General features: G+C 65.2%; 144 protein-coding genes, 5 tRNA genes, 2 pseudogenes and 1 riboswitch (1 of these 152 only partly in view). Of the genes and pseudogenes, 76 read left to right on the top strand and 75 right to left on the bottom strand.

Features of this window, described 5'->3' with window-relative positions; translation table 11 throughout:
- The 4 genes and pseudogenes from ACFPAH_RS02715 to ACFPAH_RS02700 form a co-directional block, all read right to left on the bottom strand.
- A pseudogene (locus ACFPAH_RS02715) lies at positions 1-69 on the bottom strand (elongation factor Tu); the annotation flags it as partial.
- Between the two features lie 75 nt (positions 70-144).
- Positions 145-219, bottom strand: a tRNA-Thr gene (locus ACFPAH_RS02710).
- A 36-nt stretch (positions 220-255) separates the two neighbouring features.
- Positions 256-329, bottom strand: a tRNA-Gly gene (locus ACFPAH_RS02705).
- Between the two features lie 39 nt (positions 330-368).
- Positions 369-453 (bottom strand) — tRNA-Tyr (locus ACFPAH_RS02700).
- A gap of 211 nt (positions 454-664) precedes the next feature.
- Here ACFPAH_RS02700 and ACFPAH_RS02695 point away from each other — a divergent pair.
- Positions 665-3,916, top strand: coding sequence for an EAL domain-containing protein (locus ACFPAH_RS02695; protein ID WP_379740222.1), 3,252 nt, complete (start codon positions 665-667; stop codon positions 3,914-3,916).
- Here the strand turns inward: ACFPAH_RS02695 and ACFPAH_RS02690 are convergent.
- The 4 genes from ACFPAH_RS02690 to ACFPAH_RS02675 form a co-directional block, all read right to left on the bottom strand.
- Entirely contained in the window at positions 3,879-5,462 is a 1,584-nt protein-coding gene (locus tag ACFPAH_RS02690; protein ID WP_379740219.1) for an HDOD domain-containing protein, read from the bottom strand. The two genes, ACFPAH_RS02695 and ACFPAH_RS02690, sit on opposite strands and share 38 nt — an antisense overlap.
- 6 nt (positions 5,463-5,468) lie before the next feature.
- Positions 5,469-7,103: a response regulator gene (locus ACFPAH_RS02685; RefSeq protein ID WP_379740216.1), complete on the bottom strand. Its 1,635-nt coding sequence runs from the start codon at positions 7,101-7,103 to the stop codon at positions 5,469-5,471.
- Between the two features lie 177 nt (positions 7,104-7,280).
- The gene (locus ACFPAH_RS02680) at positions 7,281-8,234 is read right to left on the bottom strand and encodes a J domain-containing protein (RefSeq protein WP_379740212.1); all 954 of its coding nucleotides are present in this window, start codon (positions 8,232-8,234) and stop codon (positions 7,281-7,283) included.
- A gap of 117 nt (positions 8,235-8,351) precedes the next feature.
- A complete protein-coding gene (locus tag ACFPAH_RS02675; protein WP_379740209.1) occupies positions 8,352-9,500 on the bottom strand; it encodes a class I SAM-dependent methyltransferase in 1,149 nt (382 codons plus the stop codon).
- 55 nt (positions 9,501-9,555) lie between these two features.
- On the opposite strand from ACFPAH_RS02675, the gene ACFPAH_RS02670 reads away from it, so the two are divergent.
- From ACFPAH_RS02670 to ttcA, 3 genes are all read left to right on the top strand, one after another.
- Complete coding sequence (locus ACFPAH_RS02670; RefSeq protein ID WP_379740206.1) at positions 9,556-10,347, top strand: SDR family oxidoreductase; 792 nt, start codon at positions 9,556-9,558, stop codon at positions 10,345-10,347.
- A 73-nt stretch (positions 10,348-10,420) separates the two neighbouring features.
- Positions 10,421-10,819 carry a dihydroneopterin aldolase gene (locus tag ACFPAH_RS02665; RefSeq protein WP_379740203.1) on the top strand — a complete coding sequence of 133 codons (399 nt, stop codon included), beginning with the start codon at positions 10,421-10,423 and terminating at the stop codon, positions 10,817-10,819.
- The gene (gene ttcA / locus ACFPAH_RS02660; protein WP_379740201.1) at positions 10,816-11,739 is read left to right on the top strand and encodes a tRNA 2-thiocytidine(32) synthetase TtcA; all 924 of its coding nucleotides are present in this window, start codon (positions 10,816-10,818) and stop codon (positions 11,737-11,739) included. The genes ACFPAH_RS02665 and ttcA overlap by 4 nt, the downstream gene beginning before the upstream one ends.
- Before the next feature lie 609 nt (positions 11,740-12,348).
- Here the strand turns inward: ttcA and ACFPAH_RS02655 are convergent.
- Positions 12,349-12,567 carry a hypothetical protein gene (locus ACFPAH_RS02655; protein ID WP_379740198.1) on the bottom strand — a complete coding sequence of 73 codons (219 nt, stop codon included), beginning with the start codon at positions 12,565-12,567 and terminating at the stop codon, positions 12,349-12,351.
- A gap of 280 nt (positions 12,568-12,847) precedes the next feature.
- On the opposite strand from ACFPAH_RS02655, the pseudogene ACFPAH_RS02650 reads away from it, so the two are divergent.
- Positions 12,848-13,381, top strand: a pseudogene (locus ACFPAH_RS02650) (ATP-binding protein); the annotation flags it as partial.
- Positions 13,382-13,400: 19 nt separating this feature from the next.
- Here the strand turns inward: ACFPAH_RS02650 and ACFPAH_RS02645 are convergent.
- The gene (locus ACFPAH_RS02645) at positions 13,401-13,928 is read right to left on the bottom strand and encodes a GNAT family N-acetyltransferase (RefSeq protein WP_379740195.1); all 528 of its coding nucleotides are present in this window, start codon (positions 13,926-13,928) and stop codon (positions 13,401-13,403) included.
- Positions 13,929-14,033: 105 nt separating this feature from the next.
- On the opposite strand from ACFPAH_RS02645, the gene ACFPAH_RS02640 reads away from it, so the two are divergent.
- Positions 14,034-14,555: a phosphoglycerate mutase family protein gene (locus ACFPAH_RS02640; RefSeq protein WP_379740192.1), complete on the top strand. Its 522-nt coding sequence runs from the start codon at positions 14,034-14,036 to the stop codon at positions 14,553-14,555.
- Positions 14,556-14,687: 132 nt separating this feature from the next.
- Here ACFPAH_RS02640 and ACFPAH_RS02635 read toward each other — a convergent pair whose 3' ends face one another.
- The 3 genes from ACFPAH_RS02635 to ACFPAH_RS02625 all read right to left on the bottom strand — a co-directional run bounded on the left by ACFPAH_RS02635 (position 14,688) and on the right by ACFPAH_RS02625 (position 21,937).
- Positions 14,688-16,448: a M14 family metallopeptidase gene (locus ACFPAH_RS02635; RefSeq protein WP_379740189.1), complete on the bottom strand. Its 1,761-nt coding sequence runs from the start codon at positions 16,446-16,448 to the stop codon at positions 14,688-14,690.
- A gap of 160 nt (positions 16,449-16,608) precedes the next feature.
- On the bottom strand, positions 16,609-18,192 hold the full coding sequence (locus tag ACFPAH_RS02630) for a S41 family peptidase (protein WP_379740186.1): 1,584 nt from the start codon (positions 18,190-18,192) through the stop codon (positions 16,609-16,611).
- Positions 18,193-18,379: 187 nt separating this feature from the next.
- On the bottom strand, positions 18,380-21,937 hold the full coding sequence (locus ACFPAH_RS02625; RefSeq protein ID WP_379740183.1) for an indolepyruvate ferredoxin oxidoreductase family protein: 3,558 nt from the start codon (positions 21,935-21,937) through the stop codon (positions 18,380-18,382).
- Between the two features lie 257 nt (positions 21,938-22,194).
- Here ACFPAH_RS02625 and ACFPAH_RS02620 point away from each other — a divergent pair, with 257 nt between their 5' ends.
- Positions 22,195-22,710: an Lrp/AsnC family transcriptional regulator gene (locus tag ACFPAH_RS02620; RefSeq protein ID WP_379740181.1), complete on the top strand. Its 516-nt coding sequence runs from the start codon at positions 22,195-22,197 to the stop codon at positions 22,708-22,710.
- 158 nt (positions 22,711-22,868) lie between these two features.
- On the opposite strand, the gene ACFPAH_RS02615 is transcribed toward ACFPAH_RS02620, so the two are convergent.
- The 7 genes from ACFPAH_RS02615 to ACFPAH_RS02585 form a co-directional block, all read right to left on the bottom strand.
- A complete protein-coding gene (locus ACFPAH_RS02615) occupies positions 22,869-23,510 on the bottom strand; it encodes a GNAT family N-acetyltransferase (RefSeq protein WP_379740247.1) in 642 nt (213 codons plus the stop codon).
- A 137-nt stretch (positions 23,511-23,647) separates the two neighbouring features.
- Positions 23,648-25,216, bottom strand: a complete 1,569-nt coding sequence (locus tag ACFPAH_RS02610; protein ID WP_379740179.1) for a DAHL domain-containing protein — start codon at positions 25,214-25,216, stop codon at positions 23,648-23,650.
- 78 nt (positions 25,217-25,294) lie between these two features.
- On the bottom strand, positions 25,295-26,038 hold the full coding sequence (locus ACFPAH_RS02605; RefSeq protein WP_379740177.1) for a CPBP family intramembrane glutamic endopeptidase: 744 nt from the start codon (positions 26,036-26,038) through the stop codon (positions 25,295-25,297).
- Between the two features lie 294 nt (positions 26,039-26,332).
- A complete protein-coding gene (locus tag ACFPAH_RS02600; protein ID WP_379740244.1) occupies positions 26,333-27,586 on the bottom strand; it encodes a multifunctional CCA addition/repair protein in 1,254 nt (417 codons plus the stop codon).
- Positions 27,587-27,610: 24 nt separating this feature from the next.
- Positions 27,611-28,330: a glutathione S-transferase family protein gene (locus ACFPAH_RS02595; protein WP_379740175.1), complete on the bottom strand. Its 720-nt coding sequence runs from the start codon at positions 28,328-28,330 to the stop codon at positions 27,611-27,613.
- Between the two features lie 168 nt (positions 28,331-28,498).
- Positions 28,499-29,464: a complex I NDUFA9 subunit family protein gene (locus tag ACFPAH_RS02590; RefSeq protein ID WP_379740173.1), complete on the bottom strand. Its 966-nt coding sequence runs from the start codon at positions 29,462-29,464 to the stop codon at positions 28,499-28,501.
- Positions 29,465-29,543: 79 nt separating this feature from the next.
- Positions 29,544-31,541: a lytic transglycosylase domain-containing protein gene (locus ACFPAH_RS02585; RefSeq protein WP_379740170.1), complete on the bottom strand. Its 1,998-nt coding sequence runs from the start codon at positions 31,539-31,541 to the stop codon at positions 29,544-29,546.
- A gap of 142 nt (positions 31,542-31,683) precedes the next feature.
- Here ACFPAH_RS02585 and ACFPAH_RS02580 point away from each other — a divergent pair, with 142 nt between their 5' ends.
- Positions 31,684-32,361, top strand: coding sequence for a 5-formyltetrahydrofolate cyclo-ligase (locus ACFPAH_RS02580; protein WP_379740166.1), 678 nt, complete (start codon positions 31,684-31,686; stop codon positions 32,359-32,361).
- A gap of 97 nt (positions 32,362-32,458) precedes the next feature.
- Here the strand turns inward: ACFPAH_RS02580 and metF are convergent, their stop codons facing one another.
- From metF to metK, 4 genes are all read right to left on the bottom strand, one after another.
- The gene (metF, locus tag ACFPAH_RS02575) at positions 32,459-33,292 is read right to left on the bottom strand and encodes a methylenetetrahydrofolate reductase [NAD(P)H] (RefSeq protein ID WP_379740240.1); all 834 of its coding nucleotides are present in this window, start codon (positions 33,290-33,292) and stop codon (positions 32,459-32,461) included.
- On the bottom strand, positions 33,279-33,632 hold the full coding sequence (locus ACFPAH_RS02570; RefSeq protein WP_379740163.1) for a phage holin family protein: 354 nt from the start codon (positions 33,630-33,632) through the stop codon (positions 33,279-33,281). The genes metF and ACFPAH_RS02570 overlap by 14 nt, the downstream gene beginning before the upstream one ends.
- Before the next feature lie 119 nt (positions 33,633-33,751).
- Positions 33,752-35,164, bottom strand: a complete 1,413-nt coding sequence (gene ahcY, locus ACFPAH_RS02565; protein WP_379740160.1) for an adenosylhomocysteinase — start codon at positions 35,162-35,164, stop codon at positions 33,752-33,754.
- A gap of 25 nt (positions 35,165-35,189) precedes the next feature.
- A riboswitch (S-adenosyl-L-homocysteine riboswitch) is annotated at positions 35,190-35,264 on the bottom strand.
- Positions 35,265-35,634: 370 nt separating this feature from the next.
- On the bottom strand, positions 35,635-36,801 hold the full coding sequence (metK, locus tag ACFPAH_RS02560) for a methionine adenosyltransferase (RefSeq protein WP_379740157.1): 1,167 nt from the start codon (positions 36,799-36,801) through the stop codon (positions 35,635-35,637).
- Positions 36,802-36,986: 185 nt separating this feature from the next.
- On the opposite strand from metK, the gene ACFPAH_RS02555 reads away from it, so the two are divergent.
- The 3 genes from ACFPAH_RS02555 to dapF are packed head-to-tail and all read left to right on the top strand — an operon-like array spanning position 36,987 to position 39,578.
- On the top strand, positions 36,987-37,838 hold the full coding sequence (locus tag ACFPAH_RS02555; RefSeq protein WP_379740154.1) for a lysophospholipid acyltransferase family protein: 852 nt from the start codon (positions 36,987-36,989) through the stop codon (positions 37,836-37,838).
- Positions 37,835-38,698: a lipid A biosynthesis acyltransferase gene (locus ACFPAH_RS02550; RefSeq protein WP_379740151.1), complete on the top strand. Its 864-nt coding sequence runs from the start codon at positions 37,835-37,837 to the stop codon at positions 38,696-38,698. Before ACFPAH_RS02555 ends, ACFPAH_RS02550 begins: the two co-directional genes overlap by 4 nt.
- A gap of 16 nt (positions 38,699-38,714) precedes the next feature.
- Positions 38,715-39,578, top strand: coding sequence for a diaminopimelate epimerase (dapF, locus tag ACFPAH_RS02545; RefSeq protein WP_379740148.1), 864 nt, complete (start codon positions 38,715-38,717; stop codon positions 39,576-39,578).
- 213 nt (positions 39,579-39,791) lie between these two features.
- Here dapF and ACFPAH_RS02540 read toward each other — a convergent pair whose 3' ends face one another.
- Entirely contained in the window at positions 39,792-41,495 is a 1,704-nt protein-coding gene (locus ACFPAH_RS02540; protein WP_379740145.1) for a tetratricopeptide repeat protein, read from the bottom strand.
- Between the two features lie 453 nt (positions 41,496-41,948).
- On the opposite strand from ACFPAH_RS02540, the gene ACFPAH_RS02535 reads away from it, so the two are divergent.
- The 11 genes from ACFPAH_RS02535 to ACFPAH_RS02485 all read left to right on the top strand — a co-directional run bounded on the left by ACFPAH_RS02535 (position 41,949) and on the right by ACFPAH_RS02485 (position 52,786).
- Positions 41,949-42,974 carry a porin gene (locus ACFPAH_RS02535; RefSeq protein ID WP_379740142.1) on the top strand — a complete coding sequence of 342 codons (1,026 nt, stop codon included), beginning with the start codon at positions 41,949-41,951 and terminating at the stop codon, positions 42,972-42,974.
- A gap of 201 nt (positions 42,975-43,175) precedes the next feature.
- A complete protein-coding gene (locus ACFPAH_RS02530; RefSeq protein ID WP_379740139.1) occupies positions 43,176-44,456 on the top strand; it encodes a porin in 1,281 nt (426 codons plus the stop codon).
- A 116-nt stretch (positions 44,457-44,572) separates the two neighbouring features.
- A complete protein-coding gene (locus tag ACFPAH_RS02525) occupies positions 44,573-45,235 on the top strand; it encodes a DUF484 family protein (protein ID WP_379740136.1) in 663 nt (220 codons plus the stop codon).
- Between the two features lie 8 nt (positions 45,236-45,243).
- Positions 45,244-46,185, top strand: a complete 942-nt coding sequence (gene xerC, locus ACFPAH_RS02520; RefSeq protein ID WP_379740133.1) for a tyrosine recombinase XerC — start codon at positions 45,244-45,246, stop codon at positions 46,183-46,185.
- A gap of 111 nt (positions 46,186-46,296) precedes the next feature.
- The gene (locus ACFPAH_RS02515) at positions 46,297-47,400 is read left to right on the top strand and encodes a CobW family GTP-binding protein (protein ID WP_379740130.1); all 1,104 of its coding nucleotides are present in this window, start codon (positions 46,297-46,299) and stop codon (positions 47,398-47,400) included.
- Positions 47,401-47,633: 233 nt separating this feature from the next.
- Entirely contained in the window at positions 47,634-48,083 is a 450-nt protein-coding gene (gene dksA / locus ACFPAH_RS02510) for an RNA polymerase-binding protein DksA (protein WP_379740127.1), read from the top strand.
- Positions 48,084-48,324: 241 nt separating this feature from the next.
- Entirely contained in the window at positions 48,325-49,626 is a 1,302-nt protein-coding gene (locus ACFPAH_RS02505) for an STAS domain-containing protein (protein WP_379740124.1), read from the top strand.
- Positions 49,627-49,766: 140 nt separating this feature from the next.
- Positions 49,767-50,303, top strand: a complete 537-nt coding sequence (gene hslV, locus ACFPAH_RS02500; RefSeq protein ID WP_379740121.1) for an ATP-dependent protease subunit HslV — start codon at positions 49,767-49,769, stop codon at positions 50,301-50,303.
- A 14-nt stretch (positions 50,304-50,317) separates the two neighbouring features.
- On the top strand, positions 50,318-51,655 hold the full coding sequence (hslU, locus tag ACFPAH_RS02495; protein WP_379740118.1) for an ATP-dependent protease ATPase subunit HslU: 1,338 nt from the start codon (positions 50,318-50,320) through the stop codon (positions 51,653-51,655).
- A gap of 22 nt (positions 51,656-51,677) precedes the next feature.
- Positions 51,678-51,878, top strand: coding sequence for a hypothetical protein (locus ACFPAH_RS02490; RefSeq protein WP_379740115.1), 201 nt, complete (start codon positions 51,678-51,680; stop codon positions 51,876-51,878).
- Positions 51,879-52,054: 176 nt separating this feature from the next.
- Positions 52,055-52,786: a helix-turn-helix domain-containing protein gene (locus ACFPAH_RS02485; protein ID WP_379740112.1), complete on the top strand. Its 732-nt coding sequence runs from the start codon at positions 52,055-52,057 to the stop codon at positions 52,784-52,786.
- A 146-nt stretch (positions 52,787-52,932) separates the two neighbouring features.
- Here ACFPAH_RS02485 and ACFPAH_RS02480 read toward each other — a convergent pair whose 3' ends face one another.
- From ACFPAH_RS02480 to gpmA, 16 genes are all read right to left on the bottom strand, one after another.
- Positions 52,933-53,619 (bottom strand): type II secretion system protein N, encoded by a 687-nt coding sequence (locus ACFPAH_RS02480; RefSeq protein ID WP_379740109.1) that lies wholly within the window; start codon positions 53,617-53,619, stop codon positions 52,933-52,935.
- 11 nt (positions 53,620-53,630) lie between these two features.
- Complete coding sequence (gene gspF / locus ACFPAH_RS02475) at positions 53,631-54,851, bottom strand: type II secretion system inner membrane protein GspF (protein WP_379740106.1); 1,221 nt, start codon at positions 54,849-54,851, stop codon at positions 53,631-53,633.
- A gap of 31 nt (positions 54,852-54,882) precedes the next feature.
- A complete protein-coding gene (gspE, locus tag ACFPAH_RS02470; RefSeq protein WP_379740103.1) occupies positions 54,883-56,316 on the bottom strand; it encodes a type II secretion system ATPase GspE in 1,434 nt (477 codons plus the stop codon).
- A 6-nt stretch (positions 56,317-56,322) separates the two neighbouring features.
- Positions 56,323-58,656 carry a type II secretion system secretin GspD gene (gspD, locus tag ACFPAH_RS02465; RefSeq protein WP_379740100.1) on the bottom strand — a complete coding sequence of 778 codons (2,334 nt, stop codon included), beginning with the start codon at positions 58,654-58,656 and terminating at the stop codon, positions 56,323-56,325.
- On the bottom strand, positions 58,656-59,429 hold the full coding sequence (locus tag ACFPAH_RS02460) for a type II secretion system protein N (RefSeq protein WP_379740097.1): 774 nt from the start codon (positions 59,427-59,429) through the stop codon (positions 58,656-58,658). The genes gspD and ACFPAH_RS02460 overlap by 1 nt, the downstream gene beginning before the upstream one ends.
- Positions 59,426-59,947 carry a type II secretion system protein GspM gene (gspM, locus tag ACFPAH_RS02455; protein ID WP_379740094.1) on the bottom strand — a complete coding sequence of 174 codons (522 nt, stop codon included), beginning with the start codon at positions 59,945-59,947 and terminating at the stop codon, positions 59,426-59,428. Before gspM ends, ACFPAH_RS02460 begins: the two co-directional genes overlap by 4 nt.
- Complete coding sequence (gene gspL, locus ACFPAH_RS02450) at positions 59,944-61,152, bottom strand: type II secretion system protein GspL (RefSeq protein WP_379740091.1); 1,209 nt, start codon at positions 61,150-61,152, stop codon at positions 59,944-59,946. The genes gspM and gspL overlap by 4 nt, the downstream gene beginning before the upstream one ends.
- A gap of 16 nt (positions 61,153-61,168) precedes the next feature.
- The gene (gene gspK / locus ACFPAH_RS02445) at positions 61,169-62,311 is read right to left on the bottom strand and encodes a type II secretion system minor pseudopilin GspK (protein WP_379740089.1); all 1,143 of its coding nucleotides are present in this window, start codon (positions 62,309-62,311) and stop codon (positions 61,169-61,171) included.
- Complete coding sequence (locus ACFPAH_RS02440) at positions 62,311-62,931, bottom strand: PulJ/GspJ family protein (protein WP_379740086.1); 621 nt, start codon at positions 62,929-62,931, stop codon at positions 62,311-62,313. Before ACFPAH_RS02440 ends, gspK begins: the two co-directional genes overlap by 1 nt.
- A complete protein-coding gene (gspI, locus tag ACFPAH_RS02435) occupies positions 62,928-63,305 on the bottom strand; it encodes a type II secretion system minor pseudopilin GspI (RefSeq protein ID WP_379740083.1) in 378 nt (125 codons plus the stop codon). The genes ACFPAH_RS02440 and gspI overlap by 4 nt, the downstream gene beginning before the upstream one ends.
- 2 nt (positions 63,306-63,307) lie before the next feature.
- Positions 63,308-63,802: a GspH/FimT family pseudopilin gene (locus ACFPAH_RS02430; protein ID WP_379740080.1), complete on the bottom strand. Its 495-nt coding sequence runs from the start codon at positions 63,800-63,802 to the stop codon at positions 63,308-63,310.
- A 9-nt stretch (positions 63,803-63,811) separates the two neighbouring features.
- Positions 63,812-64,264: a type II secretion system major pseudopilin GspG gene (gspG, locus tag ACFPAH_RS02425; RefSeq protein WP_379740077.1), complete on the bottom strand. Its 453-nt coding sequence runs from the start codon at positions 64,262-64,264 to the stop codon at positions 63,812-63,814.
- 133 nt (positions 64,265-64,397) lie between these two features.
- The gene (locus ACFPAH_RS02420) at positions 64,398-65,159 is read right to left on the bottom strand and encodes a HesA/MoeB/ThiF family protein (RefSeq protein WP_379740074.1); all 762 of its coding nucleotides are present in this window, start codon (positions 65,157-65,159) and stop codon (positions 64,398-64,400) included.
- An 86-nt stretch (positions 65,160-65,245) separates the two neighbouring features.
- Positions 65,246-66,709: a S41 family peptidase gene (locus tag ACFPAH_RS02415; RefSeq protein WP_379740071.1), complete on the bottom strand. Its 1,464-nt coding sequence runs from the start codon at positions 66,707-66,709 to the stop codon at positions 65,246-65,248.
- Positions 66,710-66,724: 15 nt separating this feature from the next.
- Positions 66,725-68,161: a murein hydrolase activator EnvC family protein gene (locus tag ACFPAH_RS02410; protein ID WP_379740068.1), complete on the bottom strand. Its 1,437-nt coding sequence runs from the start codon at positions 68,159-68,161 to the stop codon at positions 66,725-66,727.
- 3 nt (positions 68,162-68,164) lie between these two features.
- Positions 68,165-68,911: a 2,3-diphosphoglycerate-dependent phosphoglycerate mutase gene (gene gpmA / locus ACFPAH_RS02405; RefSeq protein WP_379740065.1), complete on the bottom strand. Its 747-nt coding sequence runs from the start codon at positions 68,909-68,911 to the stop codon at positions 68,165-68,167.
- A gap of 170 nt (positions 68,912-69,081) precedes the next feature.
- Here gpmA and ACFPAH_RS02400 point away from each other — a divergent pair, with 170 nt between their 5' ends.
- From ACFPAH_RS02400 to ACFPAH_RS02380, 5 genes are all read left to right on the top strand, one after another.
- Entirely contained in the window at positions 69,082-69,483 is a 402-nt protein-coding gene (locus tag ACFPAH_RS02400) for a rhodanese-like domain-containing protein (RefSeq protein WP_379740237.1), read from the top strand.
- Positions 69,484-69,505: 22 nt separating this feature from the next.
- A complete protein-coding gene (grxC, locus tag ACFPAH_RS02395) occupies positions 69,506-69,769 on the top strand; it encodes a glutaredoxin 3 (protein ID WP_379740062.1) in 264 nt (87 codons plus the stop codon).
- A gap of 227 nt (positions 69,770-69,996) precedes the next feature.
- Positions 69,997-70,458 (top strand): protein-export chaperone SecB, encoded by a 462-nt coding sequence (secB, locus tag ACFPAH_RS02390; RefSeq protein ID WP_136221540.1) that lies wholly within the window; start codon positions 69,997-69,999, stop codon positions 70,456-70,458.
- Between the two features lie 138 nt (positions 70,459-70,596).
- Positions 70,597-71,052, top strand: coding sequence for an SH3 domain-containing protein (locus ACFPAH_RS02385; protein WP_379740058.1), 456 nt, complete (start codon positions 70,597-70,599; stop codon positions 71,050-71,052).
- A 26-nt stretch (positions 71,053-71,078) separates the two neighbouring features.
- Positions 71,079-72,092, top strand: coding sequence for an NAD(P)H-dependent glycerol-3-phosphate dehydrogenase (locus ACFPAH_RS02380; protein WP_379740055.1), 1,014 nt, complete (start codon positions 71,079-71,081; stop codon positions 72,090-72,092).
- A gap of 74 nt (positions 72,093-72,166) precedes the next feature.
- Here ACFPAH_RS02380 and ACFPAH_RS02375 read toward each other — a convergent pair whose 3' ends face one another.
- From ACFPAH_RS02375 to mscL, 4 genes are read right to left on the bottom strand one after another with little or no spacing between them, the layout of a single operon-like run.
- Positions 72,167-72,541 carry a cupin domain-containing protein gene (locus tag ACFPAH_RS02375; RefSeq protein ID WP_379740052.1) on the bottom strand — a complete coding sequence of 125 codons (375 nt, stop codon included), beginning with the start codon at positions 72,539-72,541 and terminating at the stop codon, positions 72,167-72,169.
- A gap of 16 nt (positions 72,542-72,557) precedes the next feature.
- Entirely contained in the window at positions 72,558-73,247 is a 690-nt protein-coding gene (locus ACFPAH_RS02370) for a DUF2461 domain-containing protein (RefSeq protein WP_379740049.1), read from the bottom strand.
- A gap of 18 nt (positions 73,248-73,265) precedes the next feature.
- On the bottom strand, positions 73,266-74,450 hold the full coding sequence (locus tag ACFPAH_RS02365; protein ID WP_379740046.1) for a Do family serine endopeptidase: 1,185 nt from the start codon (positions 74,448-74,450) through the stop codon (positions 73,266-73,268).
- On the bottom strand, positions 74,447-74,875 hold the full coding sequence (gene mscL / locus ACFPAH_RS02360; protein ID WP_379740043.1) for a large conductance mechanosensitive channel protein MscL: 429 nt from the start codon (positions 74,873-74,875) through the stop codon (positions 74,447-74,449). Before mscL ends, ACFPAH_RS02365 begins: the two co-directional genes overlap by 4 nt.
- Before the next feature lie 310 nt (positions 74,876-75,185).
- On the opposite strand from mscL, the gene petA reads away from it, so the two are divergent.
- The 8 genes from petA (at position 75,186) to ACFPAH_RS02320 (ending at position 81,184) form a co-directional block, all read left to right on the top strand.
- Positions 75,186-75,800: a ubiquinol-cytochrome c reductase iron-sulfur subunit gene (petA, locus tag ACFPAH_RS02355; protein ID WP_379740040.1), complete on the top strand. Its 615-nt coding sequence runs from the start codon at positions 75,186-75,188 to the stop codon at positions 75,798-75,800.
- 1 nt (position 75,801) lies between these two features.
- The gene (locus tag ACFPAH_RS02350; protein WP_379740037.1) at positions 75,802-77,217 is read left to right on the top strand and encodes a cytochrome b; all 1,416 of its coding nucleotides are present in this window, start codon (positions 75,802-75,804) and stop codon (positions 77,215-77,217) included.
- Between the two features lie 30 nt (positions 77,218-77,247).
- On the top strand, positions 77,248-78,009 hold the full coding sequence (locus ACFPAH_RS02345; protein WP_379740034.1) for a cytochrome c1: 762 nt from the start codon (positions 77,248-77,250) through the stop codon (positions 78,007-78,009).
- A 99-nt stretch (positions 78,010-78,108) separates the two neighbouring features.
- Positions 78,109-78,720, top strand: coding sequence for a glutathione S-transferase N-terminal domain-containing protein (locus ACFPAH_RS02340; RefSeq protein ID WP_056342583.1), 612 nt, complete (start codon positions 78,109-78,111; stop codon positions 78,718-78,720).
- Between the two features lie 241 nt (positions 78,721-78,961).
- Positions 78,962-79,444, top strand: a complete 483-nt coding sequence (locus ACFPAH_RS02335; RefSeq protein ID WP_379740031.1) for a ClpXP protease specificity-enhancing factor — start codon at positions 78,962-78,964, stop codon at positions 79,442-79,444.
- Between the two features lie 27 nt (positions 79,445-79,471).
- Positions 79,472-79,547, top strand: a tRNA-Thr gene (locus tag ACFPAH_RS02330).
- 130 nt (positions 79,548-79,677) lie between these two features.
- Positions 79,678-80,268 carry a DUF2939 domain-containing protein gene (locus tag ACFPAH_RS02325; protein WP_379740028.1) on the top strand — a complete coding sequence of 197 codons (591 nt, stop codon included), beginning with the start codon at positions 79,678-79,680 and terminating at the stop codon, positions 80,266-80,268.
- Between the two features lie 145 nt (positions 80,269-80,413).
- Positions 80,414-81,184, top strand: coding sequence for a GIN domain-containing protein (locus ACFPAH_RS02320; RefSeq protein WP_379740025.1), 771 nt, complete (start codon positions 80,414-80,416; stop codon positions 81,182-81,184).
- A gap of 7 nt (positions 81,185-81,191) precedes the next feature.
- On the opposite strand, the gene ACFPAH_RS02315 is transcribed toward ACFPAH_RS02320, so the two are convergent.
- The 12 genes from ACFPAH_RS02315 to ACFPAH_RS02260 all read right to left on the bottom strand — a co-directional run bounded on the left by ACFPAH_RS02315 (position 81,192) and on the right by ACFPAH_RS02260 (position 92,291).
- Complete coding sequence (locus tag ACFPAH_RS02315) at positions 81,192-81,503, bottom strand: BON domain-containing protein (protein WP_379740022.1); 312 nt, start codon at positions 81,501-81,503, stop codon at positions 81,192-81,194.
- A gap of 95 nt (positions 81,504-81,598) precedes the next feature.
- Positions 81,599-82,705, bottom strand: coding sequence for a tetratricopeptide repeat protein (locus ACFPAH_RS02310; protein WP_379740019.1), 1,107 nt, complete (start codon positions 82,703-82,705; stop codon positions 81,599-81,601).
- Between the two features lie 18 nt (positions 82,706-82,723).
- Positions 82,724-83,662 (bottom strand): type II secretion system F family protein, encoded by a 939-nt coding sequence (locus tag ACFPAH_RS02305; RefSeq protein WP_379740016.1) that lies wholly within the window; start codon positions 83,660-83,662, stop codon positions 82,724-82,726.
- A 9-nt stretch (positions 83,663-83,671) separates the two neighbouring features.
- Positions 83,672-84,649 carry a type II secretion system F family protein gene (locus ACFPAH_RS02300; protein ID WP_379740013.1) on the bottom strand — a complete coding sequence of 326 codons (978 nt, stop codon included), beginning with the start codon at positions 84,647-84,649 and terminating at the stop codon, positions 83,672-83,674.
- Between the two features lie 33 nt (positions 84,650-84,682).
- Positions 84,683-86,029 carry a CpaF family protein gene (locus ACFPAH_RS02295; RefSeq protein WP_379740010.1) on the bottom strand — a complete coding sequence of 449 codons (1,347 nt, stop codon included), beginning with the start codon at positions 86,027-86,029 and terminating at the stop codon, positions 84,683-84,685.
- A 16-nt stretch (positions 86,030-86,045) separates the two neighbouring features.
- Entirely contained in the window at positions 86,046-87,221 is a 1,176-nt protein-coding gene (locus tag ACFPAH_RS02290; RefSeq protein WP_379740007.1) for an AAA family ATPase, read from the bottom strand.
- 55 nt (positions 87,222-87,276) lie between these two features.
- Positions 87,277-87,549 (bottom strand): hypothetical protein, encoded by a 273-nt coding sequence (locus ACFPAH_RS02285; RefSeq protein ID WP_379740004.1) that lies wholly within the window; start codon positions 87,547-87,549, stop codon positions 87,277-87,279.
- A gap of 9 nt (positions 87,550-87,558) precedes the next feature.
- A complete protein-coding gene (locus tag ACFPAH_RS02280; RefSeq protein WP_379740001.1) occupies positions 87,559-89,103 on the bottom strand; it encodes a type II and III secretion system protein family protein in 1,545 nt (514 codons plus the stop codon).
- Between the two features lie 25 nt (positions 89,104-89,128).
- Positions 89,129-89,989 (bottom strand): Flp pilus assembly protein CpaB, encoded by an 861-nt coding sequence (gene cpaB / locus ACFPAH_RS02275; protein ID WP_379739998.1) that lies wholly within the window; start codon positions 89,987-89,989, stop codon positions 89,129-89,131.
- Positions 89,986-91,407 carry an ATP-binding protein gene (locus ACFPAH_RS02270; RefSeq protein ID WP_379739995.1) on the bottom strand — a complete coding sequence of 474 codons (1,422 nt, stop codon included), beginning with the start codon at positions 91,405-91,407 and terminating at the stop codon, positions 89,986-89,988. Before ACFPAH_RS02270 ends, cpaB begins: the two co-directional genes overlap by 4 nt.
- A gap of 101 nt (positions 91,408-91,508) precedes the next feature.
- The gene (locus ACFPAH_RS02265) at positions 91,509-92,042 is read right to left on the bottom strand and encodes an A24 family peptidase (RefSeq protein WP_379739992.1); all 534 of its coding nucleotides are present in this window, start codon (positions 92,040-92,042) and stop codon (positions 91,509-91,511) included.
- Positions 92,043-92,105: 63 nt separating this feature from the next.
- Entirely contained in the window at positions 92,106-92,291 is a 186-nt protein-coding gene (locus tag ACFPAH_RS02260) for a Flp family type IVb pilin (protein WP_379739989.1), read from the bottom strand.
- Between the two features lie 352 nt (positions 92,292-92,643).
- On the opposite strand from ACFPAH_RS02260, the gene ACFPAH_RS02255 reads away from it, so the two are divergent.
- Positions 92,644-93,684 (top strand): GGDEF domain-containing protein, encoded by a 1,041-nt coding sequence (locus ACFPAH_RS02255; RefSeq protein ID WP_379739986.1) that lies wholly within the window; start codon positions 92,644-92,646, stop codon positions 93,682-93,684.
- 9 nt (positions 93,685-93,693) lie between these two features.
- Here the strand turns inward: ACFPAH_RS02255 and ACFPAH_RS02250 are convergent, their stop codons facing one another.
- Entirely contained in the window at positions 93,694-94,911 is a 1,218-nt protein-coding gene (locus tag ACFPAH_RS02250) for an HD-GYP domain-containing protein (protein ID WP_379739984.1), read from the bottom strand.
- A 123-nt stretch (positions 94,912-95,034) separates the two neighbouring features.
- Between ACFPAH_RS02250 and ACFPAH_RS02245 the strand changes: the two genes are divergently transcribed.
- The 8 genes from ACFPAH_RS02245 to ACFPAH_RS02210 all read left to right on the top strand — a co-directional run bounded on the left by ACFPAH_RS02245 (position 95,035) and on the right by ACFPAH_RS02210 (position 109,735).
- Complete coding sequence (locus tag ACFPAH_RS02245; RefSeq protein WP_379739981.1) at positions 95,035-95,967, top strand: LysR substrate-binding domain-containing protein; 933 nt, start codon at positions 95,035-95,037, stop codon at positions 95,965-95,967.
- 197 nt (positions 95,968-96,164) lie between these two features.
- Positions 96,165-99,722, top strand: coding sequence for an indolepyruvate ferredoxin oxidoreductase family protein (locus ACFPAH_RS02240; protein WP_379739978.1), 3,558 nt, complete (start codon positions 96,165-96,167; stop codon positions 99,720-99,722).
- Between the two features lie 217 nt (positions 99,723-99,939).
- On the top strand, positions 99,940-103,227 hold the full coding sequence (gene icmF, locus ACFPAH_RS02235) for a fused isobutyryl-CoA mutase/GTPase IcmF (protein ID WP_379739975.1): 3,288 nt from the start codon (positions 99,940-99,942) through the stop codon (positions 103,225-103,227).
- 140 nt (positions 103,228-103,367) lie between these two features.
- A complete protein-coding gene (locus tag ACFPAH_RS02230; RefSeq protein ID WP_379739973.1) occupies positions 103,368-103,679 on the top strand; it encodes a hypothetical protein in 312 nt (103 codons plus the stop codon).
- Positions 103,680-103,946: 267 nt separating this feature from the next.
- The gene (prsT, locus tag ACFPAH_RS02225) at positions 103,947-106,721 is read left to right on the top strand and encodes an XrtA/PEP-CTERM system TPR-repeat protein PrsT (RefSeq protein WP_379739971.1); all 2,775 of its coding nucleotides are present in this window, start codon (positions 103,947-103,949) and stop codon (positions 106,719-106,721) included.
- 128 nt (positions 106,722-106,849) lie between these two features.
- On the top strand, positions 106,850-107,623 hold the full coding sequence (locus ACFPAH_RS02220; protein WP_379739969.1) for an N-acyl amino acid synthase FeeM domain-containing protein: 774 nt from the start codon (positions 106,850-106,852) through the stop codon (positions 107,621-107,623).
- Between the two features lie 142 nt (positions 107,624-107,765).
- Positions 107,766-108,665, top strand: coding sequence for a ThiF family adenylyltransferase (locus tag ACFPAH_RS02215; protein WP_379739966.1), 900 nt, complete (start codon positions 107,766-107,768; stop codon positions 108,663-108,665).
- On the top strand, positions 108,662-109,735 hold the full coding sequence (locus tag ACFPAH_RS02210) for a molybdopterin biosynthesis protein MoeY (protein ID WP_379739963.1): 1,074 nt from the start codon (positions 108,662-108,664) through the stop codon (positions 109,733-109,735). Before ACFPAH_RS02215 ends, ACFPAH_RS02210 begins: the two co-directional genes overlap by 4 nt.
- Positions 109,736-109,892: 157 nt before the next feature.
- Here the strand turns inward: ACFPAH_RS02210 and pepA are convergent, their stop codons facing one another.
- The 3 genes from pepA to ACFPAH_RS02195 all read right to left on the bottom strand — a co-directional run bounded on the left by pepA (position 109,893) and on the right by ACFPAH_RS02195 (position 112,888).
- Positions 109,893-110,777 (bottom strand): flocculation-associated PEP-CTERM protein PepA, encoded by an 885-nt coding sequence (gene pepA, locus ACFPAH_RS02205; protein WP_379739960.1) that lies wholly within the window; start codon positions 110,775-110,777, stop codon positions 109,893-109,895.
- A 539-nt stretch (positions 110,778-111,316) separates the two neighbouring features.
- A complete protein-coding gene (locus ACFPAH_RS02200; RefSeq protein ID WP_379740234.1) occupies positions 111,317-111,943 on the bottom strand; it encodes an XrtA/PEP-CTERM system exopolysaccharide export protein in 627 nt (208 codons plus the stop codon).
- Between the two features lie 159 nt (positions 111,944-112,102).
- Positions 112,103-112,888, bottom strand: a complete 786-nt coding sequence (locus ACFPAH_RS02195; RefSeq protein WP_379739957.1) for a S1 family peptidase — start codon at positions 112,886-112,888, stop codon at positions 112,103-112,105.
- A 388-nt stretch (positions 112,889-113,276) separates the two neighbouring features.
- Between ACFPAH_RS02195 and ACFPAH_RS02190 the strand changes: the two genes are divergently transcribed.
- The 18 genes from ACFPAH_RS02190 (at position 113,277) to ACFPAH_RS02105 (ending at position 136,088) form a co-directional block, all read left to right on the top strand.
- On the top strand, positions 113,277-114,794 hold the full coding sequence (locus ACFPAH_RS02190; RefSeq protein WP_379739954.1) for an XrtA system polysaccharide chain length determinant: 1,518 nt from the start codon (positions 113,277-113,279) through the stop codon (positions 114,792-114,794).
- 42 nt (positions 114,795-114,836) lie between these two features.
- Complete coding sequence (locus tag ACFPAH_RS02185; protein WP_379739951.1) at positions 114,837-115,823, top strand: XrtA-associated tyrosine autokinase; 987 nt, start codon at positions 114,837-114,839, stop codon at positions 115,821-115,823.
- Positions 115,804-117,354, top strand: coding sequence for a TIGR03016 family PEP-CTERM system-associated outer membrane protein (locus ACFPAH_RS02180; RefSeq protein ID WP_379739948.1), 1,551 nt, complete (start codon positions 115,804-115,806; stop codon positions 117,352-117,354). Before ACFPAH_RS02185 ends, ACFPAH_RS02180 begins: the two co-directional genes overlap by 20 nt.
- 13 nt (positions 117,355-117,367) lie before the next feature.
- Positions 117,368-118,399, top strand: coding sequence for an XrtA/PEP-CTERM system-associated ATPase (locus ACFPAH_RS02175; protein WP_379739945.1), 1,032 nt, complete (start codon positions 117,368-117,370; stop codon positions 118,397-118,399).
- The gene (locus tag ACFPAH_RS02170; RefSeq protein ID WP_379739942.1) at positions 118,396-119,280 is read left to right on the top strand and encodes an XrtA system polysaccharide deacetylase; all 885 of its coding nucleotides are present in this window, start codon (positions 118,396-118,398) and stop codon (positions 119,278-119,280) included. The genes ACFPAH_RS02175 and ACFPAH_RS02170 overlap by 4 nt, the downstream gene beginning before the upstream one ends.
- Complete coding sequence (locus ACFPAH_RS02165) at positions 119,277-120,524, top strand: TIGR03087 family PEP-CTERM/XrtA system glycosyltransferase (protein ID WP_379739939.1); 1,248 nt, start codon at positions 119,277-119,279, stop codon at positions 120,522-120,524. Before ACFPAH_RS02170 ends, ACFPAH_RS02165 begins: the two co-directional genes overlap by 4 nt.
- On the top strand, positions 120,524-122,065 hold the full coding sequence (xrtA, locus tag ACFPAH_RS02160; RefSeq protein WP_379739936.1) for an exosortase A: 1,542 nt from the start codon (positions 120,524-120,526) through the stop codon (positions 122,063-122,065). The genes ACFPAH_RS02165 and xrtA overlap by 1 nt, the downstream gene beginning before the upstream one ends.
- A gap of 2 nt (positions 122,066-122,067) precedes the next feature.
- Positions 122,068-123,255, top strand: coding sequence for a TIGR03088 family PEP-CTERM/XrtA system glycosyltransferase (locus ACFPAH_RS02155; RefSeq protein ID WP_379739933.1), 1,188 nt, complete (start codon positions 122,068-122,070; stop codon positions 123,253-123,255).
- Positions 123,243-125,186 carry an XrtA/PEP-CTERM system amidotransferase gene (locus tag ACFPAH_RS02150; protein WP_379739930.1) on the top strand — a complete coding sequence of 648 codons (1,944 nt, stop codon included), beginning with the start codon at positions 123,243-123,245 and terminating at the stop codon, positions 125,184-125,186. Before ACFPAH_RS02155 ends, ACFPAH_RS02150 begins: the two co-directional genes overlap by 13 nt.
- A gap of 26 nt (positions 125,187-125,212) precedes the next feature.
- Positions 125,213-126,430: a TIGR04063 family PEP-CTERM/XrtA system glycosyltransferase gene (locus ACFPAH_RS02145; protein ID WP_379739927.1), complete on the top strand. Its 1,218-nt coding sequence runs from the start codon at positions 125,213-125,215 to the stop codon at positions 126,428-126,430.
- Positions 126,427-127,623 (top strand): glycosyltransferase family 4 protein, encoded by a 1,197-nt coding sequence (locus ACFPAH_RS02140; protein WP_379739924.1) that lies wholly within the window; start codon positions 126,427-126,429, stop codon positions 127,621-127,623. The genes ACFPAH_RS02145 and ACFPAH_RS02140 overlap by 4 nt, the downstream gene beginning before the upstream one ends.
- 16 nt (positions 127,624-127,639) lie before the next feature.
- A complete protein-coding gene (locus tag ACFPAH_RS02135) occupies positions 127,640-127,762 on the top strand; it encodes a hypothetical protein (protein ID WP_379739921.1) in 123 nt (40 codons plus the stop codon).
- A gap of 3 nt (positions 127,763-127,765) precedes the next feature.
- Entirely contained in the window at positions 127,766-129,160 is a 1,395-nt protein-coding gene (locus ACFPAH_RS02130) for a putative O-glycosylation ligase, exosortase A system-associated (protein WP_379739918.1), read from the top strand.
- Positions 129,161-129,167: 7 nt separating this feature from the next.
- Positions 129,168-130,145, top strand: a complete 978-nt coding sequence (locus ACFPAH_RS02125; RefSeq protein ID WP_379739916.1) for a polysaccharide deacetylase family protein — start codon at positions 129,168-129,170, stop codon at positions 130,143-130,145.
- Between the two features lie 45 nt (positions 130,146-130,190).
- Positions 130,191-131,429 carry a glycosyltransferase gene (locus ACFPAH_RS02120; RefSeq protein ID WP_379739913.1) on the top strand — a complete coding sequence of 413 codons (1,239 nt, stop codon included), beginning with the start codon at positions 130,191-130,193 and terminating at the stop codon, positions 131,427-131,429.
- Positions 131,426-132,931: a lipopolysaccharide biosynthesis protein gene (locus ACFPAH_RS02115; RefSeq protein WP_379739910.1), complete on the top strand. Its 1,506-nt coding sequence runs from the start codon at positions 131,426-131,428 to the stop codon at positions 132,929-132,931. The genes ACFPAH_RS02120 and ACFPAH_RS02115 overlap by 4 nt, the downstream gene beginning before the upstream one ends.
- Before the next feature lie 270 nt (positions 132,932-133,201).
- A complete protein-coding gene (locus tag ACFPAH_RS02110; protein WP_379739907.1) occupies positions 133,202-134,251 on the top strand; it encodes a sugar-transfer associated ATP-grasp domain-containing protein in 1,050 nt (349 codons plus the stop codon).
- A gap of 931 nt (positions 134,252-135,182) precedes the next feature.
- Positions 135,183-136,088, top strand: a complete 906-nt coding sequence (locus ACFPAH_RS02105; RefSeq protein ID WP_379739904.1) for a hypothetical protein — start codon at positions 135,183-135,185, stop codon at positions 136,086-136,088.
- A gap of 7 nt (positions 136,089-136,095) precedes the next feature.
- Here the strand turns inward: ACFPAH_RS02105 and ACFPAH_RS02100 are convergent, their stop codons facing one another.
- From ACFPAH_RS02100 to ACFPAH_RS02085, 4 genes are all read right to left on the bottom strand, one after another.
- Entirely contained in the window at positions 136,096-137,154 is a 1,059-nt protein-coding gene (locus tag ACFPAH_RS02100) for a polysaccharide deacetylase family protein (RefSeq protein WP_379739901.1), read from the bottom strand.
- Between the two features lie 24 nt (positions 137,155-137,178).
- Positions 137,179-138,018 carry a hypothetical protein gene (locus ACFPAH_RS02095; protein ID WP_379739898.1) on the bottom strand — a complete coding sequence of 280 codons (840 nt, stop codon included), beginning with the start codon at positions 138,016-138,018 and terminating at the stop codon, positions 137,179-137,181.
- 218 nt (positions 138,019-138,236) lie between these two features.
- Positions 138,237-139,472, bottom strand: coding sequence for a pyridoxal-dependent decarboxylase, exosortase A system-associated (locus tag ACFPAH_RS02090; RefSeq protein ID WP_379739895.1), 1,236 nt, complete (start codon positions 139,470-139,472; stop codon positions 138,237-138,239).
- The gene (locus ACFPAH_RS02085; RefSeq protein WP_379739892.1) at positions 139,469-141,067 is read right to left on the bottom strand and encodes an acyl-CoA ligase (AMP-forming), exosortase A system-associated; all 1,599 of its coding nucleotides are present in this window, start codon (positions 141,065-141,067) and stop codon (positions 139,469-139,471) included. Before ACFPAH_RS02085 ends, ACFPAH_RS02090 begins: the two co-directional genes overlap by 4 nt.
- A 151-nt stretch (positions 141,068-141,218) precedes the next feature.
- On the opposite strand from ACFPAH_RS02085, the gene ACFPAH_RS02080 reads away from it, so the two are divergent.
- The 8 genes from ACFPAH_RS02080 to ACFPAH_RS02045 all read left to right on the top strand — a co-directional run bounded on the left by ACFPAH_RS02080 (position 141,219) and on the right by ACFPAH_RS02045 (position 148,594).
- Positions 141,219-142,412: an aminotransferase class I/II-fold pyridoxal phosphate-dependent enzyme gene (locus ACFPAH_RS02080; RefSeq protein WP_379739889.1), complete on the top strand. Its 1,194-nt coding sequence runs from the start codon at positions 141,219-141,221 to the stop codon at positions 142,410-142,412.
- Entirely contained in the window at positions 142,409-143,500 is a 1,092-nt protein-coding gene (locus ACFPAH_RS02075; RefSeq protein WP_379739886.1) for a GNAT family N-acetyltransferase, read from the top strand. Before ACFPAH_RS02080 ends, ACFPAH_RS02075 begins: the two co-directional genes overlap by 4 nt.
- Complete coding sequence (locus ACFPAH_RS02070; RefSeq protein WP_379739883.1) at positions 143,497-143,745, top strand: acyl carrier protein; 249 nt, start codon at positions 143,497-143,499, stop codon at positions 143,743-143,745. The genes ACFPAH_RS02075 and ACFPAH_RS02070 overlap by 4 nt, the downstream gene beginning before the upstream one ends.
- A gap of 7 nt (positions 143,746-143,752) precedes the next feature.
- Positions 143,753-144,589, top strand: a complete 837-nt coding sequence (locus ACFPAH_RS02065; RefSeq protein ID WP_379739880.1) for a hydrolase 2, exosortase A system-associated — start codon at positions 143,753-143,755, stop codon at positions 144,587-144,589.
- The gene (locus tag ACFPAH_RS02060) at positions 144,582-145,451 is read left to right on the top strand and encodes a hydrolase 1, exosortase A system-associated (RefSeq protein ID WP_379739877.1); all 870 of its coding nucleotides are present in this window, start codon (positions 144,582-144,584) and stop codon (positions 145,449-145,451) included. The genes ACFPAH_RS02065 and ACFPAH_RS02060 overlap by 8 nt, the downstream gene beginning before the upstream one ends.
- Before the next feature lie 227 nt (positions 145,452-145,678).
- The gene (locus ACFPAH_RS02055; protein ID WP_379739874.1) at positions 145,679-146,221 is read left to right on the top strand and encodes a PEP-CTERM sorting domain-containing protein; all 543 of its coding nucleotides are present in this window, start codon (positions 145,679-145,681) and stop codon (positions 146,219-146,221) included.
- Positions 146,222-146,454: 233 nt separating this feature from the next.
- Positions 146,455-147,678 carry a hypothetical protein gene (locus ACFPAH_RS02050; RefSeq protein WP_379739871.1) on the top strand — a complete coding sequence of 408 codons (1,224 nt, stop codon included), beginning with the start codon at positions 146,455-146,457 and terminating at the stop codon, positions 147,676-147,678.
- Positions 147,671-148,594, top strand: coding sequence for an AAC(3) family N-acetyltransferase (locus ACFPAH_RS02045; protein ID WP_379739868.1), 924 nt, complete (start codon positions 147,671-147,673; stop codon positions 148,592-148,594). Before ACFPAH_RS02050 ends, ACFPAH_RS02045 begins: the two co-directional genes overlap by 8 nt.
- Positions 148,595-148,597: 3 nt before the next feature.
- Here ACFPAH_RS02045 and ACFPAH_RS02040 read toward each other — a convergent pair whose 3' ends face one another.
- The 6 genes from ACFPAH_RS02040 to ACFPAH_RS02015 all read right to left on the bottom strand — a co-directional run bounded on the left by ACFPAH_RS02040 (position 148,598) and on the right by ACFPAH_RS02015 (position 157,532).
- The gene (locus ACFPAH_RS02040) at positions 148,598-150,019 is read right to left on the bottom strand and encodes a right-handed parallel beta-helix repeat-containing protein (RefSeq protein WP_379739865.1); all 1,422 of its coding nucleotides are present in this window, start codon (positions 150,017-150,019) and stop codon (positions 148,598-148,600) included.
- Positions 150,016-151,377: a PEP-CTERM-box response regulator transcription factor gene (gene prsR / locus ACFPAH_RS02035; RefSeq protein ID WP_379739862.1), complete on the bottom strand. Its 1,362-nt coding sequence runs from the start codon at positions 151,375-151,377 to the stop codon at positions 150,016-150,018. Before prsR ends, ACFPAH_RS02040 begins: the two co-directional genes overlap by 4 nt.
- 13 nt (positions 151,378-151,390) lie before the next feature.
- The gene (prsK, locus tag ACFPAH_RS02030; protein WP_379739859.1) at positions 151,391-153,472 is read right to left on the bottom strand and encodes an XrtA/PEP-CTERM system histidine kinase PrsK; all 2,082 of its coding nucleotides are present in this window, start codon (positions 153,470-153,472) and stop codon (positions 151,391-151,393) included.
- A 73-nt stretch (positions 153,473-153,545) separates the two neighbouring features.
- Positions 153,546-154,949: a TIGR03013 family XrtA/PEP-CTERM system glycosyltransferase gene (locus tag ACFPAH_RS02025; RefSeq protein ID WP_379739856.1), complete on the bottom strand. Its 1,404-nt coding sequence runs from the start codon at positions 154,947-154,949 to the stop codon at positions 153,546-153,548.
- Positions 154,950-154,972: 23 nt separating this feature from the next.
- Positions 154,973-156,055, bottom strand: coding sequence for an SDR family oxidoreductase (locus ACFPAH_RS02020; protein WP_379739853.1), 1,083 nt, complete (start codon positions 156,053-156,055; stop codon positions 154,973-154,975).
- Positions 156,056-156,239: 184 nt separating this feature from the next.
- The gene (locus ACFPAH_RS02015) at positions 156,240-157,532 is read right to left on the bottom strand and encodes a nucleotide sugar dehydrogenase (protein ID WP_379739850.1); all 1,293 of its coding nucleotides are present in this window, start codon (positions 157,530-157,532) and stop codon (positions 156,240-156,242) included.
- An 867-nt stretch (positions 157,533-158,399) separates the two neighbouring features.
- Here ACFPAH_RS02015 and ACFPAH_RS02010 point away from each other — a divergent pair.
- Positions 158,400-159,470, top strand: coding sequence for a FemAB family XrtA/PEP-CTERM system-associated protein (locus ACFPAH_RS02010; protein ID WP_379739847.1), 1,071 nt, complete (start codon positions 158,400-158,402; stop codon positions 159,468-159,470).
- Positions 159,471-159,577: 107 nt separating this feature from the next.
- Here ACFPAH_RS02010 and ACFPAH_RS02005 read toward each other — a convergent pair.
- Positions 159,578-159,653 (bottom strand) — tRNA-Arg (locus ACFPAH_RS02005).
- A gap of 217 nt (positions 159,654-159,870) precedes the next feature.
- Here ACFPAH_RS02005 and ACFPAH_RS02000 point away from each other — a divergent pair.
- Positions 159,871-160,818: a c-type cytochrome gene (locus tag ACFPAH_RS02000; protein ID WP_379739844.1), complete on the top strand. Its 948-nt coding sequence runs from the start codon at positions 159,871-159,873 to the stop codon at positions 160,816-160,818.
- Positions 160,819-160,830: 12 nt separating this feature from the next.
- Here the strand turns inward: ACFPAH_RS02000 and ACFPAH_RS01995 are convergent, their stop codons facing one another.
- Entirely contained in the window at positions 160,831-161,085 is a 255-nt protein-coding gene (locus tag ACFPAH_RS01995) for a hypothetical protein (RefSeq protein ID WP_379739841.1), read from the bottom strand.
- 25 nt (positions 161,086-161,110) lie between these two features.
- On the opposite strand from ACFPAH_RS01995, the gene ACFPAH_RS01990 reads away from it, so the two are divergent.
- Positions 161,111-163,399 (top strand): hypothetical protein, encoded by a 2,289-nt coding sequence (locus tag ACFPAH_RS01990; protein WP_379739838.1) that lies wholly within the window; start codon positions 161,111-161,113, stop codon positions 163,397-163,399.
- A 139-nt stretch (positions 163,400-163,538) separates the two neighbouring features.
- Here the strand turns inward: ACFPAH_RS01990 and ACFPAH_RS01985 are convergent, their stop codons facing one another.
- Together ACFPAH_RS01985 and ACFPAH_RS01980 are read right to left on the bottom strand one after the other, a co-directional pair.
- Positions 163,539-165,614, bottom strand: a complete 2,076-nt coding sequence (locus tag ACFPAH_RS01985) for a M13 family metallopeptidase (RefSeq protein ID WP_379739835.1) — start codon at positions 165,612-165,614, stop codon at positions 163,539-163,541.
- A gap of 151 nt (positions 165,615-165,765) precedes the next feature.
- Positions 165,766-167,820, bottom strand: coding sequence for a M13 family metallopeptidase (locus ACFPAH_RS01980; protein WP_379739832.1), 2,055 nt, complete (start codon positions 167,818-167,820; stop codon positions 165,766-165,768).
- A 510-nt stretch (positions 167,821-168,330) separates the two neighbouring features.
- On the opposite strand from ACFPAH_RS01980, the gene ACFPAH_RS01975 reads away from it, so the two are divergent.
- The 3 genes from ACFPAH_RS01975 to ACFPAH_RS01965 form a co-directional block, all read left to right on the top strand.
- Positions 168,331-169,749, top strand: coding sequence for a S41 family peptidase (locus ACFPAH_RS01975; protein WP_379739829.1), 1,419 nt, complete (start codon positions 168,331-168,333; stop codon positions 169,747-169,749).
- 123 nt (positions 169,750-169,872) lie between these two features.
- Positions 169,873-170,994: a beta-ketoacyl-ACP synthase III gene (locus ACFPAH_RS01970; protein ID WP_379739826.1), complete on the top strand. Its 1,122-nt coding sequence runs from the start codon at positions 169,873-169,875 to the stop codon at positions 170,992-170,994.
- Positions 170,995-171,214: 220 nt separating this feature from the next.
- Positions 171,215-171,221 carry the 5' portion of a hypothetical protein gene (locus ACFPAH_RS01965; RefSeq protein ID WP_379739824.1) on the top strand. Its footprint extends 752 nt past the window's final position, so 7 of the gene's 759 nt are visible here — the first part of the coding sequence; it begins with the start codon at positions 171,215-171,217; its stop codon lies off the right edge, out of view.

Genomic DNA, 171,221 nt, shown 5'->3' with positions numbered 1-171,221 from the left:
GTGGTCAACGTGACCGATGGTGCCGACGTTGACGTGCGGCTTGGTCCGTTCGAATTTACCTTTTGCCATTTGAGACTCCTAACGATTTTTTGAGAATTACAGGCACACCTGACGGGCGAGTGCTACGACTGCCGCTCTAAATTCTGGTGCCCTTGACGTGGATTGAACACGTGGCCTCTCCCTTACCAAGGGAGTGCTCTACCACTGAGCTACAAGGGCTGATGTTTGCGCCGCACAGCTTGCGGCACACTTTACTGGAGCGGGTGAAGGGAATCGAACCCTCGTCGTAAGCTTGGAAGGCTTCTGCTCTACCATTGAGCTACACCCGCGAGGCACAACTTCAATTCGACTTCACGACTTCTTCAATTTGGTGGTGGGGGCTGGATTCGAACCAGCGTACTCAGAGAGGGCAGATTTACAGTCTGCTGCCTTTAACCACTCGGCCACCCCACCGCGAAGAACCGCAGAGTATGAAGCAAGCTCAACATGCTGTCAACTATTTTTGCCATCACGACTGGCTTGGCTCAAATAGCAGCGTTGCTTCGGGGCGTGATTGTAACCGTACGCAGGACGAATCTGCAAGGGTTCTTTTTTGCGCCAGAAGTGTGCTCGGCAGGTGGTGTGTGCTGTACTGTATGCACCAGGCATGTCAATACACTTACCTATGGACAGCAAGGCGTCCCGTTATCCCCGCTGGAGCTGGCCCCAGATCGTGGTGGCCAGTGTCTCCGTCATCGTCGTCTACCTCAGCATGCGCCTGCTCAACAACGTGCTGGCGCTGCCGGCCGGGTATGCGCTGCCCCTGTTCCCGCCGGCCGGGGTCGGCCTGGCCCTGGCCACGGCCGGCGGCATGCGGGTGCTGCCGGCGATCGCCATCGGCGCCGCCCTGGCCGTCATCCCGCTGCACCTGAACAACCCGGCGCTGTCGACCTCGGGCGCGGCGATCGCCTCGCTGGCGGGCGCCACCGGCGCCGTGCTCCAGGCCTGGCTCGGGGCGCGCCAGTTCCGCCGCCAGTTGCACCCGGCGATCAACTCGGGGCGCGACGTGCTGGCTTTCCTGATCCTGTCGCCGCTCATCTGCCTGATCAGCGCCAGCGTCTCGGTGCCGGTGCTGTACGGGCTGGGCGCGTTCGAGGAGGTCGCGCAGGGGCGCTTCTGGTTCGCCTGGTGGGCCGGCGACACGCTCGGCGTGCTGCTGGCCGCGCCGCTGACCTGGATCGTGTGCGGCTCGCCGCGCCGGCTCTGGCGCCGGCGCGCCTGGCTGGTCGCGCTGCCGCTGCTGATCACGAGCGCCGCGGTGGTCGCCATCTACCGCCTGACGCTCGGCTGGGAGCACGAGCAGCACCTGCAGCCGTATCGCCTCGAGGCGCAGCAGACGGCCGACCTGCTGCAGGCCGAATTCAACGAACACACGCGTTTCGTCGGCACGTTTGCCGGCACCCTCGCCGACACCGAGCACATCCTGGCACGCGACAAGTTCACCCGCATCGCCAGCGACTACGCCGGTGGCCGCCCGGAGATCCAGGGAGTGAACTGGGCGGTGCCGGTCAGCGGCCTGGAACGGGCCGGTTTCGAGGACTGGGTGCGCCGCACCGTGGCCTCCGACTTCCAGGGCATCGTCGACATGGACGGGATGCAGCTGGTCAGGAGCGGGGAGCGCGAACGCTACCTGCCGATCCTGTACGCATGGCCCCCTGACACCCACATCGTGCGCGGACTCGACTTGCTGGTGGCGCCCGGCCGCGCGGCCGTCGCGGCGCAGGCGCTGCGCACGCGCCTGCCGACCGCGTCCGAGCCGTTCACGCTGCTGATGAATGGCGACCCCGGCATCGGCCTGTTCCGCGCGGTGGGCGATCCGGCCGCGCCGCCGGCGGGCGTGATCGTGTTCGTGCTGAATGCGCGCGTGCTGCTCGAGCGGGCGATCGCCCATTCCGGCTTCAATGGTTTCAGCGCCGCCCTGGTCGACGTCACCGACGGCGCCGCGCTGCCGGTGGTCGGCGCGCTCGGCCCGGCGCAGCCCGACGATTACCGCCGGCCGCTGTCGTTCGCGGGACGCAATTACCTGGTCCGCTTCCGCCCCAGCGCGGCCTATATGGAAGGCGAAACCGGCGCGGCCAGCTGGACCGTGCTGTCGGCCGGCCTGCTGCTCACCGGCCTGTTGGGCGCCCTGATGCTGCTCATCAGCGGCGAGCGCGACGTGATCGAAAAACTGGTTGCCGACCGCACCACCCGCCTGCGCGACCGCGAAGCGCGGCTCGAGGCCATCCTCGACAATGCGGCCGACGCCATCGTCACGCTCGACACCCGCGGCGTCGTGGTGTCAGCGAATGCCGCCACCGCGCGCCTGTTCGGCTATCCGGCCGATCACCTGATCGGGCTGTCGTTCGGGGCGCTGGTGCCGGCCGGGTTCGACGGCGACGCCCATGCGGAGCTGGAGCGCCTGTCGAACGCGAAGCCGGAGGAATCCGTGCTCGAAGGGCGCAATGCGCGCGGCCATGCCTTCCCGCTGTCGATCTCGGTGGCGCCGGTGCACCTGCAGCGCGAGGGGATTTTCGTGTGCATCCTGCGCGACCTGACCGAGCAGCAGCGCTCGCAGGAACGGATCCACCGGCTGGCTCACCACGACGCCCTCACCGGCCTGGAAAACCGCTTCGCCCTGAATGTGCGCCTCGAGCGCCAGCTGGCCTCGGCGCGCCGCCATAACGAGCCGGTAGCGGTGCTGTTCATCGACCTCGACCACTTTAAAAAGATCAACGATTCGCTCGGCCACGCGGCCGGCGACAAGCTGCTCGTCGGCGCGGCCGAACGCATGAAGGATTTATTGCGCGAGGTCGACACCCTGGCGCGCCTGGGCGGCGACGAATTCATCATCGTGCTGGCCGGCCCGCTCACGCCCGACAGCGTCACCGGGGTCGCCGTGCGCGTGGTCGAGTCGCTATCGCAGCCCTACCAGCTGGGCGGCGCGACCGCCCACAGCGGCTGCAGCGTCGGCGTGGCGCTGTTCCCGGACGACGGCGAGGATGCCGCGACCCTGATCCGCCATGCCGACATGGCGATGTATGCGGCCAAGCGCGAGGGGCGCGGCAATTTCCAGTTCTTCTCGCCCGAAATGAACGCCGCCACCCACGAACACCTGCTGCTCGAAAACCGCATGTGGGGCGCCCTGCAGGCCGAGGATTTCCAGCTCTACCTGCAAGCCCAGGTCTCGCTCGACACCGGGCGCGTGATCGGCGCCGAGGTGCTGCTGCGCTGGCACGACACCGAACTGGGCAACGTCGAGCCGAGCCGCTTCATTCCGGTGGCCGAGGAGAGCGGGATGATCGTGCCGCTCGGCGACTGGGTGCTGGGCCAGACCATGGCCTTGCTCGCCCAATGGCGGCGCGAGGGCCTGGAGGAGCTGCGCCTGGCGGTGAACCTGTCGGCGCGCCAGTTCTCGGGCGGCACCCTGCTGGCCCGGCTCGACGAGCTGGTGGCGCAGTACGGGATCGACCCCTCGCTGCTGGAACTGGAGATCACCGAGACGGCCGCCATGCGCGACCCGGAAAACACGAGGATGCTGCTGCGCCAGCTGCGCACGCGCGGCTTCAAGCTGGCCATCGACGACTTCGGCACCGGCTATTCGTCGCTGGCCTACCTGAAACTATTCGCGATCGACCGCATCAAGATCGACCGCGGCTTCGTCCAGGACATCGAGCACAACCCGAACGACGCGGTGATCGTCGCGGCCACCATCGGCATGGCCCATTCACTCGGCCTGACGGTGGTGGCCGAAGGGGTCGAAACGCAAGCCCAGTGGGGCTTCCTGCGCGACAAGCAGGGCGACGAGGCGCAGGGCTACCTGTTCTCGAAGCCGATGCCGGCCAGCGAATTTCGCGAGTTCATCCGGCAGCAAGTGCAGCCAGTACCTGACGCTTGAGGGCGCGGATCATCGCCGTCTCGTCGGGCGGCACGCCTTCCGGCGCCGTCACGGCGCGGTCGGCATAGAAAAACCCCAGCTGGGCCTGGCCGACCACGAGCGGCAGCACGATAAAACTCTTCGCATCCGGCAGCAGGGCGCGGTGCCAGGACGGCAGCAGTTCGCGGATCTTGGCGCTGGACGCGTCCGAGATCACCAGGTCGGCGTCGTTATCGAGCGCGAGCAGGAACAGGTCGCGCCGGGCCGCCTCCGGCCCGGCGCCGGCCGCCGCGGCCGGGAACACGAAGCCGGCCTGGATCTGGGCGCCGTCGGCGCCGAAGGACACCCGGGCGCGGTACTGGTTCTGGCGCGCATCCTTCAGGCAGACGGTGGCGAAGCGGAAGCCGAGCGCCCGGTACAGCGTTTCGAGCACCGCCAGGATCACGTCGTTGACGCGCGCGCGGCCGCCCGCGCGCAGCTGGGTCACGTCCTGGACGCCGGCCAGCAGCAGGTCGCGCGCGTTCTTCGGCTTGCCGCTCGGGTAGGCGCCCTCCTCGTCCTCTCCGGCGCCGAGCGTGGCCAGCAGCAGCACGTCCGGCATCCCCCCGCCCGCATCCGGCTCCGGCTTGGGCGCCGGCTTCAAGTTCATGCTTTCCATCAGGGCGGCCATGCCGTCGGCAACGCCGGCAAACATGCGTTCCAGCCCGGCCGCGTCGAGTTCGAATGCGGCGCCGTAGCGGACCAGCAGCGCGCGCGCATCGGCCGTATCGGCCGCGCTGGCCGGATCGCCCACGCGGCCCAGCAGGCGCGCCACCTCCAGGCTGAACGAAGCGACCTGGCGCATCCATTCGGCGCGGCTGCCGGCCACCTTCAGCGTCCCCGGCGGCAGGGCGGCCTGGGCGCGCACGATCACGTCCGGGATCTTCCATTCGGCCAGCACGGCCGCGGCCAGGGTGTCGTAGCTGCAGCCGAGGATCATCTGCGAGGCCTGGGCCACCGTTTGCCCGTTGTGCGTGACGAGCTGGTTGATTTCGCGGTAGCGCCCATGCTCGTGCGAGGCCACCAGGACCGCGCCCAGGTTCTTGAACAGGGCGCCGATGGCCGCTTCCTCGGCGCCCTGGTAGAACGACAGGCGCGCCATCTCGCGGCCGACCAGGCTGGCGCACAGCGCCGCTTCGAGTTCGACCCGCACGCTGCCGGCATGGGCCCCGTTGTCGAGCGTATCGACCAGCAGCATCGCCAGCGCCGTGGTCTTGACGTTGTCGAAGCCGAGCAGGGCGATCGCACGCGACACGGTTGTCACCGCGGTGCCGGACACGGTGCGGTAGCGGATCGTGTTCGACAGGCGCAGGATGCGCTGGGTCAGCGCGGCATCGGACAGCACGAAATAGGCCAGGTCGTGCGGGCCGGGCTCGTCCGAATCGGCCAGTTCGATCACGCGCGCAATCGCGCCGCCGAGGGCGAACATCTCGGCGTCGCCGTTTACTTTTTGCATCAATGCGGCGCGCACGCGGCGGATGGCGGCCTCGTCGGGCGCGCTGGAGGCGCCAGGTCCTGCTTGTGACATCGTTGGTTACCCGGCTTTCCTGGCGCGCGCGCCCTTGTTGTATTTTTTTAGAACGGCCTGGTGCAGCGCCGTCAGCGCCGCCAGTTTCGGGTTGCGCGGATCGAGCCGGCGCACCGCACCCAGCTGGTTCATCGCCTGCTGGCCGAGCCGCTCGTCCCACCCGGTGTGCTCCAGGCAGCGCAGCAGCGCCAGCGCGGCATTGAAGGCCACCTGCGGATTGCCCGGCATGGCCAGCGCCGCTTCTCCCATCAGGGTGACCGCGCCCTGGTAGTCGCCGCCCTGCGCGCGCGCGGCGCCGGCCGCCACCAGGTCGACCACGTGCTGGCGGGTTTCCTCGGCCAGCCGGGTGCCCAGTTCGGCATGGCCGGCCTGGGCCATGATGCTCATGGCGCGGTCCATCACGCCGGCGTCGGCGGCATTGCGCATCACGTCGCGCACCAGGCCGGCCGCGCCCTCTTCCAGGTCGTGCTCGAGGCAGCTGCGCGCCAGTTCCAGCTTCAGGCCGGCCGACATGCCTGGCAGGTCGCGGCTGGCGGCGACCGCCGCGTCCAGCGACGCCATCAGCCGTTCCTGGTTGCCGGTGTATTCGTGCAGCAGGACCGAGGACATGGCGCTGCAGGCGTCGGCGTGGCCGCGCCCGCCCATCGAGCGTTCCAGGTCGCGGATGACCCCGGCGGCGGCCACCGGATCGCCCTTGCGCACCAGCGTGCGCACCAGTTTGACGTGGTCCTCCGGGTCGCGGAATTCCGAGTATTTCGCTTTCGCCACGACCTGCTTCATGACTTTTTCGGCGGTGTCGTCGTCGCCCGCCTCGAACGCGATTTCGCCCAGCGTGCGCAGGCGCCGCACCGCATGCGGCGACACCGCCACCGCGCGCGCCAGCACCGCCTGCGCCTGGTCGAGTTCGCCCAGCGCGTTATGGGTGCGCGCCAGCCAGTCGTAGGCATCGACGAAATGATCGTTGGTGGCGACCAGTTCGGTCAGCAGCGTGCCGGCGTCCTCGTATTGCTCGCGCAGGTACAGGGTCTTGGCCAGGCCCAGGCGCGCCCAGGCGATCGCCTGGCTGTCCGCCAGCTGCCGGTAGATCGGTTCCGCAAGCTGCGCTTCGCCGAGGAACAGGTGCAGCTCGGCGCGCAGGCGCAGGAAGTCGATCGCATGGCGCGGGTGCGCCGCTTCCGCCTCGATGCAGGCCTCGATTGCCTCGTGCTGGGCGCCCGCTTCCATCAGGCGGTACACCGGCAGGAACAGCCTGCGCTTGTCGAGGGCGCGCGCGATGCGCTCGAGCAGCCGGTCGGCCGTAAACGGTTTCAGGATGTAGTCGGTCGGCGCCAGCTCGGCGGCGCTGACCACCTTGCCGTAGTCGCCCTCGGCGGTGACCATGAAGAACATGGTCGAGAGCGAGATCAGCTTGTGGTGGCGCAGGTCCTCGAGCAGTTGCTGGCCGTCCTGGCCGCCTTCCAGATCGTATTCGCACAGCACCAGGTCGAAGGGCTTGACCCCGAGCTGCTTGATCGCCTGGTTGGCGGTGCTGGCGTGGTCGATGCGGGTCAGGCCGCACATCGTCAACATGGCGTGGATGTTCGCGCGCATGCCCGCATGGGGCTCGATGAGCAGGGCACTGAGGCCGTCCAGTTCATTCATGGCGAGAAGGTTTTCCGATGGGGCCTGCGTTGGGCGTACCGGCATGCGTGTGCCGACGCGGCGACATTGGCCGCCCGCAAAGTATATTACGACAGAGGAATATATTTCGTGAGAATCAAGCAAGCGGCGCGTAAAAGCCGGCGCGATTGATGGAAGAAAGCGACAACGATCGTTCGCTCAGCCGCCGAAACCCGACCGCGCCTCGGCCTGCCGCAAATTGTCGCTGCCGGCACATTCCGAGCGCGGCGCGCCGGTGACGATGTTCTGGTAGCGCACCTCGTACTTGCCGGCGGCGAGCTCGTCGATCGTCAGCGAGCCGTTCGCCATCACATAGGCGTGGCGCACGTTCGCGCGCCGGTCGAGGTCATAGATCTTGACGAACACGGGACTGGTGTTGGCGCTGTTGTCGACCACGACCGTCATCTCGCGGCCGCCGTTGCCGAACGGGTAGCCCGGGATATAGCCCGACTCGGCCGGCCAGGGTTCGCCGTTGGGTGCGGCGCGCGTGGCCAGGTCCGTGTCGCAGCCGGGCTGGCGGCGCGGCACCACCAGCTGGGTCACGGCCAGGGTCTTGACCGGAGAAGGCGGGTTTTTTTCGGCACCGGCGCTGGCCCAGATGTCGGGCTCGAGGCTGGCCGCCGGAGCCGGCGCAGCGGTGGCGGCGATCTCGACGGCGCCCGGCTTGCCGTTGAAGGCGAGCGCCGTCGGCAGCAGGCGCGGTTTCTGGATCAGCAGGACGCTGGCGGCGACGCCCAGGCCGACGCCGCCGGCAATGCCGAGCCACCAGCGCGCGTCGCGCCACAGGCGCCGGCGTGGGCTGGGCGCTTGCGCCGGCGTTTCCCAGCCGGCCTCGCCGCGCGCGCGGCCGCCCTCTTCTCCCGTGCTTTCCAGCCACTCGACTTCCCACTCCTCGGCCGCGATCCACTCGTCGTGCTCCTTGCGGCGCAGCGGATCGGACAAGGTGTTATATGCCGTGTTGACGATAGCCATGATGCGGGCGGCCTTTTCGTCGCCCGGATTCTTGTCCGGATGGTATTTCTGGCTGAGCGCCTTGTAGGCCGCGCGAATGACTTCCTGCGGCGCCCCGCGCGCCACTTTCAGGTTGTCATAATGGGTGTGGATCTTGGCCATGGTTTGATCGGCGCGCGTGTGCTGCTCGGGATGATAGACGATCGCGGTGGCCGCACGGATGGGCCAACCGGTACAGCATAGCCGGGTTTGTGTCCCTGGCGCAAGATATCACAAAGTCTACAGGCGCCCGCTGCGGTCGGCCCGCTCGATGGCCTCAGGCAGTTCGACCTCCTTGCCGACGATCAGTACCTTGAACAATTCGCCCATTTCGGCCGGCGACACGAGTTTTTGCACGGCCTTCGACTGTGGCAAATAACGCACGGCGTCGCTTGGATCCGTACGTAGCAGCAGGTCACCGATGCCGCAGGCGAGCAGGAAGCCGGCCTGGCTCATGTAGCCCAGCACGTCCAGCCCGGCATCCTGGGCGGCCAGGGCCATCGCGGTGAAATCGACGTGGGCCGTGATGTCCTGCAGGCCGGGCAGGAAGAAGGGGTCCGGATGCGCGTGGTGGCGGTAATGGCACATCACGGTGCCGCCGACGCGCGCGTCGACATAGTATTCGTGGGCCGGGAAGCCGTAGTCGAACAGGATGGCCGCGCCTTTTCCGCCGGCGAACATGTTCGCCAGCGAGCCCATGAAGCCGCAGGCGACCGGATGCAATTCCGTCAGGTAGCCCTCGGCCAGGCTGTCGGGATCAAGCACCTGGCGCGCCAGCTGGGCCGCCAGGGCGGCATCGAGTTCCTGCTGCACATAGGCGAAGCGGCCGTCCTCGACCGTCACCATCTGGCGGCGCCAGCCGGCATGGGTCTTGACCACCAGCTCGACCGGCATGGCGTCGAGCACTTCGTTGGCCAGCACCACGCCGCTGAAGCGCTCCGGGAAGCCGTCGATCCAGCGCACCATCGGAAAGTCGCGCAGGGCTTCCTGCTGGCGCGCCCGCAATTCGCCGGACAATTCGATGATGGTGTAGCTCTCGACCGCGACCCCGTCGCCAGCCAGGGCGGTGAGCAGGTCGCGCGCCAGCTTGCCGGTGCCGGCGCCGAATTCGATGATGTTGGGCGCGCTTTGGGCGATAATAGCGGCTGCCGCGCGCGCCAGCGCCGCCCCGAACAGGGGCGTGATCTCGGGTGCGGTGGTGAAGTCGCCGCTGGCCCCCAGTTTCGCCGCGCCGCCGCTGTAGTAGCCGAGCCGGGGCGCGTACAAGGCCAGTTCCATGAAGCGCGAGAAGGCAATGGCACCGCCGGCCTCCTCGATCGCGGTGGCAATGTGCTGTTGCAGGGCTTGGGACGCCTCCAGGGCGTCGCGGTCGGGAAGGGGCAGGGACATCCCGGCATTGTAGCCAGATCGGCCTCGAACAACAATTTCAGCCAATACACCAGATATGACGCAGATCACGTCGCAATTCACCCCGGAAGCCGGGCCACGGGTCGCACTCGTGACCGGCGCGGGCCGCCGCATCGGCCGCGCCATCGCGCTCGGCCTGGCCGCGGCCGGCTGGGACGTGGCCGTGCACTACCGCCAGTCCGAACGCGAGGCGCTGGAGACGGTGGAGGCGATTCGCGCGCTCGGCCGGCGCGCGGTGGCGCTCGATTGCGACCTGGGCGACGAAGCGGCGGTGCGCCTGCTGCCCGGCCGCGCGGCGGCCAGCCTGGGACGGGTCACCTGCATCGTCAACAACGCTTCGTTGTTCGAATACGACAGCGCGAGCACTTTTTCGCCGGCCCTGCTCGCCGCCCACATGAGCGCCAACGTGGCCGCGCCCCTGCTGCTGGCCCAGGCTTTGCATGCGGCGACCCCGGCCGGCAGCCAGGCCGTGGTCATCAACCTGCTCGACCAGAAACTGTACAATCTGAACCCGGATTTTTTGTCGTACACGCTGTCGAAAGCGGCGCTCGACACGGCCACCAAGATGCTGGCCCAGGCGCTGGCGCCGCAGTTGCGCATCGTCGGCATTGCGCCCGGCATCACGCTGGTGTCGGGCGACCAGAGCGAGGAAGGTTTCAACAAGGCGCACCAGGTGACGCCACTGAAACGTTCCTCGACCCCGCAGGATATTGCCGACGCGGTCGTGTATGCGGCGTCGGCGCGCGCGCTCACCGGCACCACGCTGGTGGTCGACGGCGGCCAGCACCTGGTGCCGCTGGCGCGCGACGTGATGTTCCTTGCCGAATAAGGCGGCTAGGCGCACGAATCAAGAACTTGCGAATCAAGAACTTACGAATTAAGAACTTAACCTAAGGCTTCCTATGCTGTCCGCCCTGATCTACCCGAGCTTGCGCAATTGCCGCCGGCTGTTCCTGCGCAACTACGAAGTGATGATCAACATCGGCGTGCACGACTTCGAAAAGAAGGGCGAGCAGCGCGTCCTGATCAACGTCGACCTGTACATCCCGTTGGCCGAATCGACCCCCAGGGCCGACCAGCTCGACGAAGTCGTCGACTACGACTTCATGCGCGAGACCATCGCCCAGCGCATGGCGCAGGGCCACGTGCACCTGCAGGAAACCCTGTGCGACGACGTCGTGCGCGCCATGCTGGCCCACCCGCGCGTGCGCGCCGCGCGCGTGTCGACGATGAAGCCGGACGTGTATCCCGACTGCGAAGGCGTCGGCGTGGAAGTGTTCCAGATGAAGGATGAAGCATGAGTGCAGTACTGAACGAGGCGAGCACGCCCGAACTCGACGCCAAGAAGGCGGAAAAAATCGCGTACGAGAACAACAAGCTGCATAAACGCCTGTGCCGCCAGGTCGGCCAGGCCATCGGCGATTTCAACATGATCGAGGACGGCGACAAGGTGATGGTCTGCCTGTCCGGCGGCAAGGACAGCTACGCCCTGCTCGACATCCTGATGACGCTGCGCGAGCGGGCGCCGATCCACTTCGATATCGTCGCCGTCAACCTCGACCAGAAGCAGCCGAATTTTCCGGCCGAGGTGCTGCCGGCTTACCTGGACAAGCTGGGCGTGCCCTACCACATCGAGAACCAGGACACGTATTCCATCGTCAAGCGCCTGGTCCCGGAGGGTAAAACCACCTGTTCCCTGTGCTCGCGCCTGCGCCGCGGCATCCTGTACCGCGTCGCCGACGAACTCGGCTGCAACAAGATCGCCCTCGGCCACCACCGCGACGACATCCTCGAGACCTTCTTCCTGAACATGTTCTTCGGAGGCAAACTGAAAGGCATGCCGGCGAAACTGGTGTCGGACGACGGCAAGCACATGGTGATCCGCCCGCTGGCCTATGTGAAGGAAGCAGACACGGAGCGCTACGCCGAGGTCAAGGGCTTCCCGATCATCCCGTGCGACCTGTGCGGCTCGCAGGAAAACCTGCAGAGGAAGCAGATCAAGGCGATGCTGCGCGGCTGGGAAAAGACGCACCCGGGGCGCGTGGACAATATTTATTCGTCGCTGTCGACCGTCGTGCCCTCGCACCTGCAGGACCGCAACCTGTTCGGGTTTGTCGAGTTGAAGACCGATGGTGTCGCAAATCCGAACGGCGATATCGCCTTCGACGAGGAGCCGTGCTCTACGCCGACAAGCAAGTCGATTTCGCTGACGCAGCTGTAGCGCGGAAACTAAGCCTAGTTCTCTTTATAACGGCTCAGCCTTTTCAAGTGTTGAAACAGTAAGTAGGGAGCGCCGAATTTTCCAGACGATTATAAATGCACCATTAAAAATTACGTTAGTGCCTGATTGTTTTATTAAAAAATTTCCTTCTTCCCAACGCAGGAGCCTGGGTAGGTTCTGTTGGTATATTACGCAATCAGATTTGCCGTCTCGTTGAACGTATCCCAGGGCCTGTAGCTCGCTTTTCACTAATTCGAATAAATGAATTGAGCAATTACCCAACTCGAATTCTGCTGGCAGGACCATGAAAAGCGAGCATAGCGAGCCAAGCACCGCTCCAATTACAATGCCCTCAAGAGGCAGTAACTGCGATCCGCTCAGCATTATTAAAATATTAATCCCCAGCACCATCGCAAGAATTAATACTGCCCAGGCCTGGAATTGGGACCATGATTGAAACAGCAATAAGTAACGCCATAACGGTCGCGGAAATCTAAGGAATGAAATGACTAGACGAGCGCTTGACGACATACGAATTCCTCTTCCTAGAAATTGTTGAAGAGAGCTGGCGATGCCGCCAACTCTCCGCTTTGATCGTGAAGCTAAGGATTAAACATACTTGTGGTAAACGATAGCAATACTGACCCCGATCAACGCACCGCCAAGAGCCCCGACAGGCCCCGCTGCTGCACCCAGAGCTCCACCCAACCTTGCTGCAGCAAAGTAGCTGCCTAATGCAGCGCCACCGGAAGTAAGGCCAACCGTCACTACCTGTTTGGCGCTTGCGCCAGATACCTCACGAATCTCATCTATAGAAAGCTCTCTCATAATTTTCTCCGTTTGTTAGTCGAGGAACCGTGTTACCGCCACTGTCGTCAGTACCTGTCCGCAAATTAATGTGAAGTCGTGGCAAACAAAACGGCTGCGGTGCAAGGCGGACGTTGCGCGGCCGTGTATGCACTGCAAGGAGGGGCCAACGCAGCTACCGGCGGCTTATAGCAGCCAAAAATCGCATTTATTGAGGGACGAGTACTTAATTTTGTAATGTCGGTGCATCGAATAGTAAGCCCTGTATATACTTTATATTGCCACCGGACAATATTGCTTAACAAAATCCACGTGCTCGCGCCTGCGCCGCGGCATCCTGTACCGCGTCGCCGACGAACTCGGCTGCAACAAGATCGCCCTCGGCCACCACCGCGACGACATCCTCGAGACCTTCTTCCTGAACATGTTCTTCGGAGGCAAACTGAAAGGCATGCCGGCGAAACTGGTGTCGGACGACGGCAAGCACATGGTGATCCGCCCGCTGGCCTATGTGAAGGAAGCGGACACGGAGCGCTACGCCGAGGTCAAGGGCTTCCCGATCATCCCGTGCGACCTGTGCGGCTCGCAGGAAAACCTGCAGAGGAAGCAGATCAAGGCGATGCTGCGCGGCTGGGAAAAGACGCACCCGGGGCGCGTGGACAACATTTATTCGTCGCTGTCGACCGTCGTGCCCTCGCACCTGCAGGACCGCAACCTGTTCGGGTTTGTCGACCTCAAAACGGATGGCGTGGCCAATCCGGACGGCGACATCGCCTTCGACGAGGAGCCGTGCTCTACGCCCGCAAGCAATACCATTTCGCTGACGCAGCTGTAAGCCACGTCGTGCAGGGGGTTCAGGCGATCTCCATGCCGTACAGGTGGAGCGCGCCGCCCTCGGGGCGATCGAGCGCACGCTCGAAGCGCAGCCCCAGCTTTTCCAGGAGCGCGATCGAGGCCGCATTGCCCGGCCGCACGGTCGCGACGATGCGCCGCAAGCCGATATCGTTTTTCGCATGCGCCAGCACCCCGCCGGCGGCCTCGAAGGCATAGCCCTGGCCCCGGTACTGCGGCAGGAAGGCATAGCCGATGTCGACGTCCTCCAGGAAATCGCGCTTGGCCAGGCCGCAGACCCCGAGCGGGCAGCCGCTCGCTTCCAGTTCGACCACGTAAAAGCCGAAGCCGAGGCGGCGCACCATGTCGGCCGGCCCCTTGAGGATGTAGTCGCGGGCCTGGTCCAGGGTGCGCACGCCGCGGTCGCCGATAAAGCGGATCCAGGCTTCGTCGTTCAGCAAGTCGAGCATGAAGGCGGCGTCGCTTGCCGCCATGTGGCGCAGACGCAGACGCTCGGTACGCAAAACCACGGTGGGCGAATTGTTGTGCATGTCTGGTCGTTGGTGAAGTGCCGACAGCTGAGCTTATACCTTACTCCTGTCGCGTGTGATACCTTGTCGTCGATTAAAAGCCACCCGAACGACGAGAGGAATACCATGTCTTTGCTTGCCCGCCTGTCCGCCATCACCGCCCTCGCCTTCACCATGCTCACGCCCCTTGCCGCACTTGCCGAGCCATCGATGATCTACCTGGTCCGCCATGGCGAAAAGGCAGCCGAGGGCAAGGATCCCGACCTGACGCCGCAGGGACAGCAGCGCGCGCGCAACATCGCGACGATGCTGGCCAAAACGAATATCGCGCACATCTTCAGCACGCCGACCAAGCGCACGCAACAGACCGCGCAGCCGCTGGCGCAGCAGAACGGGGTGCAGGTGCAGCTGTACGATCCGCGCGCGCCGCAGGCGCTGGTGGCGAAGGTCAAGGCGCTCAGCGGAGCGGTGCTGGTGGTGGGGCACTCGAATACGCTGTCGGAGCTGGTACGCCTGTTCGGCGGGCAGCCGGGTGTCGAGATTGCCGATAACGAGTATGACCGGGTGTACCAGCTCATTCCCGGGGCGAACGGTAGCGTGACGACGGTGCTGTTTACTTCGGTGCCGGCGACGGGCGCGGCGCCGTAAGCTCGTAGGGTGGGCACTTGTGCCCAACGCGGTATGGCGCAGATGAGCAATCGAAAAGCGCGATCGGGCATGAAAGAAGGTGCAGCGTGCAAAACAAAGGCCGGGAAATCCCGGCCTTTGTTATTCGGTCGCTTAGAGCGCGACGTCGGTGCGCAGCACCGGGTACAGGTTCAGGCGCTCGTCCCAGGAGGCATGGCGGCGCGCGAAGAATTCCAGGCGCGCGTGTGGGTTTTTCGCGAACACGGGGTCGCTTTTGAGGCGGCGCTGGAACTCGGCGGCCACCGCGGGATCGGCCGCCATCTGCTCGCGCGCGACTTCCTCGGCCACATACTCTTCCATGTATTCCTTGGCTTCGAAGGCGTTGTTGAACATGCCCCAGGCCAGCAGCGAGTCCGGCGCCTGTGGCTCGAACATCGCCATCACGAGTCTCGCCTTCGGCTGGGCGATCGGCACGAACAGCGCGCCGCGCCCGATGCTGCGCGGTTCGGGCTTCCAGCTGCCCTCGACCGTCAGGCGCTGGTGCGATTCGAAGGACTTGGCGCCAAAGCTGGCCTTGTCGGCGCGGAAGGTCTCGACATTGGCACGCTCCAGGCCCTTGCCGAGCTTGCGGAAGGCGATGCCGTGCTGGTTCAGTTTCGCCGCCACCATCGCCGCATGCGCGGCAGGGACGATATAACCCGCGCGCGGCGCCGCCACCTGCAGGTCGGCCACCACCTCTTCGCGCAGTGGCACGCGCCAGACCTGCGGCCTGGTTTCGTCGTAGCGCGTCATCAGGATGCCCGACACCTCGGACGGGGTACGCGTGTACTCGTAGCCGTTGAAGTCGACCATCTGGGTCTTGTCGGTAGTTTTGTAGGTCAGGGCCACGGGAGTGCCGGCCAGCTGCCGGGCGCGGGCGTCGGCGGCACGCGTCGCTGCCTGCCACTCTTTGCCGTGCTTCGCCACCTGTTCCAGCATCGAGATCACGGTGTTGTGGGTGATGCGCACGCGGGTCGGGTAATCCTTCCACGAGTGGGTCTCGACCAGCACGGCGAGGCGGTTACGCAGCGGGAAGTAACCGGTCGAGAAGCGCGGATCGGACACGCCGTCGACGAAGCCCGACTGCGGATCGTCGGTCTTGGCGAACGACATGTAGTAGGACTGCGGCGTCGAGCCCTGTTTGGCGATGTCGGCGATGACGTTGGCGCGCAGCGCCAGGCCGGCCTTGCGCAGTTCCGGATCGGCCGAATACACCGGCTCGACCTGGATCGAGACGTCGTGCTGGAACTTGGCGCCGTTCGTCACGTGCAGGTCGACATAGGCCAGCGGGTCCCACTGGTTCACCAGCGCCAGCATCGCCTGCATTTCCGGCGAGTCGGCCTTCACGTAGTCGCGGTTCAGGTTGAAGTTCTGGGCCGTGGTGCGCCAGCCCATCTCGACCGGACCGCGCTGGTTCGGGCGGTTCCATTTCTGGAAGCGCTCGTGGCCGTCGACGTTGAAGACCGGGACGAAGACCAGCACCTGCTTGTCGAGCGCGCCCTTGGCCAGGCGGCCATCGAGCACCTCGCGCAGCGCCAGGAAGCCGGCATCCTTGCCGTCGATCTCGCCGGCGTGGATGCCGCCCTGGATCAGCGTCACCGGCAGGCCGGCCTTGGCGGCCGCCTGCGGCGTAAAGGCCTTCGTGTGGGTGACGACCAGCGCCAGCATCGGGCGGTCTTCCGGGGTGCGGCCGAACTCGATGCATTTGACCGCTTTCGGATACGCCTTCTCGAACGCTGCGCACAGCTTGACGACTTCGTCGTAACGGCCGGTGGCCTGGAAGCCGGAACGCTCGGAGACGGTGCTCAGGTCGGGCGCGGCGTGGATAAGAGGCGAGGCGGCGAGCAGCGCAAGCAGTAACGCAGAACGAATCATCGATGAGGCTCCGGCAGTGAAATGACAGTGAATGGGCAAAGCGGAAAATTATAGTCGGGTTTGCCCCTGCGCAGACGAGCATCTGGACACGGCTGTCCCCTGACCCTGCCGGCGAAAAAAAACGCCACCCGAAGGTGGCGTCGCCGATGCAGGTGCAGCCTTACCTGGCCCGGGTGTGGATCGCGATCTGCGAGACTTCCGGGCGCACCACGCTGCGCGGCGCCGACACCGACATCGCGGCGACGGACGAGCGGCCCAGGGCCGGGCAGACGCCGGTCTGGCGGTAGGCCAGCGCCGTCGCCAGCAGGGCTTCGTTCGGGTCGCCCAGTTCGCGCGCCAGGTCGTCGGCGACCGGGCAGGTGGGCGCGAAGCCGTCCGCGAAGTCGCCGATGCCCTTGGCGTTGACGCCGCCGAACTCGATCGAAAAATAAGTCGTGCCGCAGTTCGGCACCGGCGTGAAGCCGTAGGGCTTGCCGCAGGTCTGGGCGCCGATCACGTCGACCTGGATGTCGATGCCGCGCAGCGCGTTAATCACCGACTCGCTCGCCGAGCAGGTGCCCGAGGTAGTCAGCAGCGTGACGCGCTTGAGGCCCAGGGTAGGCAGGACCGTGCCCTTCGGTACGGTGGTGGCGCCGGCATCGAAGCCATACGCCCTGTCCGTGAACCGGATGATCTGGGGCTGCTGGCGCGCTTCGATCTTGTCGTTGTACTTCAGGCGCTCGAACACCTGGCCGTTCGAAGCCGGACCGGCGATCATGTAGCCCAGCTGGGCGGCGATGTTGAGCAGGCCGCCGCCGTTGTAGCGCATGTCGAGCACGAGGTCGTTCACGCCCTGGTTGCGCAGCGTGGTGAAGGCGTCGATCAGCTGGCGTTCGGACACCGCGTTGTGGCTCTCGAAGGACAGGTAACCGGTCTTGCCGCTCGCGGTGTCGATGGTCTTGACGTTCTTCACCGAGGTGCCTTGCACGTCCTGGGCTGTCATCGTCACGGCGGCCTGGTCGATGCCGCCGCGGCGCACCACGAAGCTGTGCGTCTCGCCCGCATTGTCCGGGAACAGGGCGGCATTGATGCGGTCGACCAGATCCTTGCCGCTGGCATTGACGAAGTCGATGTCATCGATGCGCAGCAGCTGGTCGCCGCGGCGCAGGCCGGCGGCGGCAGCCGGCGAACCCGGCTCGACGATCGCGACCTGCCAGTTGCGCGGCGCGGTCGGACCGGCGCTCGACCAGGTGATGCCGTAGCCGCGCTCGATGCCGACCTGCATGGCATTCCATTCGGCCGTCGGGTAGGTGAAGTGATACTTGTCTTTCGGCGCGCCGGACGGGGTCAGCGCCGGGGTTTTCAGCTTGTTGAAGTAGGCGATCGGGTCCGTGAAATCGGCCATTTTGATATCGCCCGGGATTTCGTTGTACCAGAGGTAGTACTGGTGCGACCAGGCGCGCAGGAAGGTCAGCTCGTCGCGCAGGCTACCCTGCTTGTCCGGGTAGGCCTTGCCGGTGTACGGATCGATGCCGCTACGCGGCTTGGCGCACAGGTTCCAGTAGGTCGAAAACGCATCGCCCAAGGTCGCCACGTCCGGCTCGCCGGTCGAGCTCGACGGCGGCGGTGTCGTCGAGGACGGCGGCGGCGTGACCGTGGTGCCGCTGCTGCCGCCGCCACCGCCGCAGGCAGCAAGCGCAAAGGCGGTGGCGAGGCCTGCGCAAATCAGGCGGAGCGAAGGAGTCGTGCGGCCGAAAGTGATCATGTGCGATTTCATAAAGAAATGTACTCAGACAAATTGTCAGGAAAAGAGTAAGGCAGGCTCGCCCGTTTGAGAAGGCTGCACGATTCTAACCTTGAAATTTTTGATAAAGTTTAATTTCCGCAAAACAATAAGCGCCAGGACCGGCTGGGAACCGGGCCTGGCGCTTGGTTTTATGCACCGTGAATAATCAGGCGGCGTGCGTCATGCCTTGCGGGTTGTGGAAGGCCGCCAGGAGCTGGGCTTCCTTGGCTTTCGCTGCCTTCAGGTGGCGCTCCTTCACGTGGCCGTAGCCGCGGATGTCTTCCGGAATGCTGGCAATCGCCACCACCTGCGCCAGGTTCTCGCTGCTGAGCTTGGGCAGCAGCGCGGCCACCGTGGCCCGGTACTCGCCAATCAGGGCGCGCTCGGTCTTGCGCTCGGCCGAGTAACCGAACACATCGAACGGGGTGCCGCGCAGGCCCTTCAGCTTCGCCAGCACGCCGAAGGCTTTCAGCATCCACGCACCGTATTCCTGCTTGATCGCGCGCCCTTCCTTGTCGTGCTTGGCCAGCAGCGGCGGCGCCAGGTGGTACTTGATGGTGATGTCGCCTTCGAACATGTTCGCGATCTTTTCCTTGAAGGCCGGATCGGTATGCAGGCGCGCCACTTCGTACTCGTCCTTGTAGGCCATCAGCTTGTAGAAGTAACGGGCCACCGCCTCGCTCAGGCGGGTTCCCTTGCCGAGCTTGGCTTCTTCGGCGCGCACCTGGTCGACGAAGGCCTTGTACTGCGCGGCGTAGGCGGCGTTCTGGTAAGCGGTCAAGAGTTCGATGCGGCGGTTCACGACTTCGTCGAGCGTTTGCGTGCGCTTGAACTCGACCACCTTGGCCGGGGTCGTGACTTTTTTCACCGATGCCAGGTCGTGCGCGGCGCTGCGGCCCCAATTGAAGGCGGCCTTGTTGAAGGGCACCGACACGCCATTGAGTTCGATCGCGCGCATCAGCGAGCTTTCCTGCAGCGGCACGTGGCCCTTCTGGAAGGCGTAGCCGAGCATGAACATGTTGGTCGCGATCGCGTCGCCCATCAGGGCGGTGGCCATCTGGCCGGCGTCGACGAAATCGACATTGCCGGCGCCGCAGGCCAGTTCGATCGCGCCCTTCGAGCCTTCGGCCGGGAACTGCCAGTCCGGGTTCTTCACAAAAGCCGCCGTGGTGGAGCCGCTCGAATTGACGGCGGCCCAGGTACGGCCTTCTCCCATGCGGCTCAAGGCGTCGCGGCTGGCGGTGACGATCTGGTCGCAGCCGATGACCAGGTCGGCGCTGCCGGTGCCGACGCGGGTCGAGTGCAGGTCGGACTGGTGCTGCGCCAGGCGCACGTGCGACATCACCGGCCCCCCCTTCTGGGCCAGGCCGCTCTGGTCGAGCACGATCGCGCCTTTGCCCTCGACGTGGGCCGCCATCGCCAGGATCTGGCCGACGGTCACGACGCCGGTGCCGCCGACGCCGGCCACCAGGATGCCGAACGGTGCATCGACCTGCGGGATGCGCGGGGCCGGCAGCACGGGCGGTGCGTTGTCGGTGGCGGCCGCCTTCTTCGGCTTTTTGAGCCCGCCGCCTTCGACGGTGACGAAACTCGGGCAGAAGCCGGAGACGCAACTGAAATCCTTGTTGCAGGACGACTGGTTGATCTGGCGCTTGCGGCCCAGTTCCGTTTCCAGCGGCTCGACCGACAGGCAGTTCGACTGCACCGAGCAGTCGCCGCAGCCTTCGCAGACGGCTTCGTTGATGACGGCGCGCTTGGCCGGGTCGGGGAATTCGCCCTTCTTGCGGCGACGGCGCTTTTCCGAGGCACAGGTCTGGTCGTAGATGACGGCGGAGACGCCCGGCATCTCGCGCAGTTCCTTTTGCACGTCCATCAGTTCGGAACGGTGGCGTACCGTGACGCCTTCGGCCCAGGCGTAGTCGCTCGGGTATTTTTCCGGCTCGTCGGTGACGACGATGATCGGTTTTACTCCCTCGGCGGCGATCTGGCGCGTGATCATGCCCGGGTCGAGCGGACCGTCGACGTTCTGGCCGCCGGTCATCGCGACTGCGTCGTTGTACAGGATTTTATAGGTGATGTTCACCTTGGCGGCCACGGCGGCGCGGATCGCCAGGATGCCCGAGTGGAAATAGGTGCCGTCGCCCAGGTTCACGAACACGTGCTTTTCGCTGGTGAACGGCGACTGGCCGATCCAGGTCGTGCCCTCGGCGCCCATGTGCGTAAAGGTCGAGGTTTCGCGGTCCATCCACAGCACCATGTAGTGGCAGCCGATGCCGGCCATGGCGCGCGAGCCTTCCGGCACCTTGGTCGAGCTGTTGTGCGGGCAGCCCGAGCAGAAATACGGGATGCGGTCGGTGTCCGGGTTCGGCTTGGCCGGGATGTTTTTCAGGACCAGCTCTTTCGCCTCGAGGAAGGCAATGCGTTCCTTCACGCGCTGCTCGACCGGGTGGCCGGCGCAGTAGTGCGAAATACGGCTGGCGATGGCGCGCGCGATCTGCGCGGGGTTCAGCTCGTAGGTCGCCGGCAGCAGCCAGTCGCCGTGGCCGGTGCGGTTCTTGTTGTGCCATTCGCCGGTGTCGTCGAATTTACCGACCACGCGCGGACGCTCGCCGTCGGGCAGGTTATACAGCTCTTCCTTCAGCGCGTATTCCATCACCTGGCGCTTTTCTTCGACGACCAGGATTTCGTCCAGGCCGCGCGCGAACTCGTGCACGCCTTCGGACTCGAGCGGCCAGGTCATGCCGACCTTGTACAGGCGCAGGCCGATGTCGCGCGCCGCCTGCTCGTCGATGCCGAGGTCGGCCAGCGCCTGGCGCGTGTCGACATAGCTTTTGCCGGCCGTGATGATGCCGATTTTCGGCGCCGGGCTGTCCCAGATGATTTTATTGAGCTTGTTCGCACGGGCATAAGCCAGCGCCGCGTACCACTTGTAGTTGCTCATCCGCACTTCCTGATCCAGCACGGCGTCCGGCCAGCGGATGTTCAGGCCGCCCTCGGGCAGTTCGAAGTCGGTCGGCGTGACGATCTGCACGCGGTCCGGGTCGAGGTCGACCACGGCGCCCGACTCGATGATGTCGGTCACGCATTTCATCGACACCCACAGGCCCGTGTAGCGGCTCATGGCCCAGGCGTGCAGGCCGAAATCGATGTATTCCTGCACCGACGACGGATACAGCACCGGGATGCCGCAGTGGGTCAGGATGTGGTCGGACTGGTGCGCGGTGGACGAGGATTTGGCGGCGTGATCGTCGCCGGCCAGCACCAGCACGCCGCCGTGTTGCGCGGAGCCTGCGTTATTGCCGTGTTTAAAAACGTCGCCGCAGCGGTCCACGCCCGGGCCCTTGCCGTACCACATGGCAAACACGCCGTCGTAGTTCGCGTCCTTGTACAGGTTGGTTTGCTGGGTGCCCCAGACAGCGGTCGCCGCCAGGTCCTCGTTCATGCCCGGATGGAATTTGACGTGGTGGGCCTCGAGGTGCTTCTTCGCCTTCATCGCGGTCTGGTCGACGGCGGTGACGGGCGAGCCGCGGTAGCCGGTGATGTAGCCGGCCGTGTTCAGGCCGGCCTTGACGTCGCGTTCGCGCTGCAGCATCGGCAGGCGGATCAGCGCCTGGGTGCCGGTCATGAAGGCGCGGCCGCGCTCCAGGGTCCATTTGTCGTCGAGCGTGATCTCGTGCTCTGGCTGGGATGGCTGCAGCTGGGAGCGGTCGAGGGGTGCGTTCATGGGGTGTGTCTCCGTTGTGTTTATGCCGGGCACAAGACATGATCCCCACGGTTTCGGGGACAGGCGGAATGCCGCGCATGCTTGCGTCCTTCAGGGTGCGGCGCCCTTGTTTTTATTGGTTGCGCCGCGACGGAGATGTCTCCTCCGTAATCTGCGTCAGTATAGTCGTCTGCCCCCGGCATTAAATACCAATCAATTCCCCCCTTCAGGTCAATTGCGCAATAAAATTGCGGTTCTGCTCAGCCGAAGGGAAATTTATGTCAAAGATCGAATTGGATAAAACCGACCGCAAGATCCTCGAGATCCTGCAGGCCGACGGCCGCCTGTCGAACCAGGACGTCGCCGAGCGGGTCAACCTGTCGCCCTCGCCCTGCCTGCGCCGCATCAAGCGCCTCGAGGAAGCCGGCGTGATCCGCCAGTACGTGGCGCTGGTCGACCCGGACAAGATCGGTCTCGGCTTATTGGCATATGTGAATGTGCGCCTGGAAAAACACAGCGAAGGCCCGGCCAATTCGCGCGTGCCGGCCACCTCGCCCCGTTTCGAATTCGCGCAGGCGGTGGCGGCCTGGCCGGAAGTGGTGGCCTGCTATGCGATGACGGGAGAGATGGATTTCCTGCTGCGCGTGCACGTCGAAGACATGGACCACTTCTCGCGCTTCATGATGGCGACCTTGTTGCGCCATCCGTCGGTGCTGGACGTGAAGTCGAGCTTTGCGCTGCAGAGAATTAAAGAGACGACGGCGCTGCCGATCGGGGAGGCGCAGGCGCGGTAGGGTGGGCGGCTCCACCCGGCAATTGGCATGCACGCACCGCCGGTGCCGCCCACGCGTTCAACGGCCGGATCAAACGACGCGAGCTTGCCGAAGCCGGTTGAACGCGTGGGCGGCGTACACGCCATCGAAACGCACCGTCCCGGGTGCAGCCGCCCACCCTACGTCCGTTTCTTCGGCAAGAACCATTTGACGGCGGCGCGCGCATTCGCTTTGACCGTGTAATCGATCAGGGCGAACTGCTCTTCCACCGCCTCGCGCATCACGCTGCCGGGGCTGGGCGGCGGCAGGTGCAAATAAGCGTCGGCTTCGCCATACTCGCGCTTGATCTGCATGCCCGCCTTTTTGGCGATATGCATCATGGTGCGGTTGGTCGACAGGCATTGCATGTACAGGGTGTCGATGTCGGAATTGCGGCAGTGGATGGCGGCGCGCTCGAACAGGCGCGAGCCGACGCCCTGCCCGCGCGCCGATTTCGATACCGACACGCCGAACTCGGCCACGCGCTGCTTGCCGCTCGCGGCGCGGCCCGGCTCGCTTGGCGCGAAGGCCAGGTGGCCAACGCCCACCAGCTGGAACACCCGGCTCATCACTCCGAACACGATGTCGCGCGAAAAATCGATCTTCGCCACATAGGCGTGGATCTGCTCGTCCGGCAGCACGGTGCCGAAGCGCAGCAGGCGGTCGGCATCGTCGAGCGCCAGGAAGTGGCGCAGCATGCGGCGGCGGTCGCGCTTGCCGAGGGCCTTGACCAGCACCGCCGGGCGCTCGGCCGTGCCGGCCAGGCTGGCGAACCAGTTCATGATCGCGTTGCTACGCGGCTTGTTGCGCGGCTTGTCAGGCGGGTTGTCAGCCATTCATTGCTTCCGTTTTGTGCACTGCACCATCGGACTTATTGTAGCGCAACGGGGACCAGCTTGCCGCGCGCCGCCCAAGCGGATCAGCCGGCGGCAGGCGGCGGCTCGGCCTTCCACTGCGCCTGCGGGCTGATGACGAAGGTGCCCTTGCCGGCCTGCTTGGCCGCGTACATGACCTGGTCGGCGTCGTGCAACAGGGCCGCCGCGCCGGCGTCGGCGGCGGCACGGCCGCGCCCGGCGGCAATGCCGATGCTGGCCGAAATCGCCACCGGATTGCCGTCGGCCTCGGTGATGCCTTCGATCTGGTCGAGCACCAGGCGCGCGATGCGCAGCGCGCCCTCCGGCGAGCCGACGCCCTCCAGCATGACGACGAATTCGTCGCCGCCCAGGCGCGCCAGCACGTCTTCGGCGCGCAGCACCTTCTGGACGCGCTTGGCGACCAGCTGCAGCACCAGGTCGCCGGTGGCATGGCCCCAGGTGTCGTTGACGGCCTTGAAACCGTCGAGGTCGATAAACATGGCGACCACCACGCTGTCGCGGCGCGCCGCGCGCACCAGCGCCAGCTCCAGCAGGCGCGTCAACTGGCCGTAGTTGACCAGGCCCGTCAGGCTGTCGTGCTGGGCCAGGCGCGCCAGCTTGGCCGACTGCGCCTCGAGTTCGGCGGTGCGCTCGGCCACGCGCTGTTCGAGGGTGTCGTTGGCGGCCTGCAGCCGGTGGTTGACGTCGTTGATGATGCGGTAGCTGCGGCGCAGGCGCCAGCCGGCATAGGCCAGCAGCGCCAGCAGCAGGATCGAATAGGCGAACAGGAAGCCGCGGTAGCGCTGGCGCTCGAGCACCTCGGCCTGGAACGCCCGGTCCAGTTCGCGCGAGAGGCGCGCCATCGCTTCGCCGGTCCCGAGCGCGGCGATGCGCGCCTCGACCTCGTTCTCGGGCGGACGGTTGGCCAGGATGGTGCGCGTGTCGCGCGCGATGGCGTCGATCTGTTCGCCCACAGCCAGCGAAAAACGCTCTTTCTGCCCTTCGACCTGTTTCAGGTTGCCTTCGATGCGGCTGGCCAGCGCCGGTGCTGGCATCAGGTTGTAGCGCAGGGTATCGGCCAGCAGGTCGTTGAGCAGCGCATCGAGCTGCACCACCACCTGGCCCGGCGCGAGCGCGCCTTCGATGCCGCCCAGTTCGGTCTTGAGGTCGGCCAGGGCGGGCGGCAGCGACAGCAGGGCCGAGCGCAGCGGCGGGTTGAGGGTGCGGAAGCGGGCCACCAGCGCGGCCTTGGCGCGCATCGACTCGACCAGCGCCGCGTGCTCGCCGCGGGCGCCGCGCCCATGCTGCGGCGGCAGCGCCTCGCCTATGCTGGCCAGCAATTCGTTAATCCGGGGGAGCGTCGTCGCCAGGCGGGCGTCCGCCTCGCTCCTGCCGATGTGGGCGCGCAGCAGGTCGGCGTCCCATTCGGCGTCGAGCTGGCGCAGCTCCTGCAGGTCGAACATGACGCGGTTGCGGGTATCGACGTCGACGCCGGTGGTGCGGGTGTAGAGGAAGGCCAGCAGGCCCACCAGGGCCAGTGCCGCGACGGCGGCGTAGCGCAGGCGCCGCCTCGGATGCATTGTCTCGAGGCGGCGCATCAAGGCCGCAAACAATTTATCCGTCTGTCGCATCATTCTGGTCATTCACAGAGCATAGCAAAACCGCCCCGTTGCTCGCGCACGTGCTACGTCTTGTAACAATTGAGGTAACAATCAGGTCCAGAGGCGCGTGAAGATCGCGTGATTCATCGCCGCGTTGAAGGCGGCATGGGCAAGGATGGCCGGCAGGATCGAATCGCTGCGCCGGCGCAGCCAGGCGAACAGCAGAGAGAGCAGGAACATCTGCGCCACCCACAGCGCGCCCGAGACGGGCTGCAGCGCGACGCCTGCCGCGCTGACCAGGATGCCGTGGTGGCACAGGTGCACCAGCGCGAACAGGGACGCTTCCATGAACGTGGCGCGGCTGCGGCCATGGCGGTCTTCGAGGACTTTCTGCAGGAAGCCACGGAAGAAGATCTCTTCGCCGATCGGGCTGAACAGGCAGGCGACGATGGTGAAGGCGAGGTGCAGCTGGACCAGGCTCCAGCCCGCGGTGGGCATGCCGCGGTAGTTGCGCGCGACGCTGACGAACCAGTGATCGGGACCGGCACCATACAGGGCGAGGCCGAGCCAGAAGCTGGCGCCGGCCGCCAGCGCGCCCAGTATCAGGGACCAGGGCAGCCAGGCCAGGTGGCGCGGGCGCTGCAGGCCGACCTGGCGCCGTCCCATGCGGCTCAATACCACCCAGGGCAAGGCCGCCATCGCGATGCAGGTGACCATGAACAGCGCGCGCCAGCTGGCCGGGCCGAACATGGCGGCGGCGCGCGCAATGGTCGAGGCGAGCACGAAGGCCAGCGTGAGGCCGGCGATGCCGAAGGGGACGGTGCGCCACCCCGCCTTGACGTCGATTGCGTACATCGGCTGCTCCCGCCTGTGTAAATTACTCGACTATACGAACAAGCGCGGCAGCGGTCCAGCCACCATGCATAGGCGCTTGCCGGGGCGACGCATCACCGTAGGGTGGGCGGCTATACCTTGCGGCTGGCGTACCTGCGGCGTTTGCGCCGCCCACGCGTTCAAGCAGCAGGCGATCCGTCGCGAGATTTCAAATTGCGGTTGAACGCGTGGGGTGACGCGGGCTACATGCCCGCGGAACGCGAAGCAGGCGCACAAGCCACGTTCATGCCGCGGTTCCGGGTATAGCCGGCCACCCTACGGCCCGGCCATGGCGCGGCGCGCGCCGTCGATCCAGCGCGACACGGCGCTGACGCGCTCGCGGTGCACCGCTTCGGCGATCTTGTCGCGCTGCTCGGCATGGCGGGCGGCGACCTCTCCCGCGTTGACCGCGCGCGCGGCGTCGAGCGCGCCCAGCAGGTAGGGCCCTTGCGGATAGGGACGCGTGCGCATCTCGTGGGTCTCGTGGCCGCGCCCGCCGGCGTCGCATGCGCTTGCCAGCAGCATGTCGGCGAAGCGCTCCGGCTTGCGGAAGGCGTCGCAGCGCTCGAACAGGGTGACGACGGTATTCGCGCGCAGCTCCTGGGCGCGGCTGACGTTGCCATGCTCGCGCGCCGTCATCAGGGCCAGGTCGCGGCAGTCGTTCGGCACCTTCAGGCGCTTGCAGGCAGCGGCAATGAGTTGCGTGCCCATGCCTTCGTGGCCGTGGTGGGCCGGCCATTGGCCGGGCGGCGTGCTGCCCTTGCCGAGGTCGTGCATGAGGGCGGCGAAGCGCACGGCCAGCGTGTGCTGGCGCTCGGCGGCAAGGTCGATCACCAGCATTGTGTGGACGCCGGTGTCCACTTCCGGATGGTGCAGCGGCGGTTGCGGCACGCCCCACAGCGCGTCGAGCTCGGGCAGGATGCGCGCCAGCGCGCCGCAGTCGCGCAGCACGGCCAGCATGCGCGACGGACGCTGCTCCATCAGGCCGCGCGCCAGTTCCTGCCAGACGCGCTCGGGCACCAGCGCATCGACTTCGCCGTCGGCGACCATTTTTTGCATCAGCGCGAGCGTTTCGTCGGCCACGCGGAAATCCGGGAAGCGCGCGGCGAAGCGGGCCACGCGCAGGATCCGCACCGGGTCTTCTGCAAACGCGTCGGACACATGGCGGAACAGGCGCGCCTCGAGGTCGCGCCGTCCGCCATAGGGATCGACGATGGTCCCGTCCTCGGCCTGCGCCATCGCGTTGATGGTGAGATCGCGCCTGACCAGGTCCTCCTCCAGGGTCACGTCGGGAGAGGTGTGGAACACGAAGCCGTGGTAGCCGGGCGCGGTCTTGCGCTCGGTGCGCGCCAGCGCGTATTCCTCGTGGGTGTCGGGGTGCAGGAATACCGGGAAATCCTTGCCCACCGGGCGGAAGCCGGCCGCCAGCATCGCGTCGGGGGTGGCGCCGACGACGACGTGGTCGCGGTCCTGCACCGGCAGCCCGAGCAGCGCATCGCGCACGGCGCCGCCGACGATATAGGTGTGCATCGTCATGCCAGGCTCATGTTCGGCTCATTCACGGGGCAGGTCGGCGTCGTGCAGCGGGGTGGCGTCGGTCTCCTGCATCGCCTCGGCGACCCAGCGCGCCACCGCCGGGTGCGCCAGCATGCGCTCGCAGTACGCCTGCAGCGCCGGCGCCAGCGTCACGCCATAGGTATTAAAACGCATCACCACCGGGGCGTAGAAGGCGTCGGCGATCGAAAAGTCCCCGAACAGGAAACCGCGGTGGCCGTAGCGCGACAGGCATTCTTCCCAGATCTCGCAGATGCGGCCGATGTCGGCCTGGGCGCCCGGCGTGCGGCCGCGTCCCGGCAGGCGCGCCTGGATGTTCATCGACATGTCGTTGCGCAGCGAGGCGAAACCGGAATGCATCTCGGCCACCACCGAACGCGCCAGCGCGCGCGCCGCCACGTCCTGCGGCCACATGTGCTTGTCGGGGAATTGCTCGGCCAGGTATTCGCAGATGGCGAGGCTGTCCCAGATCGTCATTTCGCCGGCCAGCAGTACCGGCACCCGGCCGGCGTGCGAATAGCGGGCGATTTTCGCCGCCGTGTCGGGCTGGTCGAGCAGCAGGCGCACTTCGGTGAAGGGGATGTTGAAGGCGACCGCCGCCACCCAGGGCCGCATCGACCAGGACGAGATGTTCTTGTTGCCGATGACGAGGGTGAGGCCGGGTTCGCGCGCCTGGTTCAGTGCGTTCGAGAGGGCCGGGTCGAGTTCCGTGGTCTGCATGTCTTTCCTGGTCAATGGTTGGGCGCGGCTTTGCTGTGCAAGAGAGCGCCTGAAATAGCCGTCAGGGGCTCTGAGTGCGGGGCACTCGGAGCGCGGCGCCTCGTCGAAGACAGTACGCCAGTACGGCGAGACGAGGCAACGCCGCCATGAGGGCTAGTTCAGGCGCTCTCAGCGGCCGGCGTGGGTGCGCCAGCGGTCGAGTGGATCGGCGTCCGGCGCCAGGTAGTGCGGCGCCACCGCTTCGAGCGCAGTGAGCTTGATTCCCAGCGCCTGCGCTGTCAAGCCCGGCGCGGCCGGATCGAGCACATTATCCACCTTCATCGAGTCGAGGTTGTCGCGCGAGAGGATGGGCTCGCCCGGCAACAGCTCGAACACGCGCGCCTGCAGCCGCGCCAGGGCGTCCGGCAGCGCCACCACGCGCCGCTCGCAGCCCGCATAGCGCCCGGCCAGGCGCACCAGCTCGGCCAGCGTGTAGACCTGCGGCCCGCCCAGCTGGACCAGCTGGCCGCCGGTATGGGGGTCGCGCAGGGCCGCTAGATAGGCGCTCGCGACATCGCCCACGTACACCGGCTGGAAGCGGGCCGAGGCGCCCGCCAGCGGCACCACCGGCAGGTGGCGCTGCAGTTTGGCGAACATGGTCAAAAAATGGTCGCCCGGCCCGAACACGACCGAGGGGCGGAAGATCGTGGCCGCCACGTCCGGCTGGCTGCGCGCGGCCAGTTCGCCGTCGCCCTTCGAACGGGCGTACATCGAGGGGCCGCGCGCATTCGCGCCGAGCGCGCTCATGTGCAGGTAGCGCGGCACGCCGACGGCGGCGCAGGCGTCGACGATGCGGCGCGGCAGGTCGACGTGGGCGCGCCGGAACTCGGCGCCGTAAGGCCGGGCGCGGCCGCCGTGCAAGATGCCGACCAGGTTGATCGCCGCCGTGCGCCCGGCCAGCAGCGCGCGCAAGGCGGTGCCGTCGTGGATGTTGGCCTCGACCACGTCCACCCCGGGCAGCGTGGTGAGATGGCGCGCGCGGTCCGCGTGGCGGGTCGGCACCAGGATCGGGATGCCTTCTTGCGACAGCAAGGCCACCAGATGGCTGCCGATGAAACCGGAACCGCCAAACACCACTACCGAAGGGTCACGCATACGTCCTCGCCAAGTTAAGGGTTGTGGTGCAGGGGCGGCTGCGCAGGCCGCCCGGCCGGGCATCGGGTCCGCACGCCTCCTACGGCAGGCCGGAGCCGGTGGTGCGCGGCGTGATGGTGCCGAGGCGCGCCTTGAGCGACTGCGGGCGCCGTTCGAACAGGGCCGCGTAGTTCGTGGCGTTGGACATCACGTTGCGCACGTAGGTTCGGGTCTCCGAAAACGGGATCGACTCGACGAACACCGCGCCTTCCATCGGGGTCTCGAGCACGCCGCGCCAGGTGCGCGAGCGCGCCGGTCCCGCATTGTAGGCTGCGGTGGCCAGTACCTGCGAGCCGCCGTTATTTTCGAGCACCATGTTCATGTAGTTGGTCCCCAGCGTGATGTTGGTGCGCAGGTCGCTCAGCATGTCGTGCACGAAATCGGTCAGGCCGATCTTGGCCGCCACCCATTTTCCGGTGGCCGGCATCACCTGCATCAGGCCGGAGGCGCCGACACCGGAGCGGGCATCGCTGATGAAGCGCGATTCCTGGCGGATCAGGCCATACACCCAGGCCGTGTCGAGCGAGAGGTTCCTGGCGGTCGGCTGCAGGATGTCGTTGTGCGGCGCCGGGAAGCGCTGGTTGTAGTCGAACTCGGTACGGGTGCGCAGCGAGGTTTCGACCATGCGGTCGAGCAGGTCGTTACGGCGCGCGTATTCGGCGGCGGCCAGCAGCTGCCGCTCCGAGAGCGAGCGCAGCGCCCAGCTCCATTCGCGGTTGCCCTCCGCGCGCAGGCCCAGGGCGTAGAATTTCATGGCCTGGCGCATCGCCGGCAGCGACGCCACCGCATCGATTTCGGCAGGCAGGGGCGGTGCCGCGCTCGGCGGGATGGTCACCAGTTCGCCCAGTTCCTCCATCGCCAGCTGCCCATAAAAATGGTTCTGGGTGGCGACGCGGCGGAACAGCGCCTCGGCCTCGGCCTGCCGGCCTTGCGCCGCGTGGGCCCGGCCCAGCCAGTAGACCCAGCCCGATTCGTCGCGCAGCGGAGACGGCATAGCCTCGATGGTGGCGGCGACCGTGCGCCAGTCGGCGCGGCGCAGCGCCATCCGGGTTTTCCATTCGCGCTGGAAGTTGGTCAGCGGCGCGCCTTCGGCGCGCTTCCAGTAATCGTGGGCTTCGGGGGCCAGCGCGATCGAGGCGGCCAGGGCCACGTTGCTCCAGCCGATCGCGCGTTCCTCGGGCGTGAGCTTGTCGCTGTTCTTGTTGAGCGCGATGGTGGCCAGTTTCAGGCTGGTGCGCGCCATGCGGCCCAGGGCCACCAGGTAGATTTCGCGGTCGGCGCGCGAGTCGCCGAGGCCGCGCGCCATCGCCACGGCCGGTGCGTCGACCGCCTGCGCCGCGCGCGTGTCGGAGGCACCCAGCAACTGGGCAATGCGGCGCGACGGTCCGGTGGCGCCCATCTCGCCGGCCAGGCGCAGTTGCACCAGCAATTCATCCTGCCCGAGCTGGTTCGACTGGGCCAGTTGTGCCATCAAGGCCGCGCAGGCTTCGCCGTAGGCCGGGGGATTGGTCAGCAAGGGCCTGGCTTCGGCCACCACGCGCTCGCCGCGCCCGGCGCGCATCAACAGCGCATAGCAGCGCAACTGGAGGTCGTCGCTGCGGCTTGCCGCCGCCAGCTCGCGCTCGAAATTGACCCAGTCGCGCTGGCGGCCCAGTTCGAGCAGCCATTCGGTGCGCAGGCGTTCGGTGACGGCACTGCCCTCGTGGCGCCGCAGCACGCCGCGGATTTCGTCGTACGGTGTCTCGCGCAGGCGCGGTTTGAGACGATAATAGTCGACGTAGGCAGGCAGGACGTAGTTGGGCAGGCGCGATGCGAGCGCATTGGCGCGCGCGGCGTCGTTCTGGCGAGCCGCTTCGCGCAGCAGCAGGAAGGTTTCGTCCTGGGCCCGCGCAGCGTCGTTCGACGGCGCCGCGCCCGGCGCGGCGGGGACCGTCGCAGCACCCGGCACCGGCGCCACGGTTGGCGGTGCCTGGGCCAGGACGGCGCTGCCGGCAAGGGCGAGGACCGCGCCGGCTATCAATTTCCATGAATGCAACAACACAGCTATTCAACCCTTCACTCGAACCATGACCGGCAAATCAAGAATACCATGCGCATCAGTTGTGCCGCCACAAGAGGACTCCGGCTTGGCGGCGCAGCAGGCCGCGCACGCAGGCGCGGCACCGGCTGGCGATGCAGCGATGTCCAGCATCGCACAGGGGAGCGCGGCATGCGGCAAGGACGCGCAGGGACCAGCGACGGGCGATGTGGAAACGCAACAGAGTAGTTCGGGCACGCTGCCGCCAGCGGCTCCCCAGCCGCAGCCCGGCGCGTCGCCCAAGGCCGCGTTGCGCAAGCGCCTGAAGGCGCAACGCGCCAGCCTCGACGACGCCGCCAAGCCGGAGCGCGACCGCCGCATCGGCGCCCAGGTACTGGCCTGGTGGCGCCGCACCCGCCCTCCCCTGCTGGCCGTGTATTGGCCCTTGAGCGGCGAGCCCGACCTGCAGGACGCCTACCGTGCGCTGGCCCTCGAGGGCGCGGCGCTGGCGCTGCCGGTGGTGGTAGAACGGCATGCGCCACTCGCGTTTGCGGCCTGGCTGCCGGGCGAGCCGATGGCGGTCGACCCGATGGGGATCGCAGTGCCTGCGCGGCTGCGCACGGTCGCGCGTCCGCCGGCGCTGCTGGTGCCTTGCCTGGGCTTTAACGAGCACGGCTACCGGCTCGGCTATGGCGGCGGCTTTTATGACCGCACGCTGGCCGGCGGCGTCAAGCCGGCCACGCTGGGCATCGCCTACGCGTGCCAGATCGCCGAATTCGAGGCCGATCTGCACGACCTGCCGCTCGATCTCATCGTGACCGAAGAGACGGCCGTGGAGTGAGCGCGGCCGCCCCGGCGGCGCAATGAAAAAATCCCGGCACACGCTCGCGCGTTGCCGGGATGGGTCTTGATGCGGGCGTGCCTTTTAAGGCAGGTTCTTATTTGCCCGTCAGGCGCTGCCAGATCGCCGTTGTCGCGACGGCCTGGTTCATGCTGTAGAAGTGCAGGCCCGGAGCGCCGCCCGCCAGCAGGCGTTCGCACAGCGCGCTCACCACATCGAGCCCGAAGGCCTTGATCGAAGCGCTGTCGTCGCCGAAGCTGGCCAGTTTGAGGCGCACCCAGCGCGGGATCTCGGCGCCGCACATGTCGGAAAACCGCATTAGCTGGGTGTAGTTCGTGATCGGCATGATGCCGGCCACGATCGGCACCTCGATGCCCAGTTTCCGCGCGTTGTCGACGAACTGGAAATAGGCGTCGGCATTGTAGAAATACTGGGTAATCGCGGCGTTGGCGCCGGCCTTGACCTTGCGCTCGAAGTTCAGCAGGTCGTCCTGCGGCGACCTCGCCTGCGGGTGCATCTCCGGATAGGCCGCCACTTCGATATGGAACCAGTCGCCGGTCTCGGCCCGGATGAACTCGACCAGCTCATTCGCGTAACGCAGCTCGCCGGCGCCGCCGTAGCCGCTCGGCAGGTCGCCGCGCAGCGCCACCAGGCGGCGGATGCCGTGCGCCTGGAACTGCTGCAGGAGCGCGCGGATCGAGCCGCGTGTGGCGCCGATGCACGACAGGTGGGGAGCGGCCAGGTGGCCGTCGGCCATGATGTCGAGCACCGTGTCGAGCGTGCCCTGCTGGGTGGAGCCGCCTGCGCCGAAGGTCACCGAAAAATACTTCGGATTCAGTTCGGCGAGTTTCTGGCGGGTGATGCGCAGCTTGTCCGCGCCCTCGGGCGTCTTGGGCGGGAAAAACTCGATGCTGAAATTAGGAGTTTCCATCATTTTTCAGGAGCAAGGTTGAAAGCGCCCACGAAATGATGCTGTACAAAATCGCCGCCAGGAAGGCCGACCAGAATCCTGCCACCTGAAAGCCCTCGATCATGGTCGCCACCAGCCAGAACAGGAAGGCATTGATGACCAGGATAAACAGACCCATCGACAACACGGTGACGGGCAAGGTCAGCAATACCAGCAGGGGCCGGATCAGGGTATTGACCAGGCCCAGCACGAGGGCCGCGATCAGGGCGGTGCCGATACTGGTGACGGAGACGGAGTGCATCAGGTAAGGCAGGGCCATCAACGCCGCAGCGTTGATCAGCCAGGTCAGGAGCAGGCGCATGTTCAGCTTTCGGGGTGCGTTTCTTGTTGTTGGGAGCCTGTGGACGCGGGGCGTCCACAGGCAACTACATCGTTATTGCTCAGTTAAAGCTCGCCATGAAAGGTCGCAGCGAGCGCCGATCAATAACGGTAGTGGTCAGGCTTGTAAGGGCCTTCCTTCTTCACCGAAATATAGGCCGCCTGCTCGTCGGTCAGTTCGGTCAGCTGGGCGTTGAGCTTTTTCAGCTGCAGGCGCGCGACCTTCTCGTCGAGGTGCTTCGGCAGCGTGTAGACGCCGACCGGGTAGTTGGCCGTGTTGGCGAACAGTTCGATCTGGGCGATGGTCTGGTTCGCGAACGACGAGCTCATCACGTAGGACGGGTGGCCCGTGCCGCAGCCCAGGTTCACCAGGCGGCCTTCGGCCAGCAGGATGATGCGCTTGCCGTCCGGGAAGATGACGTGGTCGACCTGCGGCTTGATGTTTTCCCACTCGTATTTCTTGAGCGAGGCGACATCGATTTCGTTGTCGAAGTGGCCGATGTTGCAGACGATCGCCTGGTCCTTCATGCGCAGCATGTGCTGTTCGGTCAGGATGTGATAGTTGCCGGTGCAGGTCACGAAAATGTCGCCGTGCTCGGCCGCGTAATCCATCGTCACGACGCGATACCCCTCCATCGCCGCCTGCAGCGCGCAGATCGGATCGATTTCGGTGACCCACACTTGCGCCGACAGGGCACGCATGGCCTGGGCCGAGCCTTTACCCACGTCACCGTAACCGGCGATGACGGCGATCTTGCCGGCGATCATGACGTCGGTGGCGCGCTTGATGCCGTCGACCAGCGACTCGCGGCAGCCGTACAGGTTATCGAACTTCGATTTCGTCACCGAATCGTTGACGTTGATTGCCGGGAAGGCCAGCTTGCCTTCCTGGTGCATCTGGTACAGGCGGTGCACGCCGGTGGTCGTTTCTTCGGTCACGCCGAGGATGGCCGGCAGGCGCTTCGAGTACCACTGCGGATCGCGGGCCAGGCGGCCTTTAATGGCGTTGAACAGGCAGATTTCTTCTTCCGAACCCGGGTTCGACAGCACCGAGATGTCGGTTTCGGCGCGCTTGCCCAGGTGCAGCAGCAGCGTGGCGTCGCCGCCGTCGTCGAGGATCATATTCGCGTGGTTGTCGCCCGGCCACTCGAAGATGCGGTGGGTGTATTCCCAGTATTCGTCCAGGGTCTCGCCCTTGATGGCGAACACCGGGGTGCCGACTGCGGCAATCGCTGCGGCAGCATGGTCCTGGGTCGAATAGATGTTGCACGAGGCCCAGCGCACCTGCGCGCCGAGGGCTTCCAGCGTGCGGATCAGCACGGCGGTCTGGATGGTCATGTGCAGCGAGCCGGCAATGCGCGCGCCCTTCAGGGGCTGCGCTGCGGCGTATTCTTCGCGGATTGCCATCAGGCCCGGCATCTCGGTTTCGGCGATGCGGATTTCCTTCTCGCCCCAGGAGGCCAGGGAGATGTCGGCAACGAGGAAGTCTTGGGTGTCTTTCAGTACGGCGCTCATCACGCCCTCCTTTCAATTGAAAAAAGTAACGTGAGCGCAGTTGCATGGATATCCGAGCCTGGCGAAAAGGAATCTTTTCGTCGCAACGCTCCTCGGAACGGGATAGTTTAGCACGACTGCAAGCGGGCTGTCTCGGCCGGCTGGCGGGGTAGCAGGGAATTTGTGCGGTTGCAGCAAGGACGTAGGGTGGCACTTGTGCCCACGCGGTACGGCGCTTGCCCTGTTGCGGCGATGACATCGGCACGTAAGGTACGCGATCGGTGGACGATGTGCGGCACGCAATCGGTACGACCGCGTGGGCACAAGTGCCCACCCTACGAAAACTGTCTGTGACGCATGCCTACATCGTCCGCCGATCGCGAACGTCGCGTGCCCATTCGTCACCGACTGTTCACGCGCCGTACCGCGTGGGCGGAGCCCACCCTACGAACGGGCATCAGCCTTCCAAGCTGATGCCCGTTTCACTGCAATTACGCCAGGCCTGCTTCGGCGCGCAGCAGCGCGGCCTTGTCGGTGCGCTCCCAGGTGAACTCGGGCTCTTCGCGGCCGAAGTGGCCGTAGGCGGCGCTCTTCTGGTAGATCGGGCGCAGCAGGTCGAGCATTTGCACGATGCCCTTCGGGCGCAGATCAAAATGTTCCATCACGAGCTGGGCGATTTTCTCGTCCGGGATGACGCCGGTGCCTTCGGTGTAGACGGTGATGTTGATCGGGCGTGCGACGCCGATCGCGTAGCTCACCTGCACCTGGCACTGGCGCGCGAGGCCGGCGGCGACGACGTTTTTCGCCACATAGCGCGCGGCGTAGGCAGCCGAGCGGTCGACCTTCGACGGGTCCTTGCCCGAGAACGCGCCACCGCCGTGCGGGGCTGCGCCGCCGTAGGTGTCGACGATGATCTTGCGGCCGGTCAGGCCGCAGTCGCCCTGCGGCCCGCCGATGACGAAGCGGCCGGTCGGGTTGACCAGGTATTTGGTGCCCTGCAGCCACTCGCGCGGCAGGATCGGCTTGATGATTTCCTCGATCACCGCTTCCTCGATCTGCGAGTGCGAGACATCCGGATGGTGCTGGGTCGAGAGCACGACGGTGTCGACCGCGACCGGGCGGCCGTCGACATAGCGCAGCGTGACCTGGCTCTTCGCGTCCGGACGCAGCCATGGCAGGCGGCCGTCCTTGCGCAGTTGCGACTGGCGCTCGACCAGGCGGTGTGCGTAGTGGATGGCGGCCGGCATCAGCTCGGCAGTCTCGTCGCAGGCGTAGCCGAACATCAGGCCCTGGTCGCCCGCGCCCTGGTCGAGGTCGAGACCCGCGCCTTCGTCGACGCCCTGGGCGATGTCGGGCGACTGCTTGTCGTAGCAGACCATGACCGCGCAGCCCTTGTAGTCGATGCCGAAGTCGGTGTTGTCGTAACCGATGCGCTTGATGGTGTTGCGGGCCACGCCGATATAATCGACGTTGGCGTGGGTGGTGATTTCGCCGGCGAGGACGACCAGGCCGGTGTTGCACAGCGTTTCAGCGGCAACGCGGGCGCGCGGGTCCTGTTCGAGGATGGCGTCGAGGATCGCGTCCGAGATCTGGTCGGCGACTTTGTCGGGGTGGCCTTCCGAGACGGATTCGGAAGTAAAGAGATAATCGTTGGACATGAAGGCTCCAGTTACTGTTCAAAAACTGCCGCAGCAACCCGTGCCTGCGACGCTTTAGCGACATTTATATTCCGCTTCGCAAGTTGTCTATTAACTCGGCGGATCCTGCATAAAGTGGTATTTTACGCGTCTTTGAGAAATTTTTCGCGCAGGGGGCCGCTTCCTCCTCAACCCTGATCAATCGAATGCTAGTTATTTTATTTAGAGTCTTGTCCGTTTTTCCACTGCGCATGCTTCACGGCCTGGGCGCTGCCCTGGGCTGGCTGGTGTACCTGACCTCCCCGTCCTACCGCCGCCGCCTCGACGCCAACCTGGCGCAGGCCGGCTTCAGCAGTTACCGCCGCGCCGCCGTGGCCGAGGCCGGCAAGGCGATCGTCGAGCTCGCTTTCGTCTGGTGCGGCAAGCCCGAGCGCGTCGCGCGCCATGCCAGCGTCGAGAACTGGGAGGTGGTCCAGCGCGTGCTCGACGCCGGCCGCGGCATCGTGTTCCTGACGCCGCACCTGGGCTGTTTCGAGATGACCGCGCAGCAGATCGCGCTGCACACGGCGCTCACCGTGATGTACCGCCCGCCGCGCAAAAGCGCCCTGAAACCGCTGGTCGAAGGCGCGCGCGCGCGCCACAACCTGCACCTGGCGCCGGCCAACCTGTCCGGCGTGCGCATCCTCGCCAAGACCCTGAAAAGCGGCCAGCCGATCGGCCTGCTGCCGGACCAGGTGCCGCAGGAAGGAGAAGGCGTCTGGGCGCCCTTCTTCGGCCGCAGCGCCTACACGATGACGCTGCCGGCGAAACTGGCCCAGCTCGGGCGCGCCGACATCCTGCTGGTGTATGCCGAGCGCCTGCCGCAGGGACGCGGCTACACGGTCCGCTTCGTGCCCTTCGAGGAAGATTTGTCGGGCACGCCGGCCCAGCAGGCGGCCAGCATCAACCGCGCAATGGAAGCGCTGATTGCGCGCTGCCCTGCCCAGTATTTCTGGAGCTATAACCGCTACAAGAAACCCGATGGGGTCGCCGCGCCGGAAGCCGAGGTCGTGGCATGAGGGTCATGATCGCGTTCCTGTGGCTGCTGCATTGGCTGCCACTGCCCGTGCTCGGGCGTTTCGGCGAAGCCGTCGGCAGCCTGCTGTTCCTGGTGCTGGGCAAGCGGCGCCATATTGCGCTCACTAATTTGCGCCTGTGCATGCCGGAGCTGTCGGAGCAGGAGCGGCAGGCGATCGCGCGCCAGCACTTCCGCAACTATTCGCGCAGCATTTTCGAGCGCTCGATCCTGTGGTGGGCACCGGAAGCGCGCGTGCGCAAATTGATCCATGTGGAGCCGGCGGTGCCGCAGGCGGCGATGGAAGCCGGTCCCACGATCCTGTTGTGCCCGCACTTCGTGTGCCTCGACGTGGCCGGCGTGGCGGCCCGGGTGATCCCGGTGTGCAGCATGTACGTGCCGCAAAAGAACGCCGCGTTCGACAAGCTGCTGCGCCATGGCCGCGAACGCTATGGCCCGGTACGGCTGGTGACGCGCAAGGAAGGCATCAAGCCGATCCTGCGCGCGCTGCGCGACGGCCTGCCCTACTTCATGCTCCCGGACATGGATTTCGGTGAAAAGGATGCCGAGTTCGTGCCCTTCTTCGGCGTCCCGGCCGCGACGCTCACCGCGCTCGGCCGGATTGCCGGCACCACCGGCGCCAAGGTGATCCCGGTGGTGGCGACCTTCATGCCGAATTACCAGGGCTGGCGCGTGCGCTTCTATCCGGCCTGGGAAAACTATCCGGGCGATGACATGATCGCCGCCACGCGCCGCATGAATGCCTTCATCGAAGAGCGCGTACGCGAAGCACCGTCCGAATACTTCTGGACCCACAAGCGTTTTAAAACCCGCCCGCCGGGCGAGCCGTCGCTGTACGATTAACCAGGTCAAGTCCCCGATGAAACTCACGTTCACCAAGATGCAGGGCGCCGGCAACGACTTCGTCGTGCTCGACGCCATCAACCAGCACATCGATTTCAGCGCCGAACAATGGCGTCGCCTGGCCGACCGCCGCTTCGGTGTCGGCGCCGACCAGATCCTCGTCGTCGAGCGCCCGACCGTTCCCGGCTGCGACTTCCGCTACCGCATATTCAATAGCGACGGCGGCGAAGTCGAGCAGTGCGGCAACGGCGCCCGCGCGTTTGCCCGCTTCGTCAGCGACAAGGGTTTAAGCGGCGAGCGCAGCATCCGGGTGCAGACGATGTCGGGCATCATCGCGCCACGTCTGGAAACGGATGGCAGCGTCACCGTCGACATGGGCGCCCCCGTCCTGGCGCCGGCCGCGGTGCCCTTCGACGCGGACGGGCTGGAAGGCCTGGCCGAAGGGCGCGATACCCTGTGGCCGCTGGCGCTGCACCAGGGTGTGCTGGAAGTGAACGTTTATGTATCCGTGGTATCGATGGGCAATCCGCACGCCGTGCAGGTCGTCGACGATGCCGACAACGCGCCGGTCGCCGACATGGGGCCGCAGATCGAGCAGCACCCGCGCTTCCCGAACCGCGTCAACGCCGGTTTCATGCAGGTGCTGGGGCGCGATCACGTGAAGCTGCGGGTCTACGAACGCGGGGCCGGAGAAACCCTCGCTTGCGGCACCGGTGCCTGCGCGGCCGTCGTCGCCGGCATCCGCCGGGGCCTGCTCGATTCGCCGGTCCGGGTATCGGCGCGCGGCGGAGAATTGTCGATCGCCTGGGCCGGCGAGGGAGAGCCGGTCTACCTGAGCGGCCCGGCCGTGACCGTGTTCGAGGGCGAGATCGAACTGTAATAGGCAAGCGCCTGCCTGGCGCCTGCGCGCATCCCCGCGCGGCGCCCTGGGGGCGTAGTACGGAATACCGTTATACGGATTGTCGTTATCCGGCCTGTCGTTATCCGGACTGTCGTGCGGACGGTCTTGTCATGCACGCGGTGGCCGGCGCGTTGGGCCCGCCCCTGTCCGCCCTGCCCGCCCCTGCTTCCAGTCGCTTGCGGCCCTCTACCTTCAGGCCGCAATCCCATACGCCGTGCCCGCGCGCTGCGGACCGGGCGGCACCTGCAGCGTGTCGTCCGCTCCGTCGGCGCCGGCGTGCACGGCGGCCATCAGCGTGCGCAAGCGGTACAGGCGCTGGCGATAATTGCCTTCCGGCCCGCCTGGACCGCAATCGATCCCGTCGAACAAGCGCACGATACGGTCGAGCGCCTGGCGCTCCTGCGCCGTATCGACCATGACCAGGCGGCGCTTGCTGCGTCCGTAGCTGGCGCGGATATCGATCACCAGGCAATGGCCCTGGTCGGCGGCCGGCACATCGAGCAGCAGGGTTTCGGCACGCGTCAGGCCGAACAGTGCGGCCAGCTCGAGGCGCGCCGCCAGCAACGGATACGGGGACAGGTCGCCCATGCAGGCCAGCAGCGCGCCGGTTTCGAGGTGGGCGTCGTCCGCCGGACGCGGGGCGATCTTGTGGAGGGCCGCCAGCGCCTCGGCATTGCCCTGGGCAGCGGCCTGCTGCAGCCAGAACACGGCCCGCACATCGTTGCTTTCGTTTTCGCGGCGGGCACGCCAGGCGTTGTTGCCGCACTCGAGCTGGGCCGCCTCATAGCCCATCTCCGCCGCACGCTCGAGGTAGCGCTGTGCATCGGCGACGTTGCGTTGCGAGAACTCGGGTTTCAGGTAGATGCGCGACAGCGCATACCAGGCCGCCGCCAGCCCCTGCTCGCCGGCCATCAGCAGCCAGCGGATCGCCTTCTTGAAATTGGCGGCGCCGTTGCCGCCGGTAACGCGGGTGCCGTCGACCTGCATGCGCGCATACCACAGCCCCATGGCCAGTTGCGCGTGCCGGTCGTGCTCGCTCCCGGCCAGTTCCCAGAAGGTGAGCAGTTCCTCGCCGCTGACGCCGTATGCCGCTCCTTCTCCCCTGGCAAGCAGGCGCGCGGTGCGCGACAACAAGTTGACCTCGCCCGGCGCCAGGCGTTGCCCGCGCTTGCCGCCCGCGCCCTGCGCCAGGGTGCGCGCCAGCGGCAGCGCGCGCTCGAGGTAATCGCGCCACGCGCCGGCCGCCCAGCTCTGTTCGAGCAGGGCGAACTGCGCCTCGGCCAGGCCATTGTCGGCGGCGCGGCGCAGCCAGGGCTGGCCACCCGCGGCCGGCGCCGCCGCGGCGGAACCGGCGACACGGCGTTCGATCGGCTGGCCTGCCGTACTGCCGGTGCCGGCGGGCGCGCTTGCGGCCCCCCTGGCGCCGGCCGCGGCCCGTGCCGGCGCCGCGGCGCCGGCGGCCTGCCGGGCGGCCGCGATCTCGGGCCGGCTTGCCAGCAGCCACTGCGCCTCGGTGAATCCGGCCCTTGCCGCCTCCTGCAGGGCGTGCATGGCCTTGGCCTGCGCGGCAGCCGGGTCGGCGCCGCCGTCCTCGAACAGCAACTGGGCCAGTACCAGGCCGGCGCGCAGGTTGCCGTTGTCGTAGGCGCGCTCGTACCACGGCGCCAGCGGCGTCGCATGGGTGCGGGCCAGGTCGAACGGGATATGACTGCCGATCAATTCGCACGATTCGGCACAGCCCTGGCGCGCGGCGCGGTCGAGCCAATGCAGCGCGGTGGGCAGGCTGCGCGGCAGTCCGGCGCTGCCGAACAGGTAGCGCTTGCCGAGCTCGACTTGCGCCTCGGCACGGCCATTGCGGGCGCCGCGAATGATCGCCAATTCTTCACGATTTGCCATCGGTGGGTCTTTTGTTAATTGGTGGGAGGCGTAGCGTGGGCGGATCGGCGGTTTGCCACGACAGGACAGCCGCCGTGGAAGGGTTGCCAATATACAAGAAGTTCTCGTGTCGCGCCCACACCCATCGGTTCAGGAAAAGTCTAAGCCAGCCCTTGCCCCCTCATGTCCCGAACAGCCCGATGATTGATATCGAACAAGCGCACCCGATTAGTGGGGAACCCATCAGAGCGCTGTCCGTCGGCGTCCTCCCATGGTGCGACAGAGCGAACTCTGCGTTTCAAAAATACAACAGCACGATTGGTTAAATTGGCTTTCGACCAACTCACGCCATCATAATTAACCAATCCGGCAATCTTGACGCATTAAGCAATTAAGGTTCACTCATCCGAGTGTTCAGCAAATAAAGTCTCAATGCTCTTTGGATTCCGATTCATCTTCTAAGGATACAAATAAATGAAAAAATCTTTGATGGCAGTCGCTCTTTTCGGCGCATTCGCCGGCGCCGCCCATGCACAGACCGCCGTTCAGATCTACGGCACCGTGGATGCAGGCATTCAGAAGCAAAGCGGCCAGACCCTGAGCATTGGCAAGCGTGCTGCCAATACCCTGGGCTTCAAAGGTACCGAAGACCTGGGCAATGGCCTGAAAGCTCTGTTCCACCTGGAAATCCGCTACGAGCCGGACACCGGCACCCTCGAGCGCACCAACCGTCCGCTGTTCCAGGGCCAGAGCCGCGTCGGCCTGCAGGGTGATTTCGGTATGGTCCGCATCGGCCGCGGCCTGACCCCGTACTGGGAAACCATCGGCGCCTTCGATCCATGGCACGCCGTGCCGAACCAGGGCGGCTTCTACACCGACCTGACCGTCGCCGGCTACAACGCGCAGCCGCTCGATCCTGCCGGCACCGGCAACAACCGCTGGGCCAATGCCTTCTGGTACAACAGCCCGGTCGTCAGCGGCTTCCAGCTGAACGCGGCAATCGCCACCAAAGAAGGCAATGGCGGCTCGGTCCAGGGTCGCAACCCGGTCGGCACGCCTGCCCAGTACCCGATCGGCGCCGAGGCAACGGCCAACCCGTTCTCGGTCTCGGCAACCTACAACAACGGTCCGGCTGCCCTGATGCTCGGCTACGAGCGCAACGCGGTCGAAACCAAGGTCATGTCGGTCGGCGCCTCGTTCATGGTCACCCCTGACCTGAAGCTGATGGGTACCGCCACCCGCCAGGACCAGGAAAACACCGTCCTCGTGAACCCGAAGACCAAGGCATGGGTGCTGGGCGCAAACTATGCCCTGGGCCCTGGCAAGGTGCTCGCCGGCTACGGTCAGAAAGACCCGGACGGCCAGGTCAAGACCAAGCAAATGTCGCTGGGCTATGAGTACAGCCTGTCGAAACGTACCTACCTGTACATCGACGCCTCGCGCCGCAAAGCGCAAAACAGCGTCAACTACTACGACCTCGGCGTGAACCACTCGTTCTAAGCCGTTGCGGGCAGACGCCCGCAGTACAACAAGAAGGGGCAGGCACCGTTCGCGGCGCCTGCCCCTTTTGAACGCCATGGCGTTGTTTTTATGCAACGCGGGCCTAGCAGTACGTCTTGCCGTGTATACAGTGCTTTGCGTCAATGGCATATTGGCAAAACGGAACTACCCATCCGAAAGATTAACAATAGTGGAGATGCAATGAACAAATGTTTGATCGCCGGCCTGGTCGGCGCGTGCTTCGCAATCCCGGCTGCGGCCGAGACCAGTGTCCAGATCTACGGCATCGCCGACGCCGGCGTCCTGTGGCAAAAGGGCGGCCCGACCAAGATCGTCAGCGGCGGCGCCGACGGTTCGCGTATCGGCTTCAAGGGCACCGAAGACATCGGCAACGGTTTCAAGGCGATCTTCAATCTGGAAGCACGTGTCGAACTCGACACCGGCACCCAGCAGCCAACCCTGATCAACGACAACCGCGGCCTCTACCTCGAGCGCGGCCTGAATGCATTGGATCGCTTCAGCCCGGCGATTGCCCCGGGTCTGCGCGCGGCGCTGTACCAGCCGGGCGCGCCAGCCGTCAACCAGGAACGCGCACTGTTCGACCGCACCGCGATGGTCGGCCTGATCACCCCGGTCGGCGCCGTGCTGCTGGGCCGCATGTACACCCCTGGCTACGAAGTGTTCGCCGCTGCCGATGCGTTCGAATCGGGCATGGTCGGCACCTGGGGCCACGTGACCGGCGGCACCGCCGGCTTCACGGCACTGGGCGCGGACATCCGTTCGCAGGAAGCCGTCCAGTACCGCATCACCACCCCGTCCGGTATCGGCGGCTCGCTGATGTACGGCGCACGCGGTTCGGGCTACCTCGGCCGTTACAACAAGTTCCGCGCAGGCGCGATCACCTATAAAGCCAACGGCTTCGACATCGGCGTCGGCTATAACCACGGTTACGACCAGCAGGATCGTCCAAGCCTGCGCACCACCACCGTCGGCGGTTCGTACACCTGGAACCAGTTCAAGTTCTTCGCCGGCTTCCACAGCCAGCGCAACGAGAACTCGGCCCTGATCGCCGATTACCTGGCTGCATGGGATGCGCGCATCGCGCCGGCACTGGCTGCCGCACCGGCACCGGTCCGTACCGCCGCCCGCGGTACCTTCGAAGGCATCATGCGCAACAACACGCTGCAGGATGCGAACAGCTACCAGGTCGGCCTGCACTACAAGCTGGGCAGCGGCCGCATCATGACCTCGTACGCGCACCAGAACGACCGGACGGTTTCGAACAGCGATGCCGACATGATCGCCGTGGCCTACGACCACTTCCTGTCGAAGCGTACCGACGTCTATATTGCCGCTTCCAAGATCAAGAACGACAACCTGGCCCAGTACTCTCCAGGCATCTCGGGCTCGCCGGGCGGCTTCACCCGCGCCCCAGGCGAAGACGGCCGCGCATTCCAGATCGGCGTGCGTCACCGCTTCTAAGCCGGGTTCGGCAAGGCAGCAACACGAAAGGGCGCCCGCGGGCGCCCTTTTACTATCCGCTCGCGCTCCCCTCTCGGGTAGAATTGCGCTCACTCCATTCCTTGCAAGCTAAGCCAATGACCGTCCCCCTCGACTCCGCCGCCGTTGCTCAATTCCTGGCGGACAATCCGCAATTTTTCGAAGAACATGCCGGCCTGCTGGGCGAGGTCAAGCTGTCGAGCCCGTTGACGGGGAGAGCGGTGTCGCTGCAGGAGCGGCAAATGGAAGTCATGCGCGCCAAGTACAACGCGCTCGAGCTGCGCATGGCCGACCTGATGCGGGTGGCTGCGGAAAATACCGCCCTCCTGCAGCGCTTCCACGCCTGGCACCTCACCCTGCTCAAGTCGAGCGGCGGAGCCGCCATGGCCGACGACGTGGTCAAGGGCCTGCTCGAGCATTTCGGCGTGCCCCAGGCCGCGCTGCGCCTGTGGCAGGCCGCCCCGGAACATGCGGACGCGCCGTTCGCCGCCGGCGTGACCGACGATGCGCGCCTGTTTGCCTCGAGCCTGCGCGCGCCCTACTGCGGCCCGAACAAGGATTTCGAGCCCGTGCGCTGGCTGGAAGACGCGGACAGCGTGCGCTCGACCGTGCTGCTGCCCCTGATCAGCAACGGCCAGACCTTCGGCCTGCTCGTGCTCGGTTCGCCCGACGCCGAGCGCTTCAGCCCGGCAATGGCCACCGACTTCCTGGTCCAGCTCGGCCAGAGCGCCAGCGCCGCGCTCGCCAAGCTGCGCGCCTAGTTCATCACATGGAGACGGCGCGCGAGGACTGGGCCGGGCGTTACCTGCGCGAGCTGGCCACGCAGCGCCAGTTGTCGCAGCACACGGTCGCCGCCTACCGGCGCGACCTGCTCGAGCTGGCCGAGCTGGCCGGCCACGACGACTGGCCGGCACTGAGCCACGCCGACATGCGCCGTTTCGCCGCGCGCCTGCACGCCGGCGGCCAGGAGCCGCGCACGATTGCGCGCAAACTCTCCGGCTGGCGCGGCTTCTATGCCTGGCTGTCGCGCCAGGTCAGCCTGCCGGCCAATCCGGTCGAAGGCGTGCGCGCCCCGCGCCGCCCGAAAACCCTGCCCAAGGCCCTGGCCGTCGATGCCGCCGTCCAGTTGCTGGAGGCGAACCGCCACGGCCACCCCGAACCTGCCGAACTGTGCAACCGCGCGATGTTCGAACTGCTGTATTCGAGCGGGCTGCGGGTGTCCGAACTGGCCGGACTCGACCTGGCCTATCGCAGCGAGAAGGACAGCGTCAACGGCGCCGCCTCGCTCGGCTGGCTGGACCTGGCCGCCGGTGAAGTGGTCGTGACCGGCAAGGGCGGCAAAATGCGCCGCGTGCCGGTCGGCGGCCCCGCACGCGAGGCGCTCGCGGCCTGGCTGGCGGTGCGCCCGCCGGCGGCCGACGGCAGTGCCGCCCTGTTCCTGTCGAGCCGCGGCGCGCGCATCACGCCGCGCGTGGTCCAGCAGCGCCTCAAGCAGCATGCGCTGCGCGCCGGTTCGCCCACCCACGTGCATCCGCACGTGCTGCGCCACTCGTTCGCCTCGCACCTGCTGCAGTCCTCGGGCGACTTGCGCGCCGTGCAGGAACTGCTGGGCCACGCCAGCATCACCTCGACCCAGGTCTACACGGCGCTCGACTTCCAGCACCTGGCCGCCGTGTATGACCGAGCTCATCCGCGAGCGAAAGCAAAGTAGGCAAACACTCGCCTGAGCTAGCGCAAAGGCCGGCACGGTTGATGGTGGCAGATTGCAAATTACGGCATAATCTTCCGCTTCTCCTTGCCCTACCAGGCCGAACGCCAATCCATGTCCATCTCAACGCCTACCCCACCGCAGCCGATCCCGGCCACGATCCTGACCGGCTTCCTCGGCGCCGGCAAGACCACCCTCCTCAACCGCATCCTGCGCGAGGACCACGGCCTGCGCATCGCCGTCATCGAAAACGAATTTGGCCAGGAAAACATCGACAACGAAATCCTGGTCCAGGACAGCGGCGAGCAGATCGTCGAGATGAACAATGGCTGCATTTGCTGCACCGTGCGCGGCGACCTGATCGTGGCGCTAACTAACCTGGCGCAAAAGCGCGAGGCCGGCGAGATCGCCTTCGACCGCGTCGTCATCGAAACGACCGGCCTCGCCAATCCGGGCCCGGTGGCCCAGACCTTCTTCGTCGACGAAGAAGTAGGCGCTCACTACATGCTCGACGCCGTGGTCACGGTGGTCGACGCGCGCCACGCGATGGACCAGCTCGACCGCCACGAGGAAGCCCAGCGCCAGGTCGGCTTTGCCGACAAGATCCTGCTCTCAAAACTGGACCTGGTCGACGCCGCCGCCGTCGACGCCTTGAAAACGCGCCTCACCCGCATCAACCCGCGCGCCCCGATCTCGACCTCCGACTTCGGCCGCGCGCCGCTGGCCGACGTACTCGACCTGCGCGGCTTCAACCTCAACGACAAGCTCGAACTCGACCCCGATTTCCTGCGCGCCGACGATCACGATCACGATCACGATCACGAGCACGACCACGAGCACGACCACGCTGCCTGCGCCCACGATCACGTCCACAGCGACGCCTGCGGCCACGGGGTCGACCACCACCACGCGCACCATAGCGACGACATCGCGGCCTTCGTGTTCAAGAGCGAGCGGCCGTTCGATCCTGAACGCCTCGACCAGTTCCTCGGCAGCATGGTGCAAGTCTTCGGCCCGAGCATGCTGCGCTACAAAGGCGTGCTGTCGATGCAGGGCGCCGACCGCAAGGTCGTCTTCCAGGGCGTGCATCAAATCATGGGCAGCGACCTGGGCGCAAAGTGGGACGCCGGCGAGCCCCGTGGTAGCAAAATGGTCTTTATTGGTAAAAATTTACCAAAAGACGTATTTATCAGCGGACTGGAACAATGTTTGGTATAAACTATCCCGGTTTAACGGTACCCGCCGCCTCTTGAGAGAGATGCGACAGGTAGTGACGATGGACCGCTGCCGAAAGGCGCCTGACAACCCTCGGGGCAAGGCTGGCAGCGAAGACGGCAGGAACGCATGGGCCGTCATGGCAGCAGCAAGGACGCGCACCCTGGAGCCAGGGTGTTACGGATGAGCTAGCTGATAAAATGAAAACCTCTGTCGTATCGAAGGTAAGTGAAGTCATGACTAAAACAACGAAACCGAATGCCGCCGCGGCCGAAGCCCGACTTTTGACGGAAGAAGAAATTCGGGCGATGGGCGAAGAGGACTACATGAACCCGGCCCAGCTCGCGTTCTTCAAGGATCGCCTGCAGCAGCTCGAAAAAGAACTGCTGAAAAACGCCGGCGAGACCACGGAACACCTGCGCGAGACCGTCCTCGTCCCGGACCCGGCCGACCGCGCCACCATCGAGGAAGAGCACGCCCTCGAACTGCGCACCCGCGACCGCGAGCGCAAGCTGCTGAAAAAAGTGCAGCAATCGCTTGCTTCCATCGAAGCCGGCGACTACGGCTGGTGCGAAGAAACGGGCGAGCCGATCGGCATTCCACGCCTGATCGCGCGCCCGACCGCCACGCTGTCGCTCGAAGCCCAGCAGCGCCGCGAACTGAAGCAGAAGCTGTACGGCGACTGATCATTTCCTACCGCTCGGCCCTCGAAAAGCATGCGCCTGGCGCATGCTTTTCGCATTTTTAGGCCGCAGCGCGCCACACGGCATGTGCGCGTGCCCTCGAAAACTTTCTCATCGGATACACTAACGTTCGTCCGCACCGCCTTTGCGCAGGCGCAGGTGTGCGCGGGACGCCCCGGGCGCGCCCATGCTAAGGTCGTGGATGAGCGCCCTGCACTGGCGCGATCAAACAGATAAGAACAACGTGGGCTTCTTCTCCTTTCTAAAGAAAAAGAACGAAGAGCCGGCCAGCAGGCCGGCGGCGCCCCCGCGCCTTGAAGAAAACCTGCCCCTCTCGAACGACGCCGAGCGCGCACGCCAGCGCGAGATTGCCCGCGCGACCGCCGCCAAGATCGACGCCATCGAACTCGAGATGACGACCGACATGTTCGCCGACACCGAGGCCGCCTGGGGCAGCGCCCGGCGTCCCCCGGCGGCAGCCGCGACCGTCGTCGAGCCTCCGCTCGAGGCCGAGCTCGTCACCCTGGCCGACCTGCCCGACGCCGCTGCCGCGCCGGCCAGCGCGCCGGTGGTCGAGGAAAGTGCCATCCTCTACGCGAATGGCCAGGCCGAGCTGGCCGAACAGATGCTGCTCGGCAGCCTGGCTGAACTCGGCCGTACCGAGCGCCAGCCCTGGTGGATGTTGTTCGACCTGTACCAGGCACAAGGGCGGGAAGCCGATTTCGAGAACATCGCGATCGACTACGCCAGCCATTTCGAAACCTCGCCGCCGGCTTATACGAGCCGGCTGCCGCAAGACGCGCCGACCGCGGCCTGGGCCGGTGCGGCGCCCGGCCTGCGCTTGACGGGCACGCTCGACGCCGCCACGGCGCCGCGCCTGCAGGCGCTGGCGGGCAGCGGCGGCGCCCCGGTACGGATCGATTTCAACGGCGTCAGCGGTGCCACCGGCGAAGGCTGCGCCGCCTTGCTGGCGGCCTTGCAGGGCTTGCGCGCCGCCGGACGCGAGCTGGCCCTGGCCGGGACCGAGACCCTGATCGCCGTGCTGCGCCCGATGCTGGCGATCGGCGAACGCGACGCCGGCGAAGCGCCCTGGCTGCTGCTGCTCGAACTGCTGCAAGGCCTCGGGCGCGAAAAAGACTTCGAAGAAACGGCGATGGATTATTGCGTCACCTTCGAGGTGTCGCCGCCGTCTTTCGAGGCAAGCGCGGCGTCACGGGCAAGCGCGGCCGTTCCGAGCCCCGCCCCGCGGGCTGCCGGGGCCGAGCAGCGTTTCCTGTTACCGCCGGTGGTCGATGGCGACATCCAGCCGCTGCTGGCCGCGCTCGAGGCCTATGCCGACGCCGATCCCCTCCAGCCGATCGTGCTCGACTGCGGGCGGCTGGCGCGGATCGGCTTCGGCGCGGCGGGCGCCCTGCACGCCAGCCTGTCCCGGCTGGGCGCCAGCGGGCGCGAGGTCGAACTGCGTGAACTGAACCACCTGGTGGCGGCCCTGCTGCGCCTGTTGAACTACAGCGGCTGCGCGCGCCTGTATGCCCATAACTATTGAACAAATAATGGAATAATGGGCATCGCCTTGGCGCGTCGCCAAGGCGGTGTGCCAAGGCGATTCACCCGGCCCGCTCATCCTGTCTTGCAATTTTGTGCAACACCCCCACTTGCGGAGGGCTAGTTAATCATGAGGCAGATATGGAACAATTTCACGGCACCACCATTGTGAGTGTGCGTCGCGGCGCACAGGTCGCGTTGGGCGGCGATGGCCAGGTCACGCTGGGCAACGTCGTCATGAAGGGCTCGGCGCGCAAGGTGCGCACGCTCTACCAGGGCAAGGTCCTGTGCGGCTTCGCCGGCGCCACCGCCGACGCCTTTACCCTGCTCGACCGTTTCGAAGCAAAACTGGAAAAACACCAGGGCAACCTGCTGCGCTCCTCGGTCGAACTGGCCAAGGACTGGCGCACCGACCGCATGCTGCGCAAGCTCGAGGCGATGCTGCTGGTGGCGGACCGCGAAACCACCCTGATCATCACCGGCAACGGCGACGTGCTCGAACCCGAGGACGGCATCGGCGCCATCGGCTCGGGCGGCATCTACGCCCAGTCGGCCGCCAAGGCGCTGCAGGAAAACACCGACCTGCCGCCGGGAGAAGTGGTCAAGAAGGCCCTGACCATCGCCGGCGAGCTGTGCATCTACACGAACCTGTCCCACATCATCGAAACGCTGGACTGACCGGCGCGCACATTATGAACATGACCCCACTGGAAATCGTCTCGGAACTGGACAAGCACGTCGTCGGCCAGGGCAAGGCCAAGCGCGCCGTCGCCATCGCCCTGCGCAACCGCTGGCGCCGCCAGCAAGTCGACGAGCCGCTGCGCCACGAGATCACCCCGAAAAACATCCTGATGATCGGCCCGACCGGCGTCGGCAAGACCGAGATCGCGCGCCGCCTGGCGCGCCTGGCGGACGCGCCCTTCATCAAGATCGAAGCGACCAAATTTACCGAAGTCGGCTATGTCGGGCGCGACGTCGACACCATCATCCGCGACCTGATCGATATCGGCATCAAGCAGACCCGCGCCAGCGAAATGAAAAAGGTGCGCCAGCGCGCCGAAGACGCCGCCGAAGACCGCATCATCGACATCCTGGTGCCGCCGGCACGCGATTTCGGCTTCAACGTCAGCGCCACCGCCGAGGCCAAGGAAGGCGACAGCACGCGCCAGACCTTCCGCAAGCGCCTGCGCGAGGGCTCGCTCGACGACCGCGAAGTCGAAATCGAAGTGGCCGACAGCGCGCCGCAGATGGAAATCATGGCGCCGCCGGGCATGGAAGAAATGACGGAACAGATCAAGTCGATGTTCGCCGGCGTCGGCGCGGCGCGCAAGAAGCCGCGCAAGATGAAGATCAAGGACGCCATGAAGGTGCTGGTCGACGAGGAAGCCGCGCGCCTCATCAACGAAGACGAGATGAAGCAGAAGGCGATCCACAACGTCGAGAACAACGGCATCGTGTTTTTGGATGAGATCGACAAGATCGCCACCCGCTCCGAGCATGGCGGCGCCGACGTCTCACGCGCCGGCGTGCAGCGCGACCTGCTGCCGCTGGTCGAGGGCACTACGGTGAACACCAAGTACGGCATGATCAAGACCGACCACATCCTGTTCATCGCCTCGGGTGCGTTTCACCTGGCGAAGCCGTCGGACCTGATTCCCGAACTGCAGGGCCGCTTCCCGATCCGGGTCGAACTCGAATCGCTGTCGATCGACGATTTCAAACGCATTTTGACCAGCACCGATGCCTGCCTGACGGCGCAGTACGAGGCGCTGCTGGGCACCGAAGGGGTGCAGTTGCGCTTCTCCGAAGACGGCATCCATCGTTTGGCCGAGATCGCCTTCTCCGTCAACGAGCGCACCGAGAACATCGGCGCGCGCCGCCTGTACACGGTGATGGAAAAGCTGCTCGAGGAAATTTCGTTCCACGCCAGCGACAGCCAGGTCAAGGAGGTCACGATCGACGCGGCCTACGTCAACGAACGGCTCGACGTCCTGTCGGCCAACGAAGACCTGTCGCGCTACGTGCTGTAAAGGAAACAGTCAGGAGAGCAAGATGGCCAACAAGGCACTCGCGACGCGGCAAAAAATGATGCTGCGTGTCCAACCGGTCCAGCAATTGAGCAAGCCGCGCAACCCGGTCGCGGCCCTGGCCAAGGCCCGCGCGGCCGGACCGCACGCGAAACCCCTGTCGAGCGAGCGCCAGGCCGCCAAGCGTTTGCTCAAGAAGGCGCCGCTGGTGCCCGAGGACGAGTGAGCGCTGGCTCACTTCCCGGCGCCCGGGTGCGCCTCGACACGCAAGACCGCGTGGGCTCTTGAGCCCACGCGGTTTCATCGCCTGGTCATCGGCACGCTCGCATTCCCCACCTTGCCCACCCTGTATTTCGCCTGTACATTAAGCGACGCACCGTTGCTAAAACGTACAGGATTCCCATGAGCTCACCCGAGCTGATCGTCGACGTGCTGCGCGCCGAGTTGCGCGCGGCCAATCTGACCTATAAAACGCTGGCCGAACGCATCGACATGAGCGAGTCGAGCGTCAAGCGCCTGTTCGGCCAGAAGGACATGCCGCTATCGCGGCTGGCGCAGATTTGCCAGGCGGCCGGCATCGCCTTCGAGGACGTGCTGCGTCGCGCGGCCGATGCCCGGCCCCAGACCGACGCCCTCACCCTGCCCCAGGAAACCTCGCTCGTCGCCAAGCCGCGCCTGCTGCTGGTGGCGATCTGCTGCCTCGGCTACTGGAGCATGGAGCAGATCGTCGAGACGTACCGGCTCACCGAAGCCGAATGCATCGGCTGCCTGGTCGAGCTGGACCGGCTCGGCCTGATCGAACTGCGTCCGCTGAACCGCTATACGCTGCGCGTCTCGAATGCCTTCCACTGGCTGCCGGACGGCCCGGTGCAGCATTACTTCCGCGAGCAGATCGTGCCGGATTATTTTGCCGGGCGTTTCGACGGCGCCGGCGAAACCTTGCTGTGCCTGCCGGCGCGGCTGTCGCAGGCCAGTGCGGCCGAGCTGGCGCAAAAGATCCACCAGCTGGCGGCCGAGCTGACGCGCCTGCACCGGCATGACCGGCGCCTGCCGGCCGGCGAGCGCGAAGGGATGACCTTGTTGGTCGGATTCAGGTCGTGGGAGTTTGCGGCGTTTACGGCGCTGCGGCGGTGAAGGTCGGTGAAGGGTTTACCGGGCGACATGAGCCCCGCGCATCACGACCGCTATCGCAGCCGCGTGTTTGCGAGCGGTGACCGCGTGGGCGGAGCCCACCCTACGGAGCGGCACGCACACGATTGCAGGGTCAGGCAGGCGGCCCTTTACTGCGACACCGGCGGGGCGCCGCTCACGGGGCTGCCGATCGCACGGGTCGGCGGCGGCATTTGCGGGGTTTGCGGCGGTGGAACGGTCGGGGCGACGTCCGGCGGCGGACCTTCCGGAGGCGGCTCCTGGCCCTGCGGGACCACGGGGTTGACCTCGCCCGGCGGCGGCGGGGCCTGCACGGCGCCAGGCGCGGTTTGCGGTTCCATGGCCGGCATCGCGCCCGGTGCGACGCCGGGTTGTCCGGCCGGCGGCGGGGCCATCGACGGCCCGCCGGACAGCGGGATCGCCGGGCGGGTGTCGGCCGCCAGGTCGATCCGCTTCATGACGCCGCCTTCGGACAGCATGATGTATTTCGGATGGACTTCGCTGATGCTCACGCCCGGCGCCAGTTCGCGCCCGACCTTCAGCGCCTTCGGCGGCTGGCCTTCGGCCACCAGGATGGCCACGCTGTCGCGGCCGGCCGAGACGATCCCGGTCAACTGGTAATTGCTGACGACGTTGGCGACGGCCTGGCCGCCGAACAGGGTCGCGGCGGCGTCCGGCGACGGCTCGGGCAGCGCGGCCGTCTGCACGGCGGCGATCGGCCGCTGCTGCGGCTTGTACAGCTGCATGCCCCAGTAGGTGGCCGAGACCGCCACGAAGACCAGGCCCAGCAGGGTGAAGAGGAGAGGCAGACGCTTCATCGGTTTCCTTGTTAGCGCACCAGCTGGTTGATTTCAATGATCGGCATCAGGACCGCCAGCACGATCAGGAGCACCACCAGGCCCATCGCCAGGATCAGCACCGGCTCGAGCAGGCCGGCAATGGTCAGCGTGCGCCGTTCGAGGTCGGCCTGTTGCGAGTTCGCCGCGCGCTCGAGCATGGCAGGCAGTTCGCCGGTGATTTCGCCGGCGCGGATCATGTGCACCAGCATCGGCGGGAAATGCTTTTGCACGGACAGGGCGCGCGCCAGGCTGACGCCCTCGCGCACGCTGCCGGTGGCCTGCTCGACCAGTTCGCGCATGGCGACGTTCGACAGGGTGTCGCGGCTGGTGTCGAGCGCGCGCAGGATCGGCACGCCCGAGCCCGTGGTAATCGCCAGCGTGGAGGCGAAACGCGCCGTGTTCAGGCTGCGCTCGAACTTGCCGTAGATGGGCGCCGTCAGCAGCCAGGTATGCCAGCGCCGCTTCAAAGCCGGGTTTTGCAGGGCGCGGCGCCAGGCGAACCAGGCGCCGACCAGCGCAATCCCGAGGATGATGCCGTAGGCGCGCATGAAATCGGACACGGCCAGCATCACGACGGTGAGCACGGGCAGCTTTTGCTTGGTGTTGGCAAACACGGAAACGATCTGCGGCACCACATAGGTGAGCAGGAAAATCACGATCGCGAACGCGACCACGGTGACGATCGCCGGATAGGTAAACGCCAGGCGCACCTTTTGTACCAGGGCATTGCGGCGCTCGATATAGTCCGCCAGGCGCGACAGCACGCGCGCAATCTGGCCGATCTGCTCGCCCGACGAGACCAGGCCGCGGTAGATCTGGTCGAAGTCGCGCGGGTGGTGCGAGAGCGCATCGGAAAAGGCGATGCCGCCCATGACTTCGGCGCGAATCGAGGCGATCAGGTCGCGCACATAGGGCCGCTCGGCCTGCTCCAGCAAGGCGGTAAAAGCTTGCTCGAGCGGCAGGCCTGCTTCCAGCAGGCTAGCCAGCTGGCGCGTAAACAGCGCCAGCTCGACCGTCGAGAGGCGCTCGCCGAAACCGCGCGCGCGGGTGACCCCGCTGGCGTCGACCTGGGCCGCGATGGCCTCGACGTTCAGCGGCGTCAGCCCCTGCACGCGCAGGTCGGCGCGCGCCGCGCGCGGGCTGTCAGCGTTGACCACGCCCTTGCGCGTGGCGCCGCCGGTATCGACGGCTTCGTAACGGAAGGCCGGCACTTAGTAGGTCCTCGCTGGGGTGATCATGCGTTCAGTCTTTCGTGACGCGCAGCAACTCGGCCTGCGTGGTGGTGCCGTCGCGCAGCCAGCGTTCGCCGTCCTCGCGCATGGTGCGCATGCCGCTTTGCTGGGCCGCGAGACGGATTTCCGCTTCCGACGCCTGATTGTGGATCTGGGCGCGAATGCCCTCGTTCGTTTCGAGCAGCTCGTAGACGCCGACCCGGCCGTGGTAGCCGGTATGGCCGCAGCGCTCGCAGCCGACCGCATGCCAGGTTGTGCCGTCGCTCTTCTTGCAGTGCACGCAGAGCTTGCGCACGAGTCGCTGCGCCATCACCCCCAGCAGGGAAGACGATAACAGGAAGGGTTCGATCCCCATGTCCAGCAGACGGGTAACGGCCGCGGCCGCATCGTTGGTGTGCAGGGTCGCCAGCACCAGGTGGCCGGTGAGCGAGGCCTGGACCGCGATCTGCGCCGTTTCCAGATCGCGGATCTCGCCGATCATGATCACGTCGGGGTCCTGGCGCAGGATCGCGCGCAAGGCCTTGGCGAAGGTCATGTCGATGCGGGCATTGACCTGGGTCTGGCCGACGCCGTTCAGGTCGTACTCGATCGGGTCTTCCACCGTCATGATGTTGGTGGTCGAGGCGTTCAGGCGCGACAGGGCGGCGTACAGCGTCGTGGTTTTACCGGAACCGGTCGGGCCGGTCACCAGCACGATGCCGTGCGGCTGGTTGATCAGTTTGTCGAACTGGGGCAGCAGGTCCGGGCTCATGCCGAGGTGGCTCAAGTCGAGCCGTCCGGCTTCCTTGTCGAGCAGACGCAGCACGGCGCGCTCGCCGTGGCCGGTCGGCAAGGTCGAGACGCGCACGTCGACCGGCTTGCCGCCCACGCGCAGCGTGATGCGGCCGTCCTGCGGCAGGCGTTTTTCGGCGATGTCGAGCTGCGACATGATCTTGATCCGCGAGATCAGCGAGGCGTGGATACCCTTGCGTGGACGCACGATGTCGCGCAAGGCGCCGTCGATGCGAAAACGTACGACCGAGGTTTGCTCGAAAGGTTCGATGTGGATGTCGGACGCCCCTTCGCGCAACGACTGCGTGAGCAAGGCGTTGATCATGCGGATCACCGGCGCGTCGTCCGAGGATTCGAGCAGGTCTTCGATGGCCGGCACATCCTGCAGCAGGCGCGTCAGGTCGAGGTCGGCGTCGAATTCGTCGGCAACCTGGTTGGCGTCGCCGCCGGCCGAGGCATAGGCGGCGGCGATCGCGTCGTCGAGCTCGCCGCGGTCGAGGCGGCGCAAGGCGATCCGGCCGAAGCGGCGCGACACCTCGGCAATGGCGGCCGGCGGCGTGCTGCTGGAAATCAGCACTTCGACGCTTTGGCCGGCGCCTGGTCCAGCATCATCGCCGCTGCGCGCCAGCACCCCGTGGTCGCGGGCAAAAGCGTAAGGCAACAAATTAGTCATGGTTCATCACTTCTGGTTCGGTGGCGTCACCGGACGGTATTCCGGCACCGGCGCCGCCTGGGCTGGGCTCGGCGCGACCTGGGCCGGGCTGCGGCCGGTATCGGCTCCGGTGGCCGCGCCCGGGCGCCTGGTCAGCGGCGCCGGCGGCGGCATCGTGGCCAGGGTGCCGCCGGGCGGCGGCTGGCCGTTGGTCAGCGGCGGCAGCTCCGGTGCGCCGATATTGCGCATCAGGATGGTGTCGTCGGCCGGCCGTGTGGTGGCGCCGAGGGCGCGCATGTATTCGTAGCGGTCGAGCGAAATGCTGTTGTTCTGCTCCTTGCTGCGCACCACCACCGGACGCAGGAAGACCATCAGATTGGTTTTATTCCGGGTACGGCTGCGGTACTTGAACAGGTTGCCGAGCACCGGGATGTCGCCCAGGCCACGCACTTTTTCCTCGCCGTGGTCTTCGTTGTCCTGGATCAGGCCGCCGAGCACGATGATCTGGCCATCGTCGGCCAAAATATTGCTTTCGAAGGCGCGCACGGTGGTGACGATGCCCTCGGCGCGGATCACCGAATTATCGATCCCCGAATTCTCGTGGTAGATCGACAGCTTGATCACGCCTCCCTCGGAAATTTGCGGACGCACCTTCATCAGCAGGCCGATGTCGCGGCGGTCCACGGTCTGGAACGGGTTGTTGGCGCCACTGGTGCCAGTCGTGAACGAACCCGTGATGATCGGGATGTTCTGGCCGACCTTGATGGTCGCCAGTTCGTTGTCGAGGGTGATCAGGTTCGGTGTCGACAAGATGTTGGCGGCGCCCTCGTTTTCAAGGGCGCTGGCCACCGCGCCCAGGCCCAGCTCGCCGTTGATCTGCTTGAAGATGCCGAGCGTAAAGCCCGGCAGCGAAGGCACCGAGGTCGCATTGTCGAGACCGGCGCGCGCGGCCGCGGCCAGGTTGATCAGGTTGTTGCTGTTACCGGAATTAAACGACTGCAGGCCGCCGACGCGGTATTTGCTGGTGTCGGTTCCCGACAAACCCAGCCACTGCACGCCGAATTCGGCGGCTTTCTGGGAATTCATCTCGACCACCAGCGCCTCGATATAGACCTGGGCGCGGCGCACGTCGAGCTGGTCGATGACGCCGCGCAGGTTGCGGTAGACCGCATCCGGCGCCGTGATGATCAGGCTGTTGGTGGAGGCGTCGGCCTGGATGAAGCCGGAACCCTGCCCGCCGCCACCGCCGGCACTGGTCGCCTGGCCCTGCTGGGCGAAGGTGTTACCCGTACCGCCCATGCCGACGCTGCTTTGCTGGCCCTGCTGGCCGCCGAGGCCGCCACCGCTGCCGCCGGTGCCGCCCTGGGCGCCGGCCTGGATCGAGCCGCCCGAGGTGCCCTGCTGCTGCGTCGGCACCGCCGAGGCGTCCTGCGACACCACCGCGCGCAGGGTCTGGGCGACGCGGGTGGCGTCGGCATTCTTCAGGTAGACGACGTGGATGTTGCCGCGTTCGGTCGTCGGCTGGTCGAGCTTGGCGATGAGCGATTTGGCCAGGTTGGCGCGCGCCTGCGACGGCGCGCGCACGACCACGGAATTGGTGCGCGGATCGGCCAGCACCGAGACGCGGCCCGAATCGCCGCCGGCGGCCGGCTCCATCAGGCGCGAGACCAGGGTCGCGATGTCGCTGGCGATGCCGTTGCGGATCGGGACGACGTCGAGGTCGGCCCCGACCGGCGCGTCGAGCGCGGCGATGATGCGCGACAGGCGGCGCAGGTTGTCGGCGTAGTCGGTGATCACCAGGCTGTTGTTGCCCGGGTTGGCCATGATCGAATTGTTCGGCGAAATCAGCGGGCGCAGCACGGCGGTCAGGTTCGGCGCCGACTCGTATTGCAGGTGAAACACCTGGGTCGCGATCTGGTCGCCCTGGATGCGCGAGCCGCGTTTCCCGACCTGGGTCGGCGAGGCTTGCAGCTTCGCCTCCGCTTCCGGCACCACTTTCGCATACCCTTCGCCGGTGGTGACCACGGCAAAGCCCTGCAGGCGCAACGCCGAGGTCAAGAGGCCAAAGGCCTGGCTCTTGGTCAAGGGTTTTTCCGATTGCAGGGTCAGCGTGCCTTTTACGCGCGGGTCGACGATGAAGGTCATGCCGGTGTAGTGGCCGACCGCCTTGATCACGGACTCGATGTCGGCATTCACGAAGCTGAGGGCGGCGGCATTTTCCTGGTTCTGGGCCTGGGCCGGCGGCAACGCCGTGGCGACCGCGCAGCACAGCAGGACACCGGCAGCGATACGGTGCAGTGCCGGAAAGCGTTCCGGGAAGCGGGCCGGGAAATCAGGGGTGCTACGGAAGGATGTTTTCATTATCTGAACTCTAATGCGATTATGTTTTTACCGTTCACCATGCGGCGCTGTCCCAGCAGGTTCAGCATATTGCCCAGGGTCTCTTCATATCCTTCGGCAGCCGACGCTTGCCCCGAAAAACGCAAGCGTCCGTTCTGCAAGCTTCCATTTCCCGACAACAGCAAGGCGCCGCGCACCGTGCGCAATACCAGATCGGCCTGAACACCACGCCAGTCTATCGCCATCTCGTAACTGCCCAGCGGCCGGATCGGCGCCATGCGCGAACCCATGTCGGTCATCGACAACACCGTGCGCCCGGTCACCGCGACGCTGGCCGGCTGGCGCTCGAGGTCGAGCCGGTTCCACGACAGGCGAATGATTCCCGAAGGCATCAGCGTATTCAGCGGCGCGCCGAGCCCGGCCAGGCCGTCGGCCGGCAACAGCAACTGTCCTTCGCTCACCTGCCAGCGCGACCAGCTGCCGGCGATGCGCACCGGGCCCGACAGTGCCGCAGGATTCTCGAGGCGCATGTCGACCCGTCCGAACAGCACCAGCGGCGACAACTGCCAGCTGAAGCGCCCCGGCAACAGCGGCGTCACCGAACCACCCTCGCCCGGCGCCCCGCCCACGAAGGCTGAGCCGTTCCAGAGCGTACCCTGCGCATCCCCGAGAGTCAAACGGCCTCCGGTCTGGCGTTCCACCATCGTGCCGAGCCAGCTGGCAGGCAGGAAAACGCACACCGTCAGCGCCATCGCCAGCACGAGTACGAGCAGCCACCCGAGCGTGCGCTTCATCGGGCGCCGCTGCCCATGTCCTGGCGCAGGGTCAGGCTGGCGTCGACCTGGCCAAGCGGGTCTTGCGCGGTAAACGTGCCTTCCTGGACGGCGATGCGATTCTCGCGGCGCTGGGCATCGAGCCAGGCGACCAGGTTGGCGAACGACACGTTGGACACCTGCAGGCGCGCGAACTCGCCGGTGAGCGTGAGCGAACCGGGCGTGATGCCGCGCGCCGTCAGGCTGGCCTGCAGGGTTTCGCGCGTCATGGGCGTGACCGGCACCGCCGGCTGGCCGACGAGCGCACGCGCCTCGTTCGCCATGCTGGCGACCTCGGCCGCCTGGAGGCGCAAGGCCGGCAAGGAGCGTTGCAGCAGGGCACGGCCCTCGACCGCCGGTTCGACCAGGCCGAGGTAGCCGAGCGCCAGGGCGACAACGACGAAACCGGCCGTCAGGTAGCGGCGTTCCTGTTCGGTGCGCGCGATCCAGTATCCCGCGGCGCGCTCGCGCGCCCGGCCGACAGTGTTACCCAGGCTCATGGCTTGGCTCCCGTACTACGCACCACCCAGCTGGCAGGTGCGGATGCTTCCAAAACGAGGCCGCGTGCGGACAGGGCCGCCTGCAGCTGGCGCAGCGCGTTCGGGTCGACCGTTTCCGGTTTGACCGCTACCCGCAGAGCACGTTCCTTGTATTCGATTGATGTAATCCCGGGTGGGCTCATCAGTTCACGTGTGGCCTCGCCCAGGGCGCCGGCCAGATAAATGAATTCGTCGGGACTGACCTGGCCGGTGCCGGCCTTGGCGCGGGCGATGTTCTGGCGCATCTGCGCGACCGGATCGGCGACCGGCTGGTTCGGGTAGACCGATTTAAACGTGTCGCTGATCTGCTGGCGCACGAGGTTGGCTTCGCCGCGCAGGCGCAGCCATTCGATATTGATCCCGGCCAGGTTGACCACCACACCCAGGAAGGCCAGCGCGATCGGCACGCGCCAGCGGCGCCAGTCGCGCTGGCGCGCACCGGCCGCGCCCAGGCCCGGCACCAGGTCGAAGCCGACGGCGCGCGCGCCGGCGATCCAGTGCGCCCAGTCGTCGGCTTCGAGCGCGATCCCGGGACCGGCTTCGGCCAGCAGCGCGCCGTATTCGCCGAGCTGTTCGCGCAGCACGTAGAGCGTCAGGGGCGCGTCGCCAGCCAGCGCGCGCGCGGTCTGCAGCGCGACGGCCGGGTTGGCTTCGAGCGCGAGGCCGAGCCCGCTGTACTGGCCTTGGCGCAACAGCAACTCGGCGCCGCCGATGGCGGCGCTCACGCCGCCCGGCTGTAGTGGCAGGCACAGCTGCGCCGGCAGCGCCTGCACCGCCCGCGCGCCTTGCGCCAGCAAGGTGCGCACCAGCGGCTCGAACCAGTCGCGCGCCACCACTGCCACCGGGCGGGTGCCCTCTGGGCCGGCGGGACCTGCCACCAGCACGCAGTCGAGCGGGTCGCCCAAAATATGTTCTTCGACCAGGCCGGGCAGTGCCGCGCGCAGGCGCGGGCCGGACAGCGGCGGCACCTGCAGGGAGAGCAGGTTGACGTCGGTGCCGGCCAGCAGCAGCACCACGCGGCGGCTGGCGGCGACGATGTCGGTCAGGCTGCGCAGCGGGCCTTCGCCTTGTTGTTCGATGTTGCCGCCGTCGCCGACGACGGCGTAACGGCAGGACGCGTCTTCGCCTTCTGCGCGTGCCGGATGCCGGATATAAAGTGTAGCCAAACCGTCTCGCTTTCTTTTAGTTTTGACGAACCCAGACAACTTTGATGCCGCCGCTGCCGATGTTGATCCGGTTGGCGCCGCGCTGGATCAGCGCTTGCGAGTTCAGTGCCGCGCGCTCCAGCCGGATCCGGCTATTGACGAGGAACCAGTCGCTTTTCACACCCACCGTCCCCTCCCCCACCGGGTGGCCGGCGCCGATCTCGCGCTTGAACATTTCGATATCGCGCCAGGGCACATTACGCCGCCGCGCCAACAGCGCATTGGCTTCGGACAGCGAATAATTCGGGATCACCGCTGCCAGCACTTCGGCCGAGGCCGTGTTCACGTTCACCGTCGTGCGATCGGGCAGCACGGTGACGAACGGGCGCAAGCGCTCCACCATTTCCGGCGTAAATCCTTTTACGGCCAATAAATCGTCGACTTCCATGAACTTGATCGGCGTGCCGATGCCTTCGCGCGACACCGGTAGCGTGTTGGCCGGGTCGACAGCGGCGTGTTCGCCCTCGCGCACGGCACCGCCGAAGCCGCCGCCGCCCGCGCCGCCGGCCGACTCCCCTTCCGGATTGCCGCCCGCGGCCGGATCGCGTTCCTGGCCGCCGACCTCTTCTCCCGTTTTCGGATCGACCGCACCGTCCGGATAGAACACCGGCTGGCTGGCCGCAACCAGGTTCGCCGCGCTGCGCGCCAGTGACGGGTTGATGCGCAGGTTGGTCAGCAGGCGCTCGAAGATGGCCAGGTGCGTCTTGTCGATCCTGTTTCCGATTTCCAGGTTGCGCAGATTGTAGCGCGAGGTGGCGTCCTCGATGTCGCCCGACAGGCTGGCGTCGAAGGTTTCGCCCTCCACGCGCTCGCGTTCGATGTACTGGTCGAGCCGGGTTTCCGCCAGGGGCGTGGCCCAGACGTGGGTCGAGGCCGTGTAGGTGCTGTTGTCGTAGCCGTCCTGGCGCAGCACCAGCGTGGCCCAGTCGAGCGCGCCGCGCAGGATCCAGCGCGTTTGCAGGTTCAGGCGCTGGTTTTCCATCGAGCGCACCTCGACCTGCTGCTGCCAGAACAGGCTGGCGACAATCGAGATCGCGAGCGTGGTCAACAGCAGCGCGGTGATCACGGCGACGCCGCGCTGGCGCCGCGGCGGGCGATACAGGTGGCGCGGCGGGCGCATCAGATATTCCCCAACAGGAAGGACTTGGTGAGCGGCTGCGGATAGCCGCGCGTGGCCAGCACGACCTGCACCCCGGTGATGCCGGTGGTGCCGACGATGCCCTGCGATGTCGGCTCGGGCTGCTTGCGCCAGGCATTGTTCTGCCACACCAGCACGCCCATCGAGTCGACGCCGCCGTGCAGGCGCACCGGCGGCGTGGGGTCGGTGTCGCTGATCGCGGCCTGCCACAGGGCGTCGAGCTCGAGCAGGTCGCGGGTGGCTATCGATTCGCGCCGCAGCAGCTCGCCGTTGACCAGGCGGTAGGCAACCACCTGCAGCCGCGCCGGCTGGTTTTCGTTGAACACGGTGCGCACCAGGGTCAGGCGGTCGTCGTCCTGGGCCAGGTAGGGACGGCGGCCCATCAGCGTGGCGTCGGCCGCGTGTTCGCAATCGCTCTGCATCTGGGCAAAGGTCAGCTGCAGGCCGCGCGTCATCTCCATCTGCTCGGTCAGGGCGACCCGGGCGCGCACGATGCCGTCCAGGCCGCGCCAGCCGAGCACGGCAACCATGGCCAGGATGCCGATGGCCACCAGCAACTCGACCAGCGTAAACCCTGCGTTCGCTCCGCGTCGCGCGTTCATCGCGGCCTCAGCACGAGTTGGACCAGTTTCAGGATGCGGCGGTTCGGGTTGTCCATGTCGAACACGGAGACCTCGACCCGGCGCAGCTGCGGGTTCGGGCTGACCAGGACTTCTTCCTGGCACATCAGGCGCAAATCGCCCTGGCCGCAGGCATAGCTGCGCTTGCCTACTTCCGGGAATTCCTTACCGAGGCGAATCTGCACCAGGCGGTTCTCGGCCGACCAGGTGGCCATCATCGAGGCGCGCAGGCCGGCGCTGTTCGAGGCCAGGCTGCCGACCGCGCGCAGGCCGGCGGCCAGCGCGGTGCCGACGATGACCAGGGCGACGAGCACCTCGAGCAGGGTGAAGCCGCGTGAATGATGTGTGCGCAGCATGCTTATAGTTCGCCTGGTTCGACCACCGTGAAATGGCCGATGCCGTCGGCGCGCACCGCCACGCTGTGGTTGCCGCTGGCGAGGGTCAGGATGAACGGCTTGTCGACCGGCTCGCGTCCGAAGGTGATGCGCAGCGTGTCGCCCGAGTTGGACTGGGGCGGGTCGAGCAGCAGGCGGATCGGCGCGTTGCGGAAGGGCCGCTCGCGCAATAAATCGTCCTGGGTCACCGGCACCCAGCCGGTATCGTTGCGTACCAGGAAACGGTAGCGTTCGGGAGTGGCTTCGAAGCTCACTTGCCGGTTGCGCACGATGGCTTCGTCGCGCGCCAGCTGCAGCAGCAGCGTTAGGCGCTTGGCTTCGTTTTCGAGGTCCTGGCGCGGGCTCGGAATGGCATTGAGCGAGGCCATGCCGAGCGTGATGCCGATGATGACCATCACGACCAGGATCTCAACCAGCGTAAAGCCGGCAGCCCTGCGTGGCGGCGCGACGCCAGCCATGATGTGCTGTTATCCCTGCCAGGAGCCGACGTCGGCGTCTTCGCCCTCGCCGCCGGCCTGGCCATCGGCGCCGTAGGAGAAGACATCGATCTCGCCGTGCAGGCCGGGCGACAGGTACTGATACGAATTACCCCATGGATCTTTCGGCAGCTTTTCGACGTAGCCGCCTTCTTTCCAGCCGTTCGCGGCAGGGCCAGAGGTCGGCTTGGCGGTCAGCGCCTGCAGGCCCTGCTCGGTGGTCGGGTAGCGCTGGTTGTCGAGTTTATACAGTTTCAGGGCCTGCATCAGGGTGGCGATGTCGGTCTTGGCGGCGACGACGCGCGACTCGCCGGTACGGCCGAGCAATTTCGGGACCACCAGGGCGCCCAGGATGCCGATGATGACCACGACAACCATGATTTCAACGAGGGTAAAGCCGCGCGCGAAACGCCGGCCAACTGCACGGTGCGAAACGATCTGCATAGTCAATCTTGGATAGGTGGGTGGAACAAGGTACTCGGAAGCCTGTGTCAGGCGCTCTTAGTATAAGGCCGAACGGTGGCAGCAACCACCGCCGGGTGCAACATTGTAAGGCAGAGAGAAAAGGTGCCGCAGTTCAACCGTGCGCGGGTCGCTCGGCGCAGACCGGGCAAGCCGGATTGCGTCCGATTTTGACGGCGGTCCACTCCATGGCGCGGCCGTCGAGCAGCAGCAGGCGCCCGGCCAGCGGCTCGCCGATGCCGAGCAACAGCTTGAGCGCCTCGGCCGCCTGCGCCGCGCCGATCATCCCGACCAGGGGCGCGAACACACCCATCGTGCTGCAGGCGACGTCTTCGAAACCGCTGTCCTCGGGGAACAGGCAGGCGTAACACGGACAGTCGGGACGGCGCATGTCGAACACCGACAACTGGCCGTCGAAGCGGATCGCCGCCCCCGCCACCAGCGGCACCCCGGCGGCGACGCAGGCGCGGTTCAGGGCATGGCGGGTGGCGAAATTGTCGCTGCAGTCGAGCACGACCGAGGCACCGCGCACCAGTTCCGCCAGGCGTGCCGGGCCGGCCCGTTCGCGCAGGCAGCTCACCGTCACCTCCGGATTGATGGCCCGCAAGGCAGTACGGCCGGACTCGACCTTCGCCATGCCGACGCGCTCGGTCGTGTGCATCACCTGGCGCTGCAGGTTCGTCAGGTCGACCTCGTCGTCGTCGACCAGGGAAATATGGCCGACGCCGCTGGCCGCCAGGTAGAGAGCCGCCGGCGACCCGAGGCCGCCCGCGCCGATGATGAGCGCGTGCGCGTCCAGCAGGCGTGCCTGGCCTTCGATGCCGATCTCGTCGAGCAGGATGTGGCGCGAGTAGCGCAGGAGCTGGTTGTCGTTCATGAACAATGCGTGCGGCGGGACGCAGGGTGAGCGGCGCTACCCGGGTGTGACATCACCCGCGGCGGTGACGCCGCCCGCCCCGACGTTTACTTTTTGAGTTCCGGCGGCTTCGTCTCGGTGCCGGGCAATTGCTTCGGCGTGGTTTCGGCCTCGACCGCTGCAGGTTTCGCCAGTTGAACCGGCAAGCCCTTGAAATGGTTCAGCGCCTGGGCCAGCTGGAAATCGTCCTTGCCCCCCAGTTCGAGCGGTTGGCGGTTCTTCAGCACGGCCACTGCGCGCTGGCGCTGCTCGGCGCTGTCGCGTGCCTCTTTCGCCGCGTCGCCCGCTTTTTCGTTTTCGCCGGACAGGTGGCGCTGCAGGTCGACTTCGCGCATCCGCAGCGCATTCAGGCCGTCGCCCTCGCGCGTTTCGTCGACCAGCAGGTCGGGCACGATGCCGCTGGCCTGGATCGGCCGGCCCTTCGGCGTGTAGTAGCGCGCCGTGGTCAGCTTGATGGCGGTGTCGGCGGACAAGGGGCGCAGCGTCTGCACCGAGCCCTTGCCGAAGGTCTGGCTGCCCATCACGATCGCGCGCTTGTAGTCCTGCAGGGCGCCGGCGACGATTTCCGAGGCCGAGGCCGAGCCGCCGTTAACCAGCACCACCATCGGCACGGTTTTCAGGGCCGCCGGCAGGGTCGCCAGCGGGTCGGCGCCGCGCGGCGCATAGAATTCGCGGCGGCCGTAATAATTCTGGTTCGAGCCGGGCAACTGGCCCTTGGTCGAGACGATCAGCTCTTCCTTCGGCAGGAAGGCGGTCGAGACGCCGATGGCACCCGGCAGCAGGCCGCCCGGGTCGTTGCGCAGGTCGAGCACGAGGCCCTTGATGTTCGGGTTACCCGCGTACAGGGCCGCGGTCTTGCTGGCCAGTTCGTCGAGCGTGGCTTCCTGGAACTGGCTGATGCGCACCCAGGCGTAACCGGGCTCGACCATCTTGGCCTTGACGCTCAGCACGCGGATTTCTTCGCGCGTCACCGGCACCACCCAGGGGCGGTCGTCGCCGCGGCGGGCAATGGTCAGCGTGACCTTGCTGCCCGGTTTGCCGCGCATTTTCTTGACCGCTTCGTCCAGCGACAGGCCCTTGACCGGGACGTTGTCGATACGGGTGATCAGGTCGCCGGCCTTGATGCCGGCGCGGTAGGCCGGGGATTCCTCGATGGGCGAGACGATTTTCACGTAGCCGTCTTCCGCGGCGACCTCGATGCCGATCCCGACGAACTTGCCGGCCACGTTTTCGCGCATCTCGCGATAGGCCTTCTGGTCGAGGTAGACCGAGTGCGGGTCGAGCGAGGCGACCATGCCGCTGATGGCTTCGGACAAGAGTTTCTTGTCCTCGACCGGCACCACGTAGTCGCTTTTGATGAGGCCATAGACATCGGCCAACTGGCGCAGCTCGTCGAGCGGCAGCGGACTGCCCCCTCCCTTCTGCGCCCAGGCCGAGACCTGCGCCGTCAGCGCCACGCCGGCGACCACGCCGAGGCCGACCAGGCCCATGCTTTTCAGTTTCTTGCCCATCCTTGCCCCTCAATCCTAGAATTTCACCCAGCTCGCCGGGTCGAAGGCTTTGCCCAGATGCCTGAGTTCAAAGTATAGACCCGATTCTTCGTTACCGCCGGTGTTGCCCGCACTGGCGATCGGCTCGCCGGCCCGTACCGCATCGCCCAGCCGTTTCAGCAGGGTCTGGTTATTGGCGTAGATCGACAGGTAATCGCCGCCATGGTCGATGATGATCAGGTTGCCGAAACCGCGCATCCAGCCCGAGTGCACCACCCGGCCCAGCGCCACGGCGCGCACTTCGGTGCCTTCCGGCGCCTTGATGAACATGCCTTTCCAGCTCGGGCCGTCGCCGCCGCGCTTGGCGCCGAAGCGCGCCGCGATGGTGCCGCTGACCGGGGAGCTCAGGCGTCCGCGCATGGCGGCAAAGGCGCCCTTGGGCGCGGCCGGGGCCAGCGAAATGTCCGGCGTCTCGTCTTCTTCGACGGGCTTGGGCGCCTCGGCCACGCGCGGCTCTTCCGGCAGCGGCTTCGGTGGCGGCTTGCCCGCTTTCGCCGCTTCCCGCGCCAGGCGGTCGCGCTCGGCTTTCGCGGCGGCGCGGGCCAGGGCGCGCTCCTTCTCCCTGGCGGCGGCCTCGGCCGCTGCCTTGGCACGTGCCGCCGCCAGCGCTTCACGGCGCTTGCGTTCGGCTTCGGCCTGTTCGCGGATCAGGCGCGTCAACTGGTCGACCAGGCCGGTCATGCGCTGCTCGTCGCGCTGCAGGCTGTCGGCCTGCTTGCGCTGGGCGACCAGCTTGCTCGACAGCTCGCCGAGCAGGGCTGCGCGCCGCAGTTTTTCCTTTTCCAGCACGGCTTTCTGGTCGCGCTGCTCCTCGGCGATTTCCTCGAGCTCGACCTTGGCGTTCTCGACCTTCGCGCGGTTTTCCTCGACCTGCGCCAGGTTCGCGTTCAGCGAGGCGAGCAATTTCGCCTGGGCCTGCGACACGTAGGCCATCATTTGCAGGTCGCGGTTGATGCGGTTCGGGTTGTCGCCCGAGAGCAGCAGTTTGATCCGGTCTTCGTTGCCGGCCACATAGTGCTCACGCAATAGGGCCGACAATTGTTTCTTCTGACCAACAATTGTCAGTGCCAGCCGTTCTTGTTCGGTGGCGAGGTCGCGCAGGCGCAGATTGGTGTTCTCTTGCTCTTGCGCGAGGTCGCGCAGCGAGCGGTTGGCGTTCGAGATCGCCTCTTCCGACTCGGCCAGCGTGTCGGCGACGTCCTCCTTTTCGCTTTCGGTGCGGCTGATCTCTTTTTTGAGGGCCGTCAGCTTTTGCTGGATGCCGGCACGCTTGGCCTCGGCAGCCGCCTTCTGGCGGCTGCGCTCGGTCGGCTTGGAAGGCGCGCCGACCGCGGCAGCGTTCGGCGCAGCCAAGCTGATCGCCAGCGCGCACAGCAGTGCGGCGCTGGCCAACTTCTTCTTTGGAAAACGCAAGGCTTACTTCGCCTTCCCTTGGTTCGCGACGGCGGCCACGGCGGCAGCGATCGCATCCTGGTCGCCCAGGTAGTAGTGGCGGATCGGCTTCAGGTTCTCGTCCAGTTCGTAGACGAGCGGCTGGCCGTTCGGGATGTTCAGGCTGACGATGTCTTCGTCGCTGATGTTGTCGAGCATCTTGATCAGGGCGCGCAGGCTGTTGCCGTGGGCCGAGATCAGGATCTGCTTGCCGGCGCGGATGGCCGGGGCGATTTCTTGTTCCCAGGCCGGCATCACGCGCGCCACCGTATCTTTCAGGCACTCGGTCAATGGAATGCTTTCTTTCGGCAGGCCGGCGTAGCGCGGGTCCTTGAACGAGGCGCGCTCGTCGGACGCATCCAGGGCCGGCGGCGGCGTGTCGTAGCTGCGGCGCCAGACCAGCACCTGCTCGTCGCCGTATTTCGCGGCCGTCTCGGCCTTGTCCAGTCCCTGCAGGGCGCCGTAGTGGCGCTCGTTCAGGCGCCAGTCGTTCTTGATCGGCAGGTACATCTGGTCCATTTCGTCGAGCGCCAGCCACAGCGTGCGGATCGCGCGCTTCAGGACCGAGGTATACGCCAGGTCGAAGGCGAAGCCGGCTTCGCGCAGGACGCGGCCCGCGCTGCGCGCTTCGTTGATGCCTTTTTCGGTGAGGTCGACGTCGACCCAGCCGGTGAAGCGGTTGGCCAGGTTCCAGGTGGATTCGCCGTGGCGCATGAATACGATTTTGTACATAAGCTCTTCTTCAAATTAAAAAAAACCTGCCGGGAAGCGTGGTCGGCATGGCGCGGCGCCCGGGGCTGCCTGCGCCGAACGCCTGCGGCCGCCTCTCGCTATCCCAAAAAATATTCCTGTCCGGCTTCTATTTTATAATGGGCGGATTGAGTTCAACCATTGGAAGCCTTGTGAAATTCATCCTCGATAATATCCTCTTCGTCGCACTTGCCGCTGTTTCCGGTGGTGCACTGCTGTGGCCAGCCCTGGCGCCGCGCGGCCGGCGCGCGACGCCGCTGCAAGTTACCCAGCTCATCAACCGCGGCAAGACCACGCTGATCGACGTGCGCAGCGCCGACGAATTTGCCGCTGGTCATGTGCGCGACGCAAAAAACATTCCGCTGGCAGACTTGGGCAATCGGATCGGCGAACTGGAGAAGTCGAAAACCCGCACCATCGTCGTCGTTTGCCAGGCTGGCACCCGTTCGGACAAGGCCGTGCGCCAGCTCAAGGCTGCCGGCTTCGAAGACGCGCTCGGCCTGGAAGGCGGCATGACGGCCTGGACCGCTGCCGGTTTGCCGGTGACCAAGTAAATCAAGACAGGAAGGAAAAACGATGACCGCTCATGTTGTGCTCTACCATACCGCCAGCTGCCCTTATTGCGTGCGCGCCGAGCGCCTGCTCGAAGCGAAGGGCGTGACCGACATCGAACGCATCCGCGTCGACCTCGACCCGGAACAGCGCCAGATCATGATGCAAAAGACGGGCCGCCGTACCGTGCCGCAAATCTATGTGGGCGAGACCCACGTCGGCGGCTTCGACGATTTATATGCGCTCGACCAGGCCGGCCGCCTCGACCCGATGCTCAAGGGCGAATAAAAAAACCGCGGCCGCACGGGCGCGCTGCGCGCCGCTGCCCGGTTTCGCCTCGTATTCCATGGGTGGGCCAGGCGGCCTGCCCGACCCCGCCGAACTGCCTTCAGGGGACCGTGGTCAAACCGCTATTGCATCCAAATTGATTTTGATACAATTGCCGTTGCGTTTGACGCCAAGCCCATCGGGGGCGGCGCTTTGCCATCCCCTCTACTTCACAACGAAAGCGTTCCATGTCTGACGAAAACCTGCAACCAGTATTCCAAATCCAACGCGTCTACCTGAAAGACATGTCGCTGGAACAGCCGAATTCCCCGGCCATCTTCCTCGAGCAAGAAGCTCCGACGATCGAAGTCTCGCTCGACGTCGGCGCCGAAGCGATCGCCGATGGCATCTACGAGTCGACCGTGACGATCACTGTGACCGCCAAGGTCAAGGACAAGGTCGCTTTCCTGGTCGAAGGCAAGCAAGGCGGCATCTTCGAAGCACGCAACATCCCTGCCGACCAGATGGACCCGCTGCTCGGCATCGGCTGCCCGAACATCGTTTATCCTTACCTGCGTAGCAACATTGCCGACGTGATCACCCGTGCCGGCTTCCCGCCAGTGCACCTGGCCGAGATCAACTTCGAAGTGTTCTACCAGCAGCGCCGCCAGGCAATGGCTGAAGCCGCCGCCGCAGCGCCGGCAAACTAAGCATCACCTAGCAACCATGTTGCCCATCACCAGCGCCGCGCCTCCGTGGCGGGCGCTGGTGCTCTGTTTTCCTCCCCTAGACCTTCGCTGTTGCGCCCCATCCCGGCGTCCGGCCTTGCCGCATCCGGACAGCGCGCCATGACCGCCTCCCGCGTGTTTGCCAAGGTACTCGCCAGCCTGCTGCTGGCACTGGCAGGCAGCCCTGCCGGCGCTTTCGATTTCCGCTCGGTCGGCCAGAGCGCCGTCGTGCTCTACGATGCGCCGTCGAGCAGGAGCACCCGGCGCTACGTCGCCCCGCCCGGCATGCCGGTCGAGATCCTTTCCCGCTACGGTATCTGGGTCAAGGTGCGCGACATCGACGGCGACACGGCCTGGACCGAAGCCAAAGGCTTGTCCGCGCGGCGCCATGTCGTGGTCAAGGCGCCACAGGCGCGGGTCCGCGCCGCCGCCGACGACAATGCGGCTCTCTTGATGACCGCCGACAAGGGCGTGCTGCTGGAACTGGTGGATCCGCAGGCGGGCGAATGGGTCCGGGTCCGGCACCAGGACGGCATCGGCGGCTTTGTCCGCGCCTTTGAAGTGTGGGGCATTTGAATCAAACCATGTAGGAACTGATAACCATGAACAAGATTACCGTCCTGGGCGCGGGTGCCTGGGGCACCGCCGTCGCCATCGCCCTGGCCGCGCGCAACGACGTACTGCTGTGGGGCCGCAATCCGGCCCAAATGGCCGCTACCGACGCGGCGCGCGAAAACACGACTTACCTGCCGGGGCAAGCCCTGCCCGACTCCTTGCGCGTCACGGCCGACTTCGAGGCGGCGCTGGCGCATGTCGAAGCCGCGCGTGAAGACGAACAAGCTCTGCTGATTGCGGCTTGCCCGGTGGCCGGGCTGCGTCCCCTGCTCGAGCAATTAAAGGGCCGCGCCATTCCGAACGTGGTCTGGCTCTGTAAAGGTTTCGAATACGGCACCGGCCTGCTGCCGCACCAGGTGGTGCGCGACATCCTGGGAGAGAAGGTGCCCGGCGCTGCGCTGTCGGGCCCGTCCTTCGCCCAGGAAGTGGCGCGCGGCCTGCCATGCGCGCTGACGGTCGCATCCGACTCCGCCGAGCTGCGCGACCGCGTGGTCGCCGCGATACACGGCGGCAACCTGCGCGTCTACGCCTGCGACGACCTGATCGGCGTGGAAGTGGGCGGCGCGGTGAAAAACGTGCTGGCGATCGCCACCGGCACTGCCGACGGCCTCGGGCTCGGACTGAATGCGCGCGCGGCCCTGATCACGCGCGGACTGGCCGAAATCACCCGTCTCGGCACGGCGCTCGGCGGGCGTGCCGGCACCTTCATGGGATTGACGGGGATGGGCGACCTGATCCTGACCTGCACTGGCGACCTGTCGCGCAACCGCCGCGTAGGCCTGGCGCTGGCCCAGGGCAAGCCGCTCGCCACCATCGTGGCCGAACTGGGCCATGTGGCCGAGGGCGTGCCGTGCTCGAAGGCAGTGCGCGAGCTGGCCGCGAAGCTGGGTGTGGAGATGCCGATTACCGATGCGGTGGCGGCGGTGCTGTTTGACGGCTACGATGCCGCCGAGATGGCGAAACAGTTGCTGGCGCGCGATCCGCGCGATGAGTTAGCGTAGGGTGGCGCATTCGTTTTAGTTTTAATATAAGAGCGGGCGCGCCGGCGCCCGCTCTTGGCCGGCGCAGCCTTGAATCAGTTCCCCTGCCCGCGCGGATCCCGGGTCGGCCCGCCGGTCCGCACCGGACCCAACAAGATCGTCATGAGGGCCACCGCATCCTGGTTGGCGCGGATCGCATGCGGTTCGCCGCCGGCCAGGTAGACCATCTCGTTCGGGCGCAGCACGATTGTGCGGCCGTGGGCGTCGAAGGCGATTTCGCCTTCCAGGCACAGGAGCGTCATTTCGCCCTCGACCCGGTGCTCGGGCATCGGCTTGTCGGTCGTGACGACCAGCCGGATCAGTTCCATGTGCTCGGTCTTCGCCAGGGCAATCGACGTGAAATTCGCGATATCGTCTTCGCCCCGGTGCAAGGCGATCCGTTCACCCGATGCTGCGTGTTGCAAGGCCATGTCGCCTCCTTTGACTTTACTCTTCGTCGTTAGTGTGGGGCACTCCGCGCAGCCAGGTCACGAGCGCGAAGGCGTCCTGAAATCCGCGCGCCAGCCGCGGCACCAGCTCGTCCGGATCGTTTACCTTCAGCGGCAATTCGGTCCACACGAAAAAGCTTTTGAGCTTGATGTGTTCGATGTGCGGGTGCGCAGGATCGAAACCTTTTGGCGGACGCTGCAGTTTGTCTTCGTCCAGCAGGTCGCCGTAGGTCGCGCGCAGGTGTTTATTCTTTAACATTTTTGCGAAACCTGTCGCATCGTTGACCACGTGTTCGCGGATCGCTTTCAGGCGCGCGGGTGGCGGCAGGTATTCGCCGGCACCGATACCCAACGTACCATTGCCGTCGATCTGGAAGTAATAGGTCGATCCGCCGCCTTCGCTCGGACGGCGCCGGTTGTTCGGCGTGATCCCGGCCGAAAAGCGCGTTTTATAAGGGGTCTTGTCGTTCGAGAAGCGGATGTCGCGGTTGATGCGGAACATTGCCTTTTTCGGATCGACGGCGGCGATTTGCCGGTCGAAACAGGACAATTCGCGGATCAATTCGGTAACGACCTCGAGGAACTCTTCGCGCAGGATGTCGTAGCGCGGTTTGTTCATGATGAACCAGGGACGGGTATTGTTTTCGCTCAGTTCGGCAAGGAATTGCGTCAGGTCACGCAGATGCATGGAAAGTCCAAAAAATAATCAGGGTTTGGGGCGCGGACGCTTGCCGACGGTCACATCGACCGTCGATTCGCGATTCTGGCGCATCAGTTTCAATTTGGCCTTGGCGCCGGGCGCCAGCTGGGCGATGAGGTTGAGCATTTCGCCGGTATTGGCCACGGCCTTGCCCTCGACCGCCAGCAGGATGTCGCCGGGGCGCACGCCGGCACGGTCGGCCGGGCCGTTGCGTACGACGCCGGCGATGATGGCGCCGCTCTTGCGTCCCAGCCCGAAACTGTCGGCCAGCTCGGGCGTGATGTCCTGCGACTCGATGCCGATCCAGCCGCGCACCACTTGCCCGTGCTTGATGATCGATTCGAGCACGGTGCGTGCGGTCGAGACGGGAATGGCGAAGCCGATGCCGATCGAGCCGCCGGTCTGGGAATAAATCGCCGAATTGATGCCGAGCAGGTTGCCGTGGATGTCGACCAGCGCGCCACCCGAATTGCCGAAGTTGATGGCAGCATCGGTCTGGATAAAATTTTCGAAGTGGTTGATGTGCAGGTTGTTGCGGCCCAGGGCCGAGATGATGCCCATCGTCACGGTCTGGCCGACGCCGAAGGGGTTGCCGATCGCCAGCACGACGTCGCCGACGCGCGCCTGGTCGGGCTCGCCGAGCACCATCACCGGCAGGTTGCGTTCGCCGATGCGGATCACGGCCAGGTCGGTTTCCGGATCGGTGCCGACGATGCGGGCCGAGGCCTTGCGGCCGTCGGCCAGGCCGACCTCGATCTGGTCGGCCCCTTCGACCACGTGGAAGTTGGTGATGATGTACCCCTCGCTGCTGACGATGACGCCGGAACCGAGGCTCGAGAGCTGCTCTTCGGGCGGCAGGCGGTCGCCGAAGAAACGTCGGAAAAAGGGATCTTTCAGGATCGGATGGGCTTCACGCGAGGCCTTGCTGGTGAGGATATTGACCACCGCCGGCATCGCGCGGCCGGCGGCGTCGCGGTAGCTGGCCGCCGGCGGGCCCGCCTGCCCCTGCAGCACGGGCACCGTACGCGCGCCGGGGCCCACCGGCACCTGGACCGGCGAGCGCCCCAGCCAGTCGGGCTGGAGCGCCGCCACCACGAAATACAGGGCGAGCGCGACAGTCACCACTTGGGCGAACAGCAGCCAGAGGCGGCGCGCCGCGCTCGGGCGGGTAACGATCAGGTCATCTTTCACTTTTTATGTGTCAAGGCATCGCGGATTTCACGCAGCAGGACCACGTCTTCCGGGGTGGCAGGCGCTTTCGCCTCATCCGCAGGCAGGACGCGCTGGCGCAGCCGGTTCATCAGGCGCACCATCTGGAAAATGATGAAAGCGAGGATGATGAAATTCAGCAAAATCGTCAGGAAGTTACCGTACGCAATAACGGCGCCGGCTTTTTTGGCTTCCGCCAGCGCCATGCCGGTAGCCTGTCCATTCAGGGGAATATAATAATTGGCAAAATCGAGTCCGCCGAACAGCCGGCCGATCGGCGGCATGATGACATCTTGCACCAGCGAATCGACGATGCGCCCGAAGGCCCCGCCAATGATCACGCCAACCGCAAGGTCGACCACATTGCCACGCATGGCAAACTGCCTGAATTCATTCATCATCGACATGGCGACCCCTGAGTTAGCAAAATAGCTAATGTGATGATACCGCAACCCTCAACGCATGTTCGCACAAGCGCTCCTTGCGTTGTATTGCTGCCCGGTTCGCGCGCGCGACAAGCACCGGTGCGCGCTGATCCGGCCCGCGGCGGCAGCGCTTTTGCAGGTTTTAAATGGTCCGGGAGGCAGGTCCATGCCACAGTTAATGCACACTCAAACATTTTTCTCCAATAAAGATTGCCATTCACATATAATTTTGTGTTGCTGCAAGCTCTTGATTGATTCTCTAGATTCGTAATTTCACGGAGTGGGGTTGGGTATGAGTAATGAAAAGCAGGTCGATTCAGGCCGACGCGGCTTGCTCGTCGCGACATGCGCGGCGGGTGGGGTAGTCGGTGTGGCCACGGCAGGTGCATTGGTCAGTACGTTCCAACCGTCCGAGCGGGCCAAGGCTGCCGGCGCTCCGGTGGAAGTGGATATCTCCGACGTCAAGCCGGGCGAGATGAAGGTGGTGGAATGGCGCGGCAAGCCGGTGTGGATTTTGCGCCGCACCCCGGAAATGCTGGCCAGCCTGCCGAAGAATGACAGCCTGGTGGCCGATCCCAACTCCGAAAAAGTCTTCCAGCTCGACATGCCGGAGTACGCGAAGAACGAATTCCGCGCCCGGCCCGAGCACAAGGAAGTGCTCGTCACCGTGGGCATCTGCTCGCACCTGGGCTGCTCGCCCTCTTCGCGCCTGAGCGAAGGCCCGCAGCCGAACCTGCCGGATAACTGGCATGGCGGCTTCCTGTGCCCTTGCCACGGGTCGACCTTCGACCTGGCCGGCCGTGTGTTCAAGAACAAGCCGGCGCCGACGAACATGGACATCCCGCCGTACATGTACCTGTCCGACAACAAGATCGTGATCGGCAAAGACGAGAAAGGCGAGGCATAACATGGGCGCCGCATTCAAGGAAACGAAACTGCCGGACAACGCACCGGCGGGCCACAAGGCGCTGGCCTGGGTCGACGACCGCTTCCCGCTGTCGAAACTCTGGAACGACCAGTGGGGCAAGTACTACGCCCCGAAAAACTTCAATATCTGGTACCTGTTCGGCTCGCTTGCGATGCTGATCCTGGTGCTGCAGATCGTGACCGGCATCTTTTTGACGATGCACTACAAACCGGACGCCAACCTGGCCTTCGGCAGCGTCGAATACATCATGCGTGAAGTACCCTGGGGCTGGCTGGTGCGCTACATGCACTCGACCGGCGCTTCGGCGTTCTTCATCGTGGTCTACCTGCATATGACCCGCGCCCTGCTCTACGGTTCCTACCGCAAGCCGCGCGAATTGATCTGGCTCTTCGGTTTCGCGATCTTCCTGTGCCTGATGGCGGAAGCCTTCTTCGGCTACCTGCTGCCATGGGGCCAGATGTCGTACTGGGGCGCCCAGGTGATCGTCAACCTGTTCGGCGCCATCCCCGTGATCGGACCGGACCTGTCGCTGTGGATCCGCGGCGATTACGTCGTGTCGGACGCGACCCTGAACCGCTTCTTCGCCTTCCACGTCATCGCCCTGCCGCTGGTGCTGCTGGGCCTGGTCGCGGCGCACCTGATCGCACTGCACGAAGTCGGCTCGAACAATCCGGATGGCATCGAAGTCAAAAACACGATCGGCGCCGATGGCCACCCGGTCGATGCGATTCCGTCGCATCCGTACTACACGACCAAGGACTTGTTCGGCGTCTCGATGTTCCTGCTGATCTTCTCGGCGGTCGTGTTCTTCGCGCCGGAAATGGGCGGCTACTTCCTGGAGTACAACAACTTCATCCCGGCCGATTCGATGAAGACGCCGAACCACATCGCGCCGACCTGGTATTTCACGCCGTTCTACTCGGTGCTGCGCGCCACCACGGCCGACTTCATGTATGTGCTGATGGCGGCGATCGCGCTGTACGTCGTGTTCATCTGGATGAAATCGCGCCTGTCGTTCAAGGCCAAGGTCACGATCGCCGTCATCGCGCTGGTCCTGATCATCGGCATGCTGCCGCAGGTGCTGGAAGCGAAATTCTGGGGCGTGGTGCTGTTCGGCGCGTCGGTGGTGATCATCGGCTTCCTGCCGTGGCTCGACCACTCGCCGGCGCGCTCGATCCGCTACCGTCCGAACTGGCACAAGTGGGTCCTGGCCCTGTTCGGCCTGACCTTCCTGGCCCTGGGCTACCTCGGTACCCAGCTGCCGACGCCGGCGTACACCATCATTTCCCAGGTGTGCACGCTGTTGTACTTCAGCTTCTTCCTCCTCATGCCATGGTGGAGCACGGCCGGCCGCTTCAAGCCGGTACCGACGCGCGTGACCTTCACCCCGCATTGATCGCCACCGGAACCGAGCTTAAGGACAACCATGAACTTCACGAAGAAACTGATCGCGGTCCTGGCGCTGGTGCCGGGGCTGGCATTTGCGGCCGAAGGCACTTTCCCGCTCGACCGCGCACCGGAGCGCAGCGACATGGTGTCGCTGCAAAACGGCGCCAAGCTGTTCGTCAACTACTGCCTGAACTGCCATTCGGCATCGTCGATGCGCTACAATCGCCTGCGCGATCTCGGCCTCACGGATGAGCAGATCAAGAACAACCTGTTGTTCTCGGCAGACAAGGTCGGCGAGATGATGACGACGGCGCTGCGCCCGGCCGACGCCAAGGCCTGGTTCGGGGCGGTGCCGCCGGACCTGTCGGTGATTGCACGGGCCAAGTCGTCGCCGGCAGGCTCGGGCGCCGATTACCTGTACACCTACCTGCGCACCTTCTACAAGGACGACGAGCGCCCGACCGGCTGGAACAACCTGGTGGTGCCGAACGTGGCGATGCCGCACGCAATGTGGCAACTGCAGGGCGTGCGCACGGTCAAGATGGTCGACACCCCGGATCCGCACGACGCCAGCAAGACGATCCACAAGTTCGCCGGCTTCGAGCAGGTGGCGCCGGGCACCATGACGGCAACCGAGTTCGACACGGCGACGGCCGACCTGGTTGCCTACCTGAGTTGGATGGCTGAGCCAGCGCAAGGGACGCGCAAGAAGCTCGGTGCTATCGTGTTGATTTTCCTGTCGATCTTTGCCTTCCTGGCCTGGCGCTTGAACGCCTCTTACTGGAAAGATCTGAAGTAATTCGTTTTCATTGCCCGCTTGGCTATAATATGGGCAATTATTTTTTCGGGGTGAGTCGCTCGGCGCTTCACCCCTTTGTTTCTTAAGGAACGACCCACCATGATGGTTCTCTACTCCGGCACCACGTGCCCGTTCTCCCAACGCTGCCGCCTGGTCCTGTTCGAAAAAGGCATGGATTTCGAGGTGCGTGACGTCGACCTGTTCAACAAGCCGGAAGACATCTCGACGATGAACCCCTACGGCCAAGTCCCGATCCTGGTCGAGCGTGAACTGATCCTGTACGAGTCGAACATCATCAACGAGTACATCGACGAGCGCTTCCCGCACCCGCAGCTGATGCCGGCCGACCCGCTGATGCGTGCCCGCGCGCGCCTGATGCTGTTCAACTTCGAGAAGGAACTGTTCGTCCACGTGCACGTCCTCGAAAGCGACCGCAACAAGACGAACGAAAAGGCCCACGACAAGGCGCGCGCCGAAATCCGCGACCGCCTGACGACGCTGGCCCCGCTGTTCCTGAAGAACAAGTACATGCTGGGCGACGAGTTCTCGATGCTGGACGTGGCGATTGCGCCGCTGCTGTGGCGCCTGGACCACTACGGTATCGAACTGTCGAAGACGGCCGCGCCACTGATGAAGTACGCCGAGCGCATCTTCTCGCGCCCTGCCTACATCGAAGCGCTGACCCCGTCGGAAAAGGTCATGCGCCGTTAACGGCGGCGACCGGAAGCGAATGCGCTGGGGCCCGGCCTCGCCCGGCTCCGCGCACTCGCCCTGGTCTCTCTTCCTTGCGCCGGTATTGCGACGTCGTTTGACAATTCGCAGTAAACTGGCGCCTCGCGTAGCTGGCCGCTGCACCCAGGCTACGCGCGGCAGCTCCACCCGCGCCGCGCCGAATGCGGCGGCGCATCCGTTTGCCGGCCCATCAACGGATTATTGTTACTCTCATTTGCACATGCCTGACATCTCCACCAAGCCCTACCTGCTGCGCGCCATCTACGAATGGTGCACCGACAGCGGTTTCACGCCGTACCTCGCCGTGAAGGTCGACGCGGCCACGACGGTTCCGATGGAATACGTCAGGAAGGGCGAGATCATCCTCAACATCAGCTACGGCGCCACCTCGGGGCTGAAAATGGACAACGAGGCGATCCAGTTCCGTGCCCGCTTCGCCGGCGTGTCGCGCGAGATCTATGTGCCGGTGCATAACGTACTGGCGATCTACGCCAACGAAAACGGCCAGGGCATGGCCTTCGAGGTCAGCACCACGGCAGCCGAGATGCCGGCGCCAGAGGCAGAACCGGCGAGCGCGCCAGGCTTGTCGGCCGTGCCCGGCGGGACCAACGACGCCGCCACGGCAACGCTGTCGCATTCGCCCGACGACGACACGGACCCGCCTAAAAAAGGCGGCCGCCCGACACTGACCCGGATTAAATAGCGTTATAATTCCTGCCGTACAGATTACGCCGGCTTAGCTCATTTGGTAGAGCAGTTGATTTGTAATCATCAGGTGGCCAGTTCGAAACCGGCAGCCGGCACCAACAGCAGCAAGCAGCATGCGCTAAAAGCCCAGCCTACCCGGCTGGGCTTTTTTGCTTTAACCGCGAGGAAACAGCGGGCACCCGCCGTCAAACCGGAACAGATGCTTGGCCGGCTACACTGGTCAAACCGATGCGATCAACATTCTGGGGTGAATACACGATGAAACGACGTCATGCCCTCGGTGCGGCAGGCACGCTCGCTGCGGTCCTTGCCCTGACCAGCTATGCGAGTCCGTATTGGACCTTGCACCGCATGAACACGGCCATTGCCGAAAAGGACGCCGAGCGTTTTTCCAGCTACGTCGACTTCCCGGCTTTGCGCGCGAGTGTCAAAGGACAGGTGCTGGCCGCGATGAACCAGCGGTTGTCGAGCCGCGGCCTGGAGGACAGCCCGTTTGCCGGCATTGGCAAGATGATGGGTGCGGCCCTGATCAACCCGATCATCGATGCTGCGGTTTCTCCGGCGGGCGTGATGGCGATGTTTGAATCGGGCAGGCTCCGGCCCTTGCCGGGCCCGCCCGCAGAGAATCCGCCCCAGGAGCAGGCAAGGACGCAATCGGAAAGCGCCGATTATGCAGTCGCCTACCAGACCTGGAGCAGGGTCGCGATCTACCAGCCGGGCAGCGATACGGGCCGCTTCATCCTGAACCGTACCGGCCTGTGGAGCTGGCAACTGGCGGCACTCGAGTTTCCCACGTCCGCTATCGACTCGGCCAGGTAAATCGGCACTATTGACGCCGAGCCTGGCGGCGTTCCATCGCCGTTTCCACGTTTTATGCCGCCTATTGTGCAGCCCGTCGCAGAGCCCGCGCCTGGCGCCGGTCACGGATCTATAGTGCCAGCACACCACGATCACGGAGACGACCATGAACAATCTGTTCCGCACCACCCTGCTGGCCACGGCCTTGACCCTCACCGCGGGCGCTGCCCTGGCGGCCGATATCGTGCGCGAAACGCGTACGGTCGATGCGCGCGTGACCCGGGTCAAGCTGGACGGTGTGGTCGACCTCGTTGTGCGCCAGGGTGGCAGCCCATCGCTCGTGCTCGCAGGCGAACGGGACGACATTGCACGCGTCACAACGCGCCAGCGCGGCGAAACGCTGGAGATCGACACCGAACGCCGCAACAACTGGAACGCCGGCAAGCGCAACCCGCGCTTGCGCGCCGAGCTCACCGTGCCGAACCTGACCGAGTTCGTGTCGGAGGGTGTCGGGGCCAGCACGGTCAGCGGTTTTGGCGGAGACAAGATCGTGCTTGCCCTCGACGGCGCGGGGAGCGTGACGCTGGCCGGCAATTACCGCCACATCGATGCCCGTCTCGGCGGCGCCGGCAGCCTCACGATCGACGCGGCAAAAGCGGAACGGATGGACCTGGCGCTGCGCGGTGCAGGCCAAATGGCCGTGACGGGCCAGACGCGCACCTTGCATGCGACGCTCGCTGGCGTCGGCAACCTGGACGCCGAGAAGCTGCGCGCCGAAATCGTCGACCTCGACATGAGCGGCCTTGGCGGCGCCACCGTGCATGCCAGCGCAGCGGTTGACGTCAACCTGAGCGGCATGGGATCGGCGACCGTATATGGCAAGCCCGCGCGGCGTAACGCCACCACTGGTGGCCTGGGCCGGGTGAACTGGCGCTAGGCCCGCGCTACCTCAGGAGCGTGTTGTTGCGTACTTCCTTGACCCCTTTGACCTCGCGCGCGATCTGGGCCGCCTTCTGGGCGCTCTCGCGCGAGTCGACGAAGCCGCTCAGTTGCACCGTGCCCCGGAAGGTCTCCACCTGAACCTCGGTGGCCTTGACGACGGGATCGGCGGCCAGGGCTGCCTTGACCTTGCTGGTGATGACGGCGTCGTCGACGTACTCGCCCGTGCCCCGGCTCGTGCCGGTTGCCGCGCAACCGGCCAGCATGAAAACCATGCAGGCGGCGAGGATGGCAGTGAAACGCTGTGCAATGCTCATGGCAACACTCCCGTGAAATGAGGTGATAAGGCCTCATTTTCGGGTTCCTTTGTCGCCAGGGTTTGATACGGAACAAACGTGCCTATGGGGCTGTGTCAGGGCGCTGACGGCGCCGATTGTGCAGCCGCATAGCTTTGCCCCTGTTCGGATGCCGGCCGCAGCGTGAGCGTTCCCTTGCCGAGATCGCGGCCGAGGATCAGGCGCATGTCGGTCGGCTTGCATGTGTCGACTTGCACTACCTGGACTTTGTCGAAGCTTCCGGCAAGACGTTCGGCCAGCCGTTCGGCGGCCTCGCGGAAATCGGCGCCGTGCTCGATGCGCGTGCGGCGCACATTAAATCCCTTTGCGTTGCTCAGGCGCGTGACCTGTAGCTGGTCGTCCTTGAACTGGCGCGAGAGTGCACGCGCCATCCCGACCACGCCATTTCCATTACGAATTTCGAGCAAGACCAGGGCGGGCCGCCTTTCAGCTGGCGCCAGCGGAACCGGTTCGCGCGGCGGCAAGGCGGCAACGGCCTGCTGCGACGGCACGCGCAGCAGTTCGAGCGTACCGTCGGCGGCGGTGCGCACTTCGGTCACGGCCCAGCCAGGGTCGGGACGCGCCGGCATGGCGACGGCCGCTTCGATCGCCGCCACGGCTGTGCCGCCGACGGCAGCATGGTCGCTTTGGAAGTTGTGCTCGCGCAGGGTCTTGGCCTGGCGCAGCATCGCATCGGCACGCTCGAACTGGCCGAGGTGGCGCAGCGATTCGCCCAGGTTGTGCCAGGCGCGGTGATCGAGCGGATCGAGCACACAGGCCCGCTCCAGCGTGGCAACGGCCTGCTGGTAGTCTCCGCCCAGCAGGTAGGCATAGCCGAGGTTGGTAAACAGGTAGGCGGCCTCCGGTCCGGCACCTGCGGCGAGTTCGTCGGTCAGGGCGCGCCAGATCGGGATGGCCTGGGCGAAGTCACCCTGCCGCGCGTAGGCCGCAGCCAGCGCGTTGCGCGCACGCACGTGGTGCGGCGCCGTTGCCAGCACCGTGCGGTAGGCGGCGATGGCCTCCTCGTAGCGGCCGGCGAGGTGATGCTGGCGGGCGCCGTCGTAGGCGAGGTCGACGTCGATCTGCCGCGCCCGCTCGGGATGGCGCCCGACATCGGCGCAGGCAATCAGCAGCGTGCCGGCGCACAGGATCGACATTTTCTTGAGCATCATGCAGGTAGACATCGTCATACTCCTATCGAATCATTCTGTGCCGCTGAGTGCACCCAATGTGCGGGTCAGCTGCATGACCGCCGGTCCTAACAGCACCATCAGCAGCGTTGGAAAAATGCAGAAAATAAGGGGAAACAGCAGTTTCAGTCCGATCTTGGCCGCGCATTCCTCGGCCAGCATGCGGCGTTTGGTACGCAGGTTTTCGGAATAGACGCGCAGCGAATCGCCGACACTGGTGCCGAAGCGTTCGGACTGGATCAGCATGGCCACCAGCGTATCGATATCGTCCACGCCACTGCGCAGGGCGAAGTTACGCAGGGCCTTTTCCTTGCTAAAGCCTGCGCGCATTTCCATCAGCACGAGCTGCAATTCCTGCGCCAGCGTCACGCTTTTAATATGAATCTCGCCGGCGACCTTGACGAAGGCGCGTTCCAGGCTCAAACCGGCCTCGACGCAGACGGTCAGCAAATCGAGTGCATCAGGGAGCGTTTCGAAGATTTCGCGCTTGCGGCGACGCACGATGCGGTTCAAAGCGACGTTCGGCAGGTAGTAACCGACCGTGGCCGTCAGCAGCAACAGCAACAGCAGCTTGCTCCCCGCGAGCATGATGACCGAGGCTGCGACGAGCACGCCGACGGTCGCCGGCCCGGCCAGCGCCAGCGCGGTTTTCGACGCGAAGAACAGGGTCGGTGCGACTGGGGTACGCCAGCCGGCATTCATGAAGCGGGTACGCAGCGCCGAGTTTTCCCAGCCCTCTTCCGGCACCGACAGTTTCATCAGCGGCTGGGTGGCCTTGGCGACGCGCTCGACCCATCCATCCGATTCGAGCGCGGTGGCCTCGGATTTGCCGCTGAAGCGGCGCAGGCGGGTACGCAGTGCGACCGGCGCGAACAGCATCATCGCCAGCCAGGCCAACGCGCAAACAATGGCGAAGACGATCAACAGGAAGACTAATTGTGCAGAATTCATTGCAGCTCCTCAGACGCGAATCCGGATGACCCTGCGCAGCCACACCACCCCGAACAAGATCATGCCGGCGGCGTACCAGAGCAAGCGCACCCCGCTCGGGTCGGTCCACAGCACGCTGACGTAGCCCGGGTTGACCAGCGTCAGCATCAATGCGACGGCAAACGGCAGCAGGCCGAGAATCCAGGCCGACATGCGGCCTTCGGCCGACAGCACGCGCACCTGGGCCACCAGCTTCAGGCGGCTGCGGATGATGGTGCTGATATTGCCGAGGATCTCGGCCAGGTTGCCGCCCGACTCGCGCTGGATCAGCACCGCGATGATCAGGTAGCGCAGGTCGGTCAGGGGAATGCGGCGGGCCATGTTGTGCAGGGCTTCGTCCATCGGCACGCCGTAATTGATTTCCTCGCGTGCGACGCGAAACTCGCTGCTTAGCGGCTCGGGCAGTTCGTTGCCGACGATTTGCAGCACGTTGGTGAAGGAATGCCCGGCGCGCAGGGCGCGCGCGATGAAGTCGGCGGCGTCCGGCAGCTGGTATTCGATGCGGCGCAAGCGCTGCGTGCGGGCGCGCCGCAGCAGGCAGTACGGCACCGCGAACGCCAACAGCGCCAGCAGGATGCGTCCTCCCGGCGGCAACGGCCAGCGCGCGCTGGCCACGAAGACCACGAGAAAGGATGCCAGGGAGCAGCCGAGGAAGCGCTCGACCGTCAGCTTGCTGCCGGCCTGCACCAGCAGGCCATCGAGCCGCTGGAGTGGCGCAATCTGCTGCAGCAGGCGATCGAATCCGTCATGGACGCTGAACCGGCGCTGCTTGAGGATCGAGATGCGTTCTCCGGCTCGCCCGGCGCCGCCCGACATGACCTGCAAGCGGCGTGCGATGCGTTGCGCGGCCCTGCCGTAGGTGCTCGACCACCATAGATAGACGCCCTCGATCAGGAGGATAACGGCGGCAAACAGGAAGACGGTGAAGCTGTAGAAAAGCAGGTCCATGGAGCGGCTCCACTGCAGGCTAGGCCTGCCGGTTCATTGGTAGATGCGGTCAGGATTGAAGGTGTCGTCGGGGATGTCGACGCCGTACATCTTGAGGCGGTCGGCAAAGCGCGGCCGCACCCCCGTGGCAGAGAAATGGCCCAGCACCTTGCCGTCGCGGTCGACGCCGGTCTGCTCGAAACGGAAGATTTCCTGCATCGAGATGATGTCGCCTTCCATGCCCGTGATCTCCTGGACGCTGATCAGCTTGCGGCCGCCGTCGATCAGGCGCGAAGCCTGGACCACCACCGTTACCGCCGAGCAGATCTGCTGGCGGATCGCGCGTGGGGTCAGGTTGGCCCCGGCCATGCCGACCATGTTCTCAAGGCGTGCCAGGGCGTCGCGCGGGGTGTTCGAGTGGATCGTCGCGAGCGAGCCTTCGTGGCCGGTATTCATCGCCTGCAGCATGTCGAGCGCCTCGGCACCGCGCACTTCGCCGAGGATGATGCGGTCCGGGCGCATGCGTAACGCGTTCTTGACCAGCGCGCGCTGGGTGACTTCGCCCTTGCCCTCGATGTTCGACGGGCGCGTTTCGAGGCGGACCACGTGCGGCTGGCGCAACTGCAGTTCCGCCGCGTCTTCGATCGTGACGAGGCGCTCGTTGGCCGGGATGAAGCCCGACAGCAGATTGAGCAGCGTCGTCTTGCCGCTGCCGGTACCGCCCGAGATCAGGATGTTGATCTTGGCCATGCCCAAGCCCTGCAACACCTTGACCATCGGCGGCGTCAGGCTCTTGTACTCGAGCAGGTTCTGCACCGTCAGCGGCGTCGCGCTGAAACGCCGGATCGACAGGATCGGTCCATCGACCGCCAACGGCGGAATGATGGCGTTCACGCGCGAGCCGTCCGGCAGGCGGGCGTCGACCATCGGGCTCGACTCGTCGACGCGGCGCCCCACGCGCGAGACGATCTTCTCGATGATCTTCATCAGGTGCGCGTTGTCGTGGAAAGTGATGTCGGTCAGCTCCAGCTTGCCGCGCCGCTCGACGTAGACGCGGCTGGCGGTGTTGACCAGGATGTCGGACACGGTCGGGTCGGTCAGCAGTGGCTCGAGCGGTCCGAAGCCCAGCATTTCGTGCTGGATGTCGAGCACGAGGTTGTGGCGTTCGTGCTGGTTGAGGACGATGCGTTCTTCTTCGATGATGCGCTGGATCAGCAGCGCCAGTTCGTGCTTGAATTGCTCGGCAGTCAGGCGCTTCAGGCGCTCCAGGTCGATCCGGTCGAGGATCATCTGGTGCATCGTTCTTTTCAGCTCCTGGTAGGCCCCGTTGCTGGCCTCGGCCGGCAATACGCTGGCCTTGCGGTCGTCGTCCGTGACGGAAAGGCGTTCGCGCAGCGACATGGTTCCTCCTTGCAGATTAGTAGTCGGCCTCGCCTCGGCCGAACAGGCGGTCGAGCAAGCCACGGGTTTCGGGAGCGCGCCGCGCGGTGACCAGCTCGACCAGGTCGGCCAGGCTGCGTGCCGCTGCGCTCGCGCGCGACAGTTCGAGTACCGGCACACCCTGGTTGACGGAATCGGTGACGGCCACGTAATCGTTCGGCACGGTGTGCACGACCTCGCAGCCGAGCGCCGCGTGCAGGTCGGGCAGGCGCAGGCGGCCGCCTTTTTCGTAGCGGTTGACGATCAACCGGATCGTCTCGAGCGGGTAGCCGAGCGAACGGAAGATATCGAGCAGGCGGCGGGCGTCGCGGATGTCGGGCAGCGCCAGTTGCAGCACCGGGTAGATGGTGTCGGTGCTGTCGAGCGCGCGCAGCGACACGGCGTCGATCTGGCGCCCGACGTCGAGCACGATGTAATCGTAGTGCTGGCGCGCGACGCGCAGGATGGCGTCGATATGCTCGGGTTTGGCTTCCTTGGTCTGCGACGGATCGTCGGCCGCGGCCAGCACCCCGAAACCCCGCGTGACGTGCACCAGGCAAGAGTCGAGAAAAGGACCGTCGATGCGCGCGATCTGCTCGCATACGTCGGACAGGGTCATGGCCGGCTTCTGGTCCGATACGTACAAGGCAGCGTCGCCGAACTGGCCGTGGAGGTCGATCAGCAGCACCTTCTTCTCGGCCAGTGTGGCCAGTGCATAGCCGAAGTTGGTCGAGATGAAGGTCGCGCCGCTGCCGCCCTTGCAGGCGATGAAGGCCAGCACCTTGCCCTCGCGCAGCTGGGAGACGCCGGCGGCCGTGGCAATGCGGTCCATCGCCTCGTGGAAGGCGCGGTGCACCAGCGGCAATTGCAGTACCTCGCGCACGCCCGCGCGCATCGCGCGGATCAGGAATTCTGGCTGGTGCTGGCTGGTCAGCAGCATGAATTGCGCGTCCGGATACTGGCGCGCCAGGCGTTCGAGCAGGTCGGCGTCGTCAAGCGCGCCTTCGCTGGCGTCGACCAGGACCAGTCCTGGCGCCTCCCCCAGTGGCCGCTCGAGCGCCTCGCGCATCGACACCCGGCTGTTGGCCACGTTCAGCGGCGGCACGCGAGCCGCTCCCTGGGACGCAAGCTCGGCAAACAGCAGGCTGTCGCGACTGATCAAAAGGGCTTTCATGACGGTCCTTGTCGAAGCACTGGAAAAGAAAGCAGAACAGGTCAGCCGCGAAGCCTCATTGCCCGCTGCCTAGCGTGTTGAGTAACGGTGCTTGCGCGCCGCTTTCGGGTTGGACAAAGGAGCGCTGGTAGCGCTCATGCGCAGCGCGCGCGGCCGGTCCGTCGATGCCGCTGGCCGCGTTGGCGTTGCCCGCCCCGCGCGGGTCGACCGTTTGCGCGGCCATGTTGGCCCGTACGGCGGAACCGAAATTCTTCTCGAAGCGCGGCGCAGTCGAACAGCCCTGCAGCAGCGCGAACACTGCGATCCATGCGATTGTCTTGGTTACCATTGCCGCCTCCTATTTGAGTTCGAAACCGTCGACGCTCTGGCTTATACGCGCGGCCGGCGGCTTCGCCGTGGGGGCGCCCTCAAGGCGCCCACCGAGCATCAGGGCAGCGCGCGAGGGGGCATCGACGCCATCGGTCGGCAGCGCGTAGCCGGTGGCCGTGAGCGGCTTGACCAGGCGCGCGGTGATCACGAAGACCAGCTCGGTGCGGTCCTGCTGGAAGTCGGTGCTGCGAAACAGCGCCCCCAGTACCGGCACTTCGCCCAGCCCCGGCAAGCCCTTCAGGTTGGTGATGAGGTTGTTCTTGATCAGCCCGCCGATGGCAAAGCTTTGGCCGTCATACAGTTGCACCGTCGTGCTGGCCCGGCGTGTCGTCACAACCGGCATGATCGCCGTGGCGGAAATGCCGGCGGCGTTGATGCCGATGCCTTCGCGCGACAATTCCGATACCTCAGGCGCCACGCGCAGGTTGATCCGCCCACCGCTGAGCACGGTTGGGGTAAAGCGCAGGCCCACGCCGAACTCCTTTTCTTCCAGCGTGACCTTGTTGTTGTCCTGCGCCACGGGAATATAAAACTTGCCGCCGGCGAGGAAGCTGCCTTCCTGGCCGCTGATCGCCATCACGTTCGGCTCGGCCAGCACACGGATCAGGCCGTCTTGCGTCTGGGCATCCAAGACGACGCCCTTGCCGGTGTCGCGGCCTGCGCCCAGTCTTGCGCCAAGCGTGCCGCTCAAAAAATTCGATGTCAGGGCAGCGGCCCAGCTGCCTGGCGAGAAGCGCCAGGTGGCGCCGGCCTCAAGCCGTTCCAGCAGGGTTTTGGAGACCTCGGCAATCTTGACCTCGAGCTGCACTTGCTGCGGTGCGCTCACGCTCAGCATGTTTACTACGCGTACTTCCGCACTGGCGACGGTGGCGCCTGCGCCGCCGGATTTCGGCTCCAGCTCCTTCGGCACCGCGCTCAGCGCGCGCAACGGGCGGCGCACGTAGGCGGTCGCCAGCTCGACGGCGCGTGCCGCCGCCGAGGCATCGCTGACGGTCCCGGTCAGCACCAGCGAATCGGCTGCAGCCAGGACCCGGATCTCTTTTTCTTCCGGCATGACGGCGGCGAGCGTGGCCTGCAGTGCGGTCGGGTCCATGGCGACCGTGATGTCGAGCACGCTGCACAGGCCGCTGCGTCCCTGCACGATCATGTTGGTCGTGCCGACGTCGACCCCGGCGATGTACATCGTATCCGGTGCAACCAGCATCGCCTGCACGACGCCCGGGTTGCCGACGCTGCGGTTCTGGACCGGCTCCGGCAGCCGCATCAGCGTCGACTTGCCCATTTGAAGCGCGACCTGGGCCGGACGCGCGGCTTCGCCTTTGCAGCGCGGGCCTATTTCGGTGCGCTCCCCGGCAGCGGCGACGAGGTCGGATTGCGCGGCCGGGCGCGCGCCTTGTGCGCCACTTGCCAGCACCAGCGCCATGCAGCCGAGGACGACGTGACGCAGCAAGGGACGTCGCACCGCATGCGATTCCGCGTTCGGTTGGCGTGACTTGTTTGGGCATGTGTTCATGGTTTCACCTGACACGGTAAAGGGATCAGAAGCACTCTTGCGAGGAATGCAGGCCGTTGATGACGGTGACGCAGTTGCGCCGCACGGGTGGCGTCGCAACCCGGTGCACGGCAGGCTTCTCGGGGCGGCGCGGCGCAGCGGCCGGTTTTGCCGGGATGACCGGCTTGACGATGGGCGCGTTCGGCAACAGGGTCAGTTTGGTCGCGCCCTCGGTCTGGGCCGATTGCGGATCGACCTGGTTACGCAGCGCCAGCGACAAGGTGCCGACACTGCGCGCCAGGTCGAGTTTTTCGGCCTGTTCCGGCGTCACTTCCAGCGTGACGGCGTTGACGACACGCGGCTTGGTCTCGTCGCGGTTGACCTCCTGCGCCACCGCCAGCACCAGGATGCGCTCGAGCACGATCTTGGAGATGCTCTGCTCGCGCCCACCCGCTTCCGGGTTCGCATCCTTTTCGGTGCTGACGATGATGTCGACGTAGTTGCCCGGCAGCGTAAAGCCGGCCACGCCGATGACGTCGTTGACGCGTACCGTGATAGCGCGCTTGCCTTCGGTGATCAGGGCCGACAGGCCGCCCAGCGTACCGACCGGCGCCAGTTTCACTTCGCTGAGCGGTTCGCCGGCGAGCACGCTGCTTTTCAGGACGCGTCCGGCAAGTTTCTGCGGGTCCGCAAAGGCGCCCTTCGGCACGCTGTCGGCGGGCCACTCGGCCAGCTTGACCATCTCCGGAGCGAGGCGCTGGCCAAGGCTGATATCGGTGGCCGCCACCACGATGTGTCCGCTACTTGTGCTGGGCTGCATCAACAGCCAGCGCGAAGCGAGGACCACGGCCGTCAGGCCGAACAGGATGGCAACCGCCATCACGACGAGAGCGCGCTTGTTTTTCATTGGTCGATTCCTGCGACGTGGCACGAGGCCGGGACGCTGCCGTTGGTCATGCTGTTCCACGCCTGCTCCAGGGCAGCGATCGTCAAGCGTGGTTCGGTGCCGGCAAAACCGGCGAAATCAAGTACCCGGTCGAGCAGGTCGTGCGGATAACAGGCCAGCAGCGGCACGCCGCCGGCATGGTGCAGCCGCGTGACCAGGTGATCGATCACGGTTTCCTCGCAATCGACGCCGTGCAGCCGGCAGGCGCGGCGCAACATCGCCCGATAGGCCGGCTCAGCCAACGGCCCGAGGCCGACGCGGTAGCCGATGCGGCGCAGGAAGGCCGGTTCGAAGACGCTCGCCGGCGCCGCATTGGTGATGAAGACAAGCATCGCGTCGAATGGCACGGTCTCGCCGTGTCCGCCCGCCACCGCGCGCGCCGGACCGCCGTCGAGCGCGCCGAGCCAGCCGGCGAGCAGTTCGGCCACCGGCAGGCGGCCGCGGCCGAGATCATCGATGATGAAGATGCCGTTATTGGCCTGCAGTTGCAGCGGCGCGTGATGGATGCCGCTGTCGGGGTCGGGACGCAGGGTGAGCATGGACGCGTCGAGTTCCGCGCCAACGTGCACCAGCGGACGCTGGCAGATCGCCCAGCGCGCGTCGCAGCTGCGCCGCTCTTCCTGCTGGCGTCCCTGCGGCAGTGGCGCCGGATGGCGCAGCGGATCGTGAAACGGGACGATATGGCCCTCGATCAGGAGCGCGTACGGTACCGCGACCGCGCCTGGCAGCAGGCGCGCCAGCTTGCGTGCCAGGGTCGTCTTGCCGGACCCGGTCGGGCCGTGCAAGAGCAGCGGACGCTGCGCATGGAGGGCGGCGCCGAGCACTTCACGCACGACGGGATCGAGCCCATCGTCAGCCAGCACGTCGGCCAGTTCGCCGGGCGTCGGGCCGCGCCCGGGCGACGCCGTTCCCTGGCGGCCCGGCAGCGCCTGGCGCAAGGACTGGCGCTCGACCATCGCCCGATACGAAGCCAGTGTCACCGGCGCCGGGCCGACGTAGCGGCACTCTTCCAGGCAGGCCAGTGCAGCGCGCTGGCCGATCGGGGTCAACTGGTATTGCACGTCGATGTCGGAGTCGCGCGACCAGGCGACCTCGGTCTGCTGATCGGCCGTCAGGACGTTCAACACCTCGCGCAGCACACTGACGGACAGGCGCAGTTTCCCGGCCAGCAGCGGCAGCGGCGCGCGTCCGGTGGCGTGCAAGGTCTTGAGCACGAGGGCAGAAATCAGGCGCAGTTCAAGTCCGGTATCGCTGACCGTCCTGGGCTGGCGCGGCAGCGTTGCCGCAACCTCCAGCTCGCCCGGCGCAGCGGACGCCGCGGTGCGGGAAGCCGTCCCGGACGCGCTACCAGACGCTGCGAACGACAACGCTTCGCTCATGCTATTTCCCCTCGTATTCAGCAGAGTAATTCTTCGAAACCATTGAATTCATTCTAGCTACCAGACCTTTGTCGCCATTGAGCGGCAGCAAGCTGTTACCTTTACGGATGATGACTTTGTGCTAACAACCAAAGTGTGCTCAGGGCGATCGCCAGGCCGTATGGCATCGAGCCGACACTTTTGCGGGCCGGCGTACTTCCTGGCTCCGGCGGCCCCAGCCTTAGCAACAAGGGCAACAACATGTCGCGCAGGTTGGCGTAGGCAGCTGACCAGCGACGCGTAAACAGGATGATGACCAGCGCCATCGCACCGCCGATGCACCAAGTCAGGATGCAGGCGTACAAGGTCTGGGAGGGTCCGAGGAACAGGCCGACAGTGGCCATCAGCTTCACGTCCCCGGCAGCCATGCCGCGGACTGCATACAGGGGAAGGAACAAGGCAAAGCCAATCGCGGCCCCGCCCAATGCCTGGCCGATGGCGGTGGCCGGTGCAGGCGAATAAAAATGGATGACCAACGCAGCGCACCAGCCTCCCAACAGCAGAAGATTCGGAATCTTTCGTATCGCCAGGTCGATGATCGCGGCGGAAACGACCAGGACCAGCAGCGACAGGTCCAGCCAGGTAGCGATGGGCATGATCGCACTCTCCATAAAAAAAAAAGCCCTCCGGACCGGGGTCCGGAGGGCGAACTCAAGCGATTACTTCAACGCATTTTCCAGCGCGACTTTCACCTTGTCGAAGGTCGCCTCGATCTGATCGCCCAAGAGCCCGGCCGTGGTAGCCATCGCGACGCCGATGAGGGCAGCGATCAGGCCGTATTCGATGGCCGTCACACCGTCTTCGTCAGCAACGAAAGCTTGCACAGCAGTAAAGATCGTTTTCATGACAAACTCCATATGGTGGTTTATAAGAACAACCCTGAAGCGGCAGGAAACTTCCCTTGACTCGGCTGACTGCGCCTTGTCGTTTCCGTTTCAGTGAGTTCACTATAAAAGATGATGCCGCACGGCAAGTTGACTGTAAGCAAGCTTTCCTGTGTGAATTGTTTGCCAAGGGAAACTATTGATCCAGATCGTGTGTTGGCTCGCCAGTCGCGTCCAATGCCAGAAAAAGAGGCGGAATTATTGCCGCGATAACAAAAAAGGATTATCCTGTTTCTCTTGCCCTTCGGAAATTGCAGTGTTGCAAGAGAGGCAAACTTGGGTGGCAGGCGGCTGATTACCTACTGAGAACGACATGGATTCGCTTCTGAAACACATGGTGGACATGACCGGTCACCGCGATCACGCGATGCTCGACATCTCGGTGGTGTCGGCGGTGCAGGAATTGGCTGCCGCTGCGCAGACACGGGTCTGGTCCATCTCGACGGTCGGCGATCGGACCTGGGTCCGGGTGCGGGCCAGTATCGGTGCCGGCAAGCGTGCCCGCATCGAAGACGCACACGACAGCGCCACGTCCGGCCAGCCGCTGGAAGCCTTTCCCGAGCTCGCTGCCTGCCTGGCGCGCCGCGAGACGAGCGCCCGGGCCTGCGGTCCGGGGACCACGCGTACCCTGTGGCTGCCGATCTGGCTCGGCGACAAGGCTGACACCTGCCTCGAGATCGTGCGCCATGCACCTTTCCGTTCCGCCACCATCCACACCATCGCCGGCATCGTCGGTGTCTACCGCAACTTCCAGAACCTGCTCGACTATAGCGAGCGCGACTCCCTCACCGGCCTGCTCAACCGCAAGACCTTCGAAGACCAGCTCGCGCGCATGCTGCACTGCCCGCCGGAGCAGGAACCGCCGCTGCCGGGCCAGCCGGAACGGCGCTGCAGCCAGGGCGAAGAAAAGGGATGGCTGGCGGTCGTCGACGTCGACCATTTCAAGATGGTGAACGACACGTTCGGCCACCTGTACGGCGACGAGGTGCTGATCCTGATCGCCAACCAGCTGCAGGCCTCGTTCCGCTCACGGGACCGGGTATTTCGTTTCGGCGGCGAGGAATTCGTCATCCTGCTGCGTTCGACCACGCTGGAGCACGCGCGTCGCATCATCGACCGCTTCCGCACGAACATCGAGTCCTACGTCTTCCCGCAGGTCGGCAAGGTGACGGTGAGCATCGGGTTCGTCAGCATCAGTCCCCACGACTCGCCGGTCGTCACGCTCGGCCATGCCGACCAGGCCCTGTACTACGCCAAGACCAATGGCCGCAACCAGGCCTGCCACTACGACGAGCTGGTCGAGCGCGGCCTGCTCAAGACGGTCGCATCGAACGATACCGCCGAGTTTTTCTGAGGACGTCGGTCAGGGCAGGACCAGGAACTTGTCGGGGTCGACACGCCACTTGGCAGGCGACTCGTGGCGCACGATCTTGTCGCCGCCGCCGAAGCCGAAGCCGCGCGACAGGTCGAGCAGCTCCGGGCGGATATACGTCTCGCTCTTCGTATTGAAGAACACATTCACCTTCGGCGTGAGCAGGTTCGTCTCGTGCGGCTCGACCACGACACCGAGACGCCCCGACTCCAGCATCACCATCGTGCCGACCGGATAAATGCCGACGCAACGCATGAATTCCTGGGCCAGACTTGGGTTGAAGTGGAATTTGCTCCACTCGTAGATCTTGCGCAGCGCATCGGCCGCCGCCATGCCCTTGTGGTAGCAGCGATCGGACGTAATCGCGTCGTACACGTCAACGATCGCCGCCATCTGCGCCAGTTCCGAAATCTCGGTCTCGTTCTGCATTTCCGGATAACCACTGCCGTCGCGCCGCTCGTGGTGGTGCAGCGTGATGTCGAGCGGGATCGGGCCGATGCCGGGCGTGCGGCGCAAAATGTCGTAGCCGTCGCGCGGATGGCGCTTGATGATCGCGAATTCCTCGTCGGTGAGACGGCCGGGCTTGTTCAAGATCGCGTCCGGCACCAGCGCCTTGCCGGTATCGTGCACCAGGCCGCCGATACCGGCCTGGTAGATCGTTTCCTCGTCCATCCCGCGCGAGCGGCAGAAGGCGACCAGCAAGGTGCAGACACTGACCGAGTGGAGGAAGGTGTAATCGTCCTTGGTCTTGATGCGAAGCAGGCTGAGCAAGGCGCCTGAATTGCGCAGGATCGACTCGGTGATGTTCTCGACGACGGGCGACACCTTGTCCATCTCGACCGCCTTGCCCAGGCGCGCGTCCTGCATCACGGTGCGCACCAGGTTGACCGCCTGGCGCCGGATGCCGACGGCGCGCTGCATTTCGTCGCCCAGCGTGGCGCGCACCGGCTTGACCGGCTTGGCGGCAATCGCCGTCACCTCCGCTTCCGTGCTCGCCTGGGCTTCGGCCAGTGTCGGCGCCTCGACATCGACGCCCTTCGTGCAATCGATGACGAGGCTGCGGATGCCGGCACGGGTAATCTTGCGGATCTCCTCCTCGCTGCTCAGGACGAACCTGGCGCGCATGAACGGGTGCTCCATCCAGCCGCAATCGAGGTCGTGGATGGCCATGCCTACGCGCAGCTGGGAGGAATCGATTTTCTTGAGCATTGCTAGCATCCGACGATATGTTAATCTGCGCCAACACCACGGCGGCCATGCAGTATAGCAATTAAGTTTCCCCACATAAACTTCTTGTCATCCGATTGTTGCAACCAGCCACAAATATCTCCCATGGAATTACGCCAGCTCCGCTATTTCGTTGCCATCGTCGACCACGGCTCACTGTCGCGCGCCGCCCAGGTGCTGCACGTGGCGCAGCCTGCGCTCACCCAGCAACTGCGCCAGCTCGAGGAAGAACTCGGCGCCCAGCTCTTGCATCGCTCTGCTCATGGCGTACTCAGCACCGATGCCGGCAAAGTCTTCTATGAGCACGCGCAGGCCATCCTGAAGCAGGTGGCGGATGCCAAATCCGCCGTCACGCAATTGACTACGCGCCCTTCCGGCAGCGTCACGCTCGGCCTGCCGCACAGCATTTCCGGCGCGCTGGCCCTGCCCCTCCTGACCGCCGCGCGCACGACCTACCCCGAGATCACCCTGCAGCTGACCGAGGAAATCTCGGGCAGCCTGACCGAGCAGCTCAAATCCGGGCGCCTCAACCTGGCCGTGCTGTTCGACGATGCCCAGCTCGGCGGCTTCGAGACCATGCCCCTGGTCGAGGAAGACCTGGTGTACATCTGCCGCGCCGGATCGAACTGGGTGCCGCCGCAGACCTCGGTCACGCTCGGCGCCGCCCTCGCCAGTCCCTTGATCCTGCCGGCGCAGCAGCATGGCGTGCGTCCGCTGATCGAACAGGCCGCCACCGGCGCCGGGCTGGCACTCTCGAACATCATCGAAATCAACTCGATCGCCATCCTGAAGTCGGCGCTGCTGGCGGACATGGGCGCGACCCTGCTGCCGCTGGCGCCCCTGCGCGCCGAGATCGCGTCCGGCAGCCTGGTCGCCACCCCGCTGCGCGATCCGCCAATCCGGCGCCACGTCACACTGTGTTCCTCGCGCAATATCCCGCTGACGAATGCGGCCATGGCGATCAGCCGGCTGGTACGCCAGGTCACGGAAATGCTCTGCGAAAATGGGGAGTGGCCGGGCGCGCGCCTGCGTGAATAACAGCCATCATTTTTTCTTATACCCCCATCCGCATTCCCTATTTCCCTTCCCTGGGGCCAGCCCCTACACTCCACGCCGACCGATAGACCCCTGTCTATCCAGACTATGCCGCCCACCAGCGGCAACTCCCGCCACGAAGGCCGCTTATCCGGCGCCGCAGCTGGCGGATACGACACCCAATGATCTTGGAGACCTACATGCCCGATACCGTCGCGCCGCACGCTGCCGCGCAGGACGCCTCGTCCCGCCTCACTACCGTCACTCTCGACGACAAATACACCGCGAAATCGGGCAACATCTTCCTGTCGGGTATCCAGGCGCTGGTGCGCCTGCCGATGATGCAGCGCGAGCGCGACGCCGCCGCCGGCCTGAACACGGCCGGCTTCGTTTCCGGCTACCGCGGCTCGCCGCTGGGCGGCCTGGACGAGACGCTGTGGAAGGCCAAGGGTCACCTGGAAGCGAGCCACGTGCAGTTCGTGCCGGGCGTAAACGAGGATCTGGCCGCCACCGCCGTCTGGGGCACGCAAACGGTCGACCTGATCGGCCCGACGAAGTACGACGGCGTGTTCGCCATGTGGTACGGCAAGGGCCCGGGCGTGGACCGCTGCGGCGACGTGTTTAAACACATGAACCATGCCGGCACCGCCAGGAACGGCGGCGTGCTGCTGGTGGCCGGCGACGACCACGGCGCCTATTCGTCGACCCTGCCGCACCAGTCCGACCACATCTTCTCGGCCTGCATGATCCCCGTGCTCTACCCGTGTAACGTGCAGGAATACCTGGACCTGGGCGTGCACGGCTGGGCCATGTCGCGCTTCTCCGGCTGTGCCGTCGCCTTCAAGGCGCTGGCCGACACGGTCGAATCGAGCGCCTCGGTCGACGCCGATCCGCACCGCGTGCAGGTGAAACTGCCGCAGGATTTCGTCATTCCAGAAGGCGGCCTGAACACGCGCCTGTCCTCGGTGCCGCTGGGCCAGCAGGCACGCGCGCAGGAAGCGCTGATGCAGGACTATAAAATCTACGCGGCGCTGGCCTACGCCCGCGAAAACAAGCTCAATCACACGACGATCGACAGCCCGAACGCCAAGCTCGGCATCATCGCCTCCGGCAAGTCCTACCTCGACGTCCTCGAGGCGCTGGAAGAACTCGGCATCGACGAAGCGATGGCCGCGAAAGTCGGCCTGCGCCTGTTCAAGGTCGCCATGATCTGGCCGCTCGAGCCGGAAGGCGTGCGCGAATTCGCGCAAGGCCTCGACGAGATCCTGGTGGTCGAAGAAAAGCGGCAAGTCGTCGAATACCAGTTGAAGGAACAGCTGTACAACTGGCGCGACGACGTGCGCCCGCACATCATCGGCAAGTTCGACGACAAGGGAGAGTGGGTCGCCCCGCGCGGCGACTGGCTGCTGCCGCCGAAAGCCGATTTTTCGGTCGCCCAGGTGGCGCGCGTGATCGCCGGCCGCATTTCCCGCCTGATCGACGACGCAGCGACCCGTGACTTGATCCGCGCGCGCCTGGCCTTCCTCGACGCCAAGGACGCCGTGCTGCAAAAGGCCATCACGACCCCGTTCCGCCCCGCCTTCTACTGCTCCGGCTGCCCGCACAACACCTCGACCAAGGTGCCGGACGGCTCGTTCGCGCTGGCCGGCATCGGCTGTCACGTGATGGCGACCTCGATCTACCCCGAGATGAACAAGCTGACCACCCACATGGGCGGCGAAGGCGCGCCCTGGATCGGCCAGGCCGCGTTCTCGAAGGTGCCGCACGTGTTCCAGAACCTGGGCGACGGCACCTACTTCCACTCGGGCTACCTGGCGGTGCGCGCGGCGGTCTCGGCCAAGGTCAACATCACCTATAAAATCCTGTACAACGACGCGGTCGCGATGACCGGCGGCCAGCCGGTCGACGGCCAGACCTCGGTGCCGATGATCGCCCAGCAGATGGCGGCCGAGGGCGTGAAACGCATCGCGCTCGTCACCGAAGACCTGTCGCGCTATGCCGACCGCTCCGCACTCCCGAGCCTGGTGACCCTGCACGACCGCAAGGAGATGGACGACATCCAGCGCGAACTGCGCGACTTGCCGGGCGTATCGGTCATCATCTACGACCAGACCTGCGCCGCCGAAAAGCGCCGCCGCCGCAAAAAGGGAGAATTTGCCGACCCGAACAAGCGCATGGTCATCAACGAAGCCGTCTGCGAAGGCTGCGGCGACTGCGGCATCCAGTCGAACTGCGTCTCGATCCTGCCGAAAGAAACGGATTTCGGCCGCAAGCGCAGCATCGACCAGTCGTCCTGCAACAAGGATTATTCGTGCGTCAAAGGCTTCTGCCCGAGTTTCGTCACGGTCGAGGGCGGCAACCTGAAAAAGAGCAAGGCAGGCGTATCGAAGGATGGCGGCAACGACGGCTGGGACACCCTGCCGGAACCGGTGCTGCCGTCGGTCGAGCATCCATATAACATCCTGATCAACGGCATCGGCGGCACCGGCGTGATCACCGTCGGCGCCCTGATGGGCATGGCCGCGCACCTGGAAGCGAAGGGTGCGTCGGTGCTGGACATGACCGGCATGAGCCAGAAGAACGGTTCCGTCACCTCGCACGTGAAGATCGCGGCGTCCCCGGCGCGCCTGCGCGCCCAGCGCATCGCCACCGGCGAAGCCGACCTCGTGCTGGGCTGCGACATGCTGACCACCGGCGCGGCCGACGCGATCTCGAAGATGCGCCCGGGCCGCACGCTGGCCATCGTCAACCTGCACGAGCAGCCGACCGGCACGTTTGCCCAGAACGCCGACTGGCAGTTCCCGGCCGAGGACGTGCGCGGCCTGATCAATGAGGCCGTCGGCGGCAGCGCCGGCGCCGATTTTATCGATGCGACCAAGCTGGCGACCGCGCTGATGGGCGACTCGATCGCGACCAACCTGTTCCTGATGGGTTACGCCTGGCAGAAGGGCCGCATTCCGCTGAGCGAAGCGTCGCTGATGCGCGCGATCGAACTCAATGGCGTGGCGGTCGCTTCGAACAAGAAGAGCTTCCTGTGGGGCCGGCGTGCCGCGGTCGATTTCAAACGTGTCGAGAAGCTCGCGACGCCGACCCAGGCGGTGCTGGTGCAGATGCCGCAGAGTTTGGAAACCGTCGTCAAGAAGCGCGTCGAAGCCTTGACCGCCTACCAGGACGCCGCCTACGCCGCCGTCTACGCCGAGCTGGTCGACAAGGTGCGCGCCGCCGAGTCGGCGCAAGGCCTGGGCAATAAACTGTCGATGGCGGTCGCGAAATACTACTTCAAGCTGATGGCCTACAAGGACGAGTACGAGGTGGCGCGCCTGTACACCGACGGCCGCTTCATGGAACAGGTGAAATCCCAGTTCGAAGGCGACGTCACATTCAAGTTCAACCTGGCGCCGCCGCTGTTCGCCAAGAAGGACGCCAAGGGCCGGCTCATGAAAGCCGAATTCGGCCCGTGGATGTTCGGCGTGTTCAAGGTGCTGGCGAAGTTGAAGGGCCTGCGCGGCGGCGCCTTCGACGTGTTCGGCCATACCGCCGAGCGCAAGATGGAGCGCGCCCTGATTGCCGAATACCGTGCGATGATCGAGGCGCTGCTGCCGTCCCTGAATGGCGCAAATATTGCCCAGGCGGTCGAGCTGGCGAACCTGCCGGAACAGATCCGCGGCTTTGGCCATGTGAAGGAAAAGGCAGTCGAGGAATTCCGCGTGCGCAAGGCGGAGCTGCTCAGCGGCAACGTCAAGAAACGCGCGGCCTGAAGCGAAGGGACGTAGGGTGGACGGGTCTCCCGTCCACGCGTTCAACCCGTACTAACCCATTTGCGAGAGATCAAGCAATGGCTGAACGCGTGGACGGCTGAGCCGTCCACCCTACGGACAAGCATCACCCGTTGAACATCCCGAACTTGACGTTAACGTTAACGTCATATACCGTACAAATCGACCCTGTCCGCTGCCCGAATCCAGAAGGAACCCCATGAACGACATCACCCCCGCCGCCAAGCTCGACCTGCCAGAGCAGCCGAAGCTCGCCAACAAGGTGCGTTTTGTGACCGCCGCGTCGCTGTTCGACGGCCACGATGCCTCGATTAACATCATGCGCCGCATCTTGATGGCCAATGGCGTCGAGGTCATCCACCTCGGCCATAACCGCTCGGTCGACGACGTCGTCACCGCGGCGCTGGCCGAGGACGTGCAAGGCATTGCCATCTCCAGCTACCAGGGCGGCCACGTCGAGTATTTCAAATACATGATCGACCTGCTGCGCCAGCGCGGCGGCGCGCATATTAAAGTGTTCGGCGGCGGCGGCGGCGTCATCGTCCCGTCCGAAATCGAAGAACTGCACGCCTATGGCGTGGCGCGCATCTTCAGTCCGGAAGACGGCCAGCGCATGGGCCTGGTCGGCATGATCCGCTCGATGATCGAAGCCTGCGACATCGACCTGTCTCCCTACGCCCCGACTGCCATCGAGACCCTGCGTTCCGGCGAGATCGCCGAACGCCACCGTCCGCTGGCCCAGCTGATCACGGCGCTGGAAAACGGCAAAGTGGAGCCGGAACTGCGCAAGCAGATCGTCGAAGCGGCCGATGGCTTACAAGTGCCCACGCTCGGCATCACCGGTACCGGCGGCGCCGGCAAATCCTCGCTGACCGACGAACTGATTCGCCGCATCCGCCTCGACCAGAACGACCGCCTGAACATCGCGGTGATCTCAATCGACCCGTCGCGCCGCAAATCCGGCGGCGCCCTCCTGGGCGACCGCATCCGCATGAACGCGATCGCTCCCTGGAACGGACAATCCCGCGTCTTCATGCGCTCGCTCGCCACGCGCGAAGCGGGCTCCGAAATCTCGCACGCCCTGCCGGACGTGATCGCCGCCTGCAAAGTGTCCGGTTTCGACTTGGTGATCGTCGAGACCTCGGGCATCGGCCAGGGCGACGCGGCGATCGTGCCGCACGTCGACGCCTCGATGTACGTGATGACCCCGGAATTCGGCGCCGCCTCGCAGCTGGAAAAGATCGACATGCTCGATTTCGCCGATTTCATCGCCATCAACAAGTTCGACCGCAAGGGCGCCCAGGACGCGCTGCGCGACGTCGCGAAACAGTACCAGCGCAACCGCGAGCTGTGGTCGCAGAGCCCGGAGCAAATGCCGGTGTTCGGCACGCAGGCTTCGCGTTTCAACGACGATGGCGTCACCGCCCTGTACCACGGCCTGCTGCCCAAGCTGGCCGAACTGGGTTTGCAAGTCGAGCCGTCGAAACTGGCGGTGCCGCCGCAGCGCCACTCGAGCGGCAAGAACGTGATCGTCCCGCCAGCCCGCGCGCGCTACCTGGCCGAGATCGCCGACACCGTGCGCGGCTACCACAGGAACACCGCGAAACAGGTGAAACTGGCGCGCGAGCGCCAGCAGCTGAGCGAAACGAAGCGCATGCTGGCGGCTGCCAACCGCGAAGTGGTGCTGGACGACCTGATCACGGAACGCGAGAACGCGATGGACGGCAGCGCGAAAAAACTGCTGGCCATGTGGCCCGACATGCAGGCGGCGTACGCCGGCGAGGACTACGTCGTCAAGATCCGCGACAAGGAAATCCGCACCAAATTGGTGCAAAAAACCCTGTCCGGCACCACGATCAGGAAAGTCGCGCTGCCAAAATATGAAGACCACGGCGAAGTGCTGCGCTTCCTGATGCTGGAAAACGTGCCGGGCTCCTTCCCGTTCACGGCCGGCGTATTCGCCTTCAAACGCGAGAACGAAGACCCGACCCGCATGTTCGCCGGCGAAGGCGATGCCTTCCGTACCAACCGCCGCTTCAAACTCGTGTCGCAAGGGATGGACGCCAAACGCCTGTCCACCGCGTTCGACTCGGTGACCTTGTATGGCGCCGACCCGGCCCTGCGCCCGGACATCTACGGCAAAGTCGGCAACTCGGGCGTGTCGATCGCCACGCTCGACGACATGAAGGTGCTGTACGACGGTTTTGACTTGTGCAGCCCAAGCACGTCCGTGTCGATGACGATCAACGGCCCGGCGCCGACCATCCTGGCGATGTTCATGAACACGGCGATCGACCAGCAGATCGACAAGTTCGTGACGGACAACCACCGCCAGCCGACCGACGACGAGGCGCAAAAAATCAAGGAATGGGTGCTGGCCAACGTGCGCGGCACCGTGCAGGCCGACATCCTGAAGGAAGACCAGGGCCAGAACACCTGCATCTTCTCGACCGAGTTTTCGCTGAAAGTGATGGGCGACATCCAGGAATACTTTGTCCACCACCAGGTGCGCAATTTCTATTCGGTGTCGATTTCGGGCTACCACATCGCCGAAGCCGGCGCGAATCCGATCTCGCAGCTGGCGTTTACCTTGTCCAATGGATTTACCTTTGTCGAAGCCTACCTGGCGCGCGGCATGCACATCGACGATTTCGCCCCGAACCTGTCGTTCTTCTTCTCGAACGGCATGGACCCGGAATACACGGTGCTGGGCCGCGTGGCGCGCCGCATCTGGGCCGTCGCGATGCGCGACAAATACGGCGCCAACGACCGCTCGCAGAAGCTGAAGTACCACATCCAGACTTCCGGCCGCTCGCTGCACGCGCAGGAAATCGATTTCAACGACATCCGCACCACGCTGCAGGCGCTGATCGCGATCTACGACAACTGCAACTCGCTGCACACCAACGCCTACGATGAGGCGATCACCACGCCGACCGACGAATCCGTCCGGCGCGCGCTGGCGATCCAGCTGATCATCAACCGCGAATGGGGCCTGGCCAAGAACGAAAACCCGAACCAGGGCTCGTTCATCATGGACGAACTGACCGACCTGGTCGAGGAAGCCGTGCTGCAGGAATTCGAGCGCATCGCCGAGCGCGGCGGCGTGCTGGGCGCAATGGAAACCGGCTACCAGCGCGGCAAGATCCAGGAAGAGTCGATGCTCTACGAGCACAAGAAGCACGACGGCTCGCTGCCTATCATCGGCGTCAACACCTTCCGCAACCCGAAGGGCGCGGAAGCCCCGGCGACGATCGAGCTGGCGCGCTCCACCGACGACGAAAAGCAGTCGCAGCTGACGCGCCTGGAAGCCTTCCACCAGCGCCACGCCAACGCGGCGCCGGCTGCCCTGGCAGCCCTGCAGCAGGCGGCGATCGACAACCAGAACGTGTTCGAGAAGCTGATGGACGCCGTGCGGGTCTGCTCGCTCGGCCAGATCACCACTGCCCTGTTCGAAGTCGGCGGGCAGTATCGCCGGAATATGTAAGCTCGCATGTAAGTTTGCCCTTCCCGGGCCCGCCGTCGGCGGGCCCGTTTTCTTCCTCTTCCGCCACATTCGCTTCACGCGTCACTCGCTCGCCGCGCGCCTCCCCTACAATAGGCCATCACCCACGAGCGGAGCACCCCATGCCGATCAAGCCTGAACAGCTTGCTGCCCTGATGCGCGAAGTCGAGCAGGACGACCCGATCGATTTTGCCGACCTGCCCTTCCCCGAAGACGACCTGCGCGAACTGGTGGCGAACCATTTGTGCGAAATGGCAGCACGCATGGAAAACTTCAGCACCGAAGACCGCTTGTTGACGCTGCTCGCAGTCTCCGCCAAGCTGGTCCTGGAAAACCTGGTGCTGCACGTGCAGTTGCTGCGCCGCCATGGCCTGCCGGTCGGCGACAACGTCGACGCACTGCTCAGCCGCCTGCGCAAGGGCGACGCCGACTGAAGTCCGGCAGCCTGACGCGCGGCCCGTTTCGCGAGATCGGTGTAGGCTGTACCGCCTATTTCAGTCCGGCTCGCTTAACGAGCGAACACGGCAGACGGGCACGCCGCCGCATTCTGCGCCAACATTAATTCCGCAGGGAAATCGCGAGTCCGCAACAACAAACGCATTGTGCGGGAACTAAGCCATTCCATGAGGTATTATTGTTAGTGAGGAAACTCGCCGGGCTAGGTCCGGCGGCGTCTGCACTGCGTAAAACCTGAGGAACCCATGTCCCGTACCGTCTCCAAGATGAAACTCACCACTGCGCTGGTATCCGGCGCGCTGCTGCTGGCCGGCATGGCCGGCTGCAGCCGCGACCAGTCGACCGCCAGCCTGCTGGCCGAAGCCAAGCAATACCAACAGAAGGGCGACCAGAAGGCCGCCATCATCCAGCTCAAGAATGCCGTGGCGAAGAGCCCCGAGGATGGCGAGGCGCGCCTGCAGCTCGGCAGCTTGTACCTGGAAACCGGCGACGCCGTGTCGGCCGAGAAGGAACTGCGCAAGGCGGCGAGCCTGGCCATGCCTGCCGAGCGCACGCTGCCGCTGCTGGCGAAGGCGCTGCAGGCGCAGGGCAAGTTCAAGGAACTGCTGGCCGAGATCAAGCCGGAACTGGCGGCCAAGTCGGCGCCGCTGACGGCCGTGCGCGCCGACGCCTTGCTGGCGACGAACGATCTCGACGGCGCAAAGGCGGCCTACGAGGCGGCGCTGGCGCTGCAGCCGGCCAACGGCGCGGCCCTGACCGGCCTGGCGCGCCTGGCGCTGGTCAAGCAGGACCTGCCGACGGCCGAGCGCTACGCCGTCGAAGCAGTCACCAAGGATGCGAACAATCCGGAAGTCTGGATGTTCCGCGGCGGCATGCTGCGCGGCATGAACAAGCCGGACGAGGCACTGGCCGCGTTCGACAAGGTGCTGGCGCTGCGTCCGACAGACCGCAACGCCAACCTGGAAAAGGCGTACATCCGCATCAACCAGGCCAAGTTCCCGGAAGCGCTCGCTGAAATCGAAGCGGCCCGCAAGATCGCGCCGAACAGCCTGCTCGTTACCTATGCCCAGGCCCTGCTCGACTACACCGAAGGCAAGAACGCGGCGGCGCGCGAATCGCTGCAGCGCGTCCTGAAAAGCGCGCCGGAACACATGCCGAGCATCCTGCTGGCCGGTGCTGTCGAGCTGAACCTGGATGCGCCGGAACAGGCCCAGATGCACTTGCGCAAATACCTGGAGAACGACCCGAACAACCCGCATGCGCGCAAGCTGATGGCACAAGCCCAGCTCAAGAGCGCACAACCGGGCGAGGCGGTGAATACGCTCAGGCCCATGCTCGACAAATCGACCGACCCGCAACTGCTGGCGCTGGCCGGCGAATCGCACATGCAGGCGCGCGAGTTCGCCAAGGCGACCACCTATTTCGAGCAGGCGGCCAAGCTGGCGCCGGAAGCGGCCGTGGTGCGCACCTCGCTTGGCCTGGCGCGCCTGGGCCAGGGCGATACCGCACGTGGCATCAGCGAACTCGAACGCGCCACCGAACTCGATCCGAAGTCGGAACGCGCCCTGACCGCCCTGGCCCAGGCCGAGTACGGCCTGAAGCACTACGACAAGGCGCTCGCTGCGATTACCAAGCTCGAGCAGGTGAAGGGCGAAGACCCGCAGACCTACAACCTGAAGGCCACCGTGCTGCTGGGCAAGGGCGACGTCGCCGGCGCCCGCGGCGCCTTCGAGAAGGCGCTGCAACTGAAGCCGACCTTCTTCCCGGCCGCAGCCAACCTGGCCAAGCTCGACCTGCTGGAAAACAAGCCGGACGCCGCGCGCAAGCGCTTCGAGACCGTGCTGGCCAGCGACAAGAAGAATTTCGGCGCGATGTCCGCACTGGCCGAGCTGGCGGTGATGCAGAAGCGCCCCGAGGAAGCGACCACCTGGCTGGAAAAGGCGCAAGCCGAAAATCCTGACGCGATCGCGCCAGTGGTCAAGCTGGGCAACCACTACCTCGCCACGAAGCAGGAAAAGAAGGCGCTGACGCTGGCGCGCAAGTTCCAGGCAGCCAACCCGACCAATGCCGACCTGCTCGACCTGCTTGGCCAGGCCCAGCTCGCAAACGACGATGGGCAAGGCGCCCTCGACAGCTACAGCAAGCTGGTCAACGTGTTGCCGCGCTCGGCCATGGCGCAGATGCGCCTGGCCATGGCCCACGAGAAGCTGAAGAACGACGGCGCCGCCGCCGACGCGCTCAAGCGCGCCGTTGCGCTCCAGCCCGGCCTGGTCCAGGCACGCGTACTCCAGGTCGAACTGGCGATGCGCCGCGGCCGCAACGAGGAAGCGCTGGCGCTGGCGCGCGACGTGCAGGCGGCCGATCCGAAGTCGCCGATCGGTTTCCTGCTCGAGGCCGACCTGCAGCAGGCGCAAAAGAACCCGGAGAAGGCGCTGGCCGCCTACGACAAGGCGCTGGCGCTGAACAAGTCGGGCGCGATCCTGATCCGCAGCGCCACGCTGCTCAAGGGGATGGGCAAGGCCAAGGAAGCGCAGGCACGCGTGGCGGCCTTCGCCAAGGCCAATCCGGACGATGCCCTGGTCCAGATGTACCTGGCCGAATCGCACCTGACGGCACAGGAATACAAGCCGGCCGCGACCATCCTGGAAAACCTCATCAAGCGCAACCCGAACAACGGCGCGGCCTTGAACAACCTGGCCTGGGCTTACTCGCAGCAGAACGATCCGCGCGCGCTGGCAACGGCCGAACAGGCCTACAAGGTGGCGGCCGACAGCCCTGCCGTCATGGACACGCTGGGCTGGATGCTGGTCGAGAAAGGCGATACCGGGCGCGGTTTGCCGCTGCTGCAAAAAGCGGTGGCAGCCGCCCCGGGAAGCCCGGAAATCCGCTATCACCTGGCGGTCGGCCTGCATAAATCGGGCGACAAGAATGGCGCGCGCAAGGAGCTCGAAACACTGCTGGCGCAGAGCCGTCCATTCCCGCAACTCGAGGAAGCCCGTTCGTTGCTAAAAACGTTATAAACGTCTAGTATTTAAGATAAATAAAAACCAACAGTGACGCGCCCTCCGCCTCTGGCGGCAAGGGTGCGGCAAAGGCTAAAAAAGCGCCGCCAGCGCAAGCGGCGGCGCCTCAAAACGAAGGTGTCCCGATGACGAATCCCGACGATTTGCAGGAACGCGAAGAGAGCTCCGTCGAATTTCTATCGAACGCTCATGTTCCGGAAGATCGCGATAATATAGCGAACTCAGAACTAGAGGATGTTATCGTGAACCAAGATTCATATGGAATCCGGCTTACCGATACGAAAAAAGGGCGCAATTCGGCCAGCATGCTGGTCAACAAAATGTATGCTTGGCGCGGCTATGCTGGCACGCACCAGTTCAGCGACGATCCCAATCGCATTACCCTGACGGCCACTGACAAGGGCGACGTGGTAGGCACCCTGACGCTCGGTATCGATTCACCGATTGGCCTGATGGCCGACCAGATCTTCAAGGAAGAACTCGACGCGCATCGGGCACGCGGGGCCAAGCTCTGTGAATTCACCAAGCTGGCGTTCGACCCCACGGTCCGCTCGAAAACCTCGCTGGCCAACCTGTTCCACCTGGCAGTGATTTACGCCCGCGATATCCACGATTGCACCGATATCGTCATCGAAGTCAATCCGCGCCACCGCCGCTTTTACGAGCATATGCTCGGATTCAAACGCGAAGGCGATTTGAAGGACAATCCGCGCGTGAATGCGCCGGCGTATCTGCTGCGCATCGAGCTGGCGTATGTCACCGAGCAGATTAAAAAGCACGGCGGCACGTTCAGCGAAACCTCGACCGAACGCTCGTTTTACCCCTACTTTTTCTCTGCGCGCGAAGAACAGGGTATTATCAACCGCCTGCGCCGCATCGACGAACAACAGGTGGCGTAACCAATTCCCCGGCGCCGGGCACCGTCCCGGCGTGTCAACCGGATGGGCCAGGACGATTCGTCCGGACGCCGACGCGACGCACCAGATACGCCATCGGGCATATCGACATGCCGTCCCTCCCACCGCTTTATCGCACCAAGACATGACCACTTCTTTTCGCTATGAGCAGGCTTTTTCTCGAAATATTGGCTGGGTAACCCGAGAGGAGCAAGCCCTGTTGCGAAGCAAGCGGGTGGCGATCGCGGGCGGCGGCGGGGTCGGCGGCGTGCATGCGCTCACCCTGGCCCGGCTCGGCGTGACGAAATTCCGCATTGCCGACTTCGACACCTTCGACGTGCCCAACTTTAACCGCCAGGTCGGCGCGATGGTGTCGACGCTGGGCCAGCCGAAGGTCGACGTCATCCGCCGCATGCTGCTCGACGTCAATCCGGAATGCGAAGTCGAGGTGTTCGACCAGGGCATCAACGACGCCAACCTGAACGCCTTCCTCGACGGCGCCGACATGTATGTCGACGCGCTCGACTTCTTCGCCTTCGAGATCCGCCAAAAGACGTTTGCGCTGTGCGCCCGGCTCGGCATCCCGGCCAGCACCGTGGCGCCGCTCGGCATGGGCGCGGCGCTGCTGAACTTCCTGCCGGGACAGATGACGTTCGAGGAATACTTCCAGTGGGGAGACCTGCCGGATACGGACAAGGCTGTCCACTTCGTCGTCGGCCTGGCGCCGGCCGGGCTGCACCGGCCCTACCTGGTGGTGCCGGAGGCGGTCAACTTCGTCGAGCGGCGCGGGCCGTCGACCATCATGGCCTGCCAGCTGTGCGCTGGCGTGATGGGCACCGAGGCGCTCAAGATCCTGCTCGGGCGCGGACGCGTGCTGGCTGCGCCCTGGGGCATCCAGTTCGACGCCTACCGCAACAAGCTGGTACGCACCTGGCGCCCGGGCGGGAACCGCAATCCCCTGCACCGGCTGATGATCAAGATTGGCAAGAAGCAGCTGGCAAAGGACCTGGCAGCCGCGGGAGCGACCCAAGGAGCAAACCGATGAGCAACCCGATGACGACGATGGAACAGATCCTGGACCTGGCGCGCTGGGCGCCCAGCGGCGACAACATGCAGACCTGGCGCTTCGAGATCCTGGCGCCCGACCACCTGGCCGTGCATGCCTACGACACGCGCGACCACTGCGTCTACGACCTCGACGGCCACCCGAGCCAGATCGCCTTCGGCACCCTGCTCGAGACGATCGCGATTGCCGCCAGCGGCCATGGGCTGCGGGCCGACATCGCGCGCCGCCCGGACGGCCGCGAAACCCATCCGGTATTCGATGTGCGTTTTATGCCGGACCCGGGCGTCGCCCGCAGTCCCCTGATCGAGGCGATCGACAAGCGCACGGTGCAGCGCCGGCCGATGCGCACCACCCCGCTCACGCCGGAACACAAGCGGCTGCTGGAAGCGACCGTCGCGCCCGAGTACGCCTTGACCTGGCTCGAGACGCGCGACCAGAAATGGCGCGCGGCCAAGCTGATGTTCAACAATGCCCGGCTGCGCCTGACGATGCCCGAAGCGTTCGAGACGCACCGCAGCATCATCGACTGGGAAAACCGCAAGCACAGCCCCGACAAGGTGCCGGCGGACGCGCTGGGCGTCGACGCCATGACGCTGCACCTGATGAAATGGGCGATGGTGAGCTGGCGCCGCATGGCTACCGTCAATATGCTGACCGGCACCTGGGCGCCGCGCCTGCAGATGGACCTCGCGCCCGGCATGGCCTGCGCCGCCCACTTCGTGCTCAAGGCGCGCCGCGCGCCGCAGTCGATCGACGATTACGTGGCCGCCGGCCGCGCCCTGCAGCGCTTCTGGCTGACCATGACCACGCTCGGGCTGTACATGCAGCCGGAAATGACACCGCTGATCTTTTCGAAGTACGCGCGCGAAGGCACGCGCTTCACGGCCGAGCCGAAGCTGGCGCAGGCGGCGCACGACCTGCAGCGCCAGACCGAAGCGCTGATCTTCGGCGGCGGCCTGCATCCGGTCTATATGGGACGCCTGGGCTATGGCCCGGCACCGGAAGCGCGCTCGGTGCGCCGGCCGCTGTCGGAACTGATGAAGCGCTGACGAAGCGGGCGGCGCAGCGACGAGCGGCGGCGGCCTTTACAGGCCGCCGCCGCTTTGTTTTGTGCCTCCGGCGCCGGCTGGCGCCACGCACAGGCAAAGAAAAAGAGCGGGCAAGCCCGCTCTTTCTCATACCACTTCAGCGTCGTGCAGGAGGCAATTACGCCTTCTTGGCAGCGCGCTTGCGGCTAGCGAAACCGGCGCCCAGCATCGCGATGCCGAACAGGGCCAGCGAGCCTGGCTCTGGAACTTCAGCCAGCTTGAACTGGCCGTTGTTCGAGACGAAGAAGTACTGGCCTGGGGCATTGGCGTAAGCCGAGCCGTTGCAGCCGGCGCCGGTGAAGCCGGCGTATTGGCAAGCGACTTCCGACACCAGGTTAGGGGTCGCTGCGCTGTCCGGGTTGGCGATCGGGTTAGCGTTGGTGAAGGCGAAAGCCAGCACCGATTCCATCGACAGATCCTGGCCATTGCTGCGGAAGAAGTAGCCTGGTTCCATGTTGGTTGCTTTAGCGAACACGCTCACCTGGCCGTTGGCAACTGGGCTGCCGCTGGCATCGACCTGGCCGCCGCCGCCGGCGAGCACGTTGAAGGTAGCGATTTCGGTACCCAGGTCGGCGCCGTAGACGCCTTCGGTCGAGCCGTACTGGCCATTGGTCGGGTTCTGGAAGATGCGGATGCTGCCGCCTTCGAACGCGAACGAACCGTTGGTCGAACCGGTGCCGCGGGTACCGTTACCGAAACCTTCGAACAGCGCGGTGATGTTGCCGCCCTGGTAGGTGACTGGGAACAGCTTGCCGTTGCTGTCGGCCTGGCTGATGTTGAACACTGCGTGCTCAACGAAGGAGAAGCTGCGCTCGCCCGTCGGGGTCAGCTGGATGAACGAATTACCGTTCACGTCCAGGTACTCGCCGATGACTTGAGCACTGTCGAAGCCGCCGCCGGTTGGGTTGAAGCGCCAGTCGGTCATGATCTGGGCAGCGCTAGCGGCGCCAGCGAAGGACATTGCAACAGCGGTGGCGCAAGCCAGTTTCTTCAGAAATTTCATAATTCACATTCCTTGTTGAGTGGATCGATTTGGGCAAACACACTCCCCTATTAGCAAGCACTGTGCCAGCTCTTGTTTATCCTTTAAAATCAACCACTTGATCTGTACAGTTAAGGTGGTCTACATGGCCATGTAAAGTATCTCGACAGTATATTTTTCGATAAAAATGTCCGTAGGAATTTTTATTTTTTTATAAGAAATCTGTAACAATGTTGCTATTACCAAATATGCTCGCAGCCCTGTAAGAGCCCTCCTACGCCGCCCCCAAGCACATCAAGCCATGCGCCGCTTGCTGCAAGCGGCAGCCAACGACAGGCTGTGCGCAACCGCTGACGCGGCAGCATCCGGCACGGCAGGCGCAGCGAATTGCCGCATATATAAGATGCTCCGCAGGGACCTTGCCCTGCCTGCTCGCCCCGATCTCCCCGATCGCCTTCAGCGCCTCGCGCGTCCGTCCAGGTCCCGATCATCAGGCAGGGGCCAGAAACGACAAACGGCGCCCGCAGGCGCCGTTATCAGAACAACCGGGACGATCCCGTTTAGAAGAAGCTCTCCGGGATCACTAGGATGTCGCCCGGACGCATCGGCATATTCGCCGAGATGTCGCCGTCCTTGATCAGGTCGTCGAGGCGGACATTCAGCTTTTGCTGGCGGCCATCGACGGTACGGATGATGCTGGCGCGGTTACCCGAAGCGAATTCGGTGACGCCGCCGACGGCGATCAGCACGTCCATCAGCGACATGTCGCGGCGGTACGGCAGGGCTTGCGGCTTGGCGGCCTGGCCGATCACACGGATCTGCTCGCCGTAGTTGCCGACGAAACCGGTGACGACGACGGTCACGACCGGCTGCTGGATGAATTTCGCCAGCGCCTTTTCGATGTCGCGCGCCAGCTCGGTCGAGGTTTTGCCCGCGGCCGGCAGGTCTTCGACCAGCGGCGTGGTGATTTTGCCGTCCGGACGGACAGGAACCGACATCGACACTTCCGGATTACGCCAGACGATGATGTTGACGGCGTCGCCCGGCCCGATCAGGTAGTCGGCCGGTACCGCGCCTGCCATCGACACGTTCGATGGCGGCGGCGACTTGAACCGGTCCAGCCACGAGCAGCCGGACAAGGCCACAACGCAGGCCGAAGCCAGGGCCAGTTTCGTCAGATTCGTCATGATCTTGCTCACGTCATTCCCCTTCACGACAAGCAGCGGCGCCTGCGCCAGACTGTTGTTATAGCAGATTAAAAATTGTTATTTAGCCATCAAACTGGCGTATTGTATCTTAATCGTGCTTCCTGCCCAGCCGTGCACGATTGAAATATTTCATTTTTTTCACTTCCGCTGCAACAGCTCCTGGACATACTGCGCCGGGATGGCATAGCTGATCCCGCTCGGGCTGCTGATCGCGTTTTCCTTCAATCCCTTGACGAACACCATATTGATTACCGCGAGCACGGCACCTGTCTCCGGATCGTACACCGGACTGCCGCTGTTGCCGGGGTAGGCCGTGCCGTCGAGCTGGAAGATCTTCAGCGGGTCGCGCTGCAGCTGGGTGATCGCGCGCGCATCGAGCCGGCGCGAACTCATCGACGGCATGACGATCGGCGTCAGCGCCGACAGCATGGCGCGGTGGGTGACATGGTTCAGCCCCAGCACCATGCCGAGCGGGAAGCCCGTAAACGCCAGGGCCTGCCCTTCGACGGCGGCGCGCGAATCGCCCAGCGCCAGCGCCGGCAACGGCGCCCCGCTGGTCAGGCGCAGGTGCGCCAGGTCGTGCCCGCGGTCGATGGCGACCACGCGCGCCGGACGGAAGCTGACGTCCTGGCCGGCACCGACCACCACTCCCAGCTCTTCCATCCGGGCAGCGTCGAGCCCGGTCGGCACCACGTGGGCGTTGGTGATGATGCTCATCCCGTCGCCGACGGCAAAGCCGGTGCCGGTAAACATGACCGACGGGCTGCGGGTTTTCAGGAAAGTACCGACCCCGACCACCGACGGTTTGACCGCCGCAATCGTGCGCGCCAGGCCGTCGGCGCGGACCGGCGCGACGGCCACGGCGGCCAGTCCCAGGGCGGCAAATACGGCCAATAGACGCCGTCTTAACAATTGCTTAATCATGTTGCATTCATTATTTCGAATGGGAATCAATCGTGCAGGCCCTTTTGCAATTTCAACATTACAATGCACCAGCTTGAGTTCAAGCAAAGACGTTGTCCGAGGATCAAACCCAAGACGTTTGCTGTAGTGCGGAATTGACATAAAGCAACATCTTACACGTTACGAAGTTTGTTCGGTGGCAATAATACCCCGCCGAACGAAGCACGGTACGCGTTTTTGACGTTGCAGCCAAGAATTTGTGTTGTAAGGTGTGCTATGCATGGCGTTTATTAGCATGATTTTCCGGCACGCAATTGCAATTGCACAAACTACAAGCGATGATGCGTATTCCTTTTGTTGATTGTTCGTGCCTGGCCTCCTGCCGGGCACTCATGGCGAGACTGATGAGATGGCAGAGATAACAGCCCTAATCCTGAATTTCCTTAAGGCCATCGGTAAATACCGCTGGCATGCAGTAGCCATCACCTGGCTGGTGGCCCTGATCGGCTGGGCCTTCGTGCTCAGGATGCCGAATCAGTACGAAACCTCGGCGCGCGTGTATGTCGACACGCAAAGTATCCTCAAGCCGCTGTTGCAAGGCATGACGACATTGCCGAACCTGCAGCAGCAGGTCATGTTCATGCGCCAGACCCTGATCAGCCGCCCGAACATCGAAAAGGTGATGCGCGATACCGACCTCGACGTCAAGGCCAAGACCAGCGACGAAAAGGACCGGATGGTCGAGGAACTGATGGCGAAGATTACGGTCGCCGGCACCAACCGCGACGACATCTATACCATCAGCTACACTGCGACCGATCCGAAGCTGGCCAAGGACGTGGTGCAGTCGCTGCTGGCGATCTTCGTGGAAGGCGGCCTCGGCGGCAAGAAGCAGGAATCGGACAAGGCGGTCCAGTTCATCGACGACCAGATCCGCAGCACCGAGGAAAAGCTGGCCACCGCCGAGAACAAGCTCAAGGAATTCAAGATCAAGAACATGGGCTTGCTGCCGAACGGTAACGATTTCGGCAGCCGGGTCGCTTCCGCGAATGACGCCCTGAGCCAGGCACGCCTGGAGCTGGCCGAGGCCGAGCAGTCGGCCACCGCGATCCGTCGCCGCATGGCCACCGGCGGCGGCGCCGTCACCAGCAGCGGCGTCGTGGTCGACCCGGAACTGGAAAGCCGCCTGGCCACCGCCCAGAAGAACCTCGACACGCTGCGCCTGCAATACACGGAACAGCACCCGGACATCATCGCCACCAAGCGCCTGGTCGAGCAACTGCAAGTACAAAAGAAGGAAGCGGCGAAGAAAGGCCGTCCCGACAGCGCCGTTGCCGCCAGCCCGATGATGCAGCAACTGACCGTGTCGCTGTCGGATGCCGAATCGCGCGTGGCCGCCCTGCGCGCCCGGGTCGCCGAGTATTCGAACCGCGTCGCCACCCTGCGCAGCCAGCGCGAGACGGCGCCGGAAGTCGAAGCCCAGCTGGTCCAGCTGAACCGCGATTACGAAGTCAACCGCGAGAACTACCAGAAACTGGTCCAGCGCCGCGAGCAGGCCAGGTTGTCCGGCGACCTGACCTCCGCCACCAACATGATGACCTTCCGCGTGATCGAGCCGCCGCTGGCCGCGATCAAGCCGTCCGGCCCGAACCGGCTGGCGCTGTTCTCGGCCGTATTTGTCGCCGCACTGCTGGCAGGCCTGGCTGGCGCCTTCCTGATGGCCCAGGTACGCCCGACCTTCCTGAGCCATGCGGCGCTGCGTGAAGCGACCGGCGTTCCGGTACTCGGATCGATCAACATGCACTGGACCGACAGCCAGAAGCTGCTGCAAAAGCGCCGCCTGATGGGCCTCGGCGCGGCCGTGCTGGTCCTGTTCGGCGCCTACGGCGTCGGCGTGGCCGCCATGCTGGCCCAGCGCGCCGCGTAAGCGCGCCCCGACACCGTGTAACGGAAAATATTAGGAGCGAATGTGAGCATTATCGAAAAAGCGGCCAGCCGCATTGACCACACCCGCGTGCAGGCACCGGCCCCAGTTGTTGTCGAGCACGACGGCCAGCCCGTCGTGCTGGAAACGCACAGCCCGGCGGCGCCCGCCGTTCCCCCTGCGGCGCCGCATGCAGCCCCGCAGGCAGCCCCTGCGCCGGCAGCACGCGCCGAAGCGGCGCCTGCCCAGCGGTCCGAACCGCGTCTCGATGCGGGACGCACGAGCAAGCCGAAGCCAGGCAAGGCCGGCACCCGCAAGGTCGAACTCGACCTGGCGGCGATGCGCGAAGCGGGGCTGGTGACCGCCGCCAGCGGCCGCACCAGCCTGCTGGAAGACTTCCGCGTCATCAAGCGCCCGCTGCTCAAGCGCGCCTTCGGCCAGGCGAGCGGCGGCCGCCCGAACAACCTGATCATGATCACCAGCTCGCTGCCGGGCGAAGGCAAGACCTATTGCGCGATCAACCTGGCGATGAGCATCGCCATGGAACTCGACCACACGGTGTTGCTGGTCGACGCCGATGTCGCCCGCCCGTCGGTGCTGCGCACGCTCGGCCTGCCGTCCCAGCGCGGCCTGATGGACATCCTGGTCGACGACAAGCTCGACCTGTCGGACGTGATGCTGCGTACCAACGTCGATACGCTGAGCATCCTGCCGGCCGGCACCAGCACCCCGCGCGCCACCGAACTGCTGGCCAGCTCGACGATGAGCAACCTGGTCAACGAGATCGCCCACCGCTATCCCGACCGCGTCATCATTTTCGATTCGCCGCCGCTGTTGCTGACGAGCGAATCGCGGGTCCTGGCCAGCCACATGGGCCAGATCGTGATGGTGGTCGAGGCCCAGGGCACGACCCAGCAGGCAGTCAAGGAATCGCTGCGCCAGCTCGAAGGCTGCAGCAACGTCAACCTCATTTACAACAAGGCGCGGGGCATCCCGGGAATCGAAGAGAAGTATGACTACAACTACGGCTAAGCACATCATCGGCAAGCTGCCGCGGCTGGCGCCGCTGGCAGCGGCGCTGCTGGTCGTGCTCCCGGCCCAGGCGCAATGGCGCGTCACGCCTTCGCTGTCCATCACCGAAACCCTGACTGATAATGCCAACCGCGGCAGCTCGCAGCGCAATGGGCGCCTGATCACCGAAGTCAATCCCGGGATCTCGGCCTACGGCCAGAACCGCTACCTGCAGCTCAACGCCAACGCCGACGCCTCGCTGTTCGGCTACCTCGGCGGCGGCAGGGGCAACGCGCGCCGGAACCGCCTCCAGTACGACGCCACCGGGCGCCTGAAGGTGATCGACGAGTTCATGTATGTCGACGCGACCGCACGCAGCAGCACCCAGGCGATTTCCGCCTTCGGCCTGCTCGGCCAGGAGGCGCGTTACAACAACGAAAACGTCGCCGACGTCAGCAGCTGGAGCATCAGCCCGAACATTCACCAGCGCCTCGGCAATTTTGCCAACGTGTCGCTGCGCTATACCTTGAACGGCGTCGACGCCGATCGCTCGCGCTTCGGCAGCAGCACTGCCCACGGTCCCCAGTTCGACCTGACCAGCGGCCGCTCGTGGAAAAACCTGGGCTGGAACCTGCGCTATGCAAAGCAGGACGTCGACAACAAACAGTTTGCGGATACCTCGTCGGAAAACGCGTTGTTCAGCGCCCACTACGCGCTGAGCCGCACCCTGAGGCTGACCGGCAGCGTCGGCTACGACCGTTTCGACTTCGACTCGCTGGGCGGCGATACCGCGGGCCGCAGCTGGTCGGCGGGCTTCGCCTGGCGTCCGACCGCGCGCACCAAGCTGGAGATGTCCGGCGGACGCCACTTCCTGGGCAATACCGGTTCGCTGCTGGCCTCGCACCGCACCCGCCACGGTTACACCAGCCTGAGTTATTCGGACACGGTGACGACGACACGCTCGGAGTTTTCCCTGCCGCAGGCGCTCGACACGGCGAGCATGCTCGATGCGCTGTTCGCCGCGACCATCCCCGACCCGTTCGCGCGGCGCCAGGCGGTCGACGCCTACCTGTACAACACCGGCCTGCCGGGAAGCCTGGCGCAGGAAGTCAATTACCTGACCAACCGCTACTTCCGCCAGAAACTTGCGCGTGCGGCCACCGTCTACAACTGGCGCAACCACAGCACGGTGGTGTCCTTGTATGCCAGCGAGCGGATCGCCCTGTCCTCGAGCGAGGCCGACAGCGGCCTGCTCGGCAGCCAGCTGCTTGCGCTCAACAACAACGTGCGCCAGGTCGGCTTCGACGCCACCCACAGCTATCGCCTCAACTCGAAGACGAGCGCCACCGCCGGCCTGACGCTGTCGCGCTCGCGTTCCCTGTCGACCGACATCGAACGCGATAACCAGACGCTCAGCATGGGCGTGCGGCAGATCTTCAGCCGCCAGTTGCAAGGGGCCGTCGAGCTGCGCCATTCGCGCGGCACGCGCGGCTTCGAGAGTACGCACTACTACGCCAATTCGCTCAGCGCCACCCTATCGGCCCAGTTTTAAGTGGAGTGACACGATGTACGAACCGTATTATGGATTTTCGGCCAAGCCTTTCCAGCTGCGCCCCGACCCCCACTTTTTCTTCGGCAGCAAGGGCCACAAGCGGGCCATGGCCTACCTCGAATACGGCCTGTCGCAGGGCGAGGGCTTCATCGTCGTGACGGGCGAGGTCGGTGCCGGCAAGACCACGCTGGTACGCAACCTGTTCAACAAGCTGCCGCACGAGCAGATCGTCGCCGCCCATATCGTCAACACCCACCTCGATCCGGACGACACGCTGCGCATGGTGGCCTCGGGTTTCGGCCTGCCGTATGAAGGCGCGACCAAGACCGACCTGCTGACCCGCCTGGAAGCCTTCCTGCACGACGTCGACCGCCAGGGCAAGCGTGCCCTGCTCGTGATCGACGAAGCCCAGAACCTGAACCCGAAGACGGTCGAGGAACTGCGCATGCTGTCGAACTTCCAGACCGACGACAAGTCCCTGCTGCAGACCTTCCTGCTCGGCCAGCCGGAGTTTCGCGCCACCCTGCACAGCCCCGGCATGCAGCAGCTGCGCCAGCGCGTCATTGCCAGCTACCACCTGGGCCCGATGGATGCGCCGGAAACGCGCGCCTATATCGAGCACCGCCTGCACACGGTCGGCTGGAACGGCGACCCGAGCTTCGACGACGCCGCCCACGAGGCGATCTTCGGCTACACCGGCGGCATCCCGCGCAAGACCAACACCCTGCTCGACCGCGTGCTGCTGATGGGCTACCTGGAAGAGCTGCACCATTTCACCGGCGAGCACATCCAGGCCGTGATCGGCGACATCGGCGAGGAATTCCAGCAGCCCGACGTGCTGGGCACGCCCGCGGTGGCGCACGCCAACGGCAGCGCCGCCGGCCACGTCGACCACATGGGCGACCGCCGCGACAGCATCGAAGTACTCGACGAGCGCATGATGCGCCTCGAGAAATCGATCGTCTCGGTGCTCTCGATCCTGAAGAAAATCGTCGCCAACCCGCAAGGGGTGCAGGCGGCACAACACGTGGATACCCCCGAATGAAGATGCAGACTCCCGCAGCCCGGCCGCAGCGCCAGCCGGGCGAGCGTATCCGCAATGCGATGACCTGCGACGTCGAGGACTATTTCCAGGTCTCGGCATTCGCTCCCTACATCGACCGCGCCAGCTGGCCGGCGCGCGAATGCCGCGTCGAGGCCAACATCGAGCGCATCCTGGCCCTGTTCGAGCGCCACGACGTGAAAGGGACCTTCTTTACCCTGGGCTGGATCGCCGAACGCTATCCGGCCATGGTGCGCCGCATCGTCGCCGCCGGCCACGAACTGGCCAGCCACGGCTACGGCCACCTGCGCGCGTCCGACCAGAGCCGCGCCGAATTCGACAACGACATCCGCTCCAGCAAGGCCCTGCTGGAGGACATCGGCGGCCAGGCCGTGATCGGCTACCGCGCCCCGAGTTTTTCGATCGGCCACGGCAACCTGTGGGCGCTCGACGCGCTGTACGAGGCCGGCTACCGCTACAGCTCGAGCATCTATCCGATCCAGCACGACCACTACGGCATGCCGGATGCGCCGCGCTTCGCCTTCTATCCGAACGGGCCGGACGGCCTGCTCGAAATCCCGATCACCACGGCCATGCTGGGCGGTAAAAAGCTGCCGGCCGGCGGCGGCGGCTACTTCCGCCTGCTGCCGTACGCGCTGTCGCGCTGGATGGTCAAACGCGTCAACGAGCTCGATAACGAGCCGGCGCTGTTTTATTTCCACCCGTGGGAAGTCGATCCCGGCCAGCCGCGTCCGGAAGGCCTGGGCGCCAAGGCGCGCTTCCGCCACTACATCAATATCGATCGCATGGAGGGGCGCATTGCCGCCCTGGCCCGTGATTTCGCGTGGGACCGGATGGACCGTATCTTCCTGAGCAAGCCATGAATTCGATTATCGAAGCAGTACTGCAGAAGCAGGAAAGTGCCGCGGCCAAGGCCGCCAAGCCGGATCTGCTGCTGCTGGTACACCGTATCCCTTATCCGCCGAACAAGGGCGACAAGATCCGCTCGTACCACTTGCTCAAGCACCTGGCGGACAAGTACCGCGTGCACCTGGCGACCTTCGTGGACGACGCCGAAGACTGGCAGCACGTGCCGACCGTCGAGGCCTTGTGTGCGAGCAGCCACTTCGCGCACCTCAACCCCATGCAGGGCAAGATCCGCAGCGCCAGGGCGCTCGCGACCGGCCAGTCGCTGTCGCTGGCCTATTACCGCGACGCCGGGATGCGGCGCTGGGTAGCGCACACCATGCGCGAGCGCGGCATTGCCCGCGTCATGATGTTCTCGTCGGTGATGGCACAGTATGCCGAGGCCTTTCCGGCGGCGCGCCGCGTCATCGACTTCTGCGACGTCGACTCCGACAAATGGCGCCAATACGCCGACAAGAAGAAGTGGCCGATGAGCTGGGTCTACCGCCACGAGGCGCGCAGCCTGCTCGACTACGAGCGCAAGGTCGCCGACGCCTTCGACGCTTCCCTGTTCGTGTCGGAACCCGAGGCCGAGCTGTTCCGCGGCCTGGCGCCGCACAGCAGCGCCAAGATCGGCTTCTTCAATAACGGCGTCGACACCGAGTATTTCAGCCCCGAACGCGCTTACGAGAATCCGTTCCCGCAAGACGAACAGGCCCTGGTGTTCACGGGCGCGATGGACTACTGGCCGAACATCGATGCGGTGAAATGGTTCGCCGCAGAAGTGCTGCCGCGCGTGCGCGCAGCCGTGCCGGAGGCGCGTTTCTACATCGTCGGCTCGCGCCCGGCGCCGGAAGTGCAGGCGCTCGCCGGCGATGCCATCGTCGTCACCGGCACCGTGCCCGACGTGCGCCCCTACCTGGCACACGCCAGCGCCGCCGTGGCGCCGCTGCGCATCGCGCGCGGCATCCAGAACAAGGTGCTCGAGGCGATGGCGATGGCGCGTCCGGTGGTCGCCTCGCCCCAGGCCTTCGAAGGCATCGACGCCGCCGCCGGGCGCGACCTGCTGGTCGCCGACGCGCCCGACGCCTACGCCGACAGCGTGATCGGACTGCTGCGCGCTCCCGACCCGGCGATGGGCAGCGCGGCGCGCGCCAGCGTCGAGCGGCGCTACAGCTGGCCGGCCCACCTGTCCCAGATCGAAGCGAGGTTCGAATGCTGATGAACGACCATCCGGCCATCGCCGGCGCCGCCCCCCGCGGGCTGTCGGTCCCGAACGCGGCCATCATCATCGCGGCCCTGCTGGCGCCGCTGCTGCTGTACTGGAGCACCGCCGCCTCCATGGTCTCGATCTGGAACAGCTCCGAAACCTTCGCCCACGGTTATGCGATCGCGCCCATCAGCCTGTGGCTGGTGTGGCGCCGGCGCGAGGTCTTCGCGCGGATCCCGGTCGCGCCCTGCTGGCCCGCGCTGGGCCTGCTGGCCCTGTGCGGGGCCGGTTGGCTGCTGGCCCGCGCCGGTGAAGTCCAGGTCGTCATGCAGTACGCCTTCGTCGCCATGTTCCCGGCCATGGCGCTGGCCGTGCTGGGCACCCGCCTGGCCGGCGCCCTGACCTTTCCCCTGCTGTTCCTGCTGTTCGCCGTGCCCTTCGGCGAAGCGTTCGTCCCATCCCTGATCAACATTACCGCCGACTTCACGGTCGCCATGGTGCAGGCGACCGGCATCCCGGTCCTGCGCAACGGCACCCAGTTCGAACTCCCGACCGGCAGCTGGTCGGTGGTCGAAGCCTGCAGCGGCGTGCGCTACCTGATCTCCTCGATCACCCTGGGCTGCCTGTACGCCTACCTCAGCTACCGCTCGCCCAAGCGCCGCGCCCTGTTCATCGGCCTGTCGATCGTGGTGCCTATCATCGCCAACGGCTTGCGCGCCTACATGATCGTCATGATCGGCCACCTGAGCGGCATGGAACTGGCCACCGGCGTCGACCACCTCATCTACGGCTGGCTGTTCTTCGGCCTGGTCATGTTCATCATGTTCTGGATCGGCAGCTACTGGCGCGAAGACGACAGCGTGCCGGCGGCGGCGCAAGCCGGCAGCCCTGCCGCGCCTGCGGCGCTCGCGGTCCCTGCGCGTGCGCTGGCCGCGGTCGCCATCGCCGCCGTGCTGGTATGCGCCGTGTGGCCGGCCCTGGCCGCCTTGAGCGACAAGGCGAGCTACAATCCGGCGCCGGTACGGCTCGACGCATCGCGCCTGGCGTCGGCGTCGACCGGAGCGCCGACCTGGAGCCCGGAATACCTGGCCCCGGACGCAAGCCTGAAGGGCGCGTACATGGCCGCAGGCAGCCGGGTCGACCTGAACGTGCTGTATTACCGCAACCAGGGTCCGCAAAAGCGCCTGATCAGTTCCGTCAACCGCGTCGACCAGCGCGACGAAGGTTTCCGGCACGTGGCCTCGAGCGGACGCGTCGAGCAGGTCGGCGGCGAGACGCTGGCGCTGCGCGAGACCCGCGTCAAGGGCCCGCACGGCAACTACCTGGTCTGGCACTGGAACTGGATCGATGGCCGCTTCATTGCCAACGACTACCTCGGCAAGCTGCGCCAGGCCAGCGCCAAGCTGATGATGCACGGCGACGACGGCGCCATGCTGATGATCGCCACGCCGGTAGGCGAGCAACCCGAGGCGGCACGCAGCGTGTTGCGCGCCTTCCTGCAAACGAACTTGGCGCCGCTGCAGGCGACGCTCGAGGCAACGCGGGAACGGTAATCATGGCAGTAAAAAAGAATGATCCAGCACACACGCCGCTGGTGGTGCACCTGATCTATCGGCTCGACTTCGGTGGACTGGAAACACTGCTGGTCGACTGCATCAACCACATGCCGCCCGAGCGCTATCGCCATGCGATCGTCTGCCTGACCGGCTATACGGCATTTGCCGACAAGATCAGCCGTCCCGGCGTCGAGCTGTATGCACTCGACAAGCAGCCGGGACTGGGCCTGGGCATCCATGCAAAGCTGTTCAAGCTGCTGCGCAGGCTGCGTCCGGCGATCCTGCACACCTATAATTTTGCCTGCGCCGAATACGCGGTGCCGGCCTGGGCCGCGGGAGTGCCGGTGCGTATCCATGCCGAGCACGGCCGCGACGCCAGCGATCCGCAGGGACTGAACCGCAAGCACAACTTCCTGCGCCGCGCGCTCGTGCCCTGGATCGACCGCTACGTGCCGGTCTCGCATGACCTGGCGCGCTGGCTGACGGGCGTGGTCGGGATCCCGGAGAATAAAGCGGAACTGATCATGAACGGGGTCGACACCGTGCGCTTCGCGCCGCAGCTGCCGCAGGCAGCGACGCCGTGGGCAGGTGACGATACCTTCGTCATCGGCACCGTGGGCCGCCTGCAGGACGTGAAGGACCAGGCCACGCTGATCGAGGCCTTTGCCTTGCTGTGCGCCGGCCGCCCCGAGCAGCGGGCGCAACTGCGCCTGGCGATCGTCGGCGACGGCCCGCTGCGCGAGCGCCTGGCGCAAAAAGCGCGCGACGCGGGCGTGGCCGACCTGGTCTGGTTCCCGGGCGCGCGCAACGATATTCCCGAACTGATGCGCAGCTTCGACCTGTTCGCGCTGTCGTCGATTGCCGAGGGCACGCCGGTCACGCTGCTGGAGGCGATGGCTTGCGGCCTGCCGGTGGTCGCCACCGCGGTCGGCGGCATCCCGGAAGTGGTGCAGGACGGCGTCAATGGCGCGCTGGTCCCGGCCGGCAATCCGCAGGCACTGGCCGCGGCCCTGGGCCGCTATGCGGACGAGCGCGCGCGTGTCCTCACCCATGGGATGGCGGCGCGCGCCGCCATCGAACACCATTACAGCGTTGCCGCGATGGTGAGCGCCTATACGGCGCTGTACGATCGCCTGAGCAACTCCAAGACAACCCCTAGAGAAATTACACAACCATGTGCGGAATAGTTGGCATTTTTGACCCGCGTGGCGCTCGCGCATTCGACCGCGGCGCTCTCGAACGGATGAACCAGACCCAGTTCCACCGCGGCCCGGTCGAAGGCGACGTCTACCTGGAGCCGGGCGTCGGCTTCGGCCACCGCCGCCTCTCGATCATCGACCTCGCGGCCGGCCAGCAGCCCTTGTTCAACGAAGACCACACGGTGGTCACCGTGTTCAACGGCGAGATCTACAACTTCCGCGAGCTGACCGCCGAATTGAAGGCGCTCGGCCACACCTTCCGCACCCATTCGGACACCGAGACCATCGTGCACGCCTGGGAACAGTGGGGCGAGGACTGCGTCAAGCACCTGCGCGGCATGTTCGCCTTCGCGATCTGGGACCGCAACCAGCGCGTTTTCTTCGTCGCGCGCGACCATCTCGGCATCAAGCCGCTGCATTACGCCTTCCTGCCGGACGGCACCTTCGTGTTCGGCTCCGAACTGAAATCCCTGCTGTCGTTCCCGGAGTTGCCGCGCGTGATCGAGCCGCGCGCCGTCGAGGAATACTTCGCCTACGGCTACGTGCCCGAGCCGCGCACCATCTTCAAGGACGCCTTCAAGCTGGCGCCGGGTCATTCGCTGACCATGAAGGTCGGCGCGAATGCGGCCGAGGCCAAACCGCGCCGCTGGTGGGACGTGCCGTTCACCCCGCACGGGGCCATGACGGAACAGCAGATGGAAGAAGAGCTGGTCGTGCGCCTGCGCGAAGCGGTCGAGAGCCAGATGGAGGCCGAAGTGCCGCTGGGCGCCTTCCTGTCGGGCGGCGTCGATTCCAGCGCCATCGTCGCGATGATGGCGGGCCTGTCGAAAGAGCCGGTCAACACCTGCTCGATCGCCTTCAACGACGCTGCCTTCGACGAGTCGCAATGGGCGCGCCAGGTGGCCGAGCAGTACAAGACGCGCCACCAGTGCGAGACCGTCGACAAGGACGACTACGGCCTGGTCGACCTGCTGGCCGGCCTGTACGACGAGCCGTATGCCGACAGCTCTGCGATCCCGACCTACCGCGTCTGCGAACTGGCGCGCAAGCGCGTCACCGTCGCGCTGTCGGGCGACGGCGGCGACGAAAACTTCGCCGGTTACCGCCGCCATCGGATGGCGATGGGCGAGCAGCAGGTACGCTCGATGCTGCCGCTGGCCCTGCGCAAACCCGTGTTCGGGTTCCTCGGCAAGGCCTATCCGAAGGCCGACTGGGCGCCACGCATGTTCCGCGCCAAGACCACCTTCGAGGCGCTCGCGCGCGACCTGACCGAAGGCTACTTCCATGGCGTGTCGATCCTGGTCGACCGGGTGCGCGACCAGCTGTTCTCCGAGTCGTTCCGCCGCCAGCTGCAGGGCTACCGCGCGGTCGAGGTCATGCGCGGCCACGCCGCCAACGCGCCGACCGACGATCCGCTGTCGATCATCCAGTACATCGACATGAAGACCTACTTGCCGGGCGACATCCTGACCAAGGTCGACCGCGCCAGCATGGCGCACGCGCTGGAAGTGCGGGTGCCCCTGCTGGACCACAAGTTCGTGGAATGGGTGTCGGGCCTGCCCTCGTCGAGCAAGCTGCGCAACGGCGAAGGCAAGCACATCTTCAAGAAAGCGCTCCAGCCCTACCTGTCCGACGACATCCTGTACCGCAAGAAGATGGGCTTCTCGATCCCGCTCGCGTCCTGGCTGCGCGGCCCGCTGCGCGAATCGATGAAAGCCGCCGTGCTGAACCCGGTGCTGGTCGACACCGGCATCTTCAACCAGAAATTCCTGAAACAGATGGTCGACGAACATCTCGCCGGCACCAAGGACCACAGCACCGCGCTGTGGGCGGTGCTGATGTTCGAAGCCTTCCTGCGCAAGAACGGCGCCGACGGCGCCACCGGCGCGGCCAGCCAGCTGATCGCCACCGCCGCCTAACAGAATTTGAAGTTTGGAGTTTGACCATGCGTGTCCTTCACGTCCTCGACCATTCGATTCCGCTGCATAGCGGCTACACCTTCCGCACCCGGTCGATCCTGCGCGAACAGCGCGCGCTCGGCTGGGAAACCTTCCACGTCACCGGCGCCAAGCACCAGGGCGGCCACGACCTGCCCGAGGAAACGGCCGACGGCCTGCATTTCTACCGCACGCCGCCGGCGGCCGGACCGCTGGCCCGGATGCCGGTGCTGAACCAGCTGGACGTGATCCGCGGCCTGGAAAAACGGCTGGGCGAGATCATCCCGAAAATCAAGCCCGACGTGCTGCACGCGCACTCGCCCTGCCTGAACGCGATCGCGGCCCTGCGCGCCGGCCGCAAGTTCGGCATCCCGGTGGTCTACGAAGTGCGCGCCTTCTGGGAAGACGCCGCGGTCGACCATGGCACCAGCACCGAGAACGGCCTGCGCTATAAACTGACGCGCGGCCTGGAAACCTATGCCCTGAAACGCGCCGATGCGGTCACCACGATCTGCGAAGGCCTGCGCGGCGACATCGTCGCGCGCGGCATCCCGGAAGCGAAGGTGACGGTGATTCCGAACGCGGTCGACATCGACAAGTTCGCCGTCGGCGGCGAAGCCGACCTCGACCTCAAGCGCCAGCTGGGCCTCGAGCACAACCGCCTGATCGGCTTCATCGGCTCGTTCTACGCCTATGAAGGCCTGGACATCCTGCTGCGCGCGGTGCCGGCGCTGGCCCAGCGCCTGCCGGACCTGCGCGTGCTGCTGGTAGGCGGCGGCCCCCAGGAGGCCCGCCTGCGTCAGATGACGCAGGAACTGGGCATCGCCGACAAGGTCGTCTTCACCGGCCGCGTTCCGCACGACCAGGTGCAGAAATACTATGACCTGCTCGACGTGCTGGTCTACCCGCGCCTGTCGATGCGCCTCACCGACCTGGTCACGCCATTGAAACCGCTGGAAGCGATGGCGCAGGGCCGCATCCTGGCCGCATCGAGCGTCGGCGGCCACCGCGAATTGATCGTGGACGGCAAGACCGGGGTGCTGTTCGCGCCGGACGATCCGGCCTCGCTGGCGGCCAAGGTCGGCGACCTGCTCGAAGCGCAATCCCAGTGGCCGGCACTGCGGCTGGCAGGACGCGAATATGTCGAGACCGAGCGCAACTGGCCGGTCAGCGTCGCCCGCTACAAGAACATCTATGGCCGACTGACCGGACTGAAGGCCGCATGAAAATCCTGACTTTCAGTACCTTGTTCCCCAACAGCGAAAAGCCGGGGCACGGCATTTTCGTGGAAACCCGCCTGCGCCACCTGGTCGCCAGCGGCCGGGTGGAGGCGCGCGTCATGGCGCCCATCCCCTGGTTTCCGTCGACCCATCCGCGCTTCGGCGCCTATGCGCGCTTTGCCCGCGCGCCACGCCACGAAGTACGCCATGGCCTCCAGGTGATGCACCCGCGCTACCTGGTCATACCGAAGGTCGGCATGAGCCTGGCCCCGGCCCTGCTGGCACAGGCAGCGAAACCGGCGATTGCGCGCATGATCGACGAAGGCTTTGATTTCGACCTGATCGACGCCCACTATTTCTATCCGGACGGCGTGGCCGCGGCCATGCTGGCGCGCTACTTCAACAAGCCGCTGGTGATCACGGCGCGCGGCTCGGACATCACGCTGCTGCCCAACTACGCGCTGCCGCGCCGCATGATTCGCTGGGCGGCCAACCGCGCCGACGGCATCATCACCGTCGCCAACGCGCTGCGCGACGAAGTCGTCGCCCTCGGCGTCGATGCCGGCCGCATAGTCTCGCTGCGCAACGGCGTCGACCTGAACCTGTTCCGCCCGACCGAACGCAGCGCCGCCGCAGCGGGATTCACGCTGCTGACGGTCGGCCACCTGGTGCCGGTCAAGGCCCAGGAACTGATCATTCAGGCGCTGCCGCTGTTGCCGGGCGTGCGCCTGGTCGTGGCCGGGGACGGCCCGAACCGGCACATGCTCGAAGAGCTGGCGCGCACGCTGAAGGTCGCCGAGCGCGTCGAATTTCTCGGCGCCGTGCCGCAAACCCAGCTGCGCGGCCACTACGGCGCGGCCGACGCCCTGGTGCTGGCCTCCTCGCGCGAAGGCTGGGCCAACGTGCTGCTCGAATCGATGGCCTGCGGCACGCCTGTCGTCGCCAGCCGCGTGTACGGCACTCCGGAAGTGGTGGCCGCGCCCGCCGCGGGGGTGCTGATGGCCGAGCGCACGCCCCAAGGCGTGGCCGACGCCGTCAACGCGCTGCGCGCGAACTATCCGGATCGCGCCGCGACCCGTCGCTACGCCGAAGGCTTCAGCTGGGACGACACCACTGCGGGACAGCTCGCGCTGTTCGAAGACATCCTCAACCGGCGCCAGCGCCAACCGTCCGGCGCGTTTGCCTGCCGGACGCCCTAACTGAACCGATACGACAATGGAATCACTCCTCTGGGCGATAGACCTGCTTGCCGTTCTGTACGCGTGTCGCTGGGCCTTGCGCGCCGACGACGCCGAGAAGAAGGCTGAAGAACAACAAAAGAAAATGGAACAGGGCTAATCCATGCGCGACCTTTTAATGCTGAGCCTGCTGCCGCTCATGCTCTACTTCATCGCCCGCCGCCCCTTCATCGGCATCGGCATGTGGATCTGGACGGCGCTGTTCTTCCCCAACGCCTGGGTGTACGGCATTGCCGGCAGTATTCGCTACAACCTCCTGTTCGCGGGCGTGGCGATCCTCAGCTACCTGGCCTTGAAGAACAAGCCCAAGCTGAAACTCGGCGCCCTCGGTGCGATGGTGCTGCTGTTTTTCCTGTGGACGACGATCTCCACGATATTGACGCTGGCACCACCCGAGCGTTCCTGGGAAATCTGGAACCGCTTCGCCAAAGTGATCGCGCTGTTCATCTTCGTGCTCCTGATTGTCGAGAAGAAGCTGCACGTCGACTTCTTCCTGTGGTGCGTGGTGCTGTCGATCGGATTCTATGGCGACCTCGAGGCATTGAAATACCTCGCCAGCGGCGGTGGCCACAAGATCGCGGGCCTGGGCGGGCACGCGCTGGGTGACCGCAACGAGCTGGCGCTGGCCTTCGTGATGACGCTGCCGATCTGCTATTACCTGCTCGGCGAATATGGCCAGCGCTCGCGCCTCATCTGGCTCGGCCTGCTTGGCACGATGGCGCTCCTGGTCGTGGCCGTGATCGGTACCCAGTCGCGTGGCGGCTTCGTGGCGCTCGCCGGTTTCGGTGCCTATCTGTTCCTCAAGTCGGAGCACAAGATACCGGTCGCGCTGATGATCGTGCTGCTGGTGTACGGGCTGTCGTTCTTTGTCTCGGATGAATGGACGTCGCGCATGAATACGATCGAGGCGGCCGACGAGGATTCCTCCTTCATGACCCGGGTCGTGGCCTGGAAGCTCAGCTTCATCCTGGCCATGCAGAATCCGTTCTTCGGCGGCGGCTTCAAGTCGCTCGAGACGTTCTCGGTATGGGCCGAGCTGTCGCGCTACTTCTTCAGCTACGAGTGGTTCTATACCGGTACCGCATTGCCGAATCCGGTGGCAGCGCGCGCCGCCCACAGTATCTACTTCCAGGTGCTGTCCGAGCACGGCTTTGCCGGCCTGGCGATCTACCTGGGCTGCCTGCTCGGCGCTTTCCTCACGGCATCGCGCATCGCGCGCAGCATCAAGCGCGATGGCGGCCCGCACTGGATCCGCAAGCTGGCAACCATGCTGCAGCTCTGCCTGTTCGCGTTTGCACTGGGCGGCGCCGCACTCAGCTTTGCCTACTTCGAACTCACCTTTGCCATCTTCGGCCTCTTGATCGTGTTGGAAAAACGTATCCTGCCCAGGTCGCGCACGGCGCTCATCGAGGCGAATCGCCTGGCGGGCAAGGACGTGTCCGTCCGAAAGGCTGTAGAAAAAGAGCACGACACCGCGGCCGCCCTCAGCAAAGCATAGTTCGCCGATGACACTGAATCGACATTCATACCTGACCGAACGACTGATTTGCACACTGGGCAATGCCATCGCAGCGGCCGGCCGCGGCAACCGGCTCTGCGTGGTCAACTATCATCGGATTTTGGCGGCACCCGATCCCCTGCTCGAATCGGAGCCGGACGTCGCCACCTTCCGCTGGCAGATGGCCCTGCTCGCGCGCTGCTTCAACGTGCTGCCGCTGCCCCAGGCACTGGCGGCGCTCGACGCCGGCACCCTGCCGCCGCGCGCGGTGTGCATCACCTTCGACGACGGCTACCGCTCGGTGCACGACCTGGCGCTGCCGGTGCTGCGCGAATTCGGCCTGCCGGCCACGGTGTTCGTCACCAGCGGCTTCGTGGGCGAAGGCAATATGTGGAACGACCGCATCATCGGCGCCGTGCAAAGCCTGCCCGAGGACACGCTCGACCTCTCCGACCAGGGACTGGGCCGCTATGCGCTCGGCACGCTGGAAGCGCGCAGGCAAAGCCTGAGCCGGCTGACCGAGCGCTCGAAATACCTGCCGCCGGCGGCGCGCCAGGCGCTCGTCGAGCGCCTCGAGGCGATGGTCGGCGACGAGCTGGCGCCCGGCCTGATGCTCACGCCGCAGATGATCCGCAACCTGCAGGAAGGCGGCATCGAGATCGGCGCCCATACCGTGACGCACCCGATCCTGACCTCCCTCGACGACGAGACGGCGCGCGTCGAAATCGCGGGCGGCAAGGCCGACCTCGAGGACATCACCCTGCGCCCGGTGCGCCTGTTCGCCTACCCGAACGGCAAGCCGGGCAAGGATTTCGACGAGCGCCACGCGGCGATGGTGCAGGCAGCCGGTTTCGACGCCGCCTTCACCACCCTGGCCGGGCCGATCACCCGTAGCCACGACCGCTTCCAGCTGGCGCGCAGCCGCCCCTGGGACAAGACCCCGCTGATGTTCGGCCTGCGCCTGTTGCGCTGGCTGGCCGCGTAGCAAGCAAGCGTCGGCACGACTTTATTTAGGCAAGAAGAAACAAGCATGAAAACTAAACACGCGTTGATGGTGGCTTTCCACTTCCCGCCGCAGACAGGCAGCAGCGGCGTCCAGCGCACCCTGAGCTTCTCGAAGCGCCTGCAGGCACAATCCTGGCACCCGCTGGTGCTGTCGGCCAACCCGCGCGCCTATGCCACCCATAATCCGGCCCAGCTGGCCAGCCTGCCGGCCGACCTGGTGGTGTGCCGCGCCTTTGCGCTCGACACCAAGCGCCACCTCGGCTTCGGCGGGCGCTACAGCGAACTGATGGCGCTGCCGGACCGCTGGATCAGCTGGTGGGGCCACGGCGTGCTGGCGGGCTTGCGCCTGATCCGGCGCCACAAGCCGTCCGTGATCTGGTCGACCTTCCCGATCGCCACCGCGCACCTGATCGCCCTGACCCTGCACCGCATCACCGGGCTGCCCTGGATCGCCGACTTCCGCGACCCGATGCTGCAGCCGGCGCACCCCTCGTCCCAGCGCCAGCGCCGCATCTATGGCTGGCTCGAGAAGCAGACGCTGCAGCGCTGCCGCTTTGCCGTGTTCACCACCGAGAATGCGATGAATGCCTACCGCACGCGCTTCCCGGAGATCGACCCGGCCAAGTTCCACGTCATCGAGAACGGCTACGACGAGGACGATTTCGCGGCCTCGACCCGGGACATCGTGCCGGTCGTGAATGCGCGCACCACCCTGCTGCACAGCGGCATCCTGTACAACGCCGGGCGCAATCCGGAGCAGTTCCTCGAAGCGCTGGCGCAACTGAAGGCGGCGGGCACCATCGACGCGTCCTTGCGTGTCGTGCTGCGCGCGCCGGGCGACATCCCCGGCACGATCGCCAAGGTCCAGCGGCATGGCGTGGAGGACATCGTCGAGGTGCTGCCGCCGGTGCCCTACCGCGACGCGCTGCACGAAATGCTGTCCGCCGACGGCCTGCTGATCTTCCAGGGTACGCCCTACAATAACCAGATCCCGGCCAAGATCTACGAATACTTCCGCACCCGCAAACCGATCCTCGGACTGGTCGATGCCGCCGGCGAAACGGCCGGCGTGCTGCGCCGCGCGGGCTTCGAGGACATGGCGCCGATCGACAACACCGCCGCGCTGGCGCCGGCCATCGCCAGTTTCGTCGCCGCGATTCGCAACGGAACGGCCCACCGCGCCAGCGAAGAACTGGTGGCGCGTTCCTCGCGCACCCACAAGGCGGTGCAGCTGGCGCAGCTGTTCGACGAGGCGGCGCGATGAGCACGGACAGCGTCAATAAACAGATCGCCAAGGGAGCGGCCTGGATGGTCGCCTTCAAGATGGTCGACAACGCGCTTGGGCTGATCAGCACGCTGGTGCTGGCGCGCATGCTCGCGCCCCAGGATTTCGGCCTGGTCAGCATGAGCATGGTGCTGATGGCGGCGATGACGCTGCTGATGTCGTTCAGCTTCGACATCCAGCTGATCCAGAACCCGAACGCGGAGCGCAAGCATTACGACACCGCCTGGACCTTCAATGTCCTGTTTGCGACCGGCTGCGGCATCTTGATGGTCTTGCTGACCCCGCTCACGGCAGCCTTTTACCGCGAACCGCGCCTTGAGATGATCCTGTACGTGATGGCCGCCACTTTCGTGCTGCAAGGCTTCTCGAACATCGGCACCGTGAAATTCCGGCGCGACATGCGTTTCGACCGCGAATTCAAATTTCTGCTCAGTAAGCGCATGTCGACGCTGCTGGTCACGATTCCACTCGCCATTTATATGCGCAACTACTGGGCGCTCGTCATCGGCCAGCTGGCGGGCGCGCTCCTGTCGGTAGTGATGTCATATGTAGTCAGCAGTTACCGGCCTCGCTTTTCGCTCGCCGCCCGAGGCGAGATGTTCCATGGCTCGAAATGGCTGATGATTAACAACCTCATCCAGTTCCTGCTGAACCGAGCCCCAACTTTCGTCATTGCCCGGATCAGCGGCGCGCAGTCGGTCGGTATTTATGGCATCTCGGCCGAAATCTCGATGCTGCCATCAAACGAACTGGTCGCGCCGATCAACCGCGCCGCTTTCCCAGGCTATGCCAAGGCCGCGCACGACATGGACAAGCTGCGCGACAGTTTCCTGAAAGTCATCGCCTCGATTGCGCTGATTGCTCTGCCGGCCGGCATCGGCATCGTCTCGGTTGCCGAACTATTGGTGCCGGCGGCACTAGGGTGGAAGTGGGTCGATGCGATCCCGATCATCCAGATCCTGGCCATCTACGGCGTCATCAAAGCACTGCAGACCAACATCTCTTACATCTACCTGGTGTTGGGAAAAACCAAGCGCATCACCATGATTATGTCGCTCCAGGCACTGATACAAATTTCGGCCCTAGTACCGGCCGTCTACTATTACGGTACGCCGGGAGCGGCGTGGGCCTCGCTCGGCACCGCAATTTTCCTAATCCCGCTCAACCAATACCTGGTCGCCCAGTGTCTGAACTTGTCGGCTACCCGCTTCTGCCGCGAGCTGATCCGTCCGCTGACCGCATCGCTGGTGATGATGGCCGTCGTGGTCGCTATCAAGAGCCAGCTAGTGTTGCGGCACGAAACGCTCGACTACGTATTGGCCTTGCTGCTGTGCGCGGCCAGCGGGGCCTTGGTGTACGTAATCATGATGTATGTTCTCTGGCGCATAGCCGGGCGACCTGAAGGAGCAGAAGAATTTACTTTCCGCCGGGTGCAGGGGATGCTTGGAAAGATAGGGATTCGCCTGAAACTGGTTGCCTGAGTCTTTAATCGACTTGCCGGTTCGCTGAGCCCATCCTGACGGATGCGTGGGCATCGGCGCTGGCGCGGCGGTGCAACGCCTGCGTTATCGTGCAAGCCAGCAATGAGCCTAATGTGGTGCTAATGATCAATAGCAGCTTGGTTGATAATCGGGACGAAGCTTTACACCAACCGCGCGTAAACTTTTTCGTTTCAGTGATCAATAGACAATCAAACATTTGCTCGATAGTATGAAAACCGATCGAGCACAATTTTCCAGGGATGCGGGGATATGAAAAGCAAATACGAGATGGCCCAACTTCGGCGGCCGCCGAATCGCCTGACACCAGCCGAGTATGAACTGTACAATCTCGGCTCCCGGTCTTGGGAAGAAAAATCCCAGTTCCTCGGGGGGCGGTCGACACCTGCAATCAGTTCGAATAATGATCTGACCGCCCAAGCTCTCACCCGAGATAAGCTTGTCACATATGGCATTCTGTGTTTTCACAAATTCCCTTTTCCCGAGATCAAAGCTGTCGGGCATGTGACACGTAGTTTTCCTGGTGCGCGCTCTCTCACCTCAATAAAAGAAATCGCCGCCTACCTCGAGACGCAAGCCGAGTTCCCGATTTTCATGAAACCCATAGCGGGGAACGCGGGAGCAGGCTCGATCTGGGTCGAGGCCTACGCTGACGGGATGTTACAGCTTCGTAACGGCAAAACAATTCCGCTGACTGAATATTTTGAGCGCTGGCTTTGCCGTGAGGGCATCCTGCTGCAAGCAGTAGCACGCCCTCACGCCGAGATCGCCCGGCGCTATGGGCCACGCCTTGCAACGGCGCGAATCGTGGTGCTGATGAGCGAGACCGGACCGATCCTCCATCGCGCTGCGTTGCGTATTCCGACCGGCACGAATATGATCGACAATTTCCAGCACGGTGCATCTGGCAACTTGCTTGGTGCCATAGAGATCGACACCGGCATTGTGTCGAATGTGATTGGCAAGAAAAACGGCCGACTCGAGACCATATCGGCTCACCCTGATACAGGTGAGCAAATAATTGGGCACCATTTACCCGATTGGGAGAAGGTGAAAGACCTGTGCGCTAAAGCAGCGCCATTATTCCCCGGCATCAGGTACCAGTCATGGGATATTGCTTTTACCGATAACGGCCCGCAAACCATTGAAGTTAATTCGGGCGGCGACTTTGATGTACTGCAGCTTGCTTCCGGACGCGGCATCGCCGACGCGACGTGGTGGAAGCTGTTCCGGGAGCCCGCGCCACGCAATTTCGTGCAACGCTGGTTTGCCCGTACCGGCCCCTGGAATCATCGTCCCTGATCCTCCGAACTGCCGCGTGCAGCGACGATGTGTTCGCGTGGCCGCGGGGCGCGGCAGGCGACCCGCGGCTGCACCCGGTATCAATGGTTGCGACGTAGACACTGGCGGATCGGCCACCGCCAGGCCCGAGTACGTTCTTTCCGCCAAAGGCAACGTCGGTCAGTGACCCGCATTTTGGCAACGACGGCGTGGCCAAGCGCCGCCGAGTATCATGCTTGCCCTCTCATCCAACAATCTGCCAAACGGTTGAGCTCTTACTGACTCGCCGCGCGAACCGCACGATAGGCAATACGCGAAGACGACAGTTGTCAACGATCGTCGAACACCCTCATATCTCCGACAACTGTGCGTGCCCTTCTGGTAATTCGCACCCGGCGTGACGATGATCGCATGGATGAATTTCCACAAAAATTAGGTTTCCCCAAATAAAACTTGGCATAACACATGCTAGGTTTCAACTCCCCATTCTACTTCGCTTAGAGCAATTAAAAGTGATCCATGAATATTCAACAAGAAACAGAATTTTTATCTGAGAAATTACACCCGTGCATTATTTTTTAAGAAGCCATTCAGCCAACAAAAAAATCCTGCCTGTTGTAATTATTACACTTAGCCTTGCGAAGACGCGTAATATACTACCCATTTCGGGTAAGCCTTATTGCCGAATGCTCAAACCCTGATTTACTCCGAAGTTACCGTCTTGATGCGTCAGAAACATTTATTTCGCATTAGCAGGATGCCCGGGAAAGCACTTTGTATTTCTTCACGAACTAATCGTTCTAGATGCAGGTTCGAAACGAAGTTGTCAATAACCATAAAAACGTTTGAAGAATTCTTGCCATAGGGAGCCGCCCAAGTGACACATACAGCTGACGCATCACCGCCATGGGCCGTCGCCATTTTCGCTGCACGCGAAACAGCTTCAGTGCTGATGGGCACCGTGCATGCAAGCATTACTGCCTGTGCCGGCCGACGTGCCACCATCGATGTCCTCATCAATGGCAACCGGGCGCTTGCCCAGGACTGCTCCGAGATGGCAGCGGCAATTACCAGCAGTAACTGCACCTTGCGTATCTGGTCAATTGACGCGCCTGACAAGGCACATACCTGGAACGAATATGTCCATCATATCTGGGACACGGAAGGGATTACCTTCTTTATCGATGGCTATGCGCGCCCCCGATCCGATGCTTTCAATGTTATTGAACAACATTTGGCAAGCAAGCCGAATGCGATGGCCGCGAGCGCCGTTCCGACCAGCGGCCGATCGGCCAAACGCATGCGGGAAACCATGTTGCGCAGAGGGGGCGGCATTCACGGCAATTTATATGCGTTGACGGCGACAAGCATGCAAGGCGTCAAAGCCACGGGGTTCCGCTTGCCCCTTGGCTTGTATCGGACCGATCCGCTGCTTGGCGCAGCCTTGACCTACCGGCTCGATCCCTCGAATAACCCGTGGACGCGTGGCAGCGTCGTGGCGGTAGGCGATGCGACCTGGGATGTGGAGGGCATTTCCGAGATGAGCTACAAGAATGCCATCGCTTACTTCAAGCGGCGGCTGCGCCAGGCGCAGGGCATACTGGAGAGCCAGGCATTTCGCGATCACATGTCGATTCAACGGCTTCCTCCGCGCCTGCTCCCCGCGACAGCACAGGAAATGGTCAACAACTGGCTCGCTTCCCAGCCTGCGCTGGCACGTTCCTTGTTCCTGAAACACCCGCTGTGCCTCTATGCGGCGCGACAGCTACGTCAATCACGTGACTGGTCCAAAACACAAATCGCACCCATGTTGCTGCGCAAGTACCCTGGCGACCAGGCTGCGCGTCCAGTGTCGTAAGCCTGCCTCAGGCCATGGCGGGCCTGCCCGCCCGCGCCTGCCCCGGCACCAGGGACGCCAGCTTGCGCACCAGTGCGCTCACGCCGCTCATCTCGGCTTCGAACTCGATCATCGAGACGTTTCCGCCATCGAGGAAACGCGGCAGGAAGAAGGCATCGTCGGGGTGCGTGATCTTGACCAGTCCCGGCAGGCAGGTGGTGGCAGTACGCACGCCGGCGGCGCGCATGGCGCTGGCGGCGCCGGGGTCGAAGCGTCCGCTCGGATAGCAGTAGTGCACGGGGTTGGGCAGCCCGGCAGCGAGGATCGATTCACGGCAGCGCTCGATGTTGGCGCGATTGACTTCGAGTTCGCCCGGCACATAGGCATGCACATGGCCGTGCAATTCGATTGCGCAACCGTTCGTGGCCGCCTGATGCAGTTCGTCACGCGTCATATAGCTGAAGCGGCGCGAGGCCAGGTCCAGCGTCGCCGCCGGCACCCCGACCGCTTCGGCAAGCCGCACCAGGCCTGCCTCCAGCTCGCGCGGGGCGAGCGTGCGCAACCAGTGTTCGGCACGCTCGACGAGCATGCGGCGGTCGCCCTCGCGCGCCAGGTCGTAGCCGCCGTCGAGGTCGGGGCCGAATCCGGCCACCTGGCGTGGCTGGCGCGGTGCTTTCCACACGAGGTAGCGCAGGGCGACGCCGGCGATCGGCCCACCTTGCTCATAGGCTTCCGAGTGCAGGTACAAGACGGGCCGGTAGCCGTATTCGGCCAGCACCGGCAGCAGGTCGCGCCAGGACGAATACCAGCCGTCGTCGAGCGTGACCGCAACCGGGATCGCGCGGCCGTCGCCCGCTTCGAGCGTTTCGTCGAGCGTGGCCGGCGCGAAGCCGTGGCTGCGCAGCCAGTCGAGCCGCTGGCGCAGCTGCTCCGTGGTACAGAACAGTTTTGGGTTGTAATGCCGCTCGTCGCCCAGGTTGCCGCCGTGGTAGCACAGAATGCGCGGGCGCTTGCGCGTGAGGGCGCGCATCAACGCGAACAGCCCGGCTGACTTGGCGGCCACAAGGACAGCTTTTTTAAGTGACATCGCTAAGGTCTTCCATGAAAGGGATCAGGACTGGCGCTGCGCCCAGGCGATTTGCGCGCGGCGCGGCCAGATGAGGGCATAGGTTGCCGGGCGGTACTCGCCGGCAGCGTAAGCGGCACGCCGTTTGGCCGACTTGGCGGTCGCATAGTCGACGGCCTGTGCGTCGTGGGCGACGAACAGGCAGGCCGAACCACCCGCCACCGCGTCCTCGCGCAGGTAGCCAAGGTGCGGGCTCAAGCGCGTCAAGGCCGGATCGTAGAACCAGCTGCCGGCGTACATGCCCAACACCTCCGGATGCAGGGCGTACAGGTCGGCGCAGCAGCGGTAGCATTCACGGCGCCCTTCGGCATTGAATTCTTCCATGTACAGCTTGTGGGCGTGGATCTCGAAGAAGGGCTTGAATCCGCCGAGCCGCGCGAACAGCAGCGCGCGCGGCAACAGCTGCAGCATGCCGCCCTTCCAGAGCGTCGAACGGGCCACGCCCGCCTGGGGATCGATCAGGTTGGAGGCGCCGGCATACAGGCGCAGCCTGGCAAGACCGAGTTCCTTCATGTAGACGTCACTGCCGAAATGGCATTCCTCGGCAAAACTGTCCTCGTGCGCGACGATGCGCGCGAACTGGCGCATCTGGTGCTTCAGCACGCGCGGCGGCAGCATCGGGAGCCGGGAACCGGCCACGCTGTCGCACACCGCCTTGAACAGTGCCGCCAGCAGCAGCAGCCGTGCTGCGGGCTGGCCGGCCGCGGACAGGACCTCGTCGTGGATGGCGCGTGCCGCACCGTGCACGTCCTTGTAGCGTGCGTCGCGCGGCAGCCCGTCAAAGGCGCTCAGGAAGCGTTCGAGTCGTGCCAGGGGCTCAGGCACCCCAAGCGTGCGCAAGCGATCCAGCGCGCTTTCAAGGCGCGCCCGAGCGATGCCGGTCAATGCAGGTTGTACAGGTAAGGATGCGGTCATGCTTCTTGCGCGTGCGGGCTGGAAAAATGCGGTCCTGCTCCTGCCCGTACGCGCACTATATTTATAAGTATGCAACTTTTAAGATAACGTAATTTCTTAAAAGCGTCCACACTCCAGACCGAACCGTATCAAACCAGCACTTCGGGCGCGTCGGGATGGCTGAGGAAGCCCTGCGGGCTGGCCGAGCGGCCGTAGGCGCCCGACTGGAACACGACGACCAGGTCGCCGATCTCGGCCTTCGGCAAGTCCATGCGCTCGGCCAGCAGGTCGAGCGGGGTGCACAGCGGGCCGACCACGGACGCGGTCTCGATTTGCGCGGAGGCGCTCATGCGGTTGCCGATCGCGACCGGGTAGTTCTTGCGGATTACCTGGCCGAAGTTGCCGGAAGCGGCCAGGTGGTGGTGCAGGCCGCCGTCGGTGACGAGAAACACCTGGCCGCGCGAGACCTTGCGGTCGATCACGCGCGCCACGTAGACACCGGCCTCGCCCACCAGGTAGCGCCCCAGTTCGATCGAGAGCTGGGCCTGGGGCAGGCGCTCCCTGACGCGCGGCAGGGCCGCGGCCAGGGCCGCGCCGATCGGCGCCAGGTCGAGCGCGGCCTCGCCCGGGAAATACGGGATGCCGAAGCCGCCGCCGATGTTCAGGATGCGCAGCGGGTCGCGCATCTCCCCGGCCAGCCGCTCGGCCAGCTGCAGGGTCTGGGCCTGGGCCTCGACGATGGCCTCGGCCTTCAAACTTTGCGAGCCGCTGAAGATGTGGAAGCCGAGCACGGTCAAGCCGAGGGCGGCGGCCAGCGCCAGCAGGCGCGGCGCGTCTTCGGCATCGATGCCGAACTGTTTTGCGCCGCCCCCCATGCGCATACCCGAACCTTTCAGTTCGAAATCCGGGTTGATGCGCAGGACCAGCAGCGGGACGATGCCCAGTTCGCCGCCGATGCGCGCCAGCGCGCGGATCTCGCGCTCGGATTCCGCGTGCACGACGGCGCCGGCCGCGACCGCGCGGCTCAGCTCGGCGTCCGACTTGCCGGGGCCGGCAAAGCTGATGCGCTCGGGCGCGATCCCGGTGTCGAGCGCCACCTTCAGTTCGCCGCCGGATGCGACGTCGATGCCGTCCACCAGCGTCGACAGGTGCTGCACCAGCGCCGGCATCGGATTGGCCTTCATCGAAAAATGCAGCTCGACCTCCCGCGGCAGGTGGGCGCGGATATGCGCCACGCGCTCGCTCAGCAGGCGCCGGTCGTAGGCATAGAAGGGCGTGCTGCCGACCCGCTGCGCCAGGCGCGTGAGCGCGATGCCGCCCACGTGCAGGCAGTCGTCGACGACCGGGAACAGGGTTTGCTGGGCATGGACCGGTTTCGCGTTCATTGCTTGCTTTCGGAGTCGTCGAACATCGTCATGAAGGATTGCTGCAGCAGCTTGCGGTCGATCTTGCCGTTCGGGTTGCGCGGGAAGGATTCCTCATGCAGCGCGATATGGGCCGGCACCATCCAGGCCGGCAGGCGGCGCTGGCATTGTTTCAGCAGCTCGGCGCTGCGCAGGCCGGCCTCCTTCGGCAGCGCCAGCAGCACGATCGCCTGGCCCAGCTGCGGATGCGGCACGCCGAAGGCGACCGCCTCCAGCGCCAGGCCGGTCGCATGCACCGCCTCTTCGATTTCGGTCGGGCTGACGCGGTAGCCGGACACCTTGATCATGTCGTCGCTGCGCCCGATGTAGTACAGGAAGCCCTCTTCGTCCATGCGCACCGTGTCGCCCGACCAGACCGCCATCTCGACCAGCGGCAGCGCCGGATCCTGCCCCGGCGCCGGTTTAAAACGCTCGGCGGTTTTGACCGGGTCGTTCCAGTAGCCGAGCGACACCAGCGCGCCCCGGTGCACCAGTTCGCCCGGCTCGTTCGGCGCGCAGGGTGTGCCGTCGGGCCGCACCACCATTACCTGCGCATTCGGGATCGCGCGCCCCATCGAATCGGGACGGCGCGCCAGTTCGGCCGGCGGCAGGTAAGTCGAGCGGAAGGCTTCGGTCAGGCCGTACATCAGGAACAGCTCGGCAGCGGGGAGCGCCGCGCGCAGGCAGGCCACCGTGCGGGTCGGCAGGGCGCCGCCGGAATTGGTCAAATAACGCAGCGTGCAGTCGGCCGGCCAGGACAGGTTCGACAACTGGAACCACAGCGGCGGCACCGCGGCCAGGCCGGTGATGCGTTCGGCGACCACCGCCTCGAGGATGTCCTTGGCGAACAGGTGGTTGATCAGGACCGCGCTGGCGCCGGTGAGAAAGGCGCAGGTCAGCTGGCTCAGGCCGTAATCGAAACTGAGCGGGAGCACCGACAGGATGCGGTCTTCCGGCGTGAGCTGCAAGTAGCTGGCGACGCTGCGCGCGCCGGCCACCATGTTCCGGTGCGACAGCACCACGCCCTTCGGTTTGCCGGTGCTGCCCGAGGTGTACAGGATCGCGGCCATGTCGGCGTCGATCGGGCGCCGCGCGGCCAGCATGGCGGCGCCTGGTGCGCGCTGCGCCGCGTCCCAGCCGCGCAGGCCGGGCGCCGTCTCGGCATCGGCAGCGGCGGCGGGCACGCCGGTGACGAACACCGTGCGCAGGTCGGGCAAGGCCGGCAACACGCCTTGCAGCTGCGCCAGGCGCTCGTTCGATGTCACCAGCACCCGCACGTTGCAGTCTGCCAGGATGTGGGCCACCTGCTCGGGTTTCAGTTGCGGATTGACGGGCACGAAGACGGCGCCGGCCAGCGCCGCGCCGAACATCGCGGCCACGTTCTCGATGCGCTTTTCGAGGAACACGGCGACCCGTTCGCGCGGTGCGATGCCGGCATCGATCAGGGCCCCGGCCGCGCCCTCGACGGCGGCGGCAAGCGCGGCATAGTCGAGGCGCGTGGCGCCATGGGCAAGCGCGGCGGCACCGGGCGTGCGGCGTGCGGAATCGAAAATAAAATCGTGGATGAGGTCAGCCATGGTCAGGTCAGTGCGGGAGTATGCGATGGAAGGCCGCGCAGCGCGCAATCTTAACAGCTTGCAGCTTTTCGGCCGTGCCGGACACGTCGTTTTGCTTGCGACAGGAGATGTTTCGTGGCAAATTTTTCAACACCCGGTTTATACTGCCCGCATGCTTGCCCACCCGCTTCCCGTCCGGCCCCTGATTCCGCTGGCGCCGATCCTGTCGGCGTCCTCGTTCCGGCGTGCCGCCGGTGCGCGGGTGGCGACCGTACTCGACGCCGGTAACTACCGCCTCGTCACGAGCGGACGGGTGGCCATCGGCCTGGCCCTGCGCGAGATCGGCGTCGGCCCCGGCGACGAGGTGCTGGTGCCGGCCTACCACAGCCCTTCGATGATCCCGCCGGTCCTGTGGCGCGGCGCCGCGCCCCGCTTCTACCGGGTGCAGGCCGACGCCGCGGTCGACCTCGACGACCTGGCCGCCAACATCACGCCCGCCACGCGCGCCGTGATGGTCACCCATTATTTCGGCTTCCCGCAGCAGATGGCGCCGATCCGCGCGCTGTGCGACGCGCGCGGCATCGCCCTGATCGAAGACTGCGCCCATTGCTTCATCGGCGAACACGGCGGGCGGCCGGTCGGCGCCTGGGGCGATTATGCGATTGCCAGCAGCATGAAGTTCCTGCCGATCTACGAAGGCGGCGCGCTGGTGTCGGCACGCCATGCGCTCGACCGGATCAGGCTGCGCTCGGCCGGTGCCGGCTTCGAAGCCAAGGCGGCGCTCGATTCGCTCGAACGCGGTTTCGCCTACGGCCGCTTGCCGGTCGTGCGCGCCGCCCTGTGGCTGCCGCTGCGCGCGAAAGGCACGCTGTGGCGGCTGGTCAAGCAGCGCCGCCGGCCGGGACAGGCGGCGCCGGCGCTGGCGCCCGACTCGTCCGACAGCAGCTTCAATTTCGATCCGCGCTGGCTCGACAAGCGCTCTTCCCTGTTCGCGCGCGCCATGCTCAAGCTGGCGTCCCCGAACCGTATCCAGGCGCTGCGCCGCAGCCGTTATGCGCGCCTCGAGGAAGCGATCCGCGGCCTGCCCGGCGTGCGCCCCCTGCATGCGCGCCTGCCGGACGGCGCCTGCCCCTGGGTGTTCCCGGTCGTCGCCGACGATCCCGACACCCTGTTCGCGCGTCTGAAGGCGCTCGGGGTGCCGCTGACGCGCTTCGGCAATCCGCCCTGGCAAGGCGTCGATGGCGCGACCTGCGCCAACGCCGCCATGCTGGCGCGCCAGGTGCTGGCCCTGCCCTGCCACCAGGAGCTGACCGAACCCGAAGTGGACTGGCTGGTGGCGCGCCTGCGCGAGGCGGTGACCGCATGAGCTGGACCCTCGCTCCCGCGCGCGACTTCGCGCAGCACCGCGACGCCTGGTCGCGCCTGCACGCCTCGCTCGGCCCCGGCCAGGCCTCGGCCCTGCTCGCATTCGACTTCGTGGCGCCGCTCGTCGAGCAGTTCGGCCGCGGCGACGAGCTGCTCGCCTGCCTGAAAAGCGGCGCGGCGATCCGCGCGCTGGCGATCGTGCGCCCCAGCCGAAAAGGAGCCTGGGCCACCTTCCAGCCGGCGCAGGCCCCGCTCGGCCTGTGGCTGCAGGCCCCGGGCCAGGACACGGCCCGCCTGGCGCGCAGCCTGATGCAGGCCCTGCCCGGCTTTCCGCTGATGCTGGCGCTGACGCAAATGGACCCGCTACTGATGCCGCGTCCCCTGGACGGCCCCTGCAGCCGCACCCTCGACTACATCGACACCGCGCACGTGACCCTGGACGGCGGCTTCGAGGCCTACTGGAATGCGCGCGGAAAAAATTTACGGGGCAACCTCAAAAAGCAGCGCGCGCGCCTCGAACGCGACGGCGTCGCCACGCGCATGGTGGTCGAGCGCGCCCCTGCCGGCATGGCGCAGGCAGTGCGCGACTACGGCCGCCTGGAGACCACGGGCTGGAAGGGCGGCCAGGGCACGGCGGTGAGCGCCGAGAATGCCCAGGGCCGCTACTACCGCGCGATGCTCGAAAGCATGGCGGCGCGCGGCGCGGCCAGCGTCTACCGCTATTATTTCGGCGAGCAGCTGGTGGCGATGGACCTGTGCGTGGAAGACGGCGACAGCATCGTGGTGCTGAAAACGGCCTACGACGAAAGCGTGCCGTCGAACCTGTCGCCGACCCTGCTCATGCGCGAGGAAGCCTGCCGCAGCCTGTTCGACGGCGGGCGTTTCAGGCGCCTCGAATTCTACGGACGCGTGATGGAATGGCATACGCGCTGGACGGAAGAGGTACGCACTATGTACCATGTCAATTATTACCGCTGGCCGGGACTGGGCCGCCTGCACGCGCTGCTGGAAGCACGCGCCAAGGCGGGAGCCAAGGCCGCAGCGAAGGCGCCATCCCGGCCCGCACACACTACGACGACGAGCCTATGAAGTACCTTGAAGAAGTCAAGACCCTCCTGATCGACGTGCTCAACCTCGGCCCCGCCGGGCAGGCGCTCACGGCCGACTCGCCGCTGCTGGGCAGCCTGCCCGAGCTCGATTCGATGGCCGTGGTGACGCTGATCGGCGCGCTGGAAGAGCATTTCGGCATCGCTGTCGACGACGACGACATCAGCGCCAGCACCTTCGCCACCCTCGGCAGCCTGGCCGGTTTCGTTGCCGAACGCGCCGAGTAACGGGGCAATGACCACCCCCGGCCACGCGCCCGCCGACGCCTTCTTCCTCGACACGCCCGACGGCCCGCGCTTCTGCCTGTACCACGCCCCGCAGGGCGCCTGCCGCGGCGCGCTGGTCTACGTGCATCCGTTCGCCGAGGAGATGAACCGTTCGCGCCGCATGGCTGCGCTCGGCGCGCGCGCGCTGGCCGCGCAAGGGGTGGGCGTGCTGCTGATCGACCTGCACGGCTGCGGCGACAGCGCCGACGACTTCGGCGACGCGACCTGGGACGGCTGGCTGCGCGACATCGCGCAGGCGCGCGCCTGGATCGAAGAACGCCTCGGCCGCAGCGCCGGCCTGTGGGGCCTGCGCCTGGGCGCGCTGCTGGCGGTGGCGCACGCCCAGCGCGCGCCGATTCCGCCGCAGCGACTGCTGCTGTGGCAGCCGGTCACCAACGGTTCCGGCTACCTGAACGGCTTCCTGCGCCTGCGCCTGGCGGGAGAATTACTGGCCGGCGGCAGCGACAGCGGCGGCACCGAGGCGCTGCGCGAAACCCTGGCCGGCGGCGAATCGCTCGAGATCGCCGGCTATACGCTCAACCCGCAGCTGGCGGCCGGCATCGACGCGGCCGACGCGCGCGCACTCGGCCCGCGCTGCGCCATCTCCTGGTTCGAAGTGACGGCCGCCGCCGGCCGCCCCCTGCCGCCGGCCGCCGTGCGCGTGGCCGACACCTGGCGCCTGCAAGGCAGCCAGGTCGACGTGCAGCAGGTGCAGGGCCCGCAATTCTGGACGGCGCCCGAAACCATCGACTGCCCCGCCCTGCTGGAGGCGACCCTGGCCAGCCTGGAGAATTCCGATGCCTGACGCCGTGCCTCGCGAGCGCGCCCTCGCCTTTCCCTGCCGCGGCGCCTGGCTGTACGGCATCCTGAGCCTGCCCGAGGCGGCGCCGGCGCCGGCGCGCGGCGTCTTGATCGTCGTCGGCGGCCCGCAATACCGCGCCGGCAGCCACCGCCAGTTCACCCTGCTCGCGCGCGACCTGGCCGCGGCCGGCATCCCGGCCATGCGCTTCGATTACCGCGGCATGGGCGACAGCGAAGGACCGTTGCAGGATTTCGAGAACGTCGACGCCGACCTGCGCGCCGCCGTCGACCGCTTTTTCCTGGAAGTGCCGGGCCTCGAAGAGGTGGTGCTGTGGGGCCTGTGCGACGGCGCCTCGGCCGCCAGCATGTATGCGCCGCAGGACCCGCGCGTCACCGGGCTGGTGCTATTGAATCCCTGGGTGCGGACCGAAGCGGGACAGGCGCGCGCCACCATCAAGCACTATTACCGCGACCGCCTGTTCGACGCGCGCCTGTGGAAGAAGATCGGCAGCGGCCAGTTCGACATCAAGGCGTCGGTGCGCTCGCTGTGCCAGGACCTGGGCAAGGCGTTCATGTCAAAACCGGCGCCCGCAGCCGCGGCCGGCGCGCCCGACGCGGCCCTGCCCGAGCGCATGCAGGGCGCGCTGACCCGCTTCGGCGGGCGCGTGCTGGTGGTGCTGAGCGGCGCCGACCTGACGGCCCAGGAGTTCGCCGACCTGTCGAGCCGTCCCGGCGCCTGGCAACGCCTGCTGTCGGCGCCGCGTTTTACGCGCCGCCAGATCGACAAGGCCGACCACACTTTCTCGCGCCGCCCCTGGCAGGACCAGGTTTCCAACTGGACGCGCGACTGGCTGCGCTCCTGGTAAGCCCTCCATTGCCGGACCCGTGCCGGCCCGGCAAAGACACGGCCATATCGGCGCGCGCCGCGCGCCAGCATTGCACTCAGGATTTAACAATGTACTGTCGGAAATTTTTACACCCGAGGTGGCAATCCGCCAGGAAGCGTATGATGCACATAGGATACTAACCTTGCTGGCACAGCAATTGCATATGAGTAGACAATAACTCAACAACAATTGCTGAAGGGATATCCATGAAACATTTCAAGAAACTGCTTGCCGCTTCGCTCCTGCTGGCCTGCTCGGGCTTTGCCCACGCGACGCTGATCGACACGGTCGAATTGCAGGGCCCGGTGACGGTCGATCGTACCCATCCGTTTACGTTCGAGCACGATTTCACCGACAACGCCTATACCCCCGGTTTCGATACCATTCAGTCGGCCTTCCTCTCGATTACCCTGAAAGACGTCGGCGGCAGCGGCCAGGGCGGCAGCGAAAGCTATTCGCTGACGATCGACAGCAGCGGTGTCGTGCTGCTCCAGGGGCAGGACCTGAACAACGGCGCGCGCAGCTTCGAGGCACTGGGCATCACCGGCGGCGCGTTGCACGCGCTCAACCTCACCGGGAAGCTGGCATTCACCCTGGCGGCGGGCTACGGCGACTACCAGTTCGTCAGGTCGACCCTGGAAGCGCAGTACACCCCTGGCGTCGCGCCGGTCGACGTCCCTGAACCGTTCTCGGTGGCGCTGGTCGGTATCGGCCTGGCAGCCATCGGCGTTGCGCGCCGCAAGGCCTGAAGCAGGGCCGGGGGCCCGGCAATCGGGCCTGCGCACGGCTGCACGGAACTGTTGCGTTAACGCCTCTCTCCTCAACGCTTTCCCTGCCAGCCGCAGCCGACAAATGCTGAAATGTCGCGTAAATGTAACTATCTATACCAGAAAAATATCTACAAATAAGAACTTCCCGTGGCAGAATACTTTCTTAAATGTCCACTCAACCGGGATCGCCTAACACCTCTGGAGAGATGCCAGTGTTCCGTCTAATCAAGTCGGTCAAAAACAAGTTGTTGCCCCGTTCTTCGCTAACGGCACTCGCCAGGCGTGAGTTGGAGGAGGACCTGCTCGGCCTCGCGGCGCATGATCCCGGTCCCGAAGCGGTGATCGCCAGCTGCACCAAATGGTTGTGCCTGGCACAAGACAAGTCGGCATCGAACGATGGCGGCGTGGCGCGCGACTTCTCCCTGCAGAACGGCTGGGCCACGTCGTATCCGGAGACGACCGGCTACATCATCCCGACCATGATCGCCATGGCCCATCGCAGCGGCGACGCCAGCCTGCACGAACGGGCACGCCGCATGCTGGACTGGTGCGTCGCCATTCAGTTCGCGGAAGGCGGCTTCCAAGGCGGCAAGATCGATGCGAAGCCGCGCGTCCCGGTGACCTTCAACACGGGTCAGATCCTGATCGGGCTGGCGGCCGGCGCCGCCGAATACGGCGACCCACGCTACCTGGACGCCATGCACCGCGCCGCGTCCTGGTTGCGCGACAGCCTGGATGACGATGGCTGCTGGCGCAAGTTCCCGACCCCCTTCGCCAAGCCGGGCGAGAAGGCATACGAAACCCACGTTGCATGGGGTTTGTTCGAAGCCGAGCGCGTTGCTCCCGGCCTTGGTTATGGGCCGGCAGGCCTGCGTCAAGTCGAGTGGGCGCTGAGCAAGCAGCAAGCAAACGGCTGGTTTGCGTCGAACTGCCTGACGGACGCGGACAATCCGCTGACCCACACGATCGGTTATGTGTTGCGTGGCGTGCTCGAGGGCTACCTCTTGTCCAGCCGTGCCGACCTGCTACAGGCAGCGATCCGTACTGCAAACGGCCTGATCGGCGCAATCGGACCGGCCGGCTACATGGCAGGGCGGCTCGACCGCGACTTCGGCCCGGCCGCAGAATATGCGTGCCTGACCGGTTCGGCGCAAATCGCGCATTGCTTCTTCCTGTTGTATCGCGTGACCGGTGAGGCCCGTTACTTCGCTGCCGGTCAGAAATTGACCTCGTTTGTGCGCCGCACCGTGCGCCTCGAGGGCGAGGACGGCCGGGTGGGCGGCATCAAAGGCTCGTTCCCGGTGAATGGGGCCTATGGCCAATGGGAATACCTGAACTGGGCTGCGAAGTTCTGTATCGACGTCAACGTGCTGGAAGCCGAACTGTCGCAAGCCGGCCAGGACGCCGACGCGCTAGAAAATAACGTCAATGTTTAGGCCGCTCAAGCATGCGATCAAGGCGGTGCTGGAAAGCGCGCGTCGCCGGCGCAACGAACAGCAGATCCGGCGCGCGGGCCGCCACGTCACGCGCGCGGAGCTGGCACGCGACCTGGCCGGGCTGGGCATCGAGCGCGGCGACACGGTGTTCGTTCACTCGTCGCTCAAGAGCCTCGGCTACGTCGATGGCGGTGCGGCGGCGGTGGTCGGCGCCTTGCAGGATGCGGTCGGGCCGGAAGGCACGTTACTGGTGCCGACCTATTACCTGCCGGCCGGTACCGTCAGGGCCACCTGCGAGATGGAAGGCTATACGTTCGACCTGAACCGCCACGGGACCAACATGGGCCGTCTGCCGGAAACCTTCCTGGCCCAGGCCGCGACCCATCGCAGCCTGCATCCGACCCATTCCGTGTCGGCCTGGGGCCGCCACGCGCAATACCTGACCGAGGCCCATCACCTGGCCCCCTCGATCTTCGGCCACGGTTCCCCCTGGCAGCGCTTCGTCGGCCTGGAACGGGCCAAGGTGCTGGGACTCGGTGTGTCGATGGGGCCGGTGACGTTTTATCACCTGCTCGAAGATGCGCTCGGCGATGCCTTCCCTGTCCCGATCTGGGACGAGCGTACCTACCGCCTGCCCTGCCTGGACCGGGAAGGCCGGCCCTGGGAGGTACCGGTTCGCCCATTCGCGCGCGGGGTGCCGGCGCGCCGCATCGACAACCCGGCATGTGCCGATTTGCGCGACTATTTTGAACGGGAATTCGACCGCGCAGGGCTGCGCGTGAGCGGCAAGGTCGGCGCTGCGCAGACCTGGTTCATTCCGGCCCAGGGCTTTTTCGACCACCTGCAGGTGCTCGCCGGCGCCGGCATCACCATCTATTCGACGCCCGAGCAACTGGCCGCCAGGCCGCTGTCATAAAGCTCACCGGCGCAGGCAGGCGGCAAAGTCGTCGAATGCGCCATACGCCGGCTTGCCGGCACGCCGCGCCCCGCACAGATCCACTTCGCCCGCACCGTGCCCGCCTGGCGTCGCGCGGCGCGGCGCTTGCGTGCGCCAGCGCAGGTCGAGCCGGGCCGGATCGACGAACTGCCGGCGCTGCGGATGGCTTCCGAGATACAGCCAGCCGATGGCCGTGCTCAGGTTCTCGCCCAGGCGCAGCACGCCGCCTTCGTCGTCACGGATCGGTCCGTCGATCAGGTTGCCGTCGAGCGTGGCGCCGCTTTCCGGAAAGCGCACCTGCACGCCTGCCGTGTCGAGCACGGTGTTGTGCAGCAACTGCGTGTTGGCCGCGCTGTTGAGGTAGATCCCCACCTCGGAGCAGCCTGCCACGAGGTTGGCGCGCATGATGCCGCCATCGTGCTCGGTGATGCAGCGCCCGTCGCGGCAATAGCGCTTGCCGGTGCCGCCGCCCCCGAAGGACAGCCCGATGCGCTGCCCGCGAGCGCCGGCCAGCGCCGCTTCGCACAGCACCACGTTGCGCTCGAAGACGGTGCGCTCGGCCCCGCCTTTGGCAAAGGCGCCATAGCTGATCCCGTCACCCCAGAGCTTGACGAAATCCTGGATCAGGTTGGCGCGAACGACCCAGTCGCTCGCTGCCACCAGGTCGATCGGCGTGACCGGATGCATGGTGCGCCGGGGCGCCGTGTTGGCCAGGGTGTTCGACTCGATCAGGCCGTGGTCGGGAAAGTCGCCGCGCGCCCCGTTGATCTTAAAATGGGCGTTGAAGTCGCGGATCGTGTTGTTGCGGGCGACGAAATGGTGGGCCTTGCCGACCACGTGGAAGGCGTGCTCGCAATGTCCCGGGATCTTGCAGGCGCCGCGGATCGTCAGGTTCTCGAAACGCCAGTACGGCGCCAGGACGCCAAATCCCTCGCCTGAACGGAACGCAATGTCGACCGTACCGGGGTTCGCCGCACGTACCACGATCGGCGCCTCGGCTGTGCCCGGGCGGGTGGCGTAGACCGTGCGCCGGATCTCGTACGCTCCCGGCAGGAAGGTGATGACGTCGCCCGGCTCGGCACGCGCAATCGCCTGCCGCGCTTCCTCGCTGGTGGCCACCAGCCGCTCCCTGCCCGCTGGGGCCGGCCCCCCTTCCGGCTGGGCGCCCAGCACCAGCGCCGGCGGCGCATAGGCAGCAACGGCGCCGCGGTCCAGCCGCAGCAGGGTAGCGGCGGCGAAGCGGCCGGCACCGACGATCACGTCGTTGTGGCCGCTGGTACGCTTGAGGAGATACGGCGCCAGCGCGCGTGGCGTGGCGCCCTGCGACTGCAGGTAATACAGGCCGCCGGCGGCGCCGGCCGCCGTCAGCAGCAGCGGCACGGCCAGCAGCGTGAGCAGCCTCACGCGGCGGTCTTGATGTTGTGACGGCTCATCAGGTCGTACATGGTGGGGCGGCTGATGCCGAGGATTTCGGAGGCCTTGACGATGTTGCCGTCGACCCGCGCGAGCGCCTTGATGATGGCCTTGTACTCGGCTTCGTCGCGCACCTGGCGCAGGTTGATCGGCTCTTCTTCCGCCCCTTCGCCCGGCAGGCCGAGGTCGTCGGCGACGATCGTATTGCCGTCAGCCATGATGACGGCGCGCTTGATGTAGTTCTCCATCTCGCGCACGTTGCCCGGCCAGTGATAGGCTTCGATCGCGGCAATCGCGTCCGGCGAAAAGTGCAGCGCCGGGCGCGATTCCTGGGCGCAGAACTTGTTCTTGAAGTGGTGCGCCAGCAGGGCCGCATCGCCTTCGCGCTCGCGCAGCGGCGGGATGGTGACCACGATTTCGGACAGGCGGTAATACAAGTCTTCGCGGAAGCGCCCTTGTGCGCACAATTCCTTGAGCTTCTGGTGGGTCGCGCAGACGATGCGCACGTCGACCGGGATCTCTTCGTGGCCGCCGATGCGCTCGATCACGCGCTCCTGCAGGAAGCGCAGCAGCTTCGCCTGCAGCGGCATCGGCAGGTCTCCCACTTCGTCGAGGAAGAAGGTGCCGCCGTGGGCCAGTTCCACCTTGCCCTTGGTCTGCTTGGCCGCCCCGGTGAACGCGCCCTTCTCGTAGCCGAACAGTTCGCTCTCGAGCAGGTTTTCGGGAATCGCGGCGCAGTTGATCGCCATGAAGCGTTCTTTCGCGCGCGGCGACAGGGCGTGCACGGCGCGCGCCAGCACCTCTTTACCGGTGCCCGACTCGCCGAGCAGCATCACGGACGCCGAGGTCGGCGCGACCTTCTCGACGTTGCGGCAGACTTTGAGCATCGACGGCGCGCGCGAGATCACGCCCGACATCGGCGAATCGGCTTGCTGCTGCTGCATGCGGCGGTTTTCCTGCTGCAGCTCGTGCAGGAAGAAGGCGCGCTGGATCACCAGGTTGAGCACCTCGGGGTCGCAGGGCTTTTGATGAAAATCGTAGGCGCCCAGGCCGATCGCCTTGACTGCGTTCGCATGGTCCTGGTTGCCGGTCAGGACGATCACGCGGGTGTCCGGCGCCAGCGCCAGGATCTGCTGCAAGGTCGCCAGTCCCTCGGTCGAGCCGTCCGGGTCGGGCGGCAGCCCGAGGTCCATGGTGACGACGGCCGGCTCGTGGCGGCGCACTTGCGCCAGCGCCGCTTCGCGGTCGCCGGCGACGACGACGTCATACGCGTCCAGGCTCCATTTGAGCTGCTTTTGCAGGCCCGGGTCGTCTTCGATGATCAGGAGTTTGGGTTTGTTCTGTGTCACGGTAATCCTCGGTTCAGGCCGCCCGCTCGGCGAGCAGCGCATCCTGTCGGTACAGCGGCAGGACGACTTTGAAGGTAGTGCCGGCGGACGGCTGGCTTGTCACTTCCAGGCGCCCGCCCAGCTCGTTGATGTATTCGCGGCTTTCGAACACGCCGATGCCCATGCCGGCCGACTTGGTCGACTCGAACGGCTTGAACAGGCGCTCGCGGATGAAGTCCTCGCTCATCCCTTCGCCGGTGTCGGCGATCTCGACCTGCACCGTCTCGCCGGCGCGCGCCAGGGCGATCGTGACGCTGCCGTTTTTCGGCGTGGCCTCGATCGCGTTCTGGATCAGGTGGCCGACGACGCGCTCGAGCCGCTCGCGGTCGGCCAGCACGCGCAGGCCGGTCTCGCGCACGTCAAGTGTCGGGCGCGGCTCGAAGGCCGCCTTCATCGCCACCGCCTGCCGCACCACCTGGTCCATGGCGAGCGGCACCGGCTTTTCCTCGACATCGATGCGCGACAGCTTTTGCAGCATCAGGCGCATCTTCTGCACCGACAGCGACACCGTTTCCAGCATGTCGGCCTGGAACTCGGGATTGTGCTTGTGCTTTTCGGCGTTGGTGCTCATCAGCGACAGTTGCGAGACCAGGTTTTTCAGGTCGTGCACGACAAAGGTCGACATGCGGTTGAACGACTCGAACTGGCGCGCCACCATCAGGCCGTCGGCCGCGTCCTGCTGCGCCAGGTAGCTGGCCGCCTGGCTGCCGGCGATTTCCAGCAGGTCCAGCACTTCCCAGTTCAGTTTCACCGGGCTGCGCGCCGTCTGCAGCACCACGAAACCGAACAGTTTCGTTCCCAGCATCAGCGGCACCACCAGCCAGCCGCGCGGCCAGGCGAGCAGCCATTCCGGCAGCACCAGGCCGTCGTACTTTTCCGGGTAGGCCGCATATTCGTCCAGGTCGATCACCCATTGGGTGGTCTCGAGGAAGCGCGCCAGCGGCGCGTCGCCCGGCTCGATGGCGTCGCTCATCGGCACCTGCCAGCGCGCGACCGGTGCGAAGGCCCCGGATTCGCGCCGTTGCCAGAGTGCCCCGCCCGGGCTCTCGACCAGGGCCGCCACCGCCTGCACGGTGCGCTCGCCCAGGTTCGGCCCCGCTTCCGACAGGGTGCGCGTAAAACGCATCCACTCTTCGCGGTAGTCGTAGCCGTAGCTGTAGAAATGCTTGCTGATAAACACCTTCAGCCAGGCGCGGAAGGTGCCCGAGAACAGGATCCCGGCCAGCAGCAGCAGCGCGCCGAACAGGAAGGTCACCTGCATCACCGTGCCCCAGCTGCCGCCGAAATAGCGCAGGTAGTAGCCGGCCGAGCCCATCGCCAGCAGGTAGGCGGCGGAGCCGAACAGCGCGGCCGAGTGGAACATCGCGCGGCGCGACACGGCCAGCGGCGAGCGCCAGGATTTCGCGCGCCCCATCGAGATCGCCAGCAGCGGCACCGTCAGCGCGTTGACCACGCCGCGCGCGATCCAGATGTCCTGGTCGACTTCGCGGAACAGCATGGCATGGCTGTACAAATAAAAATCGTAGGCGAACATGCCGCCGATGCCGAGGCAGGCGAACTTGATCGCCCAGCGTTCCTGGACCGACTTGTTACGGTAGGCCTGCTCGACCAGCAGCATGCCGCCGACGGCCTGGACCACGCGCGCCATCACCGGCAGCACGCTGTCGAGCAGGGCCAGGTCCCAGTAGCCGAGGATCGCCGCGCACAGCGTCAGGGCATAGCACACCGCCGCCGCGAACAGCGCCGGGCGCAGGCCGAGGGTGAAACGGCTGCCCGGTTTGCGCCAGTCGCCCAGCAGCACCACGAGGAACAGCGACCAGGCGGCATTCCTCGCCACCTCGAAGCCGTCCGAGAGGTCGGTCCACATCAGCAGGTCGGTCGCGGCCCAGGCCAGCGACGCGGCCCAGAAGCTCGAGATCAGGCAAGCCGCGACCAGCACCGGCCCGTAGGCACGCCCGCGCCAGCTCGTCAGGAGCGGCACGCACAGGCCCAGGAAGCCGATGGCGGCGAGGCCATAGCTGTAGGCGGCGATGCTGGTGAGGGAAACACTATCCATGGGCAGGAGCCGGGCCGCTCAGGCCCGGCACAATCGTTATCCGGGCGCTGCCCGGCATGCTCAGCGGCGTTCCTTAGCGCCCGCTGCGGAACAAGACCACTTTCAAGGTGTTAATGAGCACCAGGAAGTCGAGGAACAGGCTGTTGTTTTTTACGTAATACAGGTCGTACTGGAGCTTTTGCAGCGCGTCCTCGGCCGAGGAGCCGTAGCCGTAACGCACTTGTGCCCAGCCGGTGATGCCTGGCTTGATGCTGTGGCGGACATTGTAGTACGGAACGACTTCGATCAGTTGCTCGACAAAATAGGGACGCTCCGGGCGCGGGCCGACGAAGGACATCTCGCCCTTGAACACGTTCAGGATCTGCGGCAGCTCGTCGATACGGGTCTTGCGCATGAAGTTGCCCACGCGCGTGACGCGCGGGTCGTTCTGCGCGGCCCATTGCGGCTTGCCGCTTTTTTCGGCATCGGCGCGCATGCTGCGGAATTTATGGACAAAGAAGCTCTTGCCGTCGCGGCCAACGCGTTCCTGCGAATAGAAGATCGGGCCGCGGTCCTCGAACCAGACCGCCAGCGCGGCGACCAGCATCAGCGGGAAGGTCAGCGCCAGGATCGCGGTGCTGCACACCAGGTCGAAGGCGCGCTTCATGAACATGCGCACGAAACTCTGGTCGAAGCCGCCGCCGAACACGAGCCAGCTCGGCTGGATCGAATCGACCCGGATCTGGCAGGTTTCGCGCTCGAAAAAGGTGGCGGCGTCGGTCACTTTCAGGCCTTGCAGCTTGCAGTCGAGCAGTTCCTTGATCGGGAAGCCGCCGCGCCGGTTCTGCACCGACACCACGATCTCCGACACGTTGTACTGGCGCGCCAGCTTGACGAGCGAATCGCCGTCGCGCATCTTGAGCAGTTCGTTCGGCGCGACGCACATTTCCTCGCCCGCGGCCGGGATGAAGCCGGCGATGCTGTAGCGGTGGTAGCGGTTGGCGCGCTGGGCCAGGTCGGCGCATTCCTTGGCCAGCGGACCGCCGCCGAGGAACATGATGCGCGACTGCAGGAAGCGCGCTTCCGAGGTCTTGAAGAAGATCATGCGCGCGGTGAAGATGCCGATCGCCGACAGCGCGAACACCAGCACCAGGATGCCGCGCCCGAACGACAGTTCCGGCGCGATGTAGAACACCAGCGTCAGGATCAGGAAGCCCATCGCGAACGAGGGCATCAGCTTCATCAGGAACGGGTGGCGCAGGCCTTCCTCGAAGTCGAGCTGGTACATGCCCATGGCGCTCATGCTGAACACGATCGCCAGCGCGAACGCGACGGCCGAGGTAAAGAAATGGTCGAGCGAGGGCACGCTCAGCGTGGGATCGAGATCCATGAAGCGCAGCGCGGCGCCGGCATAGGCCGCGCCGAGCAGCACCAGCACTTCCACGATCAACAGCATGGAAACGATCTTCGACACGTAGTGGTTAGAAATCCTGAACACGTCAGCCTCCTGATTCTTCTTGCTTACTCGGATACCGCGGGCGCGGCGGCCCCGTGCGCCGGCGTCCCGGACGAGTCCTGCCCCAGCAGGTCGCGGACATACCAATCCATGGCCTGTGCCAGCCCCTCGCCGATGCGGTGGGTCGGCGCGTAGCCCAGCAGCGTGGCGGCCTTCGTGATGTCGGCCTGCGAATGGCGCACGTCGCCGCGGCGGAAATCGACGTATTGCGGCTGGTGCGCGTCCACATGCGGGAAGCGCGCGCGCAGCAGGTCGCGCATCATCGCGTACAGCTGGTTCAGGCTGGTGCGCTCGTTGAGCGCCACGTTATAGACCTGGTTGGCTGCCTCGGACGGCGCCACCGCGGCCAGCAGGTTCGCCTGCACCACGTTGGCGATGTAGCAGAAATCGCGGCTGGTCTCGCCGTCGCCGTTGATGCGCAGCGGCTGGTTGTGGATCAGCGCGGCCACCCATTGCGGGATCACGGCGGCATAGGCGCCGTGCGGGTCCTGGCGCGGGCCGAACACGTTGAAGTAGCGCAGGCCGATCGATTCCATGCCGTAGGTACGGCCGAACACGTTCGCATACAGCTCGTTGACGTACTTCGTCACCGCGTAGGGCGACAGCGGGTTGCCAATGACGTCTTCCACTTTCGGGAGCGCCGGGTGGTCGCCATAGGTCGAACTGGACGCGGCGTAGACGAAGCGGCGCACTTTGGCGTCGCGCGCGGCGACGAGCATGTTGAGGAAACCGGTGACGTTGGTCTCGTTAGTCAGTTGCGGGTTGTCGATCGAACGCGACACCGAGCCGAGCGCGGCCTGGTGCAACACGAAGTCGACCCCGGCACAGGCGCGGGCGCAATCTGCGGGGTTGCGGATATCGCCTTCGATGAAATTAAATTTCATCCAAGCCTCTTCCGTGACAGATTCTTTCACCTGCTCCAGGTTGCGCCGTTGTCCCGTTGCAAAGTTGTCGAGCCCGGTGACACGCTGGCCGAGCGCCAGCAATGTCTCGACCAGGTTCGAGCCGATGAAGCCGGCCGCGCCGGTGACCAGCCAATGGTGACTGTGCTCGCCCAGCTGCTGCCTAACGTCTTGAATCTTATTCACAATTTTCCGAACATTTATTGATAACGAAGGTAGCTCTCTCAGGGCCGGACGCTGCCGGACCGAGTCGATCTTGCCGCAACCGGCGCTACCGGAAGGGGGATCGGCCACGTCCGGCATTGCCGGACGAAGGGTGAATCCCACGCCGGGCCGCGTGCGGCCCGGCGTGTCATTGCGCATGCTGGTGTTACAGGCGCCAGACGCAGTAGCCGGCCTCGCGGATGGCTTTCTCGTCGAATTGCGATTTGACGTCGATGAAGCAGCCGCCGTCGTTGAGCTTGGACTGGAAGTCGGCCAGCGACATGGCCAGCACTTCCTTGTGCGGCACGGCAGCGATCAGGGCGTCGGCCTTCGGCAGGCTGTCCCAGCTCTTTTCCAGGCGGATGCCGTATTCGTGCTGGGATTCGTCGGCGTCGGCCAGCGGGTCCCAGACGTGCACGTCCACGCCATAGCTCTGCAGCTCATGGACGATGTCGGCCACTTTCGAATTGCGCAGGTCCGGGCAGTTTTCTTTAAAGGTCAGGCCGATCACGTTGACCTTGGCGCCCTTGACCTGGAAGCCCGAGGAAATCATCGACTTCACGGTCTTTTCGGCAACGAACTTGGCCATGCCGTCGTTGATGCGGCGGCCCGCCAGGATCACCTGCGGGTGGTAGCCGACCATCTCGGCCTTGTGGGTCAGGTAGTAGGGATCGACGCCGATGCAGTGGCCGCCGACCAGGCCCGGGCGGAACGGCAAGAAGTTCCACTTGGTACCGGCCGCCTTCAGCACTTCCAGCGTGTCGATGCCGATCTTGTCGAAAATGATCGCCAGTTCGTTCATCAGCGCGATGTTCAGGTCGCGCTGGGTGTTTTCGATGACCTTGGCCGCTTCCGCCACCTTGATGCTCGAGGCGCGGTGGACGCCGGCGGTGATCACCGTCTCGTACAGCTGGGCGACGCGCTCCAGGGTCTCGGCGTCGTCGCCGGAGACCACTTTCAGGATCGTCGTCAGGGTGTGTTCCTTGTCGCCCGGATTGATGCGCTCCGGCGAGAAGCCGACGTGGAAGCCTTCCTTCCACTTGGTGCCCGAATGCTTTTCCAGCAGCGGGATGCAGACTTCCTCGGTCGCGCCCGGGTAGACGGTCGATTCGAAAATGACGATCGCGCCCTGCTTGAGGTTCTTGCCGACCGTGGTGCTGGCGCCGATCAGCGGGGTGAAGTCCGGGTTGTGGGCGATGTCGACCGGGGTCGGCACGGCGACCACGACGTAGTCGGCCTGGGCCAGCATGGTGGCGTCGGTCGTGACTTCGAGTTGACGCGCAGCCTGCAGCTGTTCGGTCGACACTTCGCCGGTCGGGTCAATGAAATTTTTGTAGTTCTCGATTTTCGACGCCGACAGGTCGAAACCGATCGTACGTACTTTTTTGCCGAATTCTACTGCGAGCGGTAACCCGACATACCCCAGTCCTACTACCGCGACGACCTGATCTGCTTTCATTATCAGCTTCCGTTATCGAATAAAGTTTGCTATTGCGCCAACTAGTGTGGCAAGGAATTTTTTTGGTGCCCCGGTCACGCTGGCACGCTGTTGTCCAGGCCCCGTGAACCGCGCACGCGCGGCCCGTCCGGCCTCGATGTGTACCTGTGCGCCCCCCAACCGGAAGGGCCCGACGCACAGCGGATATTGAAATATTAGCATTTTCCAACAAACAAGTTGCGATTTGAAAATGAATCGTGCGCGCCGGATTTATATAGGCAATGTATTAACTTTTCACGCAAACGGCTGGAAACCGGCAGCGTCGCTCCTGGCATTCCGTAGCAGAACACAAGCCGCTGCAGGACGCGTATGGCCAGGGCGAAGCGGCCGGTGGCGAGCTCGGTAGGGAGAACGACAGGGGAAACATGCGCGGGGATCACCCTGACACTCATCAGAAAGCGCAACCTGGCGATGCGTTGTCGCACTGGGTCTTCCAATGACATGTCGAGATCCCTCCGATAACACAGCGAGCAGCCGCGACTGTGAAAAGGAAGGAAAGTATAACCGATGCCCTATTCAGCTTGCATTTTAGACAGCAAAAATCGTGGAAGCTGTTGTTTTTATTGTTAATACTGTTGAGAGCGGACGACGGCTGGCGTGGCCGCGAGGCACCCGACGCAGCCCGCATGCGCTGCCGCAGGCAAGGCGCGGCCGCCTGCCCTGCCGGGTCGTGCACAGCATCTTCAACCAGGCAATCCAGGCACGCATTGCACAGTGTGTCCTGCACACAATTGACGGGAATGCATCGAATAAAGGATCCATCGCTTACAATCTTGCGCGACCAATCGTGCATTGGTGCGAAGCCGACGTCTAACGCAGGAGCTGTGCTTGAACAACCTCGAAATTGCTTATTTTGACAACGACGCGTCCGCTAACGACGTCTTTGACGCCTTCGTGCGCAGCCGCCCGGACGGCAACGCCTACCAGTTGGCAGGGTGGCGCCGCAGCGTGGCGAGCGCCTACGGCTACACGGGGCAGGTACTGGTGGCGCGCCAAGGCGAGGAGGTGCTCGGCATTTTGCCTTTGTGCAAAGTCACGCGCCCGATGGGCCGCCCACGCTGGGTGTCCTTGCCGTTCTGCGACCTGGGTGGCCCGCTTGCCGTTTCGAATGAGGTGGCGGACGCGCTGCTGGCGCGCGCACGGCGCGATGCCGGCCCTGCCGGCGTCAATCGGCTGGAATTGCGCTGTTCCGCCCCTGCGGGCGAAGACGAAGCGGCGCTGGCGGGACGCAAGGTGCGCATGGTGCTGGACCTGCCCGACAGCGCGGCGGCCCTGATGCAGTCGTATCCACCGAAACTGCGCAGCCAGGTGCGCAAGGCAGAAAAAAACGGTTTGACGTCGGAGCGCACGACCAGCGCCGCAGGCCTGGGCGAGTTCTACGACGTCTACAGCAGGAACATGCGCCGGCTCGGCAGCCCTCCGCACAGCCTGGCCTGGTTCGAGGCCATCCACCGCCACTACAGCGCAGGGGGCGACATGTTCATCGTCATCGTGCGTCACGAGGGCAAGGCGGTCGGCGCGGGCTGGGTGCTGCTGTGCGGCGACAGTGCCGTCATTCCCTGGGCCTCGACGCTGGCGGACTACAATTCATTGGCGCCGAATATGCTGCTGTACTGGGCGATCCAGTCGCGTCTGTGCGAAAGCGGCGTGCGCCAGTTCGATTTCGGCCGCTCGACGTTTGGCGAGGGAACCTATAAGTTCAAAAAACAATGGGGCGCGCTGCCGGTGGCGCTCGACTGGCGCGATTGGGACGTCCAGGGCGCCGCCCCCATTCTGGCGCCGGCGACGAACGGCAGCGCATCCAGGCTGCGCCCGCTGATCGAGAGCGCCTGGCAGCGCCTGCCGCTGGCGGTGACCAATAGCCTGGGTCCTAAACTGAGGCGTTACATTACCCTGTAAAAATCGCGTGGCACGATACGCCATGCGCGACCTCGCCCCTGCACGCCGCGCAGCGGGCAATACCGATAGGTCGGGAATCGTAACGAGGAACGAAGGGTGTCGTCGGGTGGTGCGGCTGGCTGGGATCGAACCAGCGACCCTTGGCTTCGGAGGCCAATACTCTATCCACTGAGCTACAGCCGCACGGGGAACTGCGAGGAGCCCAAGCATAAACGCCTGAGCGATGCGAAGGATACCGTCTTTCGCGCCCGGCGTCCATGGAAAGCTCGTACTCCTTCAGAATGCATGTGCCATAAGGAATCTTTTGAGACTATAATCGCCGACTGGCGCCCTTTGCAAAAAGTCATGCAGGAAGTACAAACGCCGGGTAGCAGGTTTTTTTAATCGTATTAAGGAAATCATGAGCGACGCACACAATGAACAATCGTTTATCCGGACGCCCAAGCAACTGATTGGTGTAGTCGCAGGATTCTTCCTGGTAATCGTTATCGGCATCATCCTGCTGGTGGTCTTCGTCACCAGCGACAAGGTCGAAGGCGCCGGCACCAACAGCATGGCGCCGGATGCGGTCGCGGCGCGCCTGCGCCCGGTGGCCGAGGAAGGTTTTACCTTGCATGACGCGAATGCGCCGAAGGTCCTGCAAGCGGGCGGTGCCGTCTACACGGCCGTCTGCGCCGCCTGCCACGGCACCGGCGCTGCCGGCGCGCCGAAGACCGGCGTCGCCGCCGACTGGGGCCCGCGCCTGGCGCAAGGCTACGACACCCTGATCAAGCACGCGATCGAAGGCATTCGCGCCATGCCGGCCAAGGGCGGCAACCCGGACCTGGACAATCTCGAAGTCGAACGCGCCGTGGTCTACATGGCCAACCAGAGCGGCGCCTCGTTCAAGGAACCGGCTGCGCCTGCAGCCGCCCCGGCTGCAGCGGCTGCCGGTACCGAGGTAGCGGCCGCTCCGGCTGCCGCGAATGCGGCGACGGCCTCCCCGGTCGCCGGCACCCCGGCCAGCGCCGCCCCGAGTGCGCCGGCCAGCGCGGCCACGCCAGCGGCTGCACCGGCACCTGCGCCGGCAGCGGCCGCCGCACCGGCGCTCGCGAGTGCGGACGCCGGCAAGGCGCTCTACAACAGCGCCTGCATCGCCTGCCACGGCGCCGGCATCGCCGGTGCCCCGAAAATGGGCGACAAGGCCAACTGGGCGCCGCGCATCAAGCAAGGCACTGCGGTCCTGTACGAACACGCCATCAAAGGCTTCCAGGGCAAAGCCGGCATGATGCCGCCAAAAGGCGGCTCGAGCGCACCGGATGCCGACGTCAAGGCCGCAGTCGACTTCATGGTCGCCGCCGCGCGTTGATCGCGATCATCTTCATGGCTGCAAAACCGCCCTCCGGGGCGGTTTTTTTATTTCTCGTCCAGGAGCAAACGGAAAATAAATAAAAGACAACTCCCTTTCATAGCGAATAATATTCGTAAAAAACTCGACAATATTACGTTGTATTTGGACGAAATCTTGAACAGCGGTCTTGATTTTCCTGTTCCATAATCTTGCTTTGGCGTAACCTTCAGAAATTCCTTGGGGCAATAATTTATTCCCCACAGTAACTTCCCTGAAGACTGCCATGAACCTCCCACTCCAGAATTTTGCAATGCGAATTGCCGCAATCGCGGCATTCGGCACGACCCTCGTCGCCTGCGGCGGCGGTGGCGGCGGCGCGGACGCCGGCCTTGCCACGACGCACTCGGCCAGCCCGGCGGCTCCTGCCGTCGCGGCCGCCACGCCCGCCGGCCAGCCTTTGCCGGTTGCCGGCAGCACCCCGGTCGCGACCTCGCCGATCATCGGCAGCGTCACCTCGGCGCCGACCGCGATCGATCCGGTTGCCCCGCTGACGACCGTCTCCGAACCCGGCACGCCTTCGACCACCACCGAGACGCCCTACAGCGTGTTCGGCGTCGTTACCGATGTCCGCGTCGAAAACACCAGCGCCAGCGCCCAGGCCAACCTGCCGGTCACCTTCGGCCAGGTATTCGCGGCAGGCCACCTGATGCCGGCCGATTCGCTGGTGGGCAAGCTCGACAATGGTACCAGCGTGCCGCTGCAGATCGACGTCAAGGCCACCCACCCCGACGGTTCGGTGCGTCACGCAGTGGTCTCGGGCATCGTGCCGAACCTGGCCGCAGGCGAAAGCCGCACCCTGTCGCTGATGAAATCGAATGCACCGCGCGCTGCCGGCCTGGGCCCGCAAGTCCTGCTGGCGAATAGTTTCAGCGCGTCCGTGCAGGCGACCATCAACGGCGTCCGCTACAACGTCTCGGCCGATGACCTGATCAAGACCGGTAGCGCCTATCAAACCTGGCTGTCGGGCGCGGTCGCCAACGAGTGGCATGTCTCGGCCCCGCTGTCGACGCCCGATGGCGTCGAACATCCGCACCTGACCGCGCGCTTTGCGATCCGCTGGTATGACGCCATCAAGAAGGCGCGCGTCGACGTCACCATCGAAAACGCCTGGGCCTACGAGCCGGACCCGCAAAACATCACCTATGATGCCCAGGTCATGGTGCGCGGCGCCGTCGTGTACTCGAAGCCGGCCCTGAACCACCTGCACCACGCCCGCTGGCGCAAGATGTTCTGGTGGGGCGGTGACGCCGGCCAGGCTTATGTCAAGCACAACACGGCTTACCTGATCGCCAGCCGCGCCGTGCCGAACTACGACCAGAACGTCAAGATCGCCGAAGCCGAGCTGGCCGAGATCAAGACCAGGTTCAGCGGCATCGTGACCGAGCCGATGAACGTCGGCTTGGCAGCCAAGGCCATGCCTGGCACCGGCGGGCGCGACGACATCGGCCTGCTGCCGAGCTGGGCGGCGAGCTACCTGTTGAGCATGGATCCGCGCGCCAAGGATGCGACCCTCGGCACCGCCGACCTGGCCGGCACCTGGTCGATGCACTACCGCGACAAGAACACCGGTCGCCCCATCAGCCTGATTGACTACCCGTACATGACCATCCTGGGCACCCGCGGCGATACGTATAACAAGGTCACGAAACAGTACGAGGCCTTCCCGAGCTGCCCGAAAACCGTGTGCGCCACCCCGTTCCAGCACGACTCGGCGCACCAGCCGAACCTGGCCTACCTGCCCTACCTGGTGACCGGCGACTATTATCATCTGGAAGAGCTCCAGTTCTGGTCGATGTGGAACGTTTTCTCTACCAACCCTGGCTACCGCAAGAACATCCAGGGCCTGCTCGAGCGCCAGCAGGTGCGCGGCCAGGCATGGAGCCTGCGTACGCTGGCCCAGGCGGCCTATATCACGCCGGACAACGATCGCCTGAAGGAGCATTTCAACCGCATCCTGACGAGCAACCTCGACTGGTACAACGCGAATTACCTGAACGGCGGCGCCGGCGCCAACGCACTGGGCGTGCTTTCCAACGCTTCGGCCATCGTGTACAGCGGCGATACCGGCGTCGCGCCCTGGCAGGACGATTTCTTTACCTCGGCCCTGGGCCTCACCGTCGAGCTGGGCTACACCAAGGCGCTTCCGCTGCTGCAATGGAAAGCCACCTTCCCGATCGAGCGCATGATCGGCGACGGTACTTGCTGGGTCGGCAGCGCAATGTACAAGATGTCGGTGCGCGCCACTGCCACCAGCCCGCTGTACACCACCATCGCCGAAGCGTTCAAGGCCAGCGAAGTCGACTATATGACGCTCGCTTGCGGCAGCGCCGAAATGGCGGCAGCGCTCGGTATCAAGATCGGCGAGATGGACGGCTATGCCACCTCGGCGATGGGCTACCCGGCCAACATGCAGCCCGCATTGGCCTACGCCGCGACTTTCGCCGGCGCCCGCGGTATCAGCGCCTGGACCCGGTTCGAGGCACGTCCAGTGAAACCCATCTACTCGAGGGGTGCGCAGTTCGCCATCGTGCCGCGCTAAGCTGCAACGAAAAAACCGAAAGCCGGAGGGGCGACCCTCCGGCTTTTTTCATGTCTGCGGGTGCGACCATATGGGTAAAAAAAAGCCCCGCCAATCAAATTGGCGGGGCTTCCTGCATGGCAGGCCGGCTAGCGGCTGCTTACCAGATGATCACGCGGTCCTTCGGCGCCAGGTACATCTTGTCGCCCTGCTTGACCTTGAAGGCTTCATAGAAACCCGGCTGGTTTTTCAGGGTGCCGTTGGCGCGGAACTGGCCCGGCGAGTGCGGGTCGGTCTTGACCTGGGCGATCTGCGCCGGCTCGCGCATCTTGGTGCGCCAGACCTGCGCCCAGCCCATGTACAGGCGCTGTTCGCCGGTGAGGCCGTCGATCACCGGCGCCTTTTTCCCCTTCAGCGAGATCTTGTAGGCTTTCGCGGCGATGGCGAGACCGGAATTGTCGGCGATGTTTTCGCCCAGGGTCAGTTCGCCGTTGACGTTGTAGCCAGGCAGCGGGCTGTAGGCGCTGTACTGGTCGACCAGCATCTTGGTCTTGGCCTTGAAGTTCTTATGGTCCGACGGGCTCCACCAGTCGCGCAGGTTGCCGTTGCCGTCGTACTGGGCGCCCTGGTCGTCGAAGCCGTGGCTGATCTCGTGGCCGATCACGGCGCCGATGCCGCCGTAATTGACCGCGTCGTCGGCATTCGCGTCGAAGAACGGCGGCTGCAGGATCGAGGCCGGGAACACGATTTCGTTCAGCTCCGGGTTGTAGTAGGCGTTCACCGTCTGCGGCGTCATGCCCCACTCGTCGCGGTCGATCGGTTTGCCGAGCTTGTTCAGTTCGCGGTTGTACTCGACTTCGCGCGAGCGCATCACGTTGCCGACCAGGTCGTCGCGCTTGACCTCGAGCGCCGCGTAGTCCTTCCACTTGTTCGGGTAGCCGATCTTCGGGGTGAACTTGGCCAGTTTCGCCTGCGCTTCCTTCTTGGTTGCCGGGCTCATCCAGTCGAGGGTGTTGATCGAGTCCTTGTAGGCCGCCAGCAGGTTCGCCACCAGCTTTTCCATTCTCGCCTTGCGCTCGGCCGGGAAGTGCTCCTTGACGTACTGCTTGCCGACCGCTTCGCCCAGGCTGCGCTCGACCACGCCGACGCCGCGCTTCCAGCGCGGTTCGTTCTGCGGCGCGCCCGACAGCGTGGTGCCGTAGAAGGCGAAGCGCTGGTCAACAAACGCCTTCGACAGGTAGGCGGCATAGGCGTCGATCATGTGCATCTGCAGATACGCCTTCCAGGTCTCGAGCGAAGTCTTGTTCGCCAGCTCCGCAAATCCCTTCAGGTAGGTCGGCTGGCTGACGATGACGTAGGAGGTCTTGCCGCTGATGCCGGCGCCGTCCAGCCAGGCCTTCCAATCGAAGCCGGGGGCCAGTTCGGCCAGCTTGGCCAGCTCGACCTTGTTATAGGTTTTCACCGGGTCGCGGTTCTCGACCTTGGTCCATTGCGCGCGCGCGATCTCGGTCTCGAAGGCGAGGATCGCCTTGGCGTTGGCGGCGGCGTTCTTGTCGCCGGCCATGCCCAGCATCTTCTCGACGTGCTGGCCATATTTGGCGCGCGCGTCGGCCAGTTTTGCGTCGTCCGTCTTCAGGTAATAGTCGCGGTCCGGCATGCCCAGGCCGGCCTGGTACAGGTCGGCCACGTATTTCGTCGAATCCTTGGCATCCTGGTGGATGTAGAACACGACCGGCACGTCCAGGCCGAGCTTGACGTAGCGCGCCAGCAGGGCCGGCAGTTCGGCCTTGTCCTTGATGGCGGCGATCTTCGCCAGCTCGGCGTTCAGGGGAGTGATGCCCAGTTGCTCGAGGCGCGCTTCGTCCATGTAGCTGGCATACAGGTCGCCGATCTTGCGGGTTTCGCTGCCGGCGGCGGCGTTCTGGTCGCTTGCTGCGCGCTCGATGATGCCGCGCAGTTGCGGCAGCGTGTCGTCGCGCAGCTTGGCGAACGAGCCCCAGCTCGACTTGTCGGCCGGGATCTCGACGGTTTTGAGCCACTTGCCGTTCAGGTATTCAAAAAAATCGTCCTGCGGGCGCACCGACGATTCGATGAATTCGGTGGCGATGCCGGAGGAAAGAACGGGCGCTTTGGTGCTCTTGGCGGTAGCCGCCGCGGCGCCGGATGCGGGTTCGGCCTGGGCCACGCTGGCCACCAGTGCCAGCGTCAATGCGCTCAGCAGATATTGTTTTTTCATGTCTCTCTTTGTCCGTGATGTGGGTCGACCGGATGAAAAACCGGCGCTCATGGCGCCGGCTCGGGGTAGCGAGGTGCACCGGCCGGCCGGGCATCTGCATGACATGCATACGTCTGCATGTCCACGCCGTTTGCCCGGCCGGTCGATGACTTTACCAGATCTTGACGCGGTTTTCCGGCGCCAGATACATCTTGTCGCCTTCCTTCACACCGAAGGCCTCGTAGAAGGCAGGGTGATTCATCACGGTGCCGTTGGCGCGGAACTGGCCCGGCGAGTGCGGATCGGTTTTTACTTGCACGATCTGCTGCGCTTCGCGCATTTTGCTGCGCCATACCTGGCCGAAGCCCATGAAGAAGCGCTGGTCGCCAGTCAGGCCGTCGATCACCGGCGCCGGCTTGCCTTTCAATGAGATCTTGTAGGCCTTATAGGCAATCGCGAGACCGGACAGGTCGCCGATGTTTTCGCCCAGGGTCAGTTCGCCGTTGACGTTATAGCCAGGCAGCGGGCTGTAGCCGTTGTACTGCTTGACCAGCATGTCGGCGCGCTTCTGGAAGGCGTCGCGGTCTTCCTTGGTCCACCAGTCGCGCAGGTTGCCGTCGCCGTCGGACTGGCTGCCCTTGTCGTCGAAGCCATGGCCGATTTCGTGGCCGATCACGGCGCCGATGGCGCCGTAGTTGACGGCGTCGTCGGCGCGCATGTCGAAGAACGGCGGCTGCAGGATCGCGGCCGGGAACACGATCTCGTTCATCGAGCTGCTGTAATAGGCGTTCACGGTCTGCGGCGTCATGCCCCACTCTTCGCGGTCGATCGGCTTGCCGAGCTTGGCGATGTTGCGGTTGTAGGCGAATTCGGAGGCGCGCTTGACGTTGCCCACCAGGTCATCCTTGCGGATGCTCAGCTTCGAGTAGTCGCGCCACTTGTTCGGGTAGCCGACCTTCGGCACGAACTTGGCCAGTTTCGCCTGGGCTTCGACCTTGGTGGCCGGGGTCATCCAGTCGAGTTCGTCGATGCTCTGCTTGTAGGCGGCGGTGACGTTTTTCACCAGCTCTTCCATGCGCGCCTTGCGCTCGGCCGGGAAGTACTTGGCGACATACTGGCGGCCTGCGGCCTCGCCCAGCGCGCCTTCGACGATCGACACGCCGATCTTCCAGCGCGGACGGTTTTCGGTGGTGCCGGTCAGCGTGGTGCCGTAGAAGGCGAAGTTGGCGTCGACGAATTCCTTCGACAGGTAAGGCGAGTATTCGCGCAGCAGCTGCCATTCGAAATACGACTTCAGGGTCGCCAGGTCGGTCTTGGCCAGCGCCTGGTTAAAACCGGTCAGGTAGCTCGGCTGGGCGACGATCACGTAGTCCAGCTTGTTGCCGACGCCGGCGGCGGCCAGCGCCGCGTTCCAGTCGTAGCCCGGGGTCAGCGCCGCCAGCTCGGCCACGCTCATCTTGTTATAGCGTTTAACGGGGTCGCGGTTCTCGACCTTGGTCCACTGCACCTTGGCCAGTTCGGTTTCGAAGTCGACGATGGCTTTCGCTTGCGCGGCGGCGTTCTTCTCGCCGGCCAGGGTCAGGATTTTCGCCACGTGCGCTTCGTACTTGGTACGGGCGTCGAGCATGCGCTTGTCGTCGAGCTTCAGGTAATAGTCGCGGTCGGGCATGCCCAGGCCGCCCTGGCCGATGTAGGTCGCGTATTTGGTGGAGGCGCGCGCATCCTGGCCGACCCGGATGCCGTAGGGCGTGGCGACGCCGATTTTCGAGAGGTGCGCCACCAGCTGCGGCACGCCCTTCTTGTCCTTCAGGGTGCGGATGCGCTGCAGTTCGCCGGCCAGCGGCTTCACGCCCAGGGTTTCCAGGCGTGCCTCGTCCATGAAGCTGGCGTACAGGTCGCCGATCTTCTGGACGTCGGTGCCGGCCTTCTTCGACGGATCCTTTTGCGCGGCCTCGATGATCTCGCGCAGGTGCGCCTGGCTGTCGTCGCGCAGCTGCATGAAGGTGCCGAAGCTCGACTTGTCGGCCGGGATCTCGGTGGCCTTCAGCCACTTGCCGTTCAGGTGGGTGAAGAAGTCGTCCTGCGGGCGCACCGAAGCGTCGATGTACTGGGTGTCGATGCCGGAAATTGGCTGGGCCGGCTTGGCCGCTTGCGGCGCGGTGTCGCCTGCATGGGCGAAGGCCGCGACTGCGGACAGGATCAGGGTGCTCAGAAGGGTACGTTTCAAGGGAAGTCCTCGTTTGCCGATAGAAAACGCGCAGCGGGCAAACAGGTTCTGCCCATGCGCCAACAGGATTGTGTCACTGGCCCGGACCGCGTCAACACTCGTCTTTACAGACGGATCGTGCCCAGCGCGGCGTGCAGGCATCCTGCAAGCATGCCCGATCCGAGCCCATCCGTCGAGAGGGAATGTTGCAAAAATCAATCGTCCCGAACGGCCTCGTCACAGCCGCTGCAAGGCAAAAAAAAGCCCACGACAGGGGGCCGCGGGCGAAACCACTGCTGAGGAGTGGAGAGAGAAAATCTGTGATCGACTATAGGGTCGGTCCTGCGCCGCCGTCCCGACTCTTACAATTACTTACGGGACGTACAAGCGGCTTTACATCCGCCGCTATCTGCCCCGAATCTGGCGCCGGTTTGCGGCAGTGCCGGCACGGGCCTGTCCGATTCGGGTTTATACTGATTGCGCGCTACCTCATGCGTGCCCAGGCGGCTCCCGCCGCCGCCACCAGAACCTATGGCTTCCACTCTCAAGAACACCGGCCTGCTCGCCATCGGCGTCGTCGCCGGCGTCGCCGTCACGATGCAGTTTTCCGCGCTCGCCTATAAACCGGTCGAGCCGAGCATGCCGCTCGACCAATTGCAGCAGCTGGCGAAGGTGGTCGACATCATCCAGTCCGACTACGTCGAGCCGGTCGCGGGCAGCAAGCTGCTGACCGACGCCATCACCGGCATGGTCGACTCGCTCGACCCGCACTCGGCCTACCTCGACCCGGTCGCCTACCGCGAACTGCGCGAAGGTACCGAGGGCAAGTTCGTCGGGCTCGGCATCGAGATCGGGGAAAGCGACGAGGGCTATGTGGAAATCGTCACGCCCATGGAAGACTCGCCGGCCGAGCGCGCCGGCATCCAGGCGGGCGACCTGATCGTGCGCATCGACGGTCATGATGTGCGCGGGCTCGGCCTCGAGGAAGCGGTCAAGTGCATGCGCGGCACGCCCGGCACCCGGGTCACGCTCACCATTGCGCGCGCCAGCGCGCCGCAGCCGCTGGTGCTGGTCGTCGAGCGCCAGGAAATCGTGCAGAAAAGCGTCAAGGCAAAAATCGTCGAGCCCGGTTACGGCTGGCTGCGCGTCGCCCAGTTCCAGGAGCCGACGGTCGACGACATGGCGAATAAACTGGCCGAACTGGCGCGCAAGGAGCCGCAGCTGAAAGGCCTGGTGCTCGACCTGCGCAACGACCCCGGCGGCCTGCTGCAGGGTGCGATCGGCGTCGCCGCCGCCTTCCTGCCCGAGGGCGTCGAAATCGTGTCGACCAATGGCCAGCTGCCCGAAATGCGCGCCCGCTACTATGGCCGCCCCGAGCACTACATGCTGCGCAGCGGACGCGACCCGCTGGCGGTGGTGCCGCAGCTGTTCAAGACGCTGCCGCTGGTGGTGCTGGTCAATACCGGATCGGCCTCGGCCTCGGAAATCGTCGCCGGCGCCCTCCAGGACCACAAGCGCGCCGTCGTCGTCGGCAGCCAGACCTTCGGCAAGGGCTCGGTGCAGACGATCCGCCCGATCGGACGCGATGCCGCCGTCAAGCTCACTACCGCGCGCTATTACACGCCGAGCGGGCGCTCGATCCAGGCACGCGGCATCGTGCCCGATTTCGCCGTCGACGAGAACGTCGACAACGACGGCCTGAACGCCCTGCGCCTGCGCGAGGCCGACCTCCAGCGCCATCTGTCGGGCGACGGCGGGCAGGAAAAAAAGACGCGCCCGGACGACATCGAGGCGCAGATGGCCCTGCTCGACGCGGCGCGCGCCAGCAAGCCGCTCGACTACGGCAGCGCCGGCGACTTCCAGCTGGCGCAGGCGCTCAGGCACCTGAAGGGCGAACCGGTCCAGCTGTCGAAGGGTCAAACCGGGCAGGCGCTGGCGCGCCGGCACTGACGGCAAGCGGACATTGGGCAGGGTCAGGATGGTCTCCCCGACAATTCCCAGGGGCGGCCCGATTGTGTAGAATCGCCGTCATTCGCCGGGGAATCCCCCCTTATCTCCTTTGAAAGTCCAACCATGAAACCTGTCGTCATCAGCGGCACCGGCCTGTTTACGCCTCCGTATTCCATCTCGAACGACGAGCTGGTGACGGCGTTCAACGCCTACGTCGAGCTGCATAACGCCGAGCACGCCGACGCGATCGCCGCAGGCACCGCGACCGCCCTCGAACCGTCGAGCAGCGCGTTCATCGAAAAAGCCTCCGGCATCAAATCGCGCTATGTGATGGAAAAGGAGGGCATCCTCGACCCAAGCCGCATGACCTCGCGCATCGCCGAGCGCCGCGACGACGAACTGTCGCTGCAGGCGGAAATCTGCGTTGCCGCCGCGCGTGAGGCGCTCGAGCGCGCCGGGCGCGTCGCCAGCGATATCGACATGGTGCTGGTGGCGGCGTCGAACATGCAGCGCCCCTACCCGGCAATGGCGGTCGAGGTGCAGGAAGCGCTCGGCATCGACGGCTACGGCTTCGACATGAACGTGGCCTGCTCGTCGGCGACTTTCGGCATCCAGACCGCGATGGCGGCGGTCCAGACCGGCCAGGCGCGCGCCGTGCTGGTGCTCAATCCCGAAATCACCAGCGCCCACCTGAATTTCCGCGACCGCGACAGCCATTTCATCTTCGGCGACGCCTGCACCGCAATCGTCATCGAAGCGGCCGACACGGCCGTGAGCGCGCACCAGTTCGAGATCCTCGAATCGAAACTGAAAACCAAGTTCTCGAACAACATCCGCAACAACTTCGGCTTCATGAACCGCTTCGACGAGTCGGGCGTGGGCCAGGACGACAAATTGTTCCGCCAGCAAGGCCGCAAGGTGTTCAAGGAAGTGTGTCCGATGGCCGCCGAGATGATCCGCGACACGGTGCACGGCGCCGGGCTGGAGATCGGCCAGGTGGCGCGCTACTGGCTGCACCAGGCGAACCTGAACATGAACCTCTTGATCGCGCGCACCCTGCTCGGGCGCGACGCCGAGCCGAACGAAGCGCCGGTAATCCTCGACACCTATGCCAACACCTCCTCGGCCGGCTCGATCATCGCCTTCCACAAGTACCAAGACGATCTGGCGGCGGGCGCCCACGGCGTGATCTGCTCGTTCGGCGCCGGCTATTCGATCGGCTGCGTTGTGGTGCGCAAGAAATAAAAACGCATTAGATCATTACTGTTTAGTTCGTTTTTTCTACACGGCTAATGGCCGTTTCCAGGGCTGGCACAGCCTGGAAACGGCTTTTTTTTATTTCCCGCCGTTTGTGTCGCTACGGCGCAACCAACACTGCGTACTGCTGAGAAATTTGTTGAAATAATGTACATAGTTTCTGCTAAGATGAAAGACTAAAAACCAATATTTACAGAGGGGACAAGTCATGGGAG

It is taken from the genome of Massilia sp. GCM10023247 (genome assembly GCF_042653325.1).
Lineage (GTDB): Bacteria > Pseudomonadota > Gammaproteobacteria > Burkholderiales > Burkholderiaceae_D > Telluria.
Note: the sequence above shows the minus strand (reverse complement) of the source record. Positions and strands in the feature narration are given on the sequence as shown.

Excerpts from the sequence above, each read along its gene's own strand:
- ACFPAH_RS02695 (WP_379740222.1), top strand. The coding sequence starts at position 665 with ATGGACAGCAAGGCGTCCCGTTATCCCCGCTGGAGCTGGCCCCAGATC.
- ACFPAH_RS02690 (WP_379740219.1), bottom strand. The coding sequence starts at position 5,462 with ATGTCACAAGCAGGACCTGGCGCCTCCAGCGCGCCCGACGAGGCCGCC.
- ACFPAH_RS02685 (WP_379740216.1), bottom strand. The coding sequence starts at position 7,103 with ATGAATGAACTGGACGGCCTCAGTGCCCTGCTCATCGAGCCCCATGCG.
- ACFPAH_RS02680 (WP_379740212.1), bottom strand. The coding sequence starts at position 8,234 with ATGGCCAAGATCCACACCCATTATGACAACCTGAAAGTGGCGCGCGGG.
- ACFPAH_RS02675 (WP_379740209.1), bottom strand. The coding sequence starts at position 9,500 with ATGTCCCTGCCCCTTCCCGACCGCGACGCCCTGGAGGCGTCCCAAGCC.
- ACFPAH_RS02670 (WP_379740206.1), top strand. The coding sequence starts at position 9,556 with ATGACGCAGATCACGTCGCAATTCACCCCGGAAGCCGGGCCACGGGTC.
- ACFPAH_RS02665 (WP_379740203.1), top strand. The coding sequence starts at position 10,421 with ATGCTGTCCGCCCTGATCTACCCGAGCTTGCGCAATTGCCGCCGGCTG.
- ttcA (WP_379740201.1), top strand. The coding sequence starts at position 10,816 with ATGAGTGCAGTACTGAACGAGGCGAGCACGCCCGAACTCGACGCCAAG.
- ACFPAH_RS02655 (WP_379740198.1), bottom strand. The coding sequence starts at position 12,567 with ATGAGAGAGCTTTCTATAGATGAGATTCGTGAGGTATCTGGCGCAAGC.
- ACFPAH_RS02645 (WP_379740195.1), bottom strand. The coding sequence starts at position 13,928 with ATGCACAACAATTCGCCCACCGTGGTTTTGCGTACCGAGCGTCTGCGT.
- ACFPAH_RS02640 (WP_379740192.1), top strand. The coding sequence starts at position 14,034 with ATGTCTTTGCTTGCCCGCCTGTCCGCCATCACCGCCCTCGCCTTCACC.
- ACFPAH_RS02635 (WP_379740189.1), bottom strand. The coding sequence starts at position 16,448 with ATGATTCGTTCTGCGTTACTGCTTGCGCTGCTCGCCGCCTCGCCTCTT.
- ACFPAH_RS02630 (WP_379740186.1), bottom strand. The coding sequence starts at position 18,192 with ATGATCACTTTCGGCCGCACGACTCCTTCGCTCCGCCTGATTTGCGCA.
- ACFPAH_RS02625 (WP_379740183.1), bottom strand. The coding sequence starts at position 21,937 with ATGAACGCACCCCTCGACCGCTCCCAGCTGCAGCCATCCCAGCCAGAG.
- ACFPAH_RS02620 (WP_379740181.1), top strand. The coding sequence starts at position 22,195 with ATGTCAAAGATCGAATTGGATAAAACCGACCGCAAGATCCTCGAGATC.
- ACFPAH_RS02615 (WP_379740247.1), bottom strand. The coding sequence starts at position 23,510 with ATGAACTGGTTCGCCAGCCTGGCCGGCACGGCCGAGCGCCCGGCGGTG.
- ACFPAH_RS02610 (WP_379740179.1), bottom strand. The coding sequence starts at position 25,216 with ATGATGCGACAGACGGATAAATTGTTTGCGGCCTTGATGCGCCGCCTC.
- ACFPAH_RS02605 (WP_379740177.1), bottom strand. The coding sequence starts at position 26,038 with ATGTACGCAATCGACGTCAAGGCGGGGTGGCGCACCGTCCCCTTCGGC.
- ACFPAH_RS02600 (WP_379740244.1), bottom strand. The coding sequence starts at position 27,586 with ATGCACACCTATATCGTCGGCGGCGCCGTGCGCGATGCGCTGCTCGGG.
- ACFPAH_RS02595 (WP_379740175.1), bottom strand. The coding sequence starts at position 28,330 with ATGCAGACCACGGAACTCGACCCGGCCCTCTCGAACGCACTGAACCAG.
- ACFPAH_RS02590 (WP_379740173.1), bottom strand. The coding sequence starts at position 29,464 with ATGCGTGACCCTTCGGTAGTGGTGTTTGGCGGTTCCGGTTTCATCGGC.
- ACFPAH_RS02580 (WP_379740166.1), top strand. The coding sequence starts at position 31,684 with ATGTCCAGCATCGCACAGGGGAGCGCGGCATGCGGCAAGGACGCGCAG.
- metF (WP_379740240.1), bottom strand. The coding sequence starts at position 33,292 with ATGGAAACTCCTAATTTCAGCATCGAGTTTTTCCCGCCCAAGACGCCC.
- ACFPAH_RS02570 (WP_379740163.1), bottom strand. The coding sequence starts at position 33,632 with ATGCGCCTGCTCCTGACCTGGCTGATCAACGCTGCGGCGTTGATGGCC.
- ahcY (WP_379740160.1), bottom strand. The coding sequence starts at position 35,164 with ATGAGCGCCGTACTGAAAGACACCCAAGACTTCCTCGTTGCCGACATC.
- metK (WP_379740157.1), bottom strand. The coding sequence starts at position 36,801 with ATGTCCAACGATTATCTCTTTACTTCCGAATCCGTCTCGGAAGGCCAC.
- ACFPAH_RS02555 (WP_379740154.1), top strand. The coding sequence starts at position 36,987 with ATGCTAGTTATTTTATTTAGAGTCTTGTCCGTTTTTCCACTGCGCATG.
- ACFPAH_RS02550 (WP_379740151.1), top strand. The coding sequence starts at position 37,835 with ATGAGGGTCATGATCGCGTTCCTGTGGCTGCTGCATTGGCTGCCACTG.
- dapF (WP_379740148.1), top strand. The coding sequence starts at position 38,715 with ATGAAACTCACGTTCACCAAGATGCAGGGCGCCGGCAACGACTTCGTC.
- ACFPAH_RS02540 (WP_379740145.1), bottom strand. The coding sequence starts at position 41,495 with ATGGCAAATCGTGAAGAATTGGCGATCATTCGCGGCGCCCGCAATGGC.
- ACFPAH_RS02535 (WP_379740142.1), top strand. The coding sequence starts at position 41,949 with ATGAAAAAATCTTTGATGGCAGTCGCTCTTTTCGGCGCATTCGCCGGC.
- ACFPAH_RS02530 (WP_379740139.1), top strand. The coding sequence starts at position 43,176 with ATGAACAAATGTTTGATCGCCGGCCTGGTCGGCGCGTGCTTCGCAATC.
- ACFPAH_RS02525 (WP_379740136.1), top strand. The coding sequence starts at position 44,573 with ATGACCGTCCCCCTCGACTCCGCCGCCGTTGCTCAATTCCTGGCGGAC.
- xerC (WP_379740133.1), top strand. The coding sequence starts at position 45,244 with ATGGAGACGGCGCGCGAGGACTGGGCCGGGCGTTACCTGCGCGAGCTG.
- ACFPAH_RS02515 (WP_379740130.1), top strand. The coding sequence starts at position 46,297 with ATGTCCATCTCAACGCCTACCCCACCGCAGCCGATCCCGGCCACGATC.
- dksA (WP_379740127.1), top strand. The coding sequence starts at position 47,634 with ATGACTAAAACAACGAAACCGAATGCCGCCGCGGCCGAAGCCCGACTT.
- hslV (WP_379740121.1), top strand. The coding sequence starts at position 49,767 with ATGGAACAATTTCACGGCACCACCATTGTGAGTGTGCGTCGCGGCGCA.
- hslU (WP_379740118.1), top strand. The coding sequence starts at position 50,318 with ATGAACATGACCCCACTGGAAATCGTCTCGGAACTGGACAAGCACGTC.
- ACFPAH_RS02490 (WP_379740115.1), top strand. The coding sequence starts at position 51,678 with ATGGCCAACAAGGCACTCGCGACGCGGCAAAAAATGATGCTGCGTGTC.
- ACFPAH_RS02485 (WP_379740112.1), top strand. The coding sequence starts at position 52,055 with ATGAGCTCACCCGAGCTGATCGTCGACGTGCTGCGCGCCGAGTTGCGC.
- ACFPAH_RS02480 (WP_379740109.1), bottom strand. The coding sequence starts at position 53,619 with ATGAAGCGTCTGCCTCTCCTCTTCACCCTGCTGGGCCTGGTCTTCGTG.
- gspE (WP_379740103.1), bottom strand. The coding sequence starts at position 56,316 with ATGACTAATTTGTTGCCTTACGCTTTTGCCCGCGACCACGGGGTGCTG.
- gspD (WP_379740100.1), bottom strand. The coding sequence starts at position 58,656 with ATGAAAACATCCTTCCGTAGCACCCCTGATTTCCCGGCCCGCTTCCCG.
- ACFPAH_RS02460 (WP_379740097.1), bottom strand. The coding sequence starts at position 59,429 with ATGAAGCGCACGCTCGGGTGGCTGCTCGTACTCGTGCTGGCGATGGCG.
- gspM (WP_379740094.1), bottom strand. The coding sequence starts at position 59,947 with ATGAGCCTGGGTAACACTGTCGGCCGGGCGCGCGAGCGCGCCGCGGGA.
- gspK (WP_379740089.1), bottom strand. The coding sequence starts at position 62,311 with ATGCGCCCGCCGCGCCACCTGTATCGCCCGCCGCGGCGCCAGCGCGGC.
- ACFPAH_RS02440 (WP_379740086.1), bottom strand. The coding sequence starts at position 62,931 with ATGAACGCGCGACGCGGAGCGAACGCAGGGTTTACGCTGGTCGAGTTG.
- gspI (WP_379740083.1), bottom strand. The coding sequence starts at position 63,305 with ATGCTGCGCACACATCATTCACGCGGCTTCACCCTGCTCGAGGTGCTC.
- ACFPAH_RS02430 (WP_379740080.1), bottom strand. The coding sequence starts at position 63,802 with ATGGCTGGCGTCGCGCCGCCACGCAGGGCTGCCGGCTTTACGCTGGTT.
- gspG (WP_379740077.1), bottom strand. The coding sequence starts at position 64,264 with ATGCAGATCGTTTCGCACCGTGCAGTTGGCCGGCGTTTCGCGCGCGGC.
- ACFPAH_RS02420 (WP_379740074.1), bottom strand. The coding sequence starts at position 65,159 with ATGAACGACAACCAGCTCCTGCGCTACTCGCGCCACATCCTGCTCGAC.
- ACFPAH_RS02415 (WP_379740071.1), bottom strand. The coding sequence starts at position 66,709 with ATGGGCAAGAAACTGAAAAGCATGGGCCTGGTCGGCCTCGGCGTGGTC.
- gpmA (WP_379740065.1), bottom strand. The coding sequence starts at position 68,911 with ATGTACAAAATCGTATTCATGCGCCACGGCGAATCCACCTGGAACCTG.
- grxC (WP_379740062.1), top strand. The coding sequence starts at position 69,506 with ATGACCGCTCATGTTGTGCTCTACCATACCGCCAGCTGCCCTTATTGC.
- secB (WP_136221540.1), top strand. The coding sequence starts at position 69,997 with ATGTCTGACGAAAACCTGCAACCAGTATTCCAAATCCAACGCGTCTAC.
- ACFPAH_RS02385 (WP_379740058.1), top strand. The coding sequence starts at position 70,597 with ATGACCGCCTCCCGCGTGTTTGCCAAGGTACTCGCCAGCCTGCTGCTG.
- ACFPAH_RS02380 (WP_379740055.1), top strand. The coding sequence starts at position 71,079 with ATGAACAAGATTACCGTCCTGGGCGCGGGTGCCTGGGGCACCGCCGTC.
- ACFPAH_RS02375 (WP_379740052.1), bottom strand. The coding sequence starts at position 72,541 with ATGGCCTTGCAACACGCAGCATCGGGTGAACGGATCGCCTTGCACCGG.
- ACFPAH_RS02370 (WP_379740049.1), bottom strand. The coding sequence starts at position 73,247 with ATGCATCTGCGTGACCTGACGCAATTCCTTGCCGAACTGAGCGAAAAC.
- mscL (WP_379740043.1), bottom strand. The coding sequence starts at position 74,875 with ATGTCGATGATGAATGAATTCAGGCAGTTTGCCATGCGTGGCAATGTG.
- petA (WP_379740040.1), top strand. The coding sequence starts at position 75,186 with ATGAGTAATGAAAAGCAGGTCGATTCAGGCCGACGCGGCTTGCTCGTC.
- ACFPAH_RS02350 (WP_379740037.1), top strand. The coding sequence starts at position 75,802 with ATGGGCGCCGCATTCAAGGAAACGAAACTGCCGGACAACGCACCGGCG.
- ACFPAH_RS02345 (WP_379740034.1), top strand. The coding sequence starts at position 77,248 with ATGAACTTCACGAAGAAACTGATCGCGGTCCTGGCGCTGGTGCCGGGG.
- ACFPAH_RS02340 (WP_056342583.1), top strand. The coding sequence starts at position 78,109 with ATGATGGTTCTCTACTCCGGCACCACGTGCCCGTTCTCCCAACGCTGC.
- ACFPAH_RS02335 (WP_379740031.1), top strand. The coding sequence starts at position 78,962 with ATGCCTGACATCTCCACCAAGCCCTACCTGCTGCGCGCCATCTACGAA.
- ACFPAH_RS02325 (WP_379740028.1), top strand. The coding sequence starts at position 79,678 with ATGCGATCAACATTCTGGGGTGAATACACGATGAAACGACGTCATGCC.
- ACFPAH_RS02320 (WP_379740025.1), top strand. The coding sequence starts at position 80,414 with ATGAACAATCTGTTCCGCACCACCCTGCTGGCCACGGCCTTGACCCTC.
- ACFPAH_RS02315 (WP_379740022.1), bottom strand. The coding sequence starts at position 81,503 with ATGAGCATTGCACAGCGTTTCACTGCCATCCTCGCCGCCTGCATGGTT.
- ACFPAH_RS02310 (WP_379740019.1), bottom strand. The coding sequence starts at position 82,705 with ATGTCTACCTGCATGATGCTCAAGAAAATGTCGATCCTGTGCGCCGGC.
- ACFPAH_RS02305 (WP_379740016.1), bottom strand. The coding sequence starts at position 83,662 with ATGAATTCTGCACAATTAGTCTTCCTGTTGATCGTCTTCGCCATTGTT.
- ACFPAH_RS02300 (WP_379740013.1), bottom strand. The coding sequence starts at position 84,649 with ATGGACCTGCTTTTCTACAGCTTCACCGTCTTCCTGTTTGCCGCCGTT.
- ACFPAH_RS02295 (WP_379740010.1), bottom strand. The coding sequence starts at position 86,029 with ATGTCGCTGCGCGAACGCCTTTCCGTCACGGACGACGACCGCAAGGCC.
- ACFPAH_RS02290 (WP_379740007.1), bottom strand. The coding sequence starts at position 87,221 with ATGAAAGCCCTTTTGATCAGTCGCGACAGCCTGCTGTTTGCCGAGCTT.
- ACFPAH_RS02285 (WP_379740004.1), bottom strand. The coding sequence starts at position 87,549 with ATGGTAACCAAGACAATCGCATGGATCGCAGTGTTCGCGCTGCTGCAG.
- ACFPAH_RS02280 (WP_379740001.1), bottom strand. The coding sequence starts at position 89,103 with ATGAACACATGCCCAAACAAGTCACGCCAACCGAACGCGGAATCGCAT.
- cpaB (WP_379739998.1), bottom strand. The coding sequence starts at position 89,989 with ATGAAAAACAAGCGCGCTCTCGTCGTGATGGCGGTTGCCATCCTGTTC.
- ACFPAH_RS02270 (WP_379739995.1), bottom strand. The coding sequence starts at position 91,407 with ATGAGCGAAGCGTTGTCGTTCGCAGCGTCTGGTAGCGCGTCCGGGACG.
- ACFPAH_RS02265 (WP_379739992.1), bottom strand. The coding sequence starts at position 92,042 with ATGCCCATCGCTACCTGGCTGGACCTGTCGCTGCTGGTCCTGGTCGTT.
- ACFPAH_RS02260 (WP_379739989.1), bottom strand. The coding sequence starts at position 92,291 with ATGAAAACGATCTTTACTGCTGTGCAAGCTTTCGTTGCTGACGAAGAC.
- ACFPAH_RS02255 (WP_379739986.1), top strand. The coding sequence starts at position 92,644 with ATGGATTCGCTTCTGAAACACATGGTGGACATGACCGGTCACCGCGAT.
- ACFPAH_RS02250 (WP_379739984.1), bottom strand. The coding sequence starts at position 94,911 with ATGCTCAAGAAAATCGATTCCTCCCAGCTGCGCGTAGGCATGGCCATC.
- ACFPAH_RS02245 (WP_379739981.1), top strand. The coding sequence starts at position 95,035 with ATGGAATTACGCCAGCTCCGCTATTTCGTTGCCATCGTCGACCACGGC.
- ACFPAH_RS02240 (WP_379739978.1), top strand. The coding sequence starts at position 96,165 with ATGCCCGATACCGTCGCGCCGCACGCTGCCGCGCAGGACGCCTCGTCC.
- icmF (WP_379739975.1), top strand. The coding sequence starts at position 99,940 with ATGAACGACATCACCCCCGCCGCCAAGCTCGACCTGCCAGAGCAGCCG.
- ACFPAH_RS02230 (WP_379739973.1), top strand. The coding sequence starts at position 103,368 with ATGCCGATCAAGCCTGAACAGCTTGCTGCCCTGATGCGCGAAGTCGAG.
- prsT (WP_379739971.1), top strand. The coding sequence starts at position 103,947 with ATGTCCCGTACCGTCTCCAAGATGAAACTCACCACTGCGCTGGTATCC.
- ACFPAH_RS02220 (WP_379739969.1), top strand. The coding sequence starts at position 106,850 with ATGACGAATCCCGACGATTTGCAGGAACGCGAAGAGAGCTCCGTCGAA.
- ACFPAH_RS02215 (WP_379739966.1), top strand. The coding sequence starts at position 107,766 with ATGACCACTTCTTTTCGCTATGAGCAGGCTTTTTCTCGAAATATTGGC.
- ACFPAH_RS02210 (WP_379739963.1), top strand. The coding sequence starts at position 108,662 with ATGAGCAACCCGATGACGACGATGGAACAGATCCTGGACCTGGCGCGC.
- pepA (WP_379739960.1), bottom strand. The coding sequence starts at position 110,777 with ATGAAATTTCTGAAGAAACTGGCTTGCGCCACCGCTGTTGCAATGTCC.
- ACFPAH_RS02200 (WP_379740234.1), bottom strand. The coding sequence starts at position 111,943 with ATGACGAATCTGACGAAACTGGCCCTGGCTTCGGCCTGCGTTGTGGCC.
- ACFPAH_RS02195 (WP_379739957.1), bottom strand. The coding sequence starts at position 112,888 with ATGATTAAGCAATTGTTAAGACGGCGTCTATTGGCCGTATTTGCCGCC.
- ACFPAH_RS02190 (WP_379739954.1), top strand. The coding sequence starts at position 113,277 with ATGGCAGAGATAACAGCCCTAATCCTGAATTTCCTTAAGGCCATCGGT.
- ACFPAH_RS02180 (WP_379739948.1), top strand. The coding sequence starts at position 115,804 with ATGACTACAACTACGGCTAAGCACATCATCGGCAAGCTGCCGCGGCTG.
- ACFPAH_RS02175 (WP_379739945.1), top strand. The coding sequence starts at position 117,368 with ATGTACGAACCGTATTATGGATTTTCGGCCAAGCCTTTCCAGCTGCGC.
- ACFPAH_RS02170 (WP_379739942.1), top strand. The coding sequence starts at position 118,396 with ATGAAGATGCAGACTCCCGCAGCCCGGCCGCAGCGCCAGCCGGGCGAG.
- ACFPAH_RS02165 (WP_379739939.1), top strand. The coding sequence starts at position 119,277 with ATGAATTCGATTATCGAAGCAGTACTGCAGAAGCAGGAAAGTGCCGCG.
- xrtA (WP_379739936.1), top strand. The coding sequence starts at position 120,524 with ATGAACGACCATCCGGCCATCGCCGGCGCCGCCCCCCGCGGGCTGTCG.
- ACFPAH_RS02155 (WP_379739933.1), top strand. The coding sequence starts at position 122,068 with ATGGCAGTAAAAAAGAATGATCCAGCACACACGCCGCTGGTGGTGCAC.
- ACFPAH_RS02150 (WP_379739930.1), top strand. The coding sequence starts at position 123,243 with ATGTGCGGAATAGTTGGCATTTTTGACCCGCGTGGCGCTCGCGCATTC.
- ACFPAH_RS02145 (WP_379739927.1), top strand. The coding sequence starts at position 125,213 with ATGCGTGTCCTTCACGTCCTCGACCATTCGATTCCGCTGCATAGCGGC.
- ACFPAH_RS02140 (WP_379739924.1), top strand. The coding sequence starts at position 126,427 with ATGAAAATCCTGACTTTCAGTACCTTGTTCCCCAACAGCGAAAAGCCG.
- ACFPAH_RS02135 (WP_379739921.1), top strand. The coding sequence starts at position 127,640 with ATGGAATCACTCCTCTGGGCGATAGACCTGCTTGCCGTTCTGTACGCG.
- ACFPAH_RS02130 (WP_379739918.1), top strand. The coding sequence starts at position 127,766 with ATGCGCGACCTTTTAATGCTGAGCCTGCTGCCGCTCATGCTCTACTTC.
- ACFPAH_RS02125 (WP_379739916.1), top strand. The coding sequence starts at position 129,168 with ATGACACTGAATCGACATTCATACCTGACCGAACGACTGATTTGCACA.
- ACFPAH_RS02120 (WP_379739913.1), top strand. The coding sequence starts at position 130,191 with ATGAAAACTAAACACGCGTTGATGGTGGCTTTCCACTTCCCGCCGCAG.
- ACFPAH_RS02115 (WP_379739910.1), top strand. The coding sequence starts at position 131,426 with ATGAGCACGGACAGCGTCAATAAACAGATCGCCAAGGGAGCGGCCTGG.
- ACFPAH_RS02110 (WP_379739907.1), top strand. The coding sequence starts at position 133,202 with ATGAAAAGCAAATACGAGATGGCCCAACTTCGGCGGCCGCCGAATCGC.
- ACFPAH_RS02105 (WP_379739904.1), top strand. The coding sequence starts at position 135,183 with ATGGGCACCGTGCATGCAAGCATTACTGCCTGTGCCGGCCGACGTGCC.
- ACFPAH_RS02100 (WP_379739901.1), bottom strand. The coding sequence starts at position 137,154 with ATGTCACTTAAAAAAGCTGTCCTTGTGGCCGCCAAGTCAGCCGGGCTG.
- ACFPAH_RS02090 (WP_379739895.1), bottom strand. The coding sequence starts at position 139,472 with ATGAACGCGAAACCGGTCCATGCCCAGCAAACCCTGTTCCCGGTCGTC.
- ACFPAH_RS02085 (WP_379739892.1), bottom strand. The coding sequence starts at position 141,067 with ATGGCTGACCTCATCCACGATTTTATTTTCGATTCCGCACGCCGCACG.
- ACFPAH_RS02080 (WP_379739889.1), top strand. The coding sequence starts at position 141,219 with ATGCTTGCCCACCCGCTTCCCGTCCGGCCCCTGATTCCGCTGGCGCCG.
- ACFPAH_RS02075 (WP_379739886.1), top strand. The coding sequence starts at position 142,409 with ATGAGCTGGACCCTCGCTCCCGCGCGCGACTTCGCGCAGCACCGCGAC.
- ACFPAH_RS02070 (WP_379739883.1), top strand. The coding sequence starts at position 143,497 with ATGAAGTACCTTGAAGAAGTCAAGACCCTCCTGATCGACGTGCTCAAC.
- ACFPAH_RS02065 (WP_379739880.1), top strand. The coding sequence starts at position 143,753 with ATGACCACCCCCGGCCACGCGCCCGCCGACGCCTTCTTCCTCGACACG.
- ACFPAH_RS02060 (WP_379739877.1), top strand. The coding sequence starts at position 144,582 with ATGCCTGACGCCGTGCCTCGCGAGCGCGCCCTCGCCTTTCCCTGCCGC.
- ACFPAH_RS02055 (WP_379739874.1), top strand. The coding sequence starts at position 145,679 with ATGAAACATTTCAAGAAACTGCTTGCCGCTTCGCTCCTGCTGGCCTGC.
- ACFPAH_RS02045 (WP_379739868.1), top strand. The coding sequence starts at position 147,671 with ATGTTTAGGCCGCTCAAGCATGCGATCAAGGCGGTGCTGGAAAGCGCG.
- prsK (WP_379739859.1), bottom strand. The coding sequence starts at position 153,472 with ATGGATAGTGTTTCCCTCACCAGCATCGCCGCCTACAGCTATGGCCTC.
- ACFPAH_RS02015 (WP_379739850.1), bottom strand. The coding sequence starts at position 157,532 with ATGAAAGCAGATCAGGTCGTCGCGGTAGTAGGACTGGGGTATGTCGGG.
- ACFPAH_RS02000 (WP_379739844.1), top strand. The coding sequence starts at position 159,871 with ATGAGCGACGCACACAATGAACAATCGTTTATCCGGACGCCCAAGCAA.
- ACFPAH_RS01995 (WP_379739841.1), bottom strand. The coding sequence starts at position 161,085 with ATGGCAGTCTTCAGGGAAGTTACTGTGGGGAATAAATTATTGCCCCAA.
- ACFPAH_RS01990 (WP_379739838.1), top strand. The coding sequence starts at position 161,111 with ATGCGAATTGCCGCAATCGCGGCATTCGGCACGACCCTCGTCGCCTGC.
- ACFPAH_RS01985 (WP_379739835.1), bottom strand. The coding sequence starts at position 165,614 with ATGAAAAAACAATATCTGCTGAGCGCATTGACGCTGGCACTGGTGGCC.
- ACFPAH_RS01975 (WP_379739829.1), top strand. The coding sequence starts at position 168,331 with ATGGCTTCCACTCTCAAGAACACCGGCCTGCTCGCCATCGGCGTCGTC.
- ACFPAH_RS01970 (WP_379739826.1), top strand. The coding sequence starts at position 169,873 with ATGAAACCTGTCGTCATCAGCGGCACCGGCCTGTTTACGCCTCCGTAT.